Annotated in this window: 202 protein-coding genes and 1 pseudogene (2 of these 203 cut by a window edge); 109 read left to right on the forward strand and 94 right to left on the reverse strand. The window is 68.8% G+C overall.

What is annotated here, in order from left to right; genetic code table 11:
* The 3 genes from DAT35_RS14130 to atpG form a co-directional block, all read right to left on the reverse strand.
* Positions 1–168, reverse strand: partial view of a hypothetical protein gene (locus DAT35_RS14130; RefSeq protein WP_108067517.1) — the beginning only. It extends 378 nt beyond the left edge of the window; the window shows 168 of its 546 coding nt (coding positions 1–168); it begins with the start codon at positions 166–168; the stop codon falls past the left edge of the window.
* A 31-nt stretch (positions 169–199) separates the two neighbouring features.
* On the reverse strand, positions 200–1,645 hold the full coding sequence (gene atpD, locus DAT35_RS14135; protein ID WP_108067518.1) for a F0F1 ATP synthase subunit beta: 1,446 nt from the start codon (positions 1,643–1,645) through the stop codon (positions 200–202).
* Positions 1,646–1,758: 113 nt separating this feature from the next.
* The gene (gene atpG, locus DAT35_RS14140) at positions 1,759–2,667 is read right to left on the reverse strand and encodes an ATP synthase F1 subunit gamma (protein ID WP_108067519.1); all 909 of its coding nucleotides are present in this window, start codon (positions 2,665–2,667) and stop codon (positions 1,759–1,761) included.
* Positions 2,668–2,915: 248 nt separating this feature from the next.
* Between atpG and DAT35_RS14145 the strand changes: the two genes are divergently transcribed.
* The 3 genes from DAT35_RS14145 to DAT35_RS14155 all read left to right on the forward strand — a co-directional run bounded on the left by DAT35_RS14145 (position 2,916) and on the right by DAT35_RS14155 (position 4,447).
* The gene (locus DAT35_RS14145) at positions 2,916–3,338 is read left to right on the forward strand and encodes a response regulator (protein WP_108067520.1); all 423 of its coding nucleotides are present in this window, start codon (positions 2,916–2,918) and stop codon (positions 3,336–3,338) included.
* 46 nt (positions 3,339–3,384) lie between these two features.
* Positions 3,385–4,074, forward strand: a complete 690-nt coding sequence (locus tag DAT35_RS14150) for a vancomycin high temperature exclusion protein (RefSeq protein WP_233261470.1) — start codon at positions 3,385–3,387, stop codon at positions 4,072–4,074.
* A 100-nt stretch (positions 4,075–4,174) separates the two neighbouring features.
* On the forward strand, positions 4,175–4,447 hold the full coding sequence (locus DAT35_RS14155) for a hypothetical protein (RefSeq protein ID WP_108067522.1): 273 nt from the start codon (positions 4,175–4,177) through the stop codon (positions 4,445–4,447).
* A 281-nt stretch (positions 4,448–4,728) separates the two neighbouring features.
* On the opposite strand, the gene DAT35_RS14160 is transcribed toward DAT35_RS14155, so the two are convergent.
* Positions 4,729–6,273 carry an SMI1/KNR4 family protein gene (locus tag DAT35_RS14160; RefSeq protein WP_108067523.1) on the reverse strand — a complete coding sequence of 515 codons (1,545 nt, stop codon included), beginning with the start codon at positions 6,271–6,273 and terminating at the stop codon, positions 4,729–4,731.
* A gap of 180 nt (positions 6,274–6,453) precedes the next feature.
* Between DAT35_RS14160 and DAT35_RS14165 the strand changes: the two genes are divergently transcribed.
* From DAT35_RS14165 to DAT35_RS14175, 3 genes are all read left to right on the forward strand, one after another.
* On the forward strand, positions 6,454–6,987 hold the full coding sequence (locus DAT35_RS14165; RefSeq protein ID WP_108067524.1) for a hypothetical protein: 534 nt from the start codon (positions 6,454–6,456) through the stop codon (positions 6,985–6,987).
* Positions 6,988–7,113: 126 nt separating this feature from the next.
* Complete coding sequence (locus DAT35_RS14170; RefSeq protein WP_108067525.1) at positions 7,114–7,833, forward strand: DUF4142 domain-containing protein; 720 nt, start codon at positions 7,114–7,116, stop codon at positions 7,831–7,833.
* Between the two features lie 60 nt (positions 7,834–7,893).
* Positions 7,894–8,238 carry a co-chaperone YbbN gene (locus tag DAT35_RS14175; protein WP_108067526.1) on the forward strand — a complete coding sequence of 115 codons (345 nt, stop codon included), beginning with the start codon at positions 7,894–7,896 and terminating at the stop codon, positions 8,236–8,238.
* Here the strand turns inward: DAT35_RS14175 and DAT35_RS14180 are convergent.
* Both DAT35_RS14180 and DAT35_RS14185 read right to left on the reverse strand, forming a co-directional pair.
* The gene (locus DAT35_RS14180) at positions 8,210–9,241 is read right to left on the reverse strand and encodes a hypothetical protein (RefSeq protein ID WP_146209706.1); all 1,032 of its coding nucleotides are present in this window, start codon (positions 9,239–9,241) and stop codon (positions 8,210–8,212) included. The genes DAT35_RS14175 and DAT35_RS14180 overlap by 29 nt on opposite strands.
* Positions 9,242–9,603: 362 nt before the next feature.
* On the reverse strand, positions 9,604–10,269 hold the full coding sequence (locus tag DAT35_RS14185) for a hypothetical protein (protein WP_108067528.1): 666 nt from the start codon (positions 10,267–10,269) through the stop codon (positions 9,604–9,606).
* A gap of 336 nt (positions 10,270–10,605) precedes the next feature.
* On the opposite strand from DAT35_RS14185, the gene DAT35_RS14190 reads away from it, so the two are divergent.
* The 11 genes from DAT35_RS14190 (at position 10,606) to DAT35_RS14235 (ending at position 19,318) form a co-directional block, all read left to right on the forward strand.
* Positions 10,606–12,594, forward strand: coding sequence for a M3 family metallopeptidase (locus DAT35_RS14190; protein WP_233261504.1), 1,989 nt, complete (start codon positions 10,606–10,608; stop codon positions 12,592–12,594).
* 139 nt (positions 12,595–12,733) lie between these two features.
* Positions 12,734–12,898 (forward strand): hypothetical protein, encoded by a 165-nt coding sequence (locus tag DAT35_RS58955; protein ID WP_158501696.1) that lies wholly within the window; start codon positions 12,734–12,736, stop codon positions 12,896–12,898.
* A 520-nt stretch (positions 12,899–13,418) separates the two neighbouring features.
* On the forward strand, positions 13,419–14,066 hold the full coding sequence (locus DAT35_RS60680) for a hypothetical protein (protein ID WP_233261471.1): 648 nt from the start codon (positions 13,419–13,421) through the stop codon (positions 14,064–14,066).
* Positions 14,067–14,162: 96 nt separating this feature from the next.
* A complete protein-coding gene (locus tag DAT35_RS14200) occupies positions 14,163–14,507 on the forward strand; it encodes a hypothetical protein (protein ID WP_108067531.1) in 345 nt (114 codons plus the stop codon).
* The gene (locus DAT35_RS62365) at positions 14,455–14,622 is read left to right on the forward strand and encodes a hypothetical protein (RefSeq protein WP_369945762.1); all 168 of its coding nucleotides are present in this window, start codon (positions 14,455–14,457) and stop codon (positions 14,620–14,622) included. The genes DAT35_RS14200 and DAT35_RS62365 overlap by 53 nt, the downstream gene beginning before the upstream one ends.
* Positions 14,623–14,649: 27 nt before the next feature.
* Positions 14,650–15,105: a SitI3 family protein gene (locus DAT35_RS14205; RefSeq protein ID WP_108067532.1), complete on the forward strand. Its 456-nt coding sequence runs from the start codon at positions 14,650–14,652 to the stop codon at positions 15,103–15,105.
* Between the two features lie 201 nt (positions 15,106–15,306).
* Positions 15,307–16,656, forward strand: coding sequence for a hypothetical protein (locus tag DAT35_RS59900; RefSeq protein WP_108067533.1), 1,350 nt, complete (start codon positions 15,307–15,309; stop codon positions 16,654–16,656).
* Positions 16,657–16,683: 27 nt separating this feature from the next.
* A complete protein-coding gene (locus DAT35_RS14220; protein ID WP_108067534.1) occupies positions 16,684–17,139 on the forward strand; it encodes a SitI3 family protein in 456 nt (151 codons plus the stop codon).
* Positions 17,140–17,340: 201 nt separating this feature from the next.
* Positions 17,341–18,687 (forward strand): hypothetical protein, encoded by a 1,347-nt coding sequence (locus DAT35_RS14230; protein ID WP_108067535.1) that lies wholly within the window; start codon positions 17,341–17,343, stop codon positions 18,685–18,687.
* Positions 18,688–18,714: 27 nt separating this feature from the next.
* The gene (locus DAT35_RS61795) at positions 18,715–18,846 is read left to right on the forward strand and encodes a hypothetical protein (protein ID WP_255415179.1); all 132 of its coding nucleotides are present in this window, start codon (positions 18,715–18,717) and stop codon (positions 18,844–18,846) included.
* Between the two features lies 1 nt (position 18,847).
* Positions 18,848–19,318 (forward strand): SitI3 family protein, encoded by a 471-nt coding sequence (locus DAT35_RS14235; protein ID WP_108067536.1) that lies wholly within the window; start codon positions 18,848–18,850, stop codon positions 19,316–19,318.
* A 17-nt stretch (positions 19,319–19,335) separates the two neighbouring features.
* Here DAT35_RS14235 and DAT35_RS62370 read toward each other — a convergent pair whose 3' ends face one another.
* Positions 19,336–19,635: a hypothetical protein gene (locus DAT35_RS62370; RefSeq protein ID WP_369945657.1), complete on the reverse strand. Its 300-nt coding sequence runs from the start codon at positions 19,633–19,635 to the stop codon at positions 19,336–19,338.
* Positions 19,636–19,844: 209 nt separating this feature from the next.
* Positions 19,845–20,777: a DUF2381 family protein gene (locus DAT35_RS14245; RefSeq protein ID WP_108067538.1), complete on the reverse strand. Its 933-nt coding sequence runs from the start codon at positions 20,775–20,777 to the stop codon at positions 19,845–19,847.
* 104 nt (positions 20,778–20,881) lie between these two features.
* On the opposite strand from DAT35_RS14245, the gene DAT35_RS14250 reads away from it, so the two are divergent.
* From DAT35_RS14250 to DAT35_RS14260, 3 genes are all read left to right on the forward strand, one after another.
* Entirely contained in the window at positions 20,882–22,426 is a 1,545-nt protein-coding gene (locus DAT35_RS14250; RefSeq protein ID WP_158501697.1) for a DUF1570 domain-containing protein, read from the forward strand.
* Positions 22,427–22,636: 210 nt separating this feature from the next.
* Positions 22,637–23,209 carry a DUF2378 family protein gene (locus DAT35_RS14255; RefSeq protein WP_108067540.1) on the forward strand — a complete coding sequence of 191 codons (573 nt, stop codon included), beginning with the start codon at positions 22,637–22,639 and terminating at the stop codon, positions 23,207–23,209.
* 2 nt (positions 23,210–23,211) lie between these two features.
* Positions 23,212–23,874, forward strand: coding sequence for a phosphoribosylanthranilate isomerase (locus tag DAT35_RS14260; protein WP_108067880.1), 663 nt, complete (start codon positions 23,212–23,214; stop codon positions 23,872–23,874).
* A 15-nt stretch (positions 23,875–23,889) separates the two neighbouring features.
* On the opposite strand, the gene DAT35_RS14265 is transcribed toward DAT35_RS14260, so the two are convergent.
* A complete protein-coding gene (locus DAT35_RS14265; RefSeq protein WP_233261472.1) occupies positions 23,890–24,468 on the reverse strand; it encodes a CDP-alcohol phosphatidyltransferase family protein in 579 nt (192 codons plus the stop codon).
* A gap of 111 nt (positions 24,469–24,579) precedes the next feature.
* Positions 24,580–25,374 (reverse strand): hypothetical protein, encoded by a 795-nt coding sequence (locus DAT35_RS14270; RefSeq protein ID WP_108067541.1) that lies wholly within the window; start codon positions 25,372–25,374, stop codon positions 24,580–24,582.
* Between the two features lie 136 nt (positions 25,375–25,510).
* Here DAT35_RS14270 and DAT35_RS14275 point away from each other — a divergent pair, with 136 nt between their 5' ends.
* Together DAT35_RS14275 and DAT35_RS14280 are read left to right on the forward strand one after the other, a co-directional pair.
* Entirely contained in the window at positions 25,511–27,406 is a 1,896-nt protein-coding gene (locus tag DAT35_RS14275; RefSeq protein ID WP_233261473.1) for a VWA domain-containing protein, read from the forward strand.
* 295 nt (positions 27,407–27,701) lie between these two features.
* Positions 27,702–28,310 carry a 2,3-diphosphoglycerate-dependent phosphoglycerate mutase gene (locus tag DAT35_RS14280; protein ID WP_108067542.1) on the forward strand — a complete coding sequence of 203 codons (609 nt, stop codon included), beginning with the start codon at positions 27,702–27,704 and terminating at the stop codon, positions 28,308–28,310.
* A gap of 75 nt (positions 28,311–28,385) precedes the next feature.
* Here the strand turns inward: DAT35_RS14280 and DAT35_RS14285 are convergent, their stop codons facing one another.
* On the reverse strand, positions 28,386–29,276 hold the full coding sequence (locus tag DAT35_RS14285) for a terpene synthase family protein (protein ID WP_108067543.1): 891 nt from the start codon (positions 29,274–29,276) through the stop codon (positions 28,386–28,388).
* A gap of 646 nt (positions 29,277–29,922) precedes the next feature.
* Here DAT35_RS14285 and DAT35_RS14290 point away from each other — a divergent pair.
* Entirely contained in the window at positions 29,923–30,579 is a 657-nt protein-coding gene (locus DAT35_RS14290) for a TIGR02265 family protein (protein WP_108067544.1), read from the forward strand.
* 23 nt (positions 30,580–30,602) lie between these two features.
* Here DAT35_RS14290 and DAT35_RS14295 read toward each other — a convergent pair whose 3' ends face one another.
* Positions 30,603–31,505 (reverse strand): LysR family transcriptional regulator, encoded by a 903-nt coding sequence (locus DAT35_RS14295; protein WP_108067545.1) that lies wholly within the window; start codon positions 31,503–31,505, stop codon positions 30,603–30,605.
* 88 nt (positions 31,506–31,593) lie between these two features.
* On the opposite strand from DAT35_RS14295, the gene DAT35_RS14300 reads away from it, so the two are divergent.
* Entirely contained in the window at positions 31,594–32,715 is a 1,122-nt protein-coding gene (locus DAT35_RS14300) for an aldo/keto reductase (protein WP_108067546.1), read from the forward strand.
* Positions 32,716–32,752: 37 nt separating this feature from the next.
* Here the strand turns inward: DAT35_RS14300 and DAT35_RS14305 are convergent, their stop codons facing one another.
* Positions 32,753–33,448 (reverse strand): FMN-dependent NADH-azoreductase, encoded by a 696-nt coding sequence (locus DAT35_RS14305; RefSeq protein WP_108067547.1) that lies wholly within the window; start codon positions 33,446–33,448, stop codon positions 32,753–32,755.
* A 162-nt stretch (positions 33,449–33,610) separates the two neighbouring features.
* Here DAT35_RS14305 and gcvA point away from each other — a divergent pair, with 162 nt between their 5' ends.
* The gene (gene gcvA / locus DAT35_RS14310; protein ID WP_108067548.1) at positions 33,611–34,495 is read left to right on the forward strand and encodes a transcriptional regulator GcvA; all 885 of its coding nucleotides are present in this window, start codon (positions 33,611–33,613) and stop codon (positions 34,493–34,495) included.
* 85 nt (positions 34,496–34,580) lie between these two features.
* Here gcvA and DAT35_RS14315 read toward each other — a convergent pair whose 3' ends face one another.
* Positions 34,581–36,440, reverse strand: coding sequence for an OPT/YSL family transporter (locus DAT35_RS14315; RefSeq protein WP_108067549.1), 1,860 nt, complete (start codon positions 36,438–36,440; stop codon positions 34,581–34,583).
* A gap of 168 nt (positions 36,441–36,608) precedes the next feature.
* On the opposite strand from DAT35_RS14315, the gene DAT35_RS58140 reads away from it, so the two are divergent.
* On the forward strand, positions 36,609–36,749 hold the full coding sequence (locus DAT35_RS58140; RefSeq protein ID WP_158501699.1) for a hypothetical protein: 141 nt from the start codon (positions 36,609–36,611) through the stop codon (positions 36,747–36,749).
* A gap of 454 nt (positions 36,750–37,203) precedes the next feature.
* Here the strand turns inward: DAT35_RS58140 and DAT35_RS14325 are convergent, their stop codons facing one another.
* The gene (locus DAT35_RS14325; RefSeq protein ID WP_108067551.1) at positions 37,204–37,692 is read right to left on the reverse strand and encodes an 8-oxo-dGTP diphosphatase; all 489 of its coding nucleotides are present in this window, start codon (positions 37,690–37,692) and stop codon (positions 37,204–37,206) included.
* Positions 37,693–37,824: 132 nt separating this feature from the next.
* Here DAT35_RS14325 and DAT35_RS14330 point away from each other — a divergent pair, with 132 nt between their 5' ends.
* A complete protein-coding gene (locus DAT35_RS14330) occupies positions 37,825–38,577 on the forward strand; it encodes a transglycosylase domain-containing protein (protein ID WP_108067552.1) in 753 nt (250 codons plus the stop codon).
* A 7-nt stretch (positions 38,578–38,584) separates the two neighbouring features.
* Here DAT35_RS14330 and DAT35_RS14335 read toward each other — a convergent pair whose 3' ends face one another.
* Both DAT35_RS14335 and DAT35_RS14340 read right to left on the reverse strand, forming a co-directional pair.
* Complete coding sequence (locus DAT35_RS14335; protein WP_108067553.1) at positions 38,585–38,860, reverse strand: hypothetical protein; 276 nt, start codon at positions 38,858–38,860, stop codon at positions 38,585–38,587.
* Positions 38,861–38,927: 67 nt separating this feature from the next.
* The gene (locus DAT35_RS14340) at positions 38,928–40,787 is read right to left on the reverse strand and encodes an ABC transporter ATP-binding protein (RefSeq protein ID WP_108067554.1); all 1,860 of its coding nucleotides are present in this window, start codon (positions 40,785–40,787) and stop codon (positions 38,928–38,930) included.
* A 175-nt stretch (positions 40,788–40,962) separates the two neighbouring features.
* Between DAT35_RS14340 and DAT35_RS14345 the strand changes: the two genes are divergently transcribed.
* From DAT35_RS14345 to DAT35_RS14355, 3 genes are all read left to right on the forward strand, one after another.
* Positions 40,963–41,475 (forward strand): hypothetical protein, encoded by a 513-nt coding sequence (locus tag DAT35_RS14345; RefSeq protein WP_108067555.1) that lies wholly within the window; start codon positions 40,963–40,965, stop codon positions 41,473–41,475.
* Positions 41,476–41,609: 134 nt separating this feature from the next.
* Positions 41,610–43,484, forward strand: a complete 1,875-nt coding sequence (locus DAT35_RS14350) for a hypothetical protein (protein WP_108067556.1) — start codon at positions 41,610–41,612, stop codon at positions 43,482–43,484.
* 54 nt (positions 43,485–43,538) lie between these two features.
* The gene (locus tag DAT35_RS14355) at positions 43,539–44,504 is read left to right on the forward strand and encodes an aldo/keto reductase (RefSeq protein ID WP_108067557.1); all 966 of its coding nucleotides are present in this window, start codon (positions 43,539–43,541) and stop codon (positions 44,502–44,504) included.
* A 17-nt stretch (positions 44,505–44,521) separates the two neighbouring features.
* Here DAT35_RS14355 and DAT35_RS58970 read toward each other — a convergent pair whose 3' ends face one another.
* The 3 genes from DAT35_RS58970 to DAT35_RS14370 all read right to left on the reverse strand — a co-directional run bounded on the left by DAT35_RS58970 (position 44,522) and on the right by DAT35_RS14370 (position 50,150).
* Complete coding sequence (locus DAT35_RS58970) at positions 44,522–45,511, reverse strand: hypothetical protein (protein WP_158501700.1); 990 nt, start codon at positions 45,509–45,511, stop codon at positions 44,522–44,524.
* A 142-nt stretch (positions 45,512–45,653) separates the two neighbouring features.
* Complete coding sequence (locus DAT35_RS14365) at positions 45,654–49,742, reverse strand: hypothetical protein (RefSeq protein ID WP_108067558.1); 4,089 nt, start codon at positions 49,740–49,742, stop codon at positions 45,654–45,656.
* Between the two features lie 171 nt (positions 49,743–49,913).
* Positions 49,914–50,150, reverse strand: a complete 237-nt coding sequence (locus DAT35_RS14370) for a hypothetical protein (protein ID WP_108067559.1) — start codon at positions 50,148–50,150, stop codon at positions 49,914–49,916.
* Positions 50,151–50,409: 259 nt separating this feature from the next.
* Here DAT35_RS14370 and DAT35_RS59905 point away from each other — a divergent pair, with 259 nt between their 5' ends.
* Positions 50,410–50,574: a hypothetical protein gene (locus DAT35_RS59905; RefSeq protein ID WP_199242885.1), complete on the forward strand. Its 165-nt coding sequence runs from the start codon at positions 50,410–50,412 to the stop codon at positions 50,572–50,574.
* Here DAT35_RS59905 and DAT35_RS14375 read toward each other — a convergent pair.
* Positions 50,571–51,968 carry an RIO1 family regulatory kinase/ATPase gene (locus tag DAT35_RS14375; protein WP_108067560.1) on the reverse strand — a complete coding sequence of 466 codons (1,398 nt, stop codon included), beginning with the start codon at positions 51,966–51,968 and terminating at the stop codon, positions 50,571–50,573. The genes DAT35_RS59905 and DAT35_RS14375 overlap by 4 nt on opposite strands.
* Before the next feature lie 50 nt (positions 51,969–52,018).
* Positions 52,019–53,593, reverse strand: a complete 1,575-nt coding sequence (locus DAT35_RS14380) for an NAD(P)/FAD-dependent oxidoreductase (protein ID WP_108067561.1) — start codon at positions 53,591–53,593, stop codon at positions 52,019–52,021.
* A gap of 177 nt (positions 53,594–53,770) precedes the next feature.
* Between DAT35_RS14380 and DAT35_RS14385 the strand changes: the two are divergent.
* The 3 genes and pseudogenes from DAT35_RS14385 to DAT35_RS14395 all read left to right on the forward strand — a co-directional run.
* Positions 53,771–55,060 (forward strand): annotated as a pseudogene (locus DAT35_RS14385) (cation:proton antiporter); the annotation flags it as partial.
* A gap of 255 nt (positions 55,061–55,315) precedes the next feature.
* Complete coding sequence (locus DAT35_RS14390; protein ID WP_233261474.1) at positions 55,316–56,089, forward strand: hypothetical protein; 774 nt, start codon at positions 55,316–55,318, stop codon at positions 56,087–56,089.
* A 38-nt stretch (positions 56,090–56,127) separates the two neighbouring features.
* Positions 56,128–56,967 (forward strand): hypothetical protein, encoded by an 840-nt coding sequence (locus tag DAT35_RS14395; RefSeq protein WP_158501701.1) that lies wholly within the window; start codon positions 56,128–56,130, stop codon positions 56,965–56,967.
* Positions 56,968–57,011: 44 nt separating this feature from the next.
* On the opposite strand, the gene DAT35_RS14400 is transcribed toward DAT35_RS14395, so the two are convergent.
* On the reverse strand, positions 57,012–59,885 hold the full coding sequence (locus DAT35_RS14400; RefSeq protein WP_108067563.1) for a kelch motif-containing protein: 2,874 nt from the start codon (positions 59,883–59,885) through the stop codon (positions 57,012–57,014).
* Between the two features lie 349 nt (positions 59,886–60,234).
* Between DAT35_RS14400 and DAT35_RS14405 the strand changes: the two genes are divergently transcribed.
* Together DAT35_RS14405 and DAT35_RS14410 are read left to right on the forward strand one after the other, a co-directional pair.
* On the forward strand, positions 60,235–61,032 hold the full coding sequence (locus DAT35_RS14405) for a hypothetical protein (RefSeq protein ID WP_233261475.1): 798 nt from the start codon (positions 60,235–60,237) through the stop codon (positions 61,030–61,032).
* A 9-nt stretch (positions 61,033–61,041) separates the two neighbouring features.
* Entirely contained in the window at positions 61,042–61,896 is an 855-nt protein-coding gene (locus DAT35_RS14410) for a hypothetical protein (protein WP_108067564.1), read from the forward strand.
* Here the strand turns inward: DAT35_RS14410 and DAT35_RS14415 are convergent.
* A complete protein-coding gene (locus tag DAT35_RS14415) occupies positions 61,850–64,384 on the reverse strand; it encodes a GAF domain-containing protein (protein ID WP_233261476.1) in 2,535 nt (844 codons plus the stop codon). The two genes, DAT35_RS14410 and DAT35_RS14415, sit on opposite strands and share 47 nt — an antisense overlap.
* Before the next feature lie 286 nt (positions 64,385–64,670).
* Between DAT35_RS14415 and DAT35_RS14420 the strand changes: the two genes are divergently transcribed.
* The 7 genes from DAT35_RS14420 (at position 64,671) to DAT35_RS14450 (ending at position 73,879) form a co-directional block, all read left to right on the forward strand.
* The gene (locus tag DAT35_RS14420; RefSeq protein ID WP_199242886.1) at positions 64,671–65,147 is read left to right on the forward strand and encodes a chemotaxis protein CheW; all 477 of its coding nucleotides are present in this window, start codon (positions 64,671–64,673) and stop codon (positions 65,145–65,147) included.
* Entirely contained in the window at positions 65,144–66,616 is a 1,473-nt protein-coding gene (locus tag DAT35_RS14425) for a protein-glutamate O-methyltransferase CheR (protein ID WP_233261477.1), read from the forward strand. The genes DAT35_RS14420 and DAT35_RS14425 overlap by 4 nt, the downstream gene beginning before the upstream one ends.
* On the forward strand, positions 66,613–67,242 hold the full coding sequence (locus DAT35_RS14430; protein WP_108067566.1) for a chemotaxis protein CheW: 630 nt from the start codon (positions 66,613–66,615) through the stop codon (positions 67,240–67,242). Before DAT35_RS14425 ends, DAT35_RS14430 begins: the two co-directional genes overlap by 4 nt.
* Positions 67,239–68,888 carry a methyl-accepting chemotaxis protein gene (locus tag DAT35_RS14435; RefSeq protein WP_108067567.1) on the forward strand — a complete coding sequence of 550 codons (1,650 nt, stop codon included), beginning with the start codon at positions 67,239–67,241 and terminating at the stop codon, positions 68,886–68,888. The genes DAT35_RS14430 and DAT35_RS14435 overlap by 4 nt, the downstream gene beginning before the upstream one ends.
* A 2-nt stretch (positions 68,889–68,890) precedes the next feature.
* On the forward strand, positions 68,891–71,008 hold the full coding sequence (locus DAT35_RS14440; RefSeq protein ID WP_108067568.1) for a response regulator: 2,118 nt from the start codon (positions 68,891–68,893) through the stop codon (positions 71,006–71,008).
* Positions 71,005–72,063, forward strand: a complete 1,059-nt coding sequence (gene cheB / locus DAT35_RS14445; protein WP_108067569.1) for a chemotaxis-specific protein-glutamate methyltransferase CheB — start codon at positions 71,005–71,007, stop codon at positions 72,061–72,063. Before DAT35_RS14440 ends, cheB begins: the two co-directional genes overlap by 4 nt.
* A 136-nt stretch (positions 72,064–72,199) precedes the next feature.
* The gene (locus DAT35_RS14450) at positions 72,200–73,879 is read left to right on the forward strand and encodes an ATP-binding protein (RefSeq protein WP_108067570.1); all 1,680 of its coding nucleotides are present in this window, start codon (positions 72,200–72,202) and stop codon (positions 73,877–73,879) included.
* 27 nt (positions 73,880–73,906) lie between these two features.
* Here DAT35_RS14450 and DAT35_RS14455 read toward each other — a convergent pair whose 3' ends face one another.
* On the reverse strand, positions 73,907–74,287 hold the full coding sequence (locus DAT35_RS14455) for a hypothetical protein (RefSeq protein WP_108067571.1): 381 nt from the start codon (positions 74,285–74,287) through the stop codon (positions 73,907–73,909).
* Between the two features lie 230 nt (positions 74,288–74,517).
* Between DAT35_RS14455 and DAT35_RS14460 the strand changes: the two genes are divergently transcribed.
* Positions 74,518–76,296 carry a metallophosphoesterase gene (locus tag DAT35_RS14460; protein WP_233261478.1) on the forward strand — a complete coding sequence of 593 codons (1,779 nt, stop codon included), beginning with the start codon at positions 74,518–74,520 and terminating at the stop codon, positions 76,294–76,296.
* On the opposite strand, the gene DAT35_RS14465 is transcribed toward DAT35_RS14460, so the two are convergent.
* Entirely contained in the window at positions 76,297–76,848 is a 552-nt protein-coding gene (locus DAT35_RS14465; protein WP_108067573.1) for a hypothetical protein, read from the reverse strand.
* A gap of 212 nt (positions 76,849–77,060) precedes the next feature.
* On the opposite strand from DAT35_RS14465, the gene DAT35_RS14470 reads away from it, so the two are divergent.
* The 5 genes from DAT35_RS14470 to DAT35_RS14490 are packed head-to-tail and all read left to right on the forward strand — an operon-like array spanning position 77,061 to position 80,809.
* The gene (locus tag DAT35_RS14470; RefSeq protein ID WP_108067887.1) at positions 77,061–77,732 is read left to right on the forward strand and encodes a hypothetical protein; all 672 of its coding nucleotides are present in this window, start codon (positions 77,061–77,063) and stop codon (positions 77,730–77,732) included.
* Positions 77,729–79,135, forward strand: a complete 1,407-nt coding sequence (locus DAT35_RS14475) for a glycoside hydrolase family 1 protein (RefSeq protein WP_108067574.1) — start codon at positions 77,729–77,731, stop codon at positions 79,133–79,135. The genes DAT35_RS14470 and DAT35_RS14475 overlap by 4 nt, the downstream gene beginning before the upstream one ends.
* Positions 79,136–79,185: 50 nt before the next feature.
* Positions 79,186–79,677 (forward strand): PilZ domain-containing protein, encoded by a 492-nt coding sequence (locus tag DAT35_RS14480; RefSeq protein ID WP_108067575.1) that lies wholly within the window; start codon positions 79,186–79,188, stop codon positions 79,675–79,677.
* Positions 79,678–79,721: 44 nt separating this feature from the next.
* On the forward strand, positions 79,722–80,207 hold the full coding sequence (locus tag DAT35_RS14485; protein ID WP_108067576.1) for a PilZ domain-containing protein: 486 nt from the start codon (positions 79,722–79,724) through the stop codon (positions 80,205–80,207).
* Between the two features lie 29 nt (positions 80,208–80,236).
* Positions 80,237–80,809, forward strand: a complete 573-nt coding sequence (locus DAT35_RS14490) for a hypothetical protein (RefSeq protein WP_108067577.1) — start codon at positions 80,237–80,239, stop codon at positions 80,807–80,809.
* Positions 80,810–80,827: 18 nt separating this feature from the next.
* On the opposite strand, the gene DAT35_RS14495 is transcribed toward DAT35_RS14490, so the two are convergent.
* Genes DAT35_RS14495 through DAT35_RS14530 form a run of 8 tightly spaced genes read right to left on the reverse strand, consistent with a single transcriptional unit; the run spans position 80,828 to position 89,655 of the window.
* Positions 80,828–81,739, reverse strand: coding sequence for a protein-glutamate O-methyltransferase CheR (locus DAT35_RS14495; RefSeq protein ID WP_199242887.1), 912 nt, complete (start codon positions 81,737–81,739; stop codon positions 80,828–80,830).
* The gene (locus DAT35_RS14500; RefSeq protein WP_108067578.1) at positions 81,736–82,248 is read right to left on the reverse strand and encodes a chemotaxis protein CheW; all 513 of its coding nucleotides are present in this window, start codon (positions 82,246–82,248) and stop codon (positions 81,736–81,738) included. Before DAT35_RS14500 ends, DAT35_RS14495 begins: the two co-directional genes overlap by 4 nt.
* A gap of 15 nt (positions 82,249–82,263) precedes the next feature.
* Positions 82,264–83,976 (reverse strand): methyl-accepting chemotaxis protein, encoded by a 1,713-nt coding sequence (locus tag DAT35_RS14505; protein ID WP_108067579.1) that lies wholly within the window; start codon positions 83,974–83,976, stop codon positions 82,264–82,266.
* Positions 83,977–84,020: 44 nt separating this feature from the next.
* Positions 84,021–85,730 (reverse strand): methyl-accepting chemotaxis protein, encoded by a 1,710-nt coding sequence (locus tag DAT35_RS14510; RefSeq protein ID WP_108067580.1) that lies wholly within the window; start codon positions 85,728–85,730, stop codon positions 84,021–84,023.
* 41 nt (positions 85,731–85,771) lie between these two features.
* Positions 85,772–87,400 carry a chemotaxis protein CheA gene (locus DAT35_RS14515; RefSeq protein ID WP_108067581.1) on the reverse strand — a complete coding sequence of 543 codons (1,629 nt, stop codon included), beginning with the start codon at positions 87,398–87,400 and terminating at the stop codon, positions 85,772–85,774.
* A gap of 31 nt (positions 87,401–87,431) precedes the next feature.
* Positions 87,432–88,061: a GAF domain-containing protein gene (locus DAT35_RS14520; RefSeq protein ID WP_108067582.1), complete on the reverse strand. Its 630-nt coding sequence runs from the start codon at positions 88,059–88,061 to the stop codon at positions 87,432–87,434.
* Positions 88,058–88,441, reverse strand: coding sequence for a PleD family two-component system response regulator (locus tag DAT35_RS14525; protein ID WP_108067583.1), 384 nt, complete (start codon positions 88,439–88,441; stop codon positions 88,058–88,060). Before DAT35_RS14525 ends, DAT35_RS14520 begins: the two co-directional genes overlap by 4 nt.
* A gap of 44 nt (positions 88,442–88,485) precedes the next feature.
* The gene (locus DAT35_RS14530) at positions 88,486–89,655 is read right to left on the reverse strand and encodes a response regulator (RefSeq protein WP_108067584.1); all 1,170 of its coding nucleotides are present in this window, start codon (positions 89,653–89,655) and stop codon (positions 88,486–88,488) included.
* Between the two features lie 661 nt (positions 89,656–90,316).
* On the opposite strand from DAT35_RS14530, the gene DAT35_RS14535 reads away from it, so the two are divergent.
* The 5 genes from DAT35_RS14535 to DAT35_RS14555 all read left to right on the forward strand — a co-directional run bounded on the left by DAT35_RS14535 (position 90,317) and on the right by DAT35_RS14555 (position 94,837).
* Positions 90,317–90,931, forward strand: a complete 615-nt coding sequence (locus DAT35_RS14535) for a hypothetical protein (RefSeq protein ID WP_108067585.1) — start codon at positions 90,317–90,319, stop codon at positions 90,929–90,931.
* 13 nt (positions 90,932–90,944) lie between these two features.
* Positions 90,945–91,376, forward strand: a complete 432-nt coding sequence (locus DAT35_RS14540) for a hypothetical protein (RefSeq protein ID WP_146209710.1) — start codon at positions 90,945–90,947, stop codon at positions 91,374–91,376.
* 92 nt (positions 91,377–91,468) lie between these two features.
* Positions 91,469–91,795 (forward strand): divalent-cation tolerance protein CutA, encoded by a 327-nt coding sequence (gene cutA, locus DAT35_RS14545; protein ID WP_108067587.1) that lies wholly within the window; start codon positions 91,469–91,471, stop codon positions 91,793–91,795.
* 139 nt (positions 91,796–91,934) lie between these two features.
* Positions 91,935–92,633: a hypothetical protein gene (locus DAT35_RS14550; RefSeq protein ID WP_146209711.1), complete on the forward strand. Its 699-nt coding sequence runs from the start codon at positions 91,935–91,937 to the stop codon at positions 92,631–92,633.
* 200 nt (positions 92,634–92,833) lie between these two features.
* Complete coding sequence (locus tag DAT35_RS14555; RefSeq protein ID WP_108067589.1) at positions 92,834–94,837, forward strand: prolyl oligopeptidase family serine peptidase; 2,004 nt, start codon at positions 92,834–92,836, stop codon at positions 94,835–94,837.
* A gap of 57 nt (positions 94,838–94,894) precedes the next feature.
* Here DAT35_RS14555 and DAT35_RS14560 read toward each other — a convergent pair whose 3' ends face one another.
* The gene (locus DAT35_RS14560) at positions 94,895–95,308 is read right to left on the reverse strand and encodes a hypothetical protein (protein ID WP_108067590.1); all 414 of its coding nucleotides are present in this window, start codon (positions 95,306–95,308) and stop codon (positions 94,895–94,897) included.
* A 221-nt stretch (positions 95,309–95,529) separates the two neighbouring features.
* Between DAT35_RS14560 and DAT35_RS14565 the strand changes: the two genes are divergently transcribed.
* Both DAT35_RS14565 and DAT35_RS14570 read left to right on the forward strand, forming a co-directional pair.
* The gene (locus DAT35_RS14565; RefSeq protein WP_108067591.1) at positions 95,530–96,249 is read left to right on the forward strand and encodes an OBAP family protein; all 720 of its coding nucleotides are present in this window, start codon (positions 95,530–95,532) and stop codon (positions 96,247–96,249) included.
* Entirely contained in the window at positions 96,246–97,232 is a 987-nt protein-coding gene (locus DAT35_RS14570; protein ID WP_108067592.1) for a TerC family protein, read from the forward strand. Before DAT35_RS14565 ends, DAT35_RS14570 begins: the two co-directional genes overlap by 4 nt.
* A gap of 9 nt (positions 97,233–97,241) precedes the next feature.
* On the opposite strand, the gene DAT35_RS14575 is transcribed toward DAT35_RS14570, so the two are convergent.
* Positions 97,242–99,896, reverse strand: a complete 2,655-nt coding sequence (locus DAT35_RS14575; protein WP_108067593.1) for an ATP-dependent Clp protease ATP-binding subunit — start codon at positions 99,894–99,896, stop codon at positions 97,242–97,244.
* A gap of 178 nt (positions 99,897–100,074) precedes the next feature.
* On the opposite strand from DAT35_RS14575, the gene DAT35_RS14580 reads away from it, so the two are divergent.
* The 3 genes from DAT35_RS14580 to DAT35_RS14590 all read left to right on the forward strand — a co-directional run bounded on the left by DAT35_RS14580 (position 100,075) and on the right by DAT35_RS14590 (position 104,389).
* Positions 100,075–100,242: an FmdB family zinc ribbon protein gene (locus DAT35_RS14580; RefSeq protein WP_108067594.1), complete on the forward strand. Its 168-nt coding sequence runs from the start codon at positions 100,075–100,077 to the stop codon at positions 100,240–100,242.
* A 104-nt stretch (positions 100,243–100,346) separates the two neighbouring features.
* A complete protein-coding gene (locus DAT35_RS14585; RefSeq protein WP_108067595.1) occupies positions 100,347–103,493 on the forward strand; it encodes a tetratricopeptide repeat protein in 3,147 nt (1,048 codons plus the stop codon).
* Positions 103,493–104,389 carry a sigma-70 family RNA polymerase sigma factor gene (locus tag DAT35_RS14590; protein WP_369945765.1) on the forward strand — a complete coding sequence of 299 codons (897 nt, stop codon included), beginning with the start codon at positions 103,493–103,495 and terminating at the stop codon, positions 104,387–104,389. The genes DAT35_RS14585 and DAT35_RS14590 overlap by 1 nt, the downstream gene beginning before the upstream one ends.
* 40 nt (positions 104,390–104,429) lie before the next feature.
* On the opposite strand, the gene DAT35_RS14595 is transcribed toward DAT35_RS14590, so the two are convergent.
* The 4 genes from DAT35_RS14595 to DAT35_RS14610 all read right to left on the reverse strand — a co-directional run bounded on the left by DAT35_RS14595 (position 104,430) and on the right by DAT35_RS14610 (position 108,030).
* On the reverse strand, positions 104,430–106,028 hold the full coding sequence (locus DAT35_RS14595; protein ID WP_233261479.1) for a glycosyltransferase family 39 protein: 1,599 nt from the start codon (positions 106,026–106,028) through the stop codon (positions 104,430–104,432).
* Positions 106,029–106,157: 129 nt separating this feature from the next.
* Complete coding sequence (locus DAT35_RS14600; protein ID WP_108067598.1) at positions 106,158–106,667, reverse strand: hypothetical protein; 510 nt, start codon at positions 106,665–106,667, stop codon at positions 106,158–106,160.
* Between the two features lie 99 nt (positions 106,668–106,766).
* Positions 106,767–107,663, reverse strand: a complete 897-nt coding sequence (locus DAT35_RS14605; RefSeq protein ID WP_233261480.1) for a hypothetical protein — start codon at positions 107,661–107,663, stop codon at positions 106,767–106,769.
* Positions 107,644–108,030 carry a response regulator gene (locus DAT35_RS14610; protein ID WP_108067599.1) on the reverse strand — a complete coding sequence of 129 codons (387 nt, stop codon included), beginning with the start codon at positions 108,028–108,030 and terminating at the stop codon, positions 107,644–107,646. Before DAT35_RS14610 ends, DAT35_RS14605 begins: the two co-directional genes overlap by 20 nt.
* 392 nt (positions 108,031–108,422) lie before the next feature.
* On the opposite strand from DAT35_RS14610, the gene DAT35_RS14615 reads away from it, so the two are divergent.
* The 5 genes from DAT35_RS14615 (at position 108,423) to DAT35_RS14635 (ending at position 113,137) form a co-directional block, all read left to right on the forward strand.
* On the forward strand, positions 108,423–108,872 hold the full coding sequence (locus DAT35_RS14615; protein ID WP_108067890.1) for a Fur family transcriptional regulator: 450 nt from the start codon (positions 108,423–108,425) through the stop codon (positions 108,870–108,872).
* Positions 108,873–109,025: 153 nt separating this feature from the next.
* Positions 109,026–109,622 (forward strand): hypothetical protein, encoded by a 597-nt coding sequence (locus DAT35_RS14620; protein WP_108067600.1) that lies wholly within the window; start codon positions 109,026–109,028, stop codon positions 109,620–109,622.
* 231 nt (positions 109,623–109,853) lie between these two features.
* Positions 109,854–111,314 carry a hypothetical protein gene (locus DAT35_RS14625; RefSeq protein WP_233261481.1) on the forward strand — a complete coding sequence of 487 codons (1,461 nt, stop codon included), beginning with the start codon at positions 109,854–109,856 and terminating at the stop codon, positions 111,312–111,314.
* A 247-nt stretch (positions 111,315–111,561) separates the two neighbouring features.
* A complete protein-coding gene (locus tag DAT35_RS14630) occupies positions 111,562–112,473 on the forward strand; it encodes a metallophosphoesterase (RefSeq protein ID WP_108067601.1) in 912 nt (303 codons plus the stop codon).
* 103 nt (positions 112,474–112,576) lie between these two features.
* The gene (locus tag DAT35_RS14635; RefSeq protein ID WP_108067602.1) at positions 112,577–113,137 is read left to right on the forward strand and encodes a sugar O-acetyltransferase; all 561 of its coding nucleotides are present in this window, start codon (positions 112,577–112,579) and stop codon (positions 113,135–113,137) included.
* A gap of 370 nt (positions 113,138–113,507) precedes the next feature.
* Here DAT35_RS14635 and DAT35_RS14640 read toward each other — a convergent pair whose 3' ends face one another.
* Positions 113,508–115,235, reverse strand: a complete 1,728-nt coding sequence (locus DAT35_RS14640; protein ID WP_108067603.1) for a DUF3616 domain-containing protein — start codon at positions 115,233–115,235, stop codon at positions 113,508–113,510.
* A gap of 65 nt (positions 115,236–115,300) precedes the next feature.
* On the opposite strand from DAT35_RS14640, the gene DAT35_RS59910 reads away from it, so the two are divergent.
* On the forward strand, positions 115,301–115,675 hold the full coding sequence (locus DAT35_RS59910; protein ID WP_199242888.1) for a hypothetical protein: 375 nt from the start codon (positions 115,301–115,303) through the stop codon (positions 115,673–115,675).
* Between the two features lie 2 nt (positions 115,676–115,677).
* Here DAT35_RS59910 and DAT35_RS14650 read toward each other — a convergent pair whose 3' ends face one another.
* The 3 genes from DAT35_RS14650 to DAT35_RS14660 form a co-directional block, all read right to left on the reverse strand.
* The gene (locus tag DAT35_RS14650) at positions 115,678–116,613 is read right to left on the reverse strand and encodes a DUF808 domain-containing protein (RefSeq protein WP_108067604.1); all 936 of its coding nucleotides are present in this window, start codon (positions 116,611–116,613) and stop codon (positions 115,678–115,680) included.
* 99 nt (positions 116,614–116,712) lie between these two features.
* Positions 116,713–117,822 carry an SDR family oxidoreductase gene (locus tag DAT35_RS14655; RefSeq protein ID WP_108067605.1) on the reverse strand — a complete coding sequence of 370 codons (1,110 nt, stop codon included), beginning with the start codon at positions 117,820–117,822 and terminating at the stop codon, positions 116,713–116,715.
* Positions 117,823–117,898: 76 nt separating this feature from the next.
* Entirely contained in the window at positions 117,899–118,474 is a 576-nt protein-coding gene (locus DAT35_RS14660) for a TetR/AcrR family transcriptional regulator (RefSeq protein WP_108067606.1), read from the reverse strand.
* A gap of 325 nt (positions 118,475–118,799) precedes the next feature.
* Between DAT35_RS14660 and DAT35_RS14665 the strand changes: the two genes are divergently transcribed.
* Positions 118,800–121,067 (forward strand): hypothetical protein, encoded by a 2,268-nt coding sequence (locus DAT35_RS14665; protein WP_199242889.1) that lies wholly within the window; start codon positions 118,800–118,802, stop codon positions 121,065–121,067.
* A complete protein-coding gene (locus tag DAT35_RS14670; RefSeq protein ID WP_108067607.1) occupies positions 121,064–122,404 on the forward strand; it encodes a hypothetical protein in 1,341 nt (446 codons plus the stop codon). Before DAT35_RS14665 ends, DAT35_RS14670 begins: the two co-directional genes overlap by 4 nt.
* Positions 122,405–122,444: 40 nt before the next feature.
* Here the strand turns inward: DAT35_RS14670 and DAT35_RS14675 are convergent, their stop codons facing one another.
* From DAT35_RS14675 to DAT35_RS14695, 5 genes are all read right to left on the reverse strand, one after another.
* Positions 122,445–123,323 carry a hypothetical protein gene (locus tag DAT35_RS14675; RefSeq protein ID WP_108067608.1) on the reverse strand — a complete coding sequence of 293 codons (879 nt, stop codon included), beginning with the start codon at positions 123,321–123,323 and terminating at the stop codon, positions 122,445–122,447.
* 75 nt (positions 123,324–123,398) lie between these two features.
* On the reverse strand, positions 123,399–123,851 hold the full coding sequence (locus DAT35_RS14680) for a DoxX family protein (RefSeq protein WP_108067609.1): 453 nt from the start codon (positions 123,849–123,851) through the stop codon (positions 123,399–123,401).
* Positions 123,852–124,004: 153 nt separating this feature from the next.
* The gene (locus DAT35_RS59915) at positions 124,005–125,933 is read right to left on the reverse strand and encodes a PAS domain-containing protein (protein ID WP_199242890.1); all 1,929 of its coding nucleotides are present in this window, start codon (positions 125,931–125,933) and stop codon (positions 124,005–124,007) included.
* Between the two features lie 169 nt (positions 125,934–126,102).
* Positions 126,103–129,039: a TonB family protein gene (locus DAT35_RS14690; protein ID WP_108067610.1), complete on the reverse strand. Its 2,937-nt coding sequence runs from the start codon at positions 129,037–129,039 to the stop codon at positions 126,103–126,105.
* Between the two features lie 91 nt (positions 129,040–129,130).
* Positions 129,131–129,508 (reverse strand): helix-turn-helix transcriptional regulator, encoded by a 378-nt coding sequence (locus DAT35_RS14695; protein ID WP_108067611.1) that lies wholly within the window; start codon positions 129,506–129,508, stop codon positions 129,131–129,133.
* Positions 129,509–129,974: 466 nt separating this feature from the next.
* Here DAT35_RS14695 and DAT35_RS14700 point away from each other — a divergent pair, with 466 nt between their 5' ends.
* A complete protein-coding gene (locus DAT35_RS14700) occupies positions 129,975–130,346 on the forward strand; it encodes a response regulator (RefSeq protein WP_108067612.1) in 372 nt (123 codons plus the stop codon).
* On the opposite strand, the gene DAT35_RS14705 is transcribed toward DAT35_RS14700, so the two are convergent.
* The 6 genes from DAT35_RS14705 to DAT35_RS14730 form a co-directional block, all read right to left on the reverse strand.
* Positions 130,343–130,573, reverse strand: a complete 231-nt coding sequence (locus DAT35_RS14705; protein ID WP_108067613.1) for a hypothetical protein — start codon at positions 130,571–130,573, stop codon at positions 130,343–130,345. The two genes, DAT35_RS14700 and DAT35_RS14705, sit on opposite strands and share 4 nt — an antisense overlap.
* Before the next feature lie 93 nt (positions 130,574–130,666).
* Positions 130,667–133,552, reverse strand: a complete 2,886-nt coding sequence (locus DAT35_RS14710) for a bpX6 domain-containing protein (RefSeq protein ID WP_108067614.1) — start codon at positions 133,550–133,552, stop codon at positions 130,667–130,669.
* Positions 133,549–135,396, reverse strand: a complete 1,848-nt coding sequence (locus DAT35_RS14715) for a hypothetical protein (protein ID WP_108067615.1) — start codon at positions 135,394–135,396, stop codon at positions 133,549–133,551. Before DAT35_RS14715 ends, DAT35_RS14710 begins: the two co-directional genes overlap by 4 nt.
* Entirely contained in the window at positions 135,393–135,833 is a 441-nt protein-coding gene (locus DAT35_RS14720) for a hypothetical protein (protein ID WP_233261482.1), read from the reverse strand. The genes DAT35_RS14715 and DAT35_RS14720 overlap by 4 nt, the downstream gene beginning before the upstream one ends.
* Before the next feature lie 202 nt (positions 135,834–136,035).
* Positions 136,036–136,935, reverse strand: a complete 900-nt coding sequence (locus DAT35_RS14725) for a type VI immunity family protein (RefSeq protein WP_108067617.1) — start codon at positions 136,933–136,935, stop codon at positions 136,036–136,038.
* A gap of 15 nt (positions 136,936–136,950) precedes the next feature.
* A complete protein-coding gene (locus DAT35_RS14730) occupies positions 136,951–137,856 on the reverse strand; it encodes a hypothetical protein (protein ID WP_146209713.1) in 906 nt (301 codons plus the stop codon).
* Between the two features lie 22 nt (positions 137,857–137,878).
* Between DAT35_RS14730 and DAT35_RS14735 the strand changes: the two genes are divergently transcribed.
* Positions 137,879–139,345: a hypothetical protein gene (locus DAT35_RS14735; RefSeq protein ID WP_108067619.1), complete on the forward strand. Its 1,467-nt coding sequence runs from the start codon at positions 137,879–137,881 to the stop codon at positions 139,343–139,345.
* A gap of 18 nt (positions 139,346–139,363) precedes the next feature.
* Here the strand turns inward: DAT35_RS14735 and DAT35_RS14740 are convergent, their stop codons facing one another.
* A complete protein-coding gene (locus DAT35_RS14740) occupies positions 139,364–140,524 on the reverse strand; it encodes an AAA family ATPase (protein ID WP_108067620.1) in 1,161 nt (386 codons plus the stop codon).
* Positions 140,525–140,634: 110 nt separating this feature from the next.
* Between DAT35_RS14740 and DAT35_RS14745 the strand changes: the two genes are divergently transcribed.
* Together DAT35_RS14745 and DAT35_RS14750 are read left to right on the forward strand one after the other, a co-directional pair.
* Entirely contained in the window at positions 140,635–141,213 is a 579-nt protein-coding gene (locus tag DAT35_RS14745) for a hypothetical protein (protein ID WP_108067894.1), read from the forward strand.
* A 113-nt stretch (positions 141,214–141,326) separates the two neighbouring features.
* The gene (locus DAT35_RS14750) at positions 141,327–142,040 is read left to right on the forward strand and encodes an esterase family protein (RefSeq protein WP_108067621.1); all 714 of its coding nucleotides are present in this window, start codon (positions 141,327–141,329) and stop codon (positions 142,038–142,040) included.
* A 3-nt stretch (positions 142,041–142,043) separates the two neighbouring features.
* On the opposite strand, the gene DAT35_RS14755 is transcribed toward DAT35_RS14750, so the two are convergent.
* The 7 genes from DAT35_RS14755 to DAT35_RS14785 form a co-directional block, all read right to left on the reverse strand.
* Complete coding sequence (locus DAT35_RS14755; RefSeq protein ID WP_233261483.1) at positions 142,044–142,268, reverse strand: hypothetical protein; 225 nt, start codon at positions 142,266–142,268, stop codon at positions 142,044–142,046.
* A gap of 201 nt (positions 142,269–142,469) precedes the next feature.
* Complete coding sequence (locus tag DAT35_RS14760) at positions 142,470–143,849, reverse strand: MATE family efflux transporter (RefSeq protein ID WP_108067623.1); 1,380 nt, start codon at positions 143,847–143,849, stop codon at positions 142,470–142,472.
* A 122-nt stretch (positions 143,850–143,971) separates the two neighbouring features.
* Positions 143,972–144,340 carry a hypothetical protein gene (locus DAT35_RS14765; protein ID WP_108067624.1) on the reverse strand — a complete coding sequence of 123 codons (369 nt, stop codon included), beginning with the start codon at positions 144,338–144,340 and terminating at the stop codon, positions 143,972–143,974.
* 17 nt (positions 144,341–144,357) lie between these two features.
* Positions 144,358–146,460, reverse strand: a complete 2,103-nt coding sequence (locus DAT35_RS14770) for a beta-propeller domain-containing protein (protein ID WP_108067625.1) — start codon at positions 146,458–146,460, stop codon at positions 144,358–144,360.
* A gap of 195 nt (positions 146,461–146,655) precedes the next feature.
* Positions 146,656–148,104, reverse strand: a complete 1,449-nt coding sequence (gene lpdA / locus DAT35_RS14775) for a dihydrolipoyl dehydrogenase (protein WP_108067626.1) — start codon at positions 148,102–148,104, stop codon at positions 146,656–146,658.
* A gap of 14 nt (positions 148,105–148,118) precedes the next feature.
* On the reverse strand, positions 148,119–148,715 hold the full coding sequence (locus DAT35_RS14780; RefSeq protein ID WP_108067627.1) for a TetR/AcrR family transcriptional regulator: 597 nt from the start codon (positions 148,713–148,715) through the stop codon (positions 148,119–148,121).
* Positions 148,716–148,816: 101 nt separating this feature from the next.
* Positions 148,817–150,631, reverse strand: a complete 1,815-nt coding sequence (locus DAT35_RS14785; protein WP_108067628.1) for an Hsp70 family protein — start codon at positions 150,629–150,631, stop codon at positions 148,817–148,819.
* A 193-nt stretch (positions 150,632–150,824) separates the two neighbouring features.
* On the opposite strand from DAT35_RS14785, the gene atpH reads away from it, so the two are divergent.
* From atpH to atpA, 3 genes are all read left to right on the forward strand, one after another.
* A complete protein-coding gene (gene atpH, locus DAT35_RS14790; protein ID WP_108067629.1) occupies positions 150,825–151,370 on the forward strand; it encodes an ATP synthase F1 subunit delta in 546 nt (181 codons plus the stop codon).
* A 139-nt stretch (positions 151,371–151,509) separates the two neighbouring features.
* Complete coding sequence (locus DAT35_RS14795) at positions 151,510–152,982, forward strand: PAS domain-containing sensor histidine kinase (protein ID WP_108067630.1); 1,473 nt, start codon at positions 151,510–151,512, stop codon at positions 152,980–152,982.
* A 167-nt stretch (positions 152,983–153,149) separates the two neighbouring features.
* A complete protein-coding gene (gene atpA / locus DAT35_RS14800; protein ID WP_108067631.1) occupies positions 153,150–154,697 on the forward strand; it encodes a F0F1 ATP synthase subunit alpha in 1,548 nt (515 codons plus the stop codon).
* A gap of 71 nt (positions 154,698–154,768) precedes the next feature.
* Here atpA and DAT35_RS14805 read toward each other — a convergent pair whose 3' ends face one another.
* Genes DAT35_RS14805 through DAT35_RS14815 form a run of 3 tightly spaced genes read right to left on the reverse strand, consistent with a single transcriptional unit; the run spans position 154,769 to position 156,614 of the window.
* Entirely contained in the window at positions 154,769–155,095 is a 327-nt protein-coding gene (locus DAT35_RS14805; protein WP_108067632.1) for a hypothetical protein, read from the reverse strand.
* A 5-nt stretch (positions 155,096–155,100) separates the two neighbouring features.
* Positions 155,101–156,063: a hypothetical protein gene (locus DAT35_RS14810; RefSeq protein ID WP_146209714.1), complete on the reverse strand. Its 963-nt coding sequence runs from the start codon at positions 156,061–156,063 to the stop codon at positions 155,101–155,103.
* Between the two features lie 47 nt (positions 156,064–156,110).
* Positions 156,111–156,614, reverse strand: coding sequence for a hypothetical protein (locus tag DAT35_RS14815; protein ID WP_146209715.1), 504 nt, complete (start codon positions 156,612–156,614; stop codon positions 156,111–156,113).
* 113 nt (positions 156,615–156,727) lie between these two features.
* On the opposite strand from DAT35_RS14815, the gene DAT35_RS14820 reads away from it, so the two are divergent.
* Together DAT35_RS14820 and DAT35_RS58145 are read left to right on the forward strand one after the other, a co-directional pair.
* The gene (locus DAT35_RS14820; protein ID WP_108067635.1) at positions 156,728–157,159 is read left to right on the forward strand and encodes a hypothetical protein; all 432 of its coding nucleotides are present in this window, start codon (positions 156,728–156,730) and stop codon (positions 157,157–157,159) included.
* Between the two features lie 9 nt (positions 157,160–157,168).
* Positions 157,169–157,909 carry a hypothetical protein gene (locus DAT35_RS58145; RefSeq protein ID WP_146209716.1) on the forward strand — a complete coding sequence of 247 codons (741 nt, stop codon included), beginning with the start codon at positions 157,169–157,171 and terminating at the stop codon, positions 157,907–157,909.
* Between the two features lie 68 nt (positions 157,910–157,977).
* On the opposite strand, the gene DAT35_RS14830 is transcribed toward DAT35_RS58145, so the two are convergent.
* Complete coding sequence (locus tag DAT35_RS14830) at positions 157,978–158,829, reverse strand: HAD family hydrolase (RefSeq protein WP_108067637.1); 852 nt, start codon at positions 158,827–158,829, stop codon at positions 157,978–157,980.
* A gap of 395 nt (positions 158,830–159,224) precedes the next feature.
* The gene (locus tag DAT35_RS14835; RefSeq protein WP_108067638.1) at positions 159,225–161,768 is read right to left on the reverse strand and encodes an ATP-binding protein; all 2,544 of its coding nucleotides are present in this window, start codon (positions 161,766–161,768) and stop codon (positions 159,225–159,227) included.
* Positions 161,769–162,120: 352 nt separating this feature from the next.
* Between DAT35_RS14835 and DAT35_RS14840 the strand changes: the two genes are divergently transcribed.
* The 5 genes from DAT35_RS14840 to DAT35_RS14860 all read left to right on the forward strand — a co-directional run bounded on the left by DAT35_RS14840 (position 162,121) and on the right by DAT35_RS14860 (position 168,004).
* Positions 162,121–164,700, forward strand: a complete 2,580-nt coding sequence (locus DAT35_RS14840) for an ATP-binding protein (protein WP_158501702.1) — start codon at positions 162,121–162,123, stop codon at positions 164,698–164,700.
* A gap of 76 nt (positions 164,701–164,776) precedes the next feature.
* The gene (locus DAT35_RS58975; protein WP_158501703.1) at positions 164,777–165,466 is read left to right on the forward strand and encodes a TetR/AcrR family transcriptional regulator; all 690 of its coding nucleotides are present in this window, start codon (positions 164,777–164,779) and stop codon (positions 165,464–165,466) included.
* Positions 165,463–166,050, forward strand: a complete 588-nt coding sequence (locus DAT35_RS14850) for a hypothetical protein (RefSeq protein ID WP_108067640.1) — start codon at positions 165,463–165,465, stop codon at positions 166,048–166,050. The genes DAT35_RS58975 and DAT35_RS14850 overlap by 4 nt, the downstream gene beginning before the upstream one ends.
* A 99-nt stretch (positions 166,051–166,149) precedes the next feature.
* Positions 166,150–166,992, forward strand: a complete 843-nt coding sequence (locus tag DAT35_RS14855; RefSeq protein WP_108067641.1) for an OmpA family protein — start codon at positions 166,150–166,152, stop codon at positions 166,990–166,992.
* A gap of 112 nt (positions 166,993–167,104) precedes the next feature.
* Positions 167,105–168,004, forward strand: coding sequence for a hypothetical protein (locus DAT35_RS14860; RefSeq protein ID WP_108067642.1), 900 nt, complete (start codon positions 167,105–167,107; stop codon positions 168,002–168,004).
* A gap of 58 nt (positions 168,005–168,062) precedes the next feature.
* Here the strand turns inward: DAT35_RS14860 and DAT35_RS14865 are convergent, their stop codons facing one another.
* Positions 168,063–168,764 carry an NTP transferase domain-containing protein gene (locus tag DAT35_RS14865; protein ID WP_108067643.1) on the reverse strand — a complete coding sequence of 234 codons (702 nt, stop codon included), beginning with the start codon at positions 168,762–168,764 and terminating at the stop codon, positions 168,063–168,065.
* A 164-nt stretch (positions 168,765–168,928) separates the two neighbouring features.
* Here DAT35_RS14865 and DAT35_RS14870 point away from each other — a divergent pair, with 164 nt between their 5' ends.
* Positions 168,929–169,807, forward strand: a complete 879-nt coding sequence (locus DAT35_RS14870) for an alpha/beta fold hydrolase (RefSeq protein WP_108067644.1) — start codon at positions 168,929–168,931, stop codon at positions 169,805–169,807.
* Here DAT35_RS14870 and DAT35_RS14875 read toward each other — a convergent pair.
* Positions 169,804–170,154 carry a CBS domain-containing protein gene (locus DAT35_RS14875; RefSeq protein ID WP_233261484.1) on the reverse strand — a complete coding sequence of 117 codons (351 nt, stop codon included), beginning with the start codon at positions 170,152–170,154 and terminating at the stop codon, positions 169,804–169,806. The genes DAT35_RS14870 and DAT35_RS14875 overlap by 4 nt on opposite strands.
* 104 nt (positions 170,155–170,258) lie before the next feature.
* On the opposite strand from DAT35_RS14875, the gene DAT35_RS14880 reads away from it, so the two are divergent.
* Positions 170,259–172,259: a patatin-like phospholipase family protein gene (locus DAT35_RS14880; RefSeq protein WP_108067645.1), complete on the forward strand. Its 2,001-nt coding sequence runs from the start codon at positions 170,259–170,261 to the stop codon at positions 172,257–172,259.
* Between the two features lie 94 nt (positions 172,260–172,353).
* Here DAT35_RS14880 and DAT35_RS14885 read toward each other — a convergent pair whose 3' ends face one another.
* The 3 genes from DAT35_RS14885 to DAT35_RS14895 all read right to left on the reverse strand — a co-directional run bounded on the left by DAT35_RS14885 (position 172,354) and on the right by DAT35_RS14895 (position 177,738).
* Complete coding sequence (locus tag DAT35_RS14885; RefSeq protein ID WP_158501704.1) at positions 172,354–174,381, reverse strand: Hint domain-containing protein; 2,028 nt, start codon at positions 174,379–174,381, stop codon at positions 172,354–172,356.
* 455 nt (positions 174,382–174,836) lie between these two features.
* Positions 174,837–176,828 (reverse strand): Hint domain-containing protein, encoded by a 1,992-nt coding sequence (locus DAT35_RS14890; RefSeq protein ID WP_146209718.1) that lies wholly within the window; start codon positions 176,826–176,828, stop codon positions 174,837–174,839.
* A 322-nt stretch (positions 176,829–177,150) separates the two neighbouring features.
* Positions 177,151–177,738 carry a hypothetical protein gene (locus tag DAT35_RS14895; protein WP_199242891.1) on the reverse strand — a complete coding sequence of 196 codons (588 nt, stop codon included), beginning with the start codon at positions 177,736–177,738 and terminating at the stop codon, positions 177,151–177,153.
* A 291-nt stretch (positions 177,739–178,029) separates the two neighbouring features.
* Here DAT35_RS14895 and DAT35_RS14900 point away from each other — a divergent pair, with 291 nt between their 5' ends.
* From DAT35_RS14900 to DAT35_RS14910, 3 genes are all read left to right on the forward strand, one after another.
* Positions 178,030–180,888, forward strand: coding sequence for a hypothetical protein (locus DAT35_RS14900; RefSeq protein ID WP_108067648.1), 2,859 nt, complete (start codon positions 178,030–178,032; stop codon positions 180,886–180,888).
* 32 nt (positions 180,889–180,920) lie between these two features.
* The gene (locus DAT35_RS14905; protein ID WP_108067649.1) at positions 180,921–182,108 is read left to right on the forward strand and encodes an OmpP1/FadL family transporter; all 1,188 of its coding nucleotides are present in this window, start codon (positions 180,921–180,923) and stop codon (positions 182,106–182,108) included.
* A gap of 94 nt (positions 182,109–182,202) precedes the next feature.
* Complete coding sequence (locus DAT35_RS14910; protein ID WP_199242892.1) at positions 182,203–183,483, forward strand: YecA family protein; 1,281 nt, start codon at positions 182,203–182,205, stop codon at positions 183,481–183,483.
* 20 nt (positions 183,484–183,503) lie between these two features.
* Here DAT35_RS14910 and DAT35_RS14915 read toward each other — a convergent pair whose 3' ends face one another.
* From DAT35_RS14915 to DAT35_RS14925, 3 genes are all read right to left on the reverse strand, one after another.
* Positions 183,504–183,887, reverse strand: a complete 384-nt coding sequence (locus DAT35_RS14915; RefSeq protein ID WP_108067651.1) for a hypothetical protein — start codon at positions 183,885–183,887, stop codon at positions 183,504–183,506.
* A gap of 94 nt (positions 183,888–183,981) precedes the next feature.
* A complete protein-coding gene (locus DAT35_RS14920; protein WP_108067652.1) occupies positions 183,982–184,704 on the reverse strand; it encodes a class I SAM-dependent methyltransferase in 723 nt (240 codons plus the stop codon).
* Positions 184,705–184,747: 43 nt separating this feature from the next.
* Positions 184,748–186,310: an LVIVD repeat-containing protein gene (locus DAT35_RS14925; RefSeq protein WP_233261485.1), complete on the reverse strand. Its 1,563-nt coding sequence runs from the start codon at positions 186,308–186,310 to the stop codon at positions 184,748–184,750.
* A 190-nt stretch (positions 186,311–186,500) separates the two neighbouring features.
* On the opposite strand from DAT35_RS14925, the gene DAT35_RS14930 reads away from it, so the two are divergent.
* From DAT35_RS14930 to DAT35_RS14950, 5 genes are all read left to right on the forward strand, one after another.
* Positions 186,501–187,853 (forward strand): sialidase family protein, encoded by a 1,353-nt coding sequence (locus DAT35_RS14930; RefSeq protein WP_108067654.1) that lies wholly within the window; start codon positions 186,501–186,503, stop codon positions 187,851–187,853.
* Positions 187,850–188,473 (forward strand): hypothetical protein, encoded by a 624-nt coding sequence (locus tag DAT35_RS14935; RefSeq protein ID WP_108067655.1) that lies wholly within the window; start codon positions 187,850–187,852, stop codon positions 188,471–188,473. Before DAT35_RS14930 ends, DAT35_RS14935 begins: the two co-directional genes overlap by 4 nt.
* Entirely contained in the window at positions 188,470–189,693 is a 1,224-nt protein-coding gene (locus DAT35_RS14940; protein WP_108067656.1) for a YncE family protein, read from the forward strand. Before DAT35_RS14935 ends, DAT35_RS14940 begins: the two co-directional genes overlap by 4 nt.
* On the forward strand, positions 189,690–190,385 hold the full coding sequence (locus tag DAT35_RS14945) for a c-type cytochrome (RefSeq protein WP_108067657.1): 696 nt from the start codon (positions 189,690–189,692) through the stop codon (positions 190,383–190,385). The genes DAT35_RS14940 and DAT35_RS14945 overlap by 4 nt, the downstream gene beginning before the upstream one ends.
* Before the next feature lie 163 nt (positions 190,386–190,548).
* Entirely contained in the window at positions 190,549–191,160 is a 612-nt protein-coding gene (locus DAT35_RS14950) for a TIGR02265 family protein (RefSeq protein ID WP_108067658.1), read from the forward strand.
* A 25-nt stretch (positions 191,161–191,185) separates the two neighbouring features.
* Here DAT35_RS14950 and DAT35_RS14955 read toward each other — a convergent pair whose 3' ends face one another.
* Positions 191,186–192,103, reverse strand: a complete 918-nt coding sequence (locus DAT35_RS14955; RefSeq protein ID WP_146209719.1) for a hypothetical protein — start codon at positions 192,101–192,103, stop codon at positions 191,186–191,188.
* 511 nt (positions 192,104–192,614) lie between these two features.
* Between DAT35_RS14955 and DAT35_RS14960 the strand changes: the two genes are divergently transcribed.
* The 4 genes from DAT35_RS14960 to DAT35_RS14975 all read left to right on the forward strand — a co-directional run bounded on the left by DAT35_RS14960 (position 192,615) and on the right by DAT35_RS14975 (position 195,531).
* Positions 192,615–193,022 carry a DUF2203 domain-containing protein gene (locus tag DAT35_RS14960; RefSeq protein ID WP_108067660.1) on the forward strand — a complete coding sequence of 136 codons (408 nt, stop codon included), beginning with the start codon at positions 192,615–192,617 and terminating at the stop codon, positions 193,020–193,022.
* Positions 193,023–193,172: 150 nt separating this feature from the next.
* Positions 193,173–193,739, forward strand: a complete 567-nt coding sequence (locus DAT35_RS14965) for a hypothetical protein (RefSeq protein WP_108067661.1) — start codon at positions 193,173–193,175, stop codon at positions 193,737–193,739.
* Between the two features lie 67 nt (positions 193,740–193,806).
* A complete protein-coding gene (locus DAT35_RS14970; RefSeq protein WP_108067662.1) occupies positions 193,807–194,724 on the forward strand; it encodes an NmrA/HSCARG family protein in 918 nt (305 codons plus the stop codon).
* Positions 194,725–194,802: 78 nt separating this feature from the next.
* Entirely contained in the window at positions 194,803–195,531 is a 729-nt protein-coding gene (locus DAT35_RS14975) for a hypothetical protein (RefSeq protein WP_108067663.1), read from the forward strand.
* On the opposite strand, the gene DAT35_RS14980 is transcribed toward DAT35_RS14975, so the two are convergent.
* Positions 195,528–195,803: a YgaP-like transmembrane domain gene (locus DAT35_RS14980; RefSeq protein ID WP_233261486.1), complete on the reverse strand. Its 276-nt coding sequence runs from the start codon at positions 195,801–195,803 to the stop codon at positions 195,528–195,530. The genes DAT35_RS14975 and DAT35_RS14980 overlap by 4 nt on opposite strands.
* 215 nt (positions 195,804–196,018) lie before the next feature.
* Here DAT35_RS14980 and DAT35_RS14985 point away from each other — a divergent pair, with 215 nt between their 5' ends.
* Positions 196,019–196,276 (forward strand): hypothetical protein, encoded by a 258-nt coding sequence (locus tag DAT35_RS14985; RefSeq protein WP_108067665.1) that lies wholly within the window; start codon positions 196,019–196,021, stop codon positions 196,274–196,276.
* Positions 196,277–196,303: 27 nt separating this feature from the next.
* Here the strand turns inward: DAT35_RS14985 and DAT35_RS14990 are convergent, their stop codons facing one another.
* Positions 196,304–197,266: an ornithine cyclodeaminase family protein gene (locus DAT35_RS14990; RefSeq protein ID WP_108067666.1), complete on the reverse strand. Its 963-nt coding sequence runs from the start codon at positions 197,264–197,266 to the stop codon at positions 196,304–196,306.
* 248 nt (positions 197,267–197,514) lie between these two features.
* Here DAT35_RS14990 and DAT35_RS14995 point away from each other — a divergent pair, with 248 nt between their 5' ends.
* A complete protein-coding gene (locus DAT35_RS14995; protein ID WP_108067667.1) occupies positions 197,515–199,593 on the forward strand; it encodes an ATP-binding protein in 2,079 nt (692 codons plus the stop codon).
* 21 nt (positions 199,594–199,614) lie between these two features.
* On the opposite strand, the gene DAT35_RS15000 is transcribed toward DAT35_RS14995, so the two are convergent.
* Both DAT35_RS15000 and DAT35_RS15005 read right to left on the reverse strand, forming a co-directional pair.
* Positions 199,615–201,246 carry a Sapep family Mn(2+)-dependent dipeptidase gene (locus tag DAT35_RS15000; RefSeq protein WP_108067668.1) on the reverse strand — a complete coding sequence of 544 codons (1,632 nt, stop codon included), beginning with the start codon at positions 201,244–201,246 and terminating at the stop codon, positions 199,615–199,617.
* Between the two features lie 70 nt (positions 201,247–201,316).
* On the reverse strand, positions 201,317–202,231 hold the full coding sequence (locus DAT35_RS15005) for a LysR family transcriptional regulator (RefSeq protein WP_108067669.1): 915 nt from the start codon (positions 202,229–202,231) through the stop codon (positions 201,317–201,319).
* A 136-nt stretch (positions 202,232–202,367) separates the two neighbouring features.
* Between DAT35_RS15005 and DAT35_RS15010 the strand changes: the two genes are divergently transcribed.
* From DAT35_RS15010 to DAT35_RS15020, 3 genes are read left to right on the forward strand one after another with little or no spacing between them, the layout of a single operon-like run.
* Positions 202,368–203,264: an alpha/beta fold hydrolase gene (locus DAT35_RS15010; RefSeq protein ID WP_108067670.1), complete on the forward strand. Its 897-nt coding sequence runs from the start codon at positions 202,368–202,370 to the stop codon at positions 203,262–203,264.
* Positions 203,265–203,297: 33 nt separating this feature from the next.
* On the forward strand, positions 203,298–204,011 hold the full coding sequence (locus tag DAT35_RS15015) for an SDR family NAD(P)-dependent oxidoreductase (protein WP_108067671.1): 714 nt from the start codon (positions 203,298–203,300) through the stop codon (positions 204,009–204,011).
* A 23-nt stretch (positions 204,012–204,034) separates the two neighbouring features.
* The gene (locus DAT35_RS15020) at positions 204,035–204,274 is read left to right on the forward strand and encodes a 4-oxalocrotonate tautomerase family protein (RefSeq protein WP_108067672.1); all 240 of its coding nucleotides are present in this window, start codon (positions 204,035–204,037) and stop codon (positions 204,272–204,274) included.
* 7 nt (positions 204,275–204,281) lie between these two features.
* Here DAT35_RS15020 and DAT35_RS15025 read toward each other — a convergent pair whose 3' ends face one another.
* Together DAT35_RS15025 and DAT35_RS15030 are read right to left on the reverse strand one after the other, a co-directional pair.
* Entirely contained in the window at positions 204,282–205,004 is a 723-nt protein-coding gene (locus DAT35_RS15025; protein ID WP_108067673.1) for a hypothetical protein, read from the reverse strand.
* Between the two features lie 153 nt (positions 205,005–205,157).
* Entirely contained in the window at positions 205,158–205,559 is a 402-nt protein-coding gene (locus tag DAT35_RS15030) for a DUF962 domain-containing protein (protein ID WP_108067674.1), read from the reverse strand.
* Between the two features lie 106 nt (positions 205,560–205,665).
* Between DAT35_RS15030 and DAT35_RS15035 the strand changes: the two genes are divergently transcribed.
* Together DAT35_RS15035 and DAT35_RS15040 are read left to right on the forward strand one after the other, a co-directional pair.
* The gene (locus DAT35_RS15035) at positions 205,666–206,691 is read left to right on the forward strand and encodes a hypothetical protein (protein WP_108067675.1); all 1,026 of its coding nucleotides are present in this window, start codon (positions 205,666–205,668) and stop codon (positions 206,689–206,691) included.
* Positions 206,692–207,033: 342 nt separating this feature from the next.
* Positions 207,034–207,951, forward strand: coding sequence for a hypothetical protein (locus DAT35_RS15040; RefSeq protein ID WP_108067676.1), 918 nt, complete (start codon positions 207,034–207,036; stop codon positions 207,949–207,951).
* Between the two features lie 18 nt (positions 207,952–207,969).
* On the opposite strand, the gene DAT35_RS15045 is transcribed toward DAT35_RS15040, so the two are convergent.
* Complete coding sequence (locus DAT35_RS15045; RefSeq protein ID WP_108067897.1) at positions 207,970–208,404, reverse strand: thioesterase family protein; 435 nt, start codon at positions 208,402–208,404, stop codon at positions 207,970–207,972.
* A 350-nt stretch (positions 208,405–208,754) separates the two neighbouring features.
* Between DAT35_RS15045 and DAT35_RS15050 the strand changes: the two genes are divergently transcribed.
* Positions 208,755–210,464: a hypothetical protein gene (locus DAT35_RS15050; protein ID WP_108067898.1), complete on the forward strand. Its 1,710-nt coding sequence runs from the start codon at positions 208,755–208,757 to the stop codon at positions 210,462–210,464.
* A gap of 3 nt (positions 210,465–210,467) precedes the next feature.
* On the opposite strand, the gene DAT35_RS58150 is transcribed toward DAT35_RS15050, so the two are convergent.
* A complete protein-coding gene (locus DAT35_RS58150) occupies positions 210,468–210,929 on the reverse strand; it encodes a hypothetical protein (protein WP_146209720.1) in 462 nt (153 codons plus the stop codon).
* Between the two features lie 138 nt (positions 210,930–211,067).
* On the opposite strand from DAT35_RS58150, the gene DAT35_RS15060 reads away from it, so the two are divergent.
* On the forward strand, positions 211,068–211,694 hold the full coding sequence (locus DAT35_RS15060; RefSeq protein WP_108067678.1) for an energy transducer TonB: 627 nt from the start codon (positions 211,068–211,070) through the stop codon (positions 211,692–211,694).
* A 64-nt stretch (positions 211,695–211,758) separates the two neighbouring features.
* Positions 211,759–212,862: an MBL fold metallo-hydrolase gene (locus DAT35_RS15065; RefSeq protein ID WP_108067679.1), complete on the forward strand. Its 1,104-nt coding sequence runs from the start codon at positions 211,759–211,761 to the stop codon at positions 212,860–212,862.
* Positions 212,863–212,871: 9 nt separating this feature from the next.
* On the opposite strand, the gene DAT35_RS15070 is transcribed toward DAT35_RS15065, so the two are convergent.
* Together DAT35_RS15070 and DAT35_RS15075 are read right to left on the reverse strand one after the other, a co-directional pair.
* The gene (locus DAT35_RS15070; protein WP_108067680.1) at positions 212,872–213,321 is read right to left on the reverse strand and encodes a hypothetical protein; all 450 of its coding nucleotides are present in this window, start codon (positions 213,319–213,321) and stop codon (positions 212,872–212,874) included.
* Positions 213,322–213,354: 33 nt separating this feature from the next.
* On the reverse strand, positions 213,355–214,794 hold the full coding sequence (locus tag DAT35_RS15075) for a PLP-dependent aminotransferase family protein (RefSeq protein ID WP_369945699.1): 1,440 nt from the start codon (positions 214,792–214,794) through the stop codon (positions 213,355–213,357).
* A gap of 199 nt (positions 214,795–214,993) precedes the next feature.
* On the opposite strand from DAT35_RS15075, the gene DAT35_RS15080 reads away from it, so the two are divergent.
* Entirely contained in the window at positions 214,994–216,130 is a 1,137-nt protein-coding gene (locus DAT35_RS15080) for an EamA family transporter (RefSeq protein ID WP_158501705.1), read from the forward strand.
* Positions 216,131–216,157: 27 nt separating this feature from the next.
* Here DAT35_RS15080 and DAT35_RS15085 read toward each other — a convergent pair whose 3' ends face one another.
* On the reverse strand, positions 216,158–217,588 hold the full coding sequence (locus tag DAT35_RS15085) for a hypothetical protein (protein WP_108067683.1): 1,431 nt from the start codon (positions 217,586–217,588) through the stop codon (positions 216,158–216,160).
* A 90-nt stretch (positions 217,589–217,678) separates the two neighbouring features.
* On the opposite strand from DAT35_RS15085, the gene DAT35_RS15090 reads away from it, so the two are divergent.
* Positions 217,679–218,110 carry an MmcQ/YjbR family DNA-binding protein gene (locus DAT35_RS15090; RefSeq protein ID WP_108067684.1) on the forward strand — a complete coding sequence of 144 codons (432 nt, stop codon included), beginning with the start codon at positions 217,679–217,681 and terminating at the stop codon, positions 218,108–218,110.
* Between the two features lie 24 nt (positions 218,111–218,134).
* Here the strand turns inward: DAT35_RS15090 and map are convergent, their stop codons facing one another.
* Positions 218,135–219,139 carry a type I methionyl aminopeptidase gene (gene map / locus DAT35_RS15095; protein WP_108067685.1) on the reverse strand — a complete coding sequence of 335 codons (1,005 nt, stop codon included), beginning with the start codon at positions 219,137–219,139 and terminating at the stop codon, positions 218,135–218,137.
* A 193-nt stretch (positions 219,140–219,332) separates the two neighbouring features.
* On the opposite strand from map, the gene DAT35_RS15100 reads away from it, so the two are divergent.
* Positions 219,333–220,094, forward strand: coding sequence for a hypothetical protein (locus DAT35_RS15100; protein ID WP_108067686.1), 762 nt, complete (start codon positions 219,333–219,335; stop codon positions 220,092–220,094).
* Positions 220,073–220,954, forward strand: a complete 882-nt coding sequence (locus DAT35_RS15105) for a type VI immunity family protein (RefSeq protein WP_108067687.1) — start codon at positions 220,073–220,075, stop codon at positions 220,952–220,954. The genes DAT35_RS15100 and DAT35_RS15105 overlap by 22 nt, the downstream gene beginning before the upstream one ends.
* A 38-nt stretch (positions 220,955–220,992) precedes the next feature.
* On the opposite strand, the gene DAT35_RS15110 is transcribed toward DAT35_RS15105, so the two are convergent.
* From DAT35_RS15110 to DAT35_RS15130, 5 genes are all read right to left on the reverse strand, one after another.
* Complete coding sequence (locus tag DAT35_RS15110) at positions 220,993–222,873, reverse strand: serine/threonine-protein kinase (RefSeq protein WP_158501706.1); 1,881 nt, start codon at positions 222,871–222,873, stop codon at positions 220,993–220,995.
* On the reverse strand, positions 222,870–223,703 hold the full coding sequence (locus tag DAT35_RS15115; RefSeq protein ID WP_108067689.1) for a DUF2381 family protein: 834 nt from the start codon (positions 223,701–223,703) through the stop codon (positions 222,870–222,872). The genes DAT35_RS15110 and DAT35_RS15115 overlap by 4 nt, the downstream gene beginning before the upstream one ends.
* 470 nt (positions 223,704–224,173) lie before the next feature.
* The gene (locus DAT35_RS15120) at positions 224,174–224,524 is read right to left on the reverse strand and encodes a TraR/DksA family transcriptional regulator (protein WP_233261487.1); all 351 of its coding nucleotides are present in this window, start codon (positions 224,522–224,524) and stop codon (positions 224,174–224,176) included.
* Between the two features lie 389 nt (positions 224,525–224,913).
* Positions 224,914–225,402: a DUF1772 domain-containing protein gene (locus tag DAT35_RS15125; protein ID WP_108067690.1), complete on the reverse strand. Its 489-nt coding sequence runs from the start codon at positions 225,400–225,402 to the stop codon at positions 224,914–224,916.
* Positions 225,403–225,451: 49 nt separating this feature from the next.
* Positions 225,452–225,759: the 3' portion of a YciI family protein gene (locus DAT35_RS15130; RefSeq protein ID WP_108067691.1), read on the reverse strand. It continues 94 nt past the right edge of the window; only the last 308 of its 402 coding nucleotides appear in the window; its start codon lies beyond the right edge, outside the window; the stop codon is at positions 225,452–225,454.

The raw sequence follows: 225,759 nt of genomic DNA on the forward strand, positions 1-225,759 counted from the left end.
GGGGCCGCTCTCCTTGGACACCTCCAGCGTGCACTTCCCGGCGTCTTTCTCCACCAGGCGCACGCTGAAGGCCCCGTTGGCACTCACCCGGGTACGGCTGGAGCGCTCCGCGGCAGTGGCCGGGAGCGACACCAGCAGGAGCACCACAACGAGGGCGGAGCGCAACACGTGAGCGACCTCCCGGCGCGGTGCGGCCTTCTCAGGCCGCCGCCATCTTGCGAGCCTTCTCCACCACCTCGTCGATGCCGCCCACCATGTAGAAGGCCGACTCGGGCAGGTCGTCATGCTTGCCGTCGCAGATCTCCTTGAAGCCCTGCACGGTGTCCTGCAGCTTCACGTACTTGCCCGGGGCGCCGGTGAAGACCGTGGCCACGAAGAAGGGCTGCGACAGGAAGCGCTGAATCTTGCGGGCGCGCGCCACCACCTGCTTGTCGTCCTCGGACAGCTCGTCCATGCCGAGGATGGCGATGATGTCCTGCAGCTCCTTGTAGCGCTGGAGGACGCCCTGGACGCGGCGGGCCACCGTGTAGTGCTCCTGGCCCAGAATCTCCGGCGACAGGATGCGGCTGGTGGAGTCGAGCGGATCCACCGCGGGGTAGATGCCCAGCTCGGAGATGGCGCGGTTGAGCACCGTCGTCGCATCCAGGTGGGCGAACGCGGTGGCGGGCGCCGGGTCCGTCAGGTCGTCGGCGGGCACGTAGATGGCCTGCACGGACGTGACCGAGCCCTTGGTGGTGGAGGTGATGCGCTCCTGCAGACCGCCCATCTCCGTGGCCAGCGTGGGCTGGTAACCCACGGCGCTCGGGATGCGGCCCAGGAGGGCGGACACCTCGGAACCGGCCTGGGTGAACCGGAAGATGTTGTCGATGAAGAGGAGCACGTCACGCCCCTCGATGTCGCGGAAGTACTCGGCGATGGTGAGCGCCGTGAGGGCCACGCGAGCGCGGGCGCCGGGCGGCTCGTTCATCTGGCCGTACACCAGCACCACCTGGCTCTCCTCCAGGTTGTCGACCTTGATGACCTTGGAGTCCTGCATCTCGTGGTACAGGTCGTTGCCCTCGCGGGTGCGCTCGCCCACGCCGGCGAACACGGAGAAGCCACCGCGCTCCACTGCCACGTTGCGGATGAGCTCCTGCAGGAGCACCGTCTTGCCCACGCCGGCGCCGCCGAACAGGCCGATCTTCCCACCACGGGTGTAGGGGGCCAGCAGGTCGATCACCTTGATGCCCGTCTCGAACATCTGGACGCGCACGTCCTGCTCGGTGAACGCGGGGGGCTGGCGGTGGATGGGCCAGCTCTCCTTGGCGTTGACGGGGCCCTTCTCGTCCACCGGCTCGCCGGTGACGTTGAGGATGCGGCCCAGGGTGGCCTTGCCCACCGGCGCCTGGATGGCCGCGCCCGTGTTCTTCACCGGCTGGCCACGGCCCAGACCGTCGGTGGAGTCCATGGCGATGCAACGCACGGTGTTCTCACCCAGGTGCTGCGCCACCTCGAGGGTAAGGTTGTCGGCCGCCGCGCTGATGTTGGGGTTGCTCACCTTGAGGGCGGTGTACACCTCAGGGAGACCACCGGGCGGGAACTCCACGTCGACCACAGGACCGAGAACCTGGGTCACCTTACCTACCGTCGGAACTTGAGCGCTCATGGAATGTCTTCCGTCCCTCGTCAATTTGTGGCCCGGGGGAAGGGCGGGCCCCCTCTACAGGTGGGCTCCCCCAGGGGTCAAGCCTCAAGGCCGTGTGGCCAGAAGCGAAACTTCTACTTCAGCGCCTCCGCGCCGGAAACGATCTCCATCAGCTCCTTGGTGATCACCGCCTGGCGCGTACGGTTGTAGGTCAGCGACAGGCTGGCGATCATGTCCGAGGCGTTGCTGGTGGCGTTCTCCATGGCGCTCATGCGCGCGCCGTGCTCGCTGGCCACGCTCTCCAGGAGCGAGCGGTAGAGCTTGATGGACACCGCCTGGGGAACCAGCCGATCCAACACGTCCTGGCGGCCCGGCTCATACTTGAAGTCCACCAGGGCCGGGGTGGGACCGGCCTCCGGAGCGGCCTGACCGACCTGCGCGGCCGTGGGCGAGCCCACCGACAGCGTCTGCAGCGGCAGCAGCTGCGCCAGCGTCACCTTCTGGCTGATGGCGGAGAGGAACTCGTTGTAGATGATGTAGACGGCGTCGACCTCGCCCTTGAGGAAGCGGGCGCTCAGCTCCTCGGCCACCTGCGAGGCGTGGGGGTAGTCCAGCCGCTGGAAGAGGTAGCCGAAGTCCTTGCGCATCTTCTGGCCGCGCTGCCGGAAGAAGTCGTTGCCCTTGCGGCCCACGGTGGAGACTTCAATCTCCAGGCCGCTGTTCTCGTAGATGAAGCGGCTGGCGCGCCGGATGACGTTGGAGTTGAAGCCGCCGGCGAGGCCGCGGTCCGAGGTGAGCAGCAGCACCTCCACCTTGCGCACCGGGCGCGAGGTGAGCAGCGGGTGGGCCAGTCCCTCGCCCGAGGAGCGGGTCACCAGGTCGGAGATGATCTGGTCCAGCATCTGCGCGTAGGGACGCGCGGCGATGATGGCATCCTGGGCCTTGCGCAGCTTCGCGGCGGAGACCATCTTCATCGCCTTGGTGATCTGCCGCGTGTTCTTCACCGAGCGGATGCGCTTGCGAATGTCGCGAAGGGACGCCATGGGGCCACCAACTCCTCTGGAAACGCGAGCCTGAGCGCCCCCGCGGGGAAGGAGGCGGGACCCGGACGCGGCCCCCTATATAGGGCGGTGTGGCGGCCGGTCAACCGTGGCCTTCCAACAAGTGACGCACCGAGGCTGGCGCCGGGCCATCCAAGCGCGGAGGACCCCCCGTTTCCGGGGATGCCGCAACGGCCCCGGAGGCTTAGCCTTCGAGGGCAGGTTCCCATTGCCAGGCGGAGCTCTCAACCATGGTGTCCCTCCGTGGCCCCGTACTCATCGTGGAGGACGACCCGGACATCCGGGAGTCGCTCCAGCACTACCTGGAGTCCCAGGGCTACCCGGTGTGCGCGGCGAGCCATGGCAAGGAGGCCCTCGAGTACCTGGGCCGCACGCCCCGGCCGGCCGTGGTGGTGCTGGACATGTCCCTGCCCGTCATGGACGGCCACCGGCTGCTCACCGCCCGCAAGGGGGACGCCTTCCTGCGCTCCATCCCCGTCGTCATCCTCTCGGCGGCCCTGGCGGGGATGAACCCGAGGGACAGGGCCCTGTACGCGGCCAGCTACGGGGTGGCCGCCTTCCTGGGCAAGCCCGCGGAGCCCAAGCGGCTCCTGGAGACGGTGGAACGGCACGGATTGAGGGCCGAGGACCCCACCGCCGGTGTCCCCGTCTGAGCACCAGGCAAGAGAGAGGCTTTTCAACGGGCACGAAGGGACGAGAATGAGCCTCCCGGCGGTTGGGCCGGGGACCATGGGGCGAGGCAGCAACAAGGCACGTCGGGTGCGCGGGTGGGTGCTGGGGCTGCTGGCCACGGGGCTGGCGGCTGTCCTGTGCGTGTGGGCTGTTTCCCTCTACGTGGAGAAGCGCTACGCGGATCGGATCATCCCCCGGTCCGAGGCCCCCCAGAAGCCGGTGGCGCTCGTGTACGGGGCGGGCCTGGCCCCCGGAGGGGTGCCCTCGGCGGTGCTGGCCCAGCGGCTGGACGCAGCCATCGACCTGTACCACTCGGGAAAGGTGGGCCGGCTGCTGCTGAGCGGGGACAACTCGGACCCCTTCCACGACGAGACGCGCGCCATGGTGCGCTATGTGCTGGACCGGGGAGTGCCAGCCTCCGCCGTGCAGGAGGACGACGCGGGCCTGTCCACCTACGACAGCTCCGTGCGCGCCCACACCGTCTTCGGGGTGCGCGAGGCCGTGCTCGTCACCCAGCGCTTCCACCTGACACGGGCCCTCTACATCGCCAACTCGGTGGGCATCGACGCCTGGGGCGTGGCCGCGGACGAGGGCCGGCCCCGTACCCGCCGCTATGCCCTACGTGAGACGCTCTCCCGGGTGCTGGCCCTGGGCATGGTGCTGGCCCAGGCGGAGCCTCGCTACCCCTCCGGCCGGACACTGCCCACGCCCCGCTGAGCCACCTGACAAGCGGGCAGCCACCGTGTGTTGCGTGGAATCCACAGGGTTCGCACCGTTGGCTCGGAGCAGCCAACCCGGCGTGCTCGGAGGAAGCGTCATGCGATTCAAGAAACTCGGCGAGGACGCGGTAGGCGAGTCCGAGTCCCTGCGCACCTGGGACCCCGTCACCGGACTGGAGCAGATCAACCCCACGGACCAGGAGCTGGCCATGAGCCCGCCCCTGGATGAGGAGCCGGATCACCGGGACATCCTCCCGGATCAGATTCACGAGTTCCGGCGGGGTGATGAAGAGGAGAAAGAGGAGGAGATCACCGCCCGTCCGCACGAACCGCTGCGGCCCATTCCGCTCAACGACATGCCCGAAGGCTAGGCGGGGGCTGGTGACGGCGGCGTCGACACGGGAGCACGAGCCTGGCCGGCCCGTCGGTGCACTGCTGCCGCGGCCCATCGCCGGAACGGTCCAGGTGCTGCTCCAGGACCGATTGGCGCGAAGGCGGGAGCAGTGGCGCAACGAGAGGAGCGAGATGATGCGGCGCATCCTCGCTCCCGCGGACGTAAGACACCGCGAGAGGCCCTCCGCCGAGCCGCCCGCGATTCAGCACGGAACTCCCGGCCCTCCACCCGAGGAGAAGGGCCGAGAGACGACGCGGCTCAGCGTCGGCCGCGTGCAGCACCACTCTTGCTGACGGTCCGTTTGCTCGCGGCCTTCCGGGCAGGAGCCTTCTTCGCGGCTGCCTTCTTCGCGGCCGCTTTCTTCGCCGGTGCCTTCTTCGCCGGTGCCTTCTTCGCGGCTGCCTTCTTCACGGCCGTTTTCTTCGCCGGTGCCTTCTTCACGGCCGTTTTCTTCGCCGGTGCCTTCTTCGCGGCCGCTTTCTTCGCCGGTGCCTTCGCGACCGCCTTCTTCGCCGGTGCCTTCTTCGCGGCTGCCTTCGCGGCCGCCTTCTTCGCCGGGGCCTTCTTCGCGGCCGCCTTCTTCGGCGGTGCCTTCGTGGCTGCCTTCTTCTCCGGAGCCTCCTTCTTTGCCGGCGCCTTCGCGACCGCCTTCTTCTCCGGGGCCTTCTCGACAGCCGCCTTCTTCGCCGGCGCCTTCGCGGCAGGCTTTACCTCGGCTGCTGGCTTCGCCCGAGCCTTCCCGCCAGCGGCGGGCGTGGCACCGCCATACACCTCTTCCACGGCCGGCTTCTCCACCCTCCGCACGGGGGTCACGGGCGCGGCCTGCTCCTCGGCGGCCGGCTGCCGCAGTTGCACCACCCGGCGCTCGGCGGCTGCCACCACGGGCTGCTGCAGTGCCTCCTCGGCCTCTTCCTCGTCCGCGGCCGCGACCCGCTCCTCCTCGGCCTCTTCTTCCTCGGCCTCTTCTTCCTCGCCCTCTTCCTCTTCGGCCCCTTCTTCCTCTGCGGCCTCCTCCTCTTCGGCCTCTTCCTCCTCGCCCTCCTCCTCCTCCTCTCTTTCCTCCTCCGCCTCGGCCTCCTCCTCGCCCTCTTCTTCCTCCTCGGCCTCACCTTCCTCCTCGCCCTCTTCCTCCTCGCCCTCCTCCTCCGCCTCGGCCTCTTCCTCCTCGCCCTCCTCCTCCTCCTCGCCCTCTTCCTCCTCGCCCTCCTCCTCCTCCTCGCCCTCTTCCTCCGCGACCTCCGGCCGGCGGCCATCCTCGTATTCGACGTGGAGCTCGCTCAGCGCGCCCTGCACCGCGGAGAGGGCCCGGGCGAAGGTCCTGTCGCCAAACTCCTCCACCTCGGCGGGGGGCACGAGCACCTCGAGCATGTCTCGCAGCGAGCGGTACAGCCGCAACTCGCGCTTCTCCGTCTCCCAGGTGCCGTAGATCCAATCCTCGCCCGAGAGCGGCTCCGCCCAGCCCGGCAGCGGGCTATCGGCCTGCTCCTGCATCGCCGACTTGCGCGCCGCGAACAACTGCCGGTGCGGACCCTTCACGCCAATGCGCCAGACTCCGGCGGCCGGCAGTCCCTCCAGCTTCACCCGCGTCTTCTCCAGCACGCTCGGCGCGCCTTCGGGGCCATGCAGCGGGAACAGGATGACCTCCCCCTGGAACTCCCCGCCGTCGAACTTCCCGTACAGCAGGCCGAGCTCCGCGGGGAAGGGCACCCCGCTCTCGGTCTCCGCCCGCCGGACATCCTCGGTTCCTACTCCGGCAACCGTCCGCTTCGCCGACTTCTGAAGTCCCTCCAGCCACTCGTGCATGTCCCCTCCGCGTCGAAGGGCCCCAACTTATGGCGCCTGGGGCCTGCTGCGCAGTGCGCCTCGTCGGATATTGTGCACAGCCAGCGCCCCGGCGGGCAGCCTTTCCGCACCCGGGAGCCGCAGATCCCGTGTTGAGTCAACCCTCGGGAGCACCCCTCCACATCCCTTTCCGGAGCCCACATGCGACGCCTCCTCCTCTTCATCCCCCTCGCCCTCTCCCTGATCGCCTGCGGCCCCTCCCACGAGGGCACCGTCACCTATCAGGTGCGCCTCAAGCCCGGCAGCGTGACGGGCAGCACCATCGCCGACGATGTGCACGTGGGCCCCGACGACACCCAGTGGAAGGCCTTCCTGTCCCAGGCCCAGGACACCCTGGGCGAGGCCCCCTCCCGCTTCGAGGTGACCAACGTGCGCATGCAGCTGGACGTGACGAAGTCCAAGAACGTGGGCACGCTCCAGGAGGTGCTCACCGGCGAGGTGACGGCCTTCCTGCGCGCCAGCGCGACCGGCGTCCAGGTCGACATCGCCGACACCCAGGACCCCAAGGGCAGCGCCCAGGTGGAGCTGGACACGACCGGAGCGTCGCTCGAGCCCCTGGCGGCCAACCTGGCTCAGGGCGACTTCCGGCTCGGGCTGCGCGGGAGCACCCCCCGGACGTCCTCCGGGGACTTCGAGGGCGTCATCACCCTCACCCTGGACGTCACGGCACGCTAGCCCCTCGCCCCCCGGGGCCCCCCTGCCCGGCCTGGGGGGCCTCGCCCGGCGGCCCGCCCTCCCCTGTCCTCCCGCCCCCTCCCGAGCCCAGCTTCTCCCGGTAAAGGCCTGCAAGGAGTGGAGCACATGAAGCGCTGCTGGTGGGGACGGTGGGCACTGCTCGGAGCGATGGTGGTGGGAAGCTCGGCGATGGCGCAACAGGGGGTGCCGGGCTCCAAACCCCAGACGACCCAGGAGAAGCACGAAAAGAAGCTCCATCCCATGGAGGACCAGGCCCGGGATGTGAGCAAGATGATGGTCGCGGATGGCATCCCGGCCTTCCTCTCGCAGCTCCAGGCCATCAACCGGAGGGAGATCTCCCTCGCGGAGATCGCCCATGAGAAGGCCTGGACGCCCGCCGTGCAGCAGTACGCCGAGCGCATCGTGCAGGACCACAAGAAGGCCGAAAAGCAGATCGCGGACCTCGCGAAGCAGCGCAACATCCAGCTCGACCCGGCGGTGAAGCCCCTCAACGAGGTGCAGTTCCGGATCGACGGCGCCACGCAGGCCACCAAGGCGAAGCTGGAAGTGCTGCAGGGCTCCCTGTTCGAGCAGGAGTACCTGGCCTCGCAGGTGACCGCCCACACCGAGGCCATCCAGATCGTGACGTTCGGCCGGCAGCTCTACCCCGACCTCGCGCCGCTGCTGGACGGGCTGCTGCCCACGCTCCGCGAGCACCGGGACCAGGCCTACCGGCTCCTCGGTCAGCTCCCGTCCGAGCCCCAGGCCCAGGCCGGTCCACAGCCGCAACAGCCCCAGCAGCCCGAGCAGCGGCAGGCCCGCCCGCCTGCGGGTGAGCGTCGCTGAGCCCGGCCAGGGGATCGCTTCCCCGGTTGAAGCGGTCCCCCCGAGCCGTTAGTCAGGGGCATGTCCCATCCCGTGAGCTACGACGCGACGACGGAGACCTTCGACACGCTGGTGCTGGAGCCTCGGGGCGAGCTGGTGGTGGTGGACTTCTGGGGGCCCGGCTGCCCCAACTGCGACATCTACGCGGCGGCCGAGCCCTCGCTGCTCTCCGAGCTCGCGGGGGCACCGATGCGCGTGGTGAAGGTGAACGCGTACGAGCACGAGGAGCTGGCGCGGCGCTTCGGGCTGTATGGCATCCCCACCTTCCTCCTGTTCCGGGACGGCAAGCTGCTCGGGAAGATGAGCCAGTACTACGGACGCGAGTACTGGCTCGGCGTCATCCGCGACCACCTACCCGCGGCGTGAGGGGTCCACCCGGCGGGCGGCGCAGCTCGGGGAAGGGCGAGGTCGGCGAGCTGTAGCGCCCGGTCACCATCGACCAGCTCACGTTGCCGCGGATCCACGCCTTCATGCCCTCCACGTACGAGAGCACCCGCGGGTCCACCGGCCCCGAGGCCAACAGCTCCTGCTCGCACGCGATGAACGCGTCCGTGTCCTCGTTGATGAGCTCGAGCGCCTGGTGGATGGCCTCCTCCAGCCCGAGCCCCCGGTTGACCCGCAGCACGTGCACGAAGTTGTTCGGGTTGCGGTGCCAGAGGACCTCCTTCTCGAAGGAGAACAGATCATTGGTCAGCCCCACCACGCGCGAGCACAGGTGCCGCAGCCGCTGCACGCGCGGCGAGTGGAAGAGCAGCTCGGGCAGCTCCTGCCCCTCCCGGGCGAACTCCACCAGGTCCTGCGCCGTGTACATGGCCGAGTCCATGGCGCGCTGCTCGATGTAGGGCTCGAGCTCGGGGACGGTGCCCGCCGCCCAGTGGCGCGCCGCCGGGAGCGTGCCCCGGTACAGGTAGTCCTCCACGTCGGCGGCGAAGCGCTCCAGCCACATGCCACTGGCCAGCCGGCGCAAGCGCTTGCGCAAATCATGGGTGAAGCACTCGAGCGGCGTCGCGCGGGCCCGCAGCGGGCCGCCCCGCAGCACCTCGAGGCACGCCTCCACATACGCCTGCAGGTACTCCGGACGCTGGCCCACCTCCTGGCGCTCGTCGGCCTCGTCGTCGAAGAGGAACAGCCACACGTGCCAGTCGTTGCACAGCTCCAACCGCTCCCGCGTCCCCCGTGGGTACGTGTACGCCGCGAGCAGCCCGAACTGGCTCGCATCGAAGCGCCGCACCACCGCCTGCACCTTCGGCAACAGCTTCAGCGACAGCACCCGGGCCCGCGTGGCCCGCTCGATGGCCTTCGCATGCAGGCTCGGCTCCGAGTGCCATGACGCGGGAATCCGCAACGTCGACAGGCTGGGGCCTCGCAACAGGGGGACTTCTTCCAAAAGGGACGCGGCGGAACCGGATGGGCTGGCGGAAATCATCGGCACCTCGCGGCGGGCGGGACGTCCCGGGAGAAGTCCCGCTCGTCCTTTACCAGTAAAACATAATACTGGCATTAAACTGTAATAAAGGCCTACCTGGCACGACCTGGAAGTACTTCATGCGCGCCTGACGCCATCCTCTCTCTTGTCCTCTGGAGAACCGAGAGCGCCAGAGTAGTGGTGTTCAGAGGGAAGCACGACAACCCAAAGAAACGGAGGAGAGGTCCACGCTGTTGGGCACGCGATGGACATGCCCTGGAGGCCTGTCCTCCAGGCATGACGCGGCGAGTCATGTAGCCTCGGAACTACCCGCCACAGCCGATCCGCTGCGTCCCGATGATGACGTCGTCGTACCAGAGCTCGTCCTGCTCGCCGTGGTAGGTCTCGAAGCCGAACCACGCCCGGGCATACTGGGGAGACCAGCTCGTCAGGTTCTTGTTCCAGTCCGTCGTGTGGAGGGGCGCAACCTCGTTCCCATCGAACCACGCGCGCAGCTCGTGCTGGGCTCCATTGAAGAAGGCCTCCAGGCAGTGCCACTTCCCGGGCTGGAGCTGGATGCCCTGGGCGGGCTGGCCCCAGGGGCCGGAGAGGACTTCGTACTCCGTGCCCGGGTGGATGAGGTTCGCCTCGAGCACATACTCATTGAAGCCGATGCGCACCATGCGCTGGTCGTCCGCCGAGCCCGCGCCGAAGTAGGTGCTGTGGCCCTGGCTCATTCCATTCTTCGAGCGGAGGAAGACCCTCGCGTAGAAGCTGTTGTTCTGGGCCGGGAAGGGCACGGTGGTGGAGAACAGGACGGAACGGTAGCTGCCCTGTCCGGTGCCGTTGACGTGCACCGACCTCGAGCCGGAGTGCGCCTGGGTGCCGTCGATGGAGATGCCGCCCTGCTGCTCGAAGACGCGGACCGCCCAGGACTCCGGGCTGGGGGCCCCGCCCACGGACGCGCTCTCGAAGTCATCACAGAGCAGCACTCCGTTCGCTCCACACGCGCTCACTCCCGGTCCGGTGCCAGGTGAGCCGGCGTCACAGCCGGGGAACACGCCAAGAAGACAGAAGCTCAACAGCCACACGCCACATCGCGGATGCACGGTCATGACACCTTTGAGTCAGGAGCCCTCAGCGTAGCGCCTCGTGAGCACGGGGAGCGAGGGACCGGACTTGCCCGCTCGAGAGCAGGGTCCCGGCTGCGGCCACCTGCCCCCGGCGCTAGAGTCCGCCGCTCCGTACCCCCAGAAGGAGTCGTCTTGAGAATCGTCGCCCTCACCCTCGCGGCCGCCCTCGGTGCGGCCGGTTGCTCCCACTCGACCATGCCGAATCCCGAGCCCTCCTCCTCCGCCCAGGCAGAAGCCCGCAAGCCCCTCCCCCCTCCTCCCGAGGGCTCCAAGCCCATGTCCGGGACGCTCGAGGCCTTCAACGCCACCTGCACCGCGGACCTGGAGCGGGCTCGCGCTCAAATCGCCGCCCTGAAGACACTCAAGGCGGCCACCGACGGCCGCGCCCTCCTCGAGGCCTATGACGAGGCCACGGCCGCCATCGGCAACGCCCTGAGCCGCTCCGGCCTCACCCGCGAGGTGCACCCCCAGGCCGCCTTCCGCGACGCCGCCCGCGAGTGCGAGCAGAAGGCCGATGCCCTCAACGTCGAAATCTCCCAGGACCGCGGCGTCTATGACGCCCTGGCCGCCGTGGACCTCTCCAAGTCCGACGCCGCCACCCGCTACTGGATGGAGCGCACGCTGCTCGACTTCCGCCGCGCCGGCGTGGACCGCGATGAGGCCACCCGCGCGAAGGTGAAGACACTCAACGAGGAGATCCTCAAGCTCGGCCAGAACTTCAACCAGAACATCGCCGAGGACGTGCGCAAGGTGGAGCTCAACCCGAAGGAGCTCGCCGGCCTGCCCGAGGACTTCATCAAGGCCCACGCGCCGGGCGCCAACGGCAAGGTGGTCATCACCTCCAACTACCCCGACTACTTCCCCTTCCTGACGTACGCCCGCGACGGCAAGGCGCGCGAGAAGGTGTGGCGCGCCTACCACCAGCGCGCGCACCCGAAGAACCTGGAGGTGCTCAACCAGCTCATCGCGAAGCGCCACGAGCTGGCCACGCTCCTGGGCTACCCCACCTGGGCCGCGTTCGTCACCGAGACGAAGATGACGCGCACGCAGCAGGTGGCCACGGAGTTCATCGACAAGGTGGCCGCCACGGCCGAGCAGCGCGCGAAGCAGGAGTACGCGGACCTGCTGGCCCGCAAGCGCCAGGACGACCCGAAGGCCACCGCGATGGAGCCCTGGGACCAGGACTACTACGAGGACCGGCTCAAGGCGGAGCGACTCGGCTTCGACTCGCAGTCGCTGCGCCCCTATTTCGAGTACGGGCGCGTGAAGAAGGGGGTGATGGACATCACCTCGCGCATGTGGGGCATCACCTTCGTGCCGGTGAAGGACGCGGCGGTGTGGCACCCGGAGGTGGAGGCCTACGACGTCACCGAGAACGGTGCGCTGCTGGGCCGCATCTACCTGGACATGCACCCGCGTGACGACAAATACAAACACGCGGCGCAGTTCGACGTCGTGGGGGGCCAGGCCGGCAAGCGCTACCCGGAGGGGGCACTGGTGTGCAACTTCCCGCACGAGGGCGAGCTGATGACGCAGGACGAAGTGGAGACGTTCTTCCACGAGTTCGGCCACCTGCTGCACCACGTCTTCGCGGGCCGCCAGCAGTGGAAGGGGATTACAGGCATCTCCACCGAGTGGGACTTCGTGGAGACGCCCTCCATGCTGCTGCAGCAGTGGGCGTCCAACCCGACCATCCTCCAGGAGTTCGCCCGCCACCACCAGACGGGCGAGGCGATTCCCGCCGCGCTGGTGGAGAAGCTCCGGGCGTCGAAGGAGTTCGGCAAGGGACTGTGGACGCGCCGGCAGATGTTCCTGTCGGCGGTGGCGCTGGACTACTACTCGCGCACGCCGGGCTTCGACACCACCGAGGCCCTCAAGAAGCTGCAGGAGAAGTACAGCCCGTTCCGCCACGAGTACCGGGAGGGCACGTACTTCCAGCTCGCCTTCGGCCACCTGGAGGGGTACTCGGCGGCGTACTACACGTACGTCTGGTCACTCGTCATCGCCAAGGACCTGGAGACCGAGTTCCAGAAGCACGGCTACCTGGATGCGGCCACGACGATGAAGTACCGCAAGACGGTGCTCGAGCCCGGTGGCTCCAAGCCCGCCGCCGACCTGGTGAAGGACTTCCTCGGCCGGCCCTACGGCTTCGAGGCGTACCGCACGTACCTCGACGCGAAGTAGGCATTGCCTCACGCATCACCCGGGGCGGGAGTTGGACTGTCTGGCGTTGCGGAACGGACATCCACTCCCGCCCGTTGTTTGACCGCGCGCTCCCAGCGGATTCATCGTGTCTGGAAATCCTGAACACGGAGGGAGTCCCATGACGCGCGGCAAGAAGATGCTTCTTCGTTGGATGCTGGCGGCCGGAGCCGCGGGCTCACTCATGGGTGGGGTGGCTTCCGCGGCGGCCCCTGAGTGCTTCAAGGTGTACGCCTGCGGCTGTGCCAATGATGGGGGCTACCTCTACTGCACTGTGTATTGCTGACCGGGACACCGTGGAGGATGAGCCCATGCGGCGTGACAGGCCCTACCTGAAATGGCTTATGACGGCATTCGCGGCGGGGCTCGGCCTGCTGCTCTGGGCCACCGTCCCATCCTCCTCGAACTCCATCAGCGAGGCCGCGCCTGGCGAGGCCTCGCCGCCTACAGGCCGGCCCACGGCCCTCCGCGCGTCCCCGGGTGAGCCACCTCCAATGCTAGATGCCAAGGCCGTGGGGAGCCGCCCCCTGAGCACGGTGGCCGCATCTCGTGACACGCGCCCGGGCCCACCGGCTCAACCCCCTCCCCATTCTGAAACGGTTCTCGCCAGCTTCGCCCCAGGCTCCTCCGCGGATGCGCCCCTGCCACTCCCCTCCGCGGAAATCTCCTCGGACGGACTGCCCGCCGCCGCCATGCACTGCCAATGGACCGGCGGCGTCCTGAAGTGTGGAAGCTGCCGGACCAGTGGTGATTGCGCGCCGAACCAGGGATGCCTCGTCAACCGGGAGACGCGCCGCCTCGAGTGCATGGCGTCCGAATGCGAAGAGGACGCGCACTGCTTCCCCGGCTTCACCTGCCGCACGCTCCTCACGGGAACCAGCAACACCACCATCCGCCGGTGTGTCCCCGTGGGCGAGCGGCGCGAAGGTGAGAGCTGTGACCCTGACTACATCTCCCGCATCGGCGCCTGCCGTGAGGGCCTTCGCTGCATCAATCAGGTATGCACCGTCCCCTGTCGGCTCGAGGACTCCGCGAGCTGCCCCTCCGGGCATACCTGCATGGATGACGGGGACGGTCCGGGCTGTGTGCCGGATTGCGAGAAGCTCGGATGTCCCCAGGGCCAGCGGTGCAAGCGCCTCCCCCGGGGCGGCAATCGGTGCCTTGCGCGCGTCTCGGGCACCTGTCCGGAAACCCCGTGCGCCGAGGACGAGCGCTGCATGATGGATGGAAGCCGGAGCCGTGGCACCTTCTGGTGTGCCCGCGTCTGCAATCCCATCCAACCCGGCGGCTGTCCCACGGGCCACGTCTGCGGATGGGCGGGCGGTACCTCCAGCGTGTGCTTCCGCCAGTGCGACCCCCGGGACCTCGACTCCTGCGGCCCGGGCTGGATGTGCGCCACCGTCTCGGAGGACCTCTCGCTCTGGGGGTGCAGCCCGTCCGCCCTCGAGCCGTAGTCGCGCCCCATCGCACCGCCACCGCGCCTCCCATTGGAGACGCCCAGTAGACTCCTGACTCACGCTCCCTACCTGCAGAGCCGTGAGGAGGAATACATGCGCGGAACCTGGAATGGACTCGGGTTGCTGCTGGTGGTGCCCTGGCTGGTGGGCTGCGTGAGCGGGCCCCAGGTTCGCATGGAGACGGGCCAGGGCGCACCCATCCTCTACACCCCTCCGGCCGACCAGCCCCCGCCGGTGGAAGTCCGCCAGGAGGAGTTCGTCTCGGCCCTGACGGAGCTGGTGCTGCACCTGCCCTTGTCGCTCGAGTTGCCGCGGCGCGAGGGCCGGGTACAGCTCGCCTCCTGGGAAGGCGAGTCACACGAATCCCTACAGCATCGTCCAAAGAATCGCAGGAAAGGTAAACACGCGGCAGGCCGCACGGATCGTTCTGAATCTTGACGACAGCCAGGTGACGCTAGAGACCCTCAGACAAGTACTCCTGGAAAACCCCATTGCCGCCCTGAAAGAAATCATCGTAATCAAGGGCGGGAAGATCATCTTGTTCTATCCTTGAGCCTACGCACCAGGACGGGAGCTTGAAATGGCACTCGAGTACACCCTTGAACTATCAACGAAATCGACCCCGACGCAGACGATGGACGCACTGGCCAGCAACATCAAGGGCTTGACCTGGGGGAAAGACATGTTTGTCTTATTTGACCCAACAAGCACAATCTGCACCACGAACTCACCTGAAATAACACAGAAAGTTATCGGGCGCGGATTTGGATTCATCCCAGACCTGTCGGTTGAGTTCCGCTTCATATCCAATTCCGACTACGACAGATTCAAGAAGACCATGCTCCAGGCCACGATGCTTTTGCTGGAGCACGCACAAGACGCAGTTCTCCTCTTCAATGGGGAAACCATCGTCCTGCAACGGCTCGATGGGCAACTCGCCTTCAACTCCGGGTATCACATGTGGGATGACGACTGGCTGAAGAGCAGGCTCACCGTTCCCTTCGAATGGCGCCCCCTGCCATCTCCACTGCTATAGGCGTTGGCGTGCGTGGTTCACCGGAACGAGTTCACGACGTAGATTGCCGCACTCGAGAATTCGAGCATGGCCATCCCTGGCTTGGACCCAGGCAATTTCCTCATCTGACCGCCGCTGCCGCGCGTCCCAAGCGTCCCTATCGGAGATGCATGTAGACTCCTGCCTCACACTCCCTACCCATGGGGACGTGAGGAGGAGCACATGCGCGGAACCTGGAGTGGACTCGGGTTGCTGCTGGTGGTGCCCTGGCTGGTGGGCTGCGTGAGCGGGCCCCAGGTTCGCCTGGAGACGGGCCAGGGCGCACCCATCCTCTACACCCCTCCGGCCGACCAGCCCCCGCCGGTGGAGGTCCGCCAGGAGGAGTTCGTCTCGGCCCTGACGGAGCTGGTGCTGCACATGCACTTGTCGCTCGAGTTGCCGCGGCGCGAGGGCCGGGTACAGCTCGCCTCCTGGGAAGGCGAGTCACGCGACCCTGTCCAGCGGATGATGGAGCACCAGTGCGCGCCCTCGGAGCCCCCGGACGGCTGCCTCGTCCTGCCTGGAAACGCGCCGCCTCCGCAGACGCTGATGCGCATGCGGCTGGCGCTCTCCTTCGCCCTGGACACCGTGTGGGAAGGGGCCGCCGTGCCCCTTAGCGAGTACCTGGACCCGCTGGCCTTCAAACTCATGGTCTACGCGGCGCTGAGCACCTACCTGCTCACGCTGATGATGCCCGAGCCCATGACAAAGGGGCTGGCCGCGGCGCTGACCCTGTACCTGGTGGCCTACCTTGGTCTGGGGCCGGTGTTGTCCATGCTGGAAGCCGGGTGGCGCTTGCTGGAGGACTCGCAGCGGGCCACCACCGTCGAGCACCTGAAGGAGGCGGGGCACCGCTTCGGCCGGGTGCTGGGGGACAGTGGTATGCGTGTGCTGCTGTTGCTGACGACGGCGGCCCTGTCGGGTGGAACGGGCTTCGCGGGGAGAGGGCCGGGGTTGCCCGGCTTCGGACGGGCGGCGCTGGCCTCGCAGGCACGCACGGGGGTGGCACTGGAGGCGGCAGGGCAGGTGCGCTCCGTGGCCCTGGGCGTCAAGCAGTTGACAGTGGTGCTGGCTCCCACGGCGGTAGCCGCCACCGCCATGGGGCCGGGCGGCGGCGCTGCACCCCAGAAGGGCAGTCTCACCGGACAGCCCACCAAGCCAGGCGCCAATGAAAAAACCGAAAGCGGCTTGAAATCTGTTGAGCGTGAGAATGAGTCAGCCCGACTCCTCGCCGAGAACGGCTACGACGTGGAGCAGAATCCACCCACCAATGGAAAAGGCAAAAACCCTGACTACAAGCTCAACGGAGAGTACGCAGACTGCTACGCCCCCAGAACTGACAATCCCCGCAACATTTTGACCACAATCGCAGAAAAGGCAAACACGGACCAAGCCGATCGGATCATCCTCAATCTCGAGGACAGCCAGGTTGATCTGGGGGCCCTCAAGAAACAACTCCTGGAAAACCCCATCGCCAACCTGAAGGAAATCATCATCATCAAAGGCAAGAAAATCACCCTATTCCATCCTTGAGAACCACCACCGGAATGGAAGTTCAACATGGCACTCGAGTATACTCTTCACCTGACAACCGCACTCCAGCCAAGACGAGCATTGGAGAGACTGACCAGCCAGATTGACGGGTTGGATTGGAGCGAAGACGGCTCTTTCCTCGTCGATACGACAGTGACGATTATCGCCACGGAGCCACTCGCGCGCACTCGAAGCCTCATCGAAGATGTATTTCACTTCGTCCCAACCTTGAGGGTTGGGTTCCGCTTCGTGAACAATACCGATCACGACAGGGCCGGCCAGATCATGTTCCAAGCAACGATGCTACTGTTGGAGCACGCCCAAGACGCGATCCTCCTCTTCAATGGGGAAATCATCGTCCTTCAACAATTCAGTGGGCAACTCGCCTTCAACTCCGGGTATCACATGTGGGATGACGACTGGCTGAAGAGCAGGCTCACCGTTCCCTTCGAATGGCGCCCCCTGCCATCTCCACTGCTATAGGCGTTGGCGTGCGTGGTTCACCGGAACGAGTTCACGACGTAGATTGCCGCACTCGAGAATTCGAGCATGGCCATCCCTGGCTTGGACCCAGGCAATTTCCTCATCTGACCGCCGCTGCCGCGCGTCCCAAGCGTCCCTATCGGAGATGCATGTAGACTCCTGCCTCACACTCCCTACCCATGGGGACGTGAGGAGGAGCACATGCGCGGAACCTGGAGTGGACTCGGGTTGCTGCTGGTGGTGCCCTGGCTGGTGGGCTGCGTGAGCGGGCCCCAGGTTCGCCTGGAGACGGGCCAGGGCGCACCCATCCTCTACACCCCTCCGGCCGACCAGCCCCCGCCGGTGGAGGTCCGCCAGGAGGAGTTCGTCTCGGCCCTGACGGAGCTGGTGCTGCACATGCACTTGTCGCTCGAGTTGCCGCGGCGCGAGGGCCGGGTACAGCTCGCCTCCTGGGAAGGCGAGTCACGCGACCCTGTCCAGCGGATGATGGAGCACCAGTGCGCGCCCTCGGAGCCCCCGGACGGCTGCCTCGTCCTGCCTGGAAACGCGCCGCCTCCGCAGACGCTGATGCGCATGCGGCTGGCGCTCTCCTTCGCCCTGGACACCGTGTGGGAAGGGGCCGCCGTGCCCCTTAGCGAGTACCTGGACCCGCTGGCCTTCAAACTCATGGTCTACGCGGCGCTGAGCACCTACCTGCTCACGCTGATGATGCCCGAGCCCATGACAAAGGGGCTGGCCGCGGCGCTGACCCTGTACCTGGTGGCCTACCTTGGTCTGGGGCCGGTGTTGTCCATGCTGGAAGCCGGGTGGCGCTTGCTGGAGGACTCGCAGCGGGCCACCACCGTCGAGCACCTGAAGGAGGCGGGGCACCGCTTCGGCCGGGTGCTGGGGGACAGTGGTATGCGTGTGCTGCTGTTGCTGACGACGGCGGCCCTGTCGGGTGGAACGGGCTTCGCGGGGAGAGGGCCGGGGTTGCCCGGCTTCGGACGGGCGGCGCTGGCCTCGCAGGCACGCACGGGGGTGGCACTGGAGGCGGCAGGGCAGGTGCGCTCCGTGGCCCTGGGCGTCAAGCAGTTGACAGTGGTGCTGGCTCCCACGGCGGTAGCCGCCACCGCCATGGGGCCGGGCGGCGGCGCTGCACCCCAGAAGGGCAGTCTCACCGGACAGCCCAAGCAGCCTCGCCCGAACGACGATAAGGAAACGACAAGGGGGCGTGTCCGCGAGAACGAATCGGCCCGTATCCTCGCCGAGAACGGCTACAATGTGGAACAGAACCCACCCATCAAAAGCAACCTCAAAGCGCCAGATTACAAGCTCAACGGAGAGTACGCGGACTGCTACGCCCCCAGTACCGACGCTCCTCGCAGCATTCTCGACACAGTCGCAAAGAAAGTTAACAAGGGACAAGCAAATCGGATCGTCCTCAACCTTGAGGACAGCCACGTGACGCTTGAGGCTCTCAAGGAAGAACTCCTGAAAAACCCTATTGCCGCCCTGAAGGAAATCATCATCATCAAGGACGGAAAAATCATCTTGTTCTATCCCTGAATAATTGCCTCGAAACAGGAGCTCGAGATGGCACTAGAATACGACCTTGAGCTGGCAGCCAGCATCGACGAGAAACAAGCACTGGAGATGCTGGCAAGCCGGATTGGCGGTTTTGCTTGGGGCGATGACCATTGTATGCATACCAGCGCAGGAGTCTGAAGTGGCACTCGAATACGAACTTGAACTATCAACCAGCATGAACCCCACGCAGACGCTCGAACTACTATCCAGACACATCGGCGGACTGACTTTGACCTGGAACGGCAAGAACAGCGACTACTTGTGGGGCCCGACAATCAACATTGACGTTAGCGAGCCATCGAGAAGCTGGCCAGGGACCATCAAGGACGGCTTCGGATTCCTTCCAACGTTGCTGGTCGGATTCCGATTCAACGATAAGACTGATGATGATTACAACACATGCAGACAGATCATGTTCCAGGCCACAATGCTGCTGTTGGAGCAAGCACAGGACTCAGTGCTCCTTTTCAATTATGAGTTCATCGTCATGCAGCGGCTCGGCGGGAAGCTGACCTTCAACTCCGACTCACACCTCTGGGATGACGAGTGGCTGAAGAGCAGGCTCACCCTTCCCTACGAACGGCGCCCCCTACCGTCCCCGCTGTTATAGGCATTGGCGTGCGTAGTTCACCGGAACGAGTTCACGATGAAGACCCCTGCACTCGAGAATTCGAGGATGGCCATCCCCGGCTTGGACCCGGGCAGTTTCTTCATCTGACCGCCCGCGAGCCGGGCCACAGCGCAAATCGGAATCGGCTCTTCGTCCGGTGGGTGCGCCTCGTAATACCGGATGACGACCTGCGGGCCCCCGGTCCACACCCGACCATAGAGACGTGTGACTCCCGAAAGACGCCCGAGGCTGCTGTTCAACATGCTTTCCACGGGCCCGTCGTACAGTGTGATGGGGCTGGTCTCGGTCTGGTTCACGTCCAACTCAACGGACGAGCCATCCCCTACGTGCATGCCAAGAATCCGCATGGCTTCGAGCGCCTTTTCCGGGCACTCCTGCGGACCTGGGCTCCCATCCGGGCGGAGGGAGACACCTCCTGGAGTCGTGCATCCTGAGGACAATGAGAGCAGGATGAGAGAAGAGGCGAGAAGCGGCGCGGAGGTCGGAGCCATGTGGGAACGATCTACTAGCGCAGAAGTTGCGGTTCCAGCAGAACGTATGCCTGCCTCAAACCGTCTCCTTCTCGGAAGAGCTCTAGAACGAGCCGCTCAAGGCCATCCTTCGAGTTGAAGGCGTTCGCGTCCATGACCACCGCGATCCGACCGGATTCTCCTCCCGGCCCCCAATGCATTCGGGAGGCGCGCAAAGCAAATGGTCTACGTTCCCAGCTCGCCTCTGACACCAGACGCGCCTCCATCAGTCCCCAGGATTCAGCCGGGCTGTTGTTAGTCACCGTGAAGACCACTGCCGCCTTGTCCCGGTTCTTGGAGGTGAGAACGGAGATCAGAAACTCCACACCATCGGGGCTCTTGAACAGTTTCAACAGACGCGGACGAAATGGCGTCATCTTCTCTGCCCCCTTCACCAGGAGCGCGGCAAGCGCGTGGTCCACGGAGTCCTCCTTCCGGTACCGCTCGACCTCCTCCGCGAGCTTCCGCTCCCTCCCGAGCGAGTCGTGCAGCGACGCGAGCACCGCTTTCGAGGACTCGCGGTCACGGAACACGTTCACCTGTTGATCGCCCGTCCGGTCGTCCGTGGTCTCCTGCCGTGACGTCACGGTGAAGGGCACCTCCGTTCCGTCCGCGAGCGTCACCAGCAGCAGGAAGCGGTCTTCGGGCTCGATGTCGTGCAGCGGCTCCAGGAACACCCTCTTCCCGGCACACACCACGGGCTCGAAGCGGCCTTCCCACCCCAGCATCTTCGTCCGCGCTGGATCACAGAGCTGCTCGAAGCGGAGGACGGTCACGATGCCGCCCACGACGTACACGTCGGACGCCTCCCGACTCGGATGGTCCGAGAGGTAGAGGTTCCGTTCGTTGGGCTCGCGTTCCCTGGCCCCGGCCCCGAAGGCCACGAGACCGAGAAGCAGGGCAGACCGGCGAAGCAGAACCTTCCACATGGCGCGGCACGACCTATCCGACCGCGTTGCGGGCGACCAGCCGCCCGGCACTCTACCGCCGCAGTCACCTTGCGAACACTACCAGAAAAGGTATGTCTCACGCCATGCGCTTCTGGTTCCGAGTCTCCGTCCGCAGTCTGTACGCCTTCGCGCTCCTGGGCGTGCTGGTGCTCTCCCACGCGAGCCTCGCGGGGCCCGCGTCCCCTCCCGCCAGCCCCCGCGCCACGGGCCCCGAGTGGCTCCGCGTGACGAGCACCCACTTCCACATCCGCACCTCACTGGACGAGGACTCCGCCCGGCGCGCGGCCCGGGAGCTGGAGCGGCTCCGGGATGCCATGCGCTCCCTGTGGGGCCCGGCCTTCGACCCCCCGGGGTATGTCGACGTCATCCTCCTGCGCGAGCGCGAGCTGGCCGAGTTCACCGGGCAGCAGGTCGGACAGCAGGTTGGAGGCTTCCACGCGGAGGATGCGAATGACGTTCCCCTGATGGCAATGGGCGTACAGGGGGAGCGCTTCGAGGAGCTGGCCGACCGGTCCACGCTGGCGCACGAACTGGCCCATCACCTCACGCGCTTCCTGTTTCGGCGCGACTCACGCTGGGTGGGCGAGGGGCTGGCCGCCTTCCTCGAAACGGTGCGGATGGGGGAGGGTCCCGCGGGGACCGTGCTGGGCTACCCGCATGAAGGCCATCTCAAGTACCTGCGCGCCCACGGGTGCATGCCGGTGGAGACCTTGTGGCGGTGGGACGAGCGACCGGCGCTGGAGGACCCCAGGCTGCACAACTTCTACGCCTCTTCCTGGCTCTGGTTTCATTACCTGTTCGGCATGCACCGCGAGCGCCTGACGCGCTTCGAGCAGGCGCTGTACGACGCACGGGAGCCCCGCCAAGCCTGGGAGGAAGCCTTCGGTGACGCGGGCGACCTGGAGAAGGGCCTGCAGGAGTACGTACGCGTCAACATCTACCAGGCCACGTCTTTCGCCGCACCGCCGGAGCCTCCACCCGCCCGGGTGGAGAAGCTGCCGCACGCGGAAGTCCATGCCATCCGTGCCCAGCTGTGGTTGCGCTCCCCGGGCGGCATGGCCTGGGAGGAGCGCCTGCGGCGGGCGCGGCCCGAGGTGCAGCAGGCGCTGAGCGAGGACGCCTCCAACGTGGCGGCGGTGGTGTTGCGCTCCAGTATGGCCCGGGATGAGGCGGAACGGCTGGCGCTGGCACGCGCCCTGGTGAAGGCGCGGCCCGACGCGGGTGAGGGCTGGAGCCTGCTCGGGCGGGCCCTCCAGGCGACGAAGGCTCCGATTCCGGAGCAGGAAGAGGCCTTCCGCAAAGCGGTGGCGCTGCTGCCCGACTCCGCCTCCGCCCAGGGAGACCTGGCCCGGCACTACATCTTCCGCGGCCTGCCGGAGAAGGCCCTGGAACCGGCGACACGCACGTGGCTGCTGGCCCCCTCCAGCGCCCTCAGCCTGGAGGTCTATGCCATCTCCGCCCTGCAGCTCGGCTATTGCACCGATGGCCTGCGCACCCTGCGTCAGACCCTGTCCGTGGTGAGCGCGAGGGCCAGCACCTCGCCCGAGGTCCTGCGTACCCTGGGCGACCGGCTCACCCGCTACGAGCACGCCTGCGACGAGGCCCGTCGGAGCGCTCCCGCGAAGTAACGGCCACCTGGAGGCGTACCCGGCGGCGTACGGCGCGCACGTCTGGCCGCTCGGCCCCCCCGAGGACCCTGGAGACCGAGCGGCTCCATCTGGGGCTTCCGGCCACTCGTCGGGTAGAGCGGAATGGGTTGATGCCCCGGAGCGGCCCCCCGCATACTGCGCGCGACTTCCACGCTCTTCCCAGGGGGCCAGTTCGTGGACACCCGTGAGATGTTGACCCTTCGCATCCGAGCAGCCACCGAGAAGGACCAGTTACTCGGCATCTTCTTCGACAGCTCAATGGAGAACCTCGAGCGGACGCTGGGCCCGACGGAAGCGAAGGCCGTACGCACGGAGGTCCTCGGCTCGCGCAACATCGTGAGCTTCTTCCGCTACCCGGTGGCCGACCTCCTCAAGCTCGTCGACCTGGGCGTGCAGCGCAACAAGACGGGCGCACGCGGCTACGACGGCGCCATCTCAGAGTTCGGCCGCGCCGCGGTGAACTACTTCTTCGACTCCCAGGCGGGCAAGATGATGTCCTTCCTGTCCGGAGACGAGCCCCACCGCCTCATGGCGAGCTCTCCCTCCGCCTACAAGGCCGTCACCACCTTCGGCGAGCGGACATACGAGCGGGTGGGCCCCCGCTCTGGCCGTCTGGTCTGCCAGGGGGAGCTGCTCGGCCCGGCGTGGATGCAGGGCGTGGTGCAGCAGGCCCTCCTGAAGGCAGCCAAGGTGACCGCGCGCGTGCGCATGGAGGTGAGGAACGCCTCCGGCACCGACTTCACTGCCCACGTCGAGTGGTGACCATGGAAGCCATCCACACCCCCAGGGTCAAGGTCTGCTGCATCTCCAGCGTCGAGGAGGCCTGGGCCGCCATCCGTGCCGGCGCCTCCGCGCTGGGGCTCGTCTCCTCGATGCCCAGCGGCCCCGGCGTCATCTCCGAGTCGCTCATCGCGGAGATCGCCGCCGTCGTGCCGCCCCCCATCGCCACCTTCCTGCTCACCTGCGGCCAGGACGTCCGGGACATCATCGCGCAGCAGAGGCGCTGCCGGACCAACACCGTGCAGCTCTGCGATCGGCTCACCACCGGGAGCTACGCGGACCTGCGGGGAGCCATGCCCGGCGTGTCGCTCGTGCAGGTCATCCATGTCTCGGGCGAGGAGTCGCTGGAGGAGGCGTTGAGCGTGGCACCCCACGTGGATGCGCTGCTGCTCGACTCGGGCAATCAATCCCTGGCGGTGAAGGAGTTGGGAGGCACCGGGCGCGTCCACGACTGGAGCGTCAGCCGCCGCATCCGCGAGCAGGCACGCGTGCCCGTGTTCCTCGCCGGAGGACTGAAGGCCGAGAACGTGGGTGAGGCCATCCAGCACGTCGGGCCCTTCGGGCTCGACCTGTGCAGCGGCGTGAGGACCGAGGGCAAGCTGGACGAGGAGAAGCTGACGCGGTTCTTCGCGCGGGTTCGTGCCTGACGCTGGAGCACCCCTTCACGCCACGCCTCCACCGGTGGGCGTGGGGATGTGGGGTCCACCCGGGCCCGCCGGACGAGACCTCGCGCGCCACACCGCCGCCGTGTAGTCCGCCACCGCCGCGAGCGCCATCAGGCCTATTGCTATCACCAGCGGAAGCACCAGCACCGGCACTACCAGCACCGCCAGCAGCGCCCCGAGCTGCAGTGTCGTCACCACCTTGCCCAGCATCCGCGCCTTGAACTCCACCGGCCGCAACCGCGGCACGATGCGCGCCACCACGAACCCCAGGGCCGTCGCCACATCGCGCACCACCAGGATTCCGAACTCCACCGGCGTCAGCTTCCCCTCCAGCACGAAGGTCAGCAGCGCCACCATCACGAAGCACCGGTCGGCGATCGGGTCGATGAGCGCGCCCCAGTACGACTCCAGGTGCTTGTGACGGGCGATGTACCCATCCAGGAAGTCCGACAGCGCCGCCGCCGCCACCAATCCCACCCGGACCAGCGGATCTTCCATCACCACGAAGAAGGCCGCGAGTGGCAGGCGGGACAGTGAAAGCGCATTGAGGAGCACGAGGCTCGTGCGGCGGCGCATACGCCTCAAGCTAGGAATGCTTCCCGCCCCTTTCATGCGCAGGGACGAGGCCCCGCCCGCTCCTCTGCTCTCCACCATCGCTCGACAGGCGGTCAGCCATGTGCACGCCCGTCACGTGGCCTCATCGGGCTCCGGGGCGTCGGCGGCGGGCGCTTCGCCATACAGGCAGCCAGCCCCCACGAACCGCATCATCGCCAGCGCCAATGGCAGCAGGAAGACCAGAATGGACCACCCGTCCAGCTTCGCGTCCCCCAGGAGGAACGCGGCGGTTCCCAACGAGGGCAGGCCCGGGAGCACCACCAGCAGGAGCAGCAGGTAGTGCAGCCATCGCCTGCGCAACACCGGCTCGGACGCCGCGACGAAGGCGGGCAGGAACGAGGTGAGGGTCACCAGCAACGCCCAGCCCAGGGTCAGGGGCCACATCTCGAGACCCATGCCGAGGACGAGCCCGGGCAGCAGTTCCACGAACCCCGCGATGCTGGTCAACACCGCGCCCACGCGGGGGCGTGAGAAGCTCGAAGGCCTCGTTCCGGTGGCATTCCCTCCGGCGGCACGCGCCTCGGCGAACAGCTCGGGAGGAACCTCGAGCGCATACGGAAAACCGAGCTCCGCGAGCGCCATCACCGCCACGTGGTCCACCCGGCGTCCATCGCTGCCCGTGAACTCACGGACCTGCGTGTCCGCCAGGATGCCGTGCAGCAAGTCCGCCCGCTCGCGGGCGCTCTCTCCGGGCCCGGGTGGCAGCACGACCGCGCGCAGGAGCGCATCCACCTCATGACGGCTCGCGTCAGGTGCCCGTACCTGCTCCAGCACCCAGGGCAAGGACGGCACCTCCCCGAGGCTGACGGGCTCGAAGGCCTCGGCAGTGGCTTCAGGGGCTCGGACGGTGGGGCGCGAACGTTCCACGATGGACCTCAGCCTGTCCCATCCGGGCAGTGGGAGGAAGGGGCCTCCGCCTTCGCATCTCCACCCGGGAACCTGCCGCACGCGCCGTTGTCCAAGGCCTCCGACAGACGAAATCCACCCATCCTGGAGGCAGTACATGAGGCGAAGCCCCCTCGCCGTCACGGGAGTCGTGTGCGCGCTGGCAGTTGGATGCTGGACGCTCGGCGGATGCCAGCGGTCCGAGGACCGAGGGCCGGAGAAGACTCCGGAGTCGGCCGCGCCTCAGAAGCAGGCCGAGGCCAGGATGGGCGCGGAGTCCCCACCGGCCAAGAAGAAGGAGGAAGCGCCTCTCCCGGCCGCTCCGAGCGCGGCCCCAGCCGGAGCCCGCCAGGAAGCATCCAAGGCGATGGCCGCGAAGATTTTCGGCACGAACAGCGGTGGCACGGCCCAGGGACTCGGAGGGCTGGGTCTCAAGGGTGCGGGTCAAGGCGGGGGCGGCGTGAGCATCGGCATCGGGAGCGTGGGCACCCGGGGCCGGGGAATGGGCGCGGCCGCTTACGGAATGGGGACCCAGAGCCTCGGCGGCAAGAGCAGCGTGAGCATTCCCCAGGCCAACATCCCCGCCGAGCCGCCCACCGGCAACACCGAGCACTACAGCGACTACGGCGTAAACCCCTTCGTCACCGCCGCCGAGGATCGGCTCTCCACCTTCTCCATCGACGTGGACACCGCCTCCTATACCCTCGCGCGGCGCAAGATTCTCGAGGGCACGCCACCGCCCCGTGAGGCCGTGCGCGTGGAAGAGTTCCTCAACTACTTCCGCTACTCCTACCCCGAGCCCCCGCCGGGCGCCCCGCTCGCGGTGTACCTGGACGCGGCCCCCTCGCCCTTCACTCCCGGCCGCCACCTGCTGCGCGTGGGCGTCCAGGGCAAGCGCCTGAGCATCTCCGAGCGCAAGAGCGCACACCTCACCTTCCTCGTAGATGTCTCCGGCTCCATGCAGTCCCCGGACAAGCTGCCGCTCGCCAAACGCTCCCTGCGCATGCTCGTGGACAACCTGCGCGACGGCGACACCGTGGCGCTCGTCACCTACGCGGGCGGCGTGAAGCTCGCGCTCCCCCCCACCGGCCTCGAGCACAAGGCCCTCATCCACGCCGCCATCGAGGACCTCACCGCCGGTGGCTCCACCGCCATGGCCTCCGGCATCCAGCTCGCCTACCAGCAGGCCATGAAGACGCTCGATGGAAGCTCGGTGTCGCGCGTCATCATCCTCTCGGATGGCGACGCCAATGTGGGCCCCTCCTCGCACGAGGAGATCCTCAAGCTCATCCGCGGCTACGTGAAGGAGGGCGTCGCCGTCACCACCGTGGGCTTCGGCATGGGCAACTACAAGGACACGCTCATGGAGCAGTTCGCCGACCAGGGCAATGGCAATCATTACTACGTGGACTCGCTCCTCGCCGCGCGCCGCATCTTCCAGGAGCAGCTCGGCGGCACCCTGGAGGTCATCGCCCAGGACGTGAAGCTCCAGGTGGAGTTCGACCCGGCCCAGGTGGCCCGCTACCGGCTCGTGGGCTACGAGAACCGGGACATCGCGGACAAGGACTTCCGCAATGACAAGGTGGACGCGGGAGAGATTGGCTCGGGCCACACCGTCACCGCGCTCTACGAGCTGGAGCTCAAGCCCGGCGCGAGCGAGGGACTGGCCACCGTGCGCATCCGCGCCAAGCGGCCTCGGGGTGAGACGGCCTCGGAGCACGCGTACCGCTTCCCCGCCGGAGCACTCGCGGCCTCCTTCGCGGAGGCCTCGCCGGACCTGCGCTTCGCCACCGCCGTCATGGGCGCCGCGGAGCTGCTCCGCCATAGCCCCCATGCCGAGCGCTGGAGCTTCGACCAGGTGTTGAAGATCGCCCGCGGCGCCACGCCTCCCGGCAACGCCGAGCGCGAGGAGTTCGTGTCGCTGCTGGAGCGTGCCCGTTCGCTGGTGGGCACCGTGGCCACCCGAGGGAGCAACCCCACCGAGGGCCGCCCGGCTCCGGCACGAGGCCGCTGAGCCCGTCGGGTGATGTACACGGCCCAGCCCCCGCGGGCTGAAACATGCACCACCCCGCATCATGCAGCCCTCGGACCTCGTCACACCGAGGGCAACGCCCCTCCCCGAAGTGCGGGGCCGTATGGCTTCGCCCTCATCACCGAGTCCCGCAACGGTGTGGACTTCGCCTCGAAGAGCACGCACGCCAGGAACTGGCGCCTCGGCTCATCCCACGGAGTCACGAGGCGACACTTCCCCGGGCTGGATGCTCGTCGCGGTTTACAGACTAGCCCGGGTTGAAGTAGGGGGCGGACTCATGCCCATTCTCGCTCTCGTCCGACACGGTCAGTCCCTCTGGAATCATGAGAACCGCTTCACCGGCTTCGTGGATGTGCCCCTGACGGAGAAGGGCCGCATCGAGGCCCGGCAGGCCGCCAAGGCCCTCGGGCACCTCAAGTTCGATGTGGCCTACACCTCGGCCCTCAGCCGCGCCCAGGAGACGCTGGCCATCATCCTGAACACGCTGGGGCAGTCCATCCCCACCATCCGCGATGCCGCCCTCAACGAGCGCCACTACGGCGACCTCCAGGGCCTCAACAAGGAGGACGCCGCCAAGCGCTGGGGTGACCACCAGGTGAAGCTGTGGCGCCGCTCCTTCGACGTGCCGCCCCCCAATGGCGAGTCCCTGGAGATGACGGCCAAGCGCGTGCTGCCCTTCTACGAGCGCGCCATCGCCGGCGACCTGCGCCAGGGCAAGAACGTGCTCGTGGTGGCCCACGGCAACTCCAACCGCTCCCTGGTGATGAGGCTCGACAAGCTCACCGGCGAGCAGGTGGTGGGCCTGGAGCTCGCCACCGGCGTGCCCCTCATCTACGAGCTGACCACCGAGGGCGAGGTCCTCAAGAAGCACGACACCGCGCAGTAGGGCCGGTGCGCTCGCGCGGCGGTGGGGTGGGCCTCCGCGCGAGGCCCCCATCGGACGCAGGCCGGCTGTCGCGGGTCAGACGAAGACGAAGGTCGGTTCAATCGCCCGTTCCTTGACCACCACTTTGTACGCCGTGTAGCGCGGCGCTTGCGCCTCCCACAGGCTGAAGCCGAGCGCCGCATACCGGACGTCGCGCAACCAGCGCTGGATGAGCGGGTCGGTTCGCGGCGACCACCTCCCGAGCGACCCCGCCAGCCGGTCGAACTCGATGATCGCCTCGTCATGCTTGCGGATCAGCACCTTGATGGCGTCCTCGACGCACAGGCCGCGCTCCTCCATCAGCGTCGACACGAGGTTGAGCTGCCGCTGCTTCCGGTCCTTGGCGAAGCTGAAGATGTCGTTGCCCAACCCCACCAGCTCATTGGCCAGCAGCTTCAGCCGCCGCACGGTCGGGTGCTGGTGGAACTCGTGGGGGAGCTCGGCCTCGTACGCGTTCTCGAGCAGATACAAGGCCACATACATCCCGATGGTGGCGATGCGCAGCTCGAGCTGCCGCTCGAAGCCGGGAGGGACGCCGGTCTCGCCATAGCGCCGCATGGCGGCGGCCTCCTCCTCCGCGGCATTGCTCCAGGTCGCCATGGCCTGGCAGATGCCCTGGACCCACCCGGCGCTGCGCGCGGAGGCGAGCTCCTCGAAGAGCTGCCACCACCCCTCGTCGAAGCGGGTCATCCCCGAGGGGCGGCGCCCTGTCAGCACATGCTCGGCTCCGAGCCTCCAGCGACTCTCCAGGCTCTCCACATGCATGTCGTCCCAGAGCAACCAGAGGGAGAGGTACCGGGCGAAGAGGAGCGTCTTGTCCAGAGGGAGTGTCGGAAACGGCACGCCGACGTAGCCCGCGATATCAAACGCCCTCGCCCGTTCGAGCTCCTGGGACGTGCAGTCGAGCGAGGCAAACCACTTGAGCACGCTGCGTTGGGCCTGGCTGGCGAAGGGATTCCGGGTAACCGGAGACCGCCAGGATGCCGGCACGCGAAACTGGAAACGTGCAGTGTTGTCGCGTGGGAGTTTCGCCGCCGCCTTGGCAGGGACCACGGCAAAAGAGCCGCTCATCGGCGAGCACGTCCGACCCGAAGAAACATTCGACATGGGCTCTTGCCCCTCTTGCTGTCCACTGCGTCCGCGCGAACAGGTACGGCAGGACGATTTGTTAACACATCCAACCCTTCTCCTGTCCGATTCCAGCCAGACGCTCACCCTCCCAAATACTGCCAGCGCAAAACCCCAGAGACTCTCGGTGACGAGTTCAACCTGGTCGACAATATTCAACCTGGTCCTCGATTCGAAAGAGCACATCGACGACAGAAATGAGATTCGCAGCGACCGCGGAGCGCGCGCTGCTCCGGCTCACAGATGGTGAAATCAATGACACACGGGAGCGGTCCCCTCTTGACCATTCATCACGAGCAGGCTCGGGAGAGCCGCACTCCGAGCCGCAAACACCCGGCGCGGTGGAGACCTCTGCCCCGGGCTTCTCGAAAGTGGCTATCATTGCGCCAGGGGCGTGGCATGCCATCCCGCCTGCCACCGGCGGTGTCATCCCACTGGAGTACGCATGAACGATAGCGATACCACCACACGGGATGCCGTCCTGGCTCTTGGCTCTCATGAGGAGTTGGCACAGCGACTGAACCTGGTCCCATCCAGAGACATGGCACGAGGCTTCGTCTTCATCACCACCCTGAACGCGGTGCGAAGCGAGGCGGGAGAGGCGGTGCTGAAGCGATGCGCCACCGCCGCCGAGGGCGGGTCCTTCATCCCGTTCTTCAACTACCCCATCCGCTCGCTGCTGCGGCTGTTCTACACCGCGGCATGGGAGCTGAGCGGCAAGTACGGGGGATTCGAAAGGGCGATGTGGCACCTGGGCGCCAGGTCTGCTCCGGATTTCATGAAGTCCGCCGTGGGCAAGATGTTGATGGCCCTCTCGGGCACGAACGTGAAGCAGCTCATCAGCGGCATCCCCGTGGCGTACCCGACGGTCTATGACCACGGCTCGTGCACACTGGTCTGGACGGGGACGACGAGCGGCCAGCTCCACCTTCATGGCAACCTCCTCCCGCCTCCCTTCATCGAGGGAGCGGTGGTCCATGTGCTCCAGGCCGTTCACCCCCAAGGACTCTTCGTCCAGGTGCGGCGCGTGGCACCCACGAAGAACGTGCTGACGGTCTCCTGGGAGGCGACACAGGGTGAGGATGAACCGTCCAGCCCCTGACGCGGTTGCGGCCTCGCGCGGTCTCAGCGGCGTGGGAGGACCTCACGCGCCATGTCGAGGAACGCGCGCAGGGGGCGGGAGGCGCGCGCACGGCTGGGGAAGTACAGGAAGAGGCCCGGCACGGTGGGCGCCCACTCTTCCAGCACGGGCCGCAGCGCACCGGTGTGCAGCCAGGGGGCGACGGAGAGCTCCGCCGCGTAGGTGAGTCCCAGGCCCGCGGCGGCCATGCTGATGAGCAGCGGCGTGTGGTCCGAGACGAACGGCCCCTTCACCGGCACACTCAGCTCCTTGCGGCCCTGCTCGAACTCCCAGTGATAGGGCAGCCCCGTCGAGGGCGAGCGGTAGCCGAGGCAGGCGTGGTTGGCCAGCTCCTCCGGCCGGCGAGGAGCCCCGTGCCGCTCGAGGTACGCGGGCGCGCCCACGACGAGGAACCGGAAAGCGGGGGTGAGGCGCACCTGGACCATGTCGCGTTGCACCGACTCCGACAACCGGATGCCCGCGTCGAACCCTTCCTTGACGATGTCGACGAACCGGTCCTGCACGGACACCTCGACGCGCACGTGCGGGTGGGCCGCGAGGAACTTCGGCAGCACGGGCTCGAGCACGGGGGCCAGTGCGAGGATGGGCACGGTGAGGCGAAGCGAGCCCATCACCTGCGAGGCCTCGGCGGACAAGTGCTCGAGCGCCTCCAGTGCCGACTGGAGACCCGGCGCGGCGCCTTCCATGAGCCGGCGTCCGGCCTCGGTGAGTGACACGCTGCGCGTGGTGCGGGCGAGCAACGCCTGTCCGAGCTTCTCCTCCAACTGGCGGACGGCCTGGCTCACCGCGGAGGAGGAGACCCCGAGCTCCTTGGCGGCCTGGGTGAAGCTGCGGCGCCGGGCGACAGTCACGAACACAGCCAAGGCATTGAGGGGCGTGAGGGCCATTGTGAAGGGATTCTAAGAAGTCTGTGCGGATTCCGCGCCTTCATTCCGCGGCCTCCGGGCGGCAGGTTGAGGCCATCACGGAGGACACATGACGACGACGAATCGCATCACTTCGCTGGCGCAGTACCACCTGCTGGGCCGCAGCGGCCTGCGCGTGAGCCCGCTGTGCCTGGGCACCATGACCTTCGGCACCGAGTGGGGCTGGGGCAGCCCGAAGGACACCGCCCACCGCATCCTGGCGCGCTACCTGGAAGCGGGTGGCAACTTCCTGGACACGGCGGATGGCTACACGGGCGGCACCAGCGAGCAGCTCATCGGTGAGTACTTCGCGCAGCACGGCGGACGGGACAACGCGGTCATCGCGACGAAGTTCACCGTCAACACCTCGCCGGGGGACCCCAACGCGGGGGGCAACGGCCGCAAGAACATCTACCGCGCGCTGGAGGGCTCGCTGCGGCGGCTGAAGACGGACTACGTGGACCTCTACTGGCTGCATGCGTGGGACGGCCTCACGCCCGTGGAGGAGGTGATGGGCACGCTCACCGACCTCGTGCGCGAGGGCAAGGTGCGCTACATCGGCCTGTCCGACGTGCCGGCCTGGTACTTCGCCCGCGCACAGACGCTCGCGGAGCGCGAGGGCCTGGAGCGCATCGCGGCGCTGCAACTGGAGTACTCGCTCGTCGAGCGCAACATCGAGCGCGAGCACATCCCGGCGGCGCTGGCGCTCGGAGCGGGCATCACTCCCTGGAGCCCGCTCGCCTCGGGGCTGCTGTCCGGCAAGTACACGCGCGAGGGCGTGAAGGCGAAGGGCGATGGCCGGCTCCCCTCCATCTCCGCTTCCGAGAACCCGGGGTTCCTCAAGCTCTTCACGGAGCGCAACTGGGCCATCGTCGACGCGCTGAAGGACGTGGCCCAGCAGCTGGACCGGCCTCCGGCGCAGGTGGCCCTGGCCTGGGTGACGCGCCGGCCCGGCGTGGCGTCCACCATCATCGGCGCGACGCGGCTGGAGCAGCTCGAGGCCAACCTCCACGCGCTCGACGTGGAAATCCCTGCTCCGCTCACCGAGCGGCTGGAGGCCGCCAGCCGCCCCGAGCTCGTCCACCCGTACCACTTCTTCGAGGAGGCCTTCTTCACGGGCGGCATGTTCACGGGAGGGACGACGGTCCGGTCCGAGCCCACGTGGTTCCGGCCGAGCCCGGGCCGCCGGTAGGACGCGCCCTCCACCGCGTGCTGCCCGGTGAGGGCGCTCAGCCCACTCGAGCCACGGGGAGGCGTGGCTCGAGCAGCCGGTCGACGAGCGCATCCACCTCGGCTTCCGCCCGGACGATCGACGCCGCGAGCCGCTCGTCGGCGAACTCGTCGTATTCAATGGCCACCGACTCCACATGGGTGATGCCGATGTATCCAAAGGCGGTCCGGATGCTCGGCTCCACGTGGTTCATGTGCTCGATTCGCTGTCCCTTCCCATAGCCGAAGTCGCCGCGCGAGCTCAGCACCACGAGCGTCTTGTTCGCCTCCGAGAGCAGGGGCCAGTAGGGCTCGCCCTGCCGCGCGCGATCGAAGCCGAACGTGCGGCCCACTCGGACGATGTTGTCGATATAGGCCTTGAATTGCGCGGGGACACCGAAGTTGTACATCGGCACGCCGGTGACAATCACCTCCGCGGCGAGCAACTCATCCACCAACGCATCGCTCTCCGCGAGCGTCTCGCGCATCCAGGGCTCGCGCAGGGCCGGTTTCGTGAAAGCGGAGTGGATCCACCGGCCCGTCACGGGAGTGGGCGGATTCAGCCCGACATCCCGATAGATGAGCCCATCCTGAGGACGAGCGGCCCGCCAGCGCGCCACGAATCGAGCCGTCAAACGGCGGGTATGCGAGCCATGACGGTGGACGTCGGACCCGCCTGGACGGGCACTCGAGTCGATCTGCAGCAGCGCGGTCATTGTCTTGTCTCCCCTGCTCCATGAGGTTTTCCGGGCCACTCCGCGCCGTGTGCGCGCTCTCGCGGCGGCCCTGAGTCGTGGAAGAAGATGCGCGCGGGCACGTTCCGTGACAAACGTGTCTTTCTCAGCCGATGGCTGAGCTGAGCTCACCCATCCAGGACCATGAGACAGCTGCCTCCCCTCTCCGCGCTCCGGGCCTTCGAGGCCGCGGCCCGCCACCTCAGCTTCAAGCGGGCCGCCGAGGAGCTGGGCGTGACACCCACCGCCATCAGCCATCAGATCCGGCAACTCGAGGAGCTGCTCGGGGTCCGGCTGTTCGAGCGCCGCACCCGGCAGGTTCTGATCACCCCCGAGGGGCAGCTCCTCTACCCGGTGCTCCGCGACGGCTTCGATGCGTTCGCGAAGGCGCTGGACGCGCTCACCGCGCGCCCGTCCCGCCGTGTGGTGACGCTCTCCGCGACGACCGCCTTCACGGCCCGGTGGCTGGTGCCCCGCGTCGCGGCCTTCCGCGAGGCCAACCCTGGCATCGACCTGCGCCTGCACGCCTCGGACGAGCCCGTCGACTTCCGCTCCGGCGTCGCCGACGCGGCGATCCGGTACGGGCGTGGACCGTATCCCGGGCTCGTCACCGAGGAGCTCTTCTCCGACCGCTTCGCTCCCGTGTGCAGCCCCCGCCTCGGGGTGAAACGCAAGGAGGACCTGCGCGGCCGCTCACTGCTGCATTTCGAGTGGCGGCGCGTCGAGCGCGACACGCCGACGTGGCGCTTGTGGCTCGAGCGCGCCGGACTGCGCGGTATCGACGCCACGAGCGGGACGACCTTCACCGACGAGGGCCATGCAATCCAGGCGGCGCTCGCGGGACAAGGCGTCGCGCTCCTGAGCCTGCGGCTCGTCGCTGACGACCTGAAGAGCGGGGCCCTCGTTCAACCCTTCGGGCCGGTGCTCGACGGCTACCGCTACCACCTCGTCCATCCCGCAGAGGCAGGGACGCGCCAGGAGATCGCGGCACTCCGCACCTGGCTCCGAAGCACCGCGGCCCAGACATGACACCCGCGGCGGGAGCCACACGCTCCCCCCGCCGGCTCATCCAGCCCTTGGAGTCACGGCACGCCCCACCCCTGCCGAGAGGGAGTCACCACAGCAGGGACACCAGCCCGATGATTCCCACGAAGAGGAAGTAGAGCGACTCGCCGGCGATGAGCCCGCCACCCACCAGCGACGTGGTGCTCATGTCCTCGGGCAACGCCTCGCCCTCGCCGGGCGAACCGGCTGGATGCGGCGCCGGCCTCTTCGCCAGCGTGTTCCACGCCGAGGACGCGATGCCACCCACGCCGAACCACAGCGCCGATGGCAGATTCACGAAGCCGCCGAACGACGAGGCATAGGGGCTGGACAGCAGCACCGAATCCATCATCCACCCCACCGCGAAACCCGTGCGCGAGCCCTTCACGAAGCCCTGATAGCGCTCGCTGCGCTTGAGCAGCTTGCGCGCCACCTCGATAGTGAAACCGAGCACCAGGCCAAGTCCCAGCGCCTTCACCGTGTGCTCCGACAGCGTGCCCAGGCTCCGGATGGCGCCCACGAACTTGTACGTCATCGCGGAGTTCCACTGGCCCACCTCGACCTTCGGATTGTCGAGCTGGTTGACGGCCAGCACCGGATAGGCGCTCATGAAGACCCGCGCCAGCACCACGCACAACACCGCTCCCATCACGATGCCCACCACCTGGTAGCGGAACTGGATGACGCGGTCGGTACCCAGGCGCCAGCCCGTGGAGCGGTCCTGCTGCATGTCGCTCCCCACCGACGTGGAGATGAGCAGGATGCTCGCGGCCATCAACCCCACCAGCGGGTTCTTCAGCCCCAGCAGCGACATCAGCAGCACCGAGATGACGAAGGCGCTGGAGATGGGGTTCTGGTCCGTGATGCCGTAGGCAATGCCGTTGATGAGCACGAACAGCAGCGACAGCACCAGCCCGAAGACGATGAAGCCCAGCGGCTGCTCCAGCAGTTGCGTGGCCACCAGCACCACCGCCACGCCCCAGAAGGCCACCCACGCCAGCAGCTTGGGCATGTTCACCTGCTTCCACGCGGGCACCTCGCCGGCGGGCGCCTTCGCCCGGTTGCGCACCCGCTCGACCGCCTGCACCGCCAGCAGCGACAGGTCCACCGCCGCCGCACCGCAAATCATGGCCAGGCCGATGAGGAAGCCAATCTTGCGGAACGGCTCCTCCGGTTTCAGCCAACCCGTCTCTCGCAGGTAGGGCGTGAAGGCCGCGCCGATGAGACCTCCGATGATGGCTGGCACCGTGATGCGACTACCCACCACCATGCCCGCGCCCACCGAGGACGCGCTCATGCCGAGCGACCCGAGGGCCGCCACGTGCTCGGTGACCCACGCCACCGTCACGCCCAGACTCGTCCCACCGCCCAGCTTGGCGATGGAGGCCTTCAGCAGGCGCTTGTCGGTGAGGGCGCGCAGGATGTTGGCCACCGCGAAGCCCGAGGGGTAGTCGAGCTGCAGCCGGTCCACGAGCAGCGGCGTGTAGAGCATGCCCACGCCCACGCCGAACATGCCCACGCAGCCCACGAAGAGCATCAGGTGCCAGGCCGGCGGCTGCGGCATGCCCAGCCACACCATGGCCTGGATGAGCACGGCCATGGCGCACATGGAGGCCACCGAGGCGGCCATCGTCTGCATGTAGTTGGCGCCGTGCTTGCCCTCGGGGCCGTAGCCGTAGGTGACGGCACTGCCGAGGATGCCGGCCAGCACCTGCCCGCCCACGAAGAAGCCCAGGCTGAAGTTCATGTACGAGGCGGCGATTCCACCCAGCGGCCCGAGCACGAGGATGGCCACCGCGCTCAGCATCAGGTGGAACTTCCACGAGCCCGGCGTGGGCAACCAACCGAAGCGCGGAGCACCCTCCGGGGAAGCACCGGGAGAGGCCGGGGGCGTGGGAGACGACGGGAGTGATGGGACGGACTGGGCCATGGGAGGTATAGGGTATCCCAAGGAGGGACAACCCTGGACACCAATACCCGTCGCAACATCCTGCTCGCACTCGCATTCCTGGCCGGCTGCGCCGCCTCCCGGGTGCAGTGGGTTCCACCCGCGCTCGCGCAGTCGGCGACGGACACGCCGCGCTGGGAGTACTACTGCATGAGGCCTGAAATCCCCGCGTTTGGCCTGCCGGCGCCAGAAGGGCTCTCCGAACAGCTCAAGTCCGCGGGTCAGCAGGGCTGGGAACTCGTCACCGTCGACTCGGCCCTGACCTACTGCTTCAAGCGGCCCCTGCGCTGAGGCCCCCGGTCCGGCTACGGCTGACAGATGCCCGTGCAGTCCGCGCCGCTCTGCGAGGGATTGCACGCATCCGTGGGATCATCGACGCACTTGCTCTGCCCCAGACAGCTCCCATAGCCGAGTCCGCCACAGCACACGACGTAGCCCTCGGGCACGGCACATGGTGTGGCGAACCGCTGGCACCCTCCCCCAGCGGCTGGGCGCGCGTATTGGACCACCTCGATACACGGCTCACTGGAGTCGTCGTTCCCGGGAGCCCCAATGGGGCCACAAGCAAGCAGCCAGCAGCTCGAGGACATCAAACACAGACGCAGGAGGTTTCTCATGCCCGGAGGACAGAGCAATGCACATGCCGCCTCGAAATCCACGTGTTCTCGCGGACTTCGAGGACCCCACGGCTCGTGGGGACTCAGGAATCCAAGAGGACGGGCAGGCGGGCCCTGGCAGCCGTGTCTCAGATGCGCGTGAAGGACCAGCTCACCGCCCGGCCGTCGGCGTAGGGCATGACGCCGTGGAACGCCCTCGGGTCGTCATCGAACACCAGCGGCAGGAAGTGGCGGTCTCCGTCCCAGAGCGGCAGGCCCATGATGTCCTTCACGGGAACCCAGGAGAGGGTGCCCTCCGCGTTGCGCTCGTATGGCGTGCCCTCGAAGCGCTCGATGAGGAAGACGAAGCCCAGCCAGTCCTCGCCCTTCGGGCCGAAGCCGGGCCAACTGATGGTGCCGCGCAGCTTCAGCTCCGTGCACTCGATGCCCGCCTCCTCGCGGATCTCCCGGCGCATGCAGGAGACCACGTCCTCGTCCGGGTGCATCTTCCCCCCGAGTCCGTTGTACTTGCCGAGGTGCGCGTCGTCCTGGCGCGCGTTGCGGTGGATGAGCAGCACCTTCGTCCGGTCCGGAGACAGCACGTAGCCGAGGGTGCCAATGATGGGCGTGTAGCGCATGCGGGGGCTCTTACCTCTCATGGGCCGGGCCGCAAGTAGTCAGTGGGTAGGTGCCCGGCGTCCGACTCCCCGCCTCCCTGGCCCCTCTGTCCCGTGTGCGTCCATGGCATCCCGCTTGCTGCTGCTCGCGACATGCGTCCCAGGAGCCACACCGGGTATCGCCGCCTCTGGCGGTGGGCTCTCGCCGTCCTTCTCCTCGTTCCGCTGTTGCTGCTCGGAAGCGTGGAGGCCCTGTACCGCTATGGGCTTTCCCGCGTGGGCGAGTTGCCACGGGCCCCCCGGCCCCGGACGGACTTCGCCACCCGGGTGCTCTGGACCTCCATGGAAGAGGGGCCCCTCCTGCTCGAGCCTCGCTGGCCCTGGACGCTCATCGCCAACTTCGCCCACCTCTACTGCCACCCGAGGGACAGACAGCAACCCGCCGGGTCCCACCTCTCCTCGTTCGTGGCGCTCCGGTGGTTGGCCTCACGGCCAGAGCAGGAGCGCACGCCGATGCTGAACTGGCACTTTCATGGGCTCGCCCTCTCCATCTGGATTTCGCGCCACTGGACCGCGGAGGAGTTGATGAGCGCTGGTGCGGAGGGCGCCCGGTTTGGAAGGAACCTCATCGGCCTCGACGCCGCCGCGCGGAGGTACTTCGACAAGGAGCCCGTGCAGCTCGCGCTCCACGAGGCCGCGTTCCTCGCCGCACTGGCACAATCGCCCGCGCGAAGCAACCCGGTCTGCCGGCCCGAGACGGCACTCCGGCGGAGGGATTTCGTGCTCTCGCACCTTCGGGCCCTGGGATGGATCTCCGACGCCCAACTCGAAGATGCTCGAAAGCAGCCGCTCCTCCCGCCGGAAATCATGACGAAGCTTCGGGCTGGCGGCGGGTGCTGGCTTTGAAGCGCTGCTACCTCGCACGCTCCGCCGTCTTGTATCCCAGGAAGTAGGCGACCAGCCCGGCCCCGGCACTCGCGACGGCCAGCAGCAAGGTGAGCATGAACATCATCCCCAGCGACTTGAAACCCACGCTGGCGGCGAGCGCGACCGGGGGTATCGCCATCACGGACGTGACGATGAGCGCGAACCGCGCGCCCCGGGCAACTGCCGGCGACCCCTCCAGGGAAGCACCCCACACCGTGAACGCAATCACCACGGGAATGAGGTTGGGGACGATGTCCAACATGGCGAGGCGCCTCCTGCTCGCGTGAGAGCGTACCCCACGCGAGCAGCGCGGAGAATGACAACCCCGCTCAGTCCCGGTAGCCGCGTGCCTGGAGATTGAACAGGTGCGCGTAGCGCCCGTTGCGCGCCATCAACTCCGCGTGGCTGCCCAGCTCCTCCACCTGGCCGTTGTGCAGCACGGCGATCCGGTCCGCCATCCTCACCGTCGAGAACCGGTGGGAAATCACCAGGGCAATCCGGTCCGCCGCCAGCTCCTGGAATCGCTCGAACAGCGCGTGCTCCGACTCCGCGTCGATGCTCGCCGTCGGCTCGTCCAGGATGAGCACCTCCGCGTCCTCCCGCATGAACGCTCGCGCCACTCCCAGCTTCTGCCACTGGCCCCCGCTCAGCTCGTGCCCCTTCTCGAACCAACCTCCGAGCATCGTGTCGTATTGGTTCGGCAACGTGGAGATCAGCCCGCTCGCGCCCCCGTGCTCCGCCGCCCGCACAATCCGGTTGCGGTCCTCCAGCGCCGACACGTGCCCCAACCCGATGTTCTCCGCCACGTTGAACTGGTAGCGCACGAAGTCCTGGAACACCGCTCCGAACCTCGAGCGCAGGTCCTCCGGGTCCATGTCCTTCAGGTTCACGCCCCCATAGAGGATTTCGCCCTCCGTCGGCTCGTACAGCCGCAGGAGCAGCTTCACCAGCGTGCTCTTCCCCGCCCCGTTGTCCCCCACCAGCGCCAGCTTCTCCCCCGGCTCCAGCCGCAGCGACAGGTGGCGCAGCGCCCACGCCTCCTTCCCCGGATAGCGGAACGACACGTTGCGCAGCTCGATGGCGTTCCCCCTCCCCTTCGACGCCGTCAGCGCCGGCACCACCCTCGGCGCCTCCTGCCCCGTCGGTATCTCCAGGTACGTGAAGAGGTTGCTCATGAAGAGCGCTCCCTCGTACATGCTGCCCACGCTCGACAGGATTCCCTGGAACGCCCCCTGCCCCTGCCGGAACACCCCCAGATACAACACCATGTCGCCCAACGTGATGGCCGCCAGCGCCGCCCGGTTCGCCACGAACGCGTAGCACGCGTAGAAGGCCCCCAGCGACACCAGCCCCAGTCCCAACCCCCACCCCATCCGCTTCATCGCCAGCGCCCGGTCCTCCTCGAAGAACTTCTGGAACAGCGTCCGGTACCGCCCCAGCACCAGCGGGCCCAACCCGAACACCTTCACCTCCTTCACGTGGCTGTCCCGCGTGAGGATCCACTCCAGGTAGTTCAGCTTCCGCCCCTCGGGCGCGCGCCACGAGTACAGCCGGAATCCCTCCTCCGCCAGCCGCGCCTCAGCGATGAACGCGGGAATCGACGCCGCCACCAGCACCGCCACGCTCCACGGCGACAGCGTCACCAGCAGCACCGCGTACGTCGACAGCGTCACCAGGTTGCGCACGATGGAGAACGCATCCATCACCAGGGACAGCGGCCGGCTGCTCGCCTCGCGCCGCGCGTTCTGCATCTTGTCGTACGTGTCCGAGTCCTCGAAGTGCCGCAGCTCCAGCCCCAGTGCCTTCTGCAGAATGCGCTCGTTGAGCAGGTTGCCCAGGTTGGCCCGCACCAGCTCCCGCACCAGCGACAGCGCCCGGTCCACCACCACCGAGCCCACCATCAGCCCGAACTCCAGCGCCACCAGTTGCAGCACGTGCGCACGAGACGCCGGGTCCCCGGCCTTCTGCGCCGCCAGCACCCCGTCCACGATGAGCTTGCCCACCCAGGCGATCGCCGCCGGCAGCACCGCCGCCACCAGTGTCAGCGCTCCCAGCACCACTGCTCCCCGGGGACTCGACTCCCAGAAGAGGCGGAAGGTGCCCGGCAACTGCCGGAAGAGGCTGCCCGCGTTCTTCAGCCGGGCCTTGAGGGATTGGGGAGGTCGAGGGGCGGAGTACGGTGGAGACACGGCCTCCTGTCTAACCCGGCGCTCCCTCGCGCGCCGCAGCTCCCTTTCCCGAGGGGCTCGCCCCGCCCGTCACCCCGTCGGCCCAGGCCCCTGGTGTTTCCGCCCGCCCGGATGCCCCCCAGCCAGCCTCCCGCGGCTATGATGGCCTCCCCTTCCCTCCCCTGGAGACCCCTCGATGAAGCGCTTCGTCATCGTCTTCGACAACGAGCCGGCGGAAGCCGCCCCCTGGATGGCCAGGGCCTGCTCGGTGTCCGGGCTGACCTTCGTGGACAACGACGCCATCGCCGATGTGATCTCCGACAACAAGGACGCCCAGAAGCTGCTCCTCGAGGGCGGTCTGCCCCCCGGCGAGAACCCCCGGCTCGCGCCCTTCTACACGGCCGCGCTCGACAAGGTCGCCGCCGGCAAGGAGCGCCTGGGCCTCTCCAGCGCCAGCTGGCTGCTCTACCTCGGCCAGGCCGATGGCTGCGTGCTCGACTTCGCCGGACTCGAGGAGCAGCGCACGAAGGGCCTCGCCTCCGGCGTCCCCAAGAAGACCGCCGACGAGTACGTGGCGAAGTACAGCGCCCAGCTCCAGGAGCGCGCCCGCAAGGTGCTCCCCGCCGAGCGCATCCTCGTGGTCCCCGCACAAGAGAGTGATGCAAAGAAGGCCGAGCTCGCCGCCGCCTTCATCAAGAAGCTCGGGTAGCGCCTCCCGTTCGCGTCAGCATCTACGTGGGATTCCTCATCAGGAGGGGCGCGGCGGGGATGCCCCGCCTGATTTCCTCCCGTCCTCCCACAAGAATGGCATTGTCCTCTTTCAAACACAGGAGGACTTCATCCTTGAAACCCCATCCCCTGCTCCTCGTCACCTCGCTCGCGGTCTCCACCGTGGCCCGTGCCGGAGACTATTCGGGCGCGCTCTCGTATTGTCAGAAGGATGCGCGCACCGCCCTCCTCCGGCTACAGAAGGGCGACTCCGCCGGGGGAGCCACCATGCTCCGGATCGTCAGGGAGACGTGCCTCGAGGGAAAGGCGGCCGACGGGATGCGGGAGCTGCCCGGGTACGCGGACGTCCTCCGGGATTACGAGGAGGCGAAGCGCCTGATCCAGGCCGCGGAGGACGCGGCGGCGGCAACGAGCCCGGGCGGGGACGAGAAGTCGGTGAGCACTCGCTGGGAGGCGAGGCCGAAACGCTGCCGGACCACGGACGACTGGGATGTGGCCGCGGGACTCAAACCCCAGACCGGGGGGATACGGCGCAAAACTCCCGGTGGCATCGCGTTTGGAATGTTCTTCGGGCGTTCGTGGGACGGCGGTCCGTCGGGCCCCGGCCCGTTTGGCAATGCCGGCCCGGACGACTACCTGGCGAGACTCGCCTGTGGTTACGACGTGGAGGGCGTGGAGCCCTCCTTCGACAAGGACCAGCTGTGGAGTGGGCAGCTCCCCGATTGGGACCCGCGCCGGCTGTTCGCCCGGGCGCTCCAGACGGGTGCACCCGACTCTCCCCGCACCACGCTCCACCGTCTGGCGTTGATGTTCCACTGCTACGCCTCCACCGGTTGGAAGGTGCCCGACCACTACAGCACCTATCTCTTCTGTGACGAGGCGGCCCTGGGGAAGACAGTCCCCACTCAGGCGGAGATCGAGGCGGCCTCCGAGGCTGTCTTCCCCGGGCGTGCCTGGGAGAAGACCAACCTCGTGTACGCCGCGCAACGCACGCTCGAGGCCAGGAAGGAGTTGGACGCTGCCTTCGCGCAGGCCGAGGCCCAGTCCCCGCGGATGAAGGCCGTCTTCCGCGACTCGGCCGACGCGGCGCGCCGTGAGCACGCCGAGTTCCTCGTGCGCTACGCGGAGGAACTGCGCACGCTGGAGCCCATGACGGCCGAGGCGCTGCGTCGCGGGGCTCACGAGCAGATGCCCGCCGACTGCGTGGAGAAGCTGCTCCCCCTGCGCGCCAGGCTCGAGGCCGAGCTCCAGCCGAAGGATGAAGCGGGAGTGCAGGCGCTGCGCACCGGCCATCCGCTCGGGTTCCAGCTCACCGAGGCGCTCGCCGCCTGCTACCTGGTACGTGGCCACCTCGCACGCGCGAAGCTGGAAGCGGAGAGTCTCATGAAGGGCTCGCGCCAGGTGACCGAGGAGGAGAAGGTCTTCCACGCGCGCCTGCATGCGCAGTGGCAGGCCAAACGAGACCTGCCAACGAAGGAGCAGCGCGTGCAGGTCATCCCCAACTGGGAGTCCATCGAGGACTATCCCCAGGTGCCCGAGACCGAGAGCGCCTCGAACGACATGATGGAGCAGGTGCGGCACATGCAGACCCCCATTCGCACCATCGGCGATGTCCGGGGCATGCTCGCGGTGGTGGTGTCGAAACGCGAGACCCCGGAAGGCGTGTGGATCACCTTCAAGAAGTTCACGAGCACCTACCGCGAGGTCGAGTGCCGGAAGACCGGTGAGCTCGTGGGCTTCAGCGTCGCGGGCCGCATCCTCCAGCCCGTCTACCGCAAGGAGTGCACGGAGGTCGGGCCCTTGAAGAAGCACACCGTCCAGGAGGATCCAGTGCTCCTCTCCAAGGCGGAGGCCGACCTCGTGCAGAAGGGCATGCAGCTCAAGGCGCTCGTCAACCAGAACGAGCCGGCGGATTCGGTGCTCACGGACCTCTGGAAGCAGCAAGGGGCCAAACAGCCGCTGATGATCGACGGCATCCGCCTGCAGTGAGGGAGAAGGCCCCGCGCCAGCACCCGCTTACGCAGTCATCAGGAGGAACACGCGATGGAGCGTCGAAGACTGGGACGGACAGACATCGAGCTGTCCGCCGTCGGACTGGGGTGCTGGCAGTTCTCCGAGGGATTCGGCCTGGCGGGCGGCTTCTGGGAGGCGCTGCCCTCCGAGACGGTCCAGGAGATCGTCGACGCGTCACTGCGCGGCGGCATCAACTGGTTCGACACCGCCGAGGCCTATGGGAATGGCCGCTCGGAGCGAGCGCTCGCCGCCGCCCTCACGCACCTGGGCAAGAAGCCCGGTGACGTCCGCATCGCCACCAAGTGGTTTCCCTTCCCGCGCGGGGCCTCCAGCATCCGCAACACGATCGACGAGCGGCTCGCGTGCTTGAGCCCCTTTGGCATCGACCTGCATCAGATCCACCAGCCCTTCGCGCTCGCCACGGTCGAGGCCCAGGCCAACGCGATGGCGGACCTCGTCGAGGCGGGGAAGATTCGCACGGTGGGCGTCAGCAACTTCTCCGAGAAGCGGATGCGCAAGGCCCATGCGGCGCTCGCCCGCCGGGGCATCCCGCTCGTCTCCAATCAGATGCAGTACAGCCTCCTGGACCGGCGCATCGAGTCCAATGGAGTGCTCGCCACCGCCAAGGAGCTGGGCATCACCCTCATCGCGTACTCACCGCTCGCGCAGGGACTGCTCTCGGGCAAGTTCCACGATGACCCGATGCTCATCCGCAAGAGTCCGGGCCCCCGCAAGTACCTGCCGGCCTTCCGCGCGAAGGGACTCGCGCGCAGCCGGCCGCTCGTCGACGAGCTCCGGAAGATCGCCGCCGCCCACGGTGCCACCGCCTCGCAGGTCGCCCTCAACTGGCTGACCCACTTCCACGGTGACACGGTGGTCGTCATCCCCGGCGCGACGAAGCGGCGCCACGCCGAGGAGAACGTCGGAGCCATGGGCTTCAAGCTCTCTCAGGACGAGCTGCGCCGCATCGACGAGCTGTCCCGCCCATTCCTCTGAGACTCAGGGGCTGAGGCTCAGGGCGAGCCCGCCAGCTTCCAGCCCACCTCCAGGAAGGCCATGGGCGACCCGTAGCCGAGGCGGTAGTGGTTCCGCCACTCGTAGGCGCCACCCAGGGACACGCGCAGCTTGGACACGTCCAGGGCCAGCCCGGCGCCGGCCCTGGCTCCGGCCGACGGAGAGCTCATCGTGTAGAGCAGCGGGCCACCCGTCGCATAGACGTGCAGTCCGAAGCGACCCTGGGGCGGGAGGATGGGATAGGCCAGCCGCGCGTCCACCATCAGCAGGAAGATGGGCCCGGAGGGGAACCGCGTGGAGGCGAGCGCCGTGAGGCCCGCCCCCGCCCTCAGCCCGTGGAAGAGATGCACCGAGCCGTTGACGCCCGCGCCCCACAGCGGCAGCGGTCCCGACCTCTCGATGTCCGCTTCGCCACGCACACCCGCGTGCAGCTCGAATGAGCTGCCCACGGAAGAGAACAGAGTGGGCTCCTCGCTGGCCTCGGGAGGCGGAGTCGGCTCGGTGGCAGGCGGGGGCCTGGCCGCCGCCTCGGCCGCAGCCTTCTCGGCGGCAGCCTTGGCCTCGGCCGCAGCCTTGGCCTTCTCCTCCTTGGCCTTCTCCCGCTCCGGACACTCGACCCGCAGCTTCTCGAAGAGCTCATCCATCTCCGCGGGAGGCTTGGTGAGCGGCAGACTGGCCAGGGGCTCCGACTGCAACGCACGGCAGTAGGCGTCCTCCGCCTGCTCGGTCTGCTCGAGGCTCTGGTGCAGGACGCCCTGCATCATGTCCACCCACAGCCGATCCTCGTCCCCGAGGCCGTCATTGCACTCGGGCGTGATGAGCTCGGAGAGAGCTTCCTCGTACTTCTGCGAGGAGGAGAGACGAGCCACCTTGCGGATGCAGGCGTTCTTCGTCTTCTTGGGCGGGTTGACCCGCAGTTGAGGCGCGGCGAGCGCGGGAACCGACAGGAAGGTGACCAGGGACAGGACAGCCGACAGCACGTGCTTCATGGGTGATTGGACTCGTTGCAAGACGCCCCCCAGGGCGAGTGGAACCCGGCGACACCTTACACCGAGGAGCCGCCGCCGCGGCATGGGGGGGTCACTCCACCCCCATCCCGAGGGAAAGGGGTGGGGGGAGCCCGGGTGGACGTCAGGCCGCGATGAGTCCTTGCTGGAATTCGTGGATATCGCCTATCAAGTCCGAGGCCCCCTTGATGACCTTGGCCGTGCCGAGCACGATCTGCAGCGGGCCCGTGATGCTGTTGAGCCCCGGTACCACCCCGGCGATGTCCAGGCCGAGCTGACCCGCCGTCAGCGCGATGTTGAGCGCGTCCTTCGGGTCCTTGTGCAGCTCGTCCCACAGGTCCTTGGCGCTGCCGATGGCGCTGCCCGCGCTCACGATGTTGCCGAGGATGGGCACCGACTTGAGGCCCGCCTTGGCGGCGAACTTCGTGGCCTCCTTGGTGATGGACTCCTTGAGCTTGTCCGGCAGCGCGTCCACGAACCGGCCGAACATGCGCGTGAGGTTCTCGATGCCCTGACGCCCGAACGGCAGCTTCTGGCCCGCCACCTCGAAGTGGTCTCCCTGCGTGAGCAGCGCCCCACCCGCCTGGGCGATCTCACTCAGCGCCCCGCCCACGTCGCCGTGCGCCAGCTTCTCGGCGGCCTCGAACAGGTTCGTCACCGCGCCCGAGTCCACCATCGCCGCGTTCAGCTCATGGTCCGAGAACAGCTTGCCGAGGCTGCCCGGAATCTTCGCCAGCGAGTTGAGGAACGCCTTGGCCGCCTCGGGAGCCGTCTGGGCGATCGCCTTGCCCGTGGTGGCGATGCCCGCCACGAAGCCGCCCAAGTCCCCGCGCTGCAGCGCCCCGAACGCGTCGCCCAGCGCCTTGCCCACCGCTTCGTTGCCCAGCAGGCTCGTCGCCGCGACGAGGGTGTCCTTGGCCCACTCCGGCACGTGCAGCTTCTCCGCCAGCGCGCCCGTCATGCGCCCGCGCAGGTCCGGCGGCACGTCCGCCAGCGCCTGGCCCAGCGACTTGAGGGCCGCGCCCGGGTCGCCCGACGCCAGCTGCTGGCCGGCCTGCATCACGTCGAAGATGGCTCCGCCCAGCGACGCGATGTCCTTGCCGTCCTGGATGCCGAACGGCTTGAGCTTCTCCATCAGGCCGGCGTTCTTCGCCAGCGCGTTGCCCGCCGCCGTGGCCAGCGCCTGGTTCTTCAGCAGGTCCTTCGTGCCCTGCACCAGGTCGCCCGACATCATCTTGTCGAAGGCCGCGTGCAGGTCCTTGTTCGTGACGAGCTGGTGGACGAAGTCCTTGTCCGTGAGCAGCGACTTCGCCACGCCCGCGAAGCCCTGGTCCGAGAGCTTCCCCGCCGTCGTGGTGATGGCCTTCTCGATGATGGACGGCGGCATCTTGCTCGCCGCGTCCTTCAGGCTCTTGAGCGCGACCTGGAAGTCGCCCTGGCCCAGCGCCTGGCCCGCCTTGAGCAGGTCCGGCAGCGCCTTGCCCGCCTGGAGCAGCTCGGACGGGGTGATGCCCAGGTTGGTGATGTTGGTGCGCAGGCCCTCGGGCAGCTTGCTGATGAGCTTCTCGCCAATCTTGTTCAGCAGCTCCGGCGCCGCCTCGCCCGCCTTGCCCAGCGCGGTGATGCCGTCGTCGATCTTCCCCTCGGAGAACGCATTCACCGCGTCGAACAGGTGCGGCGCCGCCTTGCCGGCCTGCAGCAGGTCCGTCTTGTCCAGGCCCGCCTTCGTCAGCATCTCCTGGACCTTCGGGTCATTGCCGAGCGCCGTGAGCGCCGCGTCGCGCGCCGCGTCGTTGCCCAGCAGCCCGCGCAAGCCCTCCAGGCGCGTGCCCTCGTTGAAGAGCTTGCCCACCTGGTCATGCAGGTCCCGGTTGGTGACCACCTGCTTGAGGAAGGCATCGTCCGTCAGCAGCGTCTTCGCCGCACCGAGCTGGCTCGGCAGCTGCTGCGCCAGGCCCTTCATCGCCTGCGTCGTGAGGTCCGGCGCGGAGATCGCCGCCTCCTTCAGGCTGTTGAACGCCTTGCCCCAGTCCCCCTTGGTCGCCGCGTCCGCCGCCTCGTACAGGTGCGGCAGCGCCGGGCCCGCCGTGCGGATCTGCTCCGGCGTGATTCCCAGCTTCGCGAACTGGTCCTTCACGCTCTGCGGCAGCGCCTTTTCGATCTTCTCGCCGATCTTCGCGGCCAGTCCCGGCGCGGCCTGCACCGCCGCCTGGATGTCCGTCAGACCGCCCTTTACGTCGCCCTTCTGGATCTTGTCGAAGGCATCCAGGAGCTTCGGCGCGGCCTTGCCCGCCTCGACCAGATCCTTCGGCTCCAGGCCGATCTTCTTGAGCGCGTCCTGGACGCCCTTGTCCGTGCCCAGCGCCGTGAGCGCCGTGTCGCGCACCTTGTCGTTGTTGAGCAGCCCGCGCAGACCCTCCATCCGCGTCGAGTCGTTGAAGAGCTTGCCCACCTGGTCGTGCAGGTCGCGGTTGGTGACGACCTCCTTGAGGAAGGCATCGTTGGTCAGCAGCGTCTTCACCGCACCGAGCTGACTCGGCAGCTGCTGCGCCAGGCCCTTCATCGCCTGCGTCGTGAGGTCCGGCGCGGAGATCGCCGCCTCCTTCAGGCTGTTGAAGGCCTTACCCCAATCGCCCTTGCTCGCCGCGTCCGCCGCCTCGTACAGGTGCGGCAGCGCAGGGCCCGCCGTGCGGATCTGCTCCGACGTGATTCCCAGCTTCGCGAACTGGTCCTTCACGCTCTGCGGAATGAGCTTCTCGAGCTTCTCACCAATCTTGGCGGCAAGGCCCGGCGCGGCCTGCACCGCCGCCTGGATGTCCTCCAGACCGCCCTTCACGTCGCCCTTCTGGATCTTCTCGGCGGCGTCCAGGAGCTTCGGCGCGGCCTTGCCCGCCTCGACCAGATCCTTCGGCTCCAGACCCACCTTCTTGAGCGCGTCCTGGACGCCCTTGTCCGTGCCCAACGCCGTGAGCGCAGTGTCGCGCACCTTGTCGTTGTTGAGCAGCCCGCGCAGGCCCTCCATCCGCGTCGAGTCGTTGAAGAGCTTGCCCACCTGGTCGTGCAGGTCGCGGTTGGTGACGACCTCCTTGAGGAAGGCGTCGTTGGTCAGCAGCGTCTTCACCGCGCCGAGCTGGCTCGGCAGCTGCTGCGCCAGGCCCTTCATCGCCTGCGTCGTGAGGTCCGGCGCGGAGATCGCCGCCTCCTTCAGGCTGTTGAAGGCCTTGCCCCAATCGCCCTTGCTCGCCGCGTCCGCCGCCTCGTACAGGTGCGGCAGCGCAGGGCCCGCCGTGCGGATCTGCTCCGGCGTGATTCCCAGCTTCGCGAACTGGTCCTTCACGCCCTGCGGCAGCGCCTTCTCGATCTTCTCGCCAATCTTGGCGGCCAGCCCCGGCGCGGCCTGCACCGCCGCCTGGATGTCCGTCAGACCACCCTTCACATCGCCGGCCTTCAGCTTGTCGAAGGCGTCCCACAGCTTCGGCGCGGCCTTGCCCGCCTCCACCAGGTCCTTCGGCTCCAGGCCGACCTTCGCCAGCTGCTCCTTGACCGACTTGTCGTTCGACAGCGCGCCCAGCACCGCGTCGCGTGCCTTGTCGTTGTTGAGCAACTCGCGAATGGCACCCGTGTCCCCCGGGTTCTGGAGCAGCTTGCCCACCGACGCGTGCAGCTCGTTGTTGGTGACCAGCTCCTTGGCCACCTTCTCATCCGTCAGCAGCGTCTTCGCCGGGCCCTCGGGCAGGTTCTGCGCCAGCCCCTTGATGGCCTTCTGCGCCACCTCGGGCGACGCCAGCGCCGCGTTGCGCAGGTGCTCCAGCGCCTGCTCTGGATGACCGCCCACCACCGCCTGCGCCGCCTTCTCCAGATGGGGCAACGCCGCCTGGCCCGCCTTCTTGAGGTCATCCGCCGTCAGGCCGAGCTTCTCCAGCACGCTCTTGTCCTGCATGCCGACGGTCTGCGCCGCCGCGGGCGCCGTGGTGGACCCCAACCGCTCCGCCGTCTGGCCTCGCTGCGCCAACGAGGTCTTCTTGCCGCTGTCGAACCCGTCCCGCGCCTGCTGCCGCTTCACCTCGCTGCGCGCGCCCGGACCCGCCTTCGCCGCCTTCGGCTCGGCCTTCGCCGTGTTGGCCTTCTTCGCCACCGGCTTCGGTTCCGGCTTGGGCTCTGGCGGCTTGGGCTTGTTGTAGGGCTTCGAACCACCGGTTCTGTCGATCGCCATGGCGAGACCTCGCGAAATGACCGGCGCCCCCTGGGTACGCGCGGCGCGGGAGATGTGCGTGGAGCTACCTGGCTTCGATTATCGGCTTTGGAGAACTCGAGTTGCGAGGACCCGGCGTCCGATCAGCCGCCCCCGCCGAGGTCACCCCCGGCGGGGTCTTGACGCGAGGCGTCAGTGCTTCTCGTCGAAGGAGATGCCCTTGTTCACCTCGTCGATGGCCTTCTCGGTGAGCTCGACGGCCTTGGCGCGGTGGCCGCCCTTGTCGTGGGTGGCCGCCTTCAACGAGGCCAGCGCGTAGCGCAGGTGGACGAGCGCCTCTTCCATCTTGGGCTGCTTCTCGGCGAACGCGCGCTGGGTAAAACCACCCAGGACAAAGGCCACGGCGACGGCGATGACGGTACGGCGCATGAGGAGGGCTCCTGGCTGAGGGGGGTTGGACCGCGAGCCCATCATCCACGACCCCCCGTCAACCTTTCCACATGCCCCCTGTAGGAACTTCAGGGTTCAGGGAGGGCGGTCACACCTCGGCGCAGGTCCTCGTGCATCGCTCAACGGTGGACGGGATGCTTGGCGCGTCCGGGCCAGAACAAACCCTGTAGTTCCGACTGGAATGGCCCGGCAAAGTCTTTGCAAAAGGCCCCTCGCGAAGCTCTTCAGGGGGTGCGCGATGCGCGGAGTCATCACCGGACGTGAGGTGCTCGAAAACCTGGGACTCATCTACCGCGAGTTCGGAGCCGCTTGTCTGATGCGATGTCTCTGGGCGCTCGTGCGCGGGCGCAGCACCACCTTCCTCGAGGTGGCCTGCCAACCCGAGTCGGAGCGCTACCGCTAGGACTCGTCTTCCGGCTTCGCCGGGGACGCGGGAGCGACCGGAGTCTTGTAGGACACCTGAGGAGCTCCGCCCCCCCGACCCTGACGCGGCCACCGCCCGGACCCGTCGCCCCTCCGCTCCGGAGGACGCCCGCGCGGGCCCTGCTGCTGCGGATTGCGCTGCTCCGAGGGCCTCGCGCCCTGCTCTCCCCGCTGGCCCTGGCCTTCTCCGTTCCCCTGGGGAGAACGCTCGCCCCGTGGTGGACGCTCGCCCCGTGGTGGACGCTCGCCCCGTGGCGGACGATCACCCCGAGGACTCATCTCCCGAGGCCCCTGCTGCTCCGCGGAGCGCGTGCCCTGCTCTCGCGGCGGGCGCTGACCTTCCCCGTCCCCCCGAGGCGGACGCTCGCCCTGGGACCGCTCTCCGCGCTGCTGGAAGCGCTCACCCTGCGGGCGGTCTCCGCGCTGCTGGAAGCGCTCTCCCTGGGGACGATCTCCCCGCGGGAAGCGCTCACCTTGAGGACGATCTCCCCGGGGGGAACGGTCGCCCTGCGGACGGTCCCCCTGCGGACGTCCACTGCCGAACCTGTCGCCCGCGCCGTTGCCGTTGGGACGGCCCTCGCCGTTGCGCGGCCCGGAGAAGCGGCGCTCGCGCGGCCCCCCGCCTCCGCCCTGGAAGCGCCCCGTGGGCTCGAAGTCCGGCGTCAGCTCGCGCTTCACGTAGGCCCGCCAGATTTCCTGCGCGTCACCCGAGCGCACCCGAAGGCCCGGGTCCGTCATCTCGAAGTAGCGGCGCAGGTTCTCGATGTCGCGCTTGAAGAAGAACTCGGCCTGGCTGTTGGCCGCCGCGTCCACCACCTGCGGGAAGTCGATGATGGTGGCCCCGCGGTTGCCCAGCAGGATGTTGAAGGCCGACAGGTCTCCGTGGATGAGGTCGCAGCACAGCATCCGGATGGCCTGGTTGCGCAGGTCGAAGTACAGCGCCGACGCCTCCTCGGGCGTGAGCGCGGCCTCCTCCAGCCGCGGCGCCGGGTGGCCCTCGAGGTCCAGCACCAGCTCCATCAGCAGCACGCCCTCGTAGAACATCACCGGCTTGGGCACGCACACCCCGGCCGCGAACAGCTTGCCCAGGGCGTCCGCCTCCGCCGTCTTCCACGCGTCCTCGGCGGCCTGCACTCCGAAGCGGCTCCCCTTGGCGATGGCTCGCGCGGTGCGGCTGTTGCGCACCTGCCGGCCTTCCCGGTAGCCCGAGTTGTTGCGGAAGTTTCGGTGCTCGCGCTCTTTGTAGATTTTCGCCGCGACGACCTCGCCGCCGTGGCGCACGAGGTACACGTCCGCCTCCTTGCCACTCTTGAGGCGGCCCACCACTTCGTCAATCACACCATCAGCCAACAGGACTTGGAGCGCTTCGTTCATTCGTTCGAGTGTCGGAAGGCTCCGAGTCCTACCACGTATTCCAGGCGACCTCAGCCCACACGTGCAGGAAGCCCGGCCGCAACCCCTTCAACCGGTGGGACATGGGGCCAGCCAGCCAGGGGCCCCTTGCCCGCCTCCCGGGAGAGGTAGTCCGCCGCGATGTTGGCGCTCTCCATGATGGTGAGCAGCCCGCTCCCCGGGTGTGTACCACCTCCCACCCAGTAGAGGCCCTCGACGCTGGGGCTCTTCACGTGTGGGCGCAGGGGGCCCAGCTGCGTCCAGTTGTGCGACAGGTTGAACACCGCTCCCCGGAAAACGTTGAAGTCATCCCGCCACGTCTCCGCGGTGAAGTAGCGCTCGGCCTGGATGTGCGGGCGCACCCCTTTCAGCCCCACCTTCTCCAGCATGGCCGGAATCCGCTCGCGCAGGGTGCGCTCTGTTGCCGCCCAGTCCACAGGACGCGAGGTATTGGGCGTGGGTACCAGGACGTACAGGGTCGAGTGGCCCTCGGGCGCCCCGGACCTGTCCGTCACGCAGGGGTTGCAGACGTAGAAGGGCGGGTCGTCCAGGTCCACCTCCTGGTCCTCCAAGGCCACCCTGTCCGTGCGCCGCGCGCTCTCGGAGAGGTAGATGAGGTGGTGGGGCAGGTCCTCCCAGACGCGGTCCACCCCGTAGTAGGCCATGAAGGTGCTGCACGAGTACTTCGCCTTCTCCAGCGAGGCGTCCGTCAGCCGGGTGCCGGCGCGGGCCTCGGCGGGGACGAGCTTCTGGGCCGCATATGGCAGGTCCGCGTTCACCACCACCGCGTCCGCATCCAGCCGCTCACCGCCCTGGAGCCGCACCCCCGCCGCCCGGCCGTACTCCACCAGCACCTGCTCCACCGGCGTGCCCAGACGGAAGGTAGCCCCCAGGTCCTCGGCGCACTTCATCATCCCCCGAGCCAGCTCCCGGAAGCCGCCCTCCACGTGCCACACCCCGAAGGCCAGCTCCAGGTACGGAATCACGCTGAACACCGAGGAGCACGTGGTGGGGTGCAACCCCAGGTACTTGGAGGGATAGGACAGCGCGTAGATGAGGCGATCGTCGTGGAAGTGCTCGTCCAGGTGCTTGTAGAGCGTCTGCCACGGCTTGAAGCGCAGCGTGGAGAAGAGCCGCCAGGGCGCGTAGTAGGCGAGGCTGTCCGCGTGCGTGGCCATGAACTTCTCGTAGGCGAGCGGGTACTTCTCCCGGCTCTCCTCCAACCAGCGGCGCAACGCCGGCGCCTTGTCCGCGCCGAACTTCGCCACCTCGCGCTCCATCCGCGCCGCGTCCCGCGTGGTGTCCAGGTGCGTGCCATCCCAGAAGTGCACCCGGGTGTTGGTGTCCAGCGGCACCAGCTTCACGTAGTCCGAGATGCGCCGGCCCGCCCGCTCGAAGATGCTCTCCAGCACTCCGGGCAGTTGCAGGATGGAGGGCCCCGTGTCGACGGCGTACTCGCCGCGCTCCCCCAAGGTGAGCCCCTTCATCCGCCCTCCGGGCACCGGCTCCTTCTCCACCACCGTGACCTTCAACCCCAGCCCCGCGAGGTTGATGGCCGCCGACAACCCCCCGGGTCCCGCTCCCACGACGATGACGTGACGTACCATGGCGGCGCTACGATGCCTCGAACCGGACCCGGTTGCAGCCCTCCAGGCGAGCAGGCACCTCCGCCGCCTCCCCGACCCCACGTCCGCGCGAAACCCGGCCTGCCCCAGTCCTACCCGGATTGACGCTGTGCACGGCCCACTGTTAGTCGATGACTCCTCACACCGGCAGGAGGGCCGATGATCCACGCGCTCAACCCCAACACGGTCGGCCTGCTCCTGGTGCAGTTGGTGGTCATCATCGGGTTGTCACGGCTGCTGGGCCGGGGCATGCGGTGGCTGGGCCAGCCCCTGGTCATCGCCGAGGTGCTCGCGGGCATCCTCCTGGGCCCGTCGCTGCTGGGGTGGCTGGCGCCGGACGTGATGGGCACACTCTTTCCGGCCAACAGCATGCCGGTGCTGAAGATGCTGAGCCAGGTGGGGCTCATCCTCTTCATGTTCCTCATCGGGCTGGAGCTGGACCCCAAACTGCTCAAGGGCCGGGGACGCGCCTCGGTGGTCATCAGCCACACCAGCATCGTGGTGCCCTTCGCGCTGGGAGCGGCGGCGGCGCTGTGGTTCTACCCGAGGCTGCGCGACCCCTCGGTGCCCTTCTCCTCCTTCGTGCTCTTCATGGGCGTGGCGATGAGCATCACCGCCTTCCCGGTGCTGGCGCGCATCCTCACCGAGCGGCGGTTGATGAACTCGAAGGTGGGAGCCATCGCCATCACCTGCGCGGCGGTGGACGACGTGACGGCGTGGTGCCTGCTGGCCTTCGTCGTCTCCATCGTGCGCGCCTCGGACATCCTGCACGCGGGGTACACCACGCTCTTCTCGCTGCTCTACATCGGCTTCATGGTGGGGGTGCTGCGGCCCTTGCTGAAGCGGCTGGGAGCGCGCGTGGCCAACCGCGAGGGTCTCACGCAGAACGTGGTGGCCGTGACGCTGCTGCTGCTGCTCGCCTCGGCGTGGACCACGGAGGTCATTGGCATCCACTCGCTCTTCGGCGCCTTCCTCTTCGGAGCCATCATTCCCAAGGAGGGAGGGCTGGCGGAAGCGCTGGCGGCGAAGCTGGAGGACATGGCGGTGGTGCTGCTGCTGCCGCTCTTCTTCGCCTACAGCGGGCTGCGCACCCAGGTGGGACTGCTGTCCAGCGGCGACCACTGGGTCATGTGCGGCCTCATCATCCTGTTGGCATGCGTGGGCAAGTTCGGAGGCAGCGCGGTGGCCGCGCGGCTCACCGGCCTGCCCTGGCGCGAGGCGGGCGCGGTGGGCGTCCTGATGAACACCCGCGGGTTGATGGAGCTCATCGTCCTCAACCTCGGCCTGGACCTGGGCGTCATCTCCCCCACCCTCTTCACCATGATGGTGGTGATGGCACTGGTGACGACGGTCGTCACCTCGCCACTGCTGCGCTGGATATACCCGCCCGAGGTGCAGGTCCGGGACACGGCCACGCCCGGGCCGGTGGCCGCGCCAGAGACCAGCCCGGAGCCCGACACCGCGCCGGCCGAGGCCGCGCGGGGGCACGACCCGGCCGTGGTGGGCGCCGAGTGGGGTCCCAAGGGCCGGCTCTTCGGAGTGGATCGCGAGCGGCCCGTCAGCGACCCGCCCCCGCCGCCCGCCGCCGAGCCCGGCACGGAGACGGAGTCCGGGAAGGGCTCCTCGGAGTCCAAGGCCGGCTCCACACCGGCTACACCGCTGCCCACGGGCTCGGCTTCCTGAGGAAGGAAGGGAGGCGACGCCATGCGCCTCCACGAGTGCTGTAGGTTCGCCGTCATGTCCGGAACAAGGCAGTTCCCCAAACGTCTGCTGGTTTCAATCCTCATCGGGCTGGGGTGCTCATCGCCCAAGCCCGTCGAAGGCGTCTGGCGTCCCGGCCCCGGCGAGGATGCGGAGTACATCCCGGGTCCACTGAAGAATTTCGGGCCGTTCGACACCTATACGGATGCGATCTTGGCGGCCTGCCCGATGATCCTCTCCAAGCCCAACGCCACCGTGGGCTATCTCCAGAACTCGAATCCCGAGCTGGCGCGACGAACCGCCACCGAGTATTGCGCTTGGCTGTATTACACGCCGGAGCACAAATACGAGATGAGCATGCTGACGGACCTATCGAGGCCGGAGGATCTCGTGACAGGAAAGAAGAGCTGCATTCTTCCTCCGTTCGTGAGCGATGCGCGCTATGCGCCCGGCGACCTCCGATACATCTTCGCCCTTCACAACCATCCCTACGGGTCCATCCTCTCGCCGCAGGACATTCAATTCATCAAGGACATGGCCAGCATTCATGAATGGTCCATCAAGACGAAGGACGCTCGCCAGATCATGCTCTCCATCATCGCATTCTTCTCCAGGTCGAAGGACCCCGCGGCCCCCTCATGTGACGGCTTCTACCAGTATGTACCGGCAACGCGATCCATGACGCTCTGGACCCAGCGCGAAGGCCAATGGCAGCATGAATTGATCGACCCGGAAATCTGGGACAAACCCAGACCCCGTCGTATCGAGAAGCAATAGGCGCGTTCCTGCTGGAATCAACCCATAGAGGAATGTCCATGACCCTGCGGGAACTCATCTTGTCGGCCGCCATCCTCTTCTGCGGCTGCGTACGAAGGCCGGAGCCCTTCTCGACTCCGTCCGCGAACGACAACTCCATCATCTTCCCTCTGTCCACCGGGGGTGGCTTCGTCGAGGTGAACGCGAGGCAAGGGACGTATGAAATGGATGGCGAGGTGCTGCGTGCCCTGATGGTCGTCGCCAATGACCTCTTTCCCCCGAGAGCGTCCACACAGAACCTGCCGTGCTGGGCCAGACAGGAGGCACACACGTATCGGTTCACTCGCCGAGAGAACATCATCTTCGTCTACGTCGACGAAGATCTCGCTTATTGCGGCCGTACGGTCCACGCGATGGACTCGGGAGCGAAGTATGCGATCAGCAAGGATGGCCGCATCCTCCGGCGCGTCATCGGCTCCGAACCAGACCACGTCATCTGGCGTCTGACGACACCCGACGGAGGAGAGGTGACGGTCGTCGCGGAACCGGGGGTCAGTCCCAAGCTGGAGGATTTGGAGAAGCCAGACAGTGGGATTGTGAAGATCGTCACGGAGCCAATGGACATGCCCGGTTTGTTCGTCCTCAAGCCGATCCCGGGTTTTGTACCAATCGAAGTGGGTCCCGACTTCCCGCTCGGCAACACCATGTCTCCCTTTGATGACGCGGGGACTTGGCAGTGGCGGGACGGGAAGCGCGTTCCCGTTCCCCAGGCGTCCCCACCAGTGCCCGCCCTGGACCCGGATGGAGGCACTCCCAACGCGGGCTCACCCGGCGACGCGGGGACGAGCGGCCTCGGGTCGCCCCCGGGCCCACCGGACTCCGGGGTAGGCGCACCGTGAACGTCGTCCCCTCCCCCCCGCGTCGTCTCGAAGACGCCCGCTCGTCAATACAACTCCGAGGTGGAGAAAGGGGTACAACAGCTGATGTAGCCCCCGGTGACGAGCACCTTGCCCGAGGGCAGCAGCGTCGCCGTATGGCTGGTGCGCTCGGTGATGAGGGGACCGCTCGTCATCCAGAAATCCAGCCAGGGGACATAGAGTTCCGCGCTGGCCTGCCCCGCGACCAGCACCGCCCCCGAGGGCAGCAGCGTCGCTGTGTGGCCGCTGCGCGCGGTGGCGAGGTTGCCCGCGGGCGACCAAGTGCCTGACCCAGGGTCATAGAGTTCCGTGCTGGCGAGGTACGCACCGGGAGTGGTTCCTCCCGCGACCAGCACCTTGCCCGAGGGCAGCAGCGTCGCCGTATGTCCGATGCGAGAGATGGAGAGGTTGCCCGTGGACGACCAGGTGCCTGACTCGGGGTCATAGAGCTCCGCGCTGGCGAAGATACCGACATAGCTCCCCCCCGCGACGAGCACCTTGCCCGAGGGCAGCAGTGTCGCCGTGTGGCTCAGGCGGTTGGTCACGAGGTTGCCGGTGGCCGTCGACGTGTTGAGCACCGGGTCATAGAGTTCCGCGGTCGGGTGGAAGCTCAGGCCCCCTCCCGCGATGAGCACCTTGCCCGAGGGCAGCAGCGTCGCCGTGTGGTAGTAGCGAACGGCGACCATGTTGCCGACGGTGGTCCAGGTGTCGAGGACGGGATCATAGAGCTCTATGGTGGAGAGGCCGCTTCCAATGCTCATGCCCCCCGTGACGAGCACCTTGCCCGAGGGCAATAGCGTCGCCGTATGTCCGGTGCGGCCCATGATGAGGGAGCGGGCGGGCGTCCAGGTGCCCAGCTCGGGGTCATAGAGTTCCGCACTGCCGAGATAGCCGGGGTATTCCGAGGAGTTCAGCGTGTACCGGCCCCCGACGACGAGCACCTTGCCCGAGGGCAGCAGCGTCGCCGTGTGTCCGTAGCGACCGGTGCGGAGGTTGCCGGTGGCCGTCCAGTTGCGCAACCCGGGCTCATAAAGCTCCGCGCTGGCGAGCATGCCGAAATTGTTTCCCCCCGCGACGAGCACCTTGCCCGTGGGTAGCAGCGTCGCCGTGTGGGTATCGCGAGCGGTGGCGAGGTTGCCGGTCGCCGTCCAGGTGCCCGACCCGGGGTCATAGAGCTCCGCGCTGGCGAGGGTACTGCTGCTGAACCCCCCCGCGACGAGCACCTTGCCCGAGGGCAGCAGCGTCGCCGTGTGGGTCTCGCGGCCGGTGGCGAGGTTGCCGGTGGCCGTCCAGGTACCTGTCCCGGGGTCATAGAGCTCCGCGCTGGCGAGGGGAAGGACAGCGTCGTCGTTGCCGCCCCCCGCGATGAGCACCTTGCCCGAGGGCAGCAGCGTCGCCGTGTGAAAGCGGCGGGGCGTGAGGAGGTCGCCAGTGGCCGTCCAGGTGCCCGACCCGGGGTCATAGAGCTCCGCGCCGGCGCCCCCCGCGATGAGCACCTTGCCCGAGTACAGCAGGGTCGCCGTGGACCACACGCGGCCGGTGGCGAGGTTGCCGGTGGCCGTCCAGGTGCCTGTCCCGGGGTCATAGAGCTCCGCGCTGGCGAGGGGAAAGCCTGGGCCAGTGTTGAATCCTCCCGCGACGAGTACCTTGCCCGAGGGCAGCAGCGTCACCATGTGGTTGGCGCGGCCGGTGGCGAGGTTGCCGGTGGCCGTCCAGGTGCCTGTCCCGGGGTCATAGAGCTCCGCGCTGGCGAGGCCGCTGAAGTCACCGCCATTGATACCCCCCAAGACGAGCACCTTGCCCGAGGACAGCAGCGTCGCCGTGTGGCGGAAGCGGGCGGTGGCGAGGTTGCCGGTAGCCGTCCAGGTGCCAGTCCCGGGGTCATAGAGCTCCGAACTGGCGAGGTACGCACCGGGAGTGATTCCTCCCGTGACGAGCACCTTGCCCGAGCGCAGCAGTGTCGCCGTGTGGAAGTTGCGGGGGGTGGAAAGAGTGCCGGTGGAGCTCCACCCGGGATCAACGACCACGGGCCCCGTCATGCCCTCGAGCCCGCTCACCACCATCTCCACGCGCACTGTCCGAGTCGTGAGAGTGAAAGAGGTGACGCCATCCTGGACGTGCCTGGCTGCAACCCCCGCGCCCCACAACTTCACCTCCCCCTGACGACTCCGCCCTGTCTGGTCTCGCGCCACCGCATAGTGCAACCGCAGCACGGGCACGTCTCGCCCATCCAAGAACTCCAGATGATCCTGAGCAGCCCGCAGCCGCTCGATGCCCTCCGGCACCGTCACCTGATAGCGCGTCTGGTACGACGGCGCTCCTGCCTCCACGACCACGAACTCCTCGACCCTCTGGGTCAGCCACCAGCCCTCCTGCTCGACGGCTTGTCCCCCCACGGCCTTCCAGAAGTGCCTTGCCCCGTCGAAGGCCACCCCGGCTCCATGCTTCGCCACCTGGGCGCCGCCTCCCTCCTGTCTCACCTTGAAGACATACCCTCGGGTGGAGAGTTCCATCTCGCCGCCACGCGTCGGCGCGAGCTTCACGCGCAGCGCGGCGGCTGGGTTCACCGGAAGCTTCTGGGACTCCTCGTTCACTCCCGCGGAGAACTCCGGGAAGTACGCATGCGCCAGCCCCAGGGCGTTGTCCTCGCTGGACGCATGGCGCCAGGCCTCAATGGCAGGCCCCCGCGCCGGTAACTGGAGTTGCGTCGGCTCTCCAGGCAGGTTCATCGGCGCCACGGCCAACGACTCGGACTGCTGCCCGATGATGACTGGAGCCGCATCCCCGTCCTTGGGGCCTGGGTTCTCGGACAGGCTACAACCGAGCAACAGACTCGGCAGGAGCAGGATCCATCTCCCGGGCCTCCGAGTATGGGGCGACGGCAGTGTTTCATGGGTCATCAAGGTGGGTTCCTTCTCTGGTGGAAGAGGGGCGCACTATGAGTGAAATGAAGCGACGAGGGTAGTTCCCGGGAAAGGCGTCAAAGAACTTGTTCCACCCCGAGCCCTACACCGAGCCGGCCGAGGCCACGCGAGGGCACGACCCGGCCGTGGTGGGCGCCGAGTGGGGTCCGAAGGGCCGGCTCTTCGGAGTGGAGCGCGAGCGGCCCGTCAGCGACCTACCCCCGCCGCCGAGCCTGGCTCGGAGATGGAGCCCGGGAAGGGCTCCTCGAAGTCCAAGGCCGGGTCCACACCGGATACACCGCTGCCCATGGGCTCGGCTTCCAAAGGAAGGAAGGGAGGCGACGCCATGCGCCTCCACGAGTGCTATAGGTTCGCCGTCATGTCCGGAACAAGGCAGTTCCCCAAGCGCCTGCTGGTTTCAATCCTCATCGGGCTGGGGTGCTCATCGCCCAAGCCCGTCGAAGGCGTCTGGCGTCCCGGCCCCGGAGAGGATGCGGAGTACATCCCGGGTCCGCTGAAGAATTTCGGGCCGTTCGACACCTATACGGATGCGATCTTGGCGGCCTGCCCGATGATCCTCTCCAAGCCCAACGCCACCGTGGGCTATCTCCAGGACTTGAACCCCGAACTGGCAGCCCGAACCGCCACCGAATATTGCGCCTGGCTCTATTACACGCCGGAGCACAAGTACGAGATGAGCATGCTGACGGACTTGTCTCAGCCGGATGATCTCGTAGCCAACAAGAAAACCTGTGTGCTCCCCACGTACGTGAATGACTCGCGCTATGCGCCGGGCGACCTCAAGTACATCTTCGCCCTTCACAATCATCCCTTCGGCGGCACCCTCTCCTTGATTGACTACCGGTTCATCGAAAAGATGGCCCACCATCACGACTGGGAAGTCGAAACGAGGAACGGCAAGGTCCGGCTCGCGATCATCGCCTTCTTCTCGCAATCGAAGGACCCAGCGGCGCCTACCTGCGATGGCTTCTATCAATATGTTCCCGCCTCACGCGAGGTCATGACGTGGGTCCAGACGCAGGGCCGCTGGAAGATGAAGAAGCACGAAATCCTCGAGTGGCGCAATGACAAAACCTATCGGCTTAGAAGCATCCAGGAAGACGCCGGCCGGAATCCACATTGAGGGTGATTCATGAGTCCGAGAAAACTGATTGTCGTCATTGCCCTCGCACTCTCGAGCTGCATACGAAAGTGGGAGCCCTTCTCGACACGGCCGGAACAGGACAGGACTGTCATCTTCCCACTGTCCGTCGGAAGTGGCCTTGTCGAGATCAAGCCCCAAGAGGAAACGTATGAATTGGATGGCGAGGTGCTGCGTGCGCTGATGCTCGTCTCCAATGACCTCTTTCCTCCAGACACCTCCAAACTGGAGCTGCCATGCAGGTTCAAACCGCAGGCCCATACGTTCCGGTTCGCCCGTCGGGGAGACGTCATCTTCGTCTACGTCAACGAAGATCTCGCCTATTGCGGTCGCACGACTCCCGCTCTGGATTCAGGCGCGAAATACGCCATCAGCAAGGACGGTCGCATCCTCCGGCGCGTCCTTGATGGGCTGGACGAGGATGATCACGTCTGGAGTCTGGAGACTCCCGATGGCGGGAGGGTGACGGTCGTCACGGAGTCGAGCGACAGCCCCACCCTGGAGGATCTGGACAGGCCCGACAGTGGAGTCCTGAGGGTCACCACCGAACCGGTGACCATGCCCGACGTGATCGTCCTCAAGCCGATCCCGGGTTTTGTACCAATCGAAGTGGGTCCCGACTTCCCGCTCGGCAACACCATGTCTCCCTTTGATGACGCGGGGACTTGGCAGTGGCGGGACGGTCAGCGCGTTCCCGTTCCCCAGGCGTCCCCACCAGTGCCCGCACCGGACCTGGATGGAGGCACTCCCGACGCGGGCGGGGACGCGGGTTCACCCGGCGACGCGGGGACGAGTGGCCTCAGGTCGCCCCCGGGCCCACCGGACTCCGGGGTAGGCGCACCGTGAACGTCGTCCCCTCCTTCTGTGTGGACCACACCGACACCGTGCCCCCATGCGCCCGCACAATCTGCTCGACGATGTAGAGCCCCAGTCCCAGCCCCGCCGTCGGCGATGGCGACTGATCCTCCCCCGTGTACCTCCGGAAGGGCTCGAAGATGGAGCCGAGCCGCTCGGACGGAATCGGCGGCCCCTCGTTGTGCACCTCCAACCGGACGAACCCGTTCTCCACCCCCAGCGCGAAGCGCACCCACGTCTCCTCCGGGCTGTAGTCGAGCGCGTTCTTCCCCAGGTTGATGCACAGCTGGGTCAGCCGGTCCGCGTCCCACTCGCCCCTCAGGTCCCCCTCCACCTCCAGCTTCACCTCCCGCCCGGGGCGCCCCGCCTCCAGCTCGTCCACCACCTCGCGGCACAGCACGCCCAGGTCCACCTCCCTCGGGCTGATGGGAATTCCCCCTCCCAACCGCCCGCGCGCGAAGTCGAGCAGGTCGGAGATCATCCGCTTCATGCGCTCGGCGCTGGTGATGATGCGGCGCACTCCCTTCACCTGCCGCCCCCCCAGGTCCTCCAGGCGCAGCATCGCGTTGGCCGACAGGAGGATGGCATTGAGCGGGTTGCGCAAGTCGTGCGAGACGATGCTCATGAAGCGCTCGCGGAACTCGGCCGTCCGGCGCAGGTGCTCCTCCGCGCGCTTCTGCTCCGAGATGTCCACCACCACCACGCCCAGCTCGGAGATGGCGCCCCCCTCGTCACGGACCGGGTAGTAGCTGGCCAGCCAATGACACCTCTCCCCGGGCCGCGCGGGCGTCTCCCCCGCTATCTCCACGTCCATCACCGGCTGTCCCGTCTCCAGCACCCGGTGCAGCAGCGGCTCCACCTGGTCGGCGAGATCCGGCAAGACCTCGCGCACCGTCTTCCCCATGTGCTCCTGGGGTGACAGCCCATTGATGAGGGCCAGGCGCTCGTTGAGCCGCACGAAGTGCAGCTCCGTGTCCCAGAAGCCCAGCCCCACGGGGACCGTCTCCATGATGCCGTCCAGGCGGGACAGGGCCTCCTGGGCGGAGGTACGCGCCCGCAGCTCGGCGTCGTAGAGGCGCCCGCGCTCCAACGCCTGGGCGCACTGGCCCGCGACCACCAGCATCCAGGCCCACTCTTCCTCGGGAAAGAAATGCCTCCCCCGGAAGGACAGCCCGATGACGCCCATGGCCCGGCCCTCCACCCGCAGGGGCAGGGCGACGAAGGCGCCGGAGTCCTCCACCTGTGACTCGTAGAAGACAGGCCCCGTGCGCACCGCCTCGCGGTACATGGCGTACGTGTCGGCCGGGAGGTGCATCCACTCGCGCACCTCCGCCTCGGCATCGCCCGGGGTCTCCAGCAGGTCGAACCACCGGCCGTCCTCCGACAGCAGCCCGAGCGAGCCGCCCGCGGCCCCCAGCACCCGCACCGCCTTCTCCAGCACCACGTGTGCCACCTGGGTCGTGGTGAGTGCCCGCGACAGCGCGGCCGTCACCTCCTGGAGGCGAGCGGTGCGCGACTCCTGCGCCCGGAGCTTCTCCAGCGCCCGCTCGGCCTCCTCCCGCGCCAGGCGCTCCCGCTCGGCCAGCTGCGCCAGGAGGATGAGGGCGGTGGCCCGGCCCACCATCGCGCGAAACAGCAGCTTGTCCTCGGTGGAGAACTCGAAGACGGTGCGGCTGCCCATCATCGCCACCCCGAGCACCTCGTCTCCCTGCATCAGCGGCACTCCATAGAGGCCCCGCGTCCCCTGGTGGCGGAAGGCGTCCGTCTTCACCCGCGGGTCCGTCGACGCCGAGCGCAGCTCCATCGGCCGGCGCTCGGCGGCGATGCGCCCGCAGAAGCCCTCGCCCACCCGCATGCGGAAGCCCGAGGCCACCATCTCCTCCAGGCCCACCGACGCCTTCGCCTGGAGCACGTCCCCCTCGCGCAGCATCAGCGTCACGGAGTCCACCGGCGTGGTGGCCTCCAGGATGACGCGCAGCAGCTTCGGCAGGAAGGTGTCCAGGTCCTCCGTCCCCATCGCCGCCTGGGAGACACGCTCGAGGACATGGAAGGTGCGCGCGCGCCCCCGGGCATGGCGGGTGATGGCAGCGGTTGCCAGCTCGTCGAAGGCCCGGCAGAAGCGCTCCACCTCCCGCAGCGTCAGGGCCAGCCCACCCGGTGCGGTGCGCTCGAGGTGCTCGGTGTACAGCCGCAGGATGCTCGTGCGCAGGGCCGAGTACTCGCCGGACACCTCCTCCAAGTCATAGCCCAGGTCCAACCGCTCCAGGGCCTGGAGCTCCGGCATCTCCGCCAGCTCCCCGTACCCCTCGCCGTGCTGCAGGGCCTCCATCATCCTCGCCATGCGCTCGAGCAGCGCCGGCAGGTGGGCACCAAGCCGAGGGTCTGGCAGGCCCCGTGTACAGGGCAACTGGCGCACCGCCCAGCCCCAGTGCTCCAGGATGCGCGGGCGGTGAGCGCGGAGGAAGTCATGCAGGTGCAAGCACCCTGGGGAGTCCAGGGTCGTGGGAGGCTCCGCCATGCCCTGAAGATGGAGCAGCCGCCATTCGTGAGGCCGGGCCCCTTCGCCCAATGCCCGCAGGCTCCCTCCCAGGGCGGCCAGCACACCTGGCCCCGCACGGCCCCCGCGCCCCTCGGACGGACAACCTCTGGAGTCACCTCCGCCGGCTCCGCGCGGCGTCCACCAGACGTCAGCTCCCCGCGCTCCCCGCCACGCGAGCGGCTACGGTGAGCGGTGCGGACCTAGATTGCACAGAATTGGGAGACACATGGTGACACCCACGGCTCGCGAGGTCCTTCTCTTCTCGTTGGAGGGTCAACGCTACGCTCTGCCCGTGGAGGACGTGCGCGAGCTGGTCCGGGCCGTGCGCCTCACCCCGCTGCCCCGCGCCCCCGCCGTGGTGGAAGGGCTGCTGGACCTGCGCGGCGAGCTGCTCCCCGTGCTGGATATGCGCCGCCGCTTCCGCCTGCCCGCCCGCCCGCTCTCCTCCGAGGACCACCTCGTGGTGGCCCAGGCCGGGCCTCGTCGCGTCGCGCTTCGGGTGGACCGGGCCGAGGGCCTGCTCGCCCTGGAGCCAAGCGCCATCGACAGGACACCAGCGGAGCTGCCAGGCGTGGGGTACGTGGCCGGTGCCCTCAAGCTGCCGGATGGGTTGGTGCTCCTGCATGACCTGCGCACCTTCCTCTCCGCGGCGGAGGCGCTCGCATTGGAGGAGGCGCTCGCGGAGGAGGGAGCCTCGCGGTGAGTGGTGAAGCCCCCCAGCACTGGCGTCACCCGGGCTACGTCGCGGTGCTCGACCTCGTCGCCGCTCGCGCCGGCCTGTTGCCGCCCAGCTGCCCTCCCGCCGCCATGGAGGGCATCGACCGGGCCATGGCCCGCGCGGGCCTGCCCCAGGACTTCGCGGCCTACCTCACGCGGCTCGAGACGGACACCGCCATCCTGGATGACCTGCTGGTGGAGCTCACCATCGGGGAGACGTACTTCTTCCGCAACCCGGAGCACTTCCACTTCGTGCGCCGCGAGGTGCTGCCGGACCTCCAACGGCTCCGGGGGCCGAGACACCCGGTGCGCGTGTGGAGTGCCGGCTGTGCCTCGGGAGAGGAGCCCTACTCGCTGGCGGTGCTCCTCCTGGAGGAGGGCTACAAGGACCGGATGGAGGTGCGGGGCACGGACGTGTCGCGCGCCGCGCTCGCACGGGCCCGGGTGGCCAGCTACGGAGAGTGGTCCTTGCGCGGCACCGAAGCCGGCCGCATGCGCCCCTTCCTGCACGCCGAAGGCAAGCGCTACACCCTCGCCCCCGAAGTGCGCGATCGCGTCCACTTCGGCTACCTCAACCTCGCCGAGGACACCTGGCCGTCCCAGTCCCGGGGCCTCTGGCACATGGACATCATCTTCTGCCGCAACGTCCTCATCTACCTCAACCGGCTCACCGTCGAGGCGGTGGCCCAGCGGCTCCACGCCACGCTCGCCGAGGGCGGCTTCCTCATCGCCGGCCCCTCGGACCCGCCGCTCAGCGGCTTCGCGCCCTTCGAGACGATCGTCACCGACTGGGGCGTCGTCTACCACCGGCCCGCCCCGGGCCACACCCCCCGCGTCCACGCCCTCCGCCACTTCCCGGCGCGCGTGATACCGCCCCTCGTCCAGTCCCACTCCCCCCCGCCCGTCGCGCCGCTGCCGGCCGCACCACCGCCCCCACCCAGGCCCTCCGCCGTGCCCGACGGCCTGGAAGGAGCGAAACAGGCCCTCGCCCGAGGAGACTGGCGGGAGGCGGCACAGCGGGCCGGAGCGCTCGCGGAGGACCCGGTCGCGGCGGCGGTGGCGGTGCGGGCGCTCGCGAACCTGGACCCACGGGCCGCCGTGCGGGCCTGTGCCGAGGCCGCCGCGCGCCACCCGCTGGCCGTGGAGCTGCGCTACCTGGAGGCGATGTTGTTGCTGGGGCTCGGCCGCCTGCCGGAGTCCGAGCACGCCGTGCGCCAGGCCCTCTACCTTGAGCCCTCCCTGGCCGTGGCCCACCTCATGCTGGGCCATCTCCGCCGCCGCCAGGGGGACCTCCCAGGGGCCCGGCGCTCCTTCCGCATGGCCGAGTCGCTGTGTGCCGCGCTGCCTCCAGAGACGCCCGTGCTCCTGGCCGACGGCGAGCGCGCCGGCAGGTTGCTAGAGGTAGTCCGCAACGAGCTCACCCGGTTGACGGCGCTCGAGGAGAAGCATGAATGACAGGAGGCGATGACACCCGGGGTGGCGGGCTGGATTGGGCCGCTGCCTACCGGAGGCTGGCCCGGCTCGCCGCCGCCAGCGAGGCCGCCACCACGGCGGACCCCGAGCGGGAAGCGGCGCTGCTCGACGAGCGTGCGCGAGCCCTGGCCCGGCCCCTCGAGCAGCAGGCCCGGACCGGCCCCCTGCTGGAGCTGGTGCACTTCCGCTCCGGCGAGCAGGACTACGCGCTGGAGGCGCGCTTCGTGCTGGAGGTGCTGCGCGCCCCGGAGCAGCTCGTGCCCCTGCCCGGCGCGCCCCAGACGCTGCGCGGCCTCACCCTGCTGCATGGCGAGGTGCTCGCGGTGGTGGAGCTCGCGCCCCTCTTCGGGCGGGACGCGCCCACCACCCACGGGCCCGTGCTGGTGGTGGGCATGGGACGGCCGGAGCTGGGCCTGCGCACCGATATGGTGGAGGAGCTGCTCCTCGTCTCGCGCGACACGCTCCTGCCTCCACCGGGGGCGCTCGACGCGCGCGAGCGCACCCTCGTGTCCGGCATCAGCCGTGACGGAATCATCGTGCTGGAGGGGGAGGCCCTGCTGGAGGATGGTCGCCTCTTCTTCGACTTCTCCGAAGAAAGGACTGCATGAGTATCGGGAAGAAGATCGCCCTCGGATTCGGACTGTCCCTGGTGATGCTGCTCGCCGTGTCCCTGGTGGCCTTCCAGAGCGCGCGGCAGCTCAACGAGACGGCCGAGAGACTGGTGGAGAGCCGCGACCAGGGCCGTGCCATCCGCGAGGTGCGGGCGCTCCTGGTGGACGCCGAGACGGGTGAGCGCGGCTACCTCCTCACCGGCGATGAGCGCTACCTGCAGCCCTTCGAGCGGGCCATCCAGGAGATCAACACCAAGCTCGACACCCTGCGCCAGTACCTGAGCGACGAGCCGGATCAGCATGCCCGGCTGGCCCACGTCGAGCCTCTCATCCGCGAGCGGCTCGACTCGCTCAACGAGGTCATCCGCATCCGGCGGGAGCAGGGTCTGCAGCCGGCGGTGACTCGCATCGAGCAGGGGCAGGGCAAGCAGCTCATGGATCAGATCCGCCAGGAGCTCGAGGAGATGCTGCGCATCGAGGACCTGCGCTGGGCCGACTTCGAGCGAGAGGCGAGCGCCAGCGCCTGGCGCAGCATGGTGGTGCTGGGACTGGGCACGGTGCTGGGCCTCCTCATCGTCGGCCTGGGCAGCTACCTCGTCACGCGCAGCATCACCGGCCCGTTGGACAAGCTGGTGACGGGCGCCGAGCAGATCGGCCGCGGCAACTTCGCCCACCGCATCGAGGTGCACAACGAAGACGAGACGGGAGAGTTGGCACGCGCCTTCAACGCCATGGCCGAGCGCCGCCAGCAGGCGGAGACGCAGCTGGCGAAGCAGGCCGGGGAGCGCGAGCACACCCTGCGGACAGTGGCCGAGTTCGTCAACCAACTGGCGGGCACCAGCGCGGAGATCCTCGCCAGCACCACCGAGCAGGTGGCCGGCGCCCAGGAGCAGGGCAGCGCGGTGGCGCAGACGGTGAGCACCATCGAGGAGATAGCGCAGACATCCGAGGAGGCCGCGGGCCGGGCGCGTGGGGTGAGCGAGTCGGCGCGGCACTCGGAGGAGGTGGGCAAGAGCGGCCGGCGCGCGGTGGAGGAGGCCATCGCCTCCATGGGCAGCGTGCGCGAGCAGGTGGAGTCCATCGCCTCGCGCATTCTCGCCCTGGCCGAGCAGGCGCAGGCCATCGGCGACATCATCACCACCGTCAACGACATCTCCGAGCAGACGCACATGCTGGCCCTCAACGCCTCCATCGAAGCCAGCCGCGCCGGAGAGCACGGCCGGGGCTTCGCCGTGGTGGCCGCCGAGGTGAAGGCGCTCGCGGACCAGTCCAAGAAGGCCACCAACCAGGTGCGGCAGATTCTGGGGCAGATCCAGAAGGCCACCCAGGGCGCGGTGATGACGACGGAGGAGGGCACCAAGAGCGTGGCCTCGGCCACCCGGGTGGTGACGCAGGCGGGCGCCCACATCCAGACGCTCAGCGAGCTGCTCGCCCAGGCCTCGCTCACCGCGGCGCAGATTTCCGCCTCCGCCAACCAGCAGGCCACCGGGATTGGACAGATACGGCAGGCCATGCGGGACGTGAGCCAGGCCACCCAACAGGCGCTCACCAGCACCCGGCAGACGGAGCGCGCGGTGCAGGAGCTCAATGCCATGGGCCAGAAGCTCAAGGGCCTGTTGAGCGAGTACGGACGCGCCGAATGACGATGGACCGGGACAGGCTCGCCCAGGCGCTGATGGCCACGTTCCTCGAGGAGCTCGAGGAGCATGTGGCCGCGCTCAACCGGGACCTGCTCGCGCTGGAGAAGGCGCCCTCCCCCGCGCACTTCGCCGAGCGGATGACGGCGCTGCTGCGCACGGTGCACAGCGTGAAGGGGGCCTCGCGGGCGGTGAGCGTGGGCGTCATCGAGACGGCCTGCCACTGGTTGGAAGAGGTGCTGATGGCGGTGCAGCGGCTGGGCCACGCCAGCCCGGAGCTGATGGAGCTGTGCTTCACCGCCGCGGATGCGCTGGACGACGCGGGGCGGAGGCTGGCCCAGAAGCAGGACATGAAGGGCTCGCCCCTGGAGGCCCTGCTGCCCCGGTTGGAGGAAGCGGCGCGAGCACCCGGGTCCCCGCCGGCGCGCGCCCCCGTGCCCGAGACACCACCCCCGGCGCCCCCGGAGAGCGCCGCCCCCGCGACCGAGGGGCTGCCGGTGCGCGTGTCCGCGCAGAAGCTGGACGCCTTGCTGAGCCGCAGTGGCGAGCTGCGCGTGGCGGGCCTGCGCCTGGAGTCACGGGTGGAGATGATGGAGGCGGTGCGCGAGGAGTTGCACCAACTCCGCCTCCAGCTGAGGGGCGCGGACGAAGCGGCGGCGCGGCGGCTGGAGAAGCGGTTGGCGCAGCTCGGCCGGGCCCTCGCGGTGGATGGGCGGGCGTTGCTGCAAGCCACGGGCGGCCTGGACGAGGAGGTGCGGCGTGCGCGCACGCTTCCCTTCGCCGAGGCCTGCGCGGGGCTGGAGCGCAACGCGAGAGACCTGGCGCACGCCTCGGGCAAGCAGGTGCGGCTGGAGGTGCATGGCGGCGCGCTGGAGCTGGACCGCTCGCTGCTCCAGGGACTGCGCGAGCCACTGCTGCATCTGGTGCGCAACGCGGTGGCCCACGGCGTGGAGACGCCGGCGGCACGGCGCTCCGCGGGCAAGCCCGAGGAAGGCCGGGTGACGCTGACGGCGCGGCTGCGCGGGGGCCGGGTGCAGGTGGTGGTGGAGGATGATGGGCGGGGGCTGGACCTGGACACCATCCGCGAGCGGGCACGGGCCCTGGGACTGACGGTGCTGGAGGACGCCGGAGACGCGCGGCTCATCTTCATGTCCGGCCTGTCCACGGCCGAGTCGGTGACGGCCGTGTCCGGCCGGGGCGTGGGGCTGGACGTGGTGCGCTCGCAGGTGGAGGCGCTGCGAGGCAGCGTGGACGTGGCCTTCGAGCCGGGCCAGGGCACGCGCTTCATCCTGGACGTGCCCCTCACGCTCAGCACGCTGCGGGTGCTGCTGGTGACGGCGGGCGGGCAGACCTTCGCGGTGGCGGGCGAGAGCGTGGAGCGCCTGCTGCGCCTGGAGCCCGGGGAGGTGCGGGTGGTGGAGGGCCGGCAGCTCTGGGTGGCGCCCCGAGCGCTGGTGCCTCTGGCCACGCTGACGACGGTGCTCGGCCTGCCCGCCAGTGCCCCGCGCCCACGTCCCGGCGCCATGGTGCTGGCCTCGGGCGAGCTGCGCGCCGTGCTGGTGGTGGAGGAGGTGCTGGCCGAGCAGGAGGTGCTCATCCGGGGCCTCGGCCCGCGCATCCGCCGAGCGCGTCACGTCTCGGGCATGGCGGTGCTGCCGGACGGACGCATGGCCCCGCTGCTCAACGCCCCATCCCTGGTGCGCGCCGCCGAGGGCCGCACCGCTCCCGCCGGCCTCTTCCCCTCGCCCGTGGAGAAGAAGGTCCGCAAGCGCGTGCTCCTCGTGGACGACTCGATGACCACCCGCGCCCTGGAGCAGAGCATCCTCGAGGCGGCCGGCTACGACGTGCTGGCGTGCGTGGACGGACAGGAGGGCTGGGAGCGGCTGCAGGCGGAGGGGGCCGACGCCGTCGTCTCGGACGTGGAGATGCCGCGCATGGACGGCTTCGCCCTCACCGAGGCGGTGCGGGGCTCGCCGCGCTTCGGCCGGCTGCCCGTGGTCCTCGTCACCGCACGCTCCAAGCCCGAGGACAAAGCGCGTGGACTCCAGGTGGGTGCCAGCGCCTACCTGGTGAAGAGCGCGTTCGACCAGACCCACCTGCTGGAGACCCTGAGACACCTCCTATGAAGCCCGACAAGCTCCGCGTCCTCGTCGCCGAAGACTCCCCCACCGCCCGGCGCTTGCTGGTGGAAATCCTACGCGCGGACCCCTCCTTCGAGGTGGTGGGCGAGGCGAAGGACGGCGTGGAGGCGCTGGAGCTCACGCGCCGCCTGCGGCCGGACCTCGTCACCATGGACATCCAGATGCCGAACATGGATGGCCTGGAGGCCACGCGGCGCATCATGACGGAGGTGCCCACGCCGGTGGTGGTGGTGTCCACGCTGGTGGAGCGCGACATCCAGACGTCCATGGCCGCGCTGCGCTCGGGGGCGCTGGCGGTGCTGCAGAAGCTGGTGGGCCCCCACGCGCCGGACTTCGAGGACGAGGCACGCCGGCTGCGCGACACGGTGAAGGCCATGGCCGAGGTGAAGGTCATCCGGCACTGGCCCACGCGCGACGAGGCCCCCGTGGCGAAGCCTCCGCTGGTGCCAGCGCGCCGGAACAAGCCCCTGCTGCTCACCATCGCCGCCTCCACGGGAGGCCCCGCGGCGCTGCACCGCATCCTCTCGGAGCTGCCCGCCCACTTCCCGCTGCCCATCCTCGTGGTGCAGCACATCGCCCTGGGCTTCGCCAAGGGACTGGCCACGTGGCTGGACAGCGTGTGCCCGCTGGAGGTGAAGGTGGCCGAGGACGGCGAGGCGCTGCGCCCGGGTGTCGTCTACATCGCCCCGGATGATCGGCACCTCGGGGTGCGGGCGGACAGGCGCGTGGAGGTGTCGAACGCCTCCCCGGTCGGCGGCTTCCGGCCGTCGGGGACGTGGCTCTTCCGCTCGGCGACCCGGGTCTTTGGCGCCTGTACGGCCGCCGCTGTCCTCACGGGGATGGGACAGGACGGTCTGGAGGGTTTGCGGGAAGTGCGCGAAGCGGGAGGGTGGGTCATGGCCCAGGACGAGGCGACGAGCATCGTCTACGGCATGCCCGGGGTGGCGGTGGCGGCGGGCGTCGCCGACGAGGTGCTGCCGTTGAGTGACTTCTCCCGGCGTTTCCGGGAGCTCGCCGGGATGGAGTCCGAGCGGGCATGAGAGGAGCGTGAGTGGCGTGTATTCGCATCACCTATCTTTGGAGAGACAACCGCCGGGGCGACCGCCCGCCCGGCTGGACGAAGCCCGGGTGGCGTGAAATGAAGAGGAGCCCCCCCGCGCCCGTTGTGGCGACACCATGAGCCTGCCCCTGTCCGGATTCGAGATGGCCTTCAAGGCCCTGCCGGAGCCGACCTACCTGTTGGACGAGGCGGGAAGAGTGCTGGCATGCAGCGCGGTGGGCGCGAGGGTGTTGGGGATGCCCGAGGAGCTGCTCGCCGGACAGAGCTGGGCCCGGCTGGCGCTCGGGGCCGAGGAGATGGCCCTGCTGGATTCCGGGCGGGGAGTGGCGTTGGCCACCGGGGCGCCACACTCGGTGGAGGCCACGTGGCCCAGTGAGAGGGGCACCCGCCTCCATTCCTTCTGCTTCACCCCGGTGCGGGACGGACAAGGCGCGCCGCAACTGCTGGTGACGGTGCGGCCGCTCACGGAGGCGGAGGCTGTCTTCTCGCGCGCCCTGGCCGTGGAGCAGGCCTCGCGCGCCGAGGTGGAGGCCGCCGAGCGCCGCCAGTCCTTCCTCTACCAGGCGATGACGACGCTCTTCGCCCACCCGCCGGATCCGCAGGGCATGTACACGCTGCTGGCACACCTGGCGGTGCCGGACCTGGCGGACTGGTGCCTGGTGGACGCGGTGGAGCAGGGCCCGTTCGTGTCGCGCGTGGCGGTGGCCCACCTGGACCCGACCCAGGCCGAGCAGGCGCGCGCCCTGACGAGACGCTTCGAGCGGCGCGAGGCCCCGGTGGGCGTGCTCCGGGTGCTGCACACGGGCGAGCCGGAGCTGGTGCCGGCGGTGACGGACTCACTGCTGCGCGCGGCGGCCTCCGAGCCCGAGCACCCGGCACTGCTCAGCCTGCTGCAGGCGCGCTCGTACATGATTGTCCCCTTGAAGGCGCGGGGGCACACGCTGGGGGCGGTGACGTTCGTCTCGAGTGCCTCGGGGCGGCGCTACGGCCCGAACGACCTGGCGCTGGCGGAGGACCTGTGTGTGCGGGCGAGCCTGGCCATCGACAACGCGCGGCTCTTCGGCGAGTCGAGGCGGGCCACGCGGGCGCGCGAGGATCTGCTGGCGGTGGTGTCACACGACTTGAAGAACCCGCTGGGGGTGGTGCAGCTGGCCTCGGCGCTGTTGCTGAGGGGCTGGCAGGGGAAGCCGGGCGGCGAGCAGGTGCGCAAACAGGCGGGCCGCATCCAGGCGGCGGCGGAGCGGATGGGACGGCTCATCTCGGACCTGCTGGACTGGGGCCGGATCGAAGCAGGTGGACTGCCACTGGAGCCCTCGGAGCAGGAGGTGTCGTCGCTGCTGACGGAGGCGCTGGAGAGCGTGCGCCCGCTGGCGGAGGCGCGAGGACTGCGGGTGGCGGCGGAGCTGCCCGACGAGGACGTACGGGTGGATTGCGACCGGACGCGAGTGCTGCAGGTGCTGGGCAACCTGCTGGGCAACGCGGTGAAGTTCACGCCGGATGGCGGACAGCTGACGGTGGGAGCGCGGGTGCACCGGGGCGAGCTGCACCTGTGGGTGCGGGACACGGGCGCGGGCATCCGGCCCGAGGCCCTGCCGCACGTCTTCGAGCGTTACTGGCAGGCGAAGGACGCGGAGAGCCGGGGCACGGGCCTGGGGCTGACCATCGCCAAGGGCATCGTGGAGGCGCACGGGGGCCGCATCTGGGCGCAGAGCGAGTGGGGCAAGGGCAGCACCTTCACCTTCACGCTGCCACTGGCCGGTGAGAACGCCGAGAACGACACCCACCCCTCCAGGTAGCGCCTCCACCGCCCCCGGCCTGTGGGCCTATACGCCCACAGGCTCCTGGTGCCTCACCGTGCGAACGAGCACGAAGGAGCCGGTGGGCCCGAGCGAGATGACATACGTCTCGTGCTCCACCTCGACGAAGGAGCCGTAGGCGGCCTCGGGCCGGCCCTCCAACCAACCCAGGGCCTCGGCCATGGAGGGGAAGGTCTGGACGGGAGCGGACGAGCCACCCGCGGCCTCGCGAGCCTCGAGCCAGCCGCGGAAGTCCTTGAGCTCCTCGCGTGAGTGGAGGAAGAGGAGGGCACGGGCCGCGAGCGCGATGGCGGCATACTCCTCGGATTCGGAAGCATGGGAGCGAGACGCGGAGGCGAGCGCCCGCAACGTCTGCTGTAGACCGGCCTCCGAGGAGAACTCGTCCATGGTGCGACTCCCTCTGCCACGCGGGCGGTGATCACTACCAATGGGTCGGGGGGGACGCGGAGGCAAGTCCCGGAACGGGGCGCTCCCCTGGCACGCCCCACTCCGTGCGGGAAACCCGACACTGGGGCGCGGGAGGAGATACCTGCTTGCCCCGGGAAGTAGCCCACCCCACGTTTGGAGCGCCCTGCTCCCACCCGCCTGCCCCTTTCCGTCCGAACGGAGGGAGAGCCATGGCCTCGGGAACAGATATCCTCACCACACCAGCGGCCGCCCGGCCCGCGCCCACCCGGCGCCCGGAGGGCCGGAAGATGGTGTGCTGGTTTGATCCGCTCGTGCTCGCCAAGGCGGGCGTGAGGTCCATCATCTCGACGACGATCGGGGAGCAGGCGGATCGCCGGCTGCTCGACGCGCTGGCGACGCCGAAGGTGGAGCCGAGCGACTTCTCAGTGGACGAGGCGGGCCGGCCGCGCGAGGAGCTCTGGTTCGACTTCGTGGCGGACCTGGGGGACGGCTGGGACTCCACGTATGCCATTGCACAGACCGTCTCGAGGCCCACGCTGTCCCTGAAGGACGAGACGGGGACGACCTACGACACACAGGGGGGTGAGGTGCTCGTCTTCGGAGGGGACGAGGTGTACCCCGAGGCGAGCGTGAGCGAGTACCAGGAGCGCACCATACGGCCCTGGGAGTCGGCGATGCGAGGGCAGCGGCCGGCGCCGCACCTGTTCGCAATCCCTGGCAACCACGACTGGTACGATGGGCTGGTGTCCTTCATGCGGCTGTTCTGTCAGGGCCGCACGCCCGCGAGCTGGCGGACGCACCAGCGGCGCAGCTACTTCGCGGTGAAACTACCGCACGGGTGGTGGCTGCTCGGCACGGACATGCAGCTCGAGTCGGACATCGACGAGCCACAGGTGCAGTACTTCCAGGAGCTGGCGAAGCACATGCGGGACGATGACCGCGTCATCCTGGTCCTGGCCGAACCCGCGTGGCTGCTGGCTCGGGTGCGCGCTCCGGGCGAGCGCACGTACCTGGACAACAACCTCGACTTCCTCGAGGAGCAGGTGCTCGGCAAGAAGGTGAGCGTGTTCCTCACGGGGGACATCCACCACTACCGGCGGCACTCCAATCCGGAGGGACGGCAGAAGATCATCGCGGGTGGGGGCGGCGCCTTCATGCATCCGACACACGCGCCCCGCCAGGAGGGCCCGCTGCCCGGGGACTTCACGGCACGCAAGATGTTCCCTACGGCCGAGGAGTCGAAACGGCTGAGCTGGGGCACGTTGGGGTTCCTGGGGCACAACCCGACCTTCGGCATCTTCACGGGGCTCCTCTACCTGCTGCTGACGTGGATGCAGGTGGCCGACCTGCGCGAGGGCACCACGGTGACCTGGAAGCTGTCGCGCGTGCTGAGCGCGGCGATCGTCAACCCGGGGGTGTTGATCGTCTCGACGCTCCTGGTGCTGGGATTGATTGGCCTCGCGGACGCCCGCTTCGGCAAGGGACGGTGGCTCGCGGGGCTGCTGCACGGATTGGCACACCTGGCCGCATCGCTCCTGGTCTTCTGGGTAGCCTTCGCCCTCACGGGTTCCTTCCTGAGACTCGGGAGCGTCCCGCAGGAACTGCTCGGGGCGGTGCTCGTCTTCGCGGGGGGATTCCTGCTTGGACCGACGCTCTTCGGGCTGTACCTGCTCATCTCGCTCAATGGCTTCGGAGCGCACGCGAACGAGGCGTTCTCGGCCCTGGCCATTCCGGACTGGAAGAACTTCCTCCGGCTGAAGATCGATCGGGACGGGAGTCTGTGGATCTACCCGATTGGTATCCGGAGGGTGCCACGCGCGTGGAAGCCCGGGGAGACGGTGCGTGAGCCGGAGTGGGTGGCCGATGACAAGAACGCCACGCCTCCGGAGCTCATCGAGCCGCCCATCGTCATCGGCGCGGCGCGGCCCGTGTCCACCCGAGTGGCGGGACTGAGCTCACCGGAGTACGCGGGGCCCGCGCCGTCTTGATCAGCCGTCATTCCGAGGGAGGAGACCCGCGCGAGCGGCCTTCTCCCTCGCGTCGTCCACGGCGTTCAGGATGCGGGAGGACGCTGGGAAGACCCGCTCCGCCAACTCACCGAGCTTCAGGGCCTTCTGCAGCGTGTCCTTCGTTCTCTCGGTGCTCCAGAAGTCGATGAGTCCGGCCCAGGAATTCTCGAGCGCGTGCAAAGCACTCGCGGCGCTCTCCTCGAAGAGCGTCTCCGCCAACTCGGGCGAGTTGCGAAAGACATACATGAAATGGGCGAGCTCCAGCAGCGCCGGAGCACCCCGGCCCGAGGCCTGGACGGCCTGCTCCAACAACCGCTGGATCTCCGCAAGCGCTTCTTCAGAACCAACCCCTGGCTCATCGGTCAGCCGCAACAGCCGCGAGAGTTCCAACAGATTGGGGGTGAAAGCGGGACATTCCCGGACCAAAGCCCGGAGTTGCTGAAGCTGCTCCGGACTCGCCGCGTTGGAGGAACCCGCCTCACGGGCTTCCCGCATCCTGACCATCAGCTCGTCGAGACTGGGATGTGCCATCAAAACCTCAGAGCTTCTCCATGAGCCGCGCCTGCTCTTTGATGAGCTTGGCGGCCTCCCTCAGATGGACCTATCTCCCGGAAGCAGAAACAGGCCGCCCAGGTTAACGCCACCCACCCGCCCTCTCCCAACGGAAGCGGAAGCGCGCCTGGAGAGAAACCACGTCCTCCGGGTTCCGGCCGCCGGTGCGCCCGGCTATCGTGTGGGCGCCCATGCGCTCCCTCCTGCTCGCCATCCTCGCGCTCGCCGTGGCCTTGCCCGCTCGCGCGCAAACGACCGGCGGTGACTCGCTCCTCCCCACCGCTCCGACACGCGCCCTGCCCGACTCGGAGCTGCACGTGGACCTCGGCGCCCTCACCGGCGGCTACACGCACGGCGACGGCGCCTGGATGGAGCCCTTCGCCTCCCAGGCCGCCTCGGGCCACCTCCTCCTCGGCGGCCTCACCCTCGACGGCGGCGTCCTCTCGCTCGTGCCCCTGCAACGCGGCGGCGCCGGCGCCAGCCTCACCCTCACCGCCCGCGTCGGCTACACCGGCGAGCGCTGGAGCCTCATCGGCGGCCCCGTCTTCGGCATCGCCTGGTCCGCCCAGCCCGCCCTCCAGGTGCTCCCCTCGCTCAAGGCCCTCTACCGCGTGGGCCCCGTGGATCTGCACGCCGGCGTGTTGGATGTACATGGCCTCGTCCCCGCCCACGTCGGCGCTTCCTGGAAGGGCCTCGGCCTCGCCTACGTCCTTCCCCTCGGTGCCCGCGCCTGGGCGAACATCCCCCTCACCTCCTCCCTGGGCCTGCGCGTGGAGGGCTTCGCCTTCCGCCTCGGCATCGCCCAGTCCGCGATGCTCACCGTGGGCCTCACCGCCCGCCCCTCCCCTGGAACCCGGCCATGAGCCTCCGCCCCCTCTTCCTCGGCCTCGCCCTGCTCGCGGGTTGCAGCGAGCGGCCCTCCTTCGACCCGGCGAAGGTGAACGCCGCGCCCATCGGCAAGGGCCTGCCCCGCGACTTCCTCCTCGGCACCTCCACCGCCGCCCATCAAGTCGAGGGCGCCAACGAGAACGACTGGACGGACTGGGAGCGCGGCAACTACCCGGACGGCACGCCCCACATCGCGGACCACAGCGTGTCTGGCCCCGCCACGGACTCGTGGAACCGCTTCGACGAGGACGTGGCGCTGATGAAGCAGTTGGGCTCCAACGCCTACCGCTTCGGCGTCGAGTGGAGCCGCCTGGAGCCCACACCGGGCGCGTGGAACACCGAGGCCGCCGAGCGCTATCGCCAGTGGGCCCACACACTGCGCGCGCAGGGCATTGAACCGATGGTGACGCTCTACCACTTCACCCTGCCCAAGTGGGTGTCCGAGTCCGGCGGCTGGGAGAACCCCGCCAACATCGAGGCCTTCGAGCGCTTCTCGGGCCGAGTGGCCGAGCTGCTCGGCGCCGACGTGGACTGGTGGTGCACCATCAACGAGCCCAACGTGTACGCGGTGTTCGGCTACATGGACGGCGTGTGGCCTCCGGGCAAGAAGGACACCGTGGCCACGGCCGAGGTGATGGCCAACCTCCTGGACGCCCATGCCCGCGCCGCGCGCCAGCTGCGCATCCACGACACGTGGGACGCGGATGGGGATGGCAAGGCCACGCTCATCGGCATCGCCCACCACGTGCGCGTCTTCCAGCCCGCCAGCGGCTCCACCACGGACGTCGCCGTGGCCGGCCTCACCGACGACTTCTTCAACGAGAGCATCCCCAAGGCCCTGCGCACCGGCCACATCTCGCTCTTCGTGCCTGGCTCCGTGGCCCTCGAGCGCGACGTGCCGGACCTGAAGGGATCCATCGATTACTTCGGCATCAATTACTACACGAGGGATCACCTCCGGCAGGACCTGTCGCCCTCCTTTTCCCACAAGTACGTACCCACGGGACATGACACCAACGACCTGGGCTGGGAGCTCTATCCCGAGGGCCTCTACCTCTTCCTCAAGAGGTACGCGGCCTTTGGCCTGCCGCTGGTGGTGACGGAGAATGGCCTGGATGACCGGAGCGGGGAACGCCGTCCCTACTACCTGCGCAGCCACCTGTACGCGGTGGAGCAGGCGGTGGCGGAGGGAGCACCCGTCAGGGGGTATTTCCACTGGAGTCTGATCGACAACTTCGAATGGTCGGATGGGTACGAGCCGCGCTTCGGACTGTTCCGCGTGGACCGGAGCAGCGCGGAGTTGACGCGGCGAGCTACGCCCGCGGTGGAAACCTTCCGCGAGGCCGCGCGCAACCTGGGGTTGACACCCACTCCCTGATGGCGGGAGAGCGAAATTCCCAGTAAGAACGAGGAGACAGGAGCGACACCATGGGCGTGATCCAGTTCATCGACGAGTTCCGCGCGCTCCATACGAAAGCGCGGCAGGGAAAGCTGGGAGAGACGGAGCGGCCCGCCTACCTGGCGGCGCGCGAGCAGTTCGCGCGGGCGCTGCTCAACGCCCAGGGCCTGATGCTGGACGGAGCCGAGGCCCGGCGGCACTACCGCGTGGCGCACCAGCTGCCGGTGGAGCTGCAGATGGCGTACGGCAACGTGTGGACGAACACGCTGGACATCTCGGCGGGTGGCTTCTCGGTGATGCTGCCGCACGCGGTGGACGTGAAGGAGAGGCCGAGCGCGCTGTTGTACCTGCCGGACGGTTCGACGCTGGCGGGCCGGGTGAGGGTGGTGTCGCAGTTCCAGAGGGCGGACAAGCACCGCGCCTCGTTCGCCTTCCTGGACCTGACCGAGCGGGAGTCCGAGCTGCTGGAGGGCTTTCTGATCGACTTCGCGCTCGAGCGGGTCGGCATCACCCCTCCGTGAAGGCCCACGGCATGGGTTGAGAGCGGACGCCACGGGGAGTGGTGATGAGCGCCAATCTGTGGGTGGAGAACTTCCGGGCGCTCCATGCGCGAGCTCGCAAGGGGCAGCTGCCGGAGGAGGAGAAGCGGCGTTACATGGCCGCGCGGGAGCAGTTTGCGCGAGCGCTGACGGCGGCCCAGGGAATGAGCCTTCCGCCGAGCCAGTCCGCGCGCCGGACGTTCCGGATCGCCCAGGGGCTGCAGGTGGACTTGAGCTTCGCCACGGGGCCCATCCGAGCCATGACGTTGGATGTGTCGGTGGGGGGCTTCTCGGTGATGATGCACAAGCCGCCCGTCGAGTCCGAGGAACCGGGCTTCACGCTGCGCCTGCCGGGCAACCTGGAGCCGGTGAAGGGGCGGGTGAAGATGGTGTCGGTGCAGCGCAAGATTGGGACGCACCGAGTCTCGTTCGCCATCCAGGGCCTGTCGGACAAGGACGCGGAGCGGCTGGAGACGGCGCTGTTCGACCTGGCGCTGGAGCGCATCAAGTAGTCGGTTCGGCGAATCCATTCCCTGAGCCCATGGACCTGACAGCAGAGCAGTTGCTCTCCATTGCGAAGAACTACTGGCGCTCGGACAGGTATCAACACATCACCCAGGAGCAGGGCCCCGAGGGCTACAGGCTCGAAGAGCGCTGGGATGAAAAGCTACAGAAGGTCGACCGCTGGCATGCGTTCCTGACCGACCTCAAGCAGGAGCTTCCCGGCTTCACCATTGGAGATGGCACCGCGACCCCTGACGCCTGCTTCCGGTGTGTCGCCTATCCCGTCAAGGGCCGGCCTCTGCCGCCATTCGACTGGGTCGTCGTGGGTTGCATCAGCATCCTCGCGCCCATCTACATGATGTATGGAATCGAATTCGAGCGTGCCGGCAAGGTGCGGCTCAGCTCCACGGTCAGCTTCGAGCCGCTTCCCCCCCAGATGAGACACCCCGCCGATGTCATCGCCAGGAAGATCGAGGCCACGTTCGGCGTCACCGCGCTTCCGCGAGAGCTCGCCGAAACCCCCGTCCCGCTCGTCGTGGAATGGAAGGAGCCGCCAGAAACGACCCTCTTCCATGCGCTCTTCTCGAACCAACCCGAAAGCGTGCCTTGAAATCCCCAGGCGCTCGAATCAAGGAGCGGCCTGACCCGCTGCCGTGGGAGCCCTCGCGCAGTAGATGTTGGGCGCCACGCAGCGGGCGGGCTCGGCGCTGCCGGTGAGACTCTCGGCGTGCCCGAGGAAGAGGTAGCCCGTGGGCGGCAGCCGCCGCAACAACCCGCTCAAGGCCTGCGCCCGGGCCTCCGCCCCGAAGTAGATGAGCACGTTGCGGCAGAAGACGAGCTCGAACGGCCCTGCGGGCCAACTGCGCTCGTCGCTCAGGTTGACTCGCGCGAAACGCAACACCGAGCGCAGCTCCGCTCCCGCCTTCATCCACCCCTCCTGGCTGCGCACCCCCTTGAGCATGAAGGTCCGCAGCATCGGCCGCGGGATGCTCACCGCCTTCTCCAACGGCCACATCCCCTGCCTCGCCCGTTCCAGCGCCCAGGTGGACAGGTCCGTCGCCAGCACTTCCAGCTCCCATCCCGAGCCCGGTGGAAAATGAGAGAGCAACGCCATCGCCAGGGAGTAGGGCTCCTCCCCCGTCGAGCACCCCGCGCTCCACACCCGCACCCGCCTCGCCATCTGCCCCTGAGCCACGCGCCGCATCCACTCGGGGAAGACTCGCTGGCGTAGGAACTCGAAGTGCTCCGGCTCGCGGAAGAAGTGCGTCTCGTTGGTGCAGAGGCAGTCCAGCATCCGCACCCGCTCCGCCTCGTTGCCTCGCGCGATGACGAACCGGTAGTAGGCACCAAACGACGTCAGCCCCAGCGCGCGCACCCGCCGCGACAGGCGCCCCACCAGCAGCGCCTGCTTCGATGGACCCAGGTGGATGCCTGCCTCCCGCTCCACCAGCGCCTGGAAGAGAATGAACTCCCGCTCCGTCAACGGGAGCGGACCTACGCCCGGCAGCGAGACCTCCTCCGAGGATCCTTCTGCCCTCATGCGCCCCCACCGGCCGTGGCGCCGACCAGCCCCAACAACTCCTCCGCGGACAACAGCCGATCCAGATCCAGCAAGAGGATGAAGCGTTGCTCCTGCCGGCCCATGCCTCGCAGATAGTCCACGGGCGTGCGCGTGCCGAAGGAAGGCGGCGGCTCGATGTCATCCGCTCCCAGGTCGAGCACCTCGCTGACCGAGTCCGCCAGCAACCCCAGCGTGGTGCGCTCACCCTCCAGCAACGCCTCCACGATGACGAAGCACGTCCACCGGGTGATGGGACGCGGGCCCAGTCCCATCTTCACCGCCAGGTCCACCACTGGCACCACCCGGCCTCTCAGGTTGATGACGCCCAGCATCGCCGGAGGCATGCCTGGCACCCGTGTGATGGGGACGTGCTCGATGATCTCCCGGATGCGGAGCAGTTCGATGGCATAGGTCTCGCCGGCCAGCGAGAAACCCAGGTACTGCGCCGGACGGGCGACCTCGGAGGGGGCATTCGTGATCGTGCTCATGGGGGGCTCTTCATCCTAGAAGCGCTTGAAGTCATGGTCCGAGCCGGACGCGGCGCGCTCGGGGACCGCCGGGAAGGACGTGCGAGACACCGGCGCCGACGGCAGCCCCTGCGCCACCGCCTTGAGCCCCTGCGCCGGCATGTGCACTGGCGGCAGATGCACCGGTGGCGGCCTCAGCGAGCGCACCGGCTGCGCTCCCCCCAGCCCCGGCCTCACCTCCTCCGTCACCCGGAAGAACGTCATCATCTGCTGCAGCGACTCCGCCTGTGCCGCCAGCTCCTCCGCCGTCGACGACAATTCCTCCGCCGCCGATGCGTTTCGCTGCGTCACCTGGTCCACCTGCACCATCGCCCGGTTCATCTGCACCACCCCGCTGGCCTGCTCCCTCGACACCGCCGCCACCTGCTGCACCAGCTCCGCCGTCTTCCGAATCGACGGCACCAGCTCCTTCAGCAGCTTCCCCGAGCGCTCCGCCACCTTCACGCTGCTGCCCGCCAGGCTTCCAATCTCCTTGGCTGCCTTCTGGCTCCTCTCCGCCAGCTTCCTCACCTCCGCCGCCACCACCGCGAATCCCCTCCCATGCTCTCCCGCCCTCGCCGCCTCCACCGCCGCGTTCAACGCCAGCAGGTTCGTCTGGTACGCAATCTCCTCCACTATCGAGATTCTCTCCGCTATCGCCGCCATCGCCTCCACCGTCTCATTCACCGCCAGCCCGCTCTCCTCCGCGTCCGCTGCTCCCCTCACCGCCATCGCCTCCAACTGCTTGCTCGTCTCCGCGTTCTGGCTGATGGAGCTGCTCAACTGCTCCAGGCTCGTCGTCGTCTCCTCCACCGACGCCGCCTGTGTGCTCGTCCCCTGTGACAGCGCTTGCGCCGCCGCCGCCACTTGCCCCGACGCCCCCGACAGCGAGCCCACCGCTCCCCTCACCTCTCCCAGCACGCCCCCGATTCTCTGCACCATCTCCCTCATCCCCATCATCATCCGTGCTGTCTCATCCCTCCCCCGCACGTCGATGGTGGCTGTCAGGTCTCCCGACGCCAGCTGCCCCGTGAGCCTCATCCCCTCCTGCAATGGCCGGGTGATGCTGCGTGACAGCACCCATGCCAGCAGCACCGCCAGCACCGGCCCCACGATTCCTCCTCCCACCAACATCTGCTTCACCAGCTCCGTACGCTTCCCGCCGCTCTCGCTCCGCCGGTCGCGTTGAGACTGCTCCTCCTGACGGATGGCGTTCGCCATGTCACGCATGGCCCCCACGATCTTCTGCCCCTGACCGTCCTTCGCGTACTCGATGAGCTGCTCCATGGGGATGCGGCCAGCATCCACGTCCCGGCGCAGCGCGATCTGACGCTGGAGGTGCGGGAGGAACCGCTGCTGGTACTGGTCCAGCAGTTGTTGCAGCAACTCCTGCTCATAGGCGTTGCTGGCCGTCAGCTCCTTCACCTTGGCGTGGGTCTTGAGGAAGGTGGCCTGTAGCTGAGGCACCGGCTCGATGTAGGCCTCATCACCGGTGAGCGCGAACCCCTGTACCCGAGCCTCCTGATCCATCAAGGAGATGCCCATGCCCCGGAACTCCACCATGCCCTCATAGGAGCGGTAGGTGTCCACGGCGCTGTTCACCAGACCCTGGAAGAGAATGAAGGTTCCCCAGGCGACGGTGAGGAGCAACGCGACGAGTGCGCCAAATCCGAGCTGCAACTTCCTGGCGATGCTGAGATTGTCGAGCATGGATGGTCTGCCTATAGATGCCAGAGGAGAGGGATCACTCGGTCCTAGAAGCGCTTGAAGTCATGGTCCGAGCCGGACGCGGCGCGCTCGGGGACCGCCGGGAAGGACGTGCGAGACACCGGCGCCGACGGCAGCCCCTGCGCCACTGCCTTCAACCCCTGCGCCGGCATGTGCACTGGCGGCAGATGCACCGGTGGCGGCCTCAGCGAGCGCACCGGCTGCGCTCCCCCCAGCCCCGGCCTCACCTCCTCCGTCACCCGGAAGAACGTCATCATCTGCTGCAGCGACTCCGCCTGTGCCGCCAGCTCCTCCGCCGTCGACGACAATTCCTCCGCCGCCGATGCGTTTCGCTGCGTCACCTGGTCCACCTGCACCATCGCCCGGTTCATCTGCACCACCCCGCTGGCCTGCTCCCTCGACACCGCCGCCACCTGCTGCACCAGCTCCGCCGTCTTCCGAATCGACGGCACCAGCTCCTTCAGCAGCTTCCCCGAGCGCTCCGCCACCTTCACGCTGCTGCCCGCCAGGCTTCCAATCTCCTTGGCTGCCTTCTGGCTCCTCTCCGCCAGCTTCCTCACCTCCGCCGCCACCACCGCGAATCCCCTCCCATGCTCTCCCGCCCTCGCCGCCTCCACCGCCGCGTTCAACGCCAGCAGGTTCGTCTGGTACGCAATCTCCTCCACTATCGAGATTCTCTCCGCTATCGCCGCCATCGCCTCCACCGTCTCATTCACCGCCAGCCCGCTCTCCTCCGCGTCCGCTGCTCCCCTCACCGCCATCGCCTCCAACTGCTTGCTCGTCTCCGCGTTCTGGCTGATGGAGCTGCTCAACTGCTCCAGGCTCGTCGTCGTCTCCTCCACCGACGCCGCCTGCGTGCTCGTCCCCTGTGACAGCGCTTGCGCCGCCGCCGCCACCTGCCCCGACGCCCCCGACAGCGAGCCCACCGCTCCCCTCACCTCCCCCAACACGCTCCCGATTCTCTGCACCATCTCCCTCATCCCCATCATCATCCGCGCCGTCTCATCCCTCCCCCGCACGTCGATGGTGGCTGTCAGGTCTCCCGACGCCAGCTGCCCGGTGAGCCTCATCCCCTCCTGCAATGGCTGGGTAATGCTGCGTGACAGCACCCACGCCAGCAGCATCGCCAGCACCGGCCCCACGATTCCTCCTCCCACCAACATCTGTTTGACCGATGCCACCTGCGTGTCGGACGTCTCCATGATTCGGCGACGCTGCTCTATCTCCTCCTGTTCGATGGAGTCAGAGATGCTCTGCAGGCTGACCAGCAGCTTCCCTCCCTTGCCACTCTTCACGTACTCGGTGAGTTGCGCCAAGGAAACACGGCCCGTGTCCACATCCCGCCGCAGTGCCATCTGATGTTCGAGATGGGGGAGGAACTGTTGCTGGTACTGCTCCAGCAGCTTTTGCAGCACCTCCTGCTGTTGGGGGCTATAGGACAGCAGCTCTTTCAGCTTGCCGTGGGCCTTGAGAACCGCGGTCTGCAGCTGGGGCATTGTCTCGAGGGCGGCCTCGTCGCCCGTGAACGAGAACTCCACCACCTTGTCTTGCATAGCCACCAGGTTGGCGCTCACGGTCAGCAGCTCTATCCGAACATCATGGGAGCGGTAGTACGAGTCATAGGAGGCCAAACTGATGAAGAAGGCGTAGGCCCCCCAGATGGCGGTGGCGAGCAGTGCCACGAGGACCCCGAATCCAAGCTGCAGCTTCCGGGAGATGGTGAGGTTCTGGAGCATGTTTGTCTTTCAGACGGTTGGAAGTTCGGAGCTTCGGGGCATCAACCCTGGGCGGCCCGCTGGCGGATGGCCGTGCGCAGCAGGGTGGGAACATCCAGGACGAGCCCCACGCGGCCACTGCCGAGAATGGTGGAGCCGGACACCCCTGGCAGATGGCGGAAGAGCCGGCCCAGCGGCTTGAGGACGCACTGGCCCTCGCCGTACAGCGTGTCCACCACCAGGCCAGCGCGGCTGCCTCCGTGGCCCAGGACGACGACGCTCTCCCGGCCAGGCCCGGAGCCCTCCACGCCCAGCAGCTCGCGCAGCCGGAGATAGGGCAGGGACCGGCCTCGCAGGTTCAACACGCCGCCACCGGGCTGCCCGCTCCGCTCCACCGGCAACTCCAGACACTCGCGCACCGCATCCAGCGGTAGCACGTAGGTCTCGTCGCCCACGCCCACCGAGAAGCCCTGGATGGTGGCCAGCGTCAGCGGCACCCGCAGCGTCACCGTGGTGCCCTTGCCCTCCACACTGCTCAGCGTCACCAGGCCCCGCAGCGCCTCCACGCTCCGGCGCACCACATCCATCCCCACCCCGCGCCCGGAGACCTCCGTCACCTCCTCCGCCGTGGACAGCCCTGGCAGGAAGACGAGCTCCTCCAGCTCCTCCACCGTCATCCGCTCGGGGTCCATCCCCAGCTCGAGCGCCTTCACCCGCAGCCTGTCGTGGCGCAGGCCCCGGCCATCGTCGGACAGCTCCACCACCAGCGAGCCCGGCTCGTGGAAGGCCCTCAACATCAGCGTGCCGCACGCCTCCTTCCCCGCGGCCTTGCGCTCGTCGGGCGTCTCCAGTCCGTGGTCCACCGCGTTGCGCACCAGGTGCAACAACGGCTCGCGCAGGCCCTCCACCAGCGCCGTGTCCACCTCCACGTCCTCGCCCCGGAGCACCAGCCGCGCCCACTTGCGCTCCGTCCGCGTCAAATCCCTCACCGTGCGCATGTGCTGCCGGAAGAGTGGTCCCACCGGCACCATCCGCACCCGCATCACCTCTTCCTGCAGCTCCTCATGGAGCCGGTCCGCCTCGCGGTGAACCTCCAGGGCCTCCTCGGCTGTGCCCGTCGCCAACACCTGTGCCAGCCGCGTGCGCGCAATGGCCAGCTCCCCCGTGAGAATGGCGATGCGGTCCAGCTTCTCCACGTCCACGCGCAACGTGCGCCCGCGCCGCCCTCCCACCGGCGCCTCCTCCGCCGCCGGCTCCTCGGTCCGCGTGGGAGCGAAGGACCCCAGGGGTGCCTCCTGCTGACGCAGCGCCTCGCAGCTGGCCCTCAGCCGCTCCACCAGCTCCGCGTCCTCCTCGGGAGGCCGCTCCTGTCCCGCCAGCACCGCCTGCATCAGCTCGCGCAGCCGGTCCACCGTCTCCAACAACAGCGTCACCAGCTCGTCCGGAACCAGCAGCCGCCGCTCCAGCAGCGTCTCCAGCACGTCCTCCAGCACGTGCGACACGTCCGTCATGCCGGACAAGCCCAGCGCGGCCGCGGCGCCCTTCACCGTGTGCGCACCCCGGAAGATGGAGCGCAGCCGCTCCTCGTCCGGGTGCTCCTCCAGTGAGACGAGCGTCTCCTCCATCTCGGTGAGCAGCTCTCCAGATTCCTCGGCGAAGGTGGCAAGCAGCCGCTCGCGATCCAGTTCCAAAGGTGTCCCCCCCCACGAAGAGGCCGCCCACTCAGGACGGCTTGCCAGCGGCGATGCCGCGAGCGCAGTACAAGGCCCTCGCCCCTTCCGTCGCGAGCAACTCCAACAGCTCACGATCCGCGGGTTCGAGACAGGGTTTGTGAGGCAGCAGCCCGAACAACACCATCATCCCCAGAACGTGGCTGCCCAGTCTCAGCGGCACGCCCGCGCGAGGACTGTCTGTCTGGTTCTGAGCGCTGCCTGCCACGGTCAGGTCTCCCAACCAGGGAGTTCCGGTGCGGGCCGCTCGGCCGATGTCGTCCTCTCCCAGCGGGAGCCGGCGGAAGCGCTCGGCATCGATCCCCAGGGACACGCGCAACACCAACTCCGAGCCATCCAACTCGTAGATGCCCAGCATCTCCGAGCCGACCAGGTTGATGAGCAGGTCCTGGAGGATGTCCATCAGCTCCAGGGGATTGAGCGACTCGTGCAGCCGCTGGGAAGCCACGCGCAGACGCACCAGATGGGCGAGCTCCGTCTCCACCCGGCCCAGACGCCGGGCCCGCTGCTGCTCGTCCCCCTGGCACCGCGCGAGCGAGGCCCGCAGGTGCTCGTTCTCCGCGCGAAGCGTGGTCACCTCCGCGCGCAACGCCTCGTTCTCCCAGCGGAGCTCCTCCCTCATGCGCGCCGTGCCTCCTCCAGGTGGCTGCGCACCTTGGCCAGCAACTCCTCACCATCGAAGGGCTTGGTGATGTAGTCGGTGCAGCCGCTCTCGAAACCCTGGCGCACGTAGTGGGGCTCGCCCCGGGTGGTGACGAGGATGATGGGCACGTCCCGCGTCTCCGTGCGCGAGCGCAGGGCCCGGCAGGTCTGGAAGCCATCCATGCGCGGCATGAGGACATCCAGGAAGATGAGGTCCGGCCGCTCGGTGGAGGCCTTGTCGAGCGCCTCCTGTCCATCACGCGCGGTGAGCAGCTCGTAGCCGCAGTGGGACAACATCATCCGGTGCAGCAACAGCACGGTGCTCGAGTCGTCGACGAGGAGGATCTTCTTCTTGGGCATGGCGTTCCTCCGGCGAGGGGGTGAGAAGAAAGGGAGACGGGAGCTCAGGCGAAGCTGCTGGCGCGGATGAGCTCGCGCAGCTGCATCAAGCGCCGGGGACTCATGCCCAGGAACTGGATGCCCATGCCGAGCGGATAGGCGGCGCTGCGGCGGGGTGCATAGGGGTTGGACCAGGAGACGAGACCGGGACCCTCGAGCACCTCGCGCGTGGTGGGCAGGTGGATGCGCAGCTCGAGCGCGGCACCGGGACGCGCGGGCACCAGGGTGCGCACGAAGAGGCCGCCCGGGCTGAGCGCGCTGGAGTAGCAGGAGGACCAGGAGAAGCCCCCCACCTCGCGGAACTCCACGGGGCACACGAAGGGCACGCGCTCGTCCACCAGGAGCGCCACCGCGTTGCGCTGCAAGAGGCCGTTGATGCGGGCCAACAGGTGGCGGGGAGCCAGGGTGCGCGCGCTCAGCCACACCTGCCCGAGCATCGGCACCTCCGCCACGTCGCTGTCCGTCACCACCACGGTGTGCACCCGCCCCAGGCGCGTCTCGGTGCGCAGGCGCTCCACCCGCATCATCTCCTCGACCGACGTGACATGGGTGCACACCAGCAACAGGTGGACGGGCTCGCCGTACTCGGCCACCAGGGCCACGGCGCGCTCGGTGGTGGGGGCGTACAGCAGGTGATGGCCACACGCCTCCAGGTGAGCGCCCAGGCCCTCGCGGCTGCTCGCCGCCTCTCCCACCATCAACACGGTGCGCGGGCTGCGCCGCTCCATCAGCCGGGGCGAGATGGCCCAGGGCGACTTGTCGCGCAGCACGTCGAGCCGCGCCTGCAGCTCGGTGATGCGCACGGGGCCGAGCATGCAGTCATCCGCTCCGCCCTGCACGCACGCCTCCAGCAGCTCCGCCGGCGTGCCTTCTCCCACGACGATGAGGACGGGCACGTCACCGTTCTGCGGATGGCTGCGCAACGCCGCGCACCCCGGCCCTCCATCCGCCGGCAGCGCCCTCCAGTCCACCAGCACCATCAAGGGCCGGAAGCGGCTCAGCTCCATCCGAGCGGCCAGCAGGTTGTCCACCGACACCACCTCGCAGCCCACGGTGCGCAGCAGGGCCGTCAGGTACAGCCGCAGTTCCTTGGCCTGGTCGACGAGCAACACCTTGCGAGACGGCTCCGCGGACACCCCAGACTGATGGGACAACGCATGCGTGGCGAGTGGCATGGTGCGGTTCCCCCGTGACCCCGTGAGACTGTCTGGACCCGACCCCCCGGGACTCCAATTCCTTGACGGGTGCAAGAAATCGAGGAGTACTGCGTGAAAAACACATGCAATGGAATACGGGAAATCGCGCTTGCCCGCCTGCAGTCCGCACGCGCGGAGACCTGCCCATGGAGGCTAGCGGACACTCCTCCAGCACCGCAGGCTCCCGAGGACGGCTTCCCTCGGAAGACCGGGGGGTTGTTCCGTCCGCTAACCGACGATGACATGCCTTCGCATGTGGGTCGGACATGGCCCTACCAAAACCTGTTGTCTGACTATCCACAGTCTTGGCCAGGCATTTTCAGGAAAGGCAAAACATTCCATATCGCGCGTCAGGAATGATCCGCTCGGGCAAAAACTCTCACGAGCCGAGATGTAGGGCATGTAAGGATTTGGCTGCCCGTGGCGTGCACGCAAGTGGACAAGCCGGTGGGGACCCGTGACCAGGGTCCTCAGCTTCAGTCACCCGCGCACGCGCCATGAAGGCCACGTGCTCGGAGTGGCTCGCCGTCACCGAGCGTGCCCACCGGTTCGATGCGCACGAACCGGGAGCAACTCGGGGACGTGCTGCGGAGCCTGGGCCGCGCCGCCGACGACGTGGCCTCCAGCATTCCGGTGGTGGATGAGCTCCAAGGCGGGGGGCGTGCTCGCCACGCGAGCCCACCTGCCACCACCTTACCAGGAGGCCTTCGACGAAACGGAGCGGGCCCTCACCCAAGAGCACTTCGCTCCGGGCCACGCGGCGCTGGGCACCTTCGACTCCATGACGTTCGGAGTGCCGCTGGGCTTCTATTACCTGGCGGCGGGAACAAGCCATGGGGCGTACTCGCTGACACAGGGCCAGTACGAGCAGGCTGCACGCGAACTGGCGCCCGCGTTGCTACCGGGAGCCCTGTACGCCGGAAGCAAGGGCATGCGCGCCCTGTCCGAGGCTCGAAGTGCCCCGGGCGTCGGACTCGGAGGAGCGAGAGGGCCGGGGCTACCGGAGCCGCGTATGACGGCCCTCAAGGAGATGGTGCGACAGTTGGAGGCGCGGCTGGGAGTGGACGACCTGAGAGAGCTGGCCCGGGACATTCAAGGCAGCCGGGAGGCGGGCCGCTTCGTGGCCGTGGGAGGAGTGGATGCCGCTCTGGCCCTGCACGAAGCCCGGGGTAACGTGGCCCGGGCTCAGGCGATGATGTCCACAGGGCCAGGCCCGGGGCCACGGGCTCACGTGCACGGAGCATTCGGATGCTAGGGGGAAGTGATACGTGATTTGGCAAGACTTCTTCGTGAACAGAAATCTGGGTTTTGACGAAATTGCTTCAGGGGTAGCGCGCGTGTTGGGTGTCCGGCCAGAAGAGGTTCTCGTGGTCCCCCAACTGGAGCCGATCGATCTCGATGAGACGGTGCGTGTCCTCGTGGGCGCGCGCAAGACTTCAGGTGACTTCGTGCTGTATGTGTCGATCGTTCCTCAATGGAGTCCGGTGGACCTGGGTGATGAGTTCGAGGTGATGTTTGAATTGTGTCGGCTATGGAAGTGTGAGTCTCTCGTATCATCCGATTCTCCGAGTCCGTACTCCTGGATTCTCTTGGATGACAAGGGAGGGAGACGTGATGTGACGCTCGATGCAGATGAACTCGACGAGCGGGAGAGGTACGTATTGAGCAGCTCTGCCCCTCCAAACGACGGCTCACTCTGACGCTCCCCGTCCATTCCACTTCTCACCGGTGAGAAGTGAAACCCATCGATTGGCTCTTCCGTGTCCGCGGGCGCGCGGATATGCGTGGGCCCATGACCGATGCCATCGTCGTCTTCGTGACCGCGCCCTCGGCCGACAAGGCCGCGGACATCGCCCGCACGCTGGTGGAGGAGGGACTCGCGGCCTGCGGCAACGTGGTGCCCGGCCTGCGCTCCATCTACCGTTGGGAAGGCAAGGTGCAGGACGGGCCGGAGGCGCTGCTCATCCTCAAGTCGCGCGCCCCGCTCTTCGAGGCGCTGCGCGAGCGCGTGGTGGCCGTGCACCCCTACCAGTGCCCCGAGGTGTTGCGGCTGGACGTGGAAGGAGGCCACGCACCGTATTTGCAGTGGATTCGCGACAGCGTACGTCAGGTCCCCTGAAACAACTCCCCTCCGTGCACACCGGAGTGCGCGGCGTGTGCATGGTGCTGTACACGCCAGGAAGTCCCAGCGGAGGCTTCAGGTGTCTTCGCTCAGGGGAGGCGAACGGGCGGCTCGGGCGTTGCAGACCGTCGCGGCCATGACAACTCCCCTGTCTTCCGGGTCGAGGATTCTCCTGCTCCTGTCCCTGTTGTTGCTCGTCCCCCGCGTGGGCCTGGCCGCAGAGGACGCGCCGCGAACCACGACCGCCGCCGGAAGCAGCTCGAGCGACTCCGGACTGCCCGGCACCCAGGAGCGCGCGCCCGTGCGGTTGGGCGGGGACGCGGGCTCCTGGGCAAGAGAGCCCGAGCGCCCTTCCCGGGGGCTGCGCATCCTCGCGGAGACGGGAGCCAGCCTCCTGACCGGCCTGGGCGGTGGGTTTGTCGGCATGCTGGCCGGGGATGGGTTGTGCGGTTCCGCCAACATCGGCCGCTCCGGTGATTTCCTCCCCTGCCTGGAGGCGACGGGCGTGGGCCTCCTCGCGGGCGCCGGCCTCGGCTTCTCGCTGGGCACCTTCTGGGGCGGCGAGGTCGCTGGCGGAGATGGCAGGCTGCTCGGAGCCCTGGTGGGGATGGGCTCGGGCGCCCTCGTGGGCATCCTCGCGGGCACGGCGATGTCCTCCATATTCCTCGCTGGAGTGGTGCTCGGCATTCCCCTGAGTCTGATCGGTTCCATCGTGGGCTATGAGCTCACCGAGCAGGGCACACCGCCGGCCGCGGTCTCCGCGCGACCCCGCCTCCAGCCGGTGCTGGCCGTCTCCTCGCACGGTGGGTTGCTCGGACTGGGAGGTACCTTTTAAGCCCTCACTTGAAGGCCTCCCACTCGAGCGGCCGTATTTCCAGCGTCACGCCATCCTTGCAGGCCCGACGGTCGACGCGGGGTGCGTAAAATGCAACACTTTCCGTTGGAAACGGCTCGCCGCCCCCGGCACGACGCGTCGTGCCGACGTGCTAGACACTGTGCGCAATCCACTCACGCGCTCCAAGGAAAGGCCTGCTCATGACGCTCGCAAGTCGGGAGGCTCCCTACGGTTCATGGAAGTCCCCCATCACCGCCGACATGATCGCCACCCAGACGCTCTCGTTGGGCGAGGTGGCCGTCGATGGCGATGATGTGTACTGGTTGGAAGTCCGCCCGGGCGAGCGGGGACGGCATGCCCTCGTGCGGCGCACCGCGGACGGGGCCGTCTCGGACATCCTGCCCATCCCCGGAGAGGGCCGGCCGGCCTACAGCTCGCGCAGTCTGGTGTACGGCCATGGAGGTGGTTCGTTCGCGGTGTCCGAGGGGCTGGTGGTCTTCGTCAACCACTCGAGCACCGGCACGCACCCGGACCAGCGGCTGTACCGGGTGAATCCGGGCCGCACGCCGGTGCCGCTCACGCCGGACACGGGCGGCAAGCACCGCTATGGAGACCTGAGCATCGACCGCTCGCGCAACCGCGTGCTGTGCGTGCGCGAGGACTGGCGCAACCTGAAGGACGGCCAGCCGCGCATCTCGCTGGTGGCGGTGGACATCGACGGGCAGAAGCAGACGGTGCTGATGGAGGGGCGGGACTTCTACTCCTCGCCCGTGCTCAGCCCCAATGGCCGGCGTCTGGCGTGGCTCGCCTGGGATTACCCCTGCATGCCGTGGGACGGCTGCGAGCTGTGGGTGGCGGACGTGGACGAGGACGGCAAGCTGCTCCACCCGCGGCTGGTGGCCGGCGGCTCCACCGAGTCCATCTTCCAGCCCGAGTGGTCCCCGCAGGGCGAGCTGTACTTCGTGAGTGACCGCAACAACTGGTGGAACCTCTACCGGTTGCAGGGACGCAGCGTGGTGCCGGTGCTGGAGCGCAAGGCGGAGTTCGGCGCGGCCCAGTGGAGCCTGGGCATGTCCACGTATGCCTTCATCTCGCCCAGGCACGTGGTGTGCGCCTTCAACGAGCTGGGCCAGTGGAAGCTGGGCCGGCTGGACGTGGTGCTGGGCCAGTTCGCGGAGCTGCCCACGCCCTTCACGGACATCTCCCAGGTGCGCGGGGGCTTCGCCACGGCGTACTTCGTGGGCGGCGGTCCGGAGCAGCCCGCGTCCGTGGTGCGGCTGGACATGGAGTCCGGCAAGCCGCAGGTGCTCAAGGCCTCCAGCCGGCTGCCGGAGGAGCTGACGCCCTACCTGTCGCGCTGCGAGCCGCTGCACTTCCCCACCACGGAGCTGGGCGAGGCCCACGCCTGGTACTACCCGCCCACCCATCCGGACTTCACCGCGCCCTCGGGCGAGAAGCCGCCCCTGCTCATCATGAACCACGGCGGCCCCACGGCCTCCGCGTCGACGAAGCTGGACTGGGCCATCCAGTACTTCACCAGCCGGGGCTTCGCGGTGGTGGACGTCAACTACCGGGGCAGCACCGGCTACGGCCGCGAGTACCGACTGTCCCTGTACGGCAACTGGGGTGTCATGGACGTGGATGACTGCGCCAACGCCGCGCTGCGGCTGGTGCAGGAGGGCAAGGCGGACGCGAAGCGGCTGGTGGCTCGGGGCAACGGCTCCGGCGGCTACACCACGCTGTCGCTGCTGGCCTTCCGCGACATCCTGCGCTGCGGCACCAGCGCCGGCGGCATCGCCAACCTGGAGACGCTCACGGAGCACTCGGACAAGTTCGAGGCCCACTACGTGGACCAGGTGCTCGGGCCCCTGCCCGAGTCGAAGCAGTTGCTGCAGGATCGCTCGCCCTGCTTCCACATCGACAACATCAAGCGCAGCCCCATCCTCTTCATCCAGGGCCGGCAGGACGTCCAGGCGCCGCAGCGCGAGACGGAGGAGATGGTGCGCAAGCTGCGCGCCAATGGCGTGCCGGCCGCGGTGATGCTCGTCGATGGGGAGCCCTACGGCCCACGCATCAACGCCGACATCAAGAAGGCGCTGGAGGCCGAGCTGTCCTTCTACTCGCGGGTGATGGGCCTGGCGCTGGCGGACACGCTGGAGCCGGTGGCGCTCGAGCCGGCGCCCTCCGAGCCCCCGCGCCGCTGAGCGCCAGGAGCGCGCGTGCTTCGTGGGGAGGTGTCCCTCCACCCCGCGAAGCATGGCTCAGGAAACGTCGGCGGGCAGCGCGGCGGCGGCGGCCATGAGGCGGTGCGTCAGCTCGGCGGAGAGCACTCCCTCCCGCAGGAAGGTGATGCCCACCACGGCGCGCACCTCTCCGGCCGCGTCGAGCACGGGCAGGGCCACGGCGGCGTGCACGTGCATGACCCAGGCGCTGCCCCCGTTCACCTGGAGGTCATGGGGCTGCACCGGCTCCCGGGTCGCGAAGGCGATGCCCGTCAGTCCCTTGCCGTTGGAGATGACGCGCACGGCGTTCATCACCGGGGGTGGGATGTTGAGCGTGGCCACCAGTTCCAGGGCATCGCCGCGCCGCAGGTGGACGGTGCCGGCCAGGACATCCCTCGCGGAGGCGAAGGACTCCAACCACGACTGGTACGATGCTCTTCCGGTGACGTCCATGCCAACCCTCGCGCGCTGCCCTCCCCCCCTGGGTGAGGGTCTGCCTCCTCCTTCTTGAGCGCAGGGGTTCCGAGTGGATCAACGCACCCTCACTTCAGGTGCGGACGGCGGGGGGTGAGCACCTCCCGGGAGGGCGGACGGACGGGCGCCATGCTCTCCGCACGCCGTACACCGGGGCAGCCCCGGTTGTGGATGGCACCCTGGATTGTCAGGTTGTGCGCATGACGCGCCCGTTCCTACGCCTGGTGATGCTCGGGGCCGCCGCGATGGCGGCCGGTGTCCTCGCCCGTGCCCGCTTTCGCCGCGCCGCGAGCACGGGTGCCCGCCTGTTGCGGGACCTCGGCCCGGTGCGCCAGTTCGACGTCCACCTGACCGGCTTCCAGCTCCTGAAGGACGACCCGGACAGGCAGCTGGAGGTCCACCACTACTGCCACCAGGTGAACGAGGACTTCCTGCAGTGCGTCCTCTTCGACGGCGACGGCGCGGATGCCCGGCTCACCGGGGTGGAGTTCATCATCTCCGAGCGCCTGTACGACACGCTCCCCGAGGACGAGAAGCCGTACTGGCACCCGCACAACCATGAAATCCTCTCCGGCCAGCTCGTGGCGCCGGACCTCCCCGCGCGGGCGGAGATGGAGTGGATGCGCCGCCAGGTGAACAGCTACGGCAAGACGTGGCACTTCTGGCTGACGGGAGGCATCGGGCACGAGGCGGAGCCGCTGCCCATGGGTGAGCCGTGCCTGGCCTGGTCCTTCAACCGGGAGGGGGAGATCGATCCACGGCTGACGCGCGAGCGGGATGCACGCCTGGGGCTCGACCCCGAGCGCAAGAGAGCGGAGCGGGCCGGCTTGGCGGAGCTGGCGCATCCCCAACGGGGCGAGGACACACTGAAGGACGCCCTGCCCATCTCGGAGCCCTCGGCGCCGGGAGCGCGTGAATGAACGCCCACCCGGTCGCCCCGTGGGAGTGGAGCCTCTTCGGGGTGATCGTGTTGGCGATGATCGGCATCGACCTGCTGGCCCACCGCAAGAAGCATGGCGAGTCGAAGAAGGCGGCGTATGCCTGGAGCGCCGCGTGGGTACTGATGGGCCTGGCCTTCGCGGGCTTCGTCTGGGCGAGGCATGGCGACACCACCGCGCAGGAATACCTGGGCGCCTACCTCATCGAGAAGAGCCTCAGCCTGGACAACCTCTTCGTCTTCCTCGTCATCTTCTCCAGCCTGGGCGTGCCCGGGGACAAGCAACGCCGGGTGCTCTTCTGGGGCATCTTCGGAGCGCTCGTGTTCCGAGCCCTGTTCATCCTCCTGGGCATGGAGGCGCTCGAGCACTGGCACTGGGTCGTCTACATCTTCGGCGCCATCCTGCTCGTCGCGGCCTTCCGAGTGGCGCGCCGCCATCCCTCAGACGAGCCGGACAACAACAAGCTGGTGGAGTGGCTGGAGAAGCACCTGCCCGTGACGACGGAGTTCGAGGGGAAACGCTTCTTCAAGCGTGTGAACGGCAAGATGCAGGCGACGCCCCTGCTCATCGCGCTGATCGCCATCGAGCTGTCGGACGTGGCCTTCGCCATCGACTCGGTGCCCGCGGCGCTGTCCGTGAGCCGCGACGTGTTCGTGGTCTACACGTCCAATGTCTTCGCCATCCTCGGGCTGCGAGCGCTCTACATCGCCCTGGCGAAGACGGTGCACGAGCTGCGCTATCTGCACTGGGGACTCGCGGCGGTGCTCGCGTTCGCCGGGTTGAAGATGATGACCTCCGATTGGATGCACGTGCCCCCGCTGCTCTCGGTGGCGATCATCGTGGTGTGCATCGGGGTCTCGGTCTGGTGGAGCGTGCGCGCGCGCGGGACGGCGCCCGGGAAGAAGGAAGCGCCGCGGGACGAGCAGCAGCCCCGCGGCGGACAGCGCGAAGAGGTACACGCGTGAGGCCCGGGCTCAGTGCACCGGGGCCGGTGCCTCCTGCCCGGCGGCCTTCCCCTCCACCTGGAAGGTGAACTTCCCGTCCGCGAAGTCCACGAGGAGCCGGGCCCCCTCGTGCAGCGCTCCTCGCAGCATCATCCGGCTGAGCTCCGTCTCCAGCTCGCGCTGGATGACCCGCCGCAGAGGCCTCGCGCCGAACTTCGGGTCGAAGCCGCGCCGCGCCAGCTCGTCCTTCGCCGCCTCGGTAACCTCCAGCGCGACGTTCTGCCCGTGCAGCTTGCGCCGGGTGGCATCCAGCATCGAGTCCACGATGCGGTTGAGCTGCTCGCGGTTGAGCGGGTGGAAGACGATGATTTCGTCGATGCGGTTGAGGAACTCTGGCCGGAAGTGGCCGCGCAGCGCGTCCATCACCGTGGCGGCCACCCGCTCGTCCTCCACGTTCACGCCCTCCGTGGGCTGCTGGAAGCCCAGCGTCCCCTTCTGGAGGCCCAGCTGCTCCGCGCCCAGGTTGGACGTCATGATGATGACGGTGTTCTTGAAGTCCACCGTGCGCCCGCGCGCATCCGTGAGCCGGCCGTCGTCCAGTATCTGCAGCAGCAGGTTGAAGACGTCCGGGTGCGCCTTCTCGATTTCATCGAACAGCAGCACCGAGTAGGGCCTCCGCCGCACGGCCTCGGTGAGGCGCCCGGCCTCCTCGTAGCCCACGTAGCCCGGAGGAGCGCCGATGAGCCGGCTCACCGTGTGCCGCTCCAGGTACTCGGACATGTCGAAGCGCAGCATCGCGTTCTCGTCGTTGAAGAGGTAGTCGGCGAGCGCTCGCGCCGTCTCCGTCTTCCCCACGCCCGTGGGTCCCAGGAAGATGAACGAGCCGATGGGTCGGCCTGGGTCCTTCAGTCCCGCACGCGCCCGGCGCACCGCCTCGGAGATGGCGCGCAGGGCCTCCTCCTGGCCCACCACGCGCTTGCGCAACGCCTGCTCCATCTCCAACAGCCGCTGCGACTCCTCCTGCTGCAGCTTCTTCGCTGGAATCCCCGTCCACTCGCTCACCACCGTGGCGATGGACTCGGGCGTCACCGTGGGCTCGGCCACGCCCTTGGCCTGCTGCCACTGCGTGCGCAGCCCCTCCAGCTCCGCGCGCAGCGCCTCGAGTTCCGTCTTGAGCCGCGAGGCCTCCTCGTAGCGCTCGCCAGCCACCGCGGCCTCCTTCTCCTTCTCCTTCTGCGCCAACCGCTCCTCCATCTCCTTCATGCGGCCCGGCTCGGTGCGCGCCCCCAGCCTCACCATCGCCGCCGCCTCGTCGAACAGGTCGATGGCCTTGTCCGGCAGGAAGCGGTCGCTGATGTACTTGTCGGACAGCTCCACCGCGGCGGTGAGCGCGGCGTCGGTGATCTTCACCCGGTGGTGCGCCTCGTACGAGTCGCGCAGGCCCCGGAGAATCTCGATGGCCTGCTCCGGCGTGGGCTCGGCCACCAGCACCGGCTGGAAGCGGCGCTCCAGCGCGGAGTCCTTCTCGATGTGCTTGCGGTGCTCATCCAGCGTGGTGGCGCCCAGGCACTGGAGCTCGCCCCGGGCCAGGGCCGGCTTGAGCATGTTCGCCGCGTCCATCGAGCCCTCGCCCGCGCCAGCCCCCACGATGGTGTGCACCTCGTCGACGAAGAGGATGACCCGGCCCTTGAGGGCTCGCACCTCGTCCATCAATCCCTTGAAGCGCTCCTCGAACTCGCCGCGGAACTTCGAGCCGCCAATGACGCCCGCCAGGTCCAACGCGAGCACCTTCTTGTCCTTGAGCAGGTCCGGCACCTCTCCCGCGATGATGCGCTGCGCGAGCCCCTCGGCGATGGCCGTCTTGCCCACGCCCGGCTCACCGATGAGTACCGGGTTGTTCTTCGTCTTGCGGCTGAGGATGCGGATGACCCGCTCGATTTCCCTCTCGCGGCCGATGATGGGATCCAACTCTCCCGCCTTCGCCAGCGCGGTGAGATCCCTCGTGAAGCGTGTGAGGTTGGGCGGGAGCCTGTCCGCGCCCCGGCTCCCGGCCGTGGCCCCCGCCGTCCCGGGAGCACCTCCCCCCGCGAGCCGCTGCCGCAACTCATCCGGGTCGATGTCGGAGAGGAACTGGGCGGCGAAGCTCTCGCCCTCGGCCATGATGGCGAGCAGCAGATGCTCGGGGCCAATGAAGGTGTGCCCCATCTGCACCGCCTGAAGCCGCGCCAGTTGCAGCACGCGCTTCACCCCCGAGGACAATCCCACGCCCTCGGCCTGACGCGGCTGCCTCCGCCCCATCACCTGCTCCAGCCGGGCCTCGTACTCCTCGACGTCCGTGCCCTCCTCCTCGAGCAACGAGCGAATCTCCGGCACCTTCTGGATGAGCGCCAGCAGCAGGTGCTCGTTGCGGATGCGCTCGGAGCCCCACTCCAGCGACAGCCGCGCCGCGTGCTCCAGCACCTGCTGCGCCTGCTCCGACAACTGCGCGAGCAGGTTCTCCCGCTTCGGCCGGGGGCCCATCATCTGCGCGAGCAGGCCCTCCAATCCCAGGGGCCCCGCTCCCGCTCCCACGCTCATCGCGCTCGCACAGTGGTTGCACAGCCCGAGCGTGCTCTCGCGCCCATCAACCATCTGCTGCTTGAGGAACACCACCGCGGGCCGCACCCGGCAGTTTTCACACACCATGCTCCGCACCTCCCCCGCTTCCTCGCAAGCTAGGGACGTGCTCGCCGGGCAACCACCGGTCAGGCCCTCGCGCCCAGACGGGCGGCCAGGCCCTCCTCCGCGCGCTCTGGACCCCGAGGCGATGCACTCCCGGCCCGCCCGACCGAAGTTGCTCCCGACCTCGACGGAGGGAGTCGCGATGCCGGACTACGAGTTCTTCTGCACCAAGTGCAAGCAGCCCTTCACCAGCCACATGCACATCAAGGAGCACGATGAACGCGTGGCCGAGTGCCCCAAGTGCCACCGCACCAAGTCCGTGGAGAAGCGCATCTCGTCCGTCAATGTCATGACCAGCAAGAAGTCCTGAGTCACATGGCTCCACATGGGGCCGGATATCTGACATCCCCGCGAGCCCGGTCAATTCTTACATACCGATAAGAATTGTCTCCCTCTGTTAGTGTGCCTTCCCGGATGGGGTGCCCGGACGAGACGACACTGAGCGATTTCCTCGCGGGACAGCTCTCGGAGGAGACGCGGGCGCGGGTGTTGGCGCACGTGGAAGGCTGCGAACACTGCCAGCGGCAGGTGGCCCTGGGCGCCAGCTCCAGCCCGGGCGTGCCGGCGGTGGGTGAGGAGCCGCCGCTGGCCCCAGGAGCCACGCTCGCACGGTACGTGGTGCTCGAGCGCATCGGCCGTGGCTCCATGGGCGAAGTGTACGCGGCGTATGATCCGGAGCTGGATCGTCAGGTGGCCCTCAAGCTGCTGCGCCCGGAGGGCCGTCGCGTGGACGAGCTGCGGCTGCGGCTGCTGCGTGAAGCCCAGGCGTTGGCGAGGCTCTCCCATCCCAATGTCGTCGCCGTGCACGACGTGGGCATCTGCGGGGATGGCATCTTCCTGGCCCTGGAGCTGGTGGAGGGCACCACACTGGCGGACTGGCTGAAGCAGCCACGCCCGTGGCGGGAAGTGCTGCGCGTCTTCCTCGATGCGGGGCGGGGGCTCGCGGCCGCGCACGCGGCGGGCCTGGTGCACCGCGACTTCAAACCCGCCAACGTCCTCGTCGGGCTGGACGGCCGCGTCCGGGTGACGGACTTCGGACTGGCCCGGCCCTCCAACCGGGTGGACACGCCGCGGGAGGTGCTCCCGCCTCGGGAGGTCCCCACGCCTCGGGAAGTGCCCACGCCCCCGCTCGCCCATCCGCGAGGGCAGGACGCCCTCACGCCGCTGACCCGCACGGGCATGCTGTTGGGCACGCCGGCCTATATGGCGCCAGAGCAGTTGGACGGACAGGGAGTGGACGCGCTCTCGGACCAGTTCAGCTTCTGCGTGGCCCTCTATGAGGCGCTCCACGGGGTGCGGCCCTTCGAGGGCACGAGCCTCGAGGAGCTCGGCCAGGCCGCGCGCGAGGGACGGGTGCGGCCGCCCGGGCGGGAGGTGAAAGTGCCCGCCCGCGTGCGGCGCGCGGTGCTGCGAGGGCTACGAGCCCGGCCCGAGGAGCGCTTCCCCTCCATGGAGGCCCTGCTGGTGGCACTCGCCCCACGCTCCCTGCGCATCCGCACGCGGGTGGCCATCTCCGCCGTCGCGGCCAGCCTGATGGGCATCGTCCTGGGCTACGTGGTGGCGCACCGGCGCGAGGTGCGCTGCGCCCAGGAGACGGAGAAGCTCGCCGCCGCCTGGAGCCCCGAGCGGCGTGAGCGTGTGCACACGGCCTTCCTCGCCACCGGCAAGCCCTACGCCGCGTCCGCCTGGGAGGCCGTCTCCAGCGCGCTGGATGCGCATGCCGCCTCGTGGCGCGCGCTGCGCACCGAGTCCTGCCTGGCAGCGGCCCGGGACTCCTCCAGCACCGCGTGGCAGACGACGGCCTGCCTCGACACCCGGCTGTGGCACCTCGCCGCCATCACCTCGGTGCTGGAGAAGGCGGACGCGCAGACGGTGCAGAACGCGCCGCAGATGGTGGCCTCGCTCGAGGGACTCGCCGGGTGCAGGGAGGCACCGGAGCTCGCCACCCGGCCGCAGCCGCCCGATGCCCTGCGCCCTCAGGTCGACGCCGCCCGGCGCCGACTCGCCGAGGCCCGCGCCCACCTGGACGGCGGAGACCACACCGCCGCCCTCGCGGTGACCACGGCCCTCCTGAAGGAGATTCAGGGGCTCGACTACCGCCCCCTGGAGGCCGAGGTGCTCACCCTGCACGGGCACCTGCATGGGATGGTCGGCAAGCTCAAGGAGGCGGAGGACATCCTCTATCGCGCTCTGTGGGCCGCCGAGGCTGGGCGCGACGACGAGACGGTAGCGCGCGTGTGGATTCTGCTGCTGTGGGTGGTGGGCGAGCAGATGGCGCGGGTGGACGAGGCCAACCGGCTCGTCCAGCACGCCCGCGCCGCCGTGGAGCGGCTGGGACGCGAGCGCTTCCCGGCCATCGCCACGGACCTGCACCTGCGCATGGGCGGACTGCTGCTGGTGCAGGGCAAGCTGGACGAGGCGGACGCGGAGTTCTCCCAGGGGCTGGAGCTGTCGCGCGAAGCCCATGGCCCCGACAGCATCCGCACCTCCTACTTCCTGTCCGGGCTGGGCCGGGTGCGCTCGCGGCAGCTGCGCAGCACGGAGGCCCTGACGCTCTACCGCCAGGCCCAGGAGCTGCGCGAGCGCCTGTGGGGCCCCGAGCACCCCGCGCTCGCGCTCAACCTCAACAACATCGCCAGCGAGCTGCTGTCGCAGGGCCGGCCCGACGAGGCGCTCGCCACCTTCCGGCGCTCGCTGGCCCTGCTGGAGGCGGCGCGCTCCCCGGACCACCCGAGCCTCGCCGCCCCGCTCAACAACCTCGCCGTCGTGCTGCGGCGCGAGGGCCGGCTGGAGGAGTCGCGGCAGCACTTCCAGCGGGCGCTCGCCCTCTTCGAGCGCAGCAAGGGTCCGGACCACCCCAACACCGTCACCGCGCTCTGCGGACTGGGAATGGTGGCCTATGACTCGCACCACCTGGACGAGGCGCTCGCCTACAACCAGCAGGCCCTGGAGCGGATTCAGCACGGCATGGGGCCGGATACCCCGCGCGCCGAGCTACCGCTGCGCAACCTCGCGCTCGTCCACCTGCGGGCGGGCCACCCCACCGAGGCACGGAAGCACGTGACGCGCGCCCTGCGGCTGCTGGAGAAGGAGAACGGCCCGGACACCGTGGTGGCCGCGGAGGTGCTGCGCGTCCTGGCCCGGGTCGACCTGGCCACGGGAGCCCATGGCCCAGCGCTCGCGAATTGCCAGCACATCCTGAAGCTCGACGAGCAGGCCCAGGGCACGGAGAACCCGGACGTCGCACTGGACCTGGCGTGTCTCGGGGAGGCCCACCTGGGGCTCGGAGCACCGGAGGAGGCAGTGCCGCTGCTCGAGCGCGCCCGGCGCATCCACGCGCATGCCCCGTTGGACAAGCTGGACGAGGCGCGAGCCTCCTTCCTCCTGGCACGAGCCCTCTGGGCGCGGCACTCACGCGAGGAGCGGGCGCGCGCCACCGCCCTCGCCGAGGAGGCCCGGAGCTGGCTGGAGCCCCTGGGGACGCGGGCGCGCCTGGAGCTGCGCGAGGTGATGGACTGGCAGGCCCGGCAACCCCAGGCCGTGAGCGAGGTCACCCGATGATGAAGAGCGAGGATGTGGCGGCTTCCCTCACGGAGCAGGTGCTGGCCCACGCGCCACCGGAGCGAAGCGCCTGGCTTCGAGCGCAACAGGGACTGGAGAGACTCCTGGAGGAGCACCTCGAGGCGGGACGCACGGCGTGGCCCACGGTGACGCTCGCACCGGAGTCCTTCGCGCGCCACCTGGCCCGGCACCTGCCTGCGGAAGGCGCACCCGCGGACGCGCTGCGCCAGCTCCACGCCGCGGACCTGTACCTGGCATGCGCGTGCGCCCAGGGCGAGCCCCAGGCCCTGCAACACTTCGAGCGCCACATCCTCCAGAAGGTGCCCGCGCGGCTCGGCCAGCTCCCCGCCGCCACCCTGGACGAGGTGCTGCAGGTGTTGCGTCAGCGGCTGCTGCTGGGCGTGGGAGGAGCGGCTCCGAAGATCGCGGACTACTCGGGGCGGGGTCCGCTGCGGGGCTGGGTGCGCATCGTCGCCGCGCGCATCGCCGGAGAGCTGTCCAGCCGGGACGGGCGCCAGGAGCTCTTCTCCGAACCCCCCGAGGCGCTCGAGCGGATGTTGTCCCCGGACGACCCGGAGCGCGAGGTGCTCCGGGCCGACTCGCGCGAGGCGCTCACCGAGTCACTCCAGGTGGCGCTGGCGGCCCTCTCCGAGCGGGAGCGAGCCCTGTTGCGACTGCACCACCTGCATGGCCTCACCATGGACAAGCTGGCGACGATGTACGGCGAGCCCCGCTCCAGCGTGGCGAGACACGTGGCGCAGGCCCGCGAGCGCCTGCTGAAGCTCACCCGCCGCGAACTGGGGGCCCGGCTGAAACTCGACGGCCGCGAGCTGGAGAGCCTGCTGGGCCTGGTCCAGAGCCGGCTGGACCTCAGCCTGAACCGGCTGATGACCTGAGCACCTCTCAGTGGACGATGAAGTCGAACCGCTCGAGGCCTCACGGCCCACCGTCTCGTACCGTGCCTTGAAGCAGCGAGAGCCGCTCTCGCAATAGCGCCTCGCGCGGGTACCAGCGCAGCAGCGCCTCATAGGTGCGGACGGCCTCCCCGGTTCGGCCCAGCCGCTCCAGCGCGAGCCCCAGATTGTAGCCCGCCTCCAGATAGTCCGGCCTCCGGAGTACCGCCTGCCGCCACGCCTCCACCGCGGCCACGTCGTTCCCGAGGCGTGCATGACGGCCACCCACCGCGAAGTGCAGCTCGGCCTCGAAGTCGACGCCGTCCACCGCCAGCCGCACAGGCCACACGGACAGCACGAGCACGGCCAGGGCCACTCCCACGGGCACCATGCGCGAGGCGCCACGCGACAGCAGCGCATGAAGCCCCAACGCCGCGAGCACGCACAACACCGGCGTGAGGGGTGCGCGATATCGGCCGGTGACGAAGAAGAGAACGGACGGAGCCGCGAGCATCAGGCTGGCACCCGCCACGGTGAGCGCCACACGTGCGTCGTCCTTCGCGCGCCACCTGCGCCAGAGCACCACGGCTCCCGCCGCCGCCAGTGGCCAGAGCAACGCGTACGGAAGCGCGAAGCCGCCGAGCCTCGCGGTGAGCGCCCACAGCACGGGGGACTGCGAGCGGACGACATAGAGGTCCTCGTTGCGGGGCAGCTCGCGGGCGACGAGCAGCAACCGGGCCTTCCACAGCAGGTTGCCCACACAATCGAGCGGCCGTGAGCGGCACCAGTCCAGCGCCTTCCGGGTGAAGTACGCATCCTGGGTGGCCGGAGTCTGGAAGCCGTGGCGCGAGGGCTCGTTCATGAGCGTCTCCCAGGCCGCGCCAGGGCGGATGGCCATTGCGCCGTCCACGTCCGAGTTGTTGCCCAGCCACAGGTTGATGCCACCGTTGGCGGAGATGAGCACCCACTCACCGGAGCGCGAGTGGTTCACGAGCGCGGTGCACAGCACGCATGCGGCACAGGCGGCCACGCAGAGCACGGCTCTGCCCGGGCGTCCCCGAGCGAGGGCCCACGCCAGCGGGAAGACGAGCAACAACAGCGGCGCCACCGCGAGCGCCCCCAGGCCGATACACGCTCCGCACAGCAGCGCGGTCCCCACGCCCGGAGCCTCACGGAGGGCCAACCAGAGCGCCGCGGCGCCGAGAAAGGTACCCACCGAAGTGGCCAGCAGCTCCCCGTCGTAGAAGACGAGCGGCCCATGCAACGCCACCAGCAAGCCCGCGCCCACTCCCACGCGGGAATCGCCGGAGACGCGCCGGGCCACGCCACCCGCGAGCGCGGCGGTGAGCGCCCCGAGCAGGGCCTGCAACAGGCGCGGCCACCACAAGCTGTGCCCACCCAACCCGTAGAGGGCGCCGAGCACCAGCGGGTAGAGCGGGGGCTGCCAGAAGGGCCCCGCGTCGAAGCCCTCGCCCCGGGCCAGCCGCTCGCCGAGCGCGTCGTAATAGTCCGCGTCGATCAACGGCGCGTCGAAGGCGGGACCGTGGGCGGTGAGCAGGTACGCCAGGCGGACCCCAAGCGCCACGATGAAGACAAGCGCCCATACGGGCACCCGGGCCCCCAGCGCGCCCACGCGCGACACGAGAGCGGAAGGAGTCTGCGGCGGTCGGAGCGGAGCGCTGTCCATGGTGCGGGGAGCCCACGAAAACAGAACCGGTGCCTCCGGGAAAGGAGCGCCGGCCCGTGGGCTCACCGCAGCGGGAGCGCTCGGCTACCTCTTCGAGCGAGAGGAGGAACGGCCCCGGCCCGTGGAGGAACCCCGGCGGGAGGTGCCACCGCGAGACGTCGTCTTCGCGCGGCCGGTGCGTCCGGCGGCGGTGGTGCGGCTCCCCGTCTTGGTCCCCCGGCGGGTGGTGCTTCCGCGTGACGAGGTGCTCCGGCGGGCGGTGGTGCGACTACCAGTGGTGGAGCGGCGGCGGCGCGGCGCGGTGCTCCTGCTCTCGCTCAGCTCCCCTTCCTCCTGGCCCAGACGGTAAGCGCTCCGGGCGCTCTGGCGCGTCTTGCGCTTCGCCTGTCCGGGTCCCGGCGGAGGCAGGCGCACTCCGGCCCGCCGCGCCTTGGAGAGGCCGACGGCAATGGCCTGCCTGGGCGACTCCGGCCCGTGCCTGCCCTCCTTCATGTGGTGCATCTCCTCGCGGACGAACTCGCCCGCCTGCGTCGTCGGCCGCTTGCCCGAGCGCTTCGCCTGCCGCGCGCGCTGAATGGTCTGCTTCTCCGGCATCCAATGTCCTTTCGTGTGGTTCTCGGGCCGGAAGCTGGGGACGGGGTACGGGGTTGACAAGAGGCGGCCGCGAGCCGGGTGTCGCGAGCGGAACAGGGCTCAGCGGCGCCTGCGTTCCAGCTCTCGCGCGAGGTCCGCCTCCAGGCGCTGGAGCATGGACTCGGCGTCGAAGGACTCATCGCCCTCGCGCCACACCACCAGCGGGTCCGCGATGCCCAGGCGCTGGGCGAACGCGCGCAGCCGCTCCACGGACCGCTCCATGGTAGCGACGGTGGGCGCGCACTCGGGATGGCGCTTGCGCAGCAGGGCGAGGCTCAGCTCCAGCGTCTGCAGCGGGGTGTTGGTGGCGTCGCGCACCACGAGGAAGAGCCGGGCCAGCCGCTCCAGCGCCTCTGCCTCGGCGCGCGCCTCGCGCAGCCTCAGCTCGATGGTGTGACTGCGCACCCGGTAGGCCAGCATCGCCAGGGCCAGGCCCCCGTAGACGAGCGTCACCCAGGGCTCCCACGGAGAGCGCACCCCCGGGTGCTCCCCGAGCCCCAGCGTGTACCAGAGCACCACCGCCTCCAGCGCGAAGACGGAGATCAACCCGCCCCCGAGCCACAGTCCGATGGGCGCGAACACCCCCAGGGCCAGCATCACCAGTTGAGGGCCCTTCATGGGCACCCAGACGAGACCCGAGCGGGCCATGGCGTGCTCGGCCAGGGCGAAGACGGGGAGGAAGGGCAGCACCACGCCCGCGAAACAGGCATCGACCACGCTCGTGCGCAGCCACTGGCGGCGCGCGAGCAGCACGCCCAGCAACACCAGCGCCCACAGCCCGTGCAGCGCGCGCAGCAGCGGCAGGGTGGCGCCGTGGAACACCCGGTAGTCGATGAAGACGAAGGCCAGCTCCGTCAGGGCAACCAGGACACAGCCCACCACCGCGCCGCGCCAGGCCCGGGCCCGCAGCTCCTCCTCCACTCCGAACGTGAGCGGCCTAGCCCGTTCCGGTTCCATGGAGACCACTCTCCACCAGTGCCAGGAGGATCTTCGACTCGATGGGCTTGGACAGTACCTGGACGTGGGTCAGCTCCAGGGCCTCGCGCACCAGCGGGTGCGAGCGGGCATGGCCGGTGAGGAACACCGTCCTGCCGGAGAACCCGTTGTCCTTCAGCCAGCGGTACGCATCCAACCCGCTGGGCACCTCGGCTCCCAGATTGATGTCCAGCAGCGCCAGCCCGCACCCGAGCGCCTCGGCCTGCTTGTGCCGCAGTTCCTCCAGGGAGCCCGCGCTCACGCACTCGCCGACTCCGGACAGCGACAGCAGCTCGCAGAGGATGGTTCTCAGGTCTTCATCGTCCTCGAGCACGAGCACCCGTAACACGTCCCGTCCTCCGCGCACTGGCTGCACCCTGGAGCGTCCGACGCAGGGGACCTCGCTCGCAAGCCAGAAGGCGGTAGAAGGTACCCTTTTCCGGACAGGCCCGCGAAGACTCCTACCACTCTCGGAGTGAAGACGCTGGCACCCCGGGTCCGACGAACCGCCCTCCGCCCCTCGCGCCCTGTTCAATGCAATCCAAATGCACCTGCATCCCCGTCGCACATGAACCTGGACTCCGGCACACTGGCGCACCCAGAGCCGCCCGGCTGTCTGCTGACCGGCCAGCATCCACTCCAGACGTCCGCGCGGTTCTGAGTCTCAATTTGATGGAGTATGTGAGTTTTGATGGTGCAAGTGAGATGCAACTTTTCAGGAGTTGAGTTATGCGGATGGAGATGGCTGCAAGGAAGAACACACATCAGCCGAAGCTCGCCGATTACCAGGACCGCCTGCGCGCCGCGGGGTTGCGCAGCACGTCACCGCGGGTGGCGGTGCTGAGGGAACTGGAGTCCGCGACGGCACCCCTGAGTCACGCGGACCTGGTGGAGGCACTGGGCGAAGAGGGCTACGACCGGGTCACCATCTACCGCAACCTCACCGACCTGACCGAGGCCGGGCTGGTGATGCGCGCGGACCTGGGCGACCACGTGTGGCGCTTCGAGCTCAAGCGCGAGGAGAAGTCGCACCAGGGCACGCACCCGCACTTCACGTGCACGGATTGCGGCACCGTCGCCTGCCTGCCCGCCGAATCCGTCCGCCTCACCCCGGCCAAGGGAGCACCCAAGGCCGTGGCCGCCCGCTCGGTGGATATCCAGCTGCGCGGCCTGTGTGACCGCTGCGTCTAGGCCCACCGGCTCCTGCCGTCCAGAGCACGCCCTCCCCGCCCGCCTGCCCTCCTGCCGGAGCCCTTCGCTCCGGCCCCGTGGGGTTGGCGTCCGCCCGTGGCAACCCCACCGTTTTCCGGCAGGTCTCCCACACGGAAAACTGGAGGGGTCATCATGAAGAAGCTTCTGGCCGCACTGGTCATCACGCTGAGCACGGCTGCCCTGGCGCAGTCCAACGCGAACACCCAGCAAGAGTCGCAGACCAAGAAGCACGTCAGCACGGGCGTCGACGCCAGTGAGGTGGCACCGAGCGCGAGCGGCTCGAAGGCCACCAAGGAGCACAAGCAGCAGGAAGAAGCCTCCGCCATGAAGAAGGAGAAGGAGCACGCCTTCAACCTGAGCGGCGACCTCAAGAGCTCGAAGAAGGATGAAGTCACGCTCTCGCGCCAGAAGGAAGGCCTGCCGGACGCCCAACTGGCCGTGCGCGACCAGACGATCGTGCGGCTGGACGGCAAGACGGTCTCGGCGGCCGACATCCCCGAGGGCTCCATGGTCCGCGCCAAGTTCCAGATTGAAGGGGACAACGCGATCGCCGTGGAGCTGGATGCCTCGACGCCCAAGAGCGTAGCGGGCGGCGCCAAGAAGGGCACCAAGAGCACGAAGGAGACCAAGCACGCGCCTGCCCCCACTGGAACGACTCCTGCTCCGACGGAGGGAACGCAGGGAACGCACCAGGGTACTCCGAGCACCCAGCCGACGCCCCAGCAGTAACACGTGACCGTCCACCGCGGACGGAGCCGGGCCCGTTTCCCTCGCCGGGGAACGGGCCCGGTCGTTTTACGCCCAGGCTCCGGTGCCTCGAGGGAACGCGAGGTGAACTCCGCTTTCCTTCCTGACTCCACCTCCGTCCCGCGTGCTCCCTCGGCCGACCCACCCTCGCGGGTATGGCACTTGCTCTGCGCCAACATGTTTCGAGTCAGGCCCGAGGAGGCGGGATAGGTCATGCGCAGACTGTTGGGAGCGTGGGCGGTGGGAGCGATGGTGGCATGGGGTTGCGGCAGCACGGCGGACGGGCCTCGCACACCCGGAGTGGACGAGAACCCGCATGTCGGGGAACAGCCCCCGCCGGCCGAGCCACCGCCACCGGGCACCGAGCCCACTTCGCCTCCGGTGGATCCGAATCCCGGCGACAAGGACCCGGGCACCGACCCGGACCCAGGCACCGACCCGGGCGACCCGGACCCGGGACCGGTGGTGACGGCGGGGCCGTGGCCGGACGAGCCGCTGGTGAACTACTCGAGCCGCTACGAGTTGGGCGTCGTGCGGGCAGTGGCCGTGGACGACGCGTACAACATCTGGCTGCTGGACGGAGACCGCCTCGGCGTGCTGCGTCCCGGCGAGAACACGCCACGGTGGACAAGCGGCGTGGGTCAGGCGGCGCCGGGCTTCGGGTCCGACAAGCTGGCCCTGGGCTCCACCGTCATCTGCGGTGGCAGCGCGGGCCGCGCCTACGTGGGCTACTCCACCTACGAGCTGGACAACGCCTTCATCTACAGCCCGGATGGGAGCTCGTTCCCCGGCTACGAAGATCCAGACCCGGCGCGCTTCGACCCCGTGCGCTACGAGGAATACAAGAAAGGGGACCTGGACGTGGTGCGGCTGCAGCCGGATGGAAGCGTGGCGCTGGAGACGCACCTGGGCCGCTCGGCGCGCAGCAACGGGCCGCAGGACATCGGCATCCGCAACACGAACGACCACCACTTCGACGAGGACCGCTCGGTGCTCAGCTGCGTGAAGGTGATGCGCGGCGAGCACAAGGGCGAGCTCTACATCGGCACCAACCATGGCGTGACGCGCATCCAGGGGCTCACGTACAACAGCCACCGGCATCCGGTGTGGTTCAAACCCAGGCCAGACGGCGGCGTGACGCAGATGGCTGGCTACACGTACGCCCTGGGCATCGCGCAGAACGGCGACGTGCTCATCGGCAACGAGTGGAACGTGGGCGTGGTGACGCCCTCGAAGAACCTGGCGGACTGGGACAAGGTCGTCGACTCGCTCAACCCGGAGAAGCTCAACTCCTTCATCCCCGAGGTCAACAGCCAGGAGGAGATGGACTCCTGGCGCGCCATCCAGCAGACCACGGGCGGGAGCTACTACCTGGCCAGCGAGCGGTTCGGCCTGTGGCGGATGGACATCTCGCGCCGCTCCGAGGCCCATGGCGTCAAGGTGAAGGGGCTGCCCACGGACAGCCTCCACGCGCTGGCGGCCACGGATGACGGCTCGCTCTTCATCGGCACCGCGGGCTTCGGACTCTGGAGGCTGGACGCCCAGCTGCGGCTCACGCACGTGGAGGGCGTGGACGGCGTGGTGGTGAGACAGCTCCTGTACGACCCCACCGTGACGCCCGCGATGCTCTACGTGCTCACCAACAAGGGGCTCACAGTCATCCGGGGCCACTGAGGCCCATGCCCCCTGGGAGAGACACTCCAGCCGCTCGGGTGCCCCCATACCGTCGGAGATTCGCTCAGACACCAGGCCGCCGGGCTTCGTTCCCGCGGCCCGGAATTTTCAGGGGCTCCTTGGCCTTTACCTTTCGCCCGCTGACACCGGTTGGAGACCGGGCGGGCGGACCTGGAGCCTCCGCTCGTCGGGTGTGGCCGGTGTCCTTTACAATTCGAGCCGTCATCGATCCGACGGAAGGACACGCATGCCCCTGAGACTCGCCCGCCGCCGTTCCGCCTCGCAGACCGCCGAGGTGGTCTCCGCACCTGCCTCCGGGCCGAACCGGAATCGCATGATGCGGAACGAGCTGAGGGCCATTGGACCGGATCCGTTGCGGCCCGAGGCGCGGCTGCGCTGGAGGGACCACTTCACGCTGTCGGAGAACATGCTGTACGTGCCGGGGATGCACCGGGAGCACGACGGGCTGTGCATCGCGCACCTGTCGGACATCCACGTGGGCCAGGCGACGTCGGCGGTGCGCATCCGCCGGGCGGTGGCCGAGGTGAACGCGCGCAACCCGGACCTGGTCTTCCTCACGGGCGACTACGTGACGCACAGCCCCAAGCCGCTGCCGCGGGTCATCGAGCTGCTGTCGGGCTTCAATAGCCCGGTGTTCGCGGTGCTGGGCAACCATGACCACTGGGTGGACGCGAGCTACCTGCGCACCGGCTTCGAGCGCCTGGGCTACACGGTGTTGCAGAACGAGCACCGGGTGGTGAACCTGCGCGGGGCGCCGCTCACGGTGCTGGGAATCGACGATGGGCGCACGGGCCGCGACGACGTGGAGCTCACCTTCCAAGGCGCGCCCGAGTCGGGCACGAGGCTGGTGCTCACCCACTCGCCGCCCACCATCGAGAAGCTGCCACCGAACGCCAACCTGGTGCAGTTCTCCGGACACACGCACGGAGGCCAGTTCGTGGTGCGAGGCCTCACCGAGGCCATCTTCCGCCGTGCGGGCCAGCCCTACATCCAGGGCCACTACCACGTGCGAGGCAACCAGCTCTACGTGAACATGGGACTGGGCTTTGGCTTCGGCGGGCCGTACCTGCGGCGCGGCACGTACCCCGAGGTGGCCTTCTTCACGCTGCGCCCCTCCGAGGCAGCGGCCACGCACTGAGCTCGCTTCCCCTCTCGCCACCGCCGACGGGAGCCATTGCCGCGCGTCCCTCGCGTGTCCAGCTTCCCTGGGGCGGGTACGGCCAGCGAGCGGGAGGGCCACCGTGGAGCGCAGTGAGAAGGAGAAGATGCTGGCGGGCGAGCTCTACCTGGCCAGCGATCCCGAACTGACGGCGGCGAGGACGCGAGCCCGCCGCCTCCTGCGGACCTACAACGACAGCGACCCGGAGGACACGCGGGTGCGCCGAGCCCTGCTGGAGCAGTTGCTCGGAGCGGTGGGCCCCGGAGCGTGGATCGAGCCCCCCTTCCACTGCGACTACGGCACCTTCCTGTTCCTCGGGGCGCGCGTCTTCATGAACTTCCAGTGCGTGGTGCTCGACTGCAACCGGGTGGAGATCGGAGACGATGTCTTCTTCGGCCCGGGCGTGCACATCTACGCCGCCACGCACCCGCTGGACCCGGATGAGCGCATCCGAGGCCCGGAGCTCTCGCGTCCCGTCCGAATCGGCGCCAAGGCCTGGATCGGCGGAGGGAGCCTCATCCTCCCCGGAGTGAGCATTGGAGAGGGCACCACGGTGGGAGCGGGCAGTGTCGTGACGAAGGACCTGCCGCCCTACGTGCTGGCGGCGGGCAATCCCTGCCGCGTCCGGCGCCCGGTGCGCTGACGGGGCGCCTCATCCCCTTCAGCAAGGTTGCCGAACGGTGCTCAAGGCACCACCCGCTCGAACAGCTTCGCAGCCATCCCACCTCCCGAACCGAGGGACCTTCCGGCCGCGTTCTACGCGAACTGGTCCGATGGCAGGGTTGGTCGGAACAGCGGATTGAGCCTGAGCGGCTGGAGGGCATTGCGAATGCCCTTCTCTCTGCCAAGACTGGGGGCTTCCTCGCTCGGCCGCCACTCCCTATCTGTTCTGACCAACCCTGTGGTCGGACCAGTTGCGGGAAAACGCGCCCGGGACCTCCTCGCACAGCCCTCCTGTCCCTTCGCGTCGCCTGTCGTGCCAACGCGAAGGGCAGCGGATCGTCCACCCTCTCTCAGTCCAGGTGGACGATCGTGTCACTGAAGTACTGGCTGGAGGACGACACGTCCTTGCACTGCGTCCCGCTGATCAGGTGCGATCCCATGTCGAAGAGAATCTGCACATCCTTCGTGCCGGGATAGGGGATGACCGCCTCCGGAGCGGAGTCCGATGGCGCGGTCAGGTCCATCACCTTCACCGGTGCGCTGCTCGCATCACCGCTCCACTTCCAGAGCGCGAAGGGCCCGTTGCTCTCGTCACGAGGCCCGCTGAGGATGAGCACCGTCTGGTGGGCCTCTGACCACGCCATGCCCCGGATGCCGTACCCGCCCAGGTTCACCAGGATGGCCTGACCGAATCTCGCCTTGGAGCCTCCGACCACCGCGTCCGGGTTGGTCAGCGTGACCATCAGCGCGCTCGAGCCCGATTGCGGATTGCGGAAGCCGATCACCAGGCCACCGGTGGGCAGCGCCGCCAGTCCCTCGACGTTGGTGCCGTTCAGCTTCGGCGCCAGGTCCGCCACCGTGGACTCCGACAGCCGCGAGCGGTCATTCAGCAGCGAGATGACCGAGGTGTTCGCATTGACCCAGTTGGACGCATCCAGCATGTCCTTGAGCAGATTCGAGGAGGTCCCCGCGACCTGGAGCGAGACATTCGGAACCGTGCCCGAGAGGTCGATGGCGAAGAACTTGTAGCGCGAGGTCTCGAGCTCTCCGTTCTTGTTCCGCGCCTGCGACGTGGTCACGTAAATGCGGTTGCCCACGCGAGCGGCGTCCTCGAAGTCCGCCTCGTCCGAGGACGAAAGGCCCAGCGCACTGCTCAGGTCCTTGTTCTGCACGGCGGAGGCGCTCTGGCCCTGGGTGAAGATGCGCGCGCCCTGGGACTCGTCGTTGAAGTTCAGGAAGTGGGTGGAATCGATCCACACGCCGCCCGAGCCATCGCAGGTGCCCTTGTATGTCCCCGGGACCATCGGTGAGCCGCCATCGCCACCACCGGTCCCCGCGTCCGGACTGGTGGGAAGCTCCCAGGTCACCGTCAGCTTCGGGCGGGAGGATTTGGTCGAGTACTCGCTCGAGCGGAGCTCCAGCCGGTTGTCATTGTCCTTGTTGGCGATGATGACACCGCGGTTGTTGGAAGGAGTGGTCACCCACTTCTGCACCACCGCGAGCCCCGAGGCATTCAGGGTCACGGTGTACGTCCCCGTCGAGGACGCCTTGATGGAACCCAGCGAGACCGTGTTCCGATCGCCGCTGCCGTCCGCGCCATTCGAGGCCCAGTCGTGGCTGCTGTCCGCTGCCTTCCAGGTGACCTGGCTCTCGGTCCATGCGCGCGTCAGCTCGTAGAAGTCGTAGGTCTGGTCCGCCTTGTCGGACACCGTGACGACGATGGAGGCGGCGCGAACGCTGGCATTCGCCGGGATGCTCGACACGTCCCACTGCAGCAGGATGTAGTTCTCATTGCCGCTGCCGGAGGGCGTATCGCCGCTCGCCGAGATGCTGGTGTCGCCACCGTGGTTGTCGTCGGGATTCTCCTCCTCGATCATCGAGTCGCGAGTGCCCGCGTAGCTCGAGGACGGAGACACCCCATCCTGGAACGACGTGCTCTGCGTGCCCAGCCCCTGGGCGTCAACGGAGAACCCGGTCTCCGCACTGCTTGCATCAAACCCTTCCTGTCCACACCCCGCGCCGGCCCAGAAGAACGCCGAGACCAGTGCACCGATGACAGGAACCTTCCATCCACGCATGTCTTCTCCCTTGCGCCCGAAGGCGCACGGGGAGGGACGGTCACCCGGGCAGGTGCATGCGCGTCGTGACGATTCCGTCGAAGTTCCGTGGCATCGGCTTCATGGGGACACCCTCGGTACTTGCACGTCCCATGGAGCCAGGACGCGGGCATCACGCCTGGCTCCACGGGTCGACAGGAGAGGAAGAAGCCGGGGTAGGAGGGGCACCAGTCCTCGAGGACCCGCCCACGCGCTCGGTCGCCGAGGGGCTGAACCACGCGCAGCCGGGCGATCCCGCCAGGTTGGCCAAGGCCATCCTCGAGCTGGTGAACGCCGCCCGGCCGCCGCTGCGTCTGCCCCTGGGCAGCGATGCGATCGCCCGAATCGAGGCCAAGAACCGGAGCGTCGCGCAGGAGGTGGCCTCATGGCACCAGCTCGCGGTCTCCACGGACGGGCTCTGAGCTCAGGCCTTGCCGCGGCTCAGCACGCGCTTGCCCACGCTCACTCCACCGAGCGCCACCGCGCCGGCCACGATGCCCACCAGGGCGTTCGCCACCATCGGGGTGAGCGCCTCCAGCAGACCGCCGAGACCGGATACCTCGCCCGCGTGGTGGGCCATCGACTCGATGGCGTGGTGCAGCGCGGCGATGCCGTGCGTGAGGATGCCGCCACCGACCAGGAACATGGCCGCGGTGCCGGCGACGGACAGGCCCTTCATGAGCCACGGCGCCGCCTTGAGGATGCCCGCCCCCAGGGAGCGCTGGGCGGCGCCGGTGCGCTGGCTGAGATAGAGCCCCAGGTCGTCGAGCTTCACGATGCCCGCCACCAGCCCGTAGACGCCCGCGGTCATCAGCACGGCCACGCCGACGAGCGCCAACACCTGGGTCATGAAGGGCGAGGACGCCACGACGCCCAGGGAGATGGCGATGATCTCCGCCGAGAGGATGAAGTCGGTGCGCACCGCGCCCTTGATCTTCTCCTTCTCGAGCGCCACCAGGTCGACGTTCGGGTCGGCCAGGGCCTGGGAGAGCTCGGCGTGGTGGGCGTCGTCCTCGGCCTGGGTGTGCAGGAACTTGTGCGCCAGCTTCTCGACGCCCTCGAAGCACAGGTAGAGACCACCCACCATCAGCAGCGGCGTCACCGCCCAGGGCGCGAAGGCGCTGATGGCCAGGGCCGCGGGCACCAGGATGGCCTTGTTCACCGCCGAGCCCTTGGCCACGGCCCACACCACGGGCAGCTCGCGGTCGGCGTTGACGCCGGTGACCTGCTGGGCATTGAGCGCCAGGTCATCGCCCAGCACGCCGGCGGTCTTCTGCGCGGCCAGCTTGGTCATCACCGTCACATCGTCGAGGATGGTGGCGATGTCGTCGATCAGTGCGAGCAGGCTGGATCCGGCCAAGAGAAGGCTCCTTGCATTGAATGTTGGCCTACCAAAGATGGTGGTGCCAAAGGTATCAGACACCTCATACAGCACACAGGACGTGCCGTCTCGCGACTCTCAGTCAGGACGAGCGCCGCGGGCAGCTGGACGGACCGCCGCGGAGAGGGCCCGATGGACGTCCGGTGAGAAATCCACCCCTCGGAGATAATCGAACCATCGTTCGATAACGTCGCGCACCGGCGGCATCACGAGCCCCATGCGCCTGGCGAGCGCGAGTGCCGGTTCCACCGGATAGCGAGCGGTGTCGAGGAAGTCGAGCTCCTCCGTGGAGGCGCCGAGCAGGCGCTCCGGCAGCCAGCGGACCCACGAGACGGGGAGGGAGAAACTCGGCGCCCGCCGGCCCGAGCGCGCCGCCGCCCAGCGCACCAGGTCATGCAAGGGCGGAGTGTCCGGGTCGAGCAGCGTGTACTCGCCGCCCTCCGCCTCGGGGAGCTCGGGCACCCCGGCGAGGAAGCTGGCCATGTAGTCGACGGCCAGGACGGGCACGAACGTCTGGGGTGAACCCAGGAGCACGGGCATCGCCCCATCGTGGATGCGCTTCATCGTCGCCCCCAGCCCGAGGAGCTGCACGGTCATGCCCGTGCGGCTGTCGCCGATGACGGAGGACGGGTGCACCGTGGTGACGGGGACGCGCAGGCGCGCCGCGGTCTCCAGTCCCACCCGGTGGGCCAGTCCCTTCGAGGCCTCGTAGGAGCCCGAGGCACTGAGACTCTTCTCGGGCGCGGGGACCCGCTCGCCCGCCGCGCCATACCGGGGACCGATGCGGTAGCCGCCGATGAGCACCAGCCGCCGCAGCGCCGGCAGACGCGAGGCCAGCTCCACGACGGCACGCGTGCCCTCCACATTCGTGCGCCGCGCCTCGTCGGCGGACAGGTTCCAGGCGAAGCGCGCGCCCAGGTGGTACACGTCGCGCACCTGCCCGAGCGCCTCCTCCTGCCCTGGCTTCCACCCGAAGCGTGGTGCATCGAGGTCCCCCTCGAGGACGTGCAGCCGCTCCGGCTCCCCGCCGAGCGCCTTCACCCAGGCACGGTACTCTTCAGCCCGAGCCCCCGCGTTGCGCAGCACCGCCGCGACCACACGCCCACGGCGGGTGAGCTCCGGCACCAGCCAGCGCCCGAGCATGCCCGTGGCTCCCACGACGAGAACATCCGGTGACACAGCGAACATGACTCCTCCTATATCTAGACCGGTCTACATATTTTGACCCCATGCCGGAATGAACCGCCCACTCCGGCGGAGGGGCCTATGACTCGAGCGACAGCAGACGCTCCAGTTCCTTCGAGAGCTCATCCACGGGGGCACGGCTGCGGTGCGCCCTCGCGAGCAGGAGGGCCCCCTCGACGGCTGACAGCAGGAGGCCCGAGCGGCGGCGGGACTCGGCGGGGCCCAGCCCCTCGGCCCTCAGCCGCTCGGCGAGCAGATGTTGCCAGGTCCGCAGCGCCTCGGAAGCGGCGTGGCGCACCGGCTCGGGCGTGGCGCCAGACGAGAGGACCACGGCGGACACCGGGCAGCCCTTCTCGAACCCCGCGGCCTCGGAACGGTCCGCGAGCACCGTGAGCACCCGGCGCAACCCCGGCACGAGGGCCCGGTCCGCGGACAGGTGCTCCTGCAACAGCCGGGTCATCTCCGCGGCCGACACCTCGAGCGCCGCCACGGCGAGCTCTTCCTTGCCCCCAGGGAAGTGGAAGTAGAGCGAGCCCCGAGGCGCCTTTCCTGCCTCGAGCAACTCGTTGATTCCCGCCCCGGCGTAACCCGCCCGCTCGAGCACCTCGGCGGCCGCGGCGATCATCCGCTGCCGGGTGTCCTGTCCCTTGCTCATGTCCGAATAACTAGACCGGTCTTCATATTTTGTCGAGTCATTCGCACTGGAGCCGAGTCGCCAGAACCGCCCGCCTCCCGCATGATGATGGAGGCCAGGTCAGGCTGCACCGGGCAGACAGCATCCACTGCTCGGGTCCCCAGATGGAACCCGAGAGGCACAGGACCCCAGGACCTGCCAACATGGGAGTCATCCATCGGGGGTGCTGATGACGTCCACACTGCTGGCGCGGCTGCCATCCCGGGCTGAACGAGCCGATAACCCACCCGTCGATGAAGACATGCGGTCAATGCTCCCGGTCTCCTCCGTCGAAGGAGGGCACGATGTGAAGCGACTGAACGCCACCAACGGGCTGGCGCTGCTGCTGGGGGCGGTACTGCTCACCACGGGCTGCGTCACGCTGGAGCCGCCGCCCGGCGGGAGCGGCTCCAGGTCCGCGTTGCGAGAGACAGCGGCCGGTACGCTCCCACTCCAGGCGCCCTCTTCCACCGGGCCAGGCGGGCAGGAGCGGCTGCACCGCCGCCACAGCGCCCTTGGGCCGGGCCCGGACATCGCCATGGCGAGCGCGGGGACTACGACCCAAGGCCCTCCTACTTGCGGAGGACAGGCCGTGCCCCCGGGCTGGCCCGACTTCTCCTCCGGCGACGGGGAGGCGCTGCTTGCCCCCTTCCTCACGTGCACCTCGCCCGCCGAATTCGTCGCGTTGCAGCAGCGCGTGGACATGCCCCGGCTGGTGGAGGCCTTGGACGACTGGCACGCCGTGCGGCTGGGTGCCCTGGGCCCTGTGCGCGAAGACGCCGCCCACCTCCTCCAGCGCAAGCGGGCCTCCTTCCTCCTCACCGCCAGCGAGCGCTACGGCCTCTTCCATGCCGAGGTGTTCGCCCTCTTCGTCCTGCACTCGGCCCATGACGACGAAGTGGACGAGGTGCTGCGGCTGCTGGCCCGGGACAAACTGTTGGGACAGACGCTGGCCCTCATGCCGTCGGTGCGCGAGGAGTTGGAGCGGCGCGGAATGTCACTCTCGCGCTACCCAGAGCGGACCGAGCAGGCCAGTGACGTGCTGCGGGGCATGGGCCGCGCCGCCAGGGACATACTGTCCACCAGCCCGGGGAGCGACGGCACCCGCTACACGGAGATGACCGCGCGGCGGGCGCAATTGCCACCGGCCTACCAGCAGGCCAGTGAGAAAGTGGAGCGGGCCCTGGCGCTGCGACACTTCGCCCCGGGCAGCGTGGCGCTGGGCACCTTCGACTCCATGACGTTTGGAGTGCCGCTGGGCTCCTACTACCTGCTGGCGGGCTCGGGCCATGGATTGTACTCGCTGACACAGCGCCAGTACGAGCAGGCCACGCGCGAGCTGGCGCCCGCGTTGCTGCTGGGAGCCCTGTACGCCGGAGGCAAGGGCCTGCACGCCATGTCCAAGGTGCGAGGAACCCCGGGCGCCGGACTGGGAGGAGCGCGAGGGCTGGGACTACCGGAGCCGCGCTTGACGGCCCTCAAGGAGATGGCGCGGCAGCTGGAGTCACAGCTGGGTGTGGAGGGCCTGCGGGAGCTGGCCCGGGACATCCAAGCCAGCCGGGAGGCGGGCCGCTTCGTGGCCGTGGGAGGAGTGGATGCCGCCTTGGCCCTGCATGAAGCCCGGGGCAACGTGGCCCGGGCGCAGGCGATGATGTCCAAGGCCAGGCCCGGGGCCACTGGCTCCTCGGCGGTAAGGGGTGGCGCGGAAACGAGCCCCAGGGAAGTGGCCACCGTGGCGGACGATGCAGCGCGCCCCAGCCCCAAGAGGGCCGGTGCAGCGGAGCGCCCCGGAGGGCTGGCCTCGCTGGTGGACCCGCAGGCGGGTCTCACGCAGGAGGTGGTGCAGGCCAAACTGGCACTGGCGGAGCTTGAGTCCTCGGGCCCGCGCCTGCCCGCGAACATGGCGGTGCTGGAGAAGCAGCGCCCCTCCCTCGACGCTCCGCCGCCCGAGGCCCGAGGCAACCCGCGTTGGTCTGAGTACGTCGCCTACTACGAGAAGCGCCTCGGAGAACTCGAGCAGGGCACGGCAGTCGAAGGGCCTCTGCGCTGGGCGCCCTACGAGCGGATGTGGGGGTGGTTCGCCCGGGGACTCGCCTTCGAGCGCCTCATGGTGGCGTTGTTGGAAGCCGACGCGGAGCTACCTCGGGCAGCGCGCCGCTTTCTCGGGGACTTCGACCGGCCTCGCATCGAAAGATACGTGGGCGTGTGGAAGCCGGGCACCGGCCTGCGCTTCGCGGATGTACTCATCATCGAAGAGGGCGAGCTCGCTGGACGGTTTCCTCGCGTGGAGACGTTCAGTTTCAAGAGCCGCGACCTCTCGGGGCTGAAGGGTCCAGCTCTGGAAGTACAGATGAAGGCGGACGCGAGCGAGGCCCTGGGAAATTACGGTGAGCTCCTGGATATCCGCCGGCCCTCCCTCCAGCGCCTTCTCCCTGGGGGCAGCGAGGTGCCTGTCCAGAGGGTCCGCCTCGTCTACGAGGGCGGCAAACTCAAGCCTGAAAAGGTAAAAGATTTGAATGCAGCCGTGAAAGAAACCAAGGAGAAGATTCCGGGAGTGGAGGTGTTGTTCCAATGAAGGTGCTGAAGTTTCGCGACTTGAGTCGGGAGGATAGCCTCCTTCTCACTTTCGAGGGTGCCTTCGACCAGCAGGCGGCACTGGAGAGCGAGTTGGCTCCTCTCTTCCAAGCCCTCGAAGAGTACGCCAACGGGTGGATGCCGGACGTCGTTGAAGGCAAGCGGCGACGCAGATACTCACGCGCCGCCATTTGGAAATCATTGGAGGAAAAGCACGACGAGAGGACCACGTCCATCGGGCTCTACCGGACGAAGTGGCCCGCGTTGGACATGTGGCCCAGGCTCAAGTTCCCGCCGCGCCCTCCCAAACTGGACATCCTGCTCGAGGTACAACCCCTGTCCTTCTTCGCAGACGAGGGGCGCTGCCACTCATTCGTGAACATGGTGCGGGCATGGGCCTCTCGCTACCCGGTCGCCTACGCCTCGGCCCACAGTCTGGCTGACGACCAGTTGTCTGGCGCTCCCAATTTCGGCCGTGATGACGAAACCATGTACAGGGACGGGTTCGACAAAATCTACGAGGTAAGCTGGCTCAACGTCTTCGGCCCGAAGTTGGTGGAAGCCGTCGGCCGCGAACGCATGCTCTCCACACCGGCCCACCGGGTGGAGGCGCTCCCCAACGGCTCCGTCCTCCTGGTGATGTGGCCCACCGCCGTGGACTTCACCAGCGAGGAAGCGCGCATTGCCCAGGCCCGCGCCCATGTCCACCTCCGGCCAGACCTGGACTTCGACACCGTGCTGCACACCCTGCGCGAGCGCAGCGCCACGCTCGCCCCCGTGGAGCCCCGCTTCCACCCGGACGTAGCCCCACTCCTTTCGCGCGTGGTGGACAGCTTCGCCATCCACGAGCGCCAGCGAAAGATTGCCGAGCTCAACACCTGGCAGCCGCCCGAGCCCGAGGAGTGGCTCCCCGCCGACGCCGCACTGCCTTCGGACGTGGAGGACCCGAAGCGTGCCCTCGAACATTACAGCTACCTCGCCGAGCTCCTCGTGGCGCTCCTGCACACGAAGGTGCCCTCCGTCTTCGAGGCGACGCCCGAGTCCCTCACGAACGTGGACTACCAGTTCTGGCATGAGGAGTTCCCCAGGGTCTTCGAGCGGGAGAACATCGACGCGCATGCGGTGCCCGCCATTGGCGCGTACCTGGGCCAGGTGCTGGTACGCAACCTGGGCGGCCAGTGGATACCGCGCCAGAAACTCGAGGAGGCACAGGTACGCGTGGGCAACCGCGTCTGGTTGCCCTTTGTCCGGGCCTGGCGCTACATGCGCTCGTGCCAGTCACTGCTGGATTCCTCTCTCACCCAGCTCTACCGCGTGGCCGAGCGGCACCGCTCCTGAACGACACTGAAACCCCGAGCGGGATGGGTCCTTCTGCCGCTCACGGGCAACCGGAGCTGACCTCGAGTGCGTCGTACGCCATCCATCCGTTGCGCTTGGTGCCGGTCGCGGCGATGACGTAGCCGTAGATGAACTTCATCGTCCCCGACTGCTGGCGGTAGCGGCCCGCGCTGTCCTGGACCCAGAGCGGAATGTCGATGGACGGGGCACCGGAGTCGGTCGGCACGTCCAGGCGCTGGAACTTCGTGCCCGCGGGGAAGTGGTCCACCGCCGGGCCGCCCAGGGCCATGCCCGGCACGTTGAAGGTGAGGTTCACCGAGCGCAGGCCATTGGCGCGCACCAGCGGCAGGTAGTCGCCCGCGCGCTCGTTGCTCGACGTGGTGTCGTAGACCACCTTCTTCACCTCGAGGGCCGAGTCATGCCAGTTGCGCACGGCGTAGCACGCCATCTTCGCCAGCCCCGAGCCCAGCGCCGAGACGTGGCCGACCTTCTGCTCGAAGGACGTCCGTCCCAGGATGGCGGACATGGGCAGCCACCCGGCGCTCGAGTTGGAGGTCGACACCGCGAAGGCATGCAGCTCGCCGGCGAAGGTGCGCGTCTGGCCGTAGTTGAAGGCGGAGCTCGTCCGGGTGTTGGTGCCCATCACCGTGCCGTTGCCATCACGGATGGGCACTCCCGTCACCAGGCCCCAGTTGTCATCGGCGGGATCGTTGGTGGGGACTCGATTGCCGCCGGGGTCCTGCAGCTTGCAGTTGTACGGGCTCTCCAGACAGTACGTGCCGTTCACTCCCGAGTACGCGGCCTGCGTTCGTACCGAGAGCGCCTCCCCCGCTCCCGTACTTTCATCGACGGACACCTCTCCTCCGCAGGCAGAGGACACCAGGGCCACTGCGCAAAACTTGAAAAGCGTGTTTTTCATTCCATTATTGGAAATCGAGAATGACCAGGGTGTCAATGACCTGGTGTCAAACGATTTCCAAGCGGCGCCTCGCGCTCACGACTGAGGGCGCGGCCGCAGGGGCGGTGGCGGGCGATGGGCGCGCCGCTCCTCGAGCACCCGCGAGCTCGCTCGCACGCTGTAGGGACCGGGCCCGAAGTACGTGAGCAGCAGTGCCCCACCCGCCATGGAGATGTTCTTCAAGAAGTGGACCATCTGCATCGCGGCCTGGTCCGGCGGGAGGCCCCAGAACCTGTGCACCGTCAGGGCGGCGAGCACCAGGAAGATGGCGATGGCCACCGAGGCGATACGGGCGAAGACGCCCAGCAGGATGCACACCCCGGCCACGAGCAGCACCACACCCGAGCCATAGATGGCGAGCGCCGGGAACGGCAGGCCCGCGCTCCGCGCGTAGCCAATCATCCCCTCGCCGTTGGCGAGGTGGTTGAAGCCGCTGAGGATGAAGATGGCCGAGAAGAGCAGCCGGCCGAGCGGAGCCAGGGCACCCATGACGTCCTCCCTTCCCCCGGGGTGATGAGCCCTCGGAGAGGCGAAAGGGCCCCGGGCCGTTGGCCTGAAGCCCCAGGGTGAACGTACGCACGCCCCGGAGCCGTACACCTGCCCGGCGCGCGCCCGCTCACCGGACACCCGGGAGAGGAAGCGTCAGCCGGTGCGCGCCCTTCCCGGCACCGGCCCTCCGTTCTGGCCCGACTGGCGCGCGTCCCGAGGCAGGAGGACCGTGAAGGTCGTCCCCTCGTGCTCCGTGGAGCGCACCGTCACCTGGCCACCGTGGGCCTCCACGAGCTCGCGCACGATGAACAGCCCCAGTCCCAGCCCGCTGCCCCGCCCGCTCCGGCTTCCTCCCCCCTGGCGGAACGGGTCGAACAGCGTGGCCAGCTGGTGGCTCGGAATCGGCGCTCCCTGGTTGGAGATCTCCAACACCTGCCACTCCGGCTCGGTCTCGCAGCGCACGAAGATGGTCTCCTCGCGCGAGCCGTGCTCCAGCGCATTGCCCACCAGGTTGCTCACCACCTGTGCCAGGCGCTCTGGATCCCAGATGCCCTCGCCCTCCCCCTCGCCCCGAGTCTCCAGGACGATGCTCCGCCCCGGATGCGCCACCGTCAGCTCCTCCACCACCTGCTGGCAGACCGCGAGCAGGCTCGTGGGCTCCAGGTTCAGGGGAATCCCCCCGGACAGCCGCGCCCGCGTCAGGTCCAGGATGTCGGAAATCATGTTCCCCATGCGCGCCGCGCTCGCTTCTATCCGCTGCGCCAGCTGCTGGTGCGACTGGGACGGGCTGCGCCGCCGCAGCGCTCGCGCCGTCAGCGAGATGGCATTGAGGGGGTTGCGCAGGTCATGCCCCAGAATGCCGATGAAGCGCTCGCGGAACTGCGCCTCTTCCTGCATCCGCTCCACCGCGCGCTTGCGCTCGGTGATGTCCATCATCGAACCGATCATCCGCGAGGAGCCTCCCCTCGCGTCACGGGCCACCAGCCCCCGGTCCAGCACGTGCGCATACGTGCCATCCTTGCGCCGGAAGCGGTACTCGGCCATCCACGACTCCCCGCCCGACCCCACCACGTGGTCCAGGCTGCGCAGCACCACCTCCCGGTCCTCGGAGTGGATCTGCTCCGTCCACCACGACAGGCCCCCCATCTCCTCGGGCTGATAGCCCAACACCGAGACGGTCGCCTCGCCCCAGTGGATGTGGTCGCCGCCGAGCTTCCAGTCCCAGAGCAGATCATTCGTCGCCCACGCGGCCAGCCGGTAGCGCTCCTCGGCCTCGCGCAGCGCCGCCTGGGCGCGTTCGCGCTCGGTGATGTCCATCACCAGGCCCAGCATCCGCGTGGGCCGGCCCTCCTCCCGGTACGTCTGCCCCACCACCTCGTAGCAGTGCACCGAGCCGTCCGGCCATCGCCCTCGGAAGTGGAAGGTGTAGGGGCCCTCCGCGAGCAGCCCCAGCTCGAAGGACTCGGCGACTTGTGCCGGCTCCTCGGCGCACACGCGCTCCAGGAAGCACTCCAGGGTGTCCCCCGTCCCTCCCGAAGGCCGGCCGAAGAAGTCCTCCGCGTTGGGGGACCAGTGGATGGTGAGCCTCGCCTCCGACCACTCCCACGTCACCATCCGCGCCGTCTCCAGCGCCAACCGCAGGTGCTCCTCCCGCGCCCGCGTGGTCCGCTCCCGCTCCAGGGACTCGCGCAGCGAGCGCCGCTCCTCGTGCAGCTCGGTGATATCGGAGAGCCACAGCACGAGCCCCTCGCCGTGCTTCACCACCCGCGCCCGGTACCAGCGCCGTGCCTCGCTCACGCGGCCGTGCAGCTCAAGCTCGAAGGACAGCGGCTTGCCGCCATCCACCACCCCTCTCAGGACATCCCGCTCCGGCAGGCCCTCCACCGTGCGCCACGAGGACAGCGCGCGGCCCAGGCCCAGTTCCTTCACGAGCGCCTCGGCCGCCGGGTTGAGCGCCATCCACTGGAAGTCGATCAGCGCTCCGGCGTCATCCCGCACGGACTCCCACAGGATGCACGGGTCGGGACACTCCGCATGCAGCATCCAGGCAAGCTCGGGCCCTGGAACCCAGGATGAAGCCATGCAGTTCCCCCCGCACCTCCACCCTCCAGGCGGGGGCTGGGATGCCCGGGAGGTGGATGCGGCCGGGCAGTATGCCATGACCCACGGGTGTCGGCCATGACCTCCCGCCACGAGCCCGGGGGCGCCCCCAAGTGCCTGATTTCGGGCCGTGCCGGGGACGCCCGGGGCTTCAGTAGCGTCCCTTGAGGCCGAAGATGGGCAGCACGATGGGCACGCCCGTGGCCGACTTGCGCAGGGGCGCGCCCCCACCACCGATGTAGTCGAAGGCGACCACTTCCTGGCTGATCGTCACGTTGAGCATGTCCAGGTAGGCCTCGAGCGTGAAGGTGTCATAGGCCCACGCCTTGGACAGGCGGATGTCGAAGCGGAAGAAGGGCGGGAGCCGATCCACCTTGTCCCGGTCCACCCGCACCCAGGTCGGCTGGCCGGTGATGTCCGTGCCCTCCGTCTGCGTGCTGCTGGTGAGGTTGCCCGACTCTGGACGGCCGGAGTTGAAGTGCACCACGCCGCCCACGGTGATGTTGTTGGAGAACTTGTAGCTGAGCACCAGGTTGGCGACGTGCGTCTGATCGAAGACGTAGGGCAGGTCCCCCTCGGCCTGGCCCACGGGCTGGCCGTGCGCGTCGTAGCGGTTGAAGCGCACGTAGCGCGTGCTGCGCTGCAGCGAATAGGACAGCCAGCCGAACCAGTTGCCACCCAGCGGGCGGCGGATGAGCAATTCCAGGCCGTAGGACAGGCCATGGCTGCTCAGGTCCGGCAGCTTGACGTTGGGAATGGGGTTGTCCACCTGCGCCATCCCCCGCGTGAGGCCCCGGCCCCCGGTCGTCCCCGGGTCCGGCGTGGGAGGCGGCCTCCCGTTGCCCGGGTTTCCCCCGCTCCCGTCGGGGATGGACGGTGTCTCGAAGCTCGTGTCCTCGCTGCCAAAGGGTGTCAGCTCCACCGTGCGCAGCATCGGGTTGACGTAGCCATCCAGGCTCACGTCGAAGCCCCACAGGTTCTTGTACTCGGCGCCCGCGGAGATCTGCAGCGCCTGCTGCAGCCCCTGGTCCAGCGCGGCGATGTCGATGACGGGCACGCTGATGAGCGTGGTGGGCGGTTGGTGATAGAGGCCCACGCCCCCCTTGAGGGTGAGCGCGTCACTCATCTTCCGGCGCACGGACAGGCGCGGCTCCACCACGAGCTCGTTGACGCCTCCGGCCAGGTGGTAGTTGTCCAGGCGCACGCCGGGCACCAGCGTCCAGGGCGTGTCCTTCTCCCACAGCAACTCGGCCCACAAGCCGGTGAAGGTGGCGATCGCCACCGGCAGGTCGACCTTCACCTCATCGAAGGGGTCTCCCACCTCCGCGCGAGTGCGCTGATTGATGGAGACGAGCGCGCGCTTGTGGTCCACGTCCAGGCCGCTGCGCAGCGAGACGCCCTCGCTGAGCTTCCGCTCGTAGCCCAGTCGCGCGATGACGTCGCGCTGGTCGACGTTGAAGGTGCCGCCGCCGGTGACGGGGCTCTCGTTGGAGATGGCGAACCGGTCCAAGCCCAGCGTGACGCCGGCCTCCAGCTCGCCGCCGCCCACCGGGTGCCGGTAGCGCAGGTCCAGGCGGTGGAAGAGGATGGCCTGCAGCGCGGTGGTGCCGTTGTCCGTCTTCGCCTCCGCGCCAAAGGTGTCCGAGGAGCCGAAGGCGAAGAGGCGCAGCCGGCCCTGCCCCACCTCCTGCTCGACACGGGCCTGGTAGTCGTAGAAGTCCAGCACCAGCTTCGAGTCGTTCGCGCCAGGCGGCTGCAACGCGTTGGCCGCGAGGGCAATCACCCACGGCGTGTACGAGAGGCGGCCCGCCACCGAGACGTTGGTGCCGGTGGACTGGAAGGGGTACTCGATGAAGAGGCCCGCGTTGATGAAGTCCGCGTAGGCGCTGCCGTGGACGCGGTCATCTCGCGGCCGGGTCAGCTTGCCCTCCACCGCGCCACCGGTGAGCCGTCCGTACTGGGTGGACGGGTTGCCCGCGTAGAAGTCGATGGTGTCGATGAAGTCCGGGTGGATGACCGCGGGCCCGAGGAAGAGGTGGAAGAGGATGGGGACGCGGATGCCGTCGAGGAAGTAACCGGTGGAGGCTGGCTGGCTGCCGCGCACCACCGGGTAGGAAATCCCCGAGAGCATGCTGCTCACGCCGGGCATCAGCATCATCACCCGGAAGGGGTCTCCCATCGTCCCGGGAATCTCGCGCAGCTCCGCGTCGTGGAGCGTGACGCGGGACACCTCGGTGCGCTCGCGGTCCCCGCGCACCACCGTCTCGTAGGGGTTCACCACCAGCGGCTCCAGGCCGTACACCACCTCGAGCGCCTCGCCCTTGCGCACGTCCTCGACGAAGGCGCCGGGCTTGTGGCCGGGAGCGGTGATGCGCACCGTCTGGGTGCCCGGGGGCAGCCGCGCTTCGAAGCGGCCATCCGGCCCCGTCTCCACGGGCGAGTCTTTCGCCAGGTCCGACACGAGCACCGCGCCGGCCACCGGCTTGCGGTTGCCCTTGGTCCGTATCAGGCCTCGCAACGTGACGGGCGGCAGGGGCTGCTCCGCCGTGGCCATCGGCTGCTGGGGCGCCTCGAAGCGGTACTCGAACACGAGGCGCACCTGGACGGGCACGCCCTCCACCTTCGCCGGAGAGAAGCGCAGGCCGGGGGCGGCATGGAGCGCGGCGTCGTTGAGCAGCGGGTGCGAGCCTTCGAGAAGCCGGGCCTCGGCCACCTCGCCCTGCTCGTCCAGCAGCAGCTCCAGCCGCACCGTGCCCGCCACCGGCTGGGCGGCGAGCGCCTCGGGGTAGCGCGCGGGCGAGTCCGTCAGCAGTATGGGTGGCTCGAAGCGCGGCTGCGTGCCTCCGTCCGGGTCACCCGCCCCTTGCAGGGCAAAGCCTCCATCGGCGCGTTGGACGTCCACCTCCGTCTGCACCAGGCCCGCGTCGGGTGCACCGGCCCGGGGAACGTCCGGGAGGTTCTGCAGGCCAGGAGGCGTAGTGGGTGCCTGCGCACGAGCGGAGGAGAGGGGAAGCAACCCGGCCAGCACCAGGCCCAGGGCCACGCGGAGCCCCCACCACGCGTTCAACCGCCACTGCTCGTTCTTCATGTGCACCCGTCCGTGCGGCGAAGTGCCTCATGAGGCCAGCCCCCCTGAGGCAAGACAAGCCCTGACTACCACGGAGGGGCCTGTCTGCTCGCTAGCGCTTCTGCAACGCCGCGGCCACCAGGCCGATCAGCTTGAGCTGCGAGCCATCCAGCTTGCGCAGGGTGCGCATGAGGCGGCGCAATTCGGGCACCTCGTCGTACTCGGGCGGGGAGGACTCGGCCACCCACGTGGCCACCTCGCCGGTGTTCAGGCCCAGAAAGGTGTCCGAGGGTGTGCGCAGCGCGATGCACAGCCGGCGCAACGACGGCACACTGGGCAACATCCGCCCCCGCTCCAGCCGCCCGTACACCTCCGTCGCCAGCCCCACCCGCTCCGCCACGTCGGCCTGGGTCAGCCCCGCGCGCAGCCGCGACTCACGCGCGATCTCGCCCACGTTCGCTGCCAGCTTCCCGGTCGACGGTTGTCCCATGGTGGTTTTTTGGCTCTCGGAGAGGCGGCCCATCAGGCCATCTGCTTAGAGCCGGAGCGGAACCCGCGACAGGACAGGACGGGTAGTCGGGAAAACCTGGGACCCTAACGGTGCTCGGCGCAACGAGAGGAGCGATCACCGCGACCCCCTCGCCACCTGACGTCCGGTTCTAGAGGTGAACCGAACGCACCAGGTCATCTGTTCTGCCAGAGCCGACAGGTGACGGGATGACCATTCACGTCCTGCTTGGGACATGGGACCTGATTTTCGGCTTGCAAGAGCCCCCTGAATGTCCCTCTCTGGACGAATCCGGCCCGAACCCCCACGCCGGGTGGCTTTTGCTGCCCTGGAGTCCCCCCCATCGGTCCAGGAGCCAACCCTTGGCGAGGCCCGGCTCACATGTCTTCCCGGCCCCGAACACCCACCGTGCTATGGCGCGCCAGGGAACGGGAAGGACCGGAGGACCATGAGTGAAGGGCGTCACCCCGTCCTCGTCGTGGAGGACCATGCGGACAGCCGGGAGTTGCTCGCAGAGTTCCTCGAGGCGCTCGGCTACGAGGTGGAGGTGGCGGGCAACGGGCTGGAGGCACTCGAGCGGTTGAGGTGCGCGCCCCGGCCGATGGCCATGTTGCTGGATTTGATGATGCCGGTGATGAGCGGCTGGGAACTGATGCAGCACGTGCGCGGGGACCCGGCGTTGCGCTCGCTCCCGGTGGTGGTGGTGTCTGGCGCGGGCGCCTCCCAGGTCCTACCCGAGGGCATCCTCGGCGCCGTGCCCAAGCCGGTGGACCTGAACGCGCTGCGCGTCCTGCTCGAGACGGCCACTCGGCGCCGTTAGAGAGCGGCGTCGAGCATCTCCACCTGTTGCCGCGAGCGGTCCAGCCGGTAGCTGACCTGGATGCCAGAGGACAGCCGGAGCACGCCCACCTCGAGACCGCTGCGAGGCGGAGGCCGGGAGCCCTCGAGCCACTGAGAGAGCTCGCGGAGGATGCGGCCCCTCATGGCCGTGGGACAGTGCGACAGAAGGTATGACACCTGCTGCGACAGTGTGAACTGGAGGGCCATCTGCCCAAGCTGGGCATCCACACACAAAGCGGCAAGATTCGGAGCGCCTCGCGGCTCGCCCTTCTGTCGCCTTCTGGGCACGAAAGGGGAGGATCAGTGCAGAACCACGCGCCACACCTCGCCCCGCGTCAGGTCCACCCGGACCAGCCGCCCCGCCGTGTCGAAGAACAGCAGCTCACCATTCGGGAACCGCACCGACACCGGGTGCTCACCTTCGAAGAGGAACTGCGCGCGGACCCGCCCCCGCATCCGTTCCATCAGCCGCACCCCCACGCCCACCGGTGTGTGCTCCAGCGCCGCCATCCATTCCCCGCCGAGCACCAGTCCCGCCAGCGCCATCTCGGGCAGCGCGGGCAGCGGCACCAGACGCCCCCCGTAGGGACCTACCCACCGCACGCCGTCCGGAGCGAGCACCGTCAGGTCCCCATCCATTCGCAGCGAGAGATGCCATAGCGCCTCCACCTTCCCTCCGGACACCATCTGACGCGCGCGCAACGTGAGGTCCGGCAACGTGTAGCTCCAGCGCTCGATCTCCGCCTCCGGGGTGAGGGTGGCGAAGCTCAGCTCGGTCGGCCCCATCGCCAGCGCCAACACCTGCCCGCCCACCTGCGGCACCCGCCACAGCGCGCGAGGCTCCGCGGTGAGCACATCCACCGCCATCACCGCGTCGTCCACGGCGAGGAACCACAGGCTCCCGTCGTACATCGAGGCGAAGGCATCGGCACGCGTGTCGCACCACGGCTCGGCCCGGCGCCGGGTCAGGTCCAACCGCGACAGGCGCTTGAGCGTCCCGCGCGGCGCGAGCGCCAGCGCCCGGTCCTCGTGCACCGAGAGCACCAGCGAGAAGGCGGGCACGTCGAAGTGCGCCACGCACCGGCCGTCCCTCGTGACGAGCCGCGCCCCCGCCTCGCCGAGCGCCACCAGCATCCGCCCTCCGGACAGGGGCAGCACGTCGTAGATGGGCCAGGGCCCTCCCTCCCCCGCGTCGAAGACGTGGGCCACCGGGCGACCCTCGGACGGAAAGCCCCCGGGCTCGGGAAGCCGCGGCGACGGGGACACCGGGGGCAGGTCCGCGCGCAGCACCGGGTCTCCCGTCGCGAGCACGAAGCGCTCGATGTCCCTGTTCGTCGAGGGCACGAAGCCCGCCGCCCGATCCCTCAGCACCGCGCGCACCGCGGGCCCGAGCAGCACACGGCCCGGCTCCGCGTTCTTGTCGCGCTCCACCTCCTGGGTCAGCGCTCCGGCGAAGGCCAGGCGCGCGGGGGCTCCCTCCGCGTCGTCCGCGTCCAGGAGCGCGAGCGCACGCGCCTTCACCATCTCGAAGTGCTCGGGAACAGCGACGGCCCTGCGCGCCAGCATCCGGGCCCCACTGACACCTCCCGCCTCCGAGCCCCGCTCGAGCCACGCCCGGGCGAGCTGCCGCGCGTCCTCCAGCGGCCACACCGCCTCCACCGCGCGCGCGTAGTCCCCTGACTGCGCGAGCACCTCGCCCCAGAGGAGCCGCAACACTCGCGCCTCGGATGGGTGCGTGCGCTCCAGCCTCAGCACCGCGTCCGCGAAGGCTCCCCGGCTCCGCGCGATGTCCACCGCCCGTGCCACGTCCTTCGCCAGCACCCACTGCCGCACCACCAACCCTGGCGCCAGCTTGCGGCCCTCGGCCAGCTCCGCCGCCAACCTCAGCCGCCCGTGCCGCTCCAGGAAGGAGACGGCCTCCTCTTCCTCGTTCAGCAGCTCGGCGAGGACGAAGGCCGCTTCCTCGATGCGCCCCTCGCGCTTGAGCTTCTCGAAGGCCGCCCGGTAGCGCTCGCGCAGCGCGTTGTACACGGCCTCGCCGCCGCCGAAGACGCGGCCCCCTCCACCCTGACGAGGCTGGATGTCGAGCCGCTCCCGGGGGCCGGGCAGCCCGAGCGACACCCTCGCCTGCTCCGTCATGCCGCCCTTCGACAGGGGGATGGCGTAGCGCAGCGCCTCGTCCAGGTTCCCTCCATCCAGCATGTCGAAGAGCCGCCGCACGTACTCCGCTTTACGCCGGCCCAGTAGCGGGCCCAGGGGCGTGGAGGTGGCGAGCCACTCGGCGAGCCGGGACAGGAGCCCCGGACCCGAGGGCGGAGGAGGCGGCGGTGCGGAGGGTGCCTTGGCGGGCGCGGAGGAGGTGGCGGACCCGGGACCGCGAAGTGAGGCCAGCACCGATAGGAGCGGCGCCAACATGCGGCCCAGGAACGAGGGCATCGCGAGGCTTCGGGTTCCACTGGCGTTGGCGGAGGTCTTGCCGCCACTCCCGCGCAGCCACGCACCGAGCCGGCTCAGGAGCGAAGCACGCGCGGGGGCCGCGGAATCCACGGTCGCCGCGCCGGGCCGCTGGGTCTCCCCACGCCACCAGGACCGGAGCCTGTCGAGCAGCCCCGGCTTGCGAGGCGCGGCGCTCGCCGGAACGGGCCGCCCCTCCATCCGGGCCCTCATCACCTCGGCCTCGGGAGCGGGGGCTCCGAGCCCGAAGCTGGCGCGTGTGGGCGCTGCGACAGGCACGAGCGTGGCCACGGGTGGCGGCGGCGCCCCGAGTCCCTCCACGGGCACCACGTCCCAGCCCGACACGTCGAGCCACGCGGACATGTCCACCCGCCGCGAGGCCTCGAGCGGATGCACCTCCACCCTCCCCGCGCGCACCAGCACGACGGCCCCTTCGGTGGGCGCCAAGCGCTCGCGCTCGGACGTGGTGAGAGGAGCGGAGAGCAGGACACCGCCCTCCAACGTGAAGGGCAGTCCCGGCGCCGAGGCACAGTCCATCCAGCGTGGGGCCGGCAACCGCAGCAGGAAGCCTCCGGCGAGCGCGTACACGCCCGCTCCCGGCGTCCACGCGGCCAGCACGCGCCGGCGCGCCTCCGCCTCGCCGAGGAGCGAGGGGTCGAACCAGAGCGCCACGCCCTCCACCGAGCCACGGTGGACATGGGCGCGAGGCCGCGGAGTTCTCGCGGTGCTCATCGCTTTCCTCCCGGGACGGAGCGGAAGACGAGGGCCCGGTGCTGGAAGCTCCACACCCCCACCTCCCCCGTCTCCGTGAGCCAGGCCAGGAGGGGCTGGGAATGGCTGAGCGTCGCGGTGACGACCCGGGCTGGAGCATCCACCAGACGCTCGGCGATGCCTTTCTGAGCCAACAGGGAGAATCCGCGCTGGTCCTGCCCCAACACCACCAGTCCCGGCCAGCTCACCATGCCCGGCAGCCAGGGGGCCAATCCCACCACCCACGTCCTCGGGGGTGGAGACAGGTCCGTGCTCCTCGGGCTCCGGTGCTCCTGGTCCAGGTAGCGCAGGTCGTACAGCACCCGCCAGTGCACGGACTGGTGGCGCACCATGAGAGGACCCGCCTCGCCGTCGGCCATGTCCTTCTTATGGCCGAAGTACGCCGCTCCATCCCCTCCCATCTGCATGGGTCGCTGCCAGGACTTCGCGGGCGTCCAGAACCCGAGCTGCAACCCGTCCTCGTCCGCCGAGTCCGGCGGGTGCCGGGCCACATAGAAGAGGGAGCCATTGCGCTCGGCCAGCGCGGTCACACCCTGGGCGATGGGGAGGACGGAGCGGTCCGCCGACTCACGCCCATCGAGCCGGTAGAGCACACCCGCGGCATCCAACAGGACCACGATCTCTCGGCCCATATGCGACTGGGTCATCGCCTGCAACGGGCGCTCCTCCGGGCTCCATTGCATCCGAGGTGGAGCGATCCCCTCGGGCAGGGGAAAGGGCACGAAGCGGCCCTTGTGGTAGCCCTTCAATGAGCCATACACGCGCAGGGTGCGCCCACACAGCGTCACGGCAATCAACCCGCCGCTGCGGCGCCAGCCCACGGCCAGCAGGGCCTCGTCGCGCACGAGGTGGAAGCGCTTGGGCCTGGGCGTGGTGGCGCGAGGAGACTGGGGAAGCGCCTGCGCCGCGACACTGCCGTCATTGTGCGCCAGCAGCAACCGCAGCCCATCCGCGGAGAAGCCGAGGGCGCGGACAGCGCTGGCGCTCGAGTCCAGCACTGGAGCGGCGACGGCGGTACCAAAGGGGTCGCGCAGCAACCGCACGCACTGGGGCGCGGGCGGCAGCTCCAGCACCACCTGACGCGAGGGCCGGGACGCGGGCCGCACCTCCACCGAGAGCCGCCGGGCGCCGGGAGCCACCACCTCGTCCACGGCCACGCGGGACAGCCGCTCGGTGCCGGGGAGCCGCGACAGCCGCGCGCCACCCACCAACCACACGTCGTCGGGAGCGTGACCCAGCTCGAGCGCCTCGAACCATCCGGAGAGCTGCGCCTGCGTGGGAGGCTCGGCGCTGACGGCCTTCAGCCAACGGCCGATGGCGGCGGCATCGACGCTGGAGAAGGGCACCGTCTGGGGAGAAGACTGGAGCACCGCCCACGAGAAGCCCGCGCCCGCGGCCTCGGCACGCCGGGCGAGCACCACCAGCAGCGCCAGGTGCGCGATACGGGGCGAGCCGAACTGATCCGGCCCGGCATCCAGCAGGGCCACGGTGCGGCGTCCACCCTGGGGCTGGCGGTAGGCGGGCCGGAGGTAGGCCTGCTCGCCGAAGGCCGCGCGGCGCACGAACTCGTCCGGGGCCTCGAGGGCCATGAGCCACTCGCTCATCAGCAGCCGCTCGGGCGAACCGCGCCGGGTGAGGCCGTCATAGCCCTGGAGCTCGCCGCCCTCCATCTCGTTGCGAGCGCGCAGGGGGCCGAGCGCCGCGGCCAGCCGGGCGACATGGGCACCCACGCTGAGGGCCAGGTCCTCCGGGAAGAGGGACAGGTGCGCCGCCCAGGGACGCAGCGCCTCGGGTAGCGCGCTCATGGGGCCTCCTGCTTCGCCAACCATGCGCCGAGGGTGACGCGGGAGACGGGACGCGCCGCGCCCACGGGCACGAGGTGCGCCGAGCGGGGCAGCACGGCGAGCGGCGTCCCCGCGCGGGCCCGGGTAACGAGCGCGCGCTCGAGCAGCGAGGGAGCCACGTCCGGAGCGAGCGTGCACGGCAGCAGCAGCGAGGGCGCCGCCGCGTCACGCCCGAGGTAGACGACACCATCCACCCACGGGAGCGACTCCGTGTCGCCGAGCAGCACCAGCACGCCTGGCCCGGCCACACCACTCCACCGGGCGAGCACCCCATCCTCCACCGCCAGCGCGCGGCGCGCGAGCGCGAGCGCCACCGGCCCCACGCCCGCCACCGCGAGCGCGGGCAGCGGTTGGGCCCGAGGACTCCAGACGGGCGAGAAGTGTGGGTCGGGACTCAACGGGCTCGCCACGGGACGAAGCCTACCGCACCTGAGCACCGGTTGCCGGCATCGGGGGCAGCCGGTGCGAGTCCCGGCTTCGGACAAAGGCCGGACGGCTCGCTCCACGCGAAGCAGGACATCACCACCGCGGCGCACCACCGCGGGTTGTCCTCACGGCACCGAAGTGCGGCAGTGCCATGGGAGGAGGGCTGGAGGCCCGTCAGTCCAGGAAGCGGCGGTCCCAGCGCAGCAGCTCCTCGGGGAGCGGGCGGCCGAACATCGACTTGCGTTGATAGAGGTAGGGCTCGAGGAGCCGGGCGAGCGCGCGGTGCAGGGGAAGCGTCTGGCCCACCTCCATGTCCCCCACCTCCGGCCGCTCTCCCAGCGTGATGAGCACGCGGTCTCCGCTCATCTCCTGGAGGGAGAAGCCTGGAAGCGTCAGACGCTCGCGCAGGCCGGACATACCGCCGAGCTTCCCGAGCACCGGCTGCCCGAGGAAGTTCATCCAGTGGATGCCCTCCACCCAGGTGTTCACGTTCATGGTGGCCCCGCTCGAAGCGAGATGCACTCCCTGGTAACGCGGGCGGATGAGCTTGAGGGCTTCGACCGAATCCGCGCGAGACGAGCAAAGGACGAAGTCCACATACCCCGAGCTGAAGGGGAGCTCCGCCGCCAGCTCGAGGGCGAGCACACGAACGTGCTTCGGGCCCCACTCTTCCAGGTACTCCGTGGGCAGGCGCAAGTACAGGACGCAGACATCATCCTTCCGCTCTGGCCAGGGGAGTGGGACAGAGGACAATCCCCGGTAGTCCACATGGAGGTCATCCACTCCTCCCTTGCCCTCCAGCATCAGGGTGCCACTCCTGTCGGGCCCCGCCTCCAGGGTCTTCTTGCGGGTCCTTTCCCAGGAAGCGTCATCGAGCGGCTCGGCTTGCCCATCACCCGTATTGTTCCAGGCAAGCCGGTAGGGCCGTATCCGTTCCCGGAAGAGTTCCACGGCACGAATGATGGCAGGTGCGATCCGCTCGTTGGGATGCGGCATGTAGAAGCACATGAGCAGGGCATCGCTCGCACCCAGCCAGCCGCGCTTGTTGTGGTACCGCAACCTCGGGTAGCGCATTATGGGCCTCTCGTTCTACTTGTTCCTCGGTATTGATACTCCCCACCGCGGAGATACGAGCAAGGGCTCTACCCCGAGGGCGTCTTCATAGACATCTCCCTGTGACTGATCCTCCCAGCGAGTCCCTTCCCCGTACGTATCCCAATTAGCACCATTGGTCTCCGGACACGGGAACTTGAGATCGTACACGTGGATGATGAAGCCATTCTCATCCAGGATGACGATGTCCGGCTCGATGGTTCCCCTCAGACCCGACCAGCCCTCCTTCGACAGAATCTGACTCATCATGTTCTCGTCCATGTGCTTCCATGTCCCCGTCTTCGGGTCGACATAGAAGCGGGGGCGGAGCCAGTAGTTCTTCTGCGGCAACAGTTTGTCCAGTGCCTCGCGCAGGCATGACCAGGACTCCTCGTGCTTGAAAAGCCCCAGGTAGGCGGCCCACGTCGTCTGTTCGCCGAGCTTGATCTGCTGGCACTGCTCCCAAGTCGGGCTCTTTCCCTTGAAATGATAGGCGTTGACCTGCTGATCCGCCTTGCGGGCGCACCGCACGATGGCCTTTTCGACCTTCTTGCGCAGATCCGATGCCAGTTCCACGCCCCGCTGCTCAGCGGAGCCGATGCGCACGGACTGCCCCGCCATGGCCACAGCAACGCCGCCAGCGATGATCTTGAGCGGCACGGAGGGAGTCCGCCCGAGGGCTTCGGCGGCCTCCGCCTCCTCCATGGCCCGCGCGATCTCGGACGAGCCGGTGCAGCGCTCCCACTGAGTGGGGAAACGCTTGAGACAGCACTCCGGGGTCAGGTCCCGTGGACCACACTCCGCAACCACCTCGACGGGTACCGATTCCGCCCAACACCCCGCCTGGAGCACGGCCAGGAGCACCAGCAGCCGCACGACCCCAATCTTCGCGGTATGAAGCATGGAAGCGACTATAGAGGACACCATGAAGGAGACAGAGGGCACGGGGGTGGAACCCGGGAGCGAGCAGCCACCCGCGGCAGAGGAAGAGCGCGTGCGGCACTGGCCGCGCCGTCGGCTGTTGCGGTGGGCCCTGGGGCTGGTGCCCATCGCGGCGGGCGGTGGGTGGGCCTCGTTCCATTGGCTGGGCGCCCCCACGAGGCGCGTGGAGGACGACAGCGGGGAGCCAGATGGGCCGGTGGACGGGTATCGCGCGGAGGCGGGGCTGGAGCGAGGGGGACCGCCAGATGGCGCGCCGGACGCGCGGACAGTGGCCGCACAGTTTACCCAGGAGGGCGCCTGGGCATGTTTCGCCCGCCACCCGAGCGCGAATGGCTATCTGGTCTATGCGCTCAAGGCCGTCGAGTCCTATGCGCCCGCCGAGCTGGTGTACTCGTGCTGGGCCATGGAAGAAGGCAAGTGGGACCTGGCGCGGAAGAACCTCTCGTCCCCCGTGCTGCGGGACACCCCGGAGGCACGTCTGCTGCTCGAGCTGGCCGAGCGCCGCTCCCGGTCACCTGATTGGCGGCATGCCTTCTTCGAGGCCTGGAACGCGCTCGGGCGGCCGGACTTCAGCAAGAGTCCCCTGCTCCCCGAGCCTCTGAACGACGAAGTCATCCTCCCCTTCGTCCACGGGGACCTCGAGTCGCTCGACGAGCCACGGCGCCTGCCGCTGGTGACGGTGGTGCCGGATGAGCAGGCGTCCCGCCCGGAGTGGGGACTCCCCCAGGTGCGCGCCAGCACCTCCGTGCCCCTCCTCATGGCCCTGCGCGAGCGGTTGCTCGTGCTCCCTGCGCGAATGCCGGCACGCCAGCGGCTGCTGCCCACGGTGGAGGAGCGGCTCGGGCAGCTCGCCGGCGCCTCCCCTCGGACCCTCCAGCTCGCCCTGCACTCCTTCCTGACGGGCCGTCCGCCCGAGGCCCCCCTCGAGCGCCGCGACCTGGAGACACTCGAAACGCTCGTCACCCTCGAATGGAAGCAGCCCTCGAGCGAGCGCTTCTTCCTGGAGATGCGCGAGCGCTTCGAGGGGATGATGCTCCTGCCCGGTCACCATGCCTGGCTGTTGGCCTCCTGGGCCCAGGGGGTGTCACTGGGCCGGGAGTTGCTGCGGCGCGCCCGGGACAGCGCGGCGCACCTGAACGAGGACGAGCGGCGGTGGTTGGGGCGGCTGCTGTGGGAAACAGGGACACGCCTGCGTGAGCAGCGCTCGCGCCTGGAGCTGGAAACGGGGTTGAAGCTGCAGATGTACGGCTCCGAGCTGACGGGGCACAGCCCGACCCGGATGGACAGCATCGGCCTGTGGGTCGAGCTGGGACAGTGGGAGGAAGCGCTGAAGCGGGCGGCCTGGTATCGCTGGCCCTTGGCCTCGCTGCAGGAGGAGTCCTGTGAGCCCAGGGCCCGCGACGAGCACGCCTGGCTGAAGGCCTTCGCGGGCAAGGGCGAGCTGCCCTGAGGCAGCCGGTGGGGGATGTCAGGCCGCTTCTGTCTGGGGTTCCTGGAAGAGGGCGGCACGGAGCTCCTCGCGCACGGCGCGGAGGTCCTCGGGAAGGGCCTCGGGGGCGAAGCCCGCGTCCATTTCGCGCGCCACGCCCTCCAGCTTCAGCCGCCAGGAAGCGAGCGCCTCGGGGTCTGCCTCCGCGGGCCGCTCGGAGAGCACGACGCGGCCGGCCTGGGCAATGCGCTGCGCCCGGGCGAGCGGCCCGGCGCTGGCCTCGAGCGCGGCGGCGGCAAGGGCCGGGTTCTCCGAGTGGGCCAACAGCTCGCGCAGCACGTCCCGCGCGAGCGCCTGTCCCTCCTTGGTGGGCACGGCGTAGATGAGCGGCCACAGGTCGGCCACGCCTGGGACGCGGCGCCCGGCGAGCGCGGCGGCGGAGGACACCAGGCGCTGCACCTTCACCATGCGCCGGTCGCTCAAGCCAATCCCGGCGCCGCGCAGGGTGCGCAGCGCGTGGGCCAGGTGGGGACGCACGGGCCCGAGGTCCGCCTGGCGCGCCGCCTGGGCGAGCACGTCCAGGGCCTCCAATGACGCGGTGCGTGCCTCCTCTACACTCCACAGCGAGGCGCCCCCCGCCAGCAGGTCCTCCAGACGCGGGTCGGGCACGGGCTCCACGAAGGTGCGAGCCAGGAAGCGGTCGGCGAAGGCGGCGAGCGCCTCGTCCTCGGGCAGGGCGTTGGAGGCGCCCACGCACACGCGCAGAGGGCAGCTCATGCGCGTGTGGCCGCGGCGGAAGACGCGCTCGTTGAGCAGGCCCAGCAGCGTGTTGAGGATGGCGGTGGAGCCGAGGAACACCTCATCGAGGAAGGCCACCTCGGCCTCGGGCAACATGCCGGCCGTCTCCGTCTCCACCAGGCCCTCGCGCAGCTTGCGCAGATCCACCGGGCCGAAGATTTCGGAGGGCTCGGTGAAGCGGCCCAGGAGGTACTCGAAGTAGCCGCCCCCGAGCGCCCGGGCGGTGCGCCGCACGGCCTCGCTCTTGGCGGTGCCGGGCGGGCCGATGACGAGCAGGTGCTCGCCGGCCACGGCGCACAGCGCCACCAGTTCCACCATGGCCTCGCGCTCCACCAGGCCGCGCCCCGCGTCGGTGAGGGCGTCGCGCACCGAGGAAGCAGCCGCGTCAAAGGACAAAGACATGGGAGTGGACTCTACCCGGCTCCCGTCCCCGCCCCGAATGCCCGCCGGGAGACGTACACACGGTGTAGGTGGACCTCACGGGGCGGGTCTGGGCTAAGCTCCGCCCCCTCATGCGACACGTTGCGAGTCTCGGAAGCCTGGTGGCGGTGCTGTGGGCGGGGACATCGGCAGCGGGGGAGTGGCGGGGTTACGCCGCGGCCAGCGCCGGTTTCGTCATCGACCACACTTCGGGAATCAGGGCCAAGGGAGGTGCCCTGCAGGCCTACCTGGGCGTGGAGACTCCCTTCGGGCTGTCGCTCGGCGTGGTGGGCGAGGGTGCCGAGACGTGGGGCGCACGTATCCAGGGACAGCAGCTACAACTGGATTACCGTTCACTGGGACTGGAGCTGCGGCTGCGCTTCCTGAGGGACGGAGGAGTGAATCCGTGGGTCGGGGTGCGCGTGGCGCAGAGCCGCTCGACGCCGCTGACGCTGGATGACCTGGGAGCGCCGCGGCGGATGCTGCACGACGGGCTGAGCACGGCGGTGCGGATCGGCCTGGACACGTGGCTGGGATCCCACCTGGGAATCACGGCGTCCACGGCCTGGCAGTGGTGCGACGTCCGGGTGGACAGCAGCACGGCGCCCACCTCCGACGAGTGCGCCAAGCCCCTGCACTCCATCCTGCTCGGCCCCACGCTGCGCTTCTGAGCGGCCGCCCGGGTGGCCCATCCCAGGGCCCGGGTGTTCACTGTCGCGCGGCGCCCCACCCCGAGGGGCGAGAAGACGCCCGAGGCCCGTGAACGGGGCGGTAAGGTGGGCGCATGAATCGCGAATACCATCGCTGGTACAGCCCGCGCCTGGGCCGGGACATGGAGGTATTGCTCTTCGGGCACTCCGGCGAGCCGGTGCTGCTGCTGCCCACCAGCAAGGGCCGTTTCTATCAGGCGGAGGACTTCGGGCTCATCGGGGCGATCTCGGACCGCATCCAGGCGGGCCGTTACGTGGTGCTGTGCGTGGACTCGGTGGACGAGGAGAGCTGGTTCAACAAGTCCATCCACCCGCATGACCGGGTGGCGAGGCACGCGGCGTATGAGCAGTACCTGCTGCACGAGGCGGTGCCGCTGCTGATGTCCCGCAGCACGGGGGGGCGGCTGACGCTGGGCGGGTGCAGCTTCGGCGGCTTCCACACCTACAACATCGGGCTGAGGAACCCGAACACCTTCCGGCGGCTGCTGTCGATGGGGGGCAAGTTCGAAACGGAGGACTTCCTCGACGGCTACCACGACGAGAGCGTGTACTTCCATTCGAGCATGCAGTGGCTGCCGGGGGTGGGCGACCCGGCGCAGCTCGCGGCGCTGAGGCGGGTGGAGATGGTGCTGGCGGTGGGCGAGCACGACTTCTGCAGGCCGTCGAACGAGCACCTCTCGAAGCTGCTGTGGTCGAAGGACATCGGCAACCACCTGGCCATCTGGTGGGGAGGCACGCACGACTGGCCGGTGTGGCGGGAGATGATTCAGCACTACCTGCCGTGGTGAGGCTCAGCCGCCCTGCATCTCACGCTCGCGCAGGGCGACAAACTCGGCGACGAAGTCGAGGAACTTTCGGATGGCGCGCTCGTGGTCGCCATCACAGTCCCGCAGGTATTTGGCGGCCCAGCCCTCGGTGGGCAGCTCGTGCTTCACCTCGCGCAGCCAGTCATGGAAACGGATGTATTCCTCATCATTGATGCCATTGGCGCGCTGGCAGGCTCGGTACCCATCCATGAATGCCACCATCCGAGTGACATTGACTTCCCCCATATCCAGCAACAGTCCCCTCGTCTTTTCCTGCCGCATGCGCATCAGATAATCGAGCATATAGACATGCTGGCGAGGCATCTGGCTGCCTGGAGGATTGTCCTAATTCATGGCCCGGATACCACCCCTCGAAGCATTCTCATGCTTCGAGGGTAGGCCACCCGCCCCTCACGCCTCCAGCGGCTGGAACGTGCCCGAGCTCTGGCGCTCGAAGCGCCAGAAGAGCGCGAGCGCCACGGCGGTGAGCCCCGCGCACAGGCCCCACCAGATGCCGACCACGCCGAGCTTCATCCCGAAGCCGAGCAGCAGCGCCACCGGCAGGCCCACCAGGTAGTGCCCCACCATGTTGGCGTAGAAGGTGAAGCGCGTATCCCCCGCCCCGCGCAACACGCCCGCGCCCACGCCCTGCACGCCGTCGGAAATCTGGAAGACGCCGCACACCATCAACAGCGGCACCACCAGCGATATCACCTCGGGCGGCGCGCCCATCAGGCGTGCCAGCTGCTGGGGAAAGAGCGCGTAGAACAGCGCGCTCATCACCATGAAGCCCGCGCCCGAGGCGAAGGCCATCAGCCCGCTGCGCCGCGCTCGCGGCGTATTGCGCGCCCCCACCGCCCAACCCACACGCACGCTGCCCGCGTTGCCGATGCCCAGCGCCACGGCGAACGTGATGCTGCCGAAGGACATGACGATCTGATGCGCGCTCATGCTCTCCGGGCCGAGCCAGCGCGACAGCACGCCCGCCAGCGAGAAGACCCCCACCTCCGCCGCGATGTGCAGGCCAATGGGCAACCCCACCCGCAGGGCATTGAGGATGTCCGCGCGCACCGGCTTCACCCAGGCGCGATTCGCGGCCACAGGCGCCCTGCGCACCGCCCACGCGACGATGACCCACTCCATCGCGCAGGCCAACAGCGTCGCGATCGCCGAGCCCTTCACCCCCAGGGCCGGCATCAGACGCAGCGGCCCGAACCAGGCTGGCAGCCCCTCGCCCCCGAAGACGAACAGGATGTTCGCCCCCAGGTTGAAGAGGTTGGCGACCCCGGTGGCCACCACCAGCGACCGGGGGCGCCCCGTCGCCTGGAGATAGGCTCGCGTGGTGATGAAGAGCAGCAGCAGCGGCAGGCTGAGAGCGCGCCACGTGAGGTAGTCCCGCACCTCGGGAAGCTCCGCGAAGTTCACACCGAAGAGCGGCAGCACCCGGGGCACCACCATCAGCGGCACCGCCAGCACCGTCCCCACAATGGTGGCCAGGTAACAGCCCTGCCAGAGGAGCTCCCGGGCGCGCGGTGTATTGCGAGCCCCGAAAGCCTGGGACACCAGCGGATCCACCCCCATCATGAGCCCGATGGCGAAGCTGCTGATGGCGAAGAACACGGAGGAGGACAGGCCCACCGCCGCCAGGGCCTGCGTCCCGACCCGCCCCACCACCGCCGTGTCCACGAAGCTCATGAGGGATTGACCCCCTTGCGCGATGGCGATGGGCAGGGCGAGCTTCCAGAGCTCACGGAACTCTTCACGACGGCTGGGCAGGGTTGCGGGCGACATGGGAGCGGGGCCTTTAATGGTTTTGTGCCGGGGATGCCCGGCAATTGTCGCCGACGCTCCAAGCCCCGCTCGCCTGACCCATCAGCCGGCCGCCCGTACTCCAGGCGGCCGGACGGCCCCGCTCAATCGCAGGACCACGCCTTGGGAGGGCACTCCACGCAGAGGCCCTCCTCGGGCCTGGGCCCGCCCATGCACGCTCCGCCGCACGTCTCGACGATGCGGTTCGTGCCCTGCTCCACGTAGTAGTACGGCCCGTCCACCTCGGACCGGCAGTTCACTCCAACGAGGTTCCCGCACGTCTTGTCCACCTCGCAGTGCTCGGGGAGGGCGTGCAGATCCAGGTGGTTCTGCCCACTCTCCTCGGGAGCGGGGCCCCACGTCCCGAGCCCGCCACACGCCAGGAGCAGACCCAGCGCGGCGGTGAGCGGGGTGGCCCGGCGCACGGTGGTGAGGGAGGGAGCGGAGGGCCTCTTCGAGGTAGAAGGCATCATGGTGGAGAGGCTCCGGGTCACGGGTAGATGGGAGCGAAGCGCGAGGTGGCCAGCGGCTGGGAGAGGTTGCTCACGTGGGCCACGCGCACGCCGGCGTCGCTGATGGCGTACACGTAGTCATCCGCCATCACGCTGCGGCGCACGTTGGGCGAGTAGGTGTAGCTCCAAGTGTAGTAGTTGACCGTCTGGAAGACGTCCTTCATGGAGACCGCGCCCACGGGGGAGAAGCCGGTGGCGGGGTTCACGCGGAAGACACGCAGGTCGCTCACGAAGCCGCCCCAGTAGTCGCCGTTGTACGGCTGCGTCCAGTCCGAGAAGGGAATGGCCACCAGCCCCTTGGCCGGGAAGTAGTTGAAGGCCTTGTGCTCGTAGAGCGACTCGCTCCAGCCGTAGGCCGTGCCCACCAGCTGCGTGAAGGCCTCGCGCGGGTTGGCCGGGTCCGTCACGTCGAAGAGCGACAGCTTGAGGGCCCGCGAGCGCCAGTCCCCATTCTCCGCCACCTGCACCCCGACGGTCAGCAGGTGCGTGTCATCCACCGGGTGGATGTACGTGGAAAAGCCCGGCACCTTCAGCTCGCCCACCTTGCGCGGATGCGCCGGATCCGACAGGTCGAAGGTGAAGAGGGGATCCACCTGGCGGAACGTCACCACGTAGCCCTTGGTGCCCAGGAAGCGCGCGCTGTAGATGCGCTCGCCCTTGGCCAGCTCCTCGCTCTGCCCCAGCAGCGTCAGCCTGTCGCCCTCCAGGTGGTAGGTGGAGACGCGGTTGCTCGTCTCCGTGCGGCCCCAGGGGTTGCTGTCCTCCGGCACGCGCTTGGTCAAGGTGGTCGCGACGCGCAACACGCCCTCGTGCTCGTCCATGCTGAACTGGTCCAGCAGCGTGCCCTCCACCGTGGCGCTGGCCGCGTACGTGGCCCGGCGCGGCTGGCTGAGGTCCAGCTTGTGCACGTAGGTGTAGTCCGACTGCCCCGGCTCCAGCCACCACCACCAGTGGCGCGTGGCCAGGTAGAGCGAGTCCGCGGTGGCGTACACCTCACCCGGCTCGGTCACCAGGGTGGTGCGGCTCGGCAGCTGCGCTATCTGCGCATCCAGGTCGAGCGAAACCACGGTGACGAAGCCCAGCCTCGTGGGCGCGTTCGTCTTGTGGAAGTCCCGGCAGTCGTAGCCCACCGACTCCACGGTCCCATCCGGCCGCTTGGACCGGCCCAGGGGCATCCAGTCCGACAGGGAGCGCGAACGGATGAGCTGCTCGTTCTGCTTCATCAGCTCGTCGATCGCCTTCTCCAGCTGCTTCTGGTCGTTCCAGAGCGTCGAGGAGTAGTCGGGCCACCAGCGCACGCCCGTGGGCCAACGGAACGAGTCGTTCATCACCAGCCGCGCCGAGCTGCCCGCCAGGCGCGCGTCTTGGTAGTAGCCCGCCAGGTACAGCTCGCCCGTCACCTGGGGCGCGGCCAGGTTGGACACGTCCACCGTCGTCACCTTGGTGAACGCCGCCCCATAGTTGGCGCAGGGGCCAATGGGCGTGCACGCGACTTCGAGCCCGGGCGCGCCATACCCGCCACCATACCCGCCGCCCATGCCCGGAAGTGACTCGTACACCACGGAGAAGACGATCACCTTGTCACCGCGCAGGAACATCTGCTGGGGCCAGCCCTCGATGGTCAGCGAGGACTCCGCGCGCAGCGACTCGGCCGGCCAGGAGCGGTGCACGTACAGCTTCTGCCCGGAGAGGACGAAGATGCGCGTGCCATCGTTCTTCACGAAGTCCGCCTCGTCCACGCCCGCCACCTGGTTGTTGGTGCCCGTGTAGTCGCTCGGCGCGGGCGCCCCCGCGCCCCCTGAGTTTTCCGAGCTCGGCGGAGCCCCATCCGCCACGGGCACACCGCCAAACCAACCGCCCCGTGACTTCCAGTAGGACGGCTTGGAGCTCTCCATCGTGGCGCGCATGTCGAGCACCGCGGCGTCCTCGATATAGGACTCGAGCGCCTCACAGCCCTCGAAGGCCTCCAGCTTCGCCTGCATCTGCACCGGCTGGTTTTCGGGGATGCTGCTGCTCTTGTCAGCGCACCCCACCAGTCCCAGCAGCGCGAGTACCCACCCACTGTGGTTCTTCCTGAACATGAATTGACTCCTCTGGATCGTCTTCCGGCAGCGCGGCGGGAGTTGCCACCCGTGTGCCAGGGGCCGAAGGGACCGAGCACCTCACCAGGCGCTCGGAAATCCAGGGGGTTGGACGCGCTCGGGGCTACGGCAGGGGCCTCGGAAAACCGAGGACCCCCTTCTTTTTCGTGGAGCCCCGAGCCAGAACGGGCCGGCTCAGATGTGCAGCGGGTGTCCGAGCGCCGCCTCGGCGGCCTCGTGGATGACCTCGGAGAGCGTGGGGTGCGCGTGCATCGTCCTCGCGAGCTCCTCGACGGTGGACTCGAGCCGGAGCGCGACGCCCGCCTCCGCGAGCAGCTCCGTCACATGCGGCCCGATGAGGTGCACGCCGAGCAGCTCGCCATAACGGGCATCGCTCACCAGCTTGACGAAGCCCTCGGTGTGGTCGAGCACGCGCGCCTTGCCGAGCGCGGAGAACGGGAAGCGGCCGACGCGCACGTCGTATCCGCGCTCCTTCGCCCGCGCCTCGGTGAGGCCGACGGAGGCGACCTCGGGCGCGCTGTAGGTGCACGAGGGGACGTGGTCGTAGACGATGGGCTGCGGCGCGAGCCCCGCGATGGACTCGGCGGCGATGATGGCCTCCATGGTGGCCACGTGCGCGAGCGAGGGCGTGGGCACGATGTCGCCGATGGCGTAGAGGCCCGGCGCGCTCGTCCGCATCTCACCATCCACGCGGACGAAGCCCCGCTCCAACGTCACCCCGAGCGCCTCGAGCCCGAGCCCCTCGGTGAGCGGGCGGCGGCCGGCGGCGACGAGGAGCTTCTCGACCTCGAGGGTGCGGACCTCGCCGGTGGAGGTGCGGAGCGAGAGCGTGACGCCGTTTCCGGTGACACGGGTGTCCTCGAGCTTCGCGCCGGTGTGCACCTCGATGCCACGGCGGCGGAAGCTCCGCTCCAGCTCGGTGGAGACATCCACGTCCTCGATGGGCAGCAGACGCGGCAGCATCTCGATGAGGGTGACCCGGCTGCCAAAGCGGCTGTAGAGGGAGGCGAACTCCACGCCCACGGCTCCAGCCCCGATGATGGCGAGCGAGGCGGGCACGCGCGACAGCTCGAGCGCGTGGTCGGACGAGAGCACCCGCTCCCCGTCGAAGGGCAGGCCGGGGAGAGGCTTGGGAGCGGAGCCGGTGGCGAGGAGAACGTTGCGAGTCTCGAGCACGCGGACTTCCCCGCGGTCATCCTTCACCTGCACGCGGCCGGGAGCCGTGAGGGTTCCAAAGCCTTGCACGACCTGGACGCCGTTCTTCTTCATCAGGAAGCCGACGCCGGAGCTGTTCTTCTCCACCACGCGGTTCTTGAAGGCATGCGCCGCCGCGAGGTCCAACCTCACGTCGGAGGCAACGACACCCAACTCGCCGCCGTGCCGAGCGTCCTCGAGCACATCGGCGGTGTGGAGCAGCGCCTTGGTGGGGATGCAGCCGCGCAGCGTGCACACGCCGCCGAGCCGGTTGTCGCGCTCGACCAGTGCCACCTTGAGGCCGAGCTGGGACGCGCGGATGGCCGCCGCGTAGCCACCGGGACCGGCGCCGATCACCACCACATCCAACCCGCCAGCCGGACGAACGGTCGTGCTATTTTTGGAGGAAGACGATGCAGGGGAGGTCATGACGAGAGGTCCTTTCAGGGGGAGGGGCGCGAGGAGTCCAGGAGCTGCTGGAAGCTGGCGCGGGCGTGGGCCTCGGCGCGAGGGTCTCGCAGGAGACGCCAGAAGTGATGGGCGCCGAGGATGAGGGAGTGGACCTGGTAGGCGAACCGAGCCACGTCGAGGTCCTTGCGGAGCTGACCCGCCTCGATGGCACTGCGGGCGAGGCGCACCACCGAGTCGCTCATGTACCGCTCGGCACCGGCCACGAAGTCACGCGGCTTGCCCTCGTGGTCGTCGAGCTCTGTGGAGGCCGCGATGAAGATGCAGCCGCCGGGGGCGATCGGGTGGATGTGGTAGTCGAGCCACAGGTCGAACAGCTTCTCGAGCTGGGGCAGCCCCTTGGGTGCCTCGAGCGAAGGCCGGATGACGTGGCTCTCGAACTTCTCCGCCGCGTCCTTGAGCACCGCGAGCTGGAGGTCCTCCTTCGAGCCGAAGTGCGCGAAGAGGCCGCTCTTGCTCATGCCGAGCTCCTCGGCGAGCGCACCGATGGTGAGCCCCTCGAGCCCATCCCGCGTGGCGACGCGGAGGGCGTGCTCGAGGATTCGCTCCCGGGTGGCGGCTCCCTTCGACATGCCTCAAGAAATACGAACGGTCGTGCTTTTTGTCAAACCCGAGTGCCTGGCCGGGCTGGCATCGAGGGGGCAGACAATCCCTCGCCAGGAACGAGGGCCCCTCAGCGGCCCGACAGCAATTGCGTGAGCTGGCGCGCCACCTGGGCGCACTGCTCGGCGTCGCGCGCCTCCAGGGCGGCATGGCCGGACGCCAGCAGCGACCTCACGTTGATCATCGCCGCATCCGCCTGATCGCTGGGGTTCTCCTCGGCGGTGCGCTGCAGCAGCTTCGCCAGCTTCTCCCCGCGCTCCAGCAACTTGCGGAACGTCTCCTCCGTCTTCTTCGCGTCCGACTGCGCCTGCTTCTGCGCGTACGAGGCCTGCTCCTTCACGAGCCGCTCGGCCTCCTGTCCCGGCAGGTTCGGACGCGCCTCCAGGCGCACCGCCTCGCTCAGGCCCGTCTTGAGGTCCGTGGCGCGCACCGACAGCGTGCCCTCGTTGGACAGTTCGAACGTCACCTCCAGCGGCGTATCCCCGCGCGAGCCCGCCTGGAGGTTGCGCAACACCACCTCGCCCAGCTTGCGGTTCTCGTCCTGCAGCTCGCTCTCGCCCTGGTAGATGGGAATGCGCGCCTCCGTCTGGCCATGGGCGCTCGGGTGGAAGACGTCCTTGGTCACCACGGGCACCGAGCTGTTCCGGGGAATGAGGTGCTTCACCCTCCCGCCCAGCACGCCCACGCCCAGCGAGCTGCCCACCACGTCCAGCAGCAGCGCCGCGCCCGACTGCCGCGCCAGCTCGTCCGCGTGGATGGCCGCGCCCAGCGCCACGGCCTCGTCCGGGTTCACCTCCGTGGAGGGCGCCTTGCCGAAGAAGTCCGCCACCAGCCGGCGAATCATCGGCACCCGCGTCATGCCGCCCACCAGCAGCACCGTGTCCACCGAGTGCGGCTCCATCCCCGCTTCCTTCATCACCGACTCGCAGACCGCGAGGCACCGCTGGGACAGCGGCTCACACAGCTGTTCGAAGAACTGGCGCGTGAGCGCCGTCTCCAGGCCCGTGAGCTTGCGCGCCGGCTGCGTGTGGTCGCCCAGGCCCGCCAGAGAGATGAGCGTCTCCTCGTACTCCGTCAGCTCGCGCTTGGCCTGCTCGGCGGCCACCTTCAGCTTGCGCATGGACACCGCGTCGCGGTGCACCAGTTCGCGGTGGTTGTCGTCCACCTGCGCCAGCAGCCAGTCGACAATCTTCAGGTCGAAGTCCTCGCCGCCCAGCGCCGGGTCTCCGCCCGTGGCTTTCACCTCGTAGACGCCGTCGGTGATCTCCAGCACGGTGACATCGAAGGTGCCGCCGCCCAGGTCGAAGACGAGCGCATGGCCCTGGAAGCCGCGAGACAGCCCGTAGGCGAGCGCCGCGGCCGTGGGCTCGTTGATGAGGCGGATGGCATCCAGCCCGGCGATGGTGGCCGCCTCGCGCGTGGCCTGGCGCTGGCCGTCGTCGAAGTTGGCCGGGACGGTGATGACGCACTTGCCCACCGGGCGCCCGAAGTACGCCTCCGCGTCCAGCTTCAGCTCGCCCAGAATCATCGCCGACACCTGGGTGACCGGCACGGTGCGCCCGGCCATCTTCACGCGCACGTCCCCGGTGTTGCCGCCCGCCAGGGGATAAGGCACCACCGCCTTCGCCCCCTGCACCAGCTCCGGCGTGAAGCGCCGCCCGATGAAACGTTTGGTGGCCCACACCACGCACTCGGGGTGCTCTTCCGCGAGCGCCTGGGCCTTGGTGCCCACCACGCGCTCACCCGCCTTCGGGGTGAGACCCACGACGGAGGGCGTCAGCCGTCCTCCCGAGCGTGAGGGGATGATGCGAGGCCGGCCCTCCTCCACGGAGGCCACGGCGCTGTTGGTGGTGCCCAGGTCGATGCCGATGACGGGGTCGCGCATTGAAGAGGAAGCCGGTGTCCGAGGGCTGGAGCAGGGGCCTGTGTTCGCATGATACGCCGGAGATGCGCGGTTCCAGAGGCCCCCCTTTCGTGCCTCCCCTCCATACAGCCCCAGGCGAACTTATTGGAGACCCCGCACGGGCCATGTCCCCGGCGTTGCCCCGGGGCGGAGGGCATGCTAAGCGCGCCGCGCCATGGTGAACGTGTCAATCGCCCGCCGTTACGCCCGCGCGCTCCTCGACGTCGCCACTGAAGCTGGCCGCGCCGATGCCGTGTCCGAGCAGCTCTCCTCCGTTGCCAGCGCACTCGCGCAGAACCGCGAGCTGGCGGACGTCCTGTTCAACCCGGCCTACTCCCGCGAGCAGCGCTCCCGCGTGGTGGAGGCGCTCCTCAAGGTGCTCGGCCAGGTGGAGCCCGTGCTGGGCAACACCCTGCGCCTGCTGGTGGAGCGCAACCGGCTCGTCTACCTGCCGGACATCGCCCGCCTCTACCGCGACATGGCCGATTCCCAGGCCGGCCGTCTGCGGGGCCACGTCACCAGCGCCGTCCCCCTCACCGCTGATACCCTCCAGAAGCTCGCGGGCTCCTTCAAGCAGATCACCCAGCGCAACGTCGTGCTGGAGGCGCGCGTGGACCCCACCGTGCTCGGCGGCGTCGCCGCCCAGGTGGGCAGCACCCTCTACGACGGCACCCTGCGCACCCAGCTCGAGCAGCTGCGCCGCGAGCTCAAGCAGCGCTAGCCTCCCCGGCTGCCCTGCTTCCAGGGAGGACCTGCGTTGTCGGGTCCCCCGCACTTCCCAGCAAGCCCGGTATTCCCAGCGGGCCATGGAAAGGATATGGTGGGGGGCACGGGTCCCAGCCCGTGACTCATCTCCTTCCATGGCGCAGCCAGTCCTCCACCGCTCCCACGTCGGCACCCCGGCCCCCTCCCTTCCTGAGGAGGCCCTGCCCTGCTTCGGAGCGCTGCTCCAAGCCACGGGTCTTGGGCTGGCTTTTCTCGACCGGGAGCTGCGCTTCCGCTTCGTCAGCAACGCCCTCATCACCCTGAGTGGGCTGCCCGGAACCTCCTATGAGGGCCGGACGACCGGAGAGGTCTGGCCGGGGCTGGCCGCGGGGCTGGTGCCACTGCTGAACCGGGCCATCCAGGGAGAGACGGTGGTGGGGGCACGCGTGTCCGGCCCGATGGGAACGCACGGCCCGCGGCACTTCCGGGTGTCGGTGCTGCCCGCGTCCACGGGTGGCCTGCGCTCGGGAGTGGGCCTGACGCTGGAGGACGAGACGGAGCGCGTGGAGCAGGAGCAGGCCCTGCGCGAGAGCGAGGAGCGGCTGCGCGGCCTCGTCGCCGTCTCCTGTGATGGCTTCATGCTCCATGACGCGGGCGTCATCCTCGACGTGAGCGCCGGGCTGGCCGGCCTGTTCGGCTGCACGCGCGAGGAGATGCTGGGCCAGCAGTTGATGCGCTGGGTGGCCCCTGAGTCCCGCGAGACGGTGCAGCGCTCGCTCGCCCGGCAGGTGGAGTCCCCGTACGAGCTGACGGGCATGCGCGGCGACGGCAAGCGGCTCTTCCTGGAGGTCCTGGGACGGCAGGTGGAGTACGCCGGACGTCCCGTGCGGATGACGGCCGTCTGGGACATCAGCGCTCGCAAGGCCTCCGAGGAGGCCGCCTCCCGCGCGGACGTCTTCCGAGAGCAGTTGCTGGGGGTGGTGGGGCACGACCTGCGCTCTCCGCTGTACGCCATCCAGCTCAGCGTGGGGGCGCTCCAGCGCGCCGGGGACCTCAACGACACCCAGGCACGCCAGGTAACGCACGTGGCCACGGCGGCCCGGCGCATGGAGCGGATGATCCACGAGTTGCTGGATTACACGCGCGCCCGGCTGGCGGGCGGCATCCCCGTGCGTCCCTCAGCGCTGGCCCTGGACAAGCAGTTGGAGCGGGTGGTGGAGCAGTTCCAGGTGTCCCACCCCACCCGGCTGATCGTCGCCAAGGCGGAGGGCGACACCCGGGGGAGCTGGGACGAGTCCCGGCTGGGTCAGCTGCTGGACAACCTGGTGGGTAACGCCGTGCAGCACAGCCCCGAGGACACCCCGGTCGAGGTGAAGCTCACCGGGGCGTCGGATGGCATCACCCTGATGGTGCGCAACGACGGGCCTCCGGTGCCGCTGGAGGAGCGGTCGACCCTGTTCGAGCCCTTCAAGCGCGGCAAGCGTGCCACGGGCGACGGCCTGGGCCTGGGCCTCTATATCGCCCGGCAGATCGTCATGGCCCATGGGGGCCGCATCTCGGTGGAGTCCGGCGTCGGATTGGGGACGCGCTTCATCGTGTGGCTGCCCCGGCATGCCCCGGGCGCCTAGAGGCAGAAGCCCCCTCCTCCCCAGCGACGCTTACAGCGGCGATGACAACGTGTGCCCTCGGGGGCCCTTGCGCGTTGCGGTAGGGGGGTGCGCGTGGTAAGGGGGCCCGGCCAATTTCAGGTTTTCTGGCGGCATTCCCACCGGCCGCCCCCGTACAAGGACGCAAGATGGAAATCCGCGCCGACGAGATCAGCAGAATCATCCGGGAGCAGATCAAGGACTACGGCAAGAAGGTCACCGTCGCCGAGACCGGTACCGTGCTCTCCGTGGGCGACGGTATCGCCCGCATCTACGGCCTCGAGGGCGTGCTGGCCGGCGAGCTGGTGGAGTTCAACAACGGGGTGAAGGGCCTGGTGCTCAACCTCGAAGAGGACAACGTCGGCGTCGCCATCATGGGTGACTTCAAGGACATCCGCGAGGGTGACCTGGTCAAGCGCACCGGGCAGATCGCCTCGGTGCCGGTGGGCAAGGGACTGCTGGGCCGCGTGGTGAACGCGCTGGGCGAGCCGCTGGACGGCAAGGGCCCCATCCAGGCCACCGAGGTGCGCAAGCTGGAGGTGAAGGCCCCCGGCATCGTCAAGCGCAAGAGCGTGCACGAGCCCCTGCAGACGGGCATCAAGGCCCTGGACGCCCTGGTGCCGATCGGCCGCGGTCAGCGCGAGCTCATCATCGGTGACCGCCAGACGGGCAAGACGGCCGTGGCCGTGGACGCCATCATCAACCAGAAGGGCCTGAACGTCTTCTGTGTGTACGTGGCCATCGGCCAGAAGCAGTCCACCGTGGCCCAGGTGGTGGAGAAGCTCACCCGCTTCGGCGCCATGGAGTACACCGTGGTCGTCACGGCGAACGCCTCGGACCCCGCGCCGATGCAGTTCTTCGCGCCGTACGCCGGCGTCGCCATGGGCGAGTACTTCCGCGACAACAAGATGCACTCGCTCATCGTGTACGACGACCTGTCCAAGCAGGCCGTGGCCTACCGCCAGCTGTCGCTGCTGCTGCGCCGGCCGCCGGGACGCGAGGCCTACCCGGGCGACGTGTTCTTCATCCACAGCCGCCTGCTGGAGCGCGCCGCCAAGCTGTCCGACGCCGAGGGCGCCGGCTCCCTCACCGCCCTGCCCATCATCGAGACGCAGGCCGGTGACGTGTCCGCCTACATCCCCACGAACGTCATCTCCATCACCGACGGGCAGATCTTCCTCGAGACGGACCTGTTCTTCTCGGGCGTGCGTCCCGCCATCAACGTGGGTCTCTCCGTGTCGCGCGTGGGCAGCGCGGCGCAGATCAAGGCCATGAAGCAGGTGGCCGGTACGCTGAAGCTGGACCTGGCGCAGTACCGCGAGCTGGCCGCCTTCGCCCAGTTCGGCTCGGACCTCGACAAGGCCACCCAGGAGACGCTGGCGCGCGGCGCCCGCCTCGTGGAGGTGCTCAAGCAGGGCCAGTACGAGCCCATGCCCGTCGAGAAGCAGGTCATGCAGCTCTACGCCGCCACCAACCGCGAGGATGCGAACAAGCGCGGGTGGATCCGCCAGGTGCCCGTGGCCGACGTGGTCCGCTGGATGCGCGAGTTCCTCGAGTACTCGGACGGCCGCTACCCGCAGATCGCCAAGGACATCTCCGCCAAGCGCGAGCTGACCAACGACATCAAGGCCGCGCTCAACAAGTGCATCACCGAGTTCAACGAGGTCTTCCAGCCCACCCCGGGCGCCAAGGTCTGATCGGCGCCAGCGAGAGCTGAAGCTTCACCCGAGCCCCGCGCTCCCCAGGAGGGACGCGGGGCTTCGTGTTTTCAGGTGATGACCCGCCCGGCCAGCGCAATCGCCTTGTCCAGGTAGCCGGCGAGCGTGGCGATCCGGCCCACCACCTGGGTCACCTTGTCCAGGTCCTCGGCCGCCTCGGAGAGGGCGCGGTTGGTCTCGTCCATGGCGGCGGAGGCCTGCTTGAACTCGGCCGAGTCCGCGTCGAAGCGCGCGCCCAACAGCCTCATCAGCAGCTCGCGCAACCGCTTGCCGTGGGCGAGGTACTGGACGCGGGTCTCCTGCGGAAGGGCGCCGCTCATGGACAGCTCGAAGCAGCGTTCCACCAGGCGGGTCAACGTCTGCGTGTCGAAAGTCATGGCGCTCACTCCTTGGGAGGCGCGTTGATGCGCTGGACGGCCGCAGCGGCGGTGTCCACGCGGCCCTGGAAGGACTGCATGGCGGCGGAGAGCTCCTCGAAGGACTCCAGCTTGCGCTCGGAGCGGGCGAAGTGCAGCAGGGCCTCGTGCGCGTCGCGCAGGGCGCGGGCCAGCTCCACCGGGTTGGCCACCACCAGGGCCTCGTAGTCGTCGGAAGCGCGGCGGATGTCGTCGAGCACCGCGCGGCGCTCGGCCAGCGAGAGCTTGTCGCGGTGGAGGTTGTAGAACATCACCCGCGAGGCGAGTGCCTGCTTGGCGCCGGTGAGCCGCTGGGGCCCGAGCACCTCCACCATGTCCCGCTCCAGCAGATCGATGATGGCGTTCACCTGGGGCGAGCCCTGCTCGATTGCCTTCTGGAGCGCCTGACCCTGTCTGCTCTCCAGGAAGAGCGAGCCCACCACGCCCACCAGCGTGGTCACCGGCTCCACGTACTTGCTGGCCGTGGCGTCACCCTTGCCCGCCAGCGTCTGCAGCTTCTGGCCCAGCGCGCCGAGCTGCGTGCCCAGGGCCGTGGCCCCCTCGGGCAGCTTGCCCGCGTTCTCCGCGCCCGCCAACGTGGCCAGACGCTCGGCGTAGACGCCCAGCAGCGCGATGGCGTCCATGCGCGCCTGGATGGACTCGGGAGAGAAGAGCTTGCCCACCAGCGCCGTGGGCTGGCCGGCCGCGTCCGTGGCGAGCACCTCCAGGCCCGCGTCGTACAGGCGCTCGTCGAGGTAGAGGTCCCTCTCGAAGCGGTTCAGCTCCGAGTAGTACTGGCCCAGCGCGGCACTGGCCTCGGTGTTGCCTTTCTGGAACTGGGCCACGGGCTCCCGGTAGCTGCCCGGCGTCTTGCACCCTGGCAGCAGCGCCAGCACGAACGCCAGCGATGCACCCGGTACGGCCCGCGCCCACCCTCGCATCCGACTCATCTTCACCCCCTGCGGCTGTGCGGCTACGTCCCGCGTCACCCTCCAGCCTACTGCTGCCGGGTGACCGACGTCCCCTCCGCGTCTTCCGTCCACTCGGAGGACGGAATCACCACGGTGCCCGAAGCAGGCCGCGGGGGCGGAGGCGGCTTGCCGGCCGCTTCGCGCGCGGCCTGGATTTCCGGCGGCGGCGGCACGTCCGTGTAGACAACGAAGCGCACGTCGTAGGTGCGGATGTTCTCCTTTCCCATCCGCCGCTCATAGGGACGCGAGAGCAGGACGGCCTGCGCCCCGGCCTTGCACGCCGTCTCGCGAAGCAACTCCTTGCGCCCCTTCTCCCCAATCCACTGGTTGCCGTTGAAAGGCAGCGTGCCCAGGACCTCGTAGGGACGCGACGGCTCGAAGTCCTCCTCGAAGACATCGAAGTCGCAATCCGGCGGCCTGGAAGGCCACGCCTTGAACGCGTTGGGCTCGCGCTTCGCGGACAGCGTGGCACAGGCGCTCAGCGCGGCACCCGTGGCGAGAACCAAACACAGCTGTCGGACAAAGCACATGGCACCAATCTAGCGCAGGCCCGTGGATGCATCCCCCTGAAAAAAGGATGAAGCACTGTCAGACCCATGCTGAAACGGTATGGCAAGGCGATGCCGTACCTCTTGGGGGCACCATGAGCGACGAGCAATTCTTCTGCGAGTACTGTGGCTACAACTCCGATAGCAGGGAGCACTGCACCCATTGCGGGCGCGATATCGCCCACCTGTTCGACAATCCCTCCCAGTTCATCCCTCCCCTCTGGGGAAAGATGACCCTCCGCCTCCACGGCAGGACCGATGCCGAACGGACCTGGAAGGAACTGGCCGAGGTGTGGCGAGAGAAGGTGGAGGAGACGAGGCCCCACAAGCCCAGCCAGTTGGAGAAGTTCAACACCAGCGAGGACACCGTGGAGTTGTACGGGGCCGACTACATGGCCAGCACCATGCGCGAGGCCATGGGTGAGCGCGGCTCCGTTGAATTCCAGGAGCTCCCCCATGAGCAGATGCCTCACAGCCCGAAATATCAATTTCCTCGCCCGCCCACCGTCCCCCGGAACAAACGCTGAGCCACCCGCATGCCACACCTGCGCGTCAGGGCCCTTCTCTCCGCTCTGCTCCTCGCCCAGATCGCCTGCAACAAGTCTTCGCCACAGGATGCATCCACCCTGCCTTCAGTGGACTGCAAGGAAGACTTTGGCTGCTTCATTGCCCGGGCGCGCACCTGCTCTCCGGCCTCCGTCCTCCGCCGGGAACAGCTCGTGGTTTCAGGCGCCACGGTGCGCACGGTGATACGCCACGAGGTGGTCGGCCGTGTACAGGGCCGCTGCCACCTGCGACGCACCCGGCTGGAGCCCCCGCCGCCGCCCATCCGCGAGCAGAAGGACCCGTTCGCTCCAGACGCGGAGCCCCTGGAGGAGCCCAGCCCCGAGCAGAAAACCCTCGATGAGCGCAGCCCGCCCCGACTGCAATGCCTTTACCCCGATACCCAGGCCGCCGAGGCCATGCAAAGGCTCGCGGAGGGTCGAGCCACCCCCGAGGATCTCGAGCCCTGCTACCCCGGCGACGGGCGCTGTGGCCAGGTGCCCCTGCTGGCCCCTCCCTGCGCGCTCGGCGATTGCCTCCTGGGACGATGGACGTACACGTGCGAGACGCGAGATGGCAAAAACATCTACACGTGTGAAGGAACACGCCTGTCGGACGCGAGCCCGCCCGGCGTGAGCTGTGCCTCATGGTGTGACGCGGATGGCCGGGAAAAGGTGAGCTGCCACAAGCCACTCCCAGCCAGACGCTCCCTCGACAGAGGAACTCCACCGTAAGGGCTCACACCCGGCGGAGCGTCCAGGCATGAGCCGGAGTCACAGCACCAACGCCCGGCGCCGCCCGCTCAGCCGCGCAAGCGAGGGAGGATGGCGCGCAGGCTCGGGTCCATGCCACCCCGCGCCCCGAGCGCCTGAATCGCCCGGCGCTCGTACTCGAGCGTGTTGGTGCGCGCCACGAACTGCACGCTGGCCCCGAGCGCCGCGGGCATCGACAGGTCCAGCTCGAAGATGTCGCCGGCCACCAGCGTCGTCTCCGGAGAGGTGTCCGTCTCGTTCCAGATGCGGCGCAGCGCCTCGTAGTACCGGCCCCGGCGCAGGTGGATGGGACGCACCAGCGCGTCCACCTGCACCGTCTCGGGCAGCGCGTCGAAGATGGCGTCGGACGCCGTGGGGGGCTCGATGAGGAACTTGCGCGCATCCCCGGACACCCGCAGGCGCTCGCGGCCGCGCGGCGCCAGCTTCGTCAGCTTCGCCTCCACCGTGGCCGTGTGCGCGTTGGTGACGACGTGGATGGGCAGCCCCGTCTCCAGCAGCGCCTCCAACACCTCCTTCGCCTCGGGCTTGAAGGCCATGCCCACCTGCGCGTACGCCTCGCGGTAGAGCTTGTCCAACAGCGCCGCCCGCTCGGCCTTGTCGGTCATCACCCCGAGCCGATCACACAGCCTGCGCGCCACGAAGTTGGCCAGCAGGTACGGGTCCGCGGTGGCCGGTGCCACCACGCGCCCTCCCACCTCCCAGCCGTGCTCCTCGTTGCTGGACACCACCCCGGCCTCCACCTCGGCCCAACCCGCCTCCATCACGTCGCGGCCCAGCTCCTCGGACAGGCGCCGGCGGAAGTGCAGGACGAAGGGTGCTCCCTCCTCCGCTACATCGGTGAAGGTCCCATCGAAATCCAGCACCACGCATCGAATCGCCATCGTCCTGAGTCCTCTCTGTCGCAGGAAGTGGGAAATAGGCCCCCTCCACCCCCGGAATCAAGCCGGAGCGCGTCAGTTCAATGGGGAACCACCGGTGGCGGGGGCGTGTCAGACCCTGCGTGTAGAACGAGTCCGCGGTCGACAGGAGGAACCGTGGGCCCCAGCGCAGGGGAGAGGTTGGGGCCCACGGGGATATGTCAGACCCTCCATGTAGACCCAGAGTGTCGGCGCGACGAAGGCGCCGCGTGTTCCGGAGGTCCCCTGGGAAGGCCACCGGAACATTCATGCAGTAGGGCTGCACTTCCGCCGGACACCTTCGGGTGCGAGGCGGCGGGGGCGGCGAGTCCGGCTCCCCTCCCCGGGCTCGCCGCCTCAACTTTTTTCGCACACCCGTTTCAATGTCCGGGCGCTTGGAGTGGGAGCGCGGAGTACAGGCCCGGAAGCGTCACGACGAAGGTGGAACCCTCGCCCGGAGTGCTCTGGGCGTGGATGGTGCCCCCGAGTGCCTCGACAATCTTGCGCGTGATGTAGAGCCCCAGGCCGAGGCCGCCGTAATGGCGCTCGGACACGGCGCGCTCGAAGCGGTCGAAGATGCGCGAGAGGTTGCCCGCCTCGATGCCAATGCCGTGGTCATGCACGAGGAGCACGGCGTGCCCGGCCTCCTCGCTCACGCTCAGCTCCACGGGCTTGCCCGCTCCGTACTTGAGCGCGTTGGTGAGGAGGTTCGTCACCACCTGCTCCAGCCGGAGCCGGTCCCACCGGCCGATGACGGGCCGCGGAGCCCACACCGTGACGGGGCACTCCGCCTTGAGGGCCTGGGGGTCGAAGCGGTTGACGACCTCGCGGACGACCTCCGCCAGGTTCACCTCCTCCCAGTCCAGCTCGAGCTTGCCAGCGCCGATGCGTGAGACATCCAACAGACTGTCGATGAGGCGGGAGAGCCGGGACACCTGACGCTCGGCGACGTCCAGGTGCGACAGCAGCGTGTCCCGGTTCACCGCCTCCGCCTGGCGGCGAGCGGACTGGCGCAGGGTGTGGAGCTTGAGCCGCAGGGGCGTCAGCGGCGTCTTCAGCTCATGCGAGGCGACCGAGAGGAATTCGTCGCGCACCTGGATGGCTTCCTTCGCCTCGCGGAAGAGCCGGGCGTTGTCCACCGAGATGGCCGCGCGGCGCGCCAGGTCCTCCGCGAGCCGGAGATCCCTCTCGTCGTACTCCCGCTCCCCATCCGCATAGACGAGCGTGAGCGCCCCGAGAATCCTCCCCCGGCTGAGCAGCGGCACGCAAAGGTAGGACGCGAGGCCGAGCTCATGCAGCAGGCGCGAGAAGTCCTCGTCCCGCGCCCCGGTGCCAAAGAACGTCTCCGGGACGGTGGGCAGCCACTCCGATTCGCCCGAGCGCAGCACCCTGGACAGGCCCCGGCTGGAGTTCCAGTCCAGGGAGACGTGGCGTTGGAGCTCCTTCACCGCCTCCACCTTCTCCGGCTCCCGGTGGGCCGCCGCCACCCGCTGGACGCTCCCGTCCGGCGCCAGCATGTCGACCGCGCACCAGTCCGCGAGCGTGGGCACCACGAGCCGGGCCACGTTCTCCAGCGTGGCCTCATAGTCGAGCGACGCCGACAGCAACGCGCTCGCGCGGGCGAGGAAGGAGGAGGCCTGCTCGGAGCGCCGCTGCTCGGTGACGTCGATGTGGAGGCCCACCCACTCGCGCACCTGGCCGTCCTCCCCCACCACGGGCACGCCCCGGGCGGACAGGTGACGGTACTTCCCATCATGCCGGCGCACCCGGTGCTCGGACTCGAAGACCTTCCGGTTGCGCAACGACTCCACCCACTGCCGGACCGTCCGCCCTCGGTCCTCCGGGTGGATGCACTCCAACCACCCGTACCGCGCATCCAGGTACTTCTCCCGCGGCTGGCCGGTGAAGGCCCTCCAGCTCGGCGAGTCGGAGGAGACACGGCCCTCGGCGTCCGTCGTCCAGACAATCTGCGAGACGGCATGCGTCAAGGAGCGGAAGCGCTCCTCGCTCTCCTGCAGGGCCTCGTGCTGCCGTTGCAGCCTCGTCGACAACTCCTCGGCCCGCAGGCGCGCGAGCATCTGCCCCGTCACCTCCGAGGCGCAGATGAGCAGGCCCTCGGTGCCCCCATCCGCCTTGCGCAGGGGCTGGTACACGAAGTCGAAGAAGGAAGTCTCCCGCTCTCCCGGCCCGTCGAGCTTGATGGGAATCGCCTTGCCCGACACCGGCTCGCCCGTGCGGAAGACATGGTCCATCAGCTCGAAGACATGCTGCCCGTCGAACGAGGGGTGGGCCTCGCGCGCCGGCCGGCCGAGGATGTCGCGCTTGCCGATGAGCTGCAGGTAGCGTGGGTTGGCGTACACGTAGACGTGCATGGGCCCCTGCAGCATGGCGATGGCGACGGGCGCCTGGGTGAAGACGTCATGCAGCCGGGCCCGCTGGACGGCCGCTTCCATGAGCGCCGCGTGCTCGCGCGCCAGCAGCCCGGCCTGCTCCTCCCGAAGCTCGGCCGCCCGCTGCTTGAGCTGGCGGTCCTTCTCGAAGAGCTCCACGAAGAGCCCCACCTTGGCGCGCAGCATCTCCGGGTCGAACGGCTTGATGAGGTACTCCACCGCGCCTTCGACATAGCCCTGCACGATGGAGGACTCGTCCCGGTGGAAGGCGGAGATGATGATGATGGGCGTGTCCCGGTGCCGCGCCCGCTGCCGGATGAGCCGGGCCGTCTCGAAGCCATCCATTCCCGGCATCCGCGCATCCAGGATGATGACCGCGAAGTCCTCCCGGAGCAGACATGTCAGCGCCTGCTCGCCCGACGTGGCCTTCACCCTGCGCACCTGGAGCGGCGACAGCACCGCCTCGAGCGCGAGGAGGTTGGTGGGATGGTCATCCACCAGGAGGACAGCGGGCTTGGCGATCGACCTCAACACGGTCCGTCCTCTCCCTCGTCAGTCCAGTTGCCTGCCCTACGAGCATGCCTGGGAGGCCGCCTCCACTCCGGCCCACGCCCGTGCGGCGACCTTCTCAGGAAGAAACGGGGGGCTTCCCGGTCTGATGCCCGGACTCACGGGTGGCCGCCCACTGCCCTCCCTGCGTGGGAGGGGGTGGGCTCCGCGCACCTCGCGCGAGGCAGGAGACTTGTACCTACTCCCACCCCCTGGGAATCGCCACCGTGCAAGGCCGGGCCCACGCAAGCGCCGCGCAGTCGACGACTCGGGGGAATGGGCTCGCGAGCCGTACCCGGATGTGACGTTATTGTGTGGAGGGGGGTTCCACGCAGGCATGACTGAAAACGACCTACCGGGTTCTCCCGAAGCATCGGTCCTGCTCACCGAGCGCGAGCATCTCCGGGCATTGCTGCGATTGATGCCGGTGGGCGTCTTCATCGTGGACGCGCAGGGACGGCTGCTTGAGTCCAACCCCGCCGCGGAGGCACTCTGGGGAGGACCGCTGCCCCGGGTGGGCCTGGAGGGCTACGGCGTCTACGAGGGCTACTGGCCCGGGAGCGGACGGAGGCTGGAGCCCCACGAGTGGGCGCTGGCGCGCACGCTGCGCGACGGGCAGCCGGTGGTGAACGAGGAGGTGGAGATCGTCGGACAGGACGGCCTGCGGCGCACCGTGCTGCACTCCACCACGGCCCTGCGGGATGCGCGGGGCACCATCGTCGGAGCGGTGGCCGTGAAGGTGGACATCACCACGCGCCGCCAGACGGAGCACGCCGAGGCCTTCCTCGCCGAGGCCACGCGCCTGCTGGTGGAGTCCCTGGAATGGGAGGGGACGCTGCAGGCGATGGCACGGCTGGCCACGCGCCAGCTGGCCGACCTGTGCATCATCGACGTGGTGGGCGACGACGGCGAGTTGCACCGCCTGGTCGCCACCGCGAGGAATCCCGCCCACCAGGCAGTGCTGCCCGAGTTGATGCGCTTTCCGCCGAAGTTGGGCGGCCCGAGCCCGCTGGCGAGGGTCTTCACCGAGGGCCGCCCGCTGCTCGTGCCGGAGCTCTCCCCCCAGTTGCTGCGCGAACTGGCGCGCTCGCCCGAGCATCTGCGAATCCTGAAGCTGGTGGAGGGGGGCACCTGCATGGTGGTGCCGCTGTCGGTGGGAGCGCGCCAGGTGGGGATCATCAACTTCATCCTCGCCACGCCGGGCCGGCACTACACGGAGCGGGAACTGGGGTATGCCGAGGAGCTCGCCCGGCGGGTGGCCTTCGTGGTGGAGCACGCCCGGCTCTTGCGCGAGACACAGCAGGCGCTGAGGTCCCGCGACACCTCGCTGGCGCTGCTGGAGGCCTTCCTCGCCGCCTCGCCGGTGGGCATGGGGTTCGTGGACCGCGGGCTGCGCTACATCCACATCAACCCGGTGCTGGCCACCATCAACGGCAAACCCATCGAGGAGCACCTGGGCCGCCACGTGCGCGACGTGCTGCCGGAGCTCATGGAGGCCATCGAGGTGGAGCAACTGCTGCTGCGCATGATGGAGAGCGGTGAGCCGGTGCTGAACCAGGACATCACGGTGCCCGCGCGCCCCGGCATTCCGCCGCGTCCGGTGCGCAGCTCCTTCTTCCCGGTGAAGGCGAAGGGGGAGACGCTGGGCGCGGGCGTGATGGTGCTGGACATGACCGAGCAGAAGCGGGCGGAGGACGGCCTGCGCTTCCTCGCCGAGGCCACCACGCGGCTGTCCGCCTCACTGGACCTGCACACCACGCTGGTGAACACCGCGCGGCTGGTGGTCGAGCACATGGCGGACTCCTGCATCGTGGACATGCGGTCCGCGAACGAACAGGGCCTGGAGCGCGTGGCGGCGGTGGCGCGCGAGCCCGACGCCCAGTTGCTCCTCGACGAGTTGATGCGCTTCACGCCTCCGCCGCGGCCGGACTCCCCCATCTGGCAGGTGCTGGAGTCGGGCAAGGCCCTGCTGTTCCCCGAGCTCTCCGAGGCGGTACTGGACGGCGCCGCCAACAACCCCGAGCACCGGACGCTGCTGCGGCAACTGCACCCGAGCTCGGGCATGATGGTGCCGCTCATCGCCCGGGAACGCACGCTGGGGGTGCTGACCGTGGTGAGTCACGATCCCCTGCACCACTACACCGAGCGCGACCTGGCCTTCATGGAGGACCTGGCCTGGCGCGCGGCGCTGGCGGTGGACAACGCGCGGCTCTTCCAGCAGGCGGAGCAGGCCGTGGCGGCGCGGGACGAATTCGTGGCCATCGCCACGCACGAGCTGCGCACGCCGCTGTCCGCGCTGAGCCTGCAACTGACGGCGCTGCAGCGGGCGGTGGACATGGGACGCCCGCCCACGGAGGAGCGGCTGAGGCAGTCGCTGCTGACGGCGCGGCGGCAGACGGAGCGGCTGGAGCAGCTCGTCAGCCACCTGCTGGATGTGTCCCGCATCTCCACCGGGCGGCTGGAACTGGAACTGGAGCTGGTGGACCTCTCCCAACTGGTGCAACGGCTGGTGGTGCGCTTCGAGGAGAAGCTGGCGGAGGCCGGGTGCACCCCGGTGGTGCGCGCGGGCTCGCCCGTGATGGCGAAGGTGGACCGGCTGCGGGTGGAGCAGGTGCTGATGAACCTGCTCTCCAACGCGATGAAGTACGCCCCCGGCCAGCCCGTGGAGCTGGGCGTGGAGCGCCAGGAGCCCAGGGCGGTGCTCTGGGTACAGGACCACGGGCCGGGCATCTCCCCGGAGGCCCAGGCGCGCATCTTCGAGCGCTTTCAGCGGGCCTCGGGCAAACACTCGCGCGAGAGCCTGGGACTGGGCCTCTACGTGTCACGGCAGATTGCCCGCGCCCACGGCGGAGACCTGAGCGTGGAGAGCACCCTGGGCCAGGGCTCGCGCTTCATCCTCCACCTTCCGCTCGGCTGAGTGCCCCTCCCCCAGGTGCAACCCCGGGCGATTCCCTTGCGCCGCGCCCGAAAACTGAGCATGCTCATTCTTGAGCATGGTCACTTCTCGAAAGAGCCGTCCCCAGCAGGAGGCCGCCGAGGCCCCCGGACTGAGGGAGCGCAACAAGCAGGAGAAGCTGGAGCGCATCCGGAAGGCGGCGCGGGAGCTGTTCACGAAGAAGGGCTTCGCGGAGACGACGACGCGGGAGATCGCCGAGCGGGCGGGCGTGGGAACGGGGACGCTGTTCCTCTACGCGCGCACCAAGGAGGAACTGCTGCTGCTGGTGCTCGCCGAGCGGGTGGTGGCGGTGCAGGAGGAGCGCTTCGGCACGCTGCCCCGGGAGGCCCCGCTGCTGGAGCAACTGCTGCACATCTTCGAGGGCTTCTTTCGCTTCTACGCGAAGGAGCCAGAGCTGGCGCGCATGTTCATCCGGGAGCTGCTCTTCATGGAGCCAGGCCCCATGGGTGAGCGGTTGCAGATGGAGCGGGCCTTCGCGGCCCGGCTGACGGCGCTGGTGGCCGCGGCCCAGGAGCGCGGCGAGGTGGCACCCGACGTGGACCTGGAGATGACCGGCTTCAACCTCTTCTCGCTGTACCTGACGACCTTGATGACCTGGCTGTCCGGGGCACTGGGCCCCGGGGACAGCTGGAGGACGATGCTCGAACGTGCGCTCGCGCTCCAGCTGAGGGGCTTCGGGCCATCGGGTGCGGACACTCCTTCCAGGAGCAGACGGAGGAAGCCATGAGCCATGAGGCAACCCTGACGCTGAGGCAGGCGCGCGAGCGCTATTTCGAGGAGAACGGTTTCGGGCAGGGCGGCAACTACGACAAGCGCTGGGTGCGGGTGGACGTGGGCCCGGTGCCCTTCTGGTTCCCCAACTCGAAGGAGCGGGTGCGGGCGCTGCGCTTCCATGACCTGCACCACGTGCTGACGGGCTACCGGACCGACTTCCCGGGCGAGTGCGAAATCTCCGCCTGGGAGGTGGCGGGCGGGTGCACGGACCACGCCGCGGCCTGGGTGCTGAACCTGATGGGAATGGGCGCGGGACTGTTCTTCATGCCCCGCAGGTTGGCGAGGGCCTTCCAGCGGGGCCTGCACACGCGCAACCTCTACCGCTCCGAGTACGGAGAGACGCTGCTGGGACGGACGGTGGAGGACATGCGGCGCGAGCTCGGGATGGAGACGCCGGTGCCCGCGCCGACATGGAAGGACCGGTGCTCCTTCGCGAGCTGGTCGGTGGCGGCCCTGCTCATGTCCGCACTGGCCATGGCGGTCTTCCTGACCCCCCTGGCCCTGGCGGCGTGGGTGCTCGCGAGCCTGTTGCACTGAACGGTCCACACGAGGGCCCACCCCTTTTCCCTTGAGACCTACCCGAGCGCCTTGAATAGGCTCGCGGCTTCAACCCACGAGCGCCGAGGAGGAGCCCGGATGGAGCGAGCAGCGAGCGACGCGGAGAAGCGCCGGCGCGTGCGGTTGCCCTGGTTGCTGCTCGCGGGCTCGCTGGGTGTGTCGGCGCTGGGCGGCTGGCTGGCGGCGCGCTCCATCTCCTCGCTGCTGACACGGGTGGAGCAGTTGGAGCGCGAGGCCACCGAGTCCGAGGCGAAGGTGGCGGAGCTCCAGGTGCTGCGCGACAGCATGGCGCGGCGGCTGCGCCTGATGGAGCAACAGCAGCAGGGATTGACCGCCCAGAACACCGCCCTCGGCAAGCGGACCGGAGAGCAGAGTGTGCTGCTCGCACGGCGCGAGGCGGTTCGCGTGGAGCTGGAGCAGTTGCTGAAGGCGGAGCTGGAGCGGGGCGAGGCCTTCCTGGACGAGTCGGAGGGCCGGCTGAGGGTGGAGCTCGCGGAGCGGCTCGTCTTCGAGCCGCGCAAGGCGGCGCTGACGCCCGCGGGAGCGGAGCTGCTGACGCGGGTGGGCTCCAAGCTGGCGGTGGAGGGACACCTGGTGCAGGTGGCGGCGCACACGGACGCGGTGCCGGAGACGCCGGAGCCAGCCTCCGCGCCGACGAGCTGGGAGCTGTCGGCATCGCGTGCGGTCACGGTGGTGCGCTTCCTGGGGGAGAAGACGAAGCTGTCGCCAGAGAAGCTGGTGGCGGCCGGCTACGGGCCCTACCACCCGGTGGTTCCGGACGACGGACCGCAGGCTCGGGAGCGCAACCGCAGACTGGAGCTGCAGCTCATGCCCGCGCCGCCTCCGCTGAAACCCACGGCCCCGGCACCGGCGCCCGCGGACTCGCGCCTGGCCAAGAAGCGCCCGGGCAACGTGAGATGACCCACCGCGTCAGCCCCCTTCCCTGAAAATCCCTTGAATAAACAGGGCGGGCAGACGTCCGAGCGCCAGGCCATACACGCTCGCCCTCTCTTTTCCGCCCTGGAGACTCCCCGTGCCCAACCTCAGGCAACTGCTGTCCGCGGCCCTGGCGCTTGGTCTGCTCGTCCACCCCGTCACGGCCGAGGCGCGCTTCGGTAAGCGCCCCAGCTCCGACAGCAGCGGGAAGACCCACGACGCCTCGCCGGTGGGCTCGGACGATGACGACGACGACAACAGCTCCAGCGGCTCCCACGGCTCCCGGGGTTCATCGAGCAGCGTGAACGCCGTCTCGACCCTCCTGGACGTCCTCTTCTTCGTCGCGGACACCTCCGCGAGAGCGTCGCGCTACGAGACGACCGTCTACGTCAACACCTCCAGCGACGAGGACGTCTCGAGCGTGCCGCCCCCGTCGGTCGAGGTGCAGCAGCGGCCGGAACCGGTGGCGGGCAACCACAACCGGCTGATGTTCCGGCTGGGCGTCGACGGACAGGCGCTGGGGGATGGAGCGGCGGTGGGACTGAACCTGGGCCTCGAGGGCAAGCGCTGGGGCGTGTCCGCGGATGTGTCGTCACTCACCCTGCTCACGGATGACGGGACACAGGGAGAGGACAAGCTCGGCCTGTACGCGGCACACCTGACATACGCGCTGTACACGAGCCACCGTGGCCGGCTGCGCGCGGAGCTGGGCGTGGCCGGGGCGAAAGCACCGGACATCACCTTCGTGGGCCCGAGCGCCGGCCTGTCCTTCGAGCACTGCCTGTTCGGCGCGCTGGATGTGGAAGCCCGCGGGCAGCTCGTCCCCGTGCCGCACCTCCAGCTGGAGTCGCAGGCGGGGCTCGCCGTACACCTGGGCGTGCTGACGCTGCGCGGCGGCTGGCGGGTGCTACTGCTGGACGACCGGGGCCTCGCGGGGGGTGGCTCCCACCGCGACGTCCTCAGCGGGCCCTACGCGGGCCTCGGACTGAACATCTGACCGCCCCACCCCTCTCCCTTCAGAGAGGGAAAGGGTGTGGCTCCCCCGCGCTCCGGACCTATTGCCCCGAAGCGCCCTCGGAGGCCGCCGCCTCCAGGGAGGCCGGAGCCGAGGACCCCGCGGAGGTGGACTCGGCGGCGGCGCCCTTCTTGCCCCGGCGCTTGGGCGGCGGAGCGAGCTTCGGTGCCGAGCCGAACAACCGCTCGTAGGTCTCCGGGGTGTTGATGTTGACGACGACGCCCGGGTCCTTCACGGGGATGCGGCGCAGCTGCAACCCCTTCACCGCGCCCTCGAGCGACGTCTCACCCGAATCCATGCTCCGCAGGCGCTCGGCGGTGCTTCGCGACAGGATGATGGGGAAGCCCGCGGCGCTCTCGAACTCGGGGCGGATGCCCTCCACCGAGTCCCCGAGTGCCTTGATGAGCGACTTGAGCGTGGAAGCCCTCAAGGCGGGCATGTCCACGGGATGGATGAGCACCAGGTCCGCGCCATCCTCGAATGCCGCCTCCAGCCCGGTCTTCACCGAGCCGAGCTGACTGTCCTGCCACTGCTCGTTCTCCACCAGGTGGACCGCGGGGTGCTGCTCCCTCACGGCCTCGGCGTCCTTGCCGATGACCCCGATGACCGAGCATCCGGCCTTGCCAAACGTCGACACGAGCGACTGGAGGAAGCTCCTACCCCCCTCATGCTCGATGAGCGCCTTGGGGTAGCCCATCCGCCTGGCCTCCCCCGCGGCGAGGATGATTGCCACAGCCTTCATGCCACGCCTCCTCGAGCCCCCATCGGTTGGCGTGGGGGCGACGTGCTACACCCTGGCAAGCGTGGAGCGATCTCGCCGCGCACCCGGGGGCAGGCCGTCGGGAAGACGGCATTTGAAGAAGCCGAGGTGTTCACCATGAATGGAAGTGTTACGTCCTTCCGCCCATGAGCGAACTCCCCACCTTCATCACCCGGCTCCATCCCTATCGCTCGAAATTCATCACCACCCGTTTCGGGCGGATGCACTACGTGGAGGAGGGCTCGGGACGCCCGGTGCTGCTGCTGCACGGCAACCCCACCTGGTCCTTCCTCTACCGGAAGGTCATCGCGGGACTCGCGGGGAGTCCCTACCGGGTGGTGGCGCCGGACCTCATCGGCCTGGGGCTGAGCGACAAGCCCCGCGAGCTGTCCGCGCACACCTTGCGGCGGCACGGCGAGTCCGTGTTGGAGCTCGTACAGGCCCTGGACCTGAAGGATGTGGTGCTGGGGGTGCAGGACTGGGGAGGCCCCATTGGCGCATGGATGGCGGCGCGGGCGGGCGGCAGGGTGACGGGGCTGGTGGTGATGAACACCGCGCTCTTCAAGCCCGAGCGCTTCCGCACCACGGCCTTCCACCGCTTCTCTCACCTGCCGCTGGTGAGTGACGTGGCCTTCCGCCTGTTCAACTTCCCGCTGCCCCTGCTGGGGCGCACCCAGGGAGATCCGTCCTCCATCTCGGGAGACGTGGCGAGGGCCTATGCCTGGCCGCTGCGGAGGGTGGTGGACCGGGCCGCGCCGCTCGCCCTGGCGCGCATGGTGCCCAACCACCCGGAGCACCCCACCGTGGCGGAGCTCACCGAGGGAGATGCCTGGGCCCGCTCATTCCAGGGGCCCGTGGAGCTGGTGTGGGGAATGAAGGACCCCATCCTGGGCCGGGCGCTGCGGCGTCACCGCGAGCTCTTCCCGAGCGCCCGTGTCACGGAGACCGCCGCGGGCCACTTCCTCCAGGAGGAGGTACCCGAGGACATCATCGCCGCCATCCGTCGGGTGGCGGACGCGCGCTAGTGCACCCAGGCCGAGCGCGAGCCCTGCCCACCCGGCACGAACACCAACCGCCAGGGACGCTCGCCTGCAATTCCTTCCGAAGCGAGGGCCGCGCGAGCGGTCAGAATTTCAGACATGCGGGCCAGCGGGAGCGTGGACCAGATGCGGTGCAGCTCCTCCTCGGTGACGTGCCCGAGCACCTCCCCGTGTCGCTCATCCACCACTGGTAACAGGTGCACGCCGTAACGGTGCATCACCTCGAGCGCGCGCATCACCGTATCCCGCGGATAGAGGATGATGTCAGGCATTGCAACGACTTGGGTCTCCACGGAGCGGCGCGTCACGGGTACCTCCAGGAAGAAAGCCATCCAGGCCCTTCACGGGCGTAGCAATCCCCCTGCCGCGCTCCCGCGCCTCCCTTTCTGGGTCCTCCACACAACTTTCGCAGAGGCTGAGAGATAATCGCTTCACCATGTCCGTGAAGCCCACCAGCGCGAACCCACTTCCCGTCCGACGCCAGCCTGAGGCGAGCCCATCCAACCCCCTGGAGAAGGTGGGTCAGGCGCTGCAGCACGCGGCGAAGGGCATCGGCCAGACCGTCAATCGCGTGGTGGACACCTTCGAGGCGAAGCTGCCCTCGCTGAACCAGCCGGCCGGGACGAAGCCCTGGGAAGGCATCACCCTCACGGGCAAGCCGCTCCAGATTCCGCTCGACGCCCTGAAGAAGGTGGACCTGGGTGACCTGCGCAACGTGCTCGAGCGCATCTTCCCCCCGAAGGTGCACGACGACGCAGGCAAGAAGCTCGTCGACCAGACGAAGGACTTCCGCGAGACGCTGGGCAAGGTGCGCCAGCTGTCCCTGGAGCTGGAGATGACGCCCGCCACCAGCCCGCGCCGCGCCGAGCTCCAGAAGGCGCTGGACGCGGCCGAGGGCAAGCTGAAAGCGGAGTCCGGCTACACGCGCACCACCGCGCCCCGGCCGGGCGCGTTGTGGGTGGACCCGCAGTTCTTCGCCAAGGAGCTGCCGGGAGGAAAGCTGAACGCGAGCCAGTTCCCCACGGGCACCCCGGTGACGAAGCCGCCCGCGCCCATGGACTTCCTCTTCGGCAAGGGGCCGCACGAGCTGAAGCTCGGCGAAGGCCCCACGGCCCGCACCGTGCGGACACCCGAGCAGTACCGGGCAGCGGTGGCGGCCCGGCGCGCCGAGCTGGGCATGCCCGTGAAGGACGGCGAGCCCGTGGGCGTGCACCTGAGCCTCCAGGGTGGTGGCGGCAAGGGCAAGAGGTACGGGGCGATGCTCGCGGAGATGTATGACCTGGGCGTGGTACCCACGAGCCTGAGCGGCACCTCGGCGGGCTCCATCGCTGCGGCGTTCGCGGCCACGGGCGCCGGCCCCGAGCAGATTCAAGCGCTGGCGAAGGACCCCCGGCTGAGCAACCTCTACGACTGGGACCTGGACATGAAGGACGGGGGCCTGCTCAACGGACAGAAGGCCTTCGAGCTCGTGGACCAGGAGCTGCGCCGGCTGACGGGCATCACGGACCGGCCGGTGACCTTCGCGGACCTCAAGGTGCCGCTGCAGATTCTGGCGACCAAGGACTACGACACCGGCGCGGGGCCCGGCGGGATGACGTCGGCCAAGGACCGCATCTTCGTCTTCAGCCAGGAGACGACGCCGGACACCCCGGTGGCGCTGGCGGTGCGCGCCTCCATGGCGATTCCGGGCGTCTTCGAGCCCGTGCAGGTGGTGGACCCGACCACGGGCCGCCGGGTGCACCTGGTGGACGGCGGCGCGCTGGACAACCTGCCCATGGGCTACAACAAGAACGACCTGCCCCAGATTGGCGCGTCGCTCACCTCGCGAGCCTCGGGCCACCCGGCGTCCCACCAGGACACGACGAAGCCGCTGCCCTCGGGCAACCTGGACTCGACGAACGTCCTCTGGAACGCCCTCAATGGCTACACGCTGATGAAGGATTCGGGGTCGGACTACAACGACTACCTGGACCGCACGCAGCCCAAGACGAACCAGTTCATGCTGTCGCTGCCCACGTGGGACCTGACGGACCCGAGCAAGAGCGACAGCACCCTGAAGTTCGGGTACGACGACAAGGTGGACCCGGCGCTGGACTCGCAGTCGCGCGAGGTGACGCGCGACTTCCTGCGCAACTTCCTCGATGACCTGAAGGTGCCGGGCTCGAAGGGCACCAACTACTCGGCCAACGTCCCCAAGAACCTGAGCTTCGACGTCCCGGTGGACGTGAAGGGCAAGCACTACCAGGTGAGCTACGCCGGCGGAGACACACTGGTGGCCACGCCGGCGGATGGGGGCAAGCGCATCGAGCTGGCGGTGGGCCGGCAGCGCATCGAGGCCATGTACCTGGACAACATGGCTTTCGGGGACCTGAAGTCGCAGCTCGCCTATACGCTGACGAACCCGAAGAGCGTCAAACCCTCCTGGCTGCCCTTCTGAAGCAACCCCGCCCGGCCCCACGTCAGAAGGAAAGGGCCGCCCGGCGAAGACCGGACGGCCCTGGGTGACGCGAAGGCTCAGCCCCTGCGAGCTCTCACTTGCGCGCCTGACGGGCCTGGTGCAGCCGGAAGTCCTCGTGCCAAGCACCATCCAGCCGCGTCAGCACCTCGCGGGCGTCCAGCACGCGCTGCTTCTCCAGCGTGAGCTGCATGTGGCTGTCGCCCACAAGGTAGCCATTGGCATACAGCGTCCGGGCCTCGGGCTTCACGCTGGCCAGCTCCTCCGGAGTGCCCAGGGCGAAGTTGAACACCTCGCCGGAGTAGGGCACGCGCTCCACGCCCACCAGCGTCGCCGTCCCCGTGCGCGTGAGCAGGGCCTCCCCCGGCTTCAGCTCGCCGGCCTGCACCACCCCGCGCTTCGCCGTCACCATCGGGTGCGTCTCCGTCACCATCACCTCGCCCCCGTGGTCATCCCGCAGCTTCACCAGGGGCTTGTTCTCTCCGCCGCGAGACACCGACGTCACCGTCAGCGCCAGGCCCTGGCCATTGGCCAGCAGCTTGTCCCCCAGCTTCACCTGCTCCACCTTCACCGTCTTCCCGTCCGCCTTCGTCACCCGCGTGCCCTGCGCGAGGCAGGCATTGCGAGTGTCGAGGTTCAAAATCTCCTGGTAGCGCGAGCGGGTGATGGGTTTGCTCGCGCCCGTGCGAGGATCGACGCAGGTAGCCTTCACGGTGGCACGCAGCATGAGCTTGAAGTTCTGGAAGACATTGAGACAGTCCTTCCCGAAGTCCATCAGGCCATTGAAGGGCGTATGAAACACCTTCGGGTCGTAGCCGTCGACGTAGGGCGTCTTGAACGGCAGGCTCCCCTTGAGCACAAGGGTGCCGGGAGCATCGCCCGCGGTGCACCGTCCGCCCCGCTCCAGCAGGACGACATCCACCTGGCTGGTGAGGGAGTCGAGGGTGCAGCCGGCAGACGTCAGCCGGGGCTCGGGGGCCGGTAGCATGACCAGGTATTCGCCACGAGCGGCCACGTAGAGGTGGGAAGCGTCAAAGCCACCCGCGGGCACCCAGTATTCGCCACGGCCGGGAGTCCAGACCCCCGTGCGGGCGCTCGTCTCACCATCCGCGGCGGCGATCCCAGTGTAGGGCGCGGCGAACGGCCTGAAGAGACCCGAGGAGGGATCCAAGTTCCCCGAGGCGTAATCACAATCCAGGGAGCCGCGCACCGCACCCCGCTGGAGGCAGGTGCGGATGGGATTGTCCGCGGGGTTGTGCCAGCCGAGCCGCTCGACCGGGTGCTCGACACGGATGATGTTGACGTCATACTGCGCGCCCGTCGGAATGATGGACGACTCGGCCACCGTATAGGACATGTGCGACTCGCCGGTCGCCTCGTCGAAGGCCATGGCCACCGAGTCCACGAAGAGCATCTCCTGGGGGTTGACCTTCACGTCGAGGTCGACCGGCGGTGTCTCGAGCACCTTGCTTGCGTACTCCTCGAGGGCCTGGGAGCCGAGCACGCGGAACTGCGTATGCTCGAGGTTGGTGGCGTAGGCGGTGACGTCGGCGTAGGCGTAGTCCGAGCCGTTGAAGCACGTGACGAGGGTGCTGGCCTGGTAGCGGGCCACCGAAGGGTCGTTGGTCGCCACTTCATTGAGCGGCAGCAGGTGGCCGCACCACTCGCGCGCCTGGGACGTGCTGGTGGTCCCCGAGGTGAGCATGTCCTTGCGGGTCACCGTGTCCGGGTTGCCGCTCCTCTTGTCCTTGCGCGCCTTCTCGAGGCTGCGGAAGAGCTGCGGCGAGTTCTCCAGGGTGTTGCCCGCTGCCTTGAGGCGGTTCTTCACGAAGCTGTACTGCGTGTCATCGGAGAGGTCGATGGGCATCTGCCGGTCATCACCGTGCTGCCCTCCACCCTTTCCCTGGGACTGCACGGCCTGCCGCCACTGCGTGTAGAGCCGGGCCATGTAGAGGGAATCATTGGCCTGCGCCTGCCGATCCGACTCCTGCTGCTGCGGCGGTACCATCTGCTGGCCGCAGCCCGCACCCAGCATCGCCAGGCACACCAGGGCCGGGACGAGACGCTGGAGCATCCGAGACGAAGTGTTCAACGCTACGTTCATGGAGTTCACCTCAGGGGGGACGAGAGAGCCTGGACGGCTCATCTCGCGGGTTCGCTCCACAACCTGGGGATGCCTCTCGGGATGTGAAGACGGGCTGGGAAAAGCTTTTCCCCACCTGTCCAAACACAGACACAACTCAAGAAAAACCCGAGAACAACAAACAATCCCTTGCATCCACCGGGACGGGCACCCGGCCGGACGAGCGGATGCCTCCGGCTGCTCCCCCCAAGTCGGACCCCTGAAGATTCTGAAAGGATTCCAGCCTCTGTCTGTATAAACGATTGGGTAAAGGTTTTCCCTCGTCCGTCGGTACAAGGGATTGGGTAAAGGCTTTCCCTCTCCGTCGATACAAGGGATTGGGTAAAGGTTTTCCCTCTCCGGATCGCCCCAAAGCAGAAGGGCCGCCCCGGTTGTCCGGGACGGCCCCTCGAGTGAGGCAACTGGATGCGAACGGCCTAGCGCCGCGCGCTCGGATGCCGGGCCTGGGACAGGCGGAAGTCCTCGTGCCAGGCGCTGTTCAGCCGCGCCAGCACCTCGCGAGTGTCCACCCGCTTCCGCTTCTCCAGCTCCGTCTGCATCTGGCTGTCACCCACCAGGAAGCCGTTGGCATACAGCGTCCGCGCCTCGGGGCCCAGGTTCGCCAGCTCCTCCGGCGTGCCGAGCGAGAAGTTGTAGACGCGCCCGTCGTACGGCACGCGCTCCACGGCCACCAGCTTCCTCGCCCCGGTGCGGGTGAGCACGGCCTCACCCAACTTCAGGTCGCCGGCCTGCACCACCCCGCGCTTCGCCGTCACCATCGGGTGCGTCTCCGTCACCCGCACCTCGTTCCCGTGGTCGTCGCGCAGCTTCACCAGCGGCTTGCTCTCGCCCCCGCGGTGCACCGTCGTCACCGTCAGCGCCAGGCCCCTGCCATTGGCCAGCAGCTTGTCCCCCACCTTCACCTTCTCCACCTTCACGGCCTTGCCATCCGCCCTCGCCACCTGCGTCCCCTCCGCCATGCACACCCGCTTGTAGTCCACGGGCTTCACCTCCGTCATCGAGGGGCAACGGAAGGGCTCGGGCGGCCCACCCCAGGGGTCCGGACATGTGCCCTCGGCGTAGACCCAGATCTCCAACCGGACGTTCTGCGCGTTGTTCAGGCAGTTGCCCGTACCGAAGTCCATGATGCCGTTGAAGGGGTACTCCCCTGGCACGGTGGACGGCCGGAAGGGCAGCTCGCCCTTGCCCACCACGGTGCCCGGCGACGTCCCCGCCGTGCACCACCCGCCGGAGTCAGTCAGGATGGCCGCCACCTTGCTGGTGATCTGGGTCACCTGGCACTGATCGAGCACGTGGGGCATGAACGTCCCACGCGCGGGGACCTGGAAGCGCGCCGGATTGTAAGGAGGCACCGCGGGCTCCCAGTACGCACTCTTGTCCGGAATCCACGTCGGCGTGCCACCGCCGGTGGTCGTGGCCAGCGAGGCCGCTGCGTCCACCGCTGCGATGCCCGTGGCGCCCGTACCCGGGAACGGCTGCCAGCGGCCATCCGGATAGACGCGCACCGAGCCGTAGTCGCAGTCCAGGAAGCCATGCACGCTCCCGCGCTCGAGGCACATGCGGATGGACTGGTCCCACGGATTCCCACTGAGCAGCTCGCGCGGGTGCTCGACGAGGATGTCTCCCGCTGGCACCGGCGGGTGCAGCGTGGCCGTCAACGACGTATAGGTGAGGTTCTCCTGGCCGGTCGTCTCGTTGAAGGCCAGGGCCAGCGAATCCGTGAGCAGCTGGTCGCCAGCCGTCCGCTCCACGGAGACGGAGATGGGCGCCGTCTCCAGGACCTTGCCGGCGTACTCCTCATCGGACTCGGAGGCGATCAGCCTGAAGGCCGTCTGGGCCTTGTCCGTGATGAACGCGTTGATGTCCACATAGCCATAGTCCGAGCCGCCGAAGCACGAGGAGAGCGCCGTCCCCTGGAAGCGGGCCAGCTTCGCGTCATTGCCAACGCTCCCGAGCGGAATCATGTGACCGCACCACTTCTCATCCGCAGTGATCGTTCCCGATTCGTCCGCGGCCCGGGCCTGCCCGCCTGGCGCCGCCAGCGGCCGCTCGGGAGGGCCCACCCGGCGGTGGATGTCATCCAGACGCTTGTAGAGCCGCGGGGCATTCCAGGCGGTGAGTCCCGAGGCCTTGAGCCGGTTCAACACGAAGCGGTACTGCACGTCGTCGACGAGGTTGAGCGGCATCTGCTCGTTGGCGCCACTCTTCAGAGCCTGCGCGTGGAGCGACCGCAGCCATTGCTCATAGAGCTGCGCCATGGCACGCGAGTCTTCGGCGAGCTGCTGCTTGTCCACCTGCTCGCTCGTCGGCTGCCGTTGCTGGCTACATCCGGCCCCGGCCGCCGCCAACATCAGCAGTGTCAGGAAGATTGACGGGGACCAGGGGCCTGTCTTCGAGGGACTTCTCATGACGCTTTCCATCCAAGGCATGGGGATGAGGACGCACCTCCCCTCTCCAGGGAGGAGGAGCCTTGGCGACGTGGTCACTGGCGGGCTTGCGTGGTGGAAGGGTCGCGGAGTGCACACGCTCCGGCTCGCCACTCAACGTGTGTCCGCGCACCGCTCCATGCAGTGAGAACGAAGTTGCCTGTGAATCTCACGACACCCGGGCCGGACTCGCGTCGGCCTCACGACTGTCAGGTGCCCGCTGGATGGACGCGGTCCTCCGGATGATGACGGAGGACCGCAATGCCTCTCAAGAATTCAGAGGCGGAGTGGGAAAAGTTTTTCCCTATTTCTTCTTCGTCGACTCGAGCAGCTTGCGGAAGTTCTTCTCGGCGCTGGCGACGGTGCGATCGGGGCCGGTGAGCTTGAAGAAGAGAGGGCCCTCGGGGCCCTCCACGATGGCGCCGAGCAGACGGTAGCCGGGCTTGGGGGTGGAGGGGCCCATCATGGGGCCGCCACCGGTATAGGTGCCCTTGACGTCCACCGTGGTGACGGCGAGGCCGTTGAGGGTCTCCTTCTTCGTCTTCGCGTCCTTGTCCGAGACGGGAGTGCCGTCCGCCTTCTGGAACTGACCCAGCCAGCGCTTCACGTTGGCGTCCACCGCACCACCCTGGCCGGCGCCGAAATAGAAGACGGCCAGCTCCGCGGCGTCGGTGTCTCCCTTTGCAGGGGGAATCCGATAGGTGGCCGCGCGCATGGGCCGGGTGCCCTGCGACTCCCAACCCGCGGGCGCCGACCAGGTCAGTCCACCCGCCTCGGGAGCACCCTGCGGGGCCGCCTGCGCGGGCGGGGCCTGGGGAGGTGTCTGCTGCGTCTGGGCCTGGGCCACACCCACGGCCGCCATGATTGTCATCGCACCGAACAGTCGTTTCATGGGCCCAACCTATATCGAGAACGGCCCCCCAGCATCGTCTGTTTCCTATCCGACGCAACGGGTCGGCCCCCCTCCGCGCGAATCCTGGCTCCCCGAGCGCCCCGAAGTCCTCTCTCCTGTCTGGGCGTGCGAGCGTCATGGCCCTCGGAGTGGAAACGCGGCGCGCTCGTTTGAGGCACCAACCTCCCGGAGGGATGACACGACGCGTCACGTCATGTGTGCCTTCTTGTGCATATGACGGACGTGCTACGCCGCAGACTGCCGTCTCCTCAACATCCAGAGGTCTCCATCATGAGGAAGCTGTGGGTCGTCGGGGCGTTCGCCCTGGGCATCACTGCGTGCGAGCAGTCCGTCATCGAACCCCCCCCTACTGATCTCGTGGTCGCGCAGTTCGACCCCGCGGCAGTGCCCCCCATCGTACCGACGCCGAACGACCTGGCCATCAACCCGAAGACAGGTCTGGTGGAGGCCCCCGTGGACCCCAGCGCGCCCCCCGCGCAGCAGGAGTTCACGCGCGACTACCTGAACACGCTCGATGGATTCCCCACGTCGGCGGTGGCCGGCACCGCCATTGCCGACGTGGACCCCGCCACGCTGAGCCCGAGCAGCGTGGTACTGCTGGATTTGAAGCCCGAGGCGAAGCTTCCGGCAGTGACGCCGGTGCTGGGCTATGACTCGCAGAAAGGCCTGCTCACCGTGACGCCCCCGGCCTCGGGCTGGCCGAAGGGAGGCCACTACGCGGTGGCTGTCATTGGCGGCGCCAATGGCGTGAAGGGCACCGGAGGCAAGAAGGTGGTGGCCTCTCCCGCGTGGGCGCTGCTGCGCTTCCCCACCCCGCTCGTCTCGTGCAAGGAGGGCGTGGAGCGGACCCCCGACACCTGCCACGCCACCACCAACGTCATCCCCTCCACGGAGAAGGACGAGCTCATACGCATCAAGGACCAAGCGGCCACCGCGCTGCGGCTGGAGGCGCTGCGGGTCCAGTACGCGCCGGTGCTCGATGCGCTGGAGGCCAAGGGCATCAAGCGCGACGACGTGGCCCTCCTGTGGACGTTCACGGTGATGAGCCTGCCGGAGGTCGTCTTCGATCCGGACCACAGCGTCGTCCCCTTCCCCTTCGACCTGCTCCGGGACTCCACCGGGACCCACGTGGAGCTGCCCATCCCCGAGAACGCTCCGGCGGAAGTAAAGGCGCTCTACCAGGGCCTGAACCAGTTGGATGGCTTCTCCACCACGTCGCCCATCGTGTCGGAGAACAGTGACACGCGCGGCGCCATCGACGTGGGCAAGCTGGATGCCTCGCTGCTCACCGCCGCCACGCGCTTCCTGCGCGTCACCGCGACCGGCGCCGTGCCGCAGCCGGGCGTGGACGTCTGTCTGGATTGCAAGAACAGCAAGAAGGCCGATGGCACCACCCCCACCGACAATCCCTCTCAGCTCCAGTTCGTCCCGCGCCTGCCGCTCAGCGAGCGGACCACCTACGCGGTGGTGCTCACCTCGGGACTGAAGAACGAGCAGGGCAAGCGCGTGGTGCCCGCGGGAGCCTTCGCGCTGCTGCGCTCGAGCGCGCCGCTGGTGGATGCGAGCAAGAAGAGCCTGGTGTCCGGCGTGACGGATGACCAGGCGCTCAAGTTGGAGGCGGGACGTCAGAAGCTCAAGCTGCTCATCGACGGGCTGGTGGCCGGCGGCATCCCGCGCAAGGACCTCACCCTGGCGTGGGCCTTCACCACGCAGAGCACCGTGAGCACGCTGAAGGCGCTGCACAATCTGCCCACGGATCTGGGCGCCGACCCGCGGCTGCCCGACGCGCCGAAGTTCCTGGTCGATGCCAGCTCCACGTTCTTCCCCAAGATTCCGCACGACCACATCTCCAAGGTGCTCCAGGGAGAGCTCGTGGTGCCCTTCGCCCTCACCGGGCCTGGCGGAATCCTTCCGCCCAATCTGCTGGCCACGAAGGACGCGAACCTGCTGCGCTACGACCGCGTCCCGTTCCTGCTGGTCCTGCCCTCCTCGACCGCCCCCGCGGCGGGCTATCCGGTGACCCTGTTCGGCCACGGCCTGCGGGGCAACCACCAGCATGTGCTGGCCATCGCCGACACGCTGGCGGCCACCGGACGCGCTGTCATCGCCGTGGACACGGTGAAGCACGGACAGCGCAGCATGTGCGTGGGCTCCGCGGTCCTGTTCCTGCCCAGCATCCCCACCGCCACCGATGACTTCGCCTGTGCCGACCCCACCAAGCAGCGCTGCGACAATGAGCCGGCCAGCCCCACCTACGGCCGCTGCATCGCCCGACCCGGCGTTGCGCGCGAGCCCTGCATCCACACCGACGCGAAGGCCGATCTCACCTGCTCCGCCTTGGGCCAGGGCCGCTGCCTGGCGGACGACACCTGCGAGGGCGGTACCTTCCGCACCAACACCTCGGACGGCTCGGTGACCATCTCCGGCTGGAACATGTTGGATCTGCAGAACTTCTTCGTCACCCGCGACAACTTCCGCCACCAGGTCATCGACCTCGCCCAGGTCGTCCGCGTCCTCAAGGGCGACGCCATCGACGAGCAGCTGACAGCGCTGGGCGCCCCCACGCTGGACGGCACTCGCATCGACTACGTGGGAGGGAGCCTCGGCGGCATCCTCGGCACCCTCTACACCTCGGTGTCTCCGGACGTGCACCGCGCGGTGCTCAACGTTCCGGGCGGGCGCCTCACCCAGCTCCTCGACGAGGCCACCGCTTCCGACTTCGTGAACATCCGGTCGATTCTCTATTCGACGCTCGCCTCCAAGCAGATGCCCCAGGGCAGTCCGGCTTTCGACACCTTCGTGCGCAGCGCGCAGTGGATCCTCGACCCGGGGGATCCCGTGAACTACTCCTGGTACGTCAGCAACGGCGCCGGCATCCCGGCGGATCGCGAGGCCCTGGTGCAATACATCACCCGCGACAAGGTCGTCCCCAACTCCTCCACGCTCGCCCTCATCAACGCGGCCAACGCGCGCGGTGGCAGCTCCAAGCTGCTGACCGTCACGCCATACGACCCCTCTGATACCGACCTCCCCGGGGATTCCCGCCATGGCTTCCTGATGAACAACGCCAATCCCTCCGTGACGCAGCAAGCGCAGCTCGAAGTGTTCAACTTCCTCACCAAACCGTAGTCGGTCACCGCGAGAAAGGACTCGCGTCGCGTATGAAGAAGACACTCACGGTCGTGACACTGCTCGCCGCCGGCGTCAGCCAGGCGGCGGGTCTCACCATCGATACCCAGAGCGGCCGGGCCACCGGCATGGGCTCGACGGGGGTGGCGAGCTCGAAGGATTCCTCGTCCATCTATTACAACCCGGCGGGCATCCTGGGAGTGAACAAGCTCGATGCCCAGATCGGGGACTCGCTGATCATCGTCCACCTGGGCTTCACTCCCGAGGGTGGCACGAAGCAGACCCAGACCACGCCGTCCCCTCCGTTCTACGGCTACTTCGCCTACAAGCTCAGCGAGCAATTGGCGCTGGGGGTGGGTGTCTTCACGCCCTATGGAGCCAACCTCAAGTGGCCGGATGACTTCGTGGGGCGGCAGTTCGCCAAGTCGTCGAAGCTCGTCACCTACGACATCAATCCGACGGTGGGCTTCGCGCCGCTGAAGTGGCTGCGGATTGGAGCCGGCGCGCAGATCATCTACGGCACGGTGGATGTCGAGCGCGCGCTCGCCTTCGGCACCACCGAGGGCTCGGTGAAGCTGTCGACCAACGACTGGGGCTTCGGCTACAACGTGGGCGTCCAGGCGGACGTGCTCCCGGGGATGCTCACGCTCGGCGCCACCTACCGCAGCTGGGTGAAGATGAACACGCAGGGCACCGCGGACTTCACCGTGCCGGCGCCGTTCTCCGCGGCACTCGTGGATCAGCCCGTCAAGCTCGACCTCACGATGCCCGCCACCTTGGGGCTGGGCGTGTCCTTCACCCCCATGGAGAAGCTGACGCTGGCCGTCGACGTCAACTGGGTGGACTGGTCCACGGTCGATGAGCTCGCCTTCCGGTTCCAGACCACCCCCACGCTCGACCAGCCGTTGCCCAAGAACTGGAAGGACAAGTGGAACTTCCACATCGGCGGAGAGTTCAAGCCGATGCCCAACCTGGCGCTGCGCCTGGGCTTCATCTACGACCCGACGCCCACCCCCGAGGACACGCTCACGCCGGACCTGCCGGATGCCACCCGCCTGAACTTCACGGCGGGCATTGGCTATGAGCACTCCCACGCCCGGGTGGACCTGGGCTACCACCTCGTCGTGCTCCAGGAGCAGCGCAGCACCTTCCCGTTGCTGCCCGGCACCTACGACGGCCTGTCCCACGTGATTGGACTGTCGGTCGGTTACTCGCTGTAACACGCCTGCCCTGCTAGAGGGCATGGGGCAGACACCGGGGCCCGGCACCGACGATGTGCCGGGCCTCGTCATTTCTCAGGAGAGGTGGACGGACGTGAGCCGCCAGAAGCCCGGACGCAACGACCCCTGCCCCTGCGGCAGTGGCAAGAAGTACAAGGCCTGTCATGCCGCCGAGGACCGGGAGCGCGAGGCCGCGGCGCCGCCTCCGGCTCCCGCGCAGCACCCGCTCGCGAAGGATCTGCAGGCGGCGATGGACATGCTCGGAGAGGCGGACCTGACGCGCGTCTCCGAGACGTTGGACACGCTCGGAGCGCTGCTGACCCGATGGGGCCCCGCCCCGGGCCTGCGCTTCGATGCCGGGGCCTTCAACACGTATGTGTCCCGCGAGCTCGAGCGTCTGGAGGAGGCCGTCGAGAGAGACCCCGCCCAGGCCCGGAACGCGCTGAGGTTGGGCACCGTGCGCGAGCTGGGGACGCGCGCGTTCCTGGAGAAGTTGCGCTCCACGTTGCTGGCACGGGCTACCACGCCCGGACTCTCGTCGGAGGAGCGGCAGGCGCTGTGCCTGGGCGCGCTGCTCGCCTCCACGCCGAAGACCGGCCGCTTCCAACCCGAGGACCGGCCCGTGCTGGACGTGGTGTTCGGCGTCCAGTTCCGCGAGTGGGGCGCCCGCCACGGGCAGGAGCTGGCCTCGAAGCTGGAGACGCTCGCGGCGACCGCGGACCTGCCCGACGAGGCGCGCGAGGTACTCCGTAAAGCGGGCGAGGGAGAGATGGCGCCGCTGGTGAAGTACGTGGAGTCAGACCCACGGCTCGCCGCGCGCATCGCCCAGGAGGCCAAGGAGCGCGCGGAGCGGGTGGAGGCCGCGATGCGCCAGGCCGACACGCCCTCCGTCTTCGCGCCCGAGGAGCAGGTGTGGCTCACCAGCGTCCTCTGGGAGCCGCTGAGCGCGCTGAAGGCACCGGGCCTGGACGCCAAGGCCCGGAGCGCGGCGGTGTCGTCCTTCCTGGGAGCGATGAGGCGCGCGCTGGACTCGGACAAGGAGTTCCTCGCGGGCATGCTGGAGCGGCTGCGCATCCTGTCGAAGGACGCGACGCTCAGTGAGCTGACGCTCGCCTTCTACAGCGACGCCGCCGTGGCCTTCGAGGCGGAGCCGGTGCGCATGGTGCTCGCCGCCATCCTGACGTCCCGCGGCGAGCCCAAGGCCCGCTCGGCCGAAGAGGAAGTCTTGCGCGCGGACCTGGAGGCCAAGACGCGGTGGACCGCCGAGGACCTCGAGCCCTATCGCAAGCTGCTCGAGGACCAGCGCCTTCCCAACGCCGCCGAGCGCATCCACCGCGCCCAGGAGTGGCTGCGAGCCCACCCCATCGCGATGTGATGGCCCTGGGGTGCGTCACCTCAAGGGAAGGTCGCGCAGCTCCCCGCATTCGGGAGGCAGTAGGGATTGGTGACGCGGTCCTCCGAGTAGTAATACCCAGGGCAGCACTTGTAGCCAGAGGCGCACGAGCCAATGGAGAGCGTGTCGCGATAGGACTCAGCCGCGACGCGCCCGTCCTTCACTGGCACCTCGACGGGAGGAGCACCGCACTCCGGACGACAGGTGCCCTGGACGCAGGTGTATCCAGCGGAACACGTATACCCACTGGCGCACGGCAGCAGCTGCTGCTCCACCTGGGAGAGCCCGTCCTCGCCAGTCTGCAAGTCGGTGGTCCCTCCGCACCCGAGCAGAGAACCCAGAGCCAACGCCACGGTGATGCCAAGACCCCATGCGGTATGTCTCATCACGTTGCATCCTCCTGATGGGCAACCCATCTTCATGGGCAACCTGGATGCAATTGTACCACGGGACATCACCGTGGCGCAGCAGGCCTCCGCGTCAGGGCGCCGCGCGCTCGAACACGAGGAAGTACTGGTGCGGGAGGAAGTCGTGCGTCAGGGCCTGCCGATACCCCGCCGCCTCCATTTCCTCCCGCACCTGCCCGGGCGTCAGCTTGTTCTCCCGCGGCGGCCCCTTCTCCGAGTCCTCGCGGTAGTCGATGACCGCCACCCGCCCACCGGGCCTCAGCTTCTCACCCAGCCGCTTGAGGTAGGCCACCCGGTCGCCGATGTGATGGTACGTGTCCACGATGAGCACCAGGTCCACCGGCTCCGGCAACTTCGAGTCCGCCGGCTCGCCCAGCACCGCGACCAGGTTGCTCAAGCCCTCGTGCTTCGCGCGCTCGCCCAGGTAGCGCGTCATGTCGGGCTCGATGTCCACGCCATACACGCGCCCCTGCGGCACCGCCCGCGCCAGCCGCACCGCGAAGTAGCCCGTCCCCGAGCCGATGTCCGCCACCTTCGCGTCCGGCGCGAGCGCCAGCGCCTTCACCACCTCGTCGGGCTTCTGCCACGTGTCACGCGCGGGGTCATCGAAGCGCTTCGCCCACTCCTCCGCGTCCTCGAAGCGATGCGGCATCGCCCCGTGGTGCGCTCCGTGGCCATGCTGTGTATGGGATTGCTCGCCCGTGGCCGAGTGGTGCGTGCAAGCGGTGGCCGCCAGGAGCACCGCGGTGAGGAGTGGGTACAGGGTTCGGCAGGTAGGAACGACGCTCGGGTTCATGAATGCCTCCTTGGGGGGCGCCGAGCGTAGTCCCGAGCGATGCTCAGGGCTCGGGGAAGATGAGCAGGCCTCGCGAGGTATCGACGACGTACACGTATCCGTCTCCCGGCACCCGCATGCCGATGGCCCCTTCGTAGAAGCTCTCCCCCCGGCCCGGATCTTTCTCCCGGTAGGTGTTGTAGTACGCCACCTGCTTCGGGTTCTCCGGCTCCGACACGTCCAGCACCCGCACGCCATGCTGGTAGTGCGCGATGTAGAGCCGCTCGCCCTTCAACACCATGTTGTGGATGGACGCGTTCTCCTCCAGCTTGAACTCGCCCACCCGCCGCGGGCTCGCCGGGTCCGTCACGTCCAGCACCCGCAGGTGCGCCCCCCAGTTCTCTCCTCCCTCGAACGCGATGAGCCTGTCCCCGAACTTCCCCACCGCGTTCGCATGGCTCGTCGCGTACGGGTACGAGAACCCACCCAGCTTCTTCGGGTGCTCCGGGTCGCTCACGTCCACGATGAGGTACCCGCTCGACCAGTGGTTGATGTACAGCCGCCCCTCGAAGGCCAGCGCGTCATGCGGGTAGCCCACCACCGAGGTGTTCCCAGCGGCGCCCGTCTCCATGTACTCGCCGAGCAACCTTGGAGCCGTGGGCTGCTGGATGTCGAAGATGAGCGTCTTCGGCTGCGGACCCGGTGACATGGCGTACAGCCGGTCCCCCTCCACGAAGACGGTGTGCACGTCGATCTGCCCCATCCCCGGCACGCTGAGCAGCTGCTTCGGGGCCGCGGGCTCGGAGATGTCGAAGACGATCACCCCCGAGCTCTGGCTCGCCACGTAGAGCGCGTTCCCCTTCGCCCAGACGCCGTTCCAGTAGTTGTCCGTCGGCAGGCTGATCGTCGTCTTCAGCACCGGCGCCGACGGGTCGCTCACGTCGAACACCGAGAGGCCGCCTCCCTCGTTCCCGTTGCGGATGGACACCACGTACGCATGGCCGTGGGTGACGTAGACGTCCACGGGCAGGCCCGGCTCCACGAAGGACTCGGACACGAGCCGCAACCCGGATGCCTCCGACTCCCCCGCGCGCGGCTCCCACTTCACCGCCATGAAGGTGCCCACGCTGTTGAGGCTGCCGTTGCGGCAGTTGGCATAGCAGCCATACAGCCGGTTGCCCTCGGCGCGGCAGCCCACCAGCGAGTAGCGCATCGTGACGGTCGAGGACGTCTTGCGCGTGCTCGACAGGTAGAAGCCGTCCGAGGCCAGCCGCCGCTCCGTCGGCGGGCCTCCCCGGAAGGAGTCGAGGCTGCCGTCCGCCGAGGTACGGAAGGAGCCCACGCCGATGAAGGGCGTCTCGTGCTCGGTCCGGTACACCAGGGTGTAGATGCCCCGCGACACGCCGGCCAGCGAGGCCTTGTCGCACCCGGAGAGGTTGAAGAACGATTCGTCCCCACAGGCGATCGCCGTGCTGTCGAACGTCGTACACGCGGCGTAACGGCCGATATCCTCCCAGTCCGACTGCGAGTCGGTGACGGAAGGCGGAGCCGGTTCCTCCTTGTTGCAACCGGACATCACCACGCTCGAGGCGGCAAGCACGGCCCAGGCGCTACGCATCCATCTCATGTGAGCGGTCCTTTTCATGACACGGGGCGCCCACGATACCGCCACACCGTGCGGGGTGGAGACCGGCCTCCGCGCATGCCCGGAGAACGAGCGGGCGGAGCCCACATATCGAGTCCTCTCCGCCGGGCCCCGGTATACCGTGCGTGCCACGACGTTTATCGTGCGGGCTCCGCCCCCGGAGTGTTTCCTCATGAAACTCCTGACTTCGCTCTCCCGCGGCTGGATGCTGGTGCCGCTCACGCTGCTGGCCCCTCCTGCGCTCGCGCATCTGGGATATCCCGATACCACCAGCGTCACCCTCCGCCGTGAGCACCCCGAGGACATGTTCCTCGGCGCCACCTTCGGCGCGGCCGTCTCCCACGACAGCGGGAAGACCTGGAGTTGGATCTGCCCCGAGGCCATGGGCTACGGCGGCTGGCGCCCCGAGGCCTTCTTCTGGCAGCCCGACGGCACCCTGCTCGCGGCCACCGGCGCGGATCTGCTCCGCTCGCGCGATGGCGGCTGCACCTGGCAGACGCACCCCTACTTCAAGTCCCGGGGCCTGTGGCCCATGGGGCTCGCGTCTCCCGAGTCCACCCCCTCGCGGCTGTGGGTGTCGACGGGCCGCGCCGCCACACCCAACGGCCTCTTCCGCAGCGACGATGGCGGCGAGACGTTCACCGCCACCTCCCTCCAGAGCAACACCCCCGACACGAGAGACAACTCCGTCTTCACCTCCGTGAAGGTGGCGCCCTCGGACACGCGGCGCATCTACGTCTCGGGCAGCACGCCCAACGGCCTGCGCCTCTACCGCAGCGATGACGAAGGTGTCACCTGGGAGGAGATTCCCCAGCCCTTCCCAGAGTTCACGGACACGCGGCCGTACGACCTGTTCGTCCTGCGGGTGGCCGATGACAACCCGGATCATCTCTGGGCGCGCGTCTCCTGGCAGGGCTGGACGTACGTGATGGAGAGCAAGGACGGAGGCCACACCTTCCAGTCCGTCCTCCACCCGGAGAACCAGACCCACGACGGCACCGATGAGTCCCTCATCGGCATCGAGGTGTCCGCCGATGGGAAGACGCTCTGGGTCGCCACGCCCACGCGCCTCTTCCGCGTGCGGGAGGGAGACACCGCCGCCACCCTGCTCTCCCTGCCCGACGGCAACGCCTGCGTGGAGCGCAAGGGCAACCTCCTCTACGTCTGTGGTGCCAGCCGCGTGCACGACTGGGCCCTGGCCACCACCACCGACGAGGGCGCCACGTACACGCCCCTCTACAACCTACCCGATACCAGGCCCCCCACCTGTCCCGCCGGCACCCCGGGGCATGACATCTGCCGGAACTTCTGGCCCCAGTTCGCTCCCACCATCGGGGCCGACCCGACCCTGACCGAGCCGGAGCCAGACGCCGGAACGCCGGACGCTGGCCCCGAGCAGCCTCCGGCCCCGCCCAAGAAGTCCGGGTGCTCGGCCACCGGAGGCCTGGCGCCCGCAGCCGCCTTCCTCGTGCTCACCACCCTCCGCCGCTCGCGGCGGCCCAACCCGGAGAAACACCGCGCATGAACGTGAGACACCTGAGCATCACCTGTGTGGCCACCCTCGCCCTGGCCACCTCCGCCTGTACCTCGGAGACCACCGAAGAGTGCGCGGAGCCCCTCTACGCCGGCAAGGCCACCGACGAGGCCTGGCACGCCATGGTGGACGTGAAGTCGAAGCCCATCGACTCCTCCCGCGCCGTCAACCTCCTCTCCCCCACCTCGGGTGAGGTGTACCCGGCCGATGCCACCCCGCCCGCCTGGGAGTGGACCTCGCCCCTGCGCGCCTCGCTCATGCGTCCCCAGCAGGGCGCGCTCGCGCTCGAGGCCGCACCCCGTCCCTCGCGCTCCCTCACCGCATGGCTCGGGGACCTGTTCATCCCCACGGCCCACGCGCACCTGCCGCCATACACGGGTGACCTCTACTGGGTGGAGGTCTCCACTCCTGGCAGCACGTGCCCCGTGGTCCAGGTGCTCACCTCGGAGCTGTCCTGGCAGCTCGACGCCAACACCTGGGCCGAGCTGGGCAAGAACGCGGGCAAGGACCTCACCGTGCAGGTGATGAGCGCCTACCTCGTGCAGAACCGCGTCACCGAGGGCCCCTACCGTCTGGACCCGCCGCGCACCTTCCGCCGGAGCGCGCAGTGAGACGCCCCCTGCTCGCGCTGCTCGCCCCGCTCGCACTCGGGGCCTGCACGACGAGCTCCGACACACCGGAGCTCGACTTCTCCATCGACCAGCCGTGGCCCTCGGGGCCCGAGCTGCCGCCGATGGGCAGCGGGCGCGTCGTCGTCACCAACAGCATGGACGACACCGTGAGCCTGCTGGACCTCGACACGCTCGGCTCGCCAGACTGGGCCGAGCTGGCCCGCGTGCCGGTGGGGCTCAACCCCGTGGAGCTGGAGGGGCCGCACCACTCCGCCATGTCCCCGAGCGGGGATTACTACTACGTGGGCCTCTCCTACTTCGTGCCCGGCGCCGGCTCGGGTCCGCACGGGGCGCATGGCACCGGCACCGCGGACGGCTACTGCCTCAAGCTGGATGCGAAGGACAACCGGCTGGTGGGCTCGGTGCGCGTGGACCGCAACCCGGGCGACCTCATCATCAGCGCGGATGGCCGCACGCTGTACCAGACCCACTTCGACCTGCTGAAGATCACCGAGGCGGCGGCTCGCGGCGAGACCGACGAGCGGAAGATGGACGCGCGCCTGGCCATCCTCGACGCGGACACCCTGGCGCGCAAGGCGATGGTGCCCGTGTGTCCTGCGCCGCACGCGGTGCGCCTCTCCCCGGACGAGAAGCGGGCCTATGTCGCCTGCATCTCGGACGAGGTGGCCGTGGTGCAACTGGATGACGAGAATCATCCCGTCACCCACGTCCAGGTTCCCAACCCGGGCACCGCCCTGGCGCCGAAGCACGAGCCGTACGCGCTCACCCTGTCGCCCACGGATGGCGCGCTGTGGGTGAGCTCGCTCAAGAGCCGCACGGTGCACTACCTGGACCCCGAGTCGCTCCAGATGGTGCCGTCGCGGGCCATCTACGGCCTGCGCGGCTCGCCCATGTTCGGCGCCGTCAGCGCGGATGGCCGCACGCTCTACATGCCCTACCAGACCGTCGAGGCCGTGGCCGTCGTCGACACCGCCACGTCCGCCGTGAAGCGGGAGATTCAACTCTCCCCCGCGGGCTGCCTCAACGTGCACCAGTTGGAGCTGACGCCGGACGGCCAGCACGCGCTGGTGGTGTGCGAGGGCGACCATCGCGGCCCGGGCACGCTGCACGTGCTGGACCTGGACGCGGGCACGGTGGTGAAGACGGTGCCGATGGGAATCTTCCCGGACTCTGTGGGAATCCTCCGGAGGAAGCCATGAGGTGGTTGGGATTGGGAGCGGTGCTGCTCGTGGTCGGCTGTGGCCCGACGCCCGCGGCGGAGTACGGCGAGGAGCTCTTCGGCGATTCCAAGCTCTCGGAGAGCCAATACAACACCTTCTCGTGCGCCACGTGCCACTCGACGGCGGCCACGCCTCCCCAGGGCAAGGTGTACGCGGGCCTCTCGCTCCACAACGTGGCGTCCCGTCCCCACTGGTGGGGCGGCTACGAGACGAACCTGCTGGATGCGGTGAACTTCTGCTACACGGCCTTCATGCGCGGCGTCACCCCGCTCACGCCGGACGACCCCAAGAGCCGCGCCCTCTACGAGTACCTGGTGAGCATCAGCCCGGACGCACAGGCGCCCGCGCAGCCCTTCACCCTCGTCAAGGACATCACCGACGTGCCGCGAGGCAGCGCCGAGTGGGGCGCGGACGTGTACCGCGCCGCCTGCCAGGACTGTCACGGCGAGGCCCACACCGGCAAGGGACGGCCCAGCAAGCTCGCTCCCATCCTCCCCGAGGTGGCAGCCGACTACGGCGTGGCCTTCCCCGGCGTGGCCCCCGGACTCGTCTTCATCGAGAAGGTGCGCCACGGCCGCTTCTTCGGCGTGGGAGGGAACATGCCCCTCTATGCCCGTGAGGCCTTGTCAGACAAGGACCTGGGCGCACTGCTGGCGTATTTTGAACTCTAGGTCCAGACACAAACCTCACCACTGCAATTCTTCAATGACGGCGGCCCGGCGAACCTCACGCCGGACTGTCGATATGACAATGAATTTCATGGTAAGAAAGCAGGAGCACCGCAATCCCCCGTCACCCGGCGAGCAATGAGTGACACGCGCGGTGGAGGACCGAATGAACAGCACTTCGACGGCGCAGTCGTCCCCAGGGTTTGTCGCACAAAGGGAACTGGAGCAGCGTCTGGCCGTGGTGGGGCCCAAGGACACCACGCGTGGCTTCCTCTTCAGCGCCGCGCTGGAGCTGGTACGGAGCCAGGCGGACGCGGAGGGCCTGAAGCGCTGTGTGGAGGCGGCCGGCAACAGCAACTTCACGGCCTTCTTCTCCTACCCCGTCACCACCCTGCTCAAGCTGAGCTACGCGGCCTCGCGGGAGCTGAGCGGCAAGTACGGCGGCTTCGACGGGGCCATGCAGCAGCTGGGCTTCCGCGCCGCGCCGCGCTTCCTCGAGTCCACCACGGGAAAGATGCTGCTGTCGCTGGTGGGCAAGGAGCCCAAGCGGCTCATCGACAGCATGCCCACCGCCTACAAGACGGCCTGGGACCATGGCAGCTGCTCGCTGACGTGGAACGGGCCCAAGAGCGGCCGGCTCGCCTACACCAACGTCATCCCCGTCCAGTACTTCGCCGGCTCGGTGCTGCAGATCCTCTCGGCCGCGCAGCTCAAGGGCCAGGCCATCGGCAAGCAGCTGAGCCTGACCGAGTCCACGGTGGACTTCTCCTGGGAGTAGGCGCTCCCGGCCCCGCGTGCGTGGCTCACGCCACGCGCGACTTCGGGGAGATGGCCTCGGCCTCGCCGCCCTCCTGGTAACGCCCCGTCTGGATGGACCAGTCCACGTTGGCGCGAATCCAGCGGCGCACCCCCGACACCAGCGTGGCCACGTTCGCGTCGTGCTCGCCGAACGAGGGCAGGCTCGTCTCCAGCTCGATGAAGCGCCGCACCGCCGCGTCGTGCATCTCCACCGCCCTGTCGATGGCCTCCTGGAGCGGCAGCCCGTGCTGCTTCTGGATGGAGAACACCAGGTTGGGGTGGAAGTCGTCCTTCAGGTCCTGCGCCAGGGAGAACAAGTCATTGGCCCAGGCAATCACGTCCGTGGCCGTCTGGATGAGCTCCGCGATGGCCGGGTGTGACAGCACCGACTCGGGCAGCAGGAAGCCCTCGATGGCCTCCACCTGCGTGAAGCCCATGTACGTCCCCACCGACAGGCGGCGCAGTTCAATATACGTGTCCACGTCCAGGCACACGCGCTGGCTGCGCACCTCCGCCTCCCAGATGGTGCCCTTGAAGTAGCAGTGGCAGGAGTGGATGAAGCGCTCCATCCACTCGGCCGGCATCCGCTCGGAGATGCGCTCGCGGATGCTCGCCAGCAGCCAGAGCAGCGGCGGCGCGTCGTGGTACGGGATGGCTCCCTTCAGCACCGCCAGCGCCATCTCGCTCTGCTGGCGCACCCACTCGGCGGGCACGTCCCCCACGTCCACCTGATCATCCCACGAGAAGTTCCAGATGAGGAAGTCGAGCGCCGCTCGCATCGCTTCCTTGGTCGCGCCCGGGTGGCACCGGCCCAACAGCACGGGGAAGTGGCTGCGCTGCAGCTTCCGGAAGACCGAGTGCTTCGCATGCACTCCCAGGTACTTCGCCCAACGCTCCAGCGCCTCGCCCTCGATGTCATTCATGAGGGGGTTCAGCTCCTGCGGGAATGGGCAGTACAGCTTCGGAAGATGAAAGGCATCCATGATGATCCCCCACAACGAGCCGCGGCTCCGACTCGAAGAGACACAGTGCAAGGCACGGACCCACGTCCCGGGTCGTCTCAAGACACACAACCGGGATGGGCCGCGGCGCACGACTTCAGAGGGAGGAGTGCGTAGAATTCCATCTGGGCTTTTGTGGCATTCCATCTTTCTCAGGTTTTTCGGGTAGGTCACTTTGACCCCCCAGGTCATCCGCGCCCCGCCCCCGGAGTGAAAAGCCTTTGCTGGAAGTTTCCAGACGCACCAGCGGCGATCTCCAGCCGCCATGTCATGTTTGCGTTCTGAGTACCTGCAGTGACGTCCTGGCCCTACCTGGCGTGTGGGAAGAGGGCTCAACGGAAGGACCGGTAGGTGCGCCGCGACCCGGCCCGGAGCGGCGCCGGACGGGGAAGCGCTGAGTCCGCGGGGCCCAGGCGATAGACTTGGAGCCGCCATGCGCTACTTCGGAGTGGAAGAGGCCAACCGTCTCATCCCGCTGCTCACTCGCACCTTCGAGCAGGTGCGTCCGTGGGTGGCCCGCGCCCACACCCTCGTCCGCGAGTTGGAGTCACTCCAGAGCGCCGGCGCCGGACCGGAGCGCATGGCGCCCCTGCGCGCCGAGCGCGACGCCATCCTCGAGCGGATCCACTCCGAGCTGGTGCAGTTCCAGGACCTGGGCGTTGAAATCAAGGCCGCGGATGGCCTGGTGGACTTCCATGCGCTCAAGGGCGGGCGCCCGGTGTACCTCTGCTGGCGCTATGGCGAGCCGGCGGTGTCGCACTGGCACGAGCTCGACGGGGGTTTCGCGGGACGGCAGCCCATCGTCCATGCCCACGACTTCGCCCCCTCCTATCTGAGCTGAGCCGCTGCGCCCGGGCCACCGCGCTCCAGCCTCCTGGCAACCGGGGCCCCACTTCCCTGCCCGTCTTCTGCTGCGGTTCCTGTCCCGGTGGGCGCTCCCTACCTTCGCGACAGGTGACTGAAAGACACAGCGGACGAACCAGGAGGCAGGATGCGGACCTACAGCTTCGATCATTTCATGGCGGACAAGCCGGAGCCCACCGTGGCGAACGCCGGCGGCGCCCGGCAGACGCCTCCAGTGGAGGAAGCGAAGGGCCAGGTGCCCCCCTCGGAGGAGGGCCAGCTCCACTACGGCCGCCAGCACGCGCGGACCGCCGAGCTGTACCGCAAGCACCGCGAGGAGCGGGAGCACGTGCGGCAGCAGGGGGGCGCCGGGTTCCAGGAGGAGCCACGGAGCGCGGAGGCTCCGTCCCAGAAGGCCCGCGCGGAGCCCATCCTCCATGACAAGGAGGACGTGGAGGACCACGAGGCCCCCAAGCCGGACGCGCGCGGACTCGAGAACTGGAGGGAGCTGGCGCAGCAGGCGGTGTCGAGCGTGCTGCAGGCCGCCAAGGAAACCGCCCGGGGCCGTCCTTTGGTAGGAGCGCGCAAGCTGGCCGGGGACACGGTGTCGGGCGTGCTCCGGGTGGCCCGCGAGGTGTCCGCCCGGACGAGCCGTTCGTCCAACGCCAGGCAGAAGGGCGGGAAGAAGGGACCAGGCAAGAAGCGCCAACCCTGAAGGGCCACCCTCGACCCGCGCACCGTCCATCCCCACCTTGGGGAAAAGTCGCACCCGGAGGAATCGCATGTTCCGACCCCTGACCGTGCTGGTGACCGGAGCCACCGGAAAACAGGGCGGCGCGCTGGCCCGCCTGCTCCTCAAGCGGGGACACCGCGTGCACGCCTTCGTCCGCTCCCCTGGCTCACCCCAGGCGAAGGACCTCGAGGAGCGTGGCGCGGAGCTCGTCTCGGGAGACTTCGACGACCCGGACAGCCTCGAGCGCGCCATGCAGGGCGTGGATGCCGTGTACGCCATGGCCACCCCCTTCGCCGCGGGCGGCCTCGAGGCCGAAGTGCGCCACGGCCGCCACCTCATCGACACCGCGAAAATCACCCACGTGCGCCACTTCGTCTACTCCTCGGTGGCCGGCGCGGACCAGAACACCGGCATCCCCCACTTCGAGACGAAGTTCGTGGTGGAGGAGCACCTGCGCCGCAGCAGCCTGCCCTACACCATCGTGGCCCCCGTCTTCTTCATGGAGAACTTCGTCGGGCCCACCTTCACCGAGCGGCTGCGCGAGGGCGTGCTGGCCATGCCCCTGCCGCGCCACCGCGGGCTGCAAATGATTCCCACCGCGGACATCGCCGCCTTCTGCACCCGGGTGCTGGAGTGGCCCGATGAACTCTTCGGCCGGCGCATCGAGATCGCCTCCGATGAGGTGACGGGCGAGCAGGCCGCCGCCCTCATCTCCTACGTGAGCGGGCACAAGGCGCGCTACGAGGAGATTCCCCTGGAAGCCCTCCGCTCGCAAAGCGAGGACGCGGCGCGCATGTTCGAGTGGTTCCAGCGCGAGGGCTACCACGCGGACATCGCCGGGCTGCGCCGGGACTACCCCGAGGTGGGTTGGCACACCTTCGAGGACTGGGCGCGCCTGCAGGACTGGGACACGCTGCTGGGACCTCCCTGGCGAGGCCCCACCGCGGCCGAGCCCTCGCTCACCTAGTCCGTCCACCGGGCAACCACCATCCGCCCTCGCGCACGCGTCCGGACCCACTCCTAGCTTTTCAGCAGGAGAGTCCCCATGCGTGCGCATGTCTCGTGGCCCATGCTCGCGGCGCTGCTGCTCGCCGCGGGTTGCGTAACCGAAACGACGTTGCAACCCCTTCCGTCGGCCCCCACCACACCCTCAGGTGCGGCCAAGGCCGAGGCCAATGGTGTCCTGCTTCTGGCCAATGGGCGCGCCTGGCACGGCAATCCTTCCGACCTCGAGAGCATCGTCGTCCCGGTGTTGGTCCACATCGAAAACCAGAGCGGCCGGGCCCTGCGCATCCAGGCGAAGGAGTTCGTGCTCGAGGGCAGCTCCGGATTCCAATACTCCGCCCTCTCGCCCTTCCAGCAGCGTGAACAAGGCCTCGCCATGGGAGGCTCGGGCGTGTACGGCCACGCATCGCTGTCCGTAGGCGTAGGCCTGGGCTACGGCCCGTGGGGGTATGGCTACCCGGGCTGGTGGGGGCCAGGCTGGTACGGCGGGTTGGGCTGGGGGCCGGGCTGGTATGGCTACCCGGGCTGGTACGGGCCCTACTACTGGACTCCTCCGGAGCCGCTGCCCACCCAGGACATGGTGCGCAAGGCGTTGCCCGAGGGCACGTTGAAGCCTGGCGGCAACGTGACGGGCTTCCTCTACTTCCAGAACGTGGGCAATAGAGAGGGCCAGGTCACCCTCCAGGCTCGCCTGGTGGACGCGGACACCGGAGAGCAGTTCGGCACCGTCTCCATCCCCTTCGGCGTGCACTTCGTGCACTCCGGCTAGTGCAGCAGCGTGGGGCGCTCCGTCAGTGGCATCGGCGGGTGCGGCAGCAGCGAGTCCTCGCCGATGAGCCCCACCTTGCGGCGGATGGCCTCCCCCTTCAGGGGCAGACCGAAGAGCGGACCGAAGAGACAGACGTCGAACGCTCCGGCCAGCAGGGGCACCAGCCCCACCAGCGCCAGCGCCCTGCCCCGGCCGGAGCTCGCGGACAGCCCCCCCACCACCAGGGACGCGCCCGCCAACATGCGCGTCCAGCGTCCCGTCCTCGAAGCCATGAACCCCACCATCATCACGCACCTCCAGGCCCGAGGAAGATGGACATGCGTGGGCAGACGACACCATCGTCCCTCGGCCGCTCGCCGCCTGCGTGCACCGGCCAACCCTCCGCGCGAGCCTGGCCGCTCGCCGGGTGCCGGGCGGGTTCCACGTCCCTAGCTTGGATTCCGGGGCCGGTGCCCTCGGCCCCTTCCGAGGGAAGAGGAGCGAGCACATGGTGGAACGTTCGGAGCTGCACGAGGGGATGACGGTGTGGACCCACCGGGGCGAGAAGCTCGGTCATGTCATCGAGGTGACGGACGAGGAGCTCATCGTCGAGAAGGGGCTGCTCGTCTGGCGCAAGGACTACTCCGTGCCGCTCGATGACGTGCGGGAGGTCATCGCGGACGAGGTGTACCTCAACCATGGTCCGGACAGTCTCCTGTCCGGCCCCCGGGAGATTCCCCGCCCGGCCCGGCGCACCACGCACTGAGGGGGAGCGCCCGCGCGTGGACGGGGCTCAGACCTCGAAGTCCACGCGCTGCACCGAGTCGTCCGTCCGCGCGCCCTGATAGACGTGCCAGGCGGCGACCAGGTCCTGGAAGGGCAGGCCCACCGCTCCGAAGATGGTGACCTGCCCCGCGTCGCTCCGCCCCCGCTTCGTGCCGGCCAGCACCTCGCCCAGCTCCGCGTGGATGAACTCCTCGCCGAGCCCCACCCCCGCGGGCGCGCCCATGGCGAGGTTCAACGTGCGGTGGTCACAGAAGAAGGTGGACTGCCGCAAGAGCCCGGCGGAGACCTCGGCCTTGCCCGGCTCGTCCGCGCCCAGCGCGGTGATGTGCGTGCCGCCCCTCACCATCCCCGGATAGAGGAAGGGCTCGCGCGAGGGCGTGGCGGTGATGACGATGTCCGCGTCCTCCACCGCCTCCTCCACCGACATGGCGGGCCGCACCGGTAGCTTCAGCGTCTGGTACATCCGGTGGGCGAACTCCACGGCCCGCGCCGCGTCCACGTCATAGACCCGCGCGTGCTCGAGGCTGCGCACCAGCCGCAGGCTCTTGAGCTGCAGGGAGGCCAGGGCCCCCGCGCCAATGAGGGCCACCCGGGCGGCGTCCTCCCGGGCGAGCACGTCCGCGGCCAGCGCGCCCACCACCCCGGTGCGCAGCGCCGTGAGGTGCGCCGCGTTCATCACCGCCAGCAGCGCGCCCGTCTCCAGGTCATACAACTGCACCACGCCCTGGATGGCCGGAGTGCGGCCGGGAAACTTCGCATGGACCTTCACGGTGTAGGCGGGGATGCCGGGCAGGGTGCCGGGGAAGACCACCAGGGCGGTGCCCTTGTCATGCAGGGGCGCCCGGGCCCGCTGGGGCTCCACCGTGCGCTGCACGGAGTCCGCGCGAAAGGCGTCGCGCATCTCCGACAGCAGGGTGAGAGTCGTCATGTGACGGATGACGTCGGTGCGGTTGAGGAGGAGCGTGCTCATCTTCTCCCAACCTAACCCTTCCCTCCCCTTCCGGGTGGACGGACCGGAGCTTGGTGGAGCGAACGGGAACCCGCCCCTCGGGGAGGGACGGCCGGGGCATGGAGCGTCAGGGCGCACCGCCGCGAGACGAGGGGTTCGCCGGGCGCCTCCCGGCCCCTCTCTCCAGGATCGCTGGTACGAGGCTGCGGCCCTCCGCCATGAGCAGTCTCAAGGCTGGCGACGGGAGGCAGCCTTGAGGGAGCGCGCTCATGGGGGATCAGGATCCACCTCAACCGCACCGGGACTCGCGACCGGAGCCGGGTGAACAGCACCGACTGGCGGACTTCCTCCGGCGGCACCGGGAGGACATCCTCTCGGACTGGCAGCAGTCCCTGCGCTTGCGCCACCCGGAGCAGGACCCGGGCGGTGCATTGCTGCGCGACCACATGCCCCAGTTCCTCGACCGGCTGGCGGAGGCGGTGGAGCACCCCCACGGCGAACAACCTCCCCAGCAGCTCCAGGCCATCACCGACGAGCACGCCCTGCAACGGCTGGAGCTGGGATATGAGCCGGGAGAGGTGGCCCTGGAGTACGGCCTGCTGCGCAGCTGCATCCTCCGGCGGCTGGAGCGCGACAACTACTGGCCGACCTTCACCGAGCTGGAGCTGCTCGACGAGGCCATCGACCAGGGCGTCATCCACGCCATCACCAGCTACGCCCAGGTGCGCGAGCGGATGCTGCAAGCGCTGGAGCGCGTGTCGCAGGCGGCGCTCGAGAGCGAGGACGTGGACACCTTCCTGCCCAAGCTGCTGAAGGTGTTGATGGAAGTGGATGTGGCGGTGGACGCGGCCTCCATCCTCCTGCGCGAGGGGGAGGACCGGTTGCGGGTCCGTGCGGCCGAGGGGCTCGGAGCCGAAGAGGGAATGGCGGCGAACTATACCCTGCGCATCGGCGAGGGCCTCACCGGCAAGGTCGCCGCCGAGCGCCGCCCCCTGACCCTGCGCTCGGTGTCCAACCATCCGGACCTGGCGTACGACGTCATCCGCAGACTCGGCATCCGCGCGGCCTACAGCGTCCCACTGCTGCACGGGGAGACGCTCGTCGGCGTGGCGCACATGAGCTCGACCACCGTCTATGACTTCAGCGAGTCCGACAAGCTGCTCTTCCGCGCCATGGTCAACCGCGCCACCGGCTTCATCGTGCAGGCGGAGCTGGCGCAGCGCGAGCGGCTCGCACGGGCCGAGGCCCAGAGCTCGCTGGCGCTGCTGAACACGCTGCTGGAGGCCTCGCCGGTGGGCATCGGCTTCGTGGACCGGGAGCTGCGCTACCTGCGCATCAACGAGACCCTGGCGGAGATCAACGGCCACCCGGTGGCCTTCCACCTGGGGAAGACGGTGCGCGAGGTGCTACCGGGTTGGATTTCCGACACCTACGAGCCCCTCTTGCGGCAGGTGCTGGCCACGGGCCAACCGGTGACCAACCACGAATTCGTCAGCAAACCCCGCGACGGCACCGGCCCGCCTCGCCATTGGTTGGGCAACTACTACCCGGTGCGCGCGGAGAACGGCGAAGTGCTGGGGCTGGGCTGCGTGGTGGTGGACATCACCCGGCAGAAGGCGGTGGAGGCCGAGCTGCGCCACTCGGGCGAGCTGCGCGAGCAGCTCATCGCGGTGCTGGGGCATGACCTGCGCAACCCGCTCAACGCCATCACCGCCTCGGCCTTCCTGCTGCAGCGGACCGAGGACCTGAGCGCGGGAGCCCAGCGCGCGGTGGAGCGCATCCGCAACAGCGCGGGGCGGATGGCGCGGATGCTCAGCGACATCCTCGACTTCGCGCGCAGCAGCATGGGCGGCGGCCTGCCCGTGCACCGCGAGCGGGTGAACCTTCACGACATCTGCCGGAGCACGCTGGAGGAGCTCCAGGTGGCCAACCCGGGCCGCCGGCTGGAGCTGGACGTGCAGGGAGACGGCGTGGGGTGCTGGGACGCGGACCGGCTGGCGCAGGTGGTGGGAAACCTGGTGGGCAATGCCTTGCAACATGGGCGGCCGGACACACCCGTACGCGTGGAGGTGAGGGACGCCGGGAGCGACGTGTACCTCCACGTCCACAATGAGGGAGAGCCCATCCCCCCCGAGCTCCAGGCCATGCTCTTCCAGCCATTCCGGCGCGGCACCACCGGCAAGGCGGCCACCCGCAGCGTGGGGCTGGGGCTCTACATCGTCCGGCAGGTGGCGCAGGCGCACGGGGGCTCGGTGGAGGTGCACTCCGCTCAGGGAGAGGGAACCACCTTCACGGTGCGCCTCCCACGAGGCATCACCGGTGGCGAATCAAAAACAGACCCCTGGTGAAAGATATGAATGTCATTCCCGTTACTTCGCCGGCGGAGTGAGCGCCAAGGAGTGGAGGGCCTCGGCGACCATGCGGGCGGTGGTGTCGAGGTTGTCGAGCGAGATGGACTCGTCCGGGGCATGGCCCGTGTAGAGGTCGCCAGGGAATGCGGGGCCGAAGTCGACGGCGCGAGGGAAGAGACGCGCGTAGGTACCACCCCGTACGGAGATGGGCTTCGCATCCGGGACGTTGCGGTGCCGCTTGTAGATGTCGAGCAGCGTGGTGACGAGCGGCCCCGAGGTGTCCGCCACATGCGGATCCCCCACGTACCGGCCCCCCTCACCGCCCTTCACTTCCTTCAACTCCTTCACCCGGCCACCGGTCTCCTGCGTGAGCCGGGCCGCGGCCTCGTCGAGCGAGGCATTGAAGGCGGCGGCGTCCCGGCCCTGGGGCCGGCGCATGTTGATGCCCAGGCCCACCTTGCCATCCTTCACCCGCAGCACCGTGGGCGCGACGAGCAGGCGGCCCATCAGCTCATCCTGGTAGGCCACGCCCAGCTTCTCGCCCCAGTGGTCCCCATCGAAGCGGCTCGCCACCACGCGCAGCATGGCCTCGATGCCGTTGGGCTCCAGCGGCAGCTTCGCGGCGACGGCGGCCAGGTCCCACATCGCGTTGGACCCCTCCTCCGCCACCGAGGCGTGCACCGCCTTGCCATGCGTGGAGAGGACAATCTGGGTGCCCTCCTGCTTCACCTCGGCCTGGAGCGAGGGACGCGCCTGGCGCACCGCGGCCACGGCCTCATTCACGGCGGCGAGCGCCTTCTCCGGCGCGAGGCCCGCGGGCTCCAGCTTCAGCACGGCGGCGCCGGGCACCTGGGTGAGGAACTCGCCGGCGGTGACGTCCACCGCGCGCATCCGTCCCGCCGTGGGCTGTGCGGGCGGAGCCCCGAGCTCGGCCTCGAGCTGCCACGCGACGAAGCCGCACTGCGCGGCCACCACCGGGAAGTTCGAGTCCACCGAGATGACGTGCGTGGGATGCGGCTTCTGCGCCTCGGCGTACTGGCTCATGCCGCGCCAGTCGCTCTCCTCACCGTTGCCGATGACCACGAGCACCTTGCCCTGCTGGGGGCTGAGCCCCAGCTCCTTCGCCAGCGCGAGCGCCACGAGGGTGGAGGCAAGCGGGCCCTTGTCGTCCTCGACCCCTCGGCCATACAGGCGGCCCTTCTCGACGTAGGGCTCGAAGGGAGGCTTCTTCCATTCGTGCGCGGGCGCGGGGACGACGTCGCCGTGGAAGATGAGCCCCAGCCTCGGCTCGCCCTCGCCCCAGGACAGTTCGACTACGTCATTGTCCCCCACAGCACGGAAGCCGAGACCATGCTCGCGTGCCCACTTCTCCAGGAAGCGGCCCATGGCGGCGAGCTCCGGGCCCTTCACCGCGGACGGCTCGCTGCTCACGGTCTTGAAGCGCACGAGCGACTTCGTGAGGTCCACCACCTCGTCGAGCGCGCAGGCCTTGACGTATTCGGCATAGCGCTCGGCGGGGGACTTGCCCTTGAGGGCCTTGTCGGAGAAGCGGGCGGCACGGGCCTTGGGCGAGCCCTTGCAGCGGGCATCACCCGCGAGGGCGAGGGAGGGAAGCAGGAAACAGAGGGCGGCGAGGAGTCGGGTTCGCATCGCGCCCCGGTTTACACCCGGGAGATGACAGATGTCCCGGGCCCCCGGAACCCGCCCCCCCCTCCAGTCGCTAGGGCTGAGCCAACCGCGCGAACTCGGCCTTGAGCCGCGGCACGGCGAAGTCGACGAAAGCGCGGACCTTGGCGATCGACAGTCGTCCCTCGGGCGTAATCAGATGGACGGGCATCGGTGGCGGCTCGGCGTCCTCCAGCAACAGCGTCAACCGCCCATTCCTCACGTGCTCGACCACCTGGTACAGAAGAACCCTTGTCACGCCGTGGCCCTCGACCGCCGATTCGATGATGGCGTCGACACCGTTCACGACCAACCGGGGCTCGAAATTGATGGAGCGAGGAGCAGTGCTCCTCGCGGCGGGCGGAAAGCTCCACGAGTCCTCTCCGAACTGCGCCAGTGAGAGACATTGATGGAGGGCGAGGTCACCCGGCTCGACAATGGGTGGCCGGCCGGCGAGATAGGACGGCGACGCACAGACGACCTTCCGGACTTCGCCGACACGGATCGCGATCATGTTCGAGTCCGGCAGATGTCCGATCCGGAGCGCCACGTCGACTCTCTCATCGATCAGACTCATCCAGCGGTCGAGCAGCATCAATTGGGCCTTGACCGCGGGCTGGCTGTCGAGGAACGCATCGAGGATCGGCCGGAGGATCTGTCTCCCGCTGACGACGGGGGCGGTGAGCGACAACATGCCGCGCGGCGCGGCGTGCTCACCAATGGCGAGCATGTCCGCGTCCTCGAGCTCCGTCAGCACGCGCCGGCAGGCCGCGGCGTAACGTTGGCCCGCGTCGCTCAGCCGGATGGAGCGCGTGGTGCGGTGCAGGAGCTGCGTCCCGACATGCTCCTCCAGGAAGGCGATGGCCCGGGTGACGGCGGCTGGGGAGCGGCCGAGGCGCCGACCGGCCCCCGCCAGGCTCCCCTCGTCCACCGCCGTCACGAACACGCGCATCGCGTCGATCCGATCCACGATTCTTCCTCCTGGCGAAAGAGTTCCTTTTGGCGCGTGGACGTTCAGTCGTCCCGGGCAGCGGCTTATCTCTCCTCACGTCGACGCGATGCCGCGCCGCCGACGCCCTCCGGCGTCTGGACCGAGGAGAGTCACCATGTCCGTCCCTGCCGTTCGTACCCACTCCGCCGTCACGCACCATCGCACCGCCCAGGTGGATGGAGTCGAGCTCTTCTACCGTGAAGCCGGTCCCGCGGGTGCTCCCGTCGTCGTGCTGCTCCACGGCTTTCCGACCTCGTCCCACATGTATCGCAACCTCATCCCCGCGCTGGCGGATCGCTACCACGTCATCGCCCCCGACTACCCGGGGTTCGGCCAGAGCGCGATGCCCGACCGCAAGGAGTTCACCTACGGCTTCGCGAAGTACGCGGACCTCGTCGATGGACTGCTGGGTCAGCTCGGTGCGAAGCGCTACGCGTTGTATGTCATGGACTATGGCGCGCCGGTCGGCTTCCGCCTGGCGCTGAAGCACCCGGAGCGGGTGAGCGCGCTCGTGGTGCAGAACGGCAACGCCTATGAAGAGGGCCTGCAGTCCTTCTGGGATCCGCTGAGGGCCTATTGGGCGGACGGCTCGGCCGCCCACCGCGAGGCGCTGCGCCCGACCATGGGGCTGGAGTTCACGAAGTTCCAGTACCTGGACGGCGTCAAGGACGTCTCCCGCGTGGATCCCTCCAACTGGGTGCACGATCAAGCCCTGCTGGACCGGCCCGGCAACGTCGAAATCCAGCTCGACCTCTTCTACGACTACCGCACCAACGTCCAGCTCTACCCGCGCTTCCAGTCCTTCTTCCGCGAGTACCGGCCGCCGACCCTGATCGTCTGGGGTGCGAACGACAAGATCTTCCCCGCCGAGGGCGCCAGGGCCTTCAAGCGCGACCTCCCGGACGCCGAGCTGCACCTCATCGACAGCGGGCACTTCGCGCTCGAGGACAAGGCCGACGAGATCATCCCGCTGATGCGCGACTTCCTCGGCCGCAAGCTTTCCAACCGGTAACCCCATCCCCTCATTCAAGAAGAGAGACACATCATGAGCACAGAGCAGAAGGTCGTCCTGATCACCGGCGCATCCCAGGGAATCGGCGCGGGCCTCGTGGAAGGGTACCTCGAGCGCGGCTACCGCGTCGTCGCCAATTCCCGGTCCATCAAGCCGAGCACCTCCCCGAACATCCTGACGGTCGATGGAGACATCTCCCAACCGCGCACCGCGGAGCGCGTCGTCAGCGCGGCGCTGGAGCGCTTCGGCCGCATCGATACCCTGGTCAACAACGCCGGAGTCTTCATCTCCAAGCCGTTCGTCGACTACTCCCAGGACGATCTGATGGCCCTGGTCTCACTGAACCTGTTCGGGTTCTTCCACGTCACGCAGAAGGCGGCCGCCCAGATGCTGCGGCAGGGCGCCGGGCACATCGTCAACATCACGACGACCCTGGCTGAACAGCCGATGGCCTCCGTGCCCGCGGCCATCCCCGCCCTGACCAAGGGGGGCCTCAACTCCGTCACCCGGTCCCTGGCCATCGAGTACGCCGGCAAGGGAGTGCGGGTAAACGCGGTGTCGCCGGGCATCATCAAGACCCCCATGCACCCGGCCAGCAACCACGAGGCCCTCGCCACGCTTCATCCCATGCAGCGCATGGGCGAGGTGCGGGAGGTCGTCGATGCGGTGCTCTACCTCGAGACCGCGGCCTTCGTGACCGGAGAGATCCTCCACGTCGACGGTGGCGCTCACGCCGGCCGGTGGTGAGCCGGCACACCAGGAGAATTGCGATGCCTTACGTGAACATCAAGATTACCCGAGAGGGCGCCGCGCCCGGTCAGGCGAGCGCCACGCCCGAGCAGAAGGCCGCGCTGATCAAGGGCGTGAGCGACCTCTTGCTCGAAGTCCTGAACAAGCCCCCGTCCGCGACCTTCGTGGTCATCGATGAGGTCGAGATGGAGAACTGGGGAGTCGGCGGACTGCCTGTCGAAGCCTATCGGCGACAGACCGCGGCCAAGGGCTCCGGGTGAAGTCCGCTCAGGAGACGCCGGGGTCCTCGAGCCCGTCCAGTCCCGCGAGATGAAACGCGAGGGAACGTGCCTCTCCTGGAGGGAAACGATCCGACAGGAGGGGCACCAGCCTGCGCGCGAAATCCTCCTGCTCCTTCCGGGCCGCACGGGCCGCTCGTCCGAGCACCAGGGGCGACAGGTGCCACTCACGGCAGACCCCCTCCCAGTATGGCTCATCTTCGCAAAGCGCCAGCCACGGTTCCTCCCAGGAGGCGAACACCTGGGGGTGGCCCATCCAGAACCCGTTGCACTTCAGGCGCGCGGCATTCTCCCAGCTCACCAGGTACCCGAGGTCGCAGCAGCATCTGGGGGTCAGCACGACGTGCTCGCCATCGAGCAACGCATGGCCGCCCGTGAGCGCGGTGACGCGCTCGAGCAGGGGTTCCGTCTGCGCCTCCGCAGCGTCCACGTACTGCAACGGTACCCGGAGCAGCTCGCGCAGGACGTGAGGGTCCGTGAGACGTGACAGCGGAACGAGCCAGCTCCCCGGAAACAGCGGCTGCAGATGGAGGCCCGAGTCCGCGAGGCACAGCTCCCAATAGTGCTGCCATTCCAGAGCCATCTCTTTGAGTGACCCCTCGGGAGACAGGTGCTCCTGGCGGGCATAGAACACCGGCGAGAACTCGACGACGGGCTCCAGGCGGAGGTCGCTGCCCAGTCTGACGAGCTGGCGCGTGATGGGTGGCGGCATGACGCCTCAAAATATAGGGCGTCTCAAGCCTCTCCCGTGAAGGCGAAGTCAGGCATGGCTGAATCCATGCCGGCGGCGGCACGGCCAGGAGCCCGCGCTCCCAGAATGCCCACCTCGGCCCGGGGGAACGAATCCCCGGAGAAGCTCAGCGGCTCAGCGATCGTTGCGGCGGCTGCGCACGGGCACCGGCACCGGGCGCAGGTGACCACCGGACTGATCGTCCTCGTCCTTCACGCCCGCGCGCGCGAGGTGCTTGGACAGCCGGCCCACCAGCATCAGGCCCGCCATCCGGAAGTCGGAGATGAGCGACCACAGCGGGTACTTGAAGGTCGCCGGGCGGTTCTTCTCGAGGGTGAAGTGGCTCACCCAGGCGAAGCCGTAGCCCGACACCAGCGCCGCCGGCACCAGCGCCACGTTGCCCGTCAGCGCCGAGGTCACCCCCAGGCTCACCGCCAGCGAGGTGCCCACGAAGTGCAGCCAACGGGTGATCGGCAGCGAGTGCTCACGGAGGTAGTACGGCCAGAACTCGGCGTAGGTCGGGATGCGCTCGGTCATGGGAGAATTGTGCGTCCGGAGCCTCCCCATTCGTCAACCCTCTGCGACGTCTCTTTGGCGATCCGGTGTCATCCGGCCTAGGTTGTAGGCTCCGGGGTGACGGACCGTGAACGACTGGACACCCAAGCCCAATCCCTCCGCCGCGCTCGCCAAGCTCCCCCTCACCCCCGAGGAGGGCTTCGTCCTGTCGCGGCTGGACGGTGCCACGCCCGTGCGGCACCTGACCGCCCTCACCGGGTTCCCTCCCGAGCGTATCCAGGTCATCCTCGCGCGCCTGGTCGAGCACGGCGCCGTGCTACCCGCTCCCACCCCCACGTCCGTGCCCCCACCCGCTGCATCCGGCACCCGGACCGCCCCGCCCGCCGAGGGCGAGGAGCCACTTCCCCCCGAGGAGGAAGAGGCTCCCGAGGAGGACGCCTCGGCCGAGGCCGCCGCGGGCAACTGGAGGCAGCTCTTCGAGCGGCGGTTGCACCCGCTCCCCGAGGACGAGCGGGCCCACATGGCCCGGGCCGCCGAGGATCCGGAGCTGTCGGCGTTCTGCTTCGACCCGGTGCCCGCGGTCATCAAGTCCGTGCTGGAGAACACGCGCGTGGGCCTGGCGCATGCGCGGCTCATCGCCCGGCACCACCACAACCCGGTGGGATTGGAGGCCCTCTGTGGCCGAGCGGCCTTCGCATCGGACGCCGGGGTGCGCCGCTGGCTGGTGCGCAACCCACAGTTGCCCGGGAGCCTGTTCCGCCGGCTGTGGAGCGGCCGCCGCCTGATGGAGCAGTACAAGGTGGCGATGGACCGGGATGTGCCCGAGGGCACCCGGCGCACGGCTCGCGAGGTGATGCGCACCCGCTTCAACACCGCGCCCGCCGAGGAGCGCGTGGAGCTCATCCTCAACACCGAGGGCCGGGTGCTGGCCTCGCTGGTGGGGTTGGCGGTGGACGGCAAGACGGCGGCACTGTTGTGCGGGCGGACCTACCGCTCGCCCATGCTCATCCAGAACATCGCGCGCTGGAGCGCGGCGCCCCCGGTGCTCATCGCCCACCTGCTTAAACAGGAGGCTGTCCGGAGGCAGCCGCAGCTGCGCATGCTGCTGCAGCGCCACCCCAACGCCCCAGCGGACGCTCGCAAGGGCGGGTAGTGCCACCCACCGCAGCGCGCAACTTCGATGTGGCGTCCCCCGTGCTACCGTGAAGGCCACTATGGGGGACGACATGGCGAGACGGATGCTGGGGCTGGCGCTGCTGCTCGCAATCGAAACCGCGTGCCCTCATGCCTGGGGCCGGGGAGGCACCATCGAGCAAGCCCTGGAGCGCGACCTGATTGAGTACCACTCACTGAGGAGCTGTGCGCTCGATAGTGAAGAGTGGCTCGACGTCTGTGCAGCTTTTGACAAGAGGAAAGACAATCCTACGGCACAGCAACTTTGTCCCCCTGAGTGTCGCCCCTCTCCTCCTGGCATGCCATGAGTCAGGAGAAACACATGAGATGGCGTACGCTCCTGGCCTCCATGCTGGGCCTGCTCATGACGCTGCCGCTGGCATGGCTCTTCTACATCGCCATGTTCGGGCAGGGTGTGAACGAACCACGCGCCCAGGGCAAGGTCCCCGTCCCCATGCTCTCTCCAGAGGAGCGCCGGAGCCTGCTCACCTATGGGCATGACTGCAAGACGGATGGCGACTGCGAGCCGCCCCTCCGATGCTTCTTCAGCACCCACACAATGAGCCACTACTGCTCGGACAGCAGGTGCGTCACGGACATGCAATGCCAGGAGGGCTTCACCTGCCGCACCCAGACCACCACCTCCGGGGACCCCATCCGCGTCTGCTCGCTGGTGGGCATGCGCAAGGAAGGCGAGATATGCATGAAGCACTCGCCCGCCAACGATTACGCATGTGAGCAGGGCCTGCTCTGCCAGGGCCGGTGTGGCCGTCCGTGCAGACTGGATGACCCCGCTTCCTGTCCCGAGGGGTACTTCTGTCATGACGGGGCGGAGGATGAACCCTCCTGCCTGCCCACCTGTGAGGGCCGCACCTGCGCCGAGGGCCAGCACTGTGTCACCCTGGATGGAACCGGGAGCGAGGGCAGGCATGCCTCCATCTGCGCCAGGGTGTATGGACAGGATTGCCAGCAGAACCCCTGCCCCCAGGGGCAGTTCTGCATGCTCCAAACAGCCCCACAGCCCGTGGATGCGGTGTGGATGCAGTGCACCTTGGGCTGCGGCGCGGGCGCGCCCCCCTGTCCCGAGGGCACCGTCTGCCACCAATACCGGTGCCAGAAGCCCTGCGCTCCCGAGGACCCCTCCTCCTGCGAGCCGGGTTTCACCTGCCATCGCAAGACTGACAAGGAGCCCTGGCGGTGCGTCCCGTTCCCTCGCGCTTCCAGCCAGACCTCGCCGTAGCACCGGGCCGCTGGGACCTCACTCGAAGATGCGGCCCTCGAGCGCCTCGATGGCAGCACGAATCTCCGGGGGCACGGCCACCTTCTCGTAGGTGGGGTAGCGCAGGGTGACGAGCACCGCGCCCCCGCGCGCATAGCGCACCCCGGTCTGGGCATCGTCCACCGCGTACTCCATGTTCAGGCTCGTGGTGCCGATGCGCGACACGCGCGCTCCCACCACCACGTCCGCCGGGAAGACGACGGGGCGCAGGTACTCCGCGTTCGTCGCCGCGACGATGGGGCCCACGCCTCCGTCGGGCTTCTGCATCTCGGGGCTCACCAGCCCCACCCGCGCCATGTAGGCGATGCGGGCCGCCTCGAACCAGGTGAAGTAGCGCGCGTTGTTCACGTGGCCGTACGCATCCATCTCGCCCCAATGCACGGGGAAGCGCACGGTGATGGGAAAGTCGTTCATGGTGGGGTCATGCACCATGAGCCGCCGCTCGGGGCAACCGGAATCGCCCGCCCGCCCGCTCGCCTGGTGGGCGGCAGAAGGGAGGAGCGCCTCGGGGTCCGCTCGCCATCGGATCCCACGGACGGCAACGGACCTCACGGGTTCTCTTCCGGTCGGGGAGTTGACCGGAGCACGGGGCTGGGAGACCGTCGTGTCCAGTGACACCGCACGAGCCTGGCACCGCGAAGAAGCCGCACCCCGCGCAGACGCACGACGAGCGCTCCCGCGAAGAACAGTCCCGCGACTTCTCCCTCCACGACGCCGGCGCCCATGACACCGGCACCGCGACGAAGCCCGAGCGCCACGCGGACATGGTGCGCTGGCTGCACCCGGCCATGCTCATCCGCACCGGACTGGACGCGCTGGTGGCCGCCATGTTCGGGGCTCGCGCGGACCACCGGCTCATCGAGGCCGTGGTGCGCCCGCAGCCGCACTACTTCGACTACTCGGACGAGTCCCCCGGCGAGGACTTCTGGTTGGACTATGTGGCGGACACCGGCGACGGGTGGAACTCCACCTACGCCATAGCGCGGCTGATGGCATTGCCCTCGCTGGAGATGAAGGACCCCGAGGGCCAGTCCCACGCGCTCGAGCGCGGACGCATCCTCGTGCTCGGCGGAGACCAGGTGTACCCGGGCGCCAGCCGCGACATGTACGAGGAGCGCCTGGTGCAACCCTACGAGGAGGCGATGTCCCGCACCCAGGCGCCCAGCCCGGACCTGTTCGCCATCCCCGGCAACCATGACTGGTACGACGGGCTGGCCGCCTTCATGCGGCTGTTCTGCGCCAACCGCTGGGTGGCCGGACGGCGCACGCGCCAGAGCCGCAGCTACTTCGCCCTCAAGCTGCCGCGCGGCTGGTGGCTCATCGGCACGGACGTGCAGCTCAACAGCGACATCGACGTGCCCCAGGTCGAGTACTTCCGCCACGTGGCCACGCACATGGAGCCGGGGGACCGCATCATCCTCTGCAACGCCGAGCCCGCGTGGATTCTCGCCGCCGCCTCCAAGCGGCGCCGCGGCTACCTGGAGAACAACCTCGAGTACCTCCAGGAGAAGGTGTTCGGCCGGCGCATCTGCCTCTTCCTCGCGGGAGACCTGCACCACTACAAGCGACACGAGAGCCCCGAGGGCCGGCATAAAATCACCGCGGGCGGCGGCGGAGCGTTCCTCGCCCCCACCCATGCTCCGGCGGCGCGGCGGCTGCGCGACGGGTACGTGCAGAAGAAGGCCTACCCGGACGAGAAGACGTCCCGGAAGCTGGCGCGCCAGAACCTCCTCCTCATCCGCCACAGCCCCCTCTTCGGGCTGATGACGGGCGCGCTCTACCTGCTGCTCGCGCTGGCGACGTACACGGAGATCGGCGCCTTCGGGCTCGACAAGATGCAGGACGCCGTCAGCGCGGTGGCCTCTTCCGTGGTGACCCGCCCGTGGTCGCTGACCCTGGGGCTGGCCACGATCGGCGGGCTGATGGGGATGGCGGACAAGGCCTTCGGGCGCTGGCGCCTGCTGGCCGGCGGACTGCACGGACTGGCGCACATCCTCGCCGCGTTCCTCGTGGCCTGGGGCTCGATGTACTTCACCATCAGCGTGATGGGCATCTGCCAGGAAGTCGCCCACAACAACTCGGGGCTGGTCCCCGGGGTCGTCCTATGCGCCGCGGGCTGGAAGCACGTGTGGGCCAAGTTCCTCATGGGCTCCCTCCTCACCTTCGTGGGCGGCTTCCTCGTCGGGCCCTTCATCATGGGCCTGTACCTGACGGTGAGCGTCAACGGCTTCGGCGCCCACTCGAACGAGGCCTTCATCTCCCTGGCCATCCCCGACTGGAAGAACTTCCTGCGGCTGCGCATCGGCCCGGACGGGCAACTCACCGTGTTCCCCGTGGGCCTGCGGCGCGTGCCTCGCAAGTGGAAGGAGACGAAGGCCGGCCCCTACGCTCCCGCCTACGACCCCGATGACCCCAAGGCCACCGACCCCGAGCTCATCGAGCCCCCGGTGCACGTGACGCCCCACCGGAGCTAAGGCTCAGTCCCACAGCGGCGCGGAGCACTCGCCGCACTGGCGCTGCGCCAGGTCCAACCACTCCAGCGCCTCGCCGAGCACCTCCTCCGTGGGCCGGCCGTGCACGTCCAGTACCCGGTAGAGCTCGCCGAAGCGGCTGGCCACCGCCAGCACCGCCGTCCCCGGCACCCGCCCGAAGCGCTCCGCCAGCTTCCACGTCACCGTGCCCTCCGGGTCCGCCAGCGCCCCCGGCAGCAGCGGCTCTCCGGGCCGGCCGGGCATCACCACCGAGATGGCCTCGACCTCCTCCTGCCGCCACCCCGGCGCCCTCGCCCTCAGCTCGCGGTGCAGCCCCTGGCAGGCATCACAATTGGCGTGCAGCAGCGCCACCAGCATCTCCCTCCGCTGCCACGCGTCTCGCGTCCCTCGCGGGTGTCCGTTCTCGTCCTCGAGCTGGAACAAGGGGATGTCTTCTCGCAGCGCCATGGGCCACCTCCTCTCTCTCTGGATAACACCCGGCCCCGCTCCGAATCCCACCTCTCTCCACCTCCCGCTCGCCTGGGGCACGGTGTGGATCAGACAGTCTGGGAAGCAAGCTGGCCGGTTTTGATGTAAAATTGCCGCATGACTGGCTGGCTCCACTCCGAGAATCCCCGCTTTACCCTCGTCTGGCTGCTGGCCGCGTGCGCAGTCCTGGGTGGTACCGGGTGTGCCACGACCACACGGGTGGCTACCTCCCCGATGACCACGCCCGAGCCCGTCGCCGCGCCCGCTCCGGCGCCCGAGCCGGAGCCAGCTCCAGCCACGGTCGTCAAAGCGGAGAAGCCCAAGGCCGCCAAACGCACCACGCCCCGGCCCGCCCCCGAGGCGAAGAAGCCCGAGACGAAGACGCTCGTGTCGGCGAGGACGCCCGAGCCGAGGAGGCCGCAGGAAGGGGCGTCGGCGTCGCTCGGCGCCTCCGAGCCCATTCCCTTCGAGCCCGGGGGGATGACACGCCCCCAGCGGCTGAGCGGGAGGGATCCGCAGCTCACCGCGCAGGCCGAGGCCGAGCGCGTGCGGGGGACGGCGCTGGTGCGCTGCGTGGTGACGCGCGAGGGGCGGGTGACGAACTGCCGGTTGCTCAATGGCCTGCCCTACATGGAGCAGGAGCTGCTCGAGGCGCTGTCCACCTGGCGCGTCACGCCGGTGATGGCCCAGGGCAAGCCGCTGGACGTGGACTACACCTTCGTGGTGCGCATCCCCACGGGGTGAGTGGGCCGCTCGCTTCCGGGCGTACCGGCTGGCACGAGGGACGGAGCGGCGTTAAACCCGGGCCATGCCCAAGGGTTCCGTCTTCGGTGGAAAGGCCCACGGCGCGCGCCTGGAGCGCATGCGCCATTCGCCCCGTTTCCTGGACGGGGTCTTCAAGAACACCACGCCGGTGAGCCCCGGGCTCAAGCCCGGCACCACGTTCTCGACGATGAGCGAGTTCCTGCTCGGCGGTCAGGACCGGACGCCGCCCGCGCCGCTGCCGCTCGAGAGCCCGCTCGCGACGTGGGCCCGGCCGGTGGACACGGGGCTGCGCGCGACGTGGCTCGGACACTCGACGGTGCTGCTCGAGGTGGACGGACTGCGCGTGCTCACGGACCCCGTCTGGGGCGAGCGCGTCTCGCCGTGGTCGCTCGCGGGCCCCAAGCGCTTCCATCCGGTGCCGGTGACACTCTCGCAACTGCCGCCCCTGGACGCGGTCATCGTCTCACACGACCACTACGACCACCTCGACTACCCGACCATCCTCGAGCTGGCGCGCACGGACGTGCCCTTCTACACGTCGCTGGGCGTGGGCGCGCACCTGGAGGCGTGGGGCATCCCGCCCGAGCGCATCACCGAGCTGGACTGGTGGGAGTCCGCCACGCTCCCCCGGGGAGAGCTGCGCATCACCGCCGCGCCCTCGCAACACTTCTCCGGCCGGGGCCTGGGAGACCGCAACCGCACGCTCTGGTCGTCTTTCGTCCTCGAGAGTCCGAAGCACAAGGTCTTCTTCAGCGGCGACACGGGGCTCACGCCGGAGTACGGCGACATCCGCCAGAGGCTCGGGCCGTTCGACCTGGTGATGCTGGAGGTCGGCGCGTTCCACCCGGCGTGGGGTGACATCCACCTCGGGCCGGAGAACGCGCTCGAGGCGCTGGCGCTGCTCGGAGGCGGCGCGTTCCTGCCGGTGCACTGGGGCACGTTCAACCTCGCCATCCACGCCTGGGACGAGCCCGCGGAGACGCTCCTGCGGCTCGGAGGGGAGCAGGGGGTACGGCTCGTGATGCCGAGGCTGGGCGCACCGGTGGAGCCGTCGCGGGTGGAGAGTGTGGAGCCGTGGTGGCGCACCGTCCGCACCGCCCGCGTGCCCGAGAGCCCCGCGGCGGACGCGGTGGGCTCCGCGGGCTGACGCTCCGCCTCACTCCGGAGGGAGCGGCATGTACGTGCCGCCCCGGGACTCCACGGCGTAGCGCACGGCCTGCTCGAAGTCCGCCCGGGTGTTGAACATGCGGATGCCGCCCAGCTTGATGCCGGCCATCGTCACGCCCATCTCGACGAGGTTCGAGCCCGTCAACACGCTGAGCGAGTTGAGCCGCGTCACGAGCCGCAGGCCCAGCTCCGTCAGCTCGGCGCGGGCGTCGCTGGTGTAGAGCTCCATCGCCTCCCAGTCGTGGAAGATGTCCACCTTGTCCGGGCAGCTGAAGACGACCTCGTTGATGGCCATCACGGCGATCCGCGCGAACTCGATGTCGAACAGGGACCCGCGAAACCTCAACACGAGGACATAGGGAGCGGGCCTCCAGAAACGCAGCTCTCCGCCGGGGGCGGTCCACGTCCTGGTTCCATTCGCGAAGGATTTGGAGAGCATGGAGGAACGGACAGTATGGCAGCGAGGATCTTCCTAAGCGAGGCTGCGCGCGAGGCTTCCCAGGGTGGCCAGCGCGCCCTCCAGCCGAGGGGACCACGGAAAGCCGCAGCTCATGCGGATGAAATTCCCATAGCGCTTCTGCGCGGAGAAGATGGGACCGGGCGCGATGCTGATGCCCGCCGCGAGCGCCCGCTCGTGCAGCACCAGCGCGTCCACCTTGCGCGGCAGCTCCACCCAGAGCAGCAGACCGCCCTGGGGCCGCGTCACGCGGGTGCCCTCCGGGAAGAGCTCGCCGATGGCCTCCACCACCCGCTGCACCTGTGAGGCGAGCTGCCGGCGCAGCGAGCGCAGATGCCTGTCATATCCCCCATTGCGAAGAAAAGCGGTGATGGCGAGCTGGGGCAGCGTGGGCACAGCCACCGACTGTGCGAACTTGAGCAACTCCACCTTCTCCCGGAAGCGCCCCGGCGCCACCCAGCCCACCCGATAGCCCGGCGCCAGCGTCTTGGAGAACGAGCCGCACAGCAGCACCAGGCCCTCCGTGTCGTGGGCCTTCGCGGGCCTCGGACGCTCGGGGCCGAAGTGCAGGTCCCCGTAGATGTCATCCTCGATGAGGGGGATGCCCCGGGCGGCGAGCATCTCCACCAACCGCTGGCGGTTCTCCTCCGGCATGCAGCTGCCCAGCGGGTTGCTGAAGCTGGGCACCACCAGCACCGCGGCCACCTTGCGCTTGTTCAGCGCGGCCTCCAGCGCGTCGAGCTCCAGGCCGTGGCGCGGGTGGCTGGGAATCTCCAGCGCGCGCAGCCCCTGCGCTTCGATGGCCTGCAGCGTGCCGTAGTAGGCGGGGGACTCGATGGCCACGGTGTCGCCCGGGCGCGCCACCGCGAACAGGCTCAGGTGCACCGCCTCCGAGGCCCCGCACGTCATCACGAAGTCCTCCGGCGCGAGCGGGCAACCCCAGTCCAGCGAGCGGCGCGCCACCTGCTGCCGCATCTCCAGGCACCCCGGCGGCATGTCGTAGTCGATGGCCACGTCGCTGGCCTCGCGGGCCTGGAGCGTCAGCTCGCGGTGGAGCCGCCGCACGGGCAGCAGCTCCGGAGAGGGAAGCGAGGCGCCGAGGGGGATGATGCGCGGATCGCCCACCGCGCGGTACACCCGGGACACGAGTGCGCCCACGCTCACCGGAGAAGCCGAGGCCGCGGGCTGGGACACCTGGGGCTCGCCGGGCAGGGGGCGCTCGCGGCGGCGCACGTAGTGTCCGGACTGGGGCCGCGTCTCGATGAGCCCCATCGACTCCAGGTGCACATAGGCCTGGAGCACCGTGGACACACTCACCCGCTCGCTCGCGCTGAGCTGGCGCACCGAGGGCAACCGGTCCCCCGCCCGCAGCGTGCCCGAGGCCATGGCCTCCTCCAGCCGCTCGGCCACCTGCTCGTACAGCTTCGACGTGTGCGCCGCGCTCATCTGTCTCATCGCGCCCTCCACTCCTGGCTCCGGGCCACTTCCTGCTTTAACGGGGGTGGCTCCCCCCGGCCCAGGCACAGCTGGCCCCCGCGAGGACCAGCACAGTTCACCCGGGATGAACTGTACCGGTTACAAACGCACCTCGCTGAATCTGTTCTCCTCGCCGCGTCAGGCGCATGTTGAGCGGGCAAGAGGAGGTGGAGAAGACATGGCCTGGAAGAAGCCCCTAGCCGGAGAGGAGCCGGCGGGCCTGGCGCTCGCACAGGGAGCGCTGTGGACGTACCAGCCCCGCATGGGAGGGCTGATGCTCTCCTGCTGCGAGGGCTCCGTGTGGCTCACCCGCGAGGGGGATGGCGAGGACCACGTGTTGAAGCCCGGGGACGCGCTCCAGGTGGAGGGACACGGGAGGGTGGTGGTGCAGGCCCTGCGTCCGGCACGGCTGTGCTTCGCCCCCACGCCGGAGCCCGAGTCCTCGCAACTGCTGGAGGGACTGCTGCTCGGCGCGATGGGGGTGACGGCCTTCAGCCTCACCATGCCCGCCACCCGGGTGGCCGTGCCCGAGCTGGGCAGCACCGTGGTGGGCCTGGGCCGCGCACTGGTGGCGGCGGTGCTCGCGGGGCTGGTGCTGGCCGTGCGCCGCGAGAAGCTCCCCGAGCGCCGTCACTGGCCCCGGCTCGCGCTGGTGGCCGCGGGCGTGGTGGTGGGCTTCCCCCTGCTGTCCTCGCTGGCGCTGCGCCACATGCCCGCCTCGCACGGCGCGGTGCTGGTGGGACTGCTGCCCGCGGCCACCGCCGTGGCCGCCGTCTTCCGGGCGCGTGAGCGTCCCTCGTGGGGCTTCTGGCTGTCCGCGCTGGCGGGGCTCGGCAGCGTGCTGGGCTTCGCGCTGGCGCAGGGCGCGGGGAAGCCCACGGCGGGGGATACGCTGGTGCTGCTCGCCGTGGCCGCGGCCGGGGTGGGCTACGCCGAGGGCGGGGCACTCTCGCGCGAGCTGGGCAGCTGGCGCGTCATCTGCTGGGCGCTGGTGCTCGCGGCACCCTTCCTCGCGCCCGTGGTGGCGCTCTCCGTGGAGCCCGGAATGCTCTCGGCGAGCCCCCGCGCATGGCTCGGCATGGGCTACGTCTCGGTGGTGAGCATGTTCCTCGGCTTCTTCGCCTGGTACCGGGGACTGGCGCTCGGCGGCGTGGCGCGCATCAGCCAGCTCCAGCTCGCCCAGCCGCTGCTCACCCTGGTGTGGTGCGCATTGCTGCTCGGCGAGCCGGTGGGGCGCGGCACACTCGGCGCGGCCGTGCTGGTGATGCTGTGCGTGCTCACCAGCGTGCGCAGCCGCGTGCGGCGCGTGAGCTGAGCGCGAGGGCCCGGCGCGAAAACTCCCTCAGAACCGGGCCTGCAACACCGCGCTGAAGCCCACGGTGGACGGGGGCGCCAGCACCAGCTCGGAGACTCCCACCGGACCCTCCTGGAAGACGGTGCGATTCGGGTCATGCGTGTAGAACGCCTCGCCGACGACGGAGAGGGTGCTCCCGAGGTCCCAGCGCAGCGTGGCCTTCGCCAGGAGGATGGGCTGGCGCTCGCGCCCCTCCGGCAGGAAGGAGAACTCGCTCGCGCCACGAAGGAGGGTGATGCCACTGGTCAGGGACGGTGGCGGATTGTTGCCGCCGAAGAGCCCAGGCGTGTCGAACGTGGCGGGCCACACCGCGCGCAGGACGAGACCGGGGGTGAGCCCCGGCCCCTGGAAGTGATGGTCCACCCCAGCCGACAGGAGCAGCTCGGGCTGCGTCGTGGTGTCCGGCGTGAAGGCATTGTAGGGAGGGAGCCCCGGCACCTCCGAGGAGACGAAGGACGCCGAGCGGTAGAGCGCCAGGGCGTGCACGCGCAGGAAATCCACCTTGAGCCTCGCCTGCAGCGCGAGGACATCCGCCCCCTGACCGACCGTACCCTCGCTCCTGAGTGAATCCGCCAGCGTCTGGGCCAGGTGGCTGGCCTCCAGGGACACCGACGTCGAGACGCCGCCTGGATACGACTCCGGAGCGAGGACCTTCTCGAACAGCTCGGGATCCTGCCGGTAGAGCGAGAGGTCCACACCAGGCCCGATGGGGGCGCCCTGGTGGAAGAGGATGCGGCCCGAGAGGGCCCGGGTGGAGGCCCGCTCCTCGATTCCGAACTGGGCGCGCCCCGGAATCACCCCGTGCTGGGCGAGTGCCCCGGCGGCCTCCAACCGCAGAAAGGGCAGTACGTCCACGCCCGCCCCGGCCATCCCCAGGACGAGACGCTCGGACTCGCGGGACAACTCGTTGAAGTCCAGCGAGCTCTTCGCCGCGACGAAGGCATACCAGTGCTCGCGTGTGAGCCGTGCCTCCAGTCCCGGGACACCGTTGAACGGGCTGCTGCCCGTTCCCGTGAAGCCGGCGTACACGGTGCGTCCCCACGTCGCGGGGTACTCGTAGCCCAGGTGAAGCCGGGTCGACGACAGCGGGAGCACGGTGAGCGCGAGCCCCTCTCCCTCGCCCCAGGAGGACGGCCGCCAGGCCAACCGCACGTAGCTGGCGTTGTCCCGGAAACCCAGGCCCCCGGTGTTGTTGGCGGAGATCAGCAGGGACACCTCCGCATCCGCGCTCAGCCCCGAGGCGAGCTCGGGCGAGCGCAGGTGCATCCCGAGGTGAGCGGCGGTTCCGAAGTCGCCCGTGTCGAGGTCATCATCACTGGCGAGCAACGACACGCGCACCGAGGCGAAGTCCGAAGCGCTCGCCTCCAGGGACAATCCAACGCAGAGGGCGAGCACGCCGCCCATGAAAGACTTCTTCAACGTTCCTCCAGGAACCGGGAGTTGCTGGAGGATCGGCCCTCCTACCAGAGACGGGCCGGGCACGCACCTGGGCATGGGTATACTCGCGCGATGCCCACGAAGCGCCGCACCTCCAGCCGCACTTCCACACCGGCCACGCGGACGCCCCGGAAACGGGGGCTCACCCTCGAGGATGTCCGCGAGCTCGCGCTGGCCCTACCCGAGACCGAGGAGCGGCCCAGCTACGGCACTCCGGGCTTCCGCGTCAGCGACAAGCTCTTCGCCCGGGTCCTCGACGAGGAGTCCATCGTCATCAAAGTAGACATGGATCATCGCGAGGTCCTCCTGAGCACGAAGCCGGAGACCTTCTTGGTGACGCCCCACTACCAGGACTACCCGATGGTCATCGTCCGGCTCGGCGCGGTGGACCGCCCGCTGCTGCGAGCACTCCTCCGCGAGGCGTGGCTCCGGTGCGCCTCGCCCCGGCTCCTCAAGGCGAACGCCGCGAGCCCGGCGGGAAAGCGGGCCCGCCCGGAGAAGTGAGCGCCCCCGAAGGAGCCCTCACGCTCAGGCCACGGTGAGGATTTCCACGCCCTGGTCTGTCACCAGGATGGTGTGCTCGAACTGCGCCGTGCGGCTGCCGTCCGCCGTCACCGCCGTCCAGCCGTCGTCCCACACCCGGTGGTGCCAGTGGCCGAGCGTGATCATCGGCTCGATGGTGAACGTCATCCCGGGCTCCATGACGGTCTTGGCCTCGGGGTCGAAGTGGTGCGGAATCTGGAGCGCGCTGTGGAAACGCTCGCCGATGCCATGGCCGCAGTAGGCACGCACCACGCCCATGCCGTGCTTGGTCGCGTGCGTTTCAATCGCCCTGCCGATGTCGTTGATGGGCCGGCCCGGCTTCACCGCCTCGATGCCGAGCATGAGGCACTCACGCGTGACGCGCACCAGCCGCTCGCTGTCCGGGTCCACCGCGCCCACGAAGTAGGTGGCCGAGCAGTCCCCGTGAACGCCCTCGAGGAAGATGGTGATGTCGAGGTTGACGATGTCGCCCTCCTCGAGCTCCCGGCTGTCGGGGATGCCGTGGCAGATGACCTCGTTGACGGAGGTGCAGAGCGACTTGGGGAAGCCGTGGTAGTTGAGGGGGCTCGGGTAGCCGCCGCGGCGGATGTACTCCTCGTGCGCGATGACGTCGAGCTCGTCCGTAGTGATGCCGGGGCGCAGGTGGGCGGCGGTGGCGTTCATCACCTCGGCGGCGGCCTTGCAGGCGCGGCGCATGCGGGCGATGACGTCCGGGCTCTTCACCTCGGAGGGAGGGAGGAAGCGGCTGGGCCGCCCCGAGTCCGCGTAGTCGGGACGCGGGATGTGGGAAGGCACGGGGCGCATGGGGCTGATGACGCCCGGCCGGATACCACGCGAGCGGGCCTCGGGCCCTCGCTTGCGTGCCTCCACGGCGTCCGCGCCCCGGTGGCACTTCTTGTACTTGGTGCCGCTGCCGCACCAGCAAGGGTCGTTCGGCTTGGGCAACACCGCGGGAGGAACCCGCGCAGTGGAGGTGGAGACGTCGGTCATGTGTAGGAGCTATAGCCTCTAGAGCCGCACCGCGCACGCCTTCTCGGTCGCCTGCCCCTGCGAGGCCTTGATTTGGACACACCGCATCAGATCGGCCGGCCCGGCTCCCCTTGTGCGAACATCCGCCCCTCCCCTCGGTACGATGAGGAGCCGATCCATGCCGTCATCCCTGAAGGCCCGATTACGACAAGCAGTGCTCGCCCTGAGCACCCTGCTCATGGCCTGCGGCTCGACGGGCTACGCCGTCGACTCCGCCTCGAGCGCCTGCCGGCAGAACCCGGTCTACTGCGCCGCCGTCGCCGGCGAGGAGACCGTGGTCCCCACCGCCGTCCGTGGTGCCGCGGAGGTTGTCTCCGTGGGCGCCGCACTCCGGGTGCTGACTCCCAAGCTGCAGTCCGACATTGAGGACGCCCTGGTGGAGTGCGTCGAGTGGGCCCACGCCGAGGTCAACCTCCGGCGCTTCGGTGGCAACACCCCCTCTCGCGAGCAATGTCAGGAGGTGCTGCCAGGCAAGGATCCGTGTGGGAAGAAGGTGACCCGCGCCATGCAACTGGGTACCGAGAAGCACCAACTGGCCCGCCAGTGCACGGAGGAGAAACTGGGCGCGCTCATTCCGGGACGCTTCAGTCTGGAGCAGCGCTACCGCTACGACCCCCAGACGGGACAGAAGCAACTCGTCAGCCCAGAGGAGGAGCGGCTCCTCCGGCAAATGGGTTGTGGCGACGAGCTCAAGGGGACGGTCGTTCCCGATGTGGTCATCCACACGGGCAACCCGCTCGAGCTCCTGGCCATCTATGACTTCAAATTCCCGTGTCCTTCCAGCAACTACCCGGATTGGAGAGAGTACGCCGATGGCTCTCTCCAGGGAGATACGTACCTCCAGCTTCTAGGAATAAGACCCGACCGCGTAGCCCCCATATGGAGAATCATCCGATGGAGCTCATCCCTGAAATAAGGCTCTACGCAGCGCATGGAGCGCTCGTGCTGCGCGATGGCTTGAGCATCTGCTTCTACATGCGCCGCTCCCATCAGGAGGTGGCGCGAAATGTCAGGAGTGCCTTGGACACGTACGTGCGCGCGGTGGGCCCGCAGGCGCTCGGTTGGTATGTGGACCCCGAAGGCGACTGGCAGGAGCTGGACACCCAGGGTTGGCAGGTCATCAGGGACAAGCTGCACGAATCCAGAGGAGGCCTTGTCAGGCTGTACGAAAGGCCCGATGCCGTCAGCAAGTACGCGTTCGAATACCGAGGCAGACGGCTCGATGGCAGCAACCCGGGCGCCGTCAGTGGGATGACGTTCCGGCTCCCCACTGAATTCCTCGTTGAGCATGGCCCGAGCCGGGTGCGCGAGCTCGCATTGGAGCTGGGAGGCAAGCTGCCCTTCAACTCCGGCCACGCTGGCCCCGCTTTCCACTTCCTGTTCCTGCCCCCGGAGTTCCGTTCACTGTGCCTCCGCTACCCGGGCATGGATGCCCTCGAGCTGGGTATGGTCACGGAGGATCTGGGCACTCGCGTGCGCGCCCCCCATTGGCTGACATTCCTGGGCCAGCCGGTGCTTGGCGAGCTGGGGGGAGTGACCGGCCTGCGCTCCCGCCTCTCTTCTCCGGACATCACCCTCCAGGAGATGGACGAAGGGCAGGTAGTCATCACACTCGGCACGTCGCCCGAAGCGGGCGACTTCGAGCAGGGCCATGACCTGCCGCTGCACCGCCAGTTGGCGCAGGTACTGGAGCCCTGGCTCTACTACGACCGCTACCGCTTGAGCGTTCTCACCCAGGAGGACATGCGCCGCTGGGAGCGCCGCTTCCTCGACTGAGCGTGGCCCCCGCGCTCGGGCAGGGCTCCGCGCCTCGCTCAACGCCAGTCCGGCGGGGCCATGTTGATGCGCGGCACGTAGTAGCCCTCGGGCCCCTGCAACACCGTCTCGAAGCGCGGATCGTTGAGAACCACGCTGCCCGGACTCGGGTCCACCCGGGCCGGGTCCACCTTGGCCCCTCGGATGGGCAGCCTCGCGTACGTCGGAATGCCATACTCGTGCACGCCATCCACGGCCACCCCGCAGATGGGCCGCGAGGTTCCGTCTGGCAGGTAGACCCGATCGAACTGCATGTAGACACGGTTGGGCGTCGCGATCGCCTCGCCGGAGATCTTCAGCTCCACTTCCTTGCCCTTCACCATCACGTACATGGTGGCGTTGACGGGCCCGGATTTGAGGTTGAGGGAACCGCCGTCCAGGATGGAGACGTCCGACGCCGGAGTCCCCGAATCCAGGAAGGTCGCCTGCTCATCGGGCTTGATGTCCAGCTCGACGGGAGTGGCGCGGGCCTCGGGCGAGCAGTGCGCGAGATAACCGGCGGGGTCTGGCCGCACTGGAGCGGTGGCACACCCGGCGAGCTGCGCGGCGAACACGCTCAGCAGGGTGGTGAACAGGGCACACGCGCGCGAGGGAACGAGTATCGAGTCGGGGCAATCGATAAAAGAGGGAAAAGAGGGCACGGGCTGCGTTCCTTTGAAGGGAGGCGCCGGAGGGGCCGGCGCGGTGGGCTCCGCGCGGACGCACTCTTCCCGAGAAGGAGGAGACACCACGCGAAGCAGTGCCCACCCTATCGCGAGCAACCCCACCGTGAGCGCCACGGCGGCAAGGAACCAAGGCCATGTTCTCTTCCGCCGCGAGCTCCCTTCAGGCGCACGGACCTGCTCGGAAGGCGGTGCGCGAGGAGCGGATGGGCGCATGGGTGCTTCTTCCTTCGGCTCCTCGAGCGGCTCCACGCCCGCGGGCAGTTCCAGCGTCCACCTGCATTCGGAAGGCCGTCTCGTTGGAGTCCGCCACGCGCTGGTGAGCCCGTCCTTCGCTCGCAGACGCTCCAGCTCTGTACGAACGGTGCGGGCATCCACGGGCCGCTTGTTGGGATCCTTCTCCAGCAGCCGCAGGGTCAGTTCGCACAACTCCATGGGAAGCCCGGGGTCGAGCGTCCGGGGATCCGGCGGAGCCATGGTAGCGATGGCGATCAGCAACTGATCCAGCGGCAACCGGGAACTGAAAGGCCGACAGTTGGTGAGCGTCTCGTACAACAGAACACCAAAGGCATACAGGTCCGCGGCGGGCCGGGCCTCCAGACGGGAACCAGGACGTGCGGCCTCGGATACCAGGAAGGAGACTGCCTCGGGAGGCTGGCAGTAGAGCGTGCCCGGAGCCAGCCCCTCCGTCAGCACACGCGCCCAGGGCAGGTGCACCGAGCCAAAGTCGATGAGAAAGGGTTTGTCATCCGCGAACTGCACCAACAGGTTGTCCGCTTTGATGTCCCGGTGACACACGCCGCGCTCGTGGAGCACCTCCAGCACCTTCAACTGCTCGCACAGCACCCCCAGGCTCCGCTGAAGGGGTGCGCGCACGTTCCAGCGCCACGTGTGGAAGGTGCTCCCGTACACATGGGGCGTCACGAAATAGCCATGACCCGTCTCGGGGTCGGGCCACCGGCCCCACTCGAGCACCGGTAGCAAGTTGGGGTGCTCCAGGTGCTCCAGCGAGGCCGTCTCGCGGCGCATCCAGGCATCCACACGGTCCTCGTCCGCAGGCGAGGCGGGCCGGGCCGCCATCTTCATCGTGAAGCGACGGCCCCCTCGCTCCACCAGGAAGACGAAGGAGAACCCGCCCATGCCCAGCAGTTGCAGGATGCGGAAGTCCCGCACGAGATCTCCCTCCACCAGATGATGGGGGCGCTGCGGCGAATTCATGGACCCACCGGCCCGGCCTCGGGAGACAGCGGCTGGAAGTCCCCGGGCGCATTCGCATCGTCGAGCGCCAGTTCCATCCGCGCGGCACCCTCCGGAAGCAGGCCGGTCACGATATGGCGCTGAAGCCTTGGACCCACCGCGCCCGAGAACAGGTGCGCGGGCCATTCCACGAGCACACCGTCCGCGAGTGTTGCCCTCAACCGCGCCTGCACCAACCTCCAGGGAGGAACACCCCGCTTCCGGCTGCGCACGGCCACGGTGGCGAAGAAGCGCCTCCCCATCCAGAGGACGGAGTCGACCTGACCTCGCGAGTCCCCTGCTCTGTGCTCCACCACTTCTCGAGGAACAGCGAGCGCCGGGCGCGCATCCGGCGCGTCGAGGAGGCTCCGGGCCACGAGCTCCGCGCCCTGGTCCTCCTGAGAGGACGGGGCGAGCACCACGCGCACCGCCAGGTCCACCACATCACGCCGGGTGACGAGCACGAAGCGCAGGGGTTCGACGCCGGCTCCGGCAGCGAAGGTGACGACCACCTGCTCGCCCACCGCCAGGTCCCTGCTGGGAACGAACACCCAGGAGCCATCCTCCATCCGGGCAAACACAACAGGTCCTCCATCCCGCTCGGGCTCCAGGGCCTCGGGCTGCGAGGACACCTCGAACCGCACGAGCGTGGCCACGCCCACCGCCACGTGCAGTTCCAGGGGCGGCACCTGCCTCGGCCGCGAGGGAACCACAAGCGTGCGCCGCTGGAGTGCTGGCCCCCCTACCCCACCCCATGCGGAGGCCGAAAGGGAGAGCAGGAAGGGCAGGAGGAACCAGACTCCAGGGCGCACACACGCAAACTAGGAGCAACACGCCCGCGGGAGCAAGCACAAAACCACCTGCGCGGTCACTTCGCGGAAGTTGACTTCTGGAATCATGTCCGCCGGACGCGAGTCACCGGCCTTTGTCTTTTCAACTCGGAGCGCCCGGCCCACGTTGACGCGACGAACGAGACTTCAGGATGCTCGGTGAATACGCCGGGCTTCATCCAGGGGGGGTGTCATGCACGTCGATTCCACGGGCTCTCGTCTTCGCGTTTCCCGGAGGCATTCCGGTCCACGCGCCCTCGGAGTGGCGCTCCTGTTGATGCTCGGAGGCTGTGCCACGCGCGCCCCGCTCCCGGGGCTCCTGCCTGGGCTCCAACGGCCCCGCCCACTCCCTCCCTCCGCCCCCGGGCAGACCTCCAAGACGGTCGGCAAAACCTGGGCAGCCACGATGCCCATCCCTCCCTGACCATCCCCGCCCGAGAGAGCGCGAGCCTTCAACGCCCCACCAGCGCGCTGCACGCCATGCAGTGACGCGCTTCGGGAATGGCCCGCAGCCGGTGCCGGCCTATCGCTCCGCCGCAACGCGCGCAGTGCCCGAACCGGCCCTGCTCGATGCGCAGCAGCGCGTCATCGATGTCTCTCAATTCCCGCCGCTCCCGCTCCGACAACTGCTCCAGCACCGCTCCCGCGCTCGCCTCGTTGGCCCCGTCCACCAGACCCGGTTCCCGCGTGCTCTGCAGCACCTCGGCCTCCGCCACGTTGTGGCGCAACAGGCCTCGCAGGCTGCTGCGCCGCTGCAACAGCGCTTCCCGCGCTTCGTTCGTCCACGCGTCCATGATGCGCATCCCCACTTCTCCCGGCGCGCCGTGTGAGCCGCCGGCGTGTGGGTCCCAGCCCTCTTCAGGAAGCGTGCCTCCGTCCCCGGCCCCTGGACCCCGTCTTGAGCGCGCAAGGTTTGCGGGTCCCCTGGAGCCCTCCGCACCCCTTGCGCTGGCAACCCCCATCCCAGGCGGATTGCCTCCTCGACGGGGACGAGCCGCCTTGGCCGAACCGAAGGAAACCCTCCTCCACGAGCCGCCGCACCTGCGCCTCATCGAGGGCCTTCAACCCCGGAAGCGCTCCTCACGAAGCAGGCAAGGCTGCTCGCTTGCAGTACCTGCGGGGGCGGTAGCACCGCCAGCAGCGGCATGGCGAGCGGCCAGACGTGAAAGGCCCCTCATTTCGCGCACCTGGCTCAGTCGTGTTCGCGGAGCGAGAGGGTCAACAATGCCGCCGCCACCAGGGCAGCCACCACCCGCACGTGGTTCCAGGTCGTCCATTCGGCGACGAACTGTGCCCATCGGATCGCGCCGTCAGCGCTGTCCGGCTGAACAGCCGCCAGTGCTTCGTTCCGCGGCACGTTGAACGCGGCGGTCACCACGAAAACGCCGAGGAGATAGACCCCGCTGCCGATGAGCCGGTAGAGCGAGTTGGGTTTGTGCCACGACACCAGCGCGGACACAGCCAGCACGACACAGGCCACCGTGCTTCCGAAGAACGCGGCCATGAACACGCGCTCCAGCGCCGCGACATTGATGGCTTGCATGGCCGCGATGCCCTGTGCCGGAGGGAGGCGCGCCAGGCCTTTCATCACGAAGGAGGAGAAGGCGAAGAAGACTCCGGCCATCAGCCCACAGGCGAGCGCCGACACGAACGTCAGGACGAAGAGGAGATTGCCGGGCATTGGGAGAGCTGAATCCGTTCAGGCTTTGTGGATGGGACTCGGGAGCCGCCTACCCCCGCATCGTCTGCCACCCGAGCGACTGCGCGACATGGCAGACCTCGGTGATGGGCCGCACTTCGACGATCATCCCGTTCTTCAGATTCGGACACTGCTGGGCGATCTCCGTGGCCTCGTCCAGGCTGGCGACCGTCAGCATGAAATAGCCGCCGATGGCCTCCTTCGCCTCCGCGAAGGGTCCGTCGACCACGCGCTCACCGCGTGCGCCGGAAACCACCCGGCCCCGGGGCTCGAGCGGGTGGCCGTGCTGCACCTTGCCCTGCGCGACCAGCCCGTCATACCAGGCGTTCCAGTCCTGCA

Origin of the sequence: Vitiosangium sp. GDMCC 1.1324 (assembly GCF_003044305.1) — a bacterium.
GTDB lineage: Bacteria > Myxococcota > Myxococcia > Myxococcales > Myxococcaceae > Archangium.

Excerpts from the sequence above, each read along its gene's own strand:
- DAT35_RS14555 (WP_108067589.1), top strand. The coding sequence starts at position 92,834 with ATGACGCTCGCAAGTCGGGAGGCTCCCTACGGTTCATGGAAGTCCCCC.
- DAT35_RS14480 (WP_108067575.1), top strand. The coding sequence starts at position 79,186 with ATGGGCGTGATCCAGTTCATCGACGAGTTCCGCGCGCTCCATACGAAA.
- DAT35_RS14165 (WP_108067524.1), top strand. The coding sequence starts at position 6,454 with ATGCGACGCCTCCTCCTCTTCATCCCCCTCGCCCTCTCCCTGATCGCC.
- DAT35_RS14525 (WP_108067583.1), bottom strand. The coding sequence starts at position 88,441 with ATGCCCAAGAAGAAGATCCTCCTCGTCGACGACTCGAGCACCGTGCTG.
- DAT35_RS14410 (WP_108067564.1), top strand. The coding sequence starts at position 61,042 with ATGAGTCCGAGAAAACTGATTGTCGTCATTGCCCTCGCACTCTCGAGC.
- DAT35_RS14890 (WP_146209718.1), bottom strand. The coding sequence starts at position 176,828 with ATGAGAAGTCCCTCGAAGACAGGCCCCTGGTCCCCGTCAATCTTCCTG.
- DAT35_RS14495 (WP_199242887.1), bottom strand. The coding sequence starts at position 81,739 with ATGAGGGCAGAAGGATCCTCGGAGGAGGTCTCGCTGCCGGGCGTAGGT.
- DAT35_RS15080 (WP_158501705.1), top strand. The coding sequence starts at position 214,994 with ATGGCCTGGAAGAAGCCCCTAGCCGGAGAGGAGCCGGCGGGCCTGGCG.
- DAT35_RS14275 (WP_233261473.1), top strand. The coding sequence starts at position 25,511 with ATGAGGCGAAGCCCCCTCGCCGTCACGGGAGTCGTGTGCGCGCTGGCA.
- DAT35_RS14205 (WP_108067532.1), top strand. The coding sequence starts at position 14,650 with ATGGCACTCGAGTACACCCTTGAACTATCAACGAAATCGACCCCGACG.
- DAT35_RS14855 (WP_108067641.1), top strand. The coding sequence starts at position 166,150 with ATGGAGCGAGCAGCGAGCGACGCGGAGAAGCGCCGGCGCGTGCGGTTG.
- DAT35_RS14885 (WP_158501704.1), bottom strand. The coding sequence starts at position 174,381 with ATGAACGTAGCGTTGAACACTTCGTCTCGGATGCTCCAGCGTCTCGTC.
- DAT35_RS14745 (WP_108067894.1), top strand. The coding sequence starts at position 140,635 with ATGCGACACGTTGCGAGTCTCGGAAGCCTGGTGGCGGTGCTGTGGGCG.
- DAT35_RS14695 (WP_108067611.1), bottom strand. The coding sequence starts at position 129,508 with ATGGGACAACCGTCGACCGGGAAGCTGGCAGCGAACGTGGGCGAGATC.
- DAT35_RS14730 (WP_146209713.1), bottom strand. The coding sequence starts at position 137,856 with ATGCTTCATACCGCGAAGATTGGGGTCGTGCGGCTGCTGGTGCTCCTG.
- atpD (WP_108067518.1), bottom strand. The coding sequence starts at position 1,645 with ATGAGCGCTCAAGTTCCGACGGTAGGTAAGGTGACCCAGGTTCTCGGT.
- DAT35_RS15070 (WP_108067680.1), bottom strand. The coding sequence starts at position 213,321 with ATGCTCTCCAAATCCTTCGCGAATGGAACCAGGACGTGGACCGCCCCC.
- DAT35_RS14680 (WP_108067609.1), bottom strand. The coding sequence starts at position 123,851 with ATGGGTGCCCTGGCTCCGCTCGGCCGGCTGCTCTTCTCGGCCATCTTC.
- DAT35_RS14765 (WP_108067624.1), bottom strand. The coding sequence starts at position 144,340 with ATGATGCCTTCTACCTCGAAGAGGCCCTCCGCTCCCTCCCTCACCACC.
- DAT35_RS14145 (WP_108067520.1), top strand. The coding sequence starts at position 2,916 with ATGGTGTCCCTCCGTGGCCCCGTACTCATCGTGGAGGACGACCCGGAC.
- DAT35_RS14930 (WP_108067654.1), top strand. The coding sequence starts at position 186,501 with ATGAAACTCCTGACTTCGCTCTCCCGCGGCTGGATGCTGGTGCCGCTC.
- DAT35_RS14750 (WP_108067621.1), top strand. The coding sequence starts at position 141,327 with ATGAATCGCGAATACCATCGCTGGTACAGCCCGCGCCTGGGCCGGGAC.
- DAT35_RS14500 (WP_108067578.1), bottom strand. The coding sequence starts at position 82,248 with ATGAGCACGATCACGAATGCCCCCTCCGAGGTCGCCCGTCCGGCGCAG.
- DAT35_RS14355 (WP_108067557.1), top strand. The coding sequence starts at position 43,539 with ATGGAGCGTCGAAGACTGGGACGGACAGACATCGAGCTGTCCGCCGTC.
- lpdA (WP_108067626.1), bottom strand. The coding sequence starts at position 148,104 with ATGACCTCCCCTGCATCGTCTTCCTCCAAAAATAGCACGACCGTTCGT.
- DAT35_RS61795 (WP_255415179.1), top strand. The coding sequence starts at position 18,715 with ATGGCACTAGAATACGACCTTGAGCTGGCAGCCAGCATCGACGAGAAA.
- DAT35_RS14735 (WP_108067619.1), top strand. The coding sequence starts at position 137,879 with ATGAAGGAGACAGAGGGCACGGGGGTGGAACCCGGGAGCGAGCAGCCA.
- DAT35_RS14625 (WP_233261481.1), top strand. The coding sequence starts at position 109,854 with ATGCGCAGACTGTTGGGAGCGTGGGCGGTGGGAGCGATGGTGGCATGG.
- DAT35_RS14920 (WP_108067652.1), bottom strand. The coding sequence starts at position 184,704 with ATGAACCCGAGCGTCGTTCCTACCTGCCGAACCCTGTACCCACTCCTC.
- DAT35_RS14375 (WP_108067560.1), bottom strand. The coding sequence starts at position 51,968 with ATGAACGAAGCGCTCCAAGTCCTGTTGGCTGATGGTGTGATTGACGAA.
- DAT35_RS14470 (WP_108067887.1), top strand. The coding sequence starts at position 77,061 with ATGCGCTCCCTCCTGCTCGCCATCCTCGCGCTCGCCGTGGCCTTGCCC.
- DAT35_RS14585 (WP_108067595.1), top strand. The coding sequence starts at position 100,347 with ATGGGGTGCCCGGACGAGACGACACTGAGCGATTTCCTCGCGGGACAG.
- cheB (WP_108067569.1), top strand. The coding sequence starts at position 71,005 with ATGAAGCCCGACAAGCTCCGCGTCCTCGTCGCCGAAGACTCCCCCACC.
- map (WP_108067685.1), bottom strand. The coding sequence starts at position 219,139 with ATGACCGACGTCTCCACCTCCACTGCGCGGGTTCCTCCCGCGGTGTTG.
- DAT35_RS14640 (WP_108067603.1), bottom strand. The coding sequence starts at position 115,235 with ATGCGTGGATGGAAGGTTCCTGTCATCGGTGCACTGGTCTCGGCGTTC.
- DAT35_RS14190 (WP_233261504.1), top strand. The coding sequence starts at position 10,606 with ATGCCGAATCCCGAGCCCTCCTCCTCCGCCCAGGCAGAAGCCCGCAAG.
- DAT35_RS14370 (WP_108067559.1), bottom strand. The coding sequence starts at position 50,150 with ATGCGCCGTACCGTCATCGCCGTCGCCGTGGCCTTTGTCCTGGGTGGT.
- DAT35_RS15025 (WP_108067673.1), bottom strand. The coding sequence starts at position 205,004 with ATGCCGCCACCCATCACGCGCCAGCTCGTCAGACTGGGCAGCGACCTC.
- DAT35_RS59915 (WP_199242890.1), bottom strand. The coding sequence starts at position 125,933 with ATGGCTTCATCCTGGGTTCCAGGGCCCGAGCTTGCCTGGATGCTGCAT.
- DAT35_RS14510 (WP_108067580.1), bottom strand. The coding sequence starts at position 85,730 with ATGCTCCAGAACCTCACCATCTCCCGGAAGCTGCAGCTTGGATTCGGG.
- DAT35_RS14905 (WP_108067649.1), top strand. The coding sequence starts at position 180,921 with ATGAAGAAGACACTCACGGTCGTGACACTGCTCGCCGCCGGCGTCAGC.
- DAT35_RS14580 (WP_108067594.1), top strand. The coding sequence starts at position 100,075 with ATGCCGGACTACGAGTTCTTCTGCACCAAGTGCAAGCAGCCCTTCACC.
- DAT35_RS14465 (WP_108067573.1), bottom strand. The coding sequence starts at position 76,848 with ATGGCACATCCCAGTCTCGACGAGCTGATGGTCAGGATGCGGGAAGCC.
- DAT35_RS14660 (WP_108067606.1), bottom strand. The coding sequence starts at position 118,474 with ATGAGCAAGGGACAGGACACCCGGCAGCGGATGATCGCCGCGGCCGCC.
- DAT35_RS14305 (WP_108067547.1), bottom strand. The coding sequence starts at position 33,448 with ATGACCGCGCTGCTGCAGATCGACTCGAGTGCCCGTCCAGGCGGGTCC.
- DAT35_RS14675 (WP_108067608.1), bottom strand. The coding sequence starts at position 123,323 with ATGAAAAACACGCTTTTCAAGTTTTGCGCAGTGGCCCTGGTGTCCTCT.
- DAT35_RS15040 (WP_108067676.1), top strand. The coding sequence starts at position 207,034 with ATGAGATGGCGTACGCTCCTGGCCTCCATGCTGGGCCTGCTCATGACG.
- DAT35_RS14335 (WP_108067553.1), bottom strand. The coding sequence starts at position 38,860 with ATGTTGGACATCGTCCCCAACCTCATTCCCGTGGTGATTGCGTTCACG.
- DAT35_RS14460 (WP_233261478.1), top strand. The coding sequence starts at position 74,518 with ATGGCCTCGGGAACAGATATCCTCACCACACCAGCGGCCGCCCGGCCC.
- DAT35_RS14150 (WP_233261470.1), top strand. The coding sequence starts at position 3,385 with ATGAGCCTCCCGGCGGTTGGGCCGGGGACCATGGGGCGAGGCAGCAAC.
- DAT35_RS59900 (WP_108067533.1), top strand. The coding sequence starts at position 15,307 with ATGCGCGGAACCTGGAGTGGACTCGGGTTGCTGCTGGTGGTGCCCTGG.
- DAT35_RS59905 (WP_199242885.1), top strand. The coding sequence starts at position 50,410 with ATGCGCGGAGTCATCACCGGACGTGAGGTGCTCGAAAACCTGGGACTC.
- DAT35_RS14380 (WP_108067561.1), bottom strand. The coding sequence starts at position 53,593 with ATGGTACGTCACGTCATCGTCGTGGGAGCGGGACCCGGGGGGTTGTCG.
- DAT35_RS14830 (WP_108067637.1), bottom strand. The coding sequence starts at position 158,829 with ATGGCGATTCGATGCGTGGTGCTGGATTTCGATGGGACCTTCACCGAT.
- DAT35_RS14245 (WP_108067538.1), bottom strand. The coding sequence starts at position 20,777 with ATGTGGAAGGTTCTGCTTCGCCGGTCTGCCCTGCTTCTCGGTCTCGTG.
- atpG (WP_108067519.1), bottom strand. The coding sequence starts at position 2,667 with ATGGCGTCCCTTCGCGACATTCGCAAGCGCATCCGCTCGGTGAAGAAC.
- DAT35_RS14965 (WP_108067661.1), top strand. The coding sequence starts at position 193,173 with ATGCGGACCTACAGCTTCGATCATTTCATGGCGGACAAGCCGGAGCCC.
- DAT35_RS14760 (WP_108067623.1), bottom strand. The coding sequence starts at position 143,849 with ATGTCGCCCGCAACCCTGCCCAGCCGTCGTGAAGAGTTCCGTGAGCTC.
- DAT35_RS14955 (WP_146209719.1), bottom strand. The coding sequence starts at position 192,103 with ATGAATGACATCGAGGGCGAGGCGCTGGAGCGTTGGGCGAAGTACCTG.
- DAT35_RS14315 (WP_108067549.1), bottom strand. The coding sequence starts at position 36,440 with ATGGCCCAGTCCGTCCCATCACTCCCGTCGTCTCCCACGCCCCCGGCC.
- DAT35_RS14710 (WP_108067614.1), bottom strand. The coding sequence starts at position 133,552 with ATGAGCACCGCGAGAACTCCGCGGCCTCGCGCCCATGTCCACCGTGGC.
- DAT35_RS15000 (WP_108067668.1), bottom strand. The coding sequence starts at position 201,246 with ATGCGAACCCGACTCCTCGCCGCCCTCTGTTTCCTGCTTCCCTCCCTC.
- DAT35_RS14620 (WP_108067600.1), top strand. The coding sequence starts at position 109,026 with ATGAAGAAGCTTCTGGCCGCACTGGTCATCACGCTGAGCACGGCTGCC.
- DAT35_RS14565 (WP_108067591.1), top strand. The coding sequence starts at position 95,530 with ATGACGCGCCCGTTCCTACGCCTGGTGATGCTCGGGGCCGCCGCGATG.
- DAT35_RS14935 (WP_108067655.1), top strand. The coding sequence starts at position 187,850 with ATGAACGTGAGACACCTGAGCATCACCTGTGTGGCCACCCTCGCCCTG.
- DAT35_RS58975 (WP_158501703.1), top strand. The coding sequence starts at position 164,777 with ATGGTCACTTCTCGAAAGAGCCGTCCCCAGCAGGAGGCCGCCGAGGCC.
- DAT35_RS58140 (WP_158501699.1), top strand. The coding sequence starts at position 36,609 with ATGAGGCCTGAAATCCCCGCGTTTGGCCTGCCGGCGCCAGAAGGGCTC.
- DAT35_RS15020 (WP_108067672.1), top strand. The coding sequence starts at position 204,035 with ATGCCTTACGTGAACATCAAGATTACCCGAGAGGGCGCCGCGCCCGGT.
- DAT35_RS14265 (WP_233261472.1), bottom strand. The coding sequence starts at position 24,468 with ATGCGCCGCCGCACGAGCCTCGTGCTCCTCAATGCGCTTTCACTGTCC.
- DAT35_RS14345 (WP_108067555.1), top strand. The coding sequence starts at position 40,963 with ATGAAGCGCTTCGTCATCGTCTTCGACAACGAGCCGGCGGAAGCCGCC.
- DAT35_RS14450 (WP_108067570.1), top strand. The coding sequence starts at position 72,200 with ATGAGCCTGCCCCTGTCCGGATTCGAGATGGCCTTCAAGGCCCTGCCG.
- DAT35_RS14915 (WP_108067651.1), bottom strand. The coding sequence starts at position 183,887 with ATGAGACATACCGCATGGGGTCTTGGCATCACCGTGGCGTTGGCTCTG.
- DAT35_RS15060 (WP_108067678.1), top strand. The coding sequence starts at position 211,068 with ATGACTGGCTGGCTCCACTCCGAGAATCCCCGCTTTACCCTCGTCTGG.
- DAT35_RS14980 (WP_233261486.1), bottom strand. The coding sequence starts at position 195,803 with ATGGCTTCGAGGACGGGACGCTGGACGCGCATGTTGGCGGGCGCGTCC.
- DAT35_RS14200 (WP_108067531.1), top strand. The coding sequence starts at position 14,163 with ATGCGCGGAACCTGGAATGGACTCGGGTTGCTGCTGGTGGTGCCCTGG.
- atpH (WP_108067629.1), top strand. The coding sequence starts at position 150,825 with ATGGTGAACGTGTCAATCGCCCGCCGTTACGCCCGCGCGCTCCTCGAC.
- DAT35_RS14455 (WP_108067571.1), bottom strand. The coding sequence starts at position 74,287 with ATGGACGAGTTCTCCTCGGAGGCCGGTCTACAGCAGACGTTGCGGGCG.
- DAT35_RS14325 (WP_108067551.1), bottom strand. The coding sequence starts at position 37,692 with ATGCGCTACACGCCCATCATTGGCACCCTCGGCTACGTGCTGTCTCCG.
- DAT35_RS15010 (WP_108067670.1), top strand. The coding sequence starts at position 202,368 with ATGTCCGTCCCTGCCGTTCGTACCCACTCCGCCGTCACGCACCATCGC.
- DAT35_RS15045 (WP_108067897.1), bottom strand. The coding sequence starts at position 208,404 with ATGAACGACTTTCCCATCACCGTGCGCTTCCCCGTGCATTGGGGCGAG.
- DAT35_RS14985 (WP_108067665.1), top strand. The coding sequence starts at position 196,019 with ATGGTGGAACGTTCGGAGCTGCACGAGGGGATGACGGTGTGGACCCAC.
- DAT35_RS60680 (WP_233261471.1), top strand. The coding sequence starts at position 13,419 with ATGGCGTCCGAATGCGAAGAGGACGCGCACTGCTTCCCCGGCTTCACC.
- DAT35_RS14535 (WP_108067585.1), top strand. The coding sequence starts at position 90,317 with ATGAGCTCCAAGGCGGGGGGCGTGCTCGCCACGCGAGCCCACCTGCCA.
- DAT35_RS14575 (WP_108067593.1), bottom strand. The coding sequence starts at position 99,896 with ATGGTGTGTGAAAACTGCCGGGTGCGGCCCGCGGTGGTGTTCCTCAAG.
- DAT35_RS14805 (WP_108067632.1), bottom strand. The coding sequence starts at position 155,095 with ATGACTTTCGACACGCAGACGTTGACCCGCCTGGTGGAACGCTGCTTC.
- DAT35_RS14785 (WP_108067628.1), bottom strand. The coding sequence starts at position 150,631 with ATGCGCGACCCCGTCATCGGCATCGACCTGGGCACCACCAACAGCGCC.
- DAT35_RS14670 (WP_108067607.1), top strand. The coding sequence starts at position 121,064 with ATGAAGGTGCTGAAGTTTCGCGACTTGAGTCGGGAGGATAGCCTCCTT.
- DAT35_RS14705 (WP_108067613.1), bottom strand. The coding sequence starts at position 130,573 with ATGGCCCTCCAGTTCACACTGTCGCAGCAGGTGTCATACCTTCTGTCG.
- cutA (WP_108067587.1), top strand. The coding sequence starts at position 91,469 with ATGACCGATGCCATCGTCGTCTTCGTGACCGCGCCCTCGGCCGACAAG.
- DAT35_RS14630 (WP_108067601.1), top strand. The coding sequence starts at position 111,562 with ATGCCCCTGAGACTCGCCCGCCGCCGTTCCGCCTCGCAGACCGCCGAG.
- DAT35_RS15120 (WP_233261487.1), bottom strand. The coding sequence starts at position 224,524 with ATGCGCATCATGGACGCGTGGACGAACGAAGCGCGGGAAGCGCTGTTG.
- DAT35_RS14405 (WP_233261475.1), top strand. The coding sequence starts at position 60,235 with ATGCGCCTCCACGAGTGCTATAGGTTCGCCGTCATGTCCGGAACAAGG.
- DAT35_RS58145 (WP_146209716.1), top strand. The coding sequence starts at position 157,169 with ATGCCACACCTGCGCGTCAGGGCCCTTCTCTCCGCTCTGCTCCTCGCC.
- DAT35_RS14490 (WP_108067577.1), top strand. The coding sequence starts at position 80,237 with ATGGACCTGACAGCAGAGCAGTTGCTCTCCATTGCGAAGAACTACTGG.
- DAT35_RS14440 (WP_108067568.1), top strand. The coding sequence starts at position 68,891 with ATGGACCGGGACAGGCTCGCCCAGGCGCTGATGGCCACGTTCCTCGAG.
- DAT35_RS14925 (WP_233261485.1), bottom strand. The coding sequence starts at position 186,310 with ATGAGATGGATGCGTAGCGCCTGGGCCGTGCTTGCCGCCTCGAGCGTG.
- DAT35_RS14995 (WP_108067667.1), top strand. The coding sequence starts at position 197,515 with ATGGGGGATCAGGATCCACCTCAACCGCACCGGGACTCGCGACCGGAG.
- DAT35_RS14900 (WP_108067648.1), top strand. The coding sequence starts at position 178,030 with ATGAGGAAGCTGTGGGTCGTCGGGGCGTTCGCCCTGGGCATCACTGCG.
- DAT35_RS14530 (WP_108067584.1), bottom strand. The coding sequence starts at position 89,655 with ATGCCACTCGCCACGCATGCGTTGTCCCATCAGTCTGGGGTGTCCGCG.
- DAT35_RS14810 (WP_146209714.1), bottom strand. The coding sequence starts at position 156,063 with ATGAGTCGGATGCGAGGGTGGGCGCGGGCCGTACCGGGTGCATCGCTG.
- DAT35_RS14395 (WP_158501701.1), top strand. The coding sequence starts at position 56,128 with ATGACCCTGCGGGAACTCATCTTGTCGGCCGCCATCCTCTTCTGCGGC.
- DAT35_RS14430 (WP_108067566.1), top strand. The coding sequence starts at position 66,613 with ATGACAGGAGGCGATGACACCCGGGGTGGCGGGCTGGATTGGGCCGCT.
- DAT35_RS15105 (WP_108067687.1), top strand. The coding sequence starts at position 220,073 with ATGGAGCTCATCCCTGAAATAAGGCTCTACGCAGCGCATGGAGCGCTC.
- DAT35_RS14365 (WP_108067558.1), bottom strand. The coding sequence starts at position 49,742 with ATGGCGATCGACAGAACCGGTGGTTCGAAGCCCTACAACAAGCCCAAG.
- DAT35_RS15110 (WP_158501706.1), bottom strand. The coding sequence starts at position 222,873 with ATGAATTCGCCGCAGCGCCCCCATCATCTGGTGGAGGGAGATCTCGTG.
- DAT35_RS14155 (WP_108067522.1), top strand. The coding sequence starts at position 4,175 with ATGCGATTCAAGAAACTCGGCGAGGACGCGGTAGGCGAGTCCGAGTCC.
- DAT35_RS14280 (WP_108067542.1), top strand. The coding sequence starts at position 27,702 with ATGCCCATTCTCGCTCTCGTCCGACACGGTCAGTCCCTCTGGAATCAT.
- DAT35_RS14485 (WP_108067576.1), top strand. The coding sequence starts at position 79,722 with ATGAGCGCCAATCTGTGGGTGGAGAACTTCCGGGCGCTCCATGCGCGA.
- DAT35_RS14655 (WP_108067605.1), bottom strand. The coding sequence starts at position 117,822 with ATGTTCGCTGTGTCACCGGATGTTCTCGTCGTGGGAGCCACGGGCATG.
- DAT35_RS15030 (WP_108067674.1), bottom strand. The coding sequence starts at position 205,559 with ATGACCGAGCGCATCCCGACCTACGCCGAGTTCTGGCCGTACTACCTC.
- DAT35_RS14820 (WP_108067635.1), top strand. The coding sequence starts at position 156,728 with ATGAGCGACGAGCAATTCTTCTGCGAGTACTGTGGCTACAACTCCGAT.
- DAT35_RS14755 (WP_233261483.1), bottom strand. The coding sequence starts at position 142,268 with ATGGATGGGTACCGAGCCTGCCAGCGCGCCAATGGCATCAATGATGAG.
- DAT35_RS14870 (WP_108067644.1), top strand. The coding sequence starts at position 168,929 with ATGAGCGAACTCCCCACCTTCATCACCCGGCTCCATCCCTATCGCTCG.
- DAT35_RS14160 (WP_108067523.1), bottom strand. The coding sequence starts at position 6,273 with ATGCACGAGTGGCTGGAGGGACTTCAGAAGTCGGCGAAGCGGACGGTT.
- DAT35_RS14875 (WP_233261484.1), bottom strand. The coding sequence starts at position 170,154 with ATGGCTTTCTTCCTGGAGGTACCCGTGACGCGCCGCTCCGTGGAGACC.
- DAT35_RS14255 (WP_108067540.1), top strand. The coding sequence starts at position 22,637 with ATGTTGACCCTTCGCATCCGAGCAGCCACCGAGAAGGACCAGTTACTC.
- DAT35_RS14970 (WP_108067662.1), top strand. The coding sequence starts at position 193,807 with ATGTTCCGACCCCTGACCGTGCTGGTGACCGGAGCCACCGGAAAACAG.
- DAT35_RS14960 (WP_108067660.1), top strand. The coding sequence starts at position 192,615 with ATGCGCTACTTCGGAGTGGAAGAGGCCAACCGTCTCATCCCGCTGCTC.
- DAT35_RS14615 (WP_108067890.1), top strand. The coding sequence starts at position 108,423 with ATGGCTGCAAGGAAGAACACACATCAGCCGAAGCTCGCCGATTACCAG.
- DAT35_RS14390 (WP_233261474.1), top strand. The coding sequence starts at position 55,316 with ATGCGCCTCCACGAGTGCTGTAGGTTCGCCGTCATGTCCGGAACAAGG.
- DAT35_RS14505 (WP_108067579.1), bottom strand. The coding sequence starts at position 83,976 with ATGCTCGACAATCTCAGCATCGCCAGGAAGTTGCAGCTCGGATTTGGC.
- DAT35_RS14815 (WP_146209715.1), bottom strand. The coding sequence starts at position 156,614 with ATGTGCTTTGTCCGACAGCTGTGTTTGGTTCTCGCCACGGGTGCCGCG.
- DAT35_RS14895 (WP_199242891.1), bottom strand. The coding sequence starts at position 177,738 with ATGAAACGACTGTTCGGTGCGATGACAATCATGGCGGCCGTGGGTGTG.
- DAT35_RS14725 (WP_108067617.1), bottom strand. The coding sequence starts at position 136,935 with ATGCGCTACCCGAGGTTGCGGTACCACAACAAGCGCGGCTGGCTGGGT.
- DAT35_RS14550 (WP_146209711.1), top strand. The coding sequence starts at position 91,935 with ATGACAACTCCCCTGTCTTCCGGGTCGAGGATTCTCCTGCTCCTGTCC.
- DAT35_RS15125 (WP_108067690.1), bottom strand. The coding sequence starts at position 225,402 with ATGCCCGGCAATCTCCTCTTCGTCCTGACGTTCGTGTCGGCGCTCGCC.
- DAT35_RS14220 (WP_108067534.1), top strand. The coding sequence starts at position 16,684 with ATGGCACTCGAGTATACTCTTCACCTGACAACCGCACTCCAGCCAAGA.
- atpA (WP_108067631.1), top strand. The coding sequence starts at position 153,150 with ATGGAAATCCGCGCCGACGAGATCAGCAGAATCATCCGGGAGCAGATC.
- DAT35_RS15075 (WP_369945699.1), bottom strand. The coding sequence starts at position 214,794 with ATGAGACAGATGAGCGCGGCGCACACGTCGAAGCTGTACGAGCAGGTG.
- DAT35_RS14600 (WP_108067598.1), bottom strand. The coding sequence starts at position 106,667 with ATGCCGGAGAAGCAGACCATTCAGCGCGCGCGGCAGGCGAAGCGCTCG.
- DAT35_RS14400 (WP_108067563.1), bottom strand. The coding sequence starts at position 59,885 with ATGACCCATGAAACACTGCCGTCGCCCCATACTCGGAGGCCCGGGAGA.
- DAT35_RS14300 (WP_108067546.1), top strand. The coding sequence starts at position 31,594 with ATGACGACGACGAATCGCATCACTTCGCTGGCGCAGTACCACCTGCTG.
- DAT35_RS58970 (WP_158501700.1), bottom strand. The coding sequence starts at position 45,511 with ATGAAGCACGTGCTGTCGGCTGTCCTGTCCCTGGTCACCTTCCTGTCG.
- DAT35_RS14975 (WP_108067663.1), top strand. The coding sequence starts at position 194,803 with ATGCGTGCGCATGTCTCGTGGCCCATGCTCGCGGCGCTGCTGCTCGCC.
- DAT35_RS14715 (WP_108067615.1), bottom strand. The coding sequence starts at position 135,396 with ATGAGCGCGCTACCCGAGGCGCTGCGTCCCTGGGCGGCGCACCTGTCC.
- DAT35_RS14690 (WP_108067610.1), bottom strand. The coding sequence starts at position 129,039 with ATGAAGAACGAGCAGTGGCGGTTGAACGCGTGGTGGGGGCTCCGCGTG.
- DAT35_RS14290 (WP_108067544.1), top strand. The coding sequence starts at position 29,923 with ATGAACGATAGCGATACCACCACACGGGATGCCGTCCTGGCTCTTGGC.
- DAT35_RS14475 (WP_108067574.1), top strand. The coding sequence starts at position 77,729 with ATGAGCCTCCGCCCCCTCTTCCTCGGCCTCGCCCTGCTCGCGGGTTGC.
- DAT35_RS14950 (WP_108067658.1), top strand. The coding sequence starts at position 190,549 with ATGAACAGCACTTCGACGGCGCAGTCGTCCCCAGGGTTTGTCGCACAA.
- DAT35_RS14740 (WP_108067620.1), bottom strand. The coding sequence starts at position 140,524 with ATGTCTTTGTCCTTTGACGCGGCTGCTTCCTCGGTGCGCGACGCCCTC.
- DAT35_RS14420 (WP_199242886.1), top strand. The coding sequence starts at position 64,671 with ATGGTGACACCCACGGCTCGCGAGGTCCTTCTCTTCTCGTTGGAGGGT.
- DAT35_RS14605 (WP_233261480.1), bottom strand. The coding sequence starts at position 107,663 with ATGGAACCGGAACGGGCTAGGCCGCTCACGTTCGGAGTGGAGGAGGAG.
- DAT35_RS14570 (WP_108067592.1), top strand. The coding sequence starts at position 96,246 with ATGAACGCCCACCCGGTCGCCCCGTGGGAGTGGAGCCTCTTCGGGGTG.
- DAT35_RS58150 (WP_146209720.1), bottom strand. The coding sequence starts at position 210,929 with ATGGCGCTGCGAGAAGACATCCCCTTGTTCCAGCTCGAGGACGAGAAC.
- DAT35_RS14770 (WP_108067625.1), bottom strand. The coding sequence starts at position 146,460 with ATGTTCAGGAAGAACCACAGTGGGTGGGTACTCGCGCTGCTGGGACTG.
- DAT35_RS14590 (WP_369945765.1), top strand. The coding sequence starts at position 103,493 with ATGAAGAGCGAGGATGTGGCGGCTTCCCTCACGGAGCAGGTGCTGGCC.
- DAT35_RS14945 (WP_108067657.1), top strand. The coding sequence starts at position 189,690 with ATGAGGTGGTTGGGATTGGGAGCGGTGCTGCTCGTGGTCGGCTGTGGC.
- DAT35_RS14330 (WP_108067552.1), top strand. The coding sequence starts at position 37,825 with ATGCGTCCCAGGAGCCACACCGGGTATCGCCGCCTCTGGCGGTGGGCT.
- DAT35_RS14880 (WP_108067645.1), top strand. The coding sequence starts at position 170,259 with ATGTCCGTGAAGCCCACCAGCGCGAACCCACTTCCCGTCCGACGCCAG.
- DAT35_RS58955 (WP_158501696.1), top strand. The coding sequence starts at position 12,734 with ATGACGCGCGGCAAGAAGATGCTTCTTCGTTGGATGCTGGCGGCCGGA.
- DAT35_RS15015 (WP_108067671.1), top strand. The coding sequence starts at position 203,298 with ATGAGCACAGAGCAGAAGGTCGTCCTGATCACCGGCGCATCCCAGGGA.
- DAT35_RS15065 (WP_108067679.1), top strand. The coding sequence starts at position 211,759 with ATGCCCAAGGGTTCCGTCTTCGGTGGAAAGGCCCACGGCGCGCGCCTG.
- gcvA (WP_108067548.1), top strand. The coding sequence starts at position 33,611 with ATGAGACAGCTGCCTCCCCTCTCCGCGCTCCGGGCCTTCGAGGCCGCG.
- DAT35_RS14295 (WP_108067545.1), bottom strand. The coding sequence starts at position 31,505 with ATGGCCCTCACGCCCCTCAATGCCTTGGCTGTGTTCGTGACTGTCGCC.
- DAT35_RS15090 (WP_108067684.1), top strand. The coding sequence starts at position 217,679 with ATGCCCACGAAGCGCCGCACCTCCAGCCGCACTTCCACACCGGCCACG.
- DAT35_RS14560 (WP_108067590.1), bottom strand. The coding sequence starts at position 95,308 with ATGGACGTCACCGGAAGAGCATCGTACCAGTCGTGGTTGGAGTCCTTC.
- DAT35_RS14170 (WP_108067525.1), top strand. The coding sequence starts at position 7,114 with ATGAAGCGCTGCTGGTGGGGACGGTGGGCACTGCTCGGAGCGATGGTG.
- DAT35_RS14175 (WP_108067526.1), top strand. The coding sequence starts at position 7,894 with ATGTCCCATCCCGTGAGCTACGACGCGACGACGGAGACCTTCGACACG.
- DAT35_RS15050 (WP_108067898.1), top strand. The coding sequence starts at position 208,755 with ATGGTGCGCTGGCTGCACCCGGCCATGCTCATCCGCACCGGACTGGAC.
- DAT35_RS14435 (WP_108067567.1), top strand. The coding sequence starts at position 67,239 with ATGAGTATCGGGAAGAAGATCGCCCTCGGATTCGGACTGTCCCTGGTG.
- DAT35_RS14230 (WP_108067535.1), top strand. The coding sequence starts at position 17,341 with ATGCGCGGAACCTGGAGTGGACTCGGGTTGCTGCTGGTGGTGCCCTGG.
- DAT35_RS14850 (WP_108067640.1), top strand. The coding sequence starts at position 165,463 with ATGAGCCATGAGGCAACCCTGACGCTGAGGCAGGCGCGCGAGCGCTAT.
- DAT35_RS14250 (WP_158501697.1), top strand. The coding sequence starts at position 20,882 with ATGCGCTTCTGGTTCCGAGTCTCCGTCCGCAGTCTGTACGCCTTCGCG.
- DAT35_RS14520 (WP_108067582.1), bottom strand. The coding sequence starts at position 88,061 with ATGAGGGAGGAGCTCCGCTGGGAGAACGAGGCGTTGCGCGCGGAGGTG.
- DAT35_RS14865 (WP_108067643.1), bottom strand. The coding sequence starts at position 168,764 with ATGAAGGCTGTGGCAATCATCCTCGCCGCGGGGGAGGCCAGGCGGATG.
- DAT35_RS14840 (WP_158501702.1), top strand. The coding sequence starts at position 162,121 with ATGACTGAAAACGACCTACCGGGTTCTCCCGAAGCATCGGTCCTGCTC.
- DAT35_RS14700 (WP_108067612.1), top strand. The coding sequence starts at position 129,975 with ATGAGTGAAGGGCGTCACCCCGTCCTCGTCGTGGAGGACCATGCGGAC.
- DAT35_RS14990 (WP_108067666.1), bottom strand. The coding sequence starts at position 197,266 with ATGAGCACGCTCCTCCTCAACCGCACCGACGTCATCCGTCACATGACG.
- DAT35_RS14795 (WP_108067630.1), top strand. The coding sequence starts at position 151,510 with ATGGCGCAGCCAGTCCTCCACCGCTCCCACGTCGGCACCCCGGCCCCC.
- DAT35_RS14780 (WP_108067627.1), bottom strand. The coding sequence starts at position 148,715 with ATGTCGAAGGGAGCCGCCACCCGGGAGCGAATCCTCGAGCACGCCCTC.
- DAT35_RS14260 (WP_108067880.1), top strand. The coding sequence starts at position 23,212 with ATGGAAGCCATCCACACCCCCAGGGTCAAGGTCTGCTGCATCTCCAGC.